Source organism: Parabacteroides sp. APC149_11_2_Y6 (genome assembly GCF_054506995.1).
In genome coordinates, this window is record NZ_CP173709.1 from 461,371 (window position 1) to 692,056 (window position 230,686).

Annotated in this window: 176 protein-coding genes, 9 tRNA genes, 3 rRNA genes, 1 pseudogene and 1 riboswitch (1 of these 190 cut by a window edge); of the genes and pseudogenes, 117 read left to right on the top strand and 72 right to left on the bottom strand. The window is 42.0% G+C overall.

The annotated features are described in order from the left end of the window. Positions 1-172: 172 nt before the first annotated feature. From ACGE0T_RS01940 to ACGE0T_RS01955, 4 genes are all read left to right on the top strand, one after another. Complete coding sequence (locus ACGE0T_RS01940; RefSeq protein ID WP_459190397.1) at positions 173-1,630, top strand: glycosyltransferase family 2 protein; 1,458 nt, start codon at positions 173-175, stop codon at positions 1,628-1,630. A gap of 5 nt (positions 1,631-1,635) precedes the next feature. After that, positions 1,636-2,568, top strand: coding sequence for a DUF4922 domain-containing protein (locus tag ACGE0T_RS01945; protein ID WP_459188876.1), 933 nt, complete (start codon positions 1,636-1,638; stop codon positions 2,566-2,568). Further along, positions 2,565-3,869, top strand: a complete 1,305-nt coding sequence (locus ACGE0T_RS01950) for an MFS transporter (protein WP_459188877.1) — start codon at positions 2,565-2,567, stop codon at positions 3,867-3,869. Before ACGE0T_RS01945 ends, ACGE0T_RS01950 begins: the two co-directional genes overlap by 4 nt. A 19-nt stretch (positions 3,870-3,888) precedes the next feature. Further along, positions 3,889-4,157: riboswitch (cobalamin riboswitch) on the top strand. Between the two features lie 268 nt (positions 4,158-4,425). Further along, positions 4,426-5,019, top strand: coding sequence for a porin family protein (locus ACGE0T_RS01955; RefSeq protein ID WP_459188878.1), 594 nt, complete (start codon positions 4,426-4,428; stop codon positions 5,017-5,019). A gap of 50 nt (positions 5,020-5,069) precedes the next feature. On the opposite strand, the gene ACGE0T_RS01960 is transcribed toward ACGE0T_RS01955, so the two are convergent. Next, positions 5,070-6,002 carry an AraC family transcriptional regulator gene (locus tag ACGE0T_RS01960; RefSeq protein ID WP_459188879.1) on the bottom strand — a complete coding sequence of 311 codons (933 nt, stop codon included), beginning with the start codon at positions 6,000-6,002 and terminating at the stop codon, positions 5,070-5,072. A 172-nt stretch (positions 6,003-6,174) separates the two neighbouring features. On the opposite strand from ACGE0T_RS01960, the gene ACGE0T_RS01965 reads away from it, so the two are divergent. Further along, positions 6,175-9,030, top strand: coding sequence for a glycosyl hydrolase (locus tag ACGE0T_RS01965; RefSeq protein WP_459188880.1), 2,856 nt, complete (start codon positions 6,175-6,177; stop codon positions 9,028-9,030). Between the two features lie 85 nt (positions 9,031-9,115). On the opposite strand, the gene ACGE0T_RS01970 is transcribed toward ACGE0T_RS01965, so the two are convergent. The 6 genes from ACGE0T_RS01970 to ACGE0T_RS01995 form a co-directional block, all read right to left on the bottom strand. Next, a complete protein-coding gene (locus ACGE0T_RS01970) occupies positions 9,116-9,640 on the bottom strand; it encodes an NUDIX domain-containing protein (RefSeq protein WP_459188881.1) in 525 nt (174 codons plus the stop codon). Between the two features lie 83 nt (positions 9,641-9,723). Beyond that, the gene (locus ACGE0T_RS01975; protein ID WP_459188882.1) at positions 9,724-10,686 is read right to left on the bottom strand and encodes an ROK family protein; all 963 of its coding nucleotides are present in this window, start codon (positions 10,684-10,686) and stop codon (positions 9,724-9,726) included. A gap of 123 nt (positions 10,687-10,809) precedes the next feature. Further along, complete coding sequence (locus tag ACGE0T_RS01980; protein ID WP_459188883.1) at positions 10,810-11,187, bottom strand: VOC family protein; 378 nt, start codon at positions 11,185-11,187, stop codon at positions 10,810-10,812. A 26-nt stretch (positions 11,188-11,213) separates the two neighbouring features. Continuing rightward, positions 11,214-11,936, bottom strand: coding sequence for an MBL fold metallo-hydrolase (locus ACGE0T_RS01985; protein ID WP_459188884.1), 723 nt, complete (start codon positions 11,934-11,936; stop codon positions 11,214-11,216). A gap of 102 nt (positions 11,937-12,038) precedes the next feature. Next, on the bottom strand, positions 12,039-12,797 hold the full coding sequence (locus tag ACGE0T_RS01990; RefSeq protein WP_459188885.1) for a LytR/AlgR family response regulator transcription factor: 759 nt from the start codon (positions 12,795-12,797) through the stop codon (positions 12,039-12,041). Beyond that, on the bottom strand, positions 12,794-13,978 hold the full coding sequence (locus ACGE0T_RS01995) for a sensor histidine kinase (protein WP_459188886.1): 1,185 nt from the start codon (positions 13,976-13,978) through the stop codon (positions 12,794-12,796). The genes ACGE0T_RS01990 and ACGE0T_RS01995 overlap by 4 nt, the downstream gene beginning before the upstream one ends. Before the next feature lie 187 nt (positions 13,979-14,165). Between ACGE0T_RS01995 and ACGE0T_RS02000 the strand changes: the two genes are divergently transcribed. Next, positions 14,166-16,313: a GH92 family glycosyl hydrolase gene (locus ACGE0T_RS02000; RefSeq protein ID WP_459188887.1), complete on the top strand. Its 2,148-nt coding sequence runs from the start codon at positions 14,166-14,168 to the stop codon at positions 16,311-16,313. A gap of 280 nt (positions 16,314-16,593) precedes the next feature. On the opposite strand, the gene rplS is transcribed toward ACGE0T_RS02000, so the two are convergent. Continuing rightward, positions 16,594-16,941, bottom strand: coding sequence for a 50S ribosomal protein L19 (rplS, locus tag ACGE0T_RS02005; RefSeq protein ID WP_459188888.1), 348 nt, complete (start codon positions 16,939-16,941; stop codon positions 16,594-16,596). Between the two features lie 172 nt (positions 16,942-17,113). Here rplS and ACGE0T_RS02010 point away from each other — a divergent pair, with 172 nt between their 5' ends. From ACGE0T_RS02010 to fumC, 4 genes are all read left to right on the top strand, one after another. Then, positions 17,114-20,092, top strand: a complete 2,979-nt coding sequence (locus tag ACGE0T_RS02010; RefSeq protein ID WP_459188889.1) for a glycoside hydrolase family 3 N-terminal domain-containing protein — start codon at positions 17,114-17,116, stop codon at positions 20,090-20,092. A 76-nt stretch (positions 20,093-20,168) separates the two neighbouring features. After that, entirely contained in the window at positions 20,169-21,197 is a 1,029-nt protein-coding gene (locus ACGE0T_RS02015; protein WP_459188890.1) for an aminotransferase class I/II-fold pyridoxal phosphate-dependent enzyme, read from the top strand. A 215-nt stretch (positions 21,198-21,412) separates the two neighbouring features. Next, positions 21,413-22,270, top strand: a complete 858-nt coding sequence (locus tag ACGE0T_RS02020) for an AraC family transcriptional regulator (protein WP_459188891.1) — start codon at positions 21,413-21,415, stop codon at positions 22,268-22,270. An 82-nt stretch (positions 22,271-22,352) separates the two neighbouring features. Then, complete coding sequence (gene fumC / locus ACGE0T_RS02025) at positions 22,353-23,753, top strand: class II fumarate hydratase (RefSeq protein WP_459188892.1); 1,401 nt, start codon at positions 22,353-22,355, stop codon at positions 23,751-23,753. A gap of 31 nt (positions 23,754-23,784) precedes the next feature. Here the strand turns inward: fumC and ACGE0T_RS02030 are convergent, their stop codons facing one another. Beyond that, positions 23,785-24,768 carry an Acg family FMN-binding oxidoreductase gene (locus tag ACGE0T_RS02030; RefSeq protein ID WP_459188893.1) on the bottom strand — a complete coding sequence of 328 codons (984 nt, stop codon included), beginning with the start codon at positions 24,766-24,768 and terminating at the stop codon, positions 23,785-23,787. A 444-nt stretch (positions 24,769-25,212) separates the two neighbouring features. Here ACGE0T_RS02030 and ACGE0T_RS02035 point away from each other — a divergent pair, with 444 nt between their 5' ends. Genes ACGE0T_RS02035 through ACGE0T_RS02045 form a run of 3 tightly spaced genes read left to right on the top strand, consistent with a single transcriptional unit; the run spans position 25,213 to position 29,345 of the window. Beyond that, positions 25,213-26,226 (top strand): SPFH domain-containing protein, encoded by a 1,014-nt coding sequence (locus ACGE0T_RS02035; protein WP_459188894.1) that lies wholly within the window; start codon positions 25,213-25,215, stop codon positions 26,224-26,226. Further along, the gene (locus ACGE0T_RS02040; RefSeq protein ID WP_459188895.1) at positions 26,219-27,157 is read left to right on the top strand and encodes a diacylglycerol kinase catalytic domain-containing protein; all 939 of its coding nucleotides are present in this window, start codon (positions 26,219-26,221) and stop codon (positions 27,155-27,157) included. Before ACGE0T_RS02035 ends, ACGE0T_RS02040 begins: the two co-directional genes overlap by 8 nt. 34 nt (positions 27,158-27,191) lie before the next feature. Next, positions 27,192-29,345 (top strand): methyltransferase domain-containing protein, encoded by a 2,154-nt coding sequence (locus ACGE0T_RS02045; RefSeq protein ID WP_459188896.1) that lies wholly within the window; start codon positions 27,192-27,194, stop codon positions 29,343-29,345. On the opposite strand, the gene ACGE0T_RS02050 is transcribed toward ACGE0T_RS02045, so the two are convergent. After that, the gene (locus ACGE0T_RS02050; RefSeq protein ID WP_459188897.1) at positions 29,330-30,031 is read right to left on the bottom strand and encodes an NUDIX hydrolase; all 702 of its coding nucleotides are present in this window, start codon (positions 30,029-30,031) and stop codon (positions 29,330-29,332) included. The genes ACGE0T_RS02045 and ACGE0T_RS02050 overlap by 16 nt on opposite strands. A 126-nt stretch (positions 30,032-30,157) precedes the next feature. On the opposite strand from ACGE0T_RS02050, the gene ACGE0T_RS02055 reads away from it, so the two are divergent. After that, positions 30,158-31,363: a multidrug effflux MFS transporter gene (locus ACGE0T_RS02055; RefSeq protein ID WP_459188898.1), complete on the top strand. Its 1,206-nt coding sequence runs from the start codon at positions 30,158-30,160 to the stop codon at positions 31,361-31,363. Here ACGE0T_RS02055 and ACGE0T_RS02060 read toward each other — a convergent pair. Continuing rightward, positions 31,347-32,165, bottom strand: coding sequence for an AraC family transcriptional regulator (locus ACGE0T_RS02060; protein ID WP_459188899.1), 819 nt, complete (start codon positions 32,163-32,165; stop codon positions 31,347-31,349). The genes ACGE0T_RS02055 and ACGE0T_RS02060 overlap by 17 nt on opposite strands. A gap of 30 nt (positions 32,166-32,195) precedes the next feature. After that, on the bottom strand, positions 32,196-32,942 hold the full coding sequence (locus ACGE0T_RS02065; protein WP_459188900.1) for an acyltransferase: 747 nt from the start codon (positions 32,940-32,942) through the stop codon (positions 32,196-32,198). A 151-nt stretch (positions 32,943-33,093) separates the two neighbouring features. On the opposite strand from ACGE0T_RS02065, the gene araJ reads away from it, so the two are divergent. The 12 genes from araJ (at position 33,094) to ACGE0T_RS02125 (ending at position 50,538) form a co-directional block, all read left to right on the top strand. Then, a complete protein-coding gene (gene araJ / locus ACGE0T_RS02070; protein ID WP_459190398.1) occupies positions 33,094-34,275 on the top strand; it encodes an MFS transporter AraJ in 1,182 nt (393 codons plus the stop codon). Between the two features lie 46 nt (positions 34,276-34,321). Next, on the top strand, positions 34,322-35,584 hold the full coding sequence (locus tag ACGE0T_RS02075) for a putative DNA modification/repair radical SAM protein (protein WP_459188901.1): 1,263 nt from the start codon (positions 34,322-34,324) through the stop codon (positions 35,582-35,584). Positions 35,585-35,587: 3 nt separating this feature from the next. Further along, complete coding sequence (locus tag ACGE0T_RS02080) at positions 35,588-36,355, top strand: TIGR03915 family putative DNA repair protein (protein WP_459188902.1); 768 nt, start codon at positions 35,588-35,590, stop codon at positions 36,353-36,355. A gap of 358 nt (positions 36,356-36,713) precedes the next feature. Then, positions 36,714-37,952, top strand: coding sequence for a 3-keto-disaccharide hydrolase (locus ACGE0T_RS02085; protein WP_459190399.1), 1,239 nt, complete (start codon positions 36,714-36,716; stop codon positions 37,950-37,952). 26 nt (positions 37,953-37,978) lie between these two features. Continuing rightward, positions 37,979-39,493, top strand: coding sequence for a Gfo/Idh/MocA family oxidoreductase (locus ACGE0T_RS02090; RefSeq protein WP_459188903.1), 1,515 nt, complete (start codon positions 37,979-37,981; stop codon positions 39,491-39,493). A gap of 25 nt (positions 39,494-39,518) precedes the next feature. After that, positions 39,519-40,370 carry a sugar phosphate isomerase/epimerase family protein gene (locus ACGE0T_RS02095; RefSeq protein WP_459188904.1) on the top strand — a complete coding sequence of 284 codons (852 nt, stop codon included), beginning with the start codon at positions 39,519-39,521 and terminating at the stop codon, positions 40,368-40,370. A gap of 88 nt (positions 40,371-40,458) precedes the next feature. Then, positions 40,459-41,022: an RNA polymerase sigma-70 factor gene (locus ACGE0T_RS02100; RefSeq protein WP_459188905.1), complete on the top strand. Its 564-nt coding sequence runs from the start codon at positions 40,459-40,461 to the stop codon at positions 41,020-41,022. A gap of 97 nt (positions 41,023-41,119) precedes the next feature. Next, positions 41,120-41,338, top strand: a complete 219-nt coding sequence (locus tag ACGE0T_RS02105; protein WP_459188906.1) for a hypothetical protein — start codon at positions 41,120-41,122, stop codon at positions 41,336-41,338. 63 nt (positions 41,339-41,401) lie between these two features. Then, positions 41,402-44,644, top strand: coding sequence for a SusC/RagA family TonB-linked outer membrane protein (locus ACGE0T_RS02110; RefSeq protein WP_459188907.1), 3,243 nt, complete (start codon positions 41,402-41,404; stop codon positions 44,642-44,644). Between the two features lie 29 nt (positions 44,645-44,673). Next, positions 44,674-46,314 (top strand): RagB/SusD family nutrient uptake outer membrane protein, encoded by a 1,641-nt coding sequence (locus ACGE0T_RS02115; protein ID WP_459188908.1) that lies wholly within the window; start codon positions 44,674-44,676, stop codon positions 46,312-46,314. 385 nt (positions 46,315-46,699) lie between these two features. Then, complete coding sequence (locus ACGE0T_RS02120; RefSeq protein ID WP_459188909.1) at positions 46,700-50,263, top strand: hypothetical protein; 3,564 nt, start codon at positions 46,700-46,702, stop codon at positions 50,261-50,263. Between the two features lie 8 nt (positions 50,264-50,271). Continuing rightward, positions 50,272-50,538: a GNAT family N-acetyltransferase gene (locus ACGE0T_RS02125; RefSeq protein ID WP_459188910.1), complete on the top strand. Its 267-nt coding sequence runs from the start codon at positions 50,272-50,274 to the stop codon at positions 50,536-50,538. Between the two features lie 24 nt (positions 50,539-50,562). Here ACGE0T_RS02125 and ACGE0T_RS02130 read toward each other — a convergent pair whose 3' ends face one another. From ACGE0T_RS02130 to ACGE0T_RS02140, 3 genes are all read right to left on the bottom strand, one after another. Continuing rightward, entirely contained in the window at positions 50,563-51,210 is a 648-nt protein-coding gene (locus tag ACGE0T_RS02130; RefSeq protein ID WP_459188911.1) for a pentapeptide repeat-containing protein, read from the bottom strand. Further along, on the bottom strand, positions 51,207-51,788 hold the full coding sequence (locus ACGE0T_RS02135) for a hypothetical protein (protein ID WP_459188912.1): 582 nt from the start codon (positions 51,786-51,788) through the stop codon (positions 51,207-51,209). The genes ACGE0T_RS02130 and ACGE0T_RS02135 overlap by 4 nt, the downstream gene beginning before the upstream one ends. 86 nt (positions 51,789-51,874) lie before the next feature. Beyond that, positions 51,875-51,948: transfer RNA gene (locus ACGE0T_RS02140), tRNA-Pro, on the bottom strand. A 237-nt stretch (positions 51,949-52,185) separates the two neighbouring features. Between ACGE0T_RS02140 and ACGE0T_RS02145 the strand changes: the two genes are divergently transcribed. From ACGE0T_RS02145 to ACGE0T_RS02165, 5 genes are all read left to right on the top strand, one after another. Further along, positions 52,186-52,258, top strand: a tRNA-Phe gene (locus tag ACGE0T_RS02145). A gap of 424 nt (positions 52,259-52,682) precedes the next feature. Continuing rightward, positions 52,683-53,480, top strand: a complete 798-nt coding sequence (locus ACGE0T_RS02150) for an alpha/beta hydrolase (RefSeq protein ID WP_459188913.1) — start codon at positions 52,683-52,685, stop codon at positions 53,478-53,480. A gap of 70 nt (positions 53,481-53,550) precedes the next feature. Next, positions 53,551-53,727, top strand: coding sequence for a hypothetical protein (locus ACGE0T_RS02155; RefSeq protein ID WP_459188914.1), 177 nt, complete (start codon positions 53,551-53,553; stop codon positions 53,725-53,727). Between the two features lie 10 nt (positions 53,728-53,737). Further along, entirely contained in the window at positions 53,738-54,454 is a 717-nt protein-coding gene (locus ACGE0T_RS02160) for a DNA alkylation repair protein (protein WP_459188915.1), read from the top strand. Positions 54,455-54,467: 13 nt separating this feature from the next. After that, positions 54,468-54,830 carry an MmcQ/YjbR family DNA-binding protein gene (locus tag ACGE0T_RS02165; protein ID WP_459188916.1) on the top strand — a complete coding sequence of 121 codons (363 nt, stop codon included), beginning with the start codon at positions 54,468-54,470 and terminating at the stop codon, positions 54,828-54,830. A 162-nt stretch (positions 54,831-54,992) separates the two neighbouring features. Here ACGE0T_RS02165 and ACGE0T_RS02170 read toward each other — a convergent pair. The 5 genes and pseudogenes from ACGE0T_RS02170 to ACGE0T_RS02190 form a co-directional block, all read right to left on the bottom strand. After that, positions 54,993-55,499 (bottom strand): annotated as a pseudogene (locus ACGE0T_RS02170) (YoaP domain-containing protein); the annotation flags it as partial. 9 nt (positions 55,500-55,508) lie between these two features. Beyond that, a complete protein-coding gene (locus tag ACGE0T_RS02175; protein ID WP_459188917.1) occupies positions 55,509-56,138 on the bottom strand; it encodes a CatB-related O-acetyltransferase in 630 nt (209 codons plus the stop codon). Between the two features lie 14 nt (positions 56,139-56,152). Further along, positions 56,153-57,442 (bottom strand): MATE family efflux transporter, encoded by a 1,290-nt coding sequence (locus ACGE0T_RS02180; protein ID WP_459188918.1) that lies wholly within the window; start codon positions 57,440-57,442, stop codon positions 56,153-56,155. Positions 57,443-57,706: 264 nt separating this feature from the next. Next, the gene (locus ACGE0T_RS02185) at positions 57,707-58,531 is read right to left on the bottom strand and encodes a MerR family transcriptional regulator (RefSeq protein WP_459188919.1); all 825 of its coding nucleotides are present in this window, start codon (positions 58,529-58,531) and stop codon (positions 57,707-57,709) included. A gap of 99 nt (positions 58,532-58,630) precedes the next feature. Then, complete coding sequence (locus ACGE0T_RS02190; protein ID WP_459188920.1) at positions 58,631-62,671, bottom strand: hybrid sensor histidine kinase/response regulator transcription factor; 4,041 nt, start codon at positions 62,669-62,671, stop codon at positions 58,631-58,633. 168 nt (positions 62,672-62,839) lie between these two features. On the opposite strand from ACGE0T_RS02190, the gene ACGE0T_RS02195 reads away from it, so the two are divergent. After that, positions 62,840-65,254, top strand: a complete 2,415-nt coding sequence (locus ACGE0T_RS02195; RefSeq protein WP_459188921.1) for a TonB-dependent receptor — start codon at positions 62,840-62,842, stop codon at positions 65,252-65,254. Positions 65,255-65,314: 60 nt separating this feature from the next. Then, complete coding sequence (locus ACGE0T_RS02200) at positions 65,315-66,085, top strand: LuxR C-terminal-related transcriptional regulator (RefSeq protein ID WP_459188922.1); 771 nt, start codon at positions 65,315-65,317, stop codon at positions 66,083-66,085. A gap of 47 nt (positions 66,086-66,132) precedes the next feature. Here the strand turns inward: ACGE0T_RS02200 and ACGE0T_RS02205 are convergent, their stop codons facing one another. From ACGE0T_RS02205 to ACGE0T_RS02235, 7 genes are all read right to left on the bottom strand, one after another. Continuing rightward, positions 66,133-66,720, bottom strand: coding sequence for a phosphoglycerate mutase family protein (locus tag ACGE0T_RS02205; protein WP_459188923.1), 588 nt, complete (start codon positions 66,718-66,720; stop codon positions 66,133-66,135). A gap of 197 nt (positions 66,721-66,917) precedes the next feature. Beyond that, positions 66,918-67,724 carry a DUF6261 family protein gene (locus ACGE0T_RS02210; protein WP_459188924.1) on the bottom strand — a complete coding sequence of 269 codons (807 nt, stop codon included), beginning with the start codon at positions 67,722-67,724 and terminating at the stop codon, positions 66,918-66,920. 400 nt (positions 67,725-68,124) lie between these two features. Further along, entirely contained in the window at positions 68,125-69,792 is a 1,668-nt protein-coding gene (locus tag ACGE0T_RS02215) for an InlB B-repeat-containing protein (protein ID WP_459188925.1), read from the bottom strand. A 419-nt stretch (positions 69,793-70,211) separates the two neighbouring features. Beyond that, positions 70,212-71,264, bottom strand: a complete 1,053-nt coding sequence (locus ACGE0T_RS02220) for a tyrosine-type recombinase/integrase (protein ID WP_459188926.1) — start codon at positions 71,262-71,264, stop codon at positions 70,212-70,214. A 189-nt stretch (positions 71,265-71,453) separates the two neighbouring features. Continuing rightward, a complete protein-coding gene (locus ACGE0T_RS02225) occupies positions 71,454-72,827 on the bottom strand; it encodes a TolC family protein (protein WP_459188927.1) in 1,374 nt (457 codons plus the stop codon). 2 nt (positions 72,828-72,829) lie between these two features. Further along, the gene (locus tag ACGE0T_RS02230; RefSeq protein WP_459188928.1) at positions 72,830-76,042 is read right to left on the bottom strand and encodes an efflux RND transporter permease subunit; all 3,213 of its coding nucleotides are present in this window, start codon (positions 76,040-76,042) and stop codon (positions 72,830-72,832) included. 21 nt (positions 76,043-76,063) lie between these two features. Further along, a complete protein-coding gene (locus tag ACGE0T_RS02235) occupies positions 76,064-77,197 on the bottom strand; it encodes an efflux RND transporter periplasmic adaptor subunit (protein WP_459188929.1) in 1,134 nt (377 codons plus the stop codon). Between the two features lie 250 nt (positions 77,198-77,447). On the opposite strand from ACGE0T_RS02235, the gene ACGE0T_RS02240 reads away from it, so the two are divergent. Then, positions 77,448-78,362 carry a helix-turn-helix domain-containing protein gene (locus ACGE0T_RS02240; protein ID WP_459190400.1) on the top strand — a complete coding sequence of 305 codons (915 nt, stop codon included), beginning with the start codon at positions 77,448-77,450 and terminating at the stop codon, positions 78,360-78,362. Between the two features lie 89 nt (positions 78,363-78,451). Here ACGE0T_RS02240 and meaB read toward each other — a convergent pair whose 3' ends face one another. From meaB to ACGE0T_RS02270, 6 genes are all read right to left on the bottom strand, one after another. Next, positions 78,452-79,546: a methylmalonyl Co-A mutase-associated GTPase MeaB gene (meaB, locus tag ACGE0T_RS02245; RefSeq protein ID WP_459188930.1), complete on the bottom strand. Its 1,095-nt coding sequence runs from the start codon at positions 79,544-79,546 to the stop codon at positions 78,452-78,454. Between the two features lie 12 nt (positions 79,547-79,558). Beyond that, positions 79,559-80,674 carry a DUF1573 domain-containing protein gene (locus tag ACGE0T_RS02250; protein WP_459190401.1) on the bottom strand — a complete coding sequence of 372 codons (1,116 nt, stop codon included), beginning with the start codon at positions 80,672-80,674 and terminating at the stop codon, positions 79,559-79,561. Between the two features lie 25 nt (positions 80,675-80,699). After that, positions 80,700-81,077 carry a DUF1573 domain-containing protein gene (locus ACGE0T_RS02255; protein ID WP_459188931.1) on the bottom strand — a complete coding sequence of 126 codons (378 nt, stop codon included), beginning with the start codon at positions 81,075-81,077 and terminating at the stop codon, positions 80,700-80,702. A gap of 143 nt (positions 81,078-81,220) precedes the next feature. Then, positions 81,221-86,872: an alpha-2-macroglobulin family protein gene (locus tag ACGE0T_RS02260; protein ID WP_459188932.1), complete on the bottom strand. Its 5,652-nt coding sequence runs from the start codon at positions 86,870-86,872 to the stop codon at positions 81,221-81,223. A gap of 142 nt (positions 86,873-87,014) precedes the next feature. Further along, complete coding sequence (locus tag ACGE0T_RS02265; protein WP_459188933.1) at positions 87,015-87,512, bottom strand: dihydrofolate reductase; 498 nt, start codon at positions 87,510-87,512, stop codon at positions 87,015-87,017. A 48-nt stretch (positions 87,513-87,560) separates the two neighbouring features. Continuing rightward, positions 87,561-88,355 carry a thymidylate synthase gene (locus ACGE0T_RS02270; RefSeq protein ID WP_459188934.1) on the bottom strand — a complete coding sequence of 265 codons (795 nt, stop codon included), beginning with the start codon at positions 88,353-88,355 and terminating at the stop codon, positions 87,561-87,563. Between the two features lie 178 nt (positions 88,356-88,533). Between ACGE0T_RS02270 and ACGE0T_RS02275 the strand changes: the two genes are divergently transcribed. Beyond that, the gene (locus ACGE0T_RS02275) at positions 88,534-89,664 is read left to right on the top strand and encodes an aldose epimerase family protein (protein WP_459188935.1); all 1,131 of its coding nucleotides are present in this window, start codon (positions 88,534-88,536) and stop codon (positions 89,662-89,664) included. 721 nt (positions 89,665-90,385) lie between these two features. Continuing rightward, on the top strand, positions 90,386-90,745 hold the full coding sequence (locus ACGE0T_RS02280; RefSeq protein ID WP_459188936.1) for a hypothetical protein: 360 nt from the start codon (positions 90,386-90,388) through the stop codon (positions 90,743-90,745). Position 90,746: 1 nt separating this feature from the next. Here ACGE0T_RS02280 and ACGE0T_RS02285 read toward each other — a convergent pair whose 3' ends face one another. The 3 genes from ACGE0T_RS02285 to ACGE0T_RS02295 all read right to left on the bottom strand — a co-directional run bounded on the left by ACGE0T_RS02285 (position 90,747) and on the right by ACGE0T_RS02295 (position 93,475). Beyond that, positions 90,747-92,270 carry an OmpA family protein gene (locus tag ACGE0T_RS02285; protein WP_459188937.1) on the bottom strand — a complete coding sequence of 508 codons (1,524 nt, stop codon included), beginning with the start codon at positions 92,268-92,270 and terminating at the stop codon, positions 90,747-90,749. Between the two features lie 215 nt (positions 92,271-92,485). Then, positions 92,486-92,935, bottom strand: coding sequence for a hypothetical protein (locus ACGE0T_RS02290; protein WP_459188938.1), 450 nt, complete (start codon positions 92,933-92,935; stop codon positions 92,486-92,488). Between the two features lie 183 nt (positions 92,936-93,118). After that, complete coding sequence (locus ACGE0T_RS02295) at positions 93,119-93,475, bottom strand: hypothetical protein (protein ID WP_459188939.1); 357 nt, start codon at positions 93,473-93,475, stop codon at positions 93,119-93,121. 15 nt (positions 93,476-93,490) lie between these two features. Between ACGE0T_RS02295 and ACGE0T_RS02300 the strand changes: the two genes are divergently transcribed. Then, entirely contained in the window at positions 93,491-93,550 is a 60-nt protein-coding gene (locus ACGE0T_RS02300) for a hypothetical protein (protein ID WP_459190402.1), read from the top strand. Positions 93,551-93,566: 16 nt separating this feature from the next. On the opposite strand, the gene ACGE0T_RS02305 is transcribed toward ACGE0T_RS02300, so the two are convergent. Beyond that, entirely contained in the window at positions 93,567-94,787 is a 1,221-nt protein-coding gene (locus ACGE0T_RS02305; protein ID WP_459188940.1) for an S-adenosylmethionine:tRNA ribosyltransferase-isomerase, read from the bottom strand. 178 nt (positions 94,788-94,965) lie between these two features. On the opposite strand from ACGE0T_RS02305, the gene ACGE0T_RS02310 reads away from it, so the two are divergent. Genes ACGE0T_RS02310 through ACGE0T_RS02320 form a run of 3 tightly spaced genes read left to right on the top strand, consistent with a single transcriptional unit; the run spans position 94,966 to position 98,694 of the window. Then, a complete protein-coding gene (locus tag ACGE0T_RS02310) occupies positions 94,966-96,030 on the top strand; it encodes a DUF2027 domain-containing protein (protein WP_459188941.1) in 1,065 nt (354 codons plus the stop codon). A gap of 3 nt (positions 96,031-96,033) precedes the next feature. Beyond that, entirely contained in the window at positions 96,034-96,504 is a 471-nt protein-coding gene (locus tag ACGE0T_RS02315) for a CYTH domain-containing protein (RefSeq protein WP_459188942.1), read from the top strand. Positions 96,505-96,531: 27 nt separating this feature from the next. After that, complete coding sequence (locus tag ACGE0T_RS02320; protein WP_459188943.1) at positions 96,532-98,694, top strand: S46 family peptidase; 2,163 nt, start codon at positions 96,532-96,534, stop codon at positions 98,692-98,694. A 437-nt stretch (positions 98,695-99,131) separates the two neighbouring features. On the opposite strand, the gene ACGE0T_RS02325 is transcribed toward ACGE0T_RS02320, so the two are convergent. From ACGE0T_RS02325 to ACGE0T_RS02345, 5 genes are all read right to left on the bottom strand, one after another. Continuing rightward, positions 99,132-101,813: a calcium-translocating P-type ATPase, PMCA-type gene (locus ACGE0T_RS02325; RefSeq protein ID WP_459188944.1), complete on the bottom strand. Its 2,682-nt coding sequence runs from the start codon at positions 101,811-101,813 to the stop codon at positions 99,132-99,134. A gap of 122 nt (positions 101,814-101,935) precedes the next feature. After that, the gene (locus ACGE0T_RS02330) at positions 101,936-103,045 is read right to left on the bottom strand and encodes a carbohydrate-binding family 9-like protein (RefSeq protein WP_459188945.1); all 1,110 of its coding nucleotides are present in this window, start codon (positions 103,043-103,045) and stop codon (positions 101,936-101,938) included. Positions 103,046-103,059: 14 nt separating this feature from the next. Further along, on the bottom strand, positions 103,060-104,226 hold the full coding sequence (locus ACGE0T_RS02335; RefSeq protein ID WP_459188946.1) for a serine hydrolase domain-containing protein: 1,167 nt from the start codon (positions 104,224-104,226) through the stop codon (positions 103,060-103,062). Then, positions 104,227-104,760 carry a gamma carbonic anhydrase family protein gene (locus tag ACGE0T_RS02340; RefSeq protein ID WP_459188947.1) on the bottom strand — a complete coding sequence of 178 codons (534 nt, stop codon included), beginning with the start codon at positions 104,758-104,760 and terminating at the stop codon, positions 104,227-104,229. 88 nt (positions 104,761-104,848) lie between these two features. Continuing rightward, positions 104,849-106,633, bottom strand: coding sequence for an aminopeptidase P family protein (locus ACGE0T_RS02345; RefSeq protein ID WP_459188948.1), 1,785 nt, complete (start codon positions 106,631-106,633; stop codon positions 104,849-104,851). 367 nt (positions 106,634-107,000) lie between these two features. Between ACGE0T_RS02345 and mtnA the strand changes: the two genes are divergently transcribed. The 21 genes from mtnA to ACGE0T_RS02450 all read left to right on the top strand — a co-directional run bounded on the left by mtnA (position 107,001) and on the right by ACGE0T_RS02450 (position 125,320). Next, positions 107,001-108,056, top strand: a complete 1,056-nt coding sequence (gene mtnA, locus ACGE0T_RS02350) for an S-methyl-5-thioribose-1-phosphate isomerase (protein WP_459188949.1) — start codon at positions 107,001-107,003, stop codon at positions 108,054-108,056. A 108-nt stretch (positions 108,057-108,164) separates the two neighbouring features. Then, on the top strand, positions 108,165-108,356 hold the full coding sequence (gene rpsU, locus ACGE0T_RS02355) for a 30S ribosomal protein S21 (RefSeq protein WP_459188950.1): 192 nt from the start codon (positions 108,165-108,167) through the stop codon (positions 108,354-108,356). Positions 108,357-108,438: 82 nt separating this feature from the next. Continuing rightward, the gene (locus ACGE0T_RS02360) at positions 108,439-109,335 is read left to right on the top strand and encodes a tyrosine recombinase XerC (RefSeq protein ID WP_459190403.1); all 897 of its coding nucleotides are present in this window, start codon (positions 108,439-108,441) and stop codon (positions 109,333-109,335) included. Between the two features lie 2 nt (positions 109,336-109,337). Beyond that, a complete protein-coding gene (gene hpf / locus ACGE0T_RS02365; protein ID WP_459188951.1) occupies positions 109,338-109,637 on the top strand; it encodes a ribosome hibernation-promoting factor, HPF/YfiA family in 300 nt (99 codons plus the stop codon). A 96-nt stretch (positions 109,638-109,733) separates the two neighbouring features. Further along, a tRNA-Thr gene (locus tag ACGE0T_RS02370) sits at positions 109,734-109,807 on the top strand. 96 nt (positions 109,808-109,903) lie between these two features. Then, a tRNA-Tyr gene (locus tag ACGE0T_RS02375) sits at positions 109,904-109,986 on the top strand. Between the two features lie 44 nt (positions 109,987-110,030). Continuing rightward, a tRNA-Gly gene (locus ACGE0T_RS02380) sits at positions 110,031-110,103 on the top strand. 9 nt (positions 110,104-110,112) lie between these two features. Beyond that, a tRNA-Thr gene (locus ACGE0T_RS02385) sits at positions 110,113-110,184 on the top strand. Positions 110,185-110,235: 51 nt separating this feature from the next. Next, complete coding sequence (tuf, locus tag ACGE0T_RS02390) at positions 110,236-111,423, top strand: elongation factor Tu (RefSeq protein ID WP_459188952.1); 1,188 nt, start codon at positions 110,236-110,238, stop codon at positions 111,421-111,423. Between the two features lie 46 nt (positions 111,424-111,469). Beyond that, positions 111,470-111,542, top strand: a tRNA-Trp gene (locus tag ACGE0T_RS02395). 19 nt (positions 111,543-111,561) lie between these two features. Continuing rightward, entirely contained in the window at positions 111,562-111,756 is a 195-nt protein-coding gene (gene secE, locus ACGE0T_RS02400) for a preprotein translocase subunit SecE (RefSeq protein ID WP_459188953.1), read from the top strand. A gap of 12 nt (positions 111,757-111,768) precedes the next feature. Then, a complete protein-coding gene (nusG, locus tag ACGE0T_RS02405) occupies positions 111,769-112,311 on the top strand; it encodes a transcription termination/antitermination protein NusG (RefSeq protein ID WP_459188954.1) in 543 nt (180 codons plus the stop codon). Between the two features lie 72 nt (positions 112,312-112,383). Then, positions 112,384-112,827, top strand: a complete 444-nt coding sequence (rplK, locus tag ACGE0T_RS02410; protein WP_459188955.1) for a 50S ribosomal protein L11 — start codon at positions 112,384-112,386, stop codon at positions 112,825-112,827. Between the two features lie 15 nt (positions 112,828-112,842). After that, positions 112,843-113,541, top strand: a complete 699-nt coding sequence (rplA, locus tag ACGE0T_RS02415) for a 50S ribosomal protein L1 (protein WP_459188956.1) — start codon at positions 112,843-112,845, stop codon at positions 113,539-113,541. Positions 113,542-113,557: 16 nt separating this feature from the next. Then, entirely contained in the window at positions 113,558-114,088 is a 531-nt protein-coding gene (gene rplJ, locus ACGE0T_RS02420) for a 50S ribosomal protein L10 (RefSeq protein WP_459188957.1), read from the top strand. A gap of 45 nt (positions 114,089-114,133) precedes the next feature. Then, entirely contained in the window at positions 114,134-114,511 is a 378-nt protein-coding gene (gene rplL / locus ACGE0T_RS02425) for a 50S ribosomal protein L7/L12 (protein ID WP_005637133.1), read from the top strand. A 106-nt stretch (positions 114,512-114,617) separates the two neighbouring features. Beyond that, positions 114,618-118,430, top strand: a complete 3,813-nt coding sequence (rpoB, locus tag ACGE0T_RS02430) for a DNA-directed RNA polymerase subunit beta (RefSeq protein ID WP_459188958.1) — start codon at positions 114,618-114,620, stop codon at positions 118,428-118,430. A gap of 73 nt (positions 118,431-118,503) precedes the next feature. Continuing rightward, entirely contained in the window at positions 118,504-122,790 is a 4,287-nt protein-coding gene (rpoC, locus tag ACGE0T_RS02435; RefSeq protein ID WP_459188959.1) for a DNA-directed RNA polymerase subunit beta', read from the top strand. A 151-nt stretch (positions 122,791-122,941) separates the two neighbouring features. Then, entirely contained in the window at positions 122,942-123,805 is an 864-nt protein-coding gene (locus ACGE0T_RS02440; protein WP_459188960.1) for an endonuclease/exonuclease/phosphatase family protein, read from the top strand. Positions 123,806-123,817: 12 nt separating this feature from the next. Continuing rightward, entirely contained in the window at positions 123,818-124,699 is an 882-nt protein-coding gene (locus tag ACGE0T_RS02445) for an AraC family transcriptional regulator (protein ID WP_459188961.1), read from the top strand. 327 nt (positions 124,700-125,026) lie between these two features. Continuing rightward, the gene (locus ACGE0T_RS02450) at positions 125,027-125,320 is read left to right on the top strand and encodes a DUF3467 domain-containing protein (protein ID WP_459188962.1); all 294 of its coding nucleotides are present in this window, start codon (positions 125,027-125,029) and stop codon (positions 125,318-125,320) included. A gap of 81 nt (positions 125,321-125,401) precedes the next feature. Here ACGE0T_RS02450 and ACGE0T_RS02455 read toward each other — a convergent pair whose 3' ends face one another. Then, positions 125,402-125,572 (bottom strand): hypothetical protein, encoded by a 171-nt coding sequence (locus ACGE0T_RS02455; protein WP_459188963.1) that lies wholly within the window; start codon positions 125,570-125,572, stop codon positions 125,402-125,404. Between the two features lie 139 nt (positions 125,573-125,711). Here ACGE0T_RS02455 and ACGE0T_RS02460 point away from each other — a divergent pair, with 139 nt between their 5' ends. Continuing rightward, positions 125,712-126,449: a lysophospholipid acyltransferase family protein gene (locus ACGE0T_RS02460; RefSeq protein WP_459190404.1), complete on the top strand. Its 738-nt coding sequence runs from the start codon at positions 125,712-125,714 to the stop codon at positions 126,447-126,449. 92 nt (positions 126,450-126,541) lie between these two features. On the opposite strand, the gene ACGE0T_RS02465 is transcribed toward ACGE0T_RS02460, so the two are convergent. After that, the gene (locus tag ACGE0T_RS02465) at positions 126,542-128,032 is read right to left on the bottom strand and encodes a capsule assembly Wzi family protein (RefSeq protein WP_459188964.1); all 1,491 of its coding nucleotides are present in this window, start codon (positions 128,030-128,032) and stop codon (positions 126,542-126,544) included. Positions 128,033-128,071: 39 nt separating this feature from the next. Further along, positions 128,072-129,100, bottom strand: a complete 1,029-nt coding sequence (locus tag ACGE0T_RS02470) for an alpha/beta hydrolase (protein WP_459188965.1) — start codon at positions 129,098-129,100, stop codon at positions 128,072-128,074. A 224-nt stretch (positions 129,101-129,324) separates the two neighbouring features. On the opposite strand from ACGE0T_RS02470, the gene fucO reads away from it, so the two are divergent. The 15 genes from fucO to ACGE0T_RS02545 all read left to right on the top strand — a co-directional run bounded on the left by fucO (position 129,325) and on the right by ACGE0T_RS02545 (position 151,178). Next, positions 129,325-130,479, top strand: coding sequence for a lactaldehyde reductase (gene fucO, locus ACGE0T_RS02475; protein ID WP_459188966.1), 1,155 nt, complete (start codon positions 129,325-129,327; stop codon positions 130,477-130,479). A gap of 239 nt (positions 130,480-130,718) precedes the next feature. Further along, positions 130,719-132,086 carry an alkaline phosphatase family protein gene (locus ACGE0T_RS02480; protein WP_459188967.1) on the top strand — a complete coding sequence of 456 codons (1,368 nt, stop codon included), beginning with the start codon at positions 130,719-130,721 and terminating at the stop codon, positions 132,084-132,086. Positions 132,087-132,112: 26 nt separating this feature from the next. Beyond that, the gene (locus tag ACGE0T_RS02485; RefSeq protein WP_459188968.1) at positions 132,113-132,676 is read left to right on the top strand and encodes an RNA polymerase sigma-70 factor; all 564 of its coding nucleotides are present in this window, start codon (positions 132,113-132,115) and stop codon (positions 132,674-132,676) included. A gap of 56 nt (positions 132,677-132,732) precedes the next feature. Beyond that, positions 132,733-133,755 carry a FecR family protein gene (locus tag ACGE0T_RS02490; RefSeq protein WP_459188969.1) on the top strand — a complete coding sequence of 341 codons (1,023 nt, stop codon included), beginning with the start codon at positions 132,733-132,735 and terminating at the stop codon, positions 133,753-133,755. A gap of 354 nt (positions 133,756-134,109) precedes the next feature. Next, positions 134,110-137,292, top strand: a complete 3,183-nt coding sequence (locus ACGE0T_RS02495) for a SusC/RagA family TonB-linked outer membrane protein (RefSeq protein ID WP_459188970.1) — start codon at positions 134,110-134,112, stop codon at positions 137,290-137,292. A 105-nt stretch (positions 137,293-137,397) separates the two neighbouring features. Next, positions 137,398-138,825 (top strand): RagB/SusD family nutrient uptake outer membrane protein, encoded by a 1,428-nt coding sequence (locus ACGE0T_RS02500; RefSeq protein WP_459188971.1) that lies wholly within the window; start codon positions 137,398-137,400, stop codon positions 138,823-138,825. Positions 138,826-138,904: 79 nt separating this feature from the next. Further along, positions 138,905-140,308 carry a sulfatase family protein gene (locus ACGE0T_RS02505; protein WP_459188972.1) on the top strand — a complete coding sequence of 468 codons (1,404 nt, stop codon included), beginning with the start codon at positions 138,905-138,907 and terminating at the stop codon, positions 140,306-140,308. An 89-nt stretch (positions 140,309-140,397) separates the two neighbouring features. Continuing rightward, a complete protein-coding gene (rpsF, locus tag ACGE0T_RS02510) occupies positions 140,398-140,751 on the top strand; it encodes a 30S ribosomal protein S6 (protein WP_459188973.1) in 354 nt (117 codons plus the stop codon). A 2-nt stretch (positions 140,752-140,753) separates the two neighbouring features. Further along, a complete protein-coding gene (rpsR, locus tag ACGE0T_RS02515; RefSeq protein ID WP_005637107.1) occupies positions 140,754-141,023 on the top strand; it encodes a 30S ribosomal protein S18 in 270 nt (89 codons plus the stop codon). A 21-nt stretch (positions 141,024-141,044) separates the two neighbouring features. Beyond that, entirely contained in the window at positions 141,045-141,488 is a 444-nt protein-coding gene (rplI, locus tag ACGE0T_RS02520; protein WP_459188974.1) for a 50S ribosomal protein L9, read from the top strand. Positions 141,489-141,616: 128 nt separating this feature from the next. Then, positions 141,617-142,861, top strand: a complete 1,245-nt coding sequence (locus ACGE0T_RS02525; RefSeq protein ID WP_459190405.1) for an N-acetylmuramoyl-L-alanine amidase family protein — start codon at positions 141,617-141,619, stop codon at positions 142,859-142,861. 32 nt (positions 142,862-142,893) lie between these two features. Beyond that, positions 142,894-143,778 carry an MlaD family protein gene (locus ACGE0T_RS02530; protein WP_459188975.1) on the top strand — a complete coding sequence of 295 codons (885 nt, stop codon included), beginning with the start codon at positions 142,894-142,896 and terminating at the stop codon, positions 143,776-143,778. A gap of 379 nt (positions 143,779-144,157) precedes the next feature. After that, on the top strand, positions 144,158-145,555 hold the full coding sequence (gene dnaA / locus ACGE0T_RS02535; protein WP_459188976.1) for a chromosomal replication initiator protein DnaA: 1,398 nt from the start codon (positions 144,158-144,160) through the stop codon (positions 145,553-145,555). A 268-nt stretch (positions 145,556-145,823) separates the two neighbouring features. After that, positions 145,824-148,364, top strand: a complete 2,541-nt coding sequence (locus ACGE0T_RS02540; protein WP_459188977.1) for an adenosylcobalamin-dependent ribonucleoside-diphosphate reductase — start codon at positions 145,824-145,826, stop codon at positions 148,362-148,364. Between the two features lie 129 nt (positions 148,365-148,493). After that, positions 148,494-151,178: a 4-alpha-glucanotransferase gene (locus ACGE0T_RS02545; RefSeq protein ID WP_459188978.1), complete on the top strand. Its 2,685-nt coding sequence runs from the start codon at positions 148,494-148,496 to the stop codon at positions 151,176-151,178. Between the two features lie 68 nt (positions 151,179-151,246). On the opposite strand, the gene ACGE0T_RS02550 is transcribed toward ACGE0T_RS02545, so the two are convergent. After that, positions 151,247-151,609, bottom strand: coding sequence for a bactofilin family protein (locus ACGE0T_RS02550; protein ID WP_459190406.1), 363 nt, complete (start codon positions 151,607-151,609; stop codon positions 151,247-151,249). A gap of 89 nt (positions 151,610-151,698) precedes the next feature. Here ACGE0T_RS02550 and folB point away from each other — a divergent pair, with 89 nt between their 5' ends. The 8 genes from folB (at position 151,699) to ACGE0T_RS02590 (ending at position 162,938) form a co-directional block, all read left to right on the top strand. After that, entirely contained in the window at positions 151,699-152,058 is a 360-nt protein-coding gene (folB, locus tag ACGE0T_RS02555) for a dihydroneopterin aldolase (protein ID WP_459188979.1), read from the top strand. A gap of 720 nt (positions 152,059-152,778) precedes the next feature. After that, entirely contained in the window at positions 152,779-155,862 is a 3,084-nt protein-coding gene (locus ACGE0T_RS02560) for an FISUMP domain-containing protein (RefSeq protein ID WP_459188980.1), read from the top strand. A 787-nt stretch (positions 155,863-156,649) separates the two neighbouring features. Continuing rightward, a 16S ribosomal RNA gene (locus ACGE0T_RS02565) occupies positions 156,650-158,174 on the top strand. A gap of 151 nt (positions 158,175-158,325) precedes the next feature. Then, positions 158,326-158,399, top strand: a tRNA-Ile gene (locus ACGE0T_RS02570). 131 nt (positions 158,400-158,530) lie between these two features. Next, positions 158,531-158,604, top strand: a tRNA-Ala gene (locus tag ACGE0T_RS02575). A gap of 163 nt (positions 158,605-158,767) precedes the next feature. Further along, a 23S ribosomal RNA gene (locus ACGE0T_RS02580) occupies positions 158,768-161,645 on the top strand. 100 nt (positions 161,646-161,745) lie between these two features. Next, a 5S ribosomal RNA gene (gene rrf, locus ACGE0T_RS02585) occupies positions 161,746-161,856 on the top strand. The 16S, 23S and 5S rRNA genes sit together here with 2 tRNA genes alongside, the layout of an rRNA operon. Positions 161,857-162,125: 269 nt before the next feature. Next, positions 162,126-162,938, top strand: coding sequence for an alpha/beta hydrolase (locus ACGE0T_RS02590; RefSeq protein WP_459188981.1), 813 nt, complete (start codon positions 162,126-162,128; stop codon positions 162,936-162,938). Between the two features lie 7 nt (positions 162,939-162,945). Here the strand turns inward: ACGE0T_RS02590 and ACGE0T_RS02595 are convergent, their stop codons facing one another. Further along, on the bottom strand, positions 162,946-165,126 hold the full coding sequence (locus ACGE0T_RS02595; protein WP_459188982.1) for a tetratricopeptide repeat protein: 2,181 nt from the start codon (positions 165,124-165,126) through the stop codon (positions 162,946-162,948). 83 nt (positions 165,127-165,209) lie between these two features. On the opposite strand from ACGE0T_RS02595, the gene lepA reads away from it, so the two are divergent. Further along, a complete protein-coding gene (lepA, locus tag ACGE0T_RS02600) occupies positions 165,210-166,997 on the top strand; it encodes a translation elongation factor 4 (protein WP_459188983.1) in 1,788 nt (595 codons plus the stop codon). A 327-nt stretch (positions 166,998-167,324) separates the two neighbouring features. Here lepA and ACGE0T_RS02605 read toward each other — a convergent pair whose 3' ends face one another. Further along, the gene (locus ACGE0T_RS02605; protein WP_459188984.1) at positions 167,325-168,179 is read right to left on the bottom strand and encodes a CvfB family protein; all 855 of its coding nucleotides are present in this window, start codon (positions 168,177-168,179) and stop codon (positions 167,325-167,327) included. Positions 168,180-168,323: 144 nt separating this feature from the next. Here ACGE0T_RS02605 and ACGE0T_RS02610 point away from each other — a divergent pair, with 144 nt between their 5' ends. Together ACGE0T_RS02610 and ACGE0T_RS02615 are read left to right on the top strand one after the other, a co-directional pair. Then, positions 168,324-169,718 carry a putative oxidoreductase C-terminal domain-containing protein gene (locus tag ACGE0T_RS02610; protein WP_459188985.1) on the top strand — a complete coding sequence of 465 codons (1,395 nt, stop codon included), beginning with the start codon at positions 168,324-168,326 and terminating at the stop codon, positions 169,716-169,718. A 26-nt stretch (positions 169,719-169,744) separates the two neighbouring features. After that, positions 169,745-170,671, top strand: a complete 927-nt coding sequence (locus ACGE0T_RS02615; protein WP_459188986.1) for an endonuclease/exonuclease/phosphatase family protein — start codon at positions 169,745-169,747, stop codon at positions 170,669-170,671. Between the two features lie 63 nt (positions 170,672-170,734). Here ACGE0T_RS02615 and ACGE0T_RS02620 read toward each other — a convergent pair whose 3' ends face one another. Then, on the bottom strand, positions 170,735-172,306 hold the full coding sequence (locus ACGE0T_RS02620; protein WP_459188987.1) for an Rne/Rng family ribonuclease: 1,572 nt from the start codon (positions 172,304-172,306) through the stop codon (positions 170,735-170,737). Between the two features lie 234 nt (positions 172,307-172,540). Beyond that, positions 172,541-172,813: an HU family DNA-binding protein gene (locus ACGE0T_RS02625; RefSeq protein WP_459188988.1), complete on the bottom strand. Its 273-nt coding sequence runs from the start codon at positions 172,811-172,813 to the stop codon at positions 172,541-172,543. Positions 172,814-172,998: 185 nt separating this feature from the next. Here ACGE0T_RS02625 and mutY point away from each other — a divergent pair, with 185 nt between their 5' ends. The 4 genes from mutY to ACGE0T_RS02645 are packed head-to-tail and all read left to right on the top strand — an operon-like array spanning position 172,999 to position 176,625. Beyond that, positions 172,999-174,084: an A/G-specific adenine glycosylase gene (gene mutY / locus ACGE0T_RS02630; RefSeq protein WP_459188989.1), complete on the top strand. Its 1,086-nt coding sequence runs from the start codon at positions 172,999-173,001 to the stop codon at positions 174,082-174,084. 45 nt (positions 174,085-174,129) lie between these two features. Further along, positions 174,130-174,627, top strand: a complete 498-nt coding sequence (locus tag ACGE0T_RS02635; RefSeq protein ID WP_459188990.1) for a single-stranded DNA-binding protein — start codon at positions 174,130-174,132, stop codon at positions 174,625-174,627. A 25-nt stretch (positions 174,628-174,652) separates the two neighbouring features. Beyond that, entirely contained in the window at positions 174,653-175,999 is a 1,347-nt protein-coding gene (gldE, locus tag ACGE0T_RS02640) for a gliding motility-associated protein GldE (protein ID WP_459188991.1), read from the top strand. Then, entirely contained in the window at positions 175,999-176,625 is a 627-nt protein-coding gene (locus tag ACGE0T_RS02645) for a 4'-phosphopantetheinyl transferase family protein (RefSeq protein ID WP_459188992.1), read from the top strand. Before gldE ends, ACGE0T_RS02645 begins: the two co-directional genes overlap by 1 nt. 171 nt (positions 176,626-176,796) lie before the next feature. On the opposite strand, the gene ACGE0T_RS02650 is transcribed toward ACGE0T_RS02645, so the two are convergent. The 4 genes from ACGE0T_RS02650 to ACGE0T_RS02665 form a co-directional block, all read right to left on the bottom strand. Continuing rightward, positions 176,797-177,540 carry a shikimate dehydrogenase family protein gene (locus ACGE0T_RS02650; protein WP_459188993.1) on the bottom strand — a complete coding sequence of 248 codons (744 nt, stop codon included), beginning with the start codon at positions 177,538-177,540 and terminating at the stop codon, positions 176,797-176,799. A 119-nt stretch (positions 177,541-177,659) separates the two neighbouring features. Then, positions 177,660-178,400 (bottom strand): bifunctional demethylmenaquinone methyltransferase/2-methoxy-6-polyprenyl-1,4-benzoquinol methylase UbiE, encoded by a 741-nt coding sequence (gene ubiE / locus ACGE0T_RS02655; protein ID WP_459188994.1) that lies wholly within the window; start codon positions 178,398-178,400, stop codon positions 177,660-177,662. 6 nt (positions 178,401-178,406) lie between these two features. Continuing rightward, a complete protein-coding gene (locus ACGE0T_RS02660; protein ID WP_459188995.1) occupies positions 178,407-179,357 on the bottom strand; it encodes a phosphoribosylaminoimidazolesuccinocarboxamide synthase in 951 nt (316 codons plus the stop codon). Between the two features lie 89 nt (positions 179,358-179,446). Further along, the gene (locus tag ACGE0T_RS02665; protein ID WP_459188996.1) at positions 179,447-180,439 is read right to left on the bottom strand and encodes a PhoH family protein; all 993 of its coding nucleotides are present in this window, start codon (positions 180,437-180,439) and stop codon (positions 179,447-179,449) included. 177 nt (positions 180,440-180,616) lie between these two features. Between ACGE0T_RS02665 and ACGE0T_RS02670 the strand changes: the two genes are divergently transcribed. After that, on the top strand, positions 180,617-181,279 hold the full coding sequence (locus tag ACGE0T_RS02670) for a DUF5715 family protein (protein ID WP_459188997.1): 663 nt from the start codon (positions 180,617-180,619) through the stop codon (positions 181,277-181,279). Between the two features lie 100 nt (positions 181,280-181,379). On the opposite strand, the gene ACGE0T_RS02675 is transcribed toward ACGE0T_RS02670, so the two are convergent. The 9 genes from ACGE0T_RS02675 to ACGE0T_RS02715 form a co-directional block, all read right to left on the bottom strand. Next, on the bottom strand, positions 181,380-181,745 hold the full coding sequence (locus ACGE0T_RS02675) for a thioredoxin family protein (protein WP_459188998.1): 366 nt from the start codon (positions 181,743-181,745) through the stop codon (positions 181,380-181,382). 94 nt (positions 181,746-181,839) lie between these two features. Then, entirely contained in the window at positions 181,840-183,246 is a 1,407-nt protein-coding gene (locus ACGE0T_RS02680; RefSeq protein ID WP_459188999.1) for a DUF3863 domain-containing protein, read from the bottom strand. Between the two features lie 18 nt (positions 183,247-183,264). Further along, complete coding sequence (locus ACGE0T_RS02685; protein ID WP_459189000.1) at positions 183,265-184,950, bottom strand: hypothetical protein; 1,686 nt, start codon at positions 184,948-184,950, stop codon at positions 183,265-183,267. A gap of 117 nt (positions 184,951-185,067) precedes the next feature. Further along, the gene (locus tag ACGE0T_RS02690) at positions 185,068-186,735 is read right to left on the bottom strand and encodes a RagB/SusD family nutrient uptake outer membrane protein (RefSeq protein WP_459189001.1); all 1,668 of its coding nucleotides are present in this window, start codon (positions 186,733-186,735) and stop codon (positions 185,068-185,070) included. 20 nt (positions 186,736-186,755) lie between these two features. Next, positions 186,756-190,133, bottom strand: coding sequence for a TonB-dependent receptor (locus tag ACGE0T_RS02695; RefSeq protein ID WP_459189002.1), 3,378 nt, complete (start codon positions 190,131-190,133; stop codon positions 186,756-186,758). 193 nt (positions 190,134-190,326) lie between these two features. After that, positions 190,327-191,310 (bottom strand): FecR family protein, encoded by a 984-nt coding sequence (locus ACGE0T_RS02700; protein WP_459189003.1) that lies wholly within the window; start codon positions 191,308-191,310, stop codon positions 190,327-190,329. A gap of 55 nt (positions 191,311-191,365) precedes the next feature. Beyond that, entirely contained in the window at positions 191,366-191,770 is a 405-nt protein-coding gene (locus ACGE0T_RS02705) for an RNA polymerase sigma factor (RefSeq protein ID WP_459189004.1), read from the bottom strand. Continuing rightward, positions 191,740-191,946, bottom strand: a complete 207-nt coding sequence (locus ACGE0T_RS02710) for an RNA polymerase sigma factor (RefSeq protein WP_459189005.1) — start codon at positions 191,944-191,946, stop codon at positions 191,740-191,742. Before ACGE0T_RS02710 ends, ACGE0T_RS02705 begins: the two co-directional genes overlap by 31 nt. Positions 191,947-192,095: 149 nt before the next feature. Next, the gene (locus ACGE0T_RS02715; protein ID WP_459189006.1) at positions 192,096-193,589 is read right to left on the bottom strand and encodes an IMP dehydrogenase; all 1,494 of its coding nucleotides are present in this window, start codon (positions 193,587-193,589) and stop codon (positions 192,096-192,098) included. 152 nt (positions 193,590-193,741) lie between these two features. Between ACGE0T_RS02715 and ACGE0T_RS02720 the strand changes: the two genes are divergently transcribed. Beyond that, positions 193,742-194,449, top strand: a complete 708-nt coding sequence (locus ACGE0T_RS02720) for a pirin family protein (RefSeq protein WP_459189007.1) — start codon at positions 193,742-193,744, stop codon at positions 194,447-194,449. A gap of 63 nt (positions 194,450-194,512) precedes the next feature. Here ACGE0T_RS02720 and ACGE0T_RS02725 read toward each other — a convergent pair whose 3' ends face one another. Together ACGE0T_RS02725 and ACGE0T_RS02730 are read right to left on the bottom strand one after the other, a co-directional pair. Then, positions 194,513-195,799, bottom strand: a complete 1,287-nt coding sequence (locus ACGE0T_RS02725) for a M64 family metallopeptidase (protein ID WP_459189008.1) — start codon at positions 195,797-195,799, stop codon at positions 194,513-194,515. 13 nt (positions 195,800-195,812) lie between these two features. After that, positions 195,813-196,277 (bottom strand): BF3164 family lipoprotein, encoded by a 465-nt coding sequence (locus ACGE0T_RS02730; protein WP_459189009.1) that lies wholly within the window; start codon positions 196,275-196,277, stop codon positions 195,813-195,815. 932 nt (positions 196,278-197,209) lie between these two features. On the opposite strand from ACGE0T_RS02730, the gene ACGE0T_RS02735 reads away from it, so the two are divergent. Continuing rightward, the gene (locus ACGE0T_RS02735) at positions 197,210-197,920 is read left to right on the top strand and encodes an SGNH/GDSL hydrolase family protein (protein ID WP_459190407.1); all 711 of its coding nucleotides are present in this window, start codon (positions 197,210-197,212) and stop codon (positions 197,918-197,920) included. A 12-nt stretch (positions 197,921-197,932) separates the two neighbouring features. Next, positions 197,933-198,508, top strand: a complete 576-nt coding sequence (locus ACGE0T_RS02740) for a DNA-3-methyladenine glycosylase I (protein ID WP_459189010.1) — start codon at positions 197,933-197,935, stop codon at positions 198,506-198,508. 91 nt (positions 198,509-198,599) lie between these two features. Here the strand turns inward: ACGE0T_RS02740 and ACGE0T_RS02745 are convergent, their stop codons facing one another. Both ACGE0T_RS02745 and ACGE0T_RS02750 read right to left on the bottom strand, forming a co-directional pair. Beyond that, positions 198,600-199,079 carry a ferritin gene (locus ACGE0T_RS02745; RefSeq protein WP_459190408.1) on the bottom strand — a complete coding sequence of 160 codons (480 nt, stop codon included), beginning with the start codon at positions 199,077-199,079 and terminating at the stop codon, positions 198,600-198,602. 76 nt (positions 199,080-199,155) lie between these two features. Next, entirely contained in the window at positions 199,156-199,584 is a 429-nt protein-coding gene (locus ACGE0T_RS02750; protein ID WP_459189011.1) for an Hsp20/alpha crystallin family protein, read from the bottom strand. A gap of 341 nt (positions 199,585-199,925) precedes the next feature. On the opposite strand from ACGE0T_RS02750, the gene ACGE0T_RS02755 reads away from it, so the two are divergent. Then, entirely contained in the window at positions 199,926-201,377 is a 1,452-nt protein-coding gene (locus ACGE0T_RS02755) for a DUF4153 domain-containing protein (RefSeq protein ID WP_459189012.1), read from the top strand. A gap of 88 nt (positions 201,378-201,465) precedes the next feature. Here the strand turns inward: ACGE0T_RS02755 and ACGE0T_RS02760 are convergent, their stop codons facing one another. Continuing rightward, positions 201,466-202,299, bottom strand: a complete 834-nt coding sequence (locus ACGE0T_RS02760) for an OmpA/MotB family protein (RefSeq protein ID WP_459189013.1) — start codon at positions 202,297-202,299, stop codon at positions 201,466-201,468. A gap of 95 nt (positions 202,300-202,394) precedes the next feature. On the opposite strand from ACGE0T_RS02760, the gene nrfH reads away from it, so the two are divergent. The 13 genes from nrfH to rseP all read left to right on the top strand — a co-directional run bounded on the left by nrfH (position 202,395) and on the right by rseP (position 216,565). Next, the gene (gene nrfH / locus ACGE0T_RS02765; RefSeq protein ID WP_459189014.1) at positions 202,395-202,985 is read left to right on the top strand and encodes a cytochrome c nitrite reductase small subunit; all 591 of its coding nucleotides are present in this window, start codon (positions 202,395-202,397) and stop codon (positions 202,983-202,985) included. Between the two features lie 25 nt (positions 202,986-203,010). Beyond that, positions 203,011-204,495, top strand: a complete 1,485-nt coding sequence (gene nrfA, locus ACGE0T_RS02770; protein WP_459189015.1) for an ammonia-forming cytochrome c nitrite reductase — start codon at positions 203,011-203,013, stop codon at positions 204,493-204,495. An 11-nt stretch (positions 204,496-204,506) separates the two neighbouring features. Next, complete coding sequence (locus ACGE0T_RS02775; RefSeq protein WP_459189016.1) at positions 204,507-205,751, top strand: cytochrome c biogenesis protein ResB; 1,245 nt, start codon at positions 204,507-204,509, stop codon at positions 205,749-205,751. Further along, a complete protein-coding gene (locus tag ACGE0T_RS02780; protein WP_459190409.1) occupies positions 205,751-206,545 on the top strand; it encodes a cytochrome c biogenesis protein in 795 nt (264 codons plus the stop codon). The genes ACGE0T_RS02775 and ACGE0T_RS02780 overlap by 1 nt, the downstream gene beginning before the upstream one ends. A 39-nt stretch (positions 206,546-206,584) precedes the next feature. After that, a complete protein-coding gene (locus ACGE0T_RS02785) occupies positions 206,585-207,892 on the top strand; it encodes an alginate export family protein (protein ID WP_459189017.1) in 1,308 nt (435 codons plus the stop codon). A 66-nt stretch (positions 207,893-207,958) separates the two neighbouring features. Further along, positions 207,959-208,627 (top strand): Crp/Fnr family transcriptional regulator, encoded by a 669-nt coding sequence (locus ACGE0T_RS02790; RefSeq protein ID WP_459189018.1) that lies wholly within the window; start codon positions 207,959-207,961, stop codon positions 208,625-208,627. Positions 208,628-208,967: 340 nt separating this feature from the next. Further along, the gene (locus ACGE0T_RS02795; RefSeq protein WP_459189019.1) at positions 208,968-210,620 is read left to right on the top strand and encodes a PAS domain-containing sensor histidine kinase; all 1,653 of its coding nucleotides are present in this window, start codon (positions 208,968-208,970) and stop codon (positions 210,618-210,620) included. 81 nt (positions 210,621-210,701) lie between these two features. Continuing rightward, complete coding sequence (locus tag ACGE0T_RS02800; protein WP_459189020.1) at positions 210,702-211,310, top strand: DUF4290 domain-containing protein; 609 nt, start codon at positions 210,702-210,704, stop codon at positions 211,308-211,310. Then, on the top strand, positions 211,307-212,611 hold the full coding sequence (murA, locus tag ACGE0T_RS02805) for a UDP-N-acetylglucosamine 1-carboxyvinyltransferase (RefSeq protein WP_459189021.1): 1,305 nt from the start codon (positions 211,307-211,309) through the stop codon (positions 212,609-212,611). The genes ACGE0T_RS02800 and murA overlap by 4 nt, the downstream gene beginning before the upstream one ends. A 12-nt stretch (positions 212,612-212,623) precedes the next feature. Beyond that, a complete protein-coding gene (gene rimM / locus ACGE0T_RS02810) occupies positions 212,624-213,142 on the top strand; it encodes a ribosome maturation factor RimM (protein WP_459189022.1) in 519 nt (172 codons plus the stop codon). Between the two features lie 18 nt (positions 213,143-213,160). Next, a complete protein-coding gene (locus ACGE0T_RS02815) occupies positions 213,161-214,033 on the top strand; it encodes a M23 family metallopeptidase (protein WP_459189023.1) in 873 nt (290 codons plus the stop codon). Positions 214,034-214,039: 6 nt separating this feature from the next. Further along, positions 214,040-215,191, top strand: coding sequence for a 1-deoxy-D-xylulose-5-phosphate reductoisomerase (locus ACGE0T_RS02820; protein ID WP_459189024.1), 1,152 nt, complete (start codon positions 214,040-214,042; stop codon positions 215,189-215,191). Positions 215,192-215,236: 45 nt separating this feature from the next. Next, positions 215,237-216,565 carry an RIP metalloprotease RseP gene (gene rseP, locus ACGE0T_RS02825; RefSeq protein ID WP_459189025.1) on the top strand — a complete coding sequence of 443 codons (1,329 nt, stop codon included), beginning with the start codon at positions 215,237-215,239 and terminating at the stop codon, positions 216,563-216,565. 324 nt (positions 216,566-216,889) lie between these two features. Here the strand turns inward: rseP and ACGE0T_RS02830 are convergent, their stop codons facing one another. The 4 genes from ACGE0T_RS02830 to ACGE0T_RS02845 form a co-directional block, all read right to left on the bottom strand. Continuing rightward, on the bottom strand, positions 216,890-217,540 hold the full coding sequence (locus ACGE0T_RS02830) for a PP2C family protein-serine/threonine phosphatase (RefSeq protein WP_459189026.1): 651 nt from the start codon (positions 217,538-217,540) through the stop codon (positions 216,890-216,892). After that, positions 217,533-218,378 carry a nucleotidyl transferase AbiEii/AbiGii toxin family protein gene (locus ACGE0T_RS02835; RefSeq protein ID WP_459189027.1) on the bottom strand — a complete coding sequence of 282 codons (846 nt, stop codon included), beginning with the start codon at positions 218,376-218,378 and terminating at the stop codon, positions 217,533-217,535. Before ACGE0T_RS02835 ends, ACGE0T_RS02830 begins: the two co-directional genes overlap by 8 nt. Further along, positions 218,356-219,378 carry a type IV toxin-antitoxin system AbiEi family antitoxin gene (locus tag ACGE0T_RS02840; RefSeq protein WP_459189028.1) on the bottom strand — a complete coding sequence of 341 codons (1,023 nt, stop codon included), beginning with the start codon at positions 219,376-219,378 and terminating at the stop codon, positions 218,356-218,358. The genes ACGE0T_RS02835 and ACGE0T_RS02840 overlap by 23 nt, the downstream gene beginning before the upstream one ends. 235 nt (positions 219,379-219,613) lie before the next feature. After that, positions 219,614-220,588, bottom strand: a complete 975-nt coding sequence (locus ACGE0T_RS02845) for an alpha/beta hydrolase family protein (protein ID WP_459189029.1) — start codon at positions 220,586-220,588, stop codon at positions 219,614-219,616. A 113-nt stretch (positions 220,589-220,701) separates the two neighbouring features. Between ACGE0T_RS02845 and ACGE0T_RS02850 the strand changes: the two genes are divergently transcribed. The 7 genes from ACGE0T_RS02850 to ACGE0T_RS02880 all read left to right on the top strand — a co-directional run. After that, a complete protein-coding gene (locus tag ACGE0T_RS02850) occupies positions 220,702-221,439 on the top strand; it encodes a BFO_2992 family lipoprotein (protein WP_459189030.1) in 738 nt (245 codons plus the stop codon). Between the two features lie 30 nt (positions 221,440-221,469). After that, complete coding sequence (locus ACGE0T_RS02855; protein WP_459189031.1) at positions 221,470-222,036, top strand: YIP1 family protein; 567 nt, start codon at positions 221,470-221,472, stop codon at positions 222,034-222,036. Positions 222,037-222,055: 19 nt separating this feature from the next. Then, the gene (gene smpB / locus ACGE0T_RS02860; protein WP_459189032.1) at positions 222,056-222,517 is read left to right on the top strand and encodes an SsrA-binding protein; all 462 of its coding nucleotides are present in this window, start codon (positions 222,056-222,058) and stop codon (positions 222,515-222,517) included. 86 nt (positions 222,518-222,603) lie between these two features. After that, on the top strand, positions 222,604-223,515 hold the full coding sequence (locus ACGE0T_RS02865; RefSeq protein ID WP_459189033.1) for a nucleoside recognition domain-containing protein: 912 nt from the start codon (positions 222,604-222,606) through the stop codon (positions 223,513-223,515). Further along, entirely contained in the window at positions 223,508-227,200 is a 3,693-nt protein-coding gene (gene metH, locus ACGE0T_RS02870) for a methionine synthase (protein ID WP_459189034.1), read from the top strand. Before ACGE0T_RS02865 ends, metH begins: the two co-directional genes overlap by 8 nt. Positions 227,201-227,981: 781 nt before the next feature. Beyond that, positions 227,982-229,835, top strand: a complete 1,854-nt coding sequence (locus ACGE0T_RS02875; protein ID WP_459189035.1) for an Mfa1 family fimbria major subunit — start codon at positions 227,982-227,984, stop codon at positions 229,833-229,835. Next, positions 229,802-230,686 carry the 5' portion of a FimB/Mfa2 family fimbrial subunit gene (locus ACGE0T_RS02880; protein WP_459189036.1) on the top strand. It continues 156 nt past the right edge of the window, so 885 of the gene's 1,041 nt are visible here — the first part of the coding sequence; it begins with the start codon at positions 229,802-229,804; the stop codon falls past the right edge of the window. The genes ACGE0T_RS02875 and ACGE0T_RS02880 overlap by 34 nt, the downstream gene beginning before the upstream one ends.

The following is a 230,686-nucleotide window of genomic DNA, read 5'->3' on the forward strand; positions in this document are numbered from 1 at the left end:
TTATGTATTTTCCTGATATTTAGTAATTTATATCTTTCCTTGTCTGGCGGACCGATATATCTACTCCCAGAAGGACTTTTTGTACGCATACCTCAAATAGCTGCTCACAAATAGTGAAATAAATTTATCTCTTATCTTCTTTGTCGTTACCTTTGTAACATTACAGTAATGCATTATGAAGAAGATAAATTGTTTTATTCCTTATATCTCCCAGGCACAGGCGGATGCCACTATCAAGCTGTTGAAAAGCGAGCCTTGTATAAACAAGATCTATTTGTTATCCCGGATTCCCGGTTCGGAAGTGCCGGATGAATGTGAGCTGCTGAACATTGAAAATATAAATGCCTCTACTTCTTTCAGGACGATTGCTGCCCATGCGGATACAGCCTATACATTATTATATACAAAGTATACAACACTGGAACCCGGACAATTTGCTTTGGAGCGGATGATTGCCATAGCTGGCGATACAAAAGCCGGAATGCTGTATGCCGACCATTATCAGGTAAACGAAGGTCAATATAAACCATCTCCGGTGATTGATTATCAAAAAGGTAGCCTGCGTGACGACTTTAATTTCGGTTCCATACTATTATTCAATTCTGCCGTTTTGAAACAAGCGGTAGCTGCAATGGATACGGATTATCATTTTGCCGGGTTGTATGACCTGCGTTTACGTGTCTCCGAACTGTCTGAACTGGTACACATAAATGAGTACCTTTATTCGGAAGTGGCGGATGATACGCGTAAGAGCGGAGAGAAGCTGTTCGATTACGTTGACCCGAAAAACCGGGCGGTACAGATAGAAATGGAAACGGTATGTACCGCATACCTCAAACGTGTAGGAGGCTATCTGCCTCCGGTCTTCGAGCCCATCACTTTCGATGCCGGCAAATTTGAATACGAGGCATCCGTTATTATCCCGGTACGCAACCGTATACGAACCATAGAAGATGCAATCCGTTCGGTGCTTACCCAACAGGCAGATTTTAAATTTAATCTGATCATCATAGATAATCATTCAACGGACGGGACATCCGAAGCCATAGAGAAATATACTTCGGATGAACGGGTGATTCATATCATACCGGACCGGGAAGATTTGGGGATAGGCGGTTGCTGGAATACCGGCGTGCATCATCCGGCTTGTGGAAAATTTGCCGTGCAGTTGGACAGCGACGATGTATACAGCGGTCCCGATACTTTGCAAAAGATTGTGGATGCCTTTTATGAACAGAATTGTGCAATGGTGGTAGGTACTTACCGGATGACGGATTTCCGGATGAATGAAATTCCACCGGGTATTATCGACCATAAAGAATGGACACCGGATAACGGGCGTAATAATGCATTGCGTATCAACGGGCTGGGGGCACCGCGAGCTTTTTATACTCCGGTATTGCGTCGTATCAACCTGCCGAATACCAGTTATGGTGAGGATTATGCGTTAGGTCTGCGTATTTCCCGGAACTGGCAGATTGGACGTGTGTATGATGTGCTTTATCTCTGTCGTCGCTGGGAAGATAATTCCGATGCCGCACTCGATATTGTGAAAATGAATAACTATAATACTTATAAGGATCGTATTCGTACCTGGGAACTTCAGGCACGGATGCTCTTAAATCAATAAAACGTATGAATGAATTACAACAGCAGGTTGAAGACTTACGCCGGTACCAGTTATCCGACTGGAAATTAGCCAGTGATAATTATGTCGCATTGGGACAGACGCAAACCCGCATGTTTGAAGTGAATGATTTCCACATTATCTTACAATTTAATCCGGAACGAATACGTTCTTCTGCTGCTAAAATAGATGCGGCTTCTTTACAAAAGCGTCCTTGTTTCTTTTGTAACCGCCCGGAAGAGCAGCAGAGTATCCCTTACCGTGATTCTTTCAGAATACTGGTCAATCCGTATCCTATATTTGAGAAACATCTCACAGTGCCGGCTCTTTGGCACGACAAACAGCAGATTTTGCCTTATTATGAAGAGATGCTTTCTTTGGCAGCCGATTTCCCTGATTATGTGATTTTTTATAATGGTCCTAAATGTGGGGCTTCTGCTCCGGACCATATGCATTTTCAGGCAGTGGGAGCAGGTTCTTTGCCGATTGAATGGAATTGGACGAAAGCTCTCAAGGAAATTGTTTGGAGAGGGGAGGCAACCATGCTTTATGCATTGGATAATTATCTGTGTCCTGTGTTTATGCTGGCTTCCAGCCGTTGGGATGAGGCGGTTAAAGCATTTGAAATGTTGTATGCCCAACTGGAAATAAAAGAAGGGGATTATGAACCGATGATGAATGTCGTAACCTGGATGGAAGAAGATGTATGGTATTCGTTTATTTTCCCTCGTAAGGAGTTGCGTCCGTCTTGCTTCTATGCCGCAGAACCGGATAATATCCTGATTAGCCCGGCAACCGTAGAGATGGCCGGTTTTTTTGTTGCCCCATTGGAAAAGGATTTTCAGAAGATAACCGCTAAAGACCTTGAATGTATATTGAAAGAAGTTGCGATTACAAAAGAACAAAAAGATGAAATAGTCCGTAAAATAAAAGCGTTATGAAATATAAACCCACATTGAATAAAACCATTTCCCCTTGGTACTGGGTGCCATCCTTGTATTTTGCCCAAGGAATACCTTATGTGGCAGTAATGATAATAGCCGTGCTGATGTATAAACAGATGGGATTGTCTAATACCGATATCGCCCTGTATACCAGTTGGCTTAATCTGCCCTGGGTGATTAAACCTTTGTGGAGCCCGTTTATCGATTTGCTGAAAACGAAGCGTTGGTGGATTGTTACCATGCAGTTAGTGATAGGTGCAGGTTTGGCGGCAGTGGCATTTTCCATCCCTACTCCGTTTTTCTTTCAGGCTACCTTGGCGGCATTCTGGTTGCTGGCATTCAGTTCGGCAACGCATGATATAGCGGCGGATGGTTTTTATATGCTGGCGTTGGATTCGCACGAACAGGCATTCTTTGTAGGGATACGCAGCACCTTCTACCGCATAGCAACTATCGCAGGGCAGGGGTTGCTTGTTATTTTTGTCGGTTTCTTACTGAACAGGACAAATGATTTATCATTCACCTGGTCTGTTGCCTTTTTTATACTGACTGCTATCTTTCTGGCTTTATTTGTATATCATTTTTTTATTTTACCTGTGCCGGATACAGACAAGCCGAACCGCTCGGTAAAAGCCTCTTCTATTTTCAACGATTTTATTGGAACATTTATCTCTTTTTTTAAAAAGAAACAAGCATTGGCTGGTATTCTGTTTATGTTGTTGTACCGTTTTCCGGAAGCTCAGTTGGCTAAATTAGTCATTCCTTTTCTGGTAGACCCACGTGAATCCGGTGGTCTGGGATTGACAACTGTAGAGATTGGATTTGCTTATGGCACCGTGGGAACTATCGGTCTGGTGCTGGGGGGGATTTTAGGAGGTATTGCAGCAGCTACAGGAGGATTGAAAAAATGGCTCTGGCCGATGGCTTTGGCAATTACGTTGCCGGACGCCGTATTTATTTATTTGAGTATGGCTTTGCCGGAAAACCTGCTGATAGTCAACGTTTGTGTGTTTATCGAACAGTTTGGATATGGCTTTGGCTTTGCCGCTTATATGCTTTTCCTGATTTATTACTCTGATGGGGAATATAAAACGGCACATTATGCCATTTGTACGGCTTTCATGGCTATGGGATTGATGCTTCCCGGCATGATTTCCGGTTGGTTGCAGGAACACTTGGGCTATGTAAATTTTTTCTGGTGGGTAATGGCTTGCTGTATTGTCACTCTGTTGGTTACCTCTTTTCTGAAAATTGACCCTGAATTTGGAAAAAAGAGTAAAAAAGAACAGGCAGATTAAATATACCGGAAATAAATTTCTATATTTGTGCATGCATTGTTCCTGATTCGCTTTCTGCGGAAAAGGATTAAAAGGGAATCGGGTGGAAATCCCGGACAGTCCCGCTGCTGTGAACTTCATTAACGGATTGGGCAACACTTAAAGCCACTGACGTAGGAGTTGACAATGGACAAATGAGAAAAGACAGATATGACTGTCAATTATCAACTGTCAACTGTCAACTGAAAAGTTGGGAAGGCGTCCATTCCGGAAGTAAGTCAGAAGACCTGCAAGGCATATTTTTCGACGGCTTCGAGGAAAGGCCGGAAGAGAACAAATGATGTCTTCACAACAGCTTCAGTTATTCTTTTTATTCCAGTTTTCCCATAAGCCAAATGATTCGTTTTTAATTATTTTGCCATAATAATTAGGAAAAGAAGCATGAATCGACTTACGGGATGAGCTCCGTAAAGAGGTTCATGCTTTCCTTTTGTATCGATTGAACACTTGTATACCAATATTTGTTTTTTATCTGAAAAGTGCGTTTATTTGTATCACATTAATTAAGAAAATGAAAATGAAGAAAATTTATTGTCTTATACTACTTGCCGCAATGGCATTAGTAGCCATACCGGCAAAATCCCAGATAAGATTTGGTATCAAGGGTGGCGTGAATATTTCATCGGTTCACTTTAATGCAAGTGTTGTAGACCGTGGAAATGTAACAGGTTTCAATATCGGTCCGATGGCTGAAATCATGGTTCCGATAGCCGGACTGGGTTTCGATGGTGCTATCCTGTATTCCCAGAAAGGTGTCGGATTGAAGAATTCAAATAATGAAAATGTAAAGAATGATTATATTGATGTGCCTGTAAACGTGAAATGGAAATTCGGTTTGCCTATCATCAAAGGATATTTTTCTGCCGGTCCGTATGTAAGTTTCCGTGTCGGCGGCGAGAAGTTCTGGGATTTGGGCTCTGCTGTTGGCGACCAGTTGAAAGCGCATACTTTTGGTGCAGGTTTGAACTTTGGCGCCGGTGTGGAAGTTGTTAAACATGTACAGGTCGGATTTAACTATGCTTTAGGCTTGACCGACGATTATAGTGCTTCCAAGCTAAACCTGAATGGAAAGAACCGTGGTTGGTCAATCACAGCGGCTATCCTGTTTTGAAACGAGGAATTTATTTAAAATCTATATGCGAAGGGGCCGGGAGCATTTTCTCAGCCCCTTTCTTTTTTATCTTCTTTTCTTCCCTGTATTTCTGCGGAAGAGAATCGTTCCCTGTATCCTAAAGGAGTAAAACCTGTATGCTTCTTGAAGAGAGCCGTAAAATAAGTCGCATCTTCATATCCTATTTTGTAAGAAATCTCCTTGACGCTGAGAGAGGAATTTAACAGTAGGTTTTTAGCTTTCTGTAGTCGTAGTTCCAAGATAAAGTGGGTAGGGGAGACATTCGTGTATTCTTTAAAAAGTTTCCTGAACCAGGAATATCCCATATTCACTTGCTGTGCCACTTCTTTCGGTGATATTCCGGTCAGATAGTTTTCCCTCATAATAATACGTGCCTGGCCGATTCGTTTCAGGATAATATCATTAGTGAAAAATTGGTTGGAATTATAATAGAGAGTCATCCCCAAAATAAGGTTTCCGATTCCGGCTACTGCTTGCTGGGAGGTGGTATGTTCGGAAATCGCCAATTCCATTGCCTGGTTGTATAACTGGATAATGTCTTCCCGTAGTCCGATATTATAGATAAACTGCTTTGTGCTAAAAAATCCGTTATTAAATCTTGCATCTATATTCGGTCCGTGCATGCCGATCCAATACTCCTGCCATCCGGTTTGTTTATCCGGAAAGTAACTATGCCAGGTGTAAGGCGGTATTATCAGCATATCGCCGGCTGCGATTGGAATGTTTTCATTTTGGGAGATAAAGCAAGTACCTTTTCCCCGTGATATGTAAATGAGCTGGTAATTGTCAAGTATCCGCCCGTTTTGAGGGGTGAAATAATAGTCTTCGGGATGTCCTACCTTGGGAGGGTAAGTTGTGTAATCTTTAGGAATTTCAGCTTGTCCTACATTATCGACAATCAATCCCCAAAGTAAATCTCTTTCACTGCTGACAAGATATTTGAATAGGTTCTTATTTTTCATATGATGGTACCAGACATTTGTAGAGACATCTGCAAATATAGGCAAATCAACGGATAAAATGATACTGTCAGAAAATCATGTATAAAAAACAAACTTTTATGCTTTATTGAAAAGTAAAATGTGGAATTTTGCTATTTGGATTGTAAAACTACTTATATAATATTGTTTTGTTATGGGTTTATTAAAGAAGATGGCGGTTTCTGTTCTTTTCACAGCATTGTTTGCACCTGTGTATTCCCAGAAACTTCCGGCAAAGTCAGATTTTAAACACACCAGGGGGGATCTCTATAAAATTTTTGCTGAACCTGAAAGTAAGTACCGTCCCTATGTCAGATGGTGGTGGAATGGCACGCGGGTAGATGAGAAAGAAATACTGCGTGAACTGGATTTGATGAAGCAAATAGGCATAGGCGGTGTCGAGATAAATTCGATCCGTTACCCGGGAGATGTGGATACTTTGGGATATGCCGAACGCCCTTATCTGAGTGATGAGTGGGCGAACAGCATTCGCTTTGCAGCAGAAGCCTGTAAGGAACGGGGACTGGTCTGCGATATGATTGGCGGTTCCGGCTGGCCCTTTGGCGGCGAATTTCTTCCACCGGATAAACAGTTGCAGATGCTGACTGTTGAAACTATCGATATCGACGGTGGAAGCAACGGGAAAGTATTCTCCATTGCCCGCGATGAAATTCTGAAGCGGTCGAATCCACCGATTATGTCGTCAAATCCACATCCACGGAAAGAACTGGTGTATCTCAGGTTACTGCCTAAACATGTGGAACAGTTTACCGAGGGTGTCTATTTTGATAAACTGGTTTCAAACGAACAGATATCATTGAATGTCCCTGCCGGTGAATATGTGTTGTATTGCTTCATTAAGTTTGCAGGTTACATGGACGTTATCGAAGGGGCTCCAGGGGCAAGAGGACCGGTTCTTAACCATTTCGATAAAGAGGCGGTGAAGTTCTACCTGAACAGGCTCTCGGAAAAGATACATTTTAATTCGCCCGGGATGAAAGGCAAAATCCGGGCTGCATTTGTAGATAGTTTTGAACTTGAAGGCGCAAACTGGAGTGATGCCTTGTTGGATGAGTTCGAACGCCGGTACGGTTATTCGTTAATACCCTATTTGCCTTATGTAATACGTAAAATCGGTCACATGGGCGATCCGCTTCCTGAAAAATACGGGAGCAAGTTTTCTGCGCAGGTGACGGAAAATGTGGTTAACCGGGTTCGGAATGATTTCGAACGGTTCCAGATTGAGCTTTTTAAAAAGAATTTTATAGATACCTTGAATGAATGGTGCCATTCCAATGGCCTGCAATCCAGAGTACAAGCCTACGGCAGGGCATTGCATCCATTGGAATCGGCTATGTTTATCGACATCCCGGAATGTGAAACATGGATGCGCGATAATATGGGAAAAGAATTGGATGACCGGAATTCCTATTCCGGACGTGCGCACAGTATGGTCAACAAATTTGTTGCGTCCGGTTCTTTATTGGCCGGCAACGGGGTGGTAAGCTGTGAAGAAATGACAAACGTCGTATATATTTTCCAAACAACCCTGGAAGAAATAAAGGTTGCCGGGGATATGAGCAATATATCAGGTGTGAACCAGTCCATATTGCATGGTTTCAACTACAGTCCCAAAGAGGCGCCGTTCCCCGGATGGATTAAATATGGAACTTATTTCAGTGAAAATAATACTTGGTGGCCTTATTTGCGTAACTGGCTCGACTATAAAGCCCGTCTTTCCGCTCTTATGCAGAATAGCGTACAGCAGGCGGATATAGCCATCTTGCCTCCATTGGAAGATATGTGGTCGACGCTTGGACAGCAGCGTGACCCGTTCCCTCAAAAATGGCATCCTGCATATGCACATGATTTATGGGAGAACTTGCATGAGAATGGCAATGGTTGCGATTATGTAAGTGAACATGTCATCCAGCAAAGCACTGTAAAGAACGGACAACTGGCTTTTGGTCCGAGAGCTTATAAAACATTGTTGCTCATGGAAGTGGAAAGTCTCGACCCTCAAACAGCCGGGAAGTTGGAGGACTTTGTAAAGAAAGGGGGTAAGATTGTTTGTATAGGAACACGTCCTTATAAAAGTGTAGGATTCAGCAATGCCGCTCGGAAAGATGCTGAGGTACAGACGGTAATAAACCGGATTACTCAAAAATATCCGGACCGTTTTGTTTTAGTCGATGCTCCTTCCGATACGGAACCTCTTACCCAATGGTATCAAAAGGTACAAAAGAAATTGGAACTGACACCTTATGTACAGATAGATAAACCGGATAAGTTCCTGACGCAGAATTATTATAAATCAGGAAACCGGGATATATTCTTCTTTACCAACCTGCATATAGAGAAAGGGCATGATGTTCATGTTGTTTTTCCGGATGCCGTTAAAGGCAAAAAGGCGTGGCTATGGGATGCTGAAACCGGAAAAAGATATATCTTACCGCAACAGGGGCAGGAACAAGATTTGCATTTCGGACCTGCCGAGTCCAAATTGATAGTGTTTGATAAAGAACATGATGGAGAGGTTTATAGGCCATTGGCTGAGGAAAGCGAAAACCCGATAGTTGTTTCAGGTTTATGGGATGTGAAAGCTGTCCATGTAGACAAAAGCATAAAAGAGTTTCAGGTAGATAGCCTGACAGACTTTAATACACTTCCTTTTCCGTGGTTCCGTCATTTTGCAGGAGAAATTTATTATTCCATAGATGTAGATGTGGAGAATCCGGGGGATATACATGTGTTGGATGCAGGACTCACGCATTTGGGTGTAACGGAACTTATTCTCAATGGAGAAAAAATAGGTGTAAAATGGTATGGTAACCGTAAATTTGATGTATCCGGTAAATTAGTATCCGGTAAGAACCGGATAACGATAAAGGTAACCACCTTATTAGGTAATTATACAAAATCGCTTACGGATAACGCGCCGGCCCAGCGTTTTGCTTCGGTAAGAGGGTATCGTTCTCTCGGTTTGGAAGGACCGGTAAAACTATATTAAGCATAAAAAAGACCAGTCTTCCATCCGTATTAAACAATGCAGATAATACGAACGGAAGGCTGGCCTTTTGTCTAATGCTGTATTTTTAAATACCATGAATTTTATAGAGTGAAATAGCTCTCTTGATGGATTGCAGGCCAAAATCGGCTGGCTCCAATTGCTCGGAAGGAAGAATGATGATTTCTGCCGCATCATCTTCGGCCTGGGCTTTATCAAAGGTTTCAGCCAGGCACTCGAAGAACATATCAACAGTATGTACTTCGAATCCACAGTAAGGGTAAATGTTAGGAAGTGAAAAAAGATACCGGCAATTCGTGATATCGAGCCCGGTTTCTTCTTTTACTTCACGGGCTACTGCATCTTCAGCCGATTCGTGCATATCGATAAAACCTCCGGGCAAATCGAGTGTCCCTTTTGCCGGTTCTTTGGCACGGCGTACCAGAAGCAGTTCGCCTTTGGGATTTCTGATGAAACAGGCTACGGAAGAAGACGGATTGAAATAATATACAAATCCGCAAGTGGTACATTGTTTGGCTTTTTCGTTGCGTTCCACAAATGTTTTTGCACCACATTTCGGACAATAGATAAACTGATATAAAGGATGAAGCATAAAGTTGAAAATAAAACAGACACGAATTATAGGATATGAATCCTGCATAATCCGTGCCTGAAATGAAATTTAAATGTAATCTTTTATTTTACTTCCCAACCCAGTGCGCTTGCTCCTAATACGGCAGCATCGCTTTCTTTTAATTGAGAGAAAAGTAATTTTGTTTTGCCTTCGAATACTTTCAGCATATTCTTATCCATTGCCTCTTTGATTGGTTTCATAATCAAATCGCCGGCTTTGGTAAGACCGCCGAATAAGATGATTGCTTCAGGACTTGAGAATGCAACGAAATCAGCGAATGCTTCACCCAGCATAGTACCGGTTGCTTCAAAGATTTCAAGAGCGATTTTATCGTTCTTCATTGCTGCATCATATACGTCTTTGGAAGTGATTTCATCCGGATCCAGTTCACGAAGGATACTGTCTTCCTTACGGATTTCCAGATATTCGCGTGCTGTACGTGCTACACCTGTTGCCGAAGTGTATGCTTCCAAACAACCGTGACGGCCGCAACCGCACAAACGTCCGTTGTTACGACGAACAATAACGTGGCCTAATTCGCCGGCAAATCCGTCGTGACCGTATACCAGGTTACCGCCGATTACGATACCGCTACCCACACCTGTACCCAGGGTAATAACGATAAAGTCTTTCATACCACGTGCAGCACCATAAGTCATTTCACCGATAGCAGCAGCATTCGCATCATTTGTCAAAGCAACGGGTATTCCGTCTAATGCTTCGCTAATCATTTGGGCCAAAGGAATTTTACCTTCCCAAGGAAGATTCGGAGCGAACTCGATACATCCGTTAAAGAAATTACCGTTAGGAGCTCCTACACCAATACCTTTTATCTTATCAGGACCACCTGCCTGTTCGATAACCTGCTTCAGCCCTTTAGATAATTCTGCTACATACTCGTTTATATCAGTATATTTACCGGTTTTGATAGAACCGCTATACAAAATTGAACCTCTTGCGTCTACTACGCCGAAAACCGAATTGGTACCACCTATATCGATACCTACTACATAAGGCTTCTCCATGATTTTATCTTTAGATTAATAATGATTCTCTTTTCTGGAAAGCAAATATAAGAGGAATATGGTTAGTTGCAATGATTTTCATCAAAAAAAACGAAAATAAAAGACATCTGTTACCTGTTCCCGTCATTTGACTGGCAATATCTCAATCCAGTAATCATCTGGGTCATTAATGAAATATAAGCCCATTTCATTATTTTCAAAACAGATAAAACCCTGTTCACGGTGATACTCTCGGACCTCATCATAATTCCCGTCTACCCGGAAGCATAAATGGCTTTCGTTGTCTCCCAGTTCATACGCGTCGGTCCGGTCCCTGAGCCAGGTCAGTTCCAGTAAAAAACCGGTTGTATTGTCGGTCAGGTACACCAGGATAAATGAGCCGTCGGCGGCTTCTTTCCGGTGATGTTCTTTCAGCCCCAGTGCTTTATCATAGAAAGCAATACTTCTGTCAAGGTCGAGTACGTTGATATTGAAATGATCAAATCTGCTTTTTATTTCCATAAGTCTTGTGTTTAATTATGATTGGTTTAAAAATCAGTTCCTTCTCCCGGTATGGATAGTAAAACATAACGGCATCCTTTTGACTCGGCATAAGGTCCGAACACCACTACATCGCTCGGGCGTTCCCAGAAATGCATAGGGACAAAGATACCGGTTTTTATCCGGTCTATAAATTGTTGGGCGCCTCGCATAAAGTCTGTGCCGATACGCGGGTCGACCGGAAACATTGCCAAGTCCAGCTCGGTAGTCCGTTTTGTCAGGTCGTCCAATTCTTTCAGATAAGCTTTTTCTGCATCCGCCGCTTCCTTTTGGGTCGATTCGTCTTTCCAGTGCCAGTTGTTCAAGTCGCCGGCATGGAAGATCTGTTTACCATCGGCTTTAATCAGGAAAGAGATTCCGACATCCGTGGAGCCGAAAGCCTCGATATGCAGGTTATGGTCTTCGTAAACATCCCCTTTTTTCAGGTAAATGGCATCCTCTTTAGTTGCCCTGTGGCGTTTCAGGATATCTTTGGAGAAAAGATAGACAATATCTTTCTTATATTTTTTCCATTGGAGGACTTCTGCGTTGAAATGGTCCGGATGAAAATGGGAGGATAGTACATATAAAGTACCGGCCCGGTTTAAAAGTTCTTCGTGTACGAACCCTTTATCCGGGGATTTGCCTGTATCCTTGAAGTAATCGATAAGAAGGGTATAACCGTCTGCTTCGATTGCAAAGCCACTGTGATAAATATATGTAAGTCTCATATCTGTCTCTTTTTTATGAACAAAACACCGGTAAGGCCTTTCTTGTTGTGCAAAGATATGATTCTTTGGCTGTGCGGTTGTATTAACAAATACTATAAAAGTCTATTCTTCTGCTAAAATCCATTTTTTGAAAATAGGCGTTTTTGTTTTGCTGATGATAATCCGCTCCGGTACGGGGAGGGTGAGATTGACAGACAGGCGGTTGCCGAACCACAGGTCGATATCGCGGATTGCTTTCCGGGAAATGATAAACTGCCGGTTGGCACGGAAAAAGCAATCCGTATCCAGTTGTTCGCTGAGCGTATCCAGTGTGCGGTCTACCGGATGCCGTTTCCCATCGGACGTATAGGCGGTAATCTTTTCATTTGCCGTATAAAAGAACAGGATATCTTCAACCGGAAGCGGATAAAATTTGTCGGCAAGCATTACCAGCAGGCTTTTTATCGGATGCCGGCGCTGGATGGTGTCGTTTGTCTGGCGGATATGTTCCAGCCGTTCTTCCGGCCCGAATCTGCGGAGTTTGCCCAATGCCCGTTCGAGAGATGCAAGCGTCACCGGCTTGAGCAGATAGTCGATACTGCTTACCTGAAAAGCCTGGAGCGCATATTCGTCATAAGCCGTAGTGAAAATAACAGGTGCTTTTATATCCACCTGTTCAAAGATTTTGAAGGCGGAACCATCTGCCAGGTGGATGTCCATGAAGATAATATCCGGATGAGGATTGGAACTGAAATAGCGGATACTTTCTTCGATACTTTCCAGTTCGGCAATGACATCGACAGGCATTACGCTGTTCTGTGCCAAAATAGCTTTCAGACTGCCTACAGCAGCCGTTTCATCTTCTATAATGATTGCGTTCATAAGTGTGCAGGGGTATTAAGAAGTGGAAGCGATACTTTGAAATATTCTTTACGGTTTGAAATCTGAATGTCTTTTCCGGTCAGCATCCGGTAACGGCCCCATAAGTTTTTGAGTCCGATACCGCTGCTGTGGCTGTCTTCTATTTTGGGTTGTATATGATTGGATACAACCAATTGCTTTTCTGCTGTTGTGTAAATGTCTATTTGCAGCGGGTACTGTTTGCTTATCACATTATGTTTTACTGCATTTTCAATCAGCGGTAAAATACTTAAAATAGGAAGATACCAAAGAAGTAAAGGAGGATCAGCCTGTATGGAGAAGAAAAGTTTTCCTTCATACCGTACGCCCAGCAAATAGGTATACGCTTTTACGAATTGCAGTTCTTCTGCCAGCGTAACCAATTCTTTCTTATTACTTTGCAGGATATAGCGGAATACATTGGATAGCTCATCCAGATAGGTCAGCGTCTGTTCTTTTTCCCCGCTGCGGATTAAAGAATTAAGCCCGTTCAGCGAATTAAAGAAAAAGTGAGGGTTGATTTGCCCCATCAAGGCATTATAAGAGGCTTGCAATTGTTCCGTTTTAAGTTTTTCATAATCGAGCATCATCTGCTGTTTGCCATGCAAAAGCCGGATAAGCGGGACGATTAGCATAATAGTCAGCAGTACGATTAAATGTTCCATAAGCATCGGATAGGGAAACGGCGGGACTGGCATGATTTTAAAATGTTTTTCATCGTTTCTGTCCCGTTCCCATCTGTGCATTCCGGGTACCGGCCTTTGTTGCCGTGAAAGTTCAATTTTTTCCGTTACCAGATAAGATTCAAACCTGTCTTTTACTAATAGGTTGTATACGGATGGAAATTTCATAAATACGGCAAATGCAACCAGAATGCTGACTACCATAGAAAAGAGAATACTTTTATATTCTTTTTTCCCGAACCACCGGTCTCCCCACTTATACGTTTGATTGTTGATTAGATAAAGCAGGAATGCAAAAAGGAAAAACCATACAAAGGAAAAAATAATCAGTTGGCTTTCAAAGGGATGTTGAGGCCTGTCCGTTATATGCTGTGTACTATCCTTATAACTTGCGATAAGTAATGAAGAGTTAACAAAAAGACTCAATAACACAGATATTGTGAAACCTATTAACAGTTCATTTTTCTTTGTATACGGCATTTCGAATCTGATTCTTTTATGTACAAAGGTAATAAACAGGGGATTGTATTTGAAAAATCTGTCGACGAAAAGGTAAAAAATGTCGCCGAAAAGACTTTATATGACGGTGGATGCTTATTTTTGTATACTGATTAAGACTTTCTTGGTGGAAAGGTAAAAAGCTATTATGATTAAATAAGTGATGAGTATGAAAAAACAATTATGGACTATTTTAGTGTTGGCAATTTTCATGACCGGTTGTAAATCCGACAAACGATTGGTTGATTATGTAAATCCTTTATTAGGAACGGCAACTCTTTGGGAACCGGAAGATTTGGGATATGTGCGTAAAATGAAAGCGCGTACCTGGGGCGCCGAGGTTTTTCCCGGAGCTTCTCTGCCGAATGCGATGGTACAACTCAGTCCGGTAACACGGTTCCGGAGTGGTGCAGGGTATCAGTATGAGGATACCGTTATTTATGGTTTTTCCCATACGAATAAAGGACATTGGAACCTGCTCCATATACCATTGTTACCTGTTACCGGAAAGATTTCTCCCAGTGATTATTGTTCCGGATACAGCCATGCGAATGAATCGGCACATCCCGGATATTACCAGGTGTTTCTCGAAAGATATGGAATTAACGCAGAACTGACATCCACATTGCGTTGTGCTTACCATAAATATACATTCAGGGAAGGGGACGATAAAAGGCTGTTGGCCGATATGACCCGCTCCAACAACCGGGTGACGGAATGGGATATAAAGAAAATGGATGAGCATGTATTTTCCGGTTTCCAGCATGGGGATGGTAAAATGTATTTCTATGCAGTTTCCAATTATGGCATAAAAGATATAGAACAGGCAAAAGATGAGGCGCATGAAGTGTCTTTGGTTAATTTCCTGGATAGTAAAGGAAAAGAACCGTTGGAACTTAAAATAGGATTCTCATTTGTCAGTGTGGAAAACGCTAAAATGAACCTGGAACAGGAAATGCTGAATAAAAATTTTGCGGAAGTTCGTAGCGAAGCAGCTGAAACGTGGGAAAACCTGTTGGCAAAAATAAATGTAACGGGTGGAACGGAACGTGAAAAAGGTATATTCTACTCTTGCCTGTACCGTTCGTTCCTTTGGCCGGCTTTGCGTAGTGATGTAAACGGGGAATATACGGATGCAAAAGGTGAGGTTGCCAACGGAGGGTTCCGTTATTATACAGACCCTTCATTCTGGGATGATTACCGCAATAAACTAATACTGTTAGGTATGTTATCTCCGGATGTTACAGTCGATGTAATTAAGTCTATCACGGATAAGGGGGAGAAGAGAAACGGATATATGCCGACTTTCTTTCATGGCGACCATGCCTCTGTTTTCGTTGCCGGGACTTATCTACGCGGTCTGAAAGATTTTGATTTGAAGCGTGCTTATCAGTTGTTACTGAATAATGCTACGGTTCCCGGACGTGGAGGCAGGCCTTATCTGGACGAATATATGGAAAGAGGCTGGATTGCGGAAAAAGATACGACAAACGTACCGACCCAGGATGAGTATAAAGCCGCTGTTACAAAAACGGTGGAATATGCTTACGACGACTATGCTACTGCTTTGTTGGCTAAAGAGTTGGGCGACGAGGATAACTATAATTTACTGATGAAACGTACCTCCAACTATAAGAACCTGTTCGATCCGGGTACCGGTTTTTGGAGAGGACGTATCGATAACGGCAATTGGATTGAAGATTTTGATCCGTATTATCCTTATTATGCTTATATGTACCGGGAAGCAAATGCCTGGCAATCCCTGTTTTTTGCCCCTCATGACCCGGAAGGAATGATCGCCCTTTATCCAAGTAAAGAAGCGGTTGAGCAAAAGCTCGATTCTTTGTTTACAGAACCGTGGAGAGGCTATGAAGCACATAATATGACTGGATTTATCGGAAATTACTGTCATGGAAATCAGCCGGACCACAGTGTCCCTTATACTTATTATTTTATCGGCAAGCAGGAAAAGGCGCAATGTATGTTGGACAGTATTATGGGGCATTATTATGATATGGGCGCGGATAAACTTGCTTATGCGGGTATGGATGATGCCGGCGAAATGTCAGCCTGGTATGTTTTTAATGCAATCGGTTTATATACATATTCCCCGGCGGATCCGGAATATATAATATCTGTACCTCTATTCGACCAGGTTCGGTTTACTTTAGATGATAAGACCAGATTTACAATCAAAAAGAACGGCAACGGAAAAAAGATAACGAAGATAACTTACGGAGGCAAGGAACTTGACGGATGGTTCATTTCTCATGACCAGTTGAAGGAAGGCAAAGAACTTGTGATTAATGCCTTATAAATCAGAAAAGTATTGGCTTGTAGTCCATTTTTGAACCTGTAGTATTTTGTTTTCGAGGTGGTCGAAAATATTCACGAGGCGGTCATTCATATTTTCGAGGGCGCCAAAAATATGAATGACCGCCTCGTGAACAGATTTAGATAGGAGAAAAATAAAAATAGCCCGTGTCCTTTTAGCGGTATGTTCCGGTAGAAAAATTAATAATCAGGAGGGCTTTGTAGAAACAAAAAAGAGGGAACGAAAAGCTCCCTCTTTTTTATGGCAATAGAACCGAAGAATATTAGTTTCTTCTTTCTTTGATTCTTGCTTTCTTACCGGTAAGTGCACGCAGGTAATACAATTTAGCACGACGTACTTTACCCAGTTTGTTAACAGTGATGCTTTCGATGAACGGTGATTCGATCGGGAAAATTCTTTCCACACCAACGTTTTCAGACATTTTGCGAACAGTGAAACGTTTTTTGTCACCGTGTCCTGAAATACGGATAACAACGCCTCTGTACTGCTGAACACGTTCTTTGTTACCTTCTTTGATACGGTAAGCTACTGTAATCGTGTCACCACTCTTGAAAGAAGGATGTTCCTTCTTTGTAGCAAACGCTTCTTCTACAACTTTAATTAAATCCATTGTTTATAGCTTTTTAATTGTAATGTTTAACGAAACGCAATATAACGGGCTACTTTGTCCCGACAGAGATTACGTAAAGCGGCTGCAAAGTAACGAAATAAATATTTGATACGCAAGTAGGAAGGATTTGTTTTTTCGTTATATTTGGACTGTTTTTATACTCGAAAGTAAAATGAAAAAGATATATATACTGTTTTTATGCTGCATTTGTTCACTTTACGGGAAAAGTGAAATCATTCCAAATATGTATCGTTCAGTAGATAAAGAAAAGATGAATCATTGGGTGGATTCCGTATTCGACTCGATGAGCAGTGACGAGCGTATCGGGCAGTTGTTTATGGTGATTCTTAATCCAAAGGATGATACCCGGAACCTGCAGCGGTTGAAACGGTATATTGATGAAATTAAAATAGGCGGTATCCTTTTCCATAAAGGAGATCCCAAGACACAGGCGCTTGTAACGAACAGGGCGCAAAAATCTTCTAAAGTTCCTTTGTTGATTTCATTGGATGGAGAATGGGGGTTGTCCATGCGCCTGAGCGGGACAACACGGTTTCCGAAAAATATGATGTTGGGAGCTATCGAAGATAATAACCTGATTACCGAATATGGGCGCGAAGTGGCACGCCAGTGTAAAGAGATGGGTATCCATATCAATTTTGCACCGGATATGGATGTGAATAGCAATACGGATAATCCGGTAATCGGCATCCGCTCGTTTGGGGAAAGCCCGGCGGCTGTTGCAGATAAGGGAATCGCGTATGCAAAAGGACTGGAAGAGAATGGCATCCTATCTGTAGCCAAGCATTTTCCGGGACATGGCGATACTTCGGAAGACTCACACAATACGCTTCCTGCAGTTTACCATGACAGAGCCCGTCTGGACAGTGTGGAGATCTATCCTTTTAAACGTTATATTCAAGAAGGCTTTGCCGGAGTGATGACCGGGCATCTTTATGTGCCGGCTCTGGATAAAACAAACCGTCCTTCTTCTTTGTCCGAACCGATTGTAACGGGCTTGTTAAAGAAAGAACTTCAATTTTCAGGTCTTTGTTTTACTGATGCTTTGGCGATGAAGGGGGCGACTTCCAATAAATCGGATAACCCGTCAGTCAAAGCCTTATTGGCAGGGAATGATATCCTGCTCGCACCGGCAGCTCCGCTTTCTGATTTTGCAGCGATAAAAGAAGCCATAGAAGATGGTACGTTGGATCTGGAAGAGATTGAAGCGAAATGCCTGAAAATATTACAGTATAAATATATTGCCGGATTGAATAATTATCAGCCGGTTGAACTCAAAGGGCTTTCCGGGCGTTTGAATTCTCCCCATGCCGCCTGGCTTGCTGCCAAATTAAATTCGGAAGCAATCACTCTGTTGAAAAATGAAAACGACCTGCTGCCGTTAAAGCAGTTGGGCAAAAAGAATACGGCTGTCCTTTCGATTGGCGATGCGGTAGGAAATAGCTTCCAAACGATGGTGAACCGCTATGATACGGTTGCCTGTTTCAGTATTTCCCGTACGGCAACGGCTGCACAGGTTCAGCAGGTTTATAAGAAACTGGAGGGATATGACCGGATTATCTGTAGTGTGCATACCGTCCGTATTCCGGAAAATCCGGCTTTGCGTAAACTGGCGGAAAAGAAAGAGCTGATTCTTGCTTTTTTCACGTTGCCTTATTTTGCCAAGGAATATAAGCAAACGGTAGAAAAAGCAAAAGCAGTTATAATGGGCTATGAGATGACCCCTTTGGCACAGGAATATGCTGCACAGATGGTCTTTGGCGGAGTTGCGGCAAAAGGTAAACTTCCGGTATCTATCCCCGGTCTGTATTTTGCCGGGAGCGGAATTTTTACGGAAAAGACGCGTTTGGGATACCATGAACCGGAGGAGGTCGGCCTGAATGCCGTTCGCTTGAATGAAATCGATTCGATTGTGCAGGAAGGCTTGGATAAGCAGGCTTATCCCGGTTGTCAGGTGTTGGTCGCTAAAAACGGAATGGTTATTTATGATAAATCTTTCGGTTACTTTGATTATACCGGTTCGCAACCGGTAGATAATGATGCCGTGTATGATTTGGCCTCTTCTTCAAAGGCTACCGGAACGTTGCTTGCGGTGATGAAAGCTTACGACCGGAAAAAATTCTCGTTAAACAATAAAATTTCTGAATTTGTACCGGAACTGAAATCTTCGGATAAAAAAGATTTGAATATAAAGGAATTGTTATATCACCAGTCCGGATTGACCCCTTCAATTAATTTCTATCTGGATGCGATGGATAAGGATAGCTATACAGGCAGTTTATACAGCCGTGTAAAAGATGCGGCCCATCCGGTTAATTTTGACGGGAAGACTTATGTAAGGGAAGATGTTGCCTATCTTCCCGGTTTGGTTTCCAATAAGAAAAAGCCGGGGTTTACCACCGAGGTGGCGCGCGATTTTTATTTGAACACTTCTTTTAAAGATTCGATTATCAAAGAAATAAAAGACTCTAAATTAAGAAACCGGGGAAAGTTCAAATATAGCTGTATCAATTTTATCCTTTTGAAGATGATGGTGGAGAAACAGATGAACCAGCCGATGGACAGTCTGCTGGACACGGATTTCTTCCGTCCGCTGGGTGCCTGGCATACCGCTTACAATCCGTTGCACAGGATGGATACTTCGCGGATTGTACCGACAGAAAACGATCGTTTTGTCCGTCATCAGCAACTCCGGGGGTATGTGCACGATGAAGCGGCCGCTTTCCAGGGAGGGGTTTCGGGGAATGCCGGATTGTTCTCGAACGCAAACGACCTGGCTAAAATACTTCAGTTGTACCTGAATTTAGGAGCTTATGGGGACGAACGCTATCTGTCGGCTGAAACAAGCCGGTTGTTTACACAGAGCAAAAGCCCTACGTCGCACAGGGGATTGGGGTTCGACAAGCCTTTGGTCGGTAATCCGCGCGCCTCTACTTGCGGCACACTGGCGCCTCCGTCGGTTTATGGGCATACAGGGTATACCGGGACTTGTTTTTGGGTAGACCCGGATAATCAAATGATTTATATTTTTCTGTCTAACCGGGTAAATCCTACGCGTGCCAATAACAAATTGAGTTCGCTGGACATCCGGACCCGTATACAGGATACGATTTACAAAGCGTTGATGTAGGCTTTTCTTATCGGAAAAGATATGTATCTTTGTCCATCTATTAATAAAATATTATTTACTAAAATACATTATTCATATGTTATTCGGACACGGCGATGATTTTTACAATTCGCAGAATGAGGTGAAAATAAACTTCAGTTCTAATGTTTGGCATGGTGCCAATCTGGAAAAACTTCAGGAACATCTGAACAGTCAGTTTGACAAGCTAACCCGTTATCCGGAACCGGATGCAGCTTCGGTGAAACGATTGTTGGCGCGCCGTTATGAAATAAAAGAAGAGAATATTGTTGTGACCAACGGTTCTATCACCGCTTTTTATCTGTTGGCTCAGGCGTGGAAAAAGGCCAAATCTTTTATTGCTGTTCCTTCTTTTTCGGAGTATGAAGATGCCTGCCGTTTACATGAGCATGAAATCTCTTTCTTCTCGACGGGAGAAGACCTTTCGGAAGTTTCTTTTGAAGGACAGGATTTCTGCTGGCTCTGCAATCCGAATAATCCGGATGGAAAACTGATACATCGTATCGAGTTGTTGAGAATGATAGCGGCCAACCGTCAGACGACTTTTATTATAGACCAGGCATACGTCTCTTTTACAACGGAAGAAATGCTTAAGCCCTCCGATATAAAGAATAATCCGAATCTGATATTGGTACAGTCCATATCGAAGGCTTATAATATTCCGGGGTTGCGTGTGGGGTATATTGTTGCCAGTCCTGAAAAGATAGAGGAAATCAGTAAATATATTATTCCCTGGTCTATCAATGCAATCGCAATAGAAGCGAGCAAATATATCCTGATACATCCGGCCCAGTTTACCCTGCCTATCCGTAAATGGCAACGCGAAACGGCAGATTTTATTTATCAGCTTACCAAATTGGATGGTTTGGAAGTTTTGCCTACTGCTACCACTTTCTTCCTGGTTCGTTTGAGAAAAGGAACGGCTGCTGATTTGAAGCAGTATTTATGGGATAATTATAACATACTGATTCGCGATGCCTCCAACTTCCGTGGATTGGATGAAACCTATATTCGCCTCTCTACTCAAACGAAGAATGAAAATGAACAGTTGATAGAAGCGATACGCGAATGGCTTGCTAAGCAGTAAAAGCGTTTGAAAGTATAAACCGCTGTAAGAGAAAGTTGTCAGAACTCTCTACAGGAAAATAAACGGGCACAGAGATTGGCAGATGTGAAATAAGTCTGCAAAATTCTGTGCCCGTTTTTGTTATCTGTCATAGTACCTTTTTATAAGTTAGCAAGATTGGAAAAGTGACCGGTGGAATGTCCTGTTATCTTTGTCCGGTGAAACAGTATAAGAATATGCAACAAAGAACATCTACAAGAGAAGAATACCTGAAGCGGGTAAACCTGGTGATTGAATATGTGAATAATCATTTGGGAGAGAATATCGATTTGAACCGGCTTGCCGAGATTTCCAATTTCTCACCCTATCATTTTCACCGGGTCATGAGCGCATTTCTGGGGGAACCTCTCGGGACATTTATCGTGCGGACAAGGATCGAGACTGCAGCCCGGTTGCTTCGTTACACGGATTTGTCTATCAGTGAGATTGCTTACAGGGTAGGGTATGGTGCACCTTCTTCTTTGTCGAAAACCTTCCGGCAGTTCTATTCTATTTCACCGAATGAATATAGAAACAATAAAGCGTACACAATTATGAGACCAGAAAAAATAGGACCGGATTTGCAGTTGCAAACCGAAGTAAAAGAGATTCCGGCAAGGGACGTGATTTATATCCGCCTGACAGGTGATTACCGTTTGAATGATTATGGCGGGACATGGAAACGGCTGATAGGTTACGTTATCGAAAATAAATTGCCGATGGGTGACCCCAGCCCGCTTTGTATTTATTATGACGATCCGAAAGTAACCGCTCCGGAAAAGTTACGTACGGACGTTTGCATGGTATTGCCGCAGTCGGCGGAACCAAAAGGGGAAGTAGGAGCACGGCAGATTCCGGCAGGACGTTATGCCACGTTCCTATATAAGGGAGCCTATGAACACTTAGGTATGGTTTATGATACGATTTATGCACAGAAAATACCGCAGTCAGGCTATACCTTCCGGGATGAACCCAGCTACGAACGTTATCTGAATGACCCCTGTAATACCCTTCCGGAGGATTTGCTGACGGAAATTTGTATTCCTATAGAATAGCATGTTGGGATAAGTAAGTTTTCATAAACAATTCTTTCTCTATCCGGTTTTATTATTGAGTAGACATTAAAATACAAGTGCTATGGAATACCGGATAGAGAAAGATACGATGGGAGAGGTGCAAGTCCCGGCAGGGGCTTATTATGGTGCTCAAACTCAGCGTAGTGTAAATAATTTTAAGATAGCCAGAGATACGAACCGGATGCCAAAGGAAGTCATTTATGCTTTTGCATATTTGAAAAAGGCAGCAGCGATGGCAAATAAGGAAGCAGGCGTTTTGTCTGCCGATAAATGTGAGTTGATAGGCAGGGTTTGTGATGAAATACTGGAAGGAAAATTGGATAAAGAGTTTCCTTTGGTTGTTTGGCAAACCGGTAGCGGTACCCAAACCAACATGAATGTAAACGAAGTGATAGCCAACCGTGCCCACGTATTATCCGGGGGTAAGTTGACCGACAAGGAAAAAGTTTTGCTCCCGAACGACGATGTCAATAAATCCCAATCATCCAATGATACTTTCCCGACCGCGATGCACGTTGCAGCTTATAAGCTGTTGAAAGAAGTTACTCTGCCCGGTCTGGAAAAATTACATTGCACTTTATTGAAGAAGAGCCGCGATTTTATGCCGATAGTTAAAATAGGGCGTACCCATTTTATGGATGCCACCCCGCTTACTCTCGGGCAGGAATTTAGCGGGTATGCTTCCCAATTGGAGCATGGGATACGGGCGATTAAAAACTCGATGTCCCATTTAGCGGAACTTGCCATTGGCGGAACTGCTGTAGGTACGGGAATCAATACCCCTCCTGATTTTGATGAATGTGTGTCGAAGCGTTTGTCGGAACTAACCGGGCAACCTTTTGTCAAAGCATCCAATAAATTTGAGGCGCTTGCCACCCATGATGCGTTGGTGGAAGTACATGGAGCATTGAAAACAGTGGCTGTAAGCCTGATGAAGATAGCGAATGATATCCGGATGTTGGGGTCCGGGCCGCGTGCCGGCATCGGTGAACTTCGGTTACCGGAAAATGAACCGGGTTCTTCCATCATGCCGGGAAAAGTGAATCCGACCCAATGTGAAGCACTTACCATGATTGCAGCCCAGGTGATGGGGAATGATGTGGCAATTTCAGTGGGAGGTGCCAGCGGACAGTTTGAATTGAATGTATTCAAACCGATGATTATCTATAATTTCCTGCATAGTGCCCGTCTGATTGGCGAAGGTTGCTTTAGCTTCAACGAACACTGTATAGCTGGTATCGAGCCAAGAAAAGAGAATATTAAAAAGCATCTGGACGATTCATTGATGCTTGTCACCGCCCTGAATCCTAAAATCGGTTATTATAAAGCTGCCTCCATTGCACAAAAAGCCTATCAGGAAAATAAAACCCTGAAACAGGCGGCAATTGAATTAGGGTTGCTTACTGCCGCAGAGTTCGACGAATGGGTGGACCCGTCCAAGATGGTTGGAAAGATAGAATAATACCCTGACTATAAAAACTTGCGTTAACTGGTCAGCCGTTCCTTATCACATCTGTAACATTTCTTCTGGATGAATAGGGGGCGGCTTTTGCATATCCGAGGCGCAACAATAGTACGGGGTATTCTTTGTTGATTGGAAATGTCTCCTGTATTTTATCCGCTAATTCTTTTACTTCACAAGGTTGGTTGAAAAAAGCACAAGCTATTCCTTCTTTACTGGCTGTCAACAGGAAACGTTGCAATGTCCTTCCTGATGCAATCCAGTTTTCGATGGAATTATTTCGTGTCGTGAAAAGAACGAAATAGGAGGAAGTGCTTATTTTCTTGTTATCTCCTTTGTTTTGAATACGACTGTTTAATACGGATCTCATAATTGTTTTGGAAATAAATGCCGGTAGGTCGGGGGCACCGAATACGGCATAACTTAATCCGTCGTGAGTCGCTTCCGAATGCTTTTTATTGAAACGCATCCATGATTTCAGTTCTTCCTTGAATGCCTGGTCGTTCATTTGCCTCTTGTTTCCCTTCAATATATACGGTCTTAATGCTTCAAATTGCGGACTGTTGTTCTCAAAGAAGTAAAGTTGCGTATCCGCTTCTGTTTGGACTGCTTCCAATTTATCGAGGAAAAGGTCCAGGATTTTGTTTCCGTTGTATGTCTGGCGGTTCATTTGCCGTTTTCCTATAAAAGGAAACAAAGGAGAGGGTTGCACATCGGTTGCTTTATGCAAAGTAATTTGAATCACCCGTTCCGTATCGTTTCGTGTTGCAATCCCGACTTTCGTTTGGTAGCCGGCGGCGGATGCTGCGATGCATAAATTTTCAGCAGCGCATCCAAGGCTGATATATAATTCCCTGTGATTCCCGTCAACCACCGGCAATGCTCTGGAAAAGTCCGGTTCTATTGTGATTTGATTCTCTTGAATAGTAAAAATCCAAGGCTGTGTGTTATGTCCGGATGGCGCTTGGGTCGCCAGTTCTATAAGCCGGATATATTTCGTTGCTTCTTCTTCCATTTGTTATTGCCAATCTAAATCTGATTTTCGCAAATGTACAAATATTGTTTCTCTAAATAACGTAGGTCTATGCTCAAAATGATTTCCCTTATATTTTAATGGGGATGTGTAAAAAAGCTATTACTGAACGCCGATTACGCAGAACACGCAGATTATTTATTGAAAAAATATGGTCTGCGTAAATCTGCGCTCTGTCTGCGTAGTCTGCGTTCCCTAATAGATGCTTTTGACACATCCCTATTGGAAAAACCATAGTTATGATTTTATTCGGACGCTTTTTGCAGTTTCTCTGTTTGACCAGTCGGTTTATAAAGGGATATTTGATTGTATGCGTAAAAAGTACGCAAGATATTTGGAGAGGTAAAATAAGTTTCATTTCTTTGTAGTGTGTAAATATTACGCAATAGGTAAGGTTTAGTATTAACCATTTAAATTTTAAGAGGTATGTTAGGTATTAAGCACATTAAATTTGATTCGATGACTTATGTTTTCCATTTCAAGAATGGAAGAGTCAACAGAGAGGGACGTGGTTTGTCATTCTATTATTTTGTACCGAACAGTTCTATTGTTGCCATTCCGATGGGTAGTAATGATTTGCCTTTTATTTTCAGGGAATCGACAAACGATTACCAGTCGGTATCTATCCAGGGACAAATAAGCTACAAAATCAGTAATCCGCAAATGCTGTCGGATGTGTTGGATTTTACTGTTACGGATTCCGGTGCATATAAAAAGAACGATATTGAAAAGCTGAACCAGCGGATAATAAATGAAGCGCAGACGTCTACTTCTTCTTATATTCACGATACCGGTTTGAAAGAGGCGATCCGTTCTGCTAAAGAAATTGAAAATCGTATTTTAGAGGGATTGAAATCATCACCTGCCATTAGCATGCTGGGAATAGAGATACTCGGGGCCAATGTGTTGGCGGTGCAGGCTACTCCGGAAATGGCTAAAGCGCTTGAAACGGAAACGCGTGAACTGCTTCAGCAGGATGCAGACCGTGCTATCTATGAACGCCGTAATTTTGCAGTGGAGCAAGAACGGAAAATCAGGGAATCGGAACTGAATACCGAAATAGCAGTAGAGGAAAAGCAGAAACAAATAGATGAAAAACGAATGGAATCGGAGGTGCAGCGGGTGGAAAATAATCGTAAGCTGCGTGAAATGAACCTGGAAGCGGATATTGCGATAGAAGACCAGCGTAAAACATGGATAACCCGTAAAACGGAAAATGATAAGAAAGAGGCGGAGGCCCAAGGATACCAGTTGGAGGTACGTTTGAAACCGTATAAAGAAATGGATTGGCGTTTATTGACCGCTTTGACCGGTAGTCTCGACCCGCGAAACAATATCGCTCTTGCTTTCCGTGAACTTGCTGAAAATGCCGGGAAGATAGGTAATCTGAATATCACGCCGGATTTGCTGGAAAATTTGTTGAAACCTAAAAATGAATAAAGGTATGCATGTGGAATATGCAATTCTGATAAAGAATAAAACCAGGCTTGAGGCTTTGATTGAACGCTTCAATACAAAGTCTCAGGCACGGTTTTATATCGAAAGGCAAGGAGGTGATTTTAATGATTACGAGAAGGAAGATGCTATCTTTTATGATTCGTTGCATAAATTACAGGCCGGCCTTTCGAAAGTTATCAAATACAAGATTGTGGAACGTTCTTTTCTTTCTTCTTATATATTTTCGGAAAAGAATGTAATCGTAACCATAGGACAGGATGGGTTGGTTGCCAATACGGCAAAATATTCGAGGGGAGTTCCTATCGTAGCCGTCAATCCGGACCCGGAACGTTACGATGGGGTACTGCTGCCGTTTGATGTAACGAATTTCCAGCGGGGAGTGGAGGAGGTAATGGCCGGAACCTGTCAGCTACGGAAAGTAAATTTTGCGGAAGCCCGTTTGAATGACGGACAACGGTTATTGGCATTCAATGATTTGTTTATCGGAGCCGCTTCACATATATCCGCCCGTTACCGGATTTCTTATGGGAATGAAACGGAAGAACATTCATCAAGCGGAATCATTATATCGACCCGGGCCGGTTCGACCGGTTGGCTGAGTTCTGTTTTTAATATGGCATACGGGGTGGCAGGGCTGTTCGAGAAGAATCTGACGCTTAAACATCCGAAGTTAAAAGAGGAACAGTTGTTATTTGTTGTGCGCGAACCTTTTCGGAGCTTGCGGACGCAGACCGGGCTATCGGTAGGACTAATAGACCGGAGGCATCCGTTGCGGATTGAATCATTCATGCCGGCCGGCGGTGTCATATTCAGTGACGGCATTGAATCTGATTATTTGAATTTTAATAGCGGTTCGGTTGTTTCTGTCGGAATTGCAGAAGAAGTAGCCAACCTGGTGGAAATGAAAAAATAATCTGTACATTTGTTTTACTCTAAAGTAAAAACGGATGAACTCTAATTATGCCTCTCAGGATCGTGGCGGTAAACAGGACTATAGGCAGTATCTGGAAGCAATGGATGCCATATCCATCGAAAAGGTGGCTTCGGCCAGTGTCTTTTTTGCACCGGAAAAAGGAAATATCCTTGTGGATGTCGGCATGGCATCAGGAACAAGTACTGCTATTCTTGCCGGGTTATTTCCTGATTTGCAGGTTATCGGGGTCGATATCAATCCCAAAATGGTGGAGATTGCCCGTAAACAATACCAATTGCCTAATCTTTCGTTTCGCATGGATGATGGTGAGGCACTGGATAGTTTTGAGAAAGATTCGGTAGACGGCTTTTTTAATTGTTCTGCAATCCATCATATAACGTCTTATAACGGGTATGATACGAATCGTGCATTGAATACGTTACGGCGCCAATCGGAATTGCTGAAAGAAAGAGGCATTTTAGTTGTCCGTGATTTTGTGAAGCCGGAAGAAAAAGAGGTTATCCTGGAACTTTCCGCTACCGGAGGTGGAAATGTACCATCCGACAGCGATTTGCTTTTGCTTTTTGCAAAGACAGCCCGTAGCCTTGCTCCGGCAACAGAACAAGGTTTCCCGGTAGAAGAATTGGAACCACAGGAAGAAGGAAAGCGGAGGTTCCGGTTATTTTATACGGATGCTGTGGAATTTATTCGGCGGAAAGATTATTATGGAAATTGGGATATAGAGCTACAGGAAGAGTATGGTTATCTGACTCAACGGGAGTTTGAAGACCTTTTTCGGAGTCTGGGTCTACGTATTATCCTGTCTGCTCCTATTTATAACCCCTGGATTATAGAAAATCGGTATAAAGGACGTTTTGCTTTATATGATTTATCCGGAAAGGAAATGGGGTTTCCTCCTACAAATTATTTGATAGCCGGAGAAAAAGTGAGTACTGGGAAAGATATCCGTTTAGTCCGGCATTTGCCTTTACTGGAAACTCCTTATTTAAACTTTGTATCTTTCCGGCATAAAGAGACAGGACAGGTTTATGATATTGTAAAGCGTCCCGAACAGGTTACTGATTTTTTATTGTATTCCCGGGAGGGAAATCGGTTGACGGTGTTGGCCCGTCATGGTTATCCCCGTCCGTTGGCAAATCTCCATACCGGACTTACTGTGATTGATGGGAAATATTTTGGAGGATACATACCGGAAGGACTTGCGATTGGAACCACAGATAATATAGAGCAACAGTTGAAGGAACGTTTCGGGATTGGCGAAGAACAGTATGCGGGTATTGAGCAATCATTAAGTTATTATACATCTCCGGCAGGTATTTGTGAGAAGGTCAATGCTTTTTTGGTTGCGTTAACGGAAAAACCGGATTGTGTTTTTCCGTTGAGGAACGGTATTCCCGGTTTTCAGGATTTCGGTTCTTTACAGCCTTATGATGCTGCGCAGTTATTGAATACGGCACAAACAGGCGCTTTGGCAGAGGCCCGTTTGGAGTTGAATATTTACCGTTTATTTCAACTTTACCTTATATCTTTACCTAAATGGCTGGGAGAAAAGATAACGGTAAAAGAGGAGACATCTCTTTCTTCTGTAACTTTGCCGGATTTGTTGAAACGGCATACTGAATTATTTATTCACAGTGAAAATCCGGCAGGCTTTTTATCGGTCGGTCGTGCCCATTTTGTGGAAACAGGAGCTTGGAACAGTAAAGTTGCTTTGGAATATGTATATCCGGCATCTTTCAGTGCCAATACCTTGATTACATTTCCTGTTTGCCGGGTGAGCGGGCATATTTTTGTCGGTCTGGAAGTGCGCGACCTGCCTGTTCCGCAGTTGTTTGGTGGCAACAGTTCTTTGATCACTGTTCCGGCATGGCGGTTGCCTAAAGAAATAGGCGATTTTAGTGCGTTGTACCGGTATATGGAAGAATTGAAAATCGGAAGATCGTCTGTTATCCGTTACTTCAGGCTGGGTGAAAAATATTTTCCGTCGGTAGGCATAACCCCGGAACAGGTTTATCCATATGTAGTCTGGTTGAATGAACCGGATGATTCACTGGCATGGGTAGACTTGGATGAGCTGTATGCGCATGCCGGACAACTGGAGGATGCCCACCTGCTTATTTGCCTGTATCGGTTAAAACATGCACTGGCGGATTATAATTCAAAATAAAATCCTTTTTGGCTTAGCTCCTCATATTTTTGTTTGTCGAAGCGGTATATTTTAGGTGCCCTGTTCGGGACATCCGGCTTAACCTCGTTCAAGTCGACAAGCAATCCGAAACTCAGCATTTTTTTTCGGAAGTTTCTCCTGTCCAGTTGTGTTTGCAAGACAATTTCGTAGAGACGGTGCAGGTCTGGAAGGGTGAAACGTTCCGGTAATAATTCAAAGCCAATCGGTTGGTATTTGATTTTACCTTTCAGGCGTTCCTGGGCAGTTGCCAGAATACGGTTGTGGTCGAAAGCCAGTTCCGGGACTTCCGAAAGATTAAACCATTTGATATTGCTGGTATCCATTCCGCCCTTCGTTTGGAAATCGGACATTTTTACCAGGGCATAATAGGCGATGCTGACCACCCGGAAACGAGGGTCGCGTTTAATATCGGAAAAAGTATAGAGCTGTTCCAGATAAATATTGGTTAAGTCTGTTTCCTTTTGAAGGATACGGCGCGCGCAATCGTCCGCACTTTCTTCCATTTCGAGGAAACCGCCCGGCAAAGCCCAGCATCCCTTATAAGGCTCGATCGCACGTTCTATCAAAAGCACTTTCAGCTCTCCGCCATCAAAACCAAAGATTACGCAATCTGTCGTGACTGCCGGTCTCGGATATTCATAACTGTATTTTTCCTGTTGCTCCATTTTCTATTTGTCTGTATTACGCAAAGATAGGCAAATGTTCCGGATTGTACCAGTCAATGTGCGGATTAGATAAACGGCATTTGGAAGGAAGCCCGTACTTTTGCGGCGTTTAATAAAGAAAATGATATGGATAAGAAAATGAAAATAATAGTGCTGGTACTTTCATTGCTGGCAGCACTCGAGCCGCTTAGTATAGACCTTTATCTCCCGGCATTTAAGGATATAGCGGATAATTTGCAGGTGGAATTAAGTGAAGTGCAACTCTCTCTTTCTGTTTTTCTTGCAGGTTTTGCTTTGGGACAATTGTTTTGGGGGCCTCTTTCCGACCAGTACGGGCGAAAGAAACCGATATTGATAGCTATGATTCTTTTTACCCTTAGTTCCCTTGCCTCTATTTATGCGAACCAGATCCATCAGCTTTGGGTAATACGCTTTCTTCAGGCGTTCGGCGGTTGTGCCGGAGTGGTTATCGGACGTGCCATAGTGAATGATTTGTTTGATGACAGGTACCGGACAAAAGTGTTTTCCCTATTAACTATTATATCGGGAGTCGCTCCGATTGTCGCTCCTACATTGGGAAACCTTTTGTTGAAATATTGGCATTGGCATGGCATTTTCAATACGACGAGCCTGTTGGGCGTTTTAAGTATTTTATTGGTGGCCTTGTTTCTGCCGGGAAAGAAGCAGGCGGTTGTTTCCCCTGTAGCCCCTAAACCGTCTTTTTCCGTAGGCAGCCTGCTGAAAAGTTATGTACGGGTTACGGCCAATATGCCTTTTATGATATATACCATTATCGGTTGTATGGCTTACGGCAGTTTGATGGTATATGTATCCAATGCTCCCTATCTTATAATGGAAAAAGGGGGCTTCTCCGGCGATACATTCAGTTTCATTTTTGCAGTCAATGCCATCGGCTTGTTATTTGGAACCTATATCATCGATTTCCTGTTGAAGTTCACTTCTTTAAAACGGTTGGTGCGTTATACGATTGGAGTCCAGCTTCTCCTGAATCTGTTGTTATTGGGTTGTGCGGTAGCCGGTAGCCCGGTTATTCCCATGCTGGTATTGATTTTCCTTAATTTGATTCCGGTAGGTTTGTTGCTTCCGGCTACGACCTCTTTGGGACTGTCTTATTTTACGGACGATAGCGGTACGGCTTCTGCTTTTATGGGGTTTTTGCAATTGTTTTTCACAGGATTGTTGTCGGCAGCGGTCAGCTATATGCAGAATGATTCGGTAATACCGATGATGGGCGGTATATTTTTCTGTTCTTTTGCCTCTTTTTTGCTGCTTTCTACCGGAAAAGGACGCCGGGTTATAGCGACTGCCTGAATTGTTCGGGAGTCATTCCGCTCTGTCCGCGGAAGAAGCGGGTAAAATAAGAAGCGTCTTTGAAGCCGAGTTTGAATGCTATTTCCTTAAAGGACAATTCTTCATAGCAGATGAGCCTTTTAGCTTCTAACAGCAGGCGCTCGTGTATCACCTCGATAACGGTTTTACCGAGTGCCTGTTTGATAAGTTCATTCAATCTTTTACAGCTTAAGGATGCTTGGCGGGCATAAAATCCGGAAGAACGTTCTGTTGTAAAATACTTTTCGACTGAGGCAAGAAAACGTTTGACCCGTATATCCATTTCTTCAGCCTGTCCTCTCCCTGCATATGAAGACATTAGTAAAGTGAAGAATGCATGCATATAAGCATCCAGGATTTCTTTTCTTCTTTTTTCGTAAAACTCATCGAAAATGAGTGCAGCCAGCTGCCGTACCGGCTGAATATCTTCTTTGTTGAGGGATATCACAGAAGGAAAATCGTAACCGATGCTGCCTTCCATCCGTAAATCCATCCGGTCGAAATATTTCGGACTGATAGCAAAAAGGTATCCCTGTTGGCGGTGAAGCTGCATTTTGTGTACCTGTCCCTGTCTTAACAAGTAAAGTTGGTTGGGCTGCAAATGATGTTCGATAAAATCGATACTCTGTACGTCATCCTCCTCTGTATCTGTAAAAAACAGGATTTCGTGGAAGTTATGGCGGTGTACGCCATTAAAATTCTGTGTTTCACAGTTTTCTATGGCTTCAATAACGAAAAAGTCGCTTTCGTCCAGGTTATGTACGGGTATATTCTCAGGTAACATCTTTTGAAATTTTCTTTTCCGATAGAATCCTTATTCTTTACTATATTTATTGATGCATTTGCGGTCCCAGTTTATTCCCCGTTTTACGACTTTGGCTGGAATTCCCGCTATGATGACATTCGGTTCGTCGAATTTTCGGGTGACGATGCTTCCCCAACCTACAATGCTATTGTCCGCTATTTTTACATTTTTGCCGATTTTAGCATCCTTCCCTATCCATACATGTTTACCTATCTCTATCCCTTGTGCAAAGTTCAGCGGGTTCCCCTCTAAATCAGTTATCGTATGTGCATCCGTACACCATATGTCGATGCCCCAACTTAGTTGGCTGTCGTCGCCTATGCTGACGGATGAATTGTCTTCCTGCAAATAGATTGTTGCTCCATTGATTACGACCCTTTTTCCGATATTCACCTGGCAATTGTCCGCTTTTCGTGAAACTCCGGCTCCCAATCCCGGTAATTGTCCTATGATAAGTTTAAGTCCGGTCATGCCTAAAATAGCAGAGTACCTTAGAATGAGATTTCCAATAGTTACTGTATTGTTGTCACCTTTCACGATAAGGAGGAATCCTCCGCCGAGCAGTATATCTTCTGCACTTTCTTCTGAGTCGAAATGCAAGGTCACATGGTTGTTATTTCCGATAATGGAAATATTTGCCGAGTTGATTATCTTGCTTATTTTTTCGTTTTCTGAAGCAAAGTAATTTATTTTTTCCTGTGGAAGAACAATGGTGAGTTCATTGTTGTACCCCTTGATAGATAGTGCCTGTTTCATTTTTAATAATTGTATGCAGTCAATTATATGAGTTGCAAAGATAGTAAATCGGATAAAGCAGTGGGCTATTTCTTTGATTCCGAAAGTTTATAATCTAAAAGATGGAGTTTGGATGAATTAAAAGTGTATATCAATACACTTTATTGTGAAACTGATTAAATTTGCAGCCCGTAAACAGTTGGACAAAATGAAAAAGAGTCTTATAGCCTTAGCTTTCGGAACCTTAGGTTTGGGTATTGCCGAGTTTGTCATGATGGGTATATTGCCCGATATAGCTAAAGATTTGGGAGTAAGTATTCCTATGGCGGGTCATTTGATTTCAGCTTATGCTTTGGGGGTATGTGTTGGTGCGCCTGCACTTATTCTTGCCCGTAAGCATCCGTTGAAACATATTCTGTTAGTGTTGGTCGCTATTATTATGGTGGGAAATATTTGTGCGGCGGCAGCTCCTAATTATTGGGTATTGCTGATTGCCCGTTTTGTTTCCGGATTACCTCATGGTGCCTATTTCGGAGTTGGTTCTATTGTAGCGGAAAGACTGGCGGATAAAGGAAAAGGTTCCGAGGCGGTATCGATAATGATTGCCGGAATGACAATCGCAAATTTATTCGGTGTACCTTTAGGTACGTCTTTGAGCAGTGCGCTTTCATGGCGTGTTACGTTTTTGCTTGTCGGATGCTGGGGTATTCTTATTCTTTATTATATATGGCGATGGGTCCCTCATGTGAAAGGATTGGAAGATACCGGATTTAAAGGGCAATTCCGTTTTCTGAAAACACCGGCTCCGTGGCTTATTTTAGGAGCTACGGCATTGGGCAACGGAGGTGTTTTTTGTTGGTATAGTTATGTAACTCCGTTGTTAACAGACGTGTCCGGTTTCCGACCGGAAAGTATCACGGCGTTGATGGTGTTGTCCGGTTTCGGTATGGTTGCCGGAAATCTGGTAAGCGGGCGTCTTTCCGACCGTTATACACCCGGAAAGGTAGGCGCTACGGTTCAAGGGCTTATCTGTCTTGTTTTATTGGCAATCTTTTTCTTTTCCCCGAACCCCTGGGCTTCGGCAATCCTGATGGCGCTTTGTACAGCAGGGTTGTTTGCCGTATCCAGTCCGGAACAAATATCGATTATCCGTGTGGCGAAAGGGGGAGAATTGTTGGGTGCCGCAAGTGTGCAGGTCGCTTTTAATTTTGGAAATGCAATTGGGGCTTATACCGGCGGGTTGGTATTGCAGGCCGGTTACCGGTATCCGGCGCTGACCGGTGTTCCGTTTGCCCTTTTGGGTTTTATTCTGCTAACAATTTTCTATAGAAAATACGAGAGCCTTTATAGGTGAATCCGGTGTATAATCCGTATTTTTGTCTGGAAATCCTGATAAAATTATGGACGATAGCGTACTCGAAAAACTGAAAATACTGGCGGAATCAGCTAAGTATGATGTTTCCTGTGCTTCCAGCGGAACCTCTCGCCAGCATAAAAGCGGCAGTATCGGAAGTGCAGCCGGGTGGGGTATTTGCCATAGTTTTGCTGAAGACGGACGGTGTATCTCTCTACTTAAAATCATGCTCACGAATTATTGTATGTTCGATTGTGCTTATTGCATCAACAGAAGGAGCAATGATATTCGCCGTGCTACTCTTTCCGTAACAGAGTTGGTCAATCTGACCATTGAATTTTATCGCCGTAATTATATAGAAGGGCTGTTCCTTAGTTCGGGGGTGGTACGAAATGCCGATTATACTATGGAGCGGCTGGTTCGTGTAGTGAAGGATTTACGGCTTGTTTATCGCTTCAACGGATATATTCACTTAAAGAGTATTCCCGGTGCCAGTCAGGAATTAGTAAATGAAGCGGGGCTTTATGCCGACCGTATGAGCGTGAATATAGAGATTCCGAACGAAAAAAGCCTGCAATTGCTTGCTCCGGAAAAAGATTTTAAAAGTGTTTTTCAGCCGATGCGTTATATCCAACAGGGGGTTCTGCAAAGTGCCGAGGAGCGGAAGCGCTTTCGTCATGCCCCGCGTTTCGTCCCTGCCGGGCAGAGTACCCAGATGATTATCGGAGCAACACCGGATACGGACAAGGATATTCTTCATCTCTCGTCTGCTCTCTACCAACGTCCTACGATGAAGCGTGTCTATTATTCCGGTTTTATTCCCGTAAATGAGTATGATAATCGTCTACCTGCATTGAAACAACCTCCTTTGGTGCGTGAAAACCGTTTGTATCAGGCAGACTGGTTATTGCGTTTCTACCAATTTAGGGTGGACGAGATTGTAAATGATGCGTATCCTGACCTCGATTTGGAAATCGACCCTAAGCTCTCATGGGCATTGCGGCATCCAGAAGTATTTCCACTGGATATAAATAAGGCGGATTATGAAATGCTATTGCGTGTTCCGGGAATCGGTGTCAAATCGGCTAAGTTGATTGTCGTTTCCCGCCGTTATTCGCGTTTAGGAATGGAGCAGTTGAAAAAAATAGGGGTAGTTATGAAGAAAGCCCAATATTTTATTACCTGCCATGAGCTGCCGATGCAGACGATACATGAGGTCAGTCCTGAAAATGTACGGCGCCTGCTTATCCGGAAAACGGGTAAAAAACAAACGGATGAACGCCAGTTAACCATTCAATTCGGGGAATAAGAAATGACAATTTTTGTTTACGATAAAACATTTGAAGGATTGTTGACTGTAGTCTTCGATGCCTATTCCCGCCGTAGTTTTCCCGACCTTTTACTGGGGGAAGGAGAGCCGTTGCCTCTGTTTTATGATGAAGTGGTTACTGTTTATACGGATGACCAAAAGGCAGACCGTGTCTGGAAAGGGCTACAGAAGAAGATATCTGTGGCTGCTCTTTCTCTCATCACAGTCACCTGGTTATCCGAATTGCCGGGAATCGATAAACTTCTTTTTCGTTATATCCGTAAAGCCTTGGATGCCCCGGCTTCTATCGAGTTGAATTTTGGGGATTCCGATGTGCTGGAAGTTTCTAAAATCAGTAAAAAGGTCGTGAATGAACGTCTTCGTGTCATGCAGTTCCTGCGTTTCCAGAAAGCTGCGGATGGTACTTATTTTGCAGCCGTTGAACCGATATATAACGTAATTTCTCTGGTCGTCCCTTATCTGAAAGACCGTTTTGCCGATCAGAAATGGTTACTTTATGACCTGAAACGCGAATATGGCTACTATCATGATTTGCAGGAAGTGACTGAAGTCCGTTTCGAGGATAAGCAGGCACATCTTCTTTCCGGTCTGCTGAATGAGGAGCTGATGGATGAAAATGAAAAGTTGTTCCAGCAGTTATGGAAAGAATATTTCAACACAATTGCCATAAAAGAACGCCTCAATCCTAAATTGCATCGCCAGCATATGCCCGCCCGTTTTTGGAAATATATGCCCGAGAAACAACCATAAATCTATACATGTAGATTGCTTTCTATATAATTCATAATGTGATGGCCTTTCTACTATTAAAATAATTTATATCTTTGCGGATATGAATATTTTTAAATTTATAGGTGATATATAATGAATAAAATATAAATATACAGGCTTGTATTTAGTGGTTTTTTATTTATTATGAGATCAAATGGAGAATTGCTGGTTAAAATAATAAAAAAATAGATAGAATCGTAAGTACTGTTTTTTATGTGCGTGTCTATCTTTTGTAAACAGGGAGAGAAATATTTCTAATATCGTGAACTATTTATTAAAACAAAAAATTATGAGAATTACAGGAACACCGAAAAAAGGATTACTCCTTACATGTTCGATGGCATTGGCTTTCTTGATGTCCTCTTGTGCGGAGAAACCTCAAAATGTATTGACAGATGCAGAAAAGGCAGAAGGATGGGAACTTCTGTTTGATGGAAAAACGCTGAATGGTTGGAGAGATTACAATGGAACGTCACTGACCGGTCCCTGGGAAGTGGTAGACGGAACTATACAGGCTGATGGTAAAGGTGATGATGCCAACGGTTATATCGTAACAGACAAACAGTATGAAAACTTCGAACTTTCCTGGGATTGGAAAATTTCCCAGGGTGGCAATAGCGGCATGTTGTATCATGTGGTAGAACGTCCACAATTTGCAGTGCCCTATGTGACGGGTCCGGAATACCAGCTGATTGATGATGTGAATTTTGCAGAACCACTGGAAGACTGGCAACGTTGTGGCGTGGATTATGCTATGTATCTGCCTGATTTCTCAACAATAAAAGTAAAACCAGCCGGAGAATGGAATAACTCTAAAATCATCTTCGATAACGGACATGTTACTTATTTCATGAACGGTGAAAAGACTGTGGAATTTGATGCCTGGTCAGACGACTGGCACAAACGTAAAAACAGTGGAAAATGGGCGAATGCTCCTGAATACGGTTTGGCACATAAAGGCGTGCTTTGTTTACAGGACCACGGTTATCCTGCATGGTTCCGTAATATCAAAATTAAAGAGCTTCCACGTAAAACAAAAGAGGTGAATTTGTTTAACGGCGTGGATTTGGCTGGTTGGGAAAAATATGGCACAGAATTGTGGTATGTGAAGGATGGTTTACTGGTATGTGAAAGTGGTCCGGATAAACAATATGGCTATCTGGCAACTCGCGATTACTATGATGATTTTGACTTGACTGTTGAATTTAAACAAGTGGCAGACGGTAATTCCGGCGTGTTCTTCCGTTCATTTATCGAAGAAGGGGTAAAGGTTAACGGCTGGCAGGTAGAAGTTGCTCCTAAAGGCAATGATACCGGTGGTATTTACGAATCATATGGTCGTGGTTGGTTAGTACAGATTCCGGATGAAAAAGAAAATATCCTGAAACCGGGTGACTGGAATACAATGCGTATCCGTGTACAGGGAGATAACGTACAGACTTGGCTGAATGGTCAGGAAATGGTAAATATCAGCGATGAGAAGATAGGTGCCGGACAAGGACGTATCGCTTTACAAATACACGATGGTGGCGGCATTAAAGTTCTCTGGCGTAATCTGAATTTGAAGACATTATAAGAAAAAACTTTAATCTTTTGTTAACCATGAAAAATATATCCAGAAGAACATTTTTAAAGACCGGCGCTGTTGCAGCTGCCGGTCTGACTATTGTGCCGGGTTCGATACTCGGTAAGTCGCACGGGTATACCGCCCCCAGTGATAAATTGAATATTGCCGGTATCGGTGTAGGAGGTATGGGACGCCGTAACCTGGCAAATATGAATACGGAAAACATTGTTGCCCTCTGTGATGTGGACTGGGGATACGCTGATAAAACATTTAAGGATTATCCTCAGGCAAAACGTTTTAAAGATTGGCGTGTGATGTTTGACGAGATGGGTAAATCTATCGATGCTATTATGGTGGCGACTCCCGACCATACGCATGCCGGTGTTACGGCACATGCTATCACATTGGGTAAACACTGTTATACACAAAAACCACTTACCCATTCTGTTTACGAATCCCGTTTATTGACAAAGCTGGCTAAAAAATATAAGGTAGCGACCCAGATGGGGAACCAGGGAAACTCTTTTGACTGGTGCCGCCAGATAGCCGAATGGATACAGGCCGGTATTATAGGAGATGTATATGAAGTACATTGCTGGACAGACCGCCCTATCTGGCCTCAAGGCTTGATGCAACCTAAAGATGGTATGAAGTGCCCGAAAACATTGGACTGGGATTTGTTTATCGGCCCAGCCCAGAAACGTCCGTATAACTCGGTTTATACGCCTTGGAACTGGCGGGGCTGGTGGGATTTCGGAACAGGAGCTTTAGGGGATATGGCTTGCCATATCATGGACCCTCTTTACTGGGCATTGGATTTAAAATATCCGACCAGCGTGATAGGCAGTTCTACACTCAGTAACCTCTATTCTCCTCCCCATGCACAGGTTGTGACTTATACGTTCCCGGCACGTCCTTCGAAAGGTAATGTAAAGATGCCGGAAGTGAAGGTATATTGGTATGATGGAGGTTTGATGCCTCCCCGTCCGGAGGAATTGAAAGACGGGCAGATGATGGGAGATGAAAATGGCGGTATCATTTTTATCGGAACGAAAGGCAAGATTATGACCGGCTGCTATGGCATGAATCCTACATTACTGCCTTTGTCGGATATGGAACATTTTAACCAGCCGAAACCGACAATTCCGAGAGTGAAAGGTGGAAACGGTGATATCTGGTCTACCAATGCGCATGAACAGGATTGGATACGCGCCTGTAAAGAATCTCCTGAAAATAGAACAGAGGCATCTTCAAACTTCCAGTTCTCCGGCCCGTTTAATGAAATGGTGGTAATGGGTGTACTGGCTGTTCGATTGTCCGGTTTACAGGGATTGCACCGCGAACTGAAATGGGATGGTGAAAATATGCGGTTTACCAATATCTCGCCGAATGATAAAATAAAGATTGTGACGGTAGACGATTTCAAAGTAATAGATGGCGACCCGCGTTTCGACCGCCGTTTTGCTGAATTTAATGCTGCTGATATGGCAAATGAATGGATTAAGCATACCTATAACAATGGTTTCTCATTGCCGGAAATGCCTAAGTAAGAACCTCTAAAAGAGAAAAAACTACATGAAACAGATTTCAAAAATAATCATTGCTCTGGTTTGCTGTTTGTTGGCATTGCCGTCACAAGCACAAACGAAAGCTGAGAAGAATGGTTGGCGTTTAGGTATTCAGTCTTATACATTCCATCTTTTCTCGTTGGCGGAAGCCCTTGATAAGACTGAAGAGTTAGGAGTGAAGTACATCGAAGTTTATCCGGGCCATAAATTAGGAGGTAAATGGGGAGATAAGGTATTCGACTTCAATCTGGATGTGCAGACTCAAAAAGAACTGAGAGAATTTGCCGCCTCCAAAGGAATAAAGATTGTCGGAACCGGAGTTTTTGTAACCGATAACTCTGCCGATTGGGAAAAGATGTTCAAGTTTGCCGATGAAATGGGGCTGGAGTTTATTACTTGCGAACCTACATTGAAAGACTGGGATTTGGTGGAGAAACTTGCTAATCAGTATAAAATAAAAGTATCTGTCCATAATCATCCGAAACCGTCAGATTACTGGAATCCGGATAATCTGCTGAGTGTGATTTCTAATCGCAGCAAATTATTGGGCTCTTGTTCAGATGTCGGGCATTGGCGCAGGGAAGGTTTGGACCAGATCGATTGCCTGAAAAAATTACAGAAGCGCATTGTCTCTTTACATTTCAAGGATATTGCTCCTAAAGTGGAAGGAGAGAAAGAACAGCATGATGTTATCTGGGGAACAGGAATCCTGGATGTGAAAGGGATGTTGAAAGAACTGAAACGGCAGAAATTCAAAGGTGTATTCTCTATCGAATATGAATCTAACTGGAATAATTCGGTGCCGGATATCAAAGAATGTATCAAATATTTCAATAAGACAGCAGATGAAATATTATAGTTAGATTAGCTGATTTGCTAATAATGATGCGTACAGACAAGCTTCGTCATGTAGCCCGGTCTGTACGCTTTTCCCGTAATTATAACCGATGAAAAGACAATCCGACGAGGCTATCCTCGTAAGTATCAAAACAGGCGATATGGCTGCTTTCAATGCCCTGTTCAAAGCAGTCTATGTACCTTTATATGTTCATTGCAGGAAGTTTATAGCAGAACCGGAAGAAGCTAAAGATTTGTTGCAGAATGTATTTCTTCGCTTTTGGGAGAAAAGGGAAGAGATAGATATTCATACTTCACTGAATGCCTACCTGTACCGCTCCGTACAAAATGAATGCTTGAATTATATTCGTTCCGTTAAATCGCAGGAGGAACTCGACGAATATTCTCAGGAAGAATTATCTTCCGGGATGAACGGATACGGAATAACGCCCTTTTCCAATCTTGCCATGCTTGAAATAGAACAAATAGTGAATAACACCATCGAACGCTTACCGAAACAATGTAAATCAGTTTTTAAACTGAGCCGGATAGAAGGGTTGAAAAATCAGGAAATAGCCGACCGGCTGTGTATGTCGGTACGTACTGTAGATACTCAGATTTACAGAGCGCTTAAAATATTGAAAAGGGAGTTGAAAGATTATCTGGCAACATAAGTGAGGGAGGTTTTTCAGCAAAAAGAAGAATACCCTTGTAAGTAATAGTCTTTCCTGATGTGTCCTATATAAAAGCAGAGAGGAATATCCGGTTGAAATGAAAGAGTATCTGAGAAATATTGTGGAGGAAAGTTTAAAGGATGAGGTTCATGTGGATGGGGAGTGGAATCGTCTGATGGCTGCAATTGTAAAGCAGCCGGGGGATATTGTTTCGGAATCACCAGAGGATTTTATTTTTTCAGATGATAAAATATGCTGTTGTCGTTTTTGCCGGAGCTTGCCTTTCTTTTTCTATGTTTTGTTTGACAAAAAATAATAGAAATATCCTGCCGGGCAATCCAATTTAAAACATAGATGTTTAACCTTATATTTTTTACTTATGGCAAATCACACAAGAGCATCCGGCTACTGTTACCGGCAAGCTCTGAAAAAACTAACCCTTTTTAGTTTATATGCAGTTGCATTTCAACCGCAGGAAATTGTAGCAGTATCTTCTCTTTCGGTAGCCCCGGGAATTATGACGGTTACCCAAACCGGCAGAAAAATAACCGGCAAAGTTGTAGACCAGAGCGGGGAACCTCTGATTGGCGTGAATGTGGTGATACGTGGAACAACCGACGGGGCGATTACAGACATTGATGGCAATTATGTTTTGGATAATGTACCGGAACAGGCTGTTCTCGAATTTTCCTATATCGGCTATACTTCGCAAAACGTACCTGTAGGAAATAAAAAGCAAGTGAATATCACTTTATCGGAAGACACCCAAAAACTGGAAGAAGTCGTGGTGGTCGGTTACGGCTCGTTTAAGAAGAGTGATTTGACAGGTGCCATCACCCAGGTAAAGGGAGAGGAGATAGCCAACCTGCCTTTACGGAGTGCCGCGGATGCTTTGCAGGGAAAAGCTGCCGGTGTGGTTGTTACATCCAATTCCGGAAGCCCCGGAGCTTTGGGCGATGTCCGTATACGTGGTGTCGGGACGTTAAATGGCAACAATCCGCTGTATGTGGTGGATGGCATGCCGCAGGATAATATCGGTTGGTTGAATGCACGTGATATTGAGAATATAGAAGTCTTGAAAGATGCTTCGGCACAAGCTATTTACGGAGCACGTGCGGCGAACGGGGTTATTTTGGTCTCGACCAAGCGGGGAGCTTCCGGCGATATCTATAAAAGCCATATCGAATTTGATATGAATATCGGTTTCCAGGGCGTGGCAAAACGTTATGAGATGCTGGATGCCGCCGGTTTTATGGACTATAAGAACCGTGCATATGCCGCTGCGGGAAAAGAACTGACCGAAGACTTCGCCACACCGGAAAAGCGGGAAGCCATTCTTTCCTTTCTGGAAAAAAACGGCGGACGGCAAGGTACGGATTGGTGGGCGGAAGTTACCCGTAAGCCCCGGGAAGCTGTGAATCAGAACTACAACTTGGCTCTTTCGGGCGGGATGAATAAGTTAAGATACCGTGCCAGCTTCGGATATATGGACCAGAAAGGTATACTGAAAGGTTCTAATTACCAACGCCTAAACGGCCGGTTGAACCTGGATTCGGAGGTGGCGAAATGGCTGACTTTGTCCGCCAACGTCAATGTAATTTATGAGGTAAGGCGGAATATCCAGGAAAATGATGCTTATAATGCTACCGTCATGGCATCGGCGGCTGCCGACCCGATTACGCCGGTATACCGTGATAATCTGGTGGAGGTTCCGGATTTCTTATATAGCCGTATCTATAACGGATATGAACCGACCAATCCCTGGTCGCGTTACACCGGTGTTATCTATTCGAATAAAGTGAATACCGTAGCCCAGGTGGATCGTTCCGCTTTGAATAGATGGCATGGCATAGCTACCAAAAGCAATATCTCCGGCGATTTCAAACTGTTTCCGTTCCTGACGTTTAAATCCAGTCTCTCGCTCGATTTGCTCCGTAACCAGAGTGATGGATTCACTCCGAAATATTATCTGGATGGCGACGAATACAGCACCTATGCTACGGTCAGCCGCCAAGTCGATAATACGGACTACTGGGTGTTTGATAATTACCTGACCTATAACCAACGTTTCGGTAAACATGCGGTGAATGCGATGGCGGGTACTTCGGCAGAAATGAAAAGCTATGAAGCCATCGGCGCTTCAAAACAAGGGATGGTGAATAATGACCCGAACCAGCAGGTTATCAATGCGGGGACCGTGAATCCGGGAGCTTCCGGTTATACTTCTTGCAATACGCTAAATTCTTATTTCGGTCGTGTTTTCTACTCCTACGACAATCGTTATATGGTTACGGTAAATGCACGTTGGGACGGTTCTTCCCAGTTTGCCGCCGGCAATCGTTGGGGCTTTTTCCCGTCTGTTTCCGGTGGGTGGAACTTTTCGGAAGAAACCTTTATGAAAGGGCTGAGCTGGTTGTCGCAGGGGAAACTGAGAGCCGGTTGGGGAGAGATCGGCAATCAGACGATACCCGGCGGGGCTTATCTGAACACGTTTGTGAACGGTGGTTATTTCCTGTTCGGTGATAAAAACACGGTCCTTTCGGGTGGGCGCGGACAGGTAGGCAATCCGAACCTGAAATGGGAAACAACCCGCCAACTCGATTTAGGATTGGATTTGGCTTTTCTGCAAGGAGCTTTACGGCTGACAATGGATTATTTCGACAGACGTACAAAAGATATGCTGGTACAGGTTCCTACTCCGTCGGCTTTGGGCTTCCCGAATCATCCGTGGGTCAATGCGGGAAGCATCAGCAACCGGGGATTTGAGTTTGCTGTTAATTATGACGGAAAAGCAGGCAAAGAATTTGCTTACCATATCAACGCCAATGTCTCTACCTACAAAAATAAGGTGGTCGATTTGGGTGGCTGCGCGAATATTCCCGGGAAAGGTGTCCATCTCGGCTACTACAGCTATACAATGACCGAGGTCGGTATGCCCATCGGTTATTTTTACGGATATAAAATGGATGGCGTGTTTCAGACACAGGCAGAAATAGATAATTACAAAAACAACGGACAGGTAGTGATGCCGAATGCCAAGCCCGGCGATTTGAAATTCATGGACCTGAACGGGGATGGGAAACTGGATGACAAGGACCGTACTATGATAGGAAATCCGCATCCGGATTTTACCTTCGGGTTGACGTTGGGTGCCGAATGCAGGAACTTCGACTTTTCCGCCTTTTTCCAAGGCTCTGTCGGGAATGATATTTTGAACATCCTGAAATATGATATTTACGGAGGGGTAGGCTGGTATAACGCCCCGAAAGATATCCTGACCACATTCTGGAACGGACCGGGAAGCACCAATAAAAACTTCGCAATCGATGCCGATAGCCGCCTGAACCGCGAAATGTCTTCCTGGTATGTGGAAGACGGTTCATATGTCCGTCTGAAAAATATCCAGTTGGGATATACGCTTCCTTCCGAATGGACAAAGAAAATCACTATCAATAATGTGCGTGTATTCGTCGCCGCCCAGAATTTGTTTACGGTAACCGGATATTCCGGTCTGGACCCGGAAATCGGCGAGTTTAATAATAACCCGATGTATAAAGGGATAGATATGGGTTTTTATCCCCAGGCAAGGACTTTTATGTTCGGGTTAAGCATGAAATTATAAATCAAGAAACAGACTGAATGATGAAACCGATGAAGAATAAAAATAGGATATGGATGGCAACCCTGTTTGCCATGGTTTTGCTGACCGGTTGCAGTGCGGATTTCCTGAACCGCCAGCCGGTGGCTATTTTGGATGAGGAATCTTATCTGAGAACCGAAGATGGTGGCTATAAACTGCTGGTAAATTGTTATCAGCCGATACTCGACCACTGGAACTACCAACAGATGCGGTTCGATTTGGGCGACCAGTTGACGGACGATTGTTCGAAAGGCGGTTCGGATGCCAGCGACCGGGTTATAATAACGGAGGTGGCGCGCGGCAACCCCACTACCACCAGCGAAATGATGTATAACCTTTGGAACCACCGGTATCGTACGGCTATATCCGCCTGCAATGTTTTCCTGGCTTTGGTGACCCCCGAAACTCCCCTTATCCAGGCTGGCGGAGCATTGGTCCCGCTCGGTACCAAACAGCGTTGGATTGCCGAAGCGCATTTTATGCGTGCTTTTTATTATTTTGATTTGGCAATGGCTTTCGCCAATGTCCCGCTGATAGATAAACCCTTGCAATCGGTAGACAGGACGACCATCCGCAAAGCGGACAAAGGGGATGTCTGCAATTTTATTCTGGCAGACCTGAATACGGCGATTGCCGAAACGAATCTGCCGGGAGCATCCGCTCTTCCTGCAAATGAGCTGGGACGTATCACCAAAGAAGCCGGCATGGCTTTCCGGGCGCGGGTAAAAATGTTTTTCGGGGATTATGAAGGTGCAAAAGCCGATTTGAAAGCGGTGGTGGAAAGTGGCTGTTATGATTTGATTGACGATTACCAGACCTTGTTCAACAGTGCTGCCGAAGGGTATCGTTCAAAAGAGGCGGTGTTTGTTACTTCTCGTGCTTATATCTCCAACTATACGAGCGGTAGCGTTTGCCCGCAAATGAATATCGGGCGCAATACTACCGGCGGATGGGGAGGAGAATGCCCTACAAATGATTTGGTAAGTGCCTATGAAGTAGGCGACCCTCGCCTGGTGCATACGGTTATTTCTTCCGGGGATATTTTTTATAAGGCGGATAAGGAAACTACGGAAATTCACGATTATTCGGGATATGATAATTTCCCCCGGCAACATAGCCGCAAGCAATGGATTGATTATTCCAGAAGGCCGACGGGTAACCTGTCGGAAACAGACTGGACGTTTTTCCATATCCGTTATGCGGATGTCTTGTTGATGTATGCCGAATGCCTGATAGAGACGGGAGGTGACAAGCAACTGGCTGCGGATTTGATTAACAAAGTGCGGTATCGTGCTTTCGTAACGACTTCGCCGGCGGATTCCTTTGCAAAATACCGGAAGTTCAACGTAAAAGAGAACGAGCGGGTGACGGAAGAAATATTCAATGCCCGGTATAAGATAAAAGCTACCGATGATTTGCGTTCGGCCCTGCGTCGTGAACGCCGTGTCGAATTGGCAGGGGAAGGACTTCGCCTATATGATTTACTTCGTTGGAAAACATATGTAGCGACCATGCAGGCCTTCAGCAAAACACCGGAAGGGCAATATTCCGGTGCGGGAAGCCGGGTTACGGATAAAACATGGCCTTATCCTATTCCACAGACGGAGATAGATTATGTGGGAGGCTCTTTGACGCAGAATGATAACTATTGAATATCTGTTTCTGAGGGCTAATTTATAGAAAAACTGACGTTAAGGGGAGGTTACAGCACTGCGTAGTACTTCCAATCGCGTTTGATGGTGGTTCGCAGCACTGTTTTATAGCTCCAATCGCGTTTGATGGTAGGTTGCAGTGCTGTTTTATGCCTCTAATCGTGTTTAATGGAAGTTCACGGCATGTTTTGTGCCTCCAATCGCCTTCGATTGTGGTTTGCAGTGCTGTATCTTGTCATCAATCGTCGTTGGAGGTTGTTTGCAGCATTGTTTTATGGCTCCAATCGTCTCCGGATCTATTTCCTCAGGCATTTACCGCAACTTAAATAATATTATTTTGTTGAATTATATATAGATATATTTAACTTGCGACAGCAAAGAGCGTATGGGGCGTAAAAAGAAATTCAAATATTACATCCTGCCGGCCATTCTATTATTGGTTGGCGGTTTATTCCTGCTTAACCTTTATCTTACAAAGCATCTGGAACAGTTCTTGAAAAAAGAACTGATACAACGGACAGCCGATGCCACGGACGGTTTCTATACACTTTCTTTTGATAAGCTGGCAATTAATTTTTTCAATGGAGAATTGAAGATAGAAGGGATTGTCCTGGAGCCGGATTCGGAGGTTTTCCGGGACTGGCAGCAGAAAGATAGTTTGCCGGCAATGTATTTGTCGGCACGTGTCGGGGTTATCGACTTTAAAGGCTTGAACCTGACTTGGAGATGGAGTTATAAACAACTGCATTTCCATTCTTTTGAGGTGAAGCAGCCGGAGGTGAAAGTATTCCAGTCCAATAACTCGTCCTGCACGGAAAAAAAAGAAGATACCCAGGCGCAAACCAAAACTTTGTATGAAGTCATCTCTCCATATATCAATGTGTTGAGCGTACAAACGCTGAACCTGGATAATGCAAGCGTTTCCTATACGGTGGAAAATCCGCTGTCACCGATTGTATATGCACTGACAAATGTAAGTTTCCATGCCTATGGTTTCAGGCTGGATGAAAATTCGTCCGATAGCGGAAAGCTGCTGTATTGCGATAATTTTGATTTTGAAACGAACCAGCCCCAACTTTTGTTGGCGAATAACGATTTTACCCTGAATACCGATAGTATCATGCTAAGTACCGAAGATTCGGTGATTTATATTTCCGATATCAATCTCCAGCCTCAGGATACCTTATGGAAAGCCAGAAAGCAGAAACCGGACCGTTTCTTGGATGCTTTCGTGAAAACCGTGGAAGTGCAGGGCGTTGCATTCCGCCGCGAGAAAGCGTTGAACTACCTGGCTGCCGATGCCTTTACCATCTCATCTCCGGATATAAATGTATATAGTTTTGTAAATGAGAACCATCGTAGAAAAGAAAAAACTAAAGCAACTCCGGTAACGAAAATAGATGCGGATTCGCTGGTGAGGGCATTGTCTCTTTATGAAATCATCTCACCTATTTTGCATAGCGTGGCAGTTCAAACAATAGGTATCCGGCAGGCTAAAATGCAATATTCCTATGCTTTGAAAGATTCCGTTGAGGTTTATAAACTGGCGAATCTGGATTTTAAGGCAAACGGCTTTCGGGTGGATTCCCTTTCCGAAGTGGAACACGGGTTCTGGTATTCCCGTAGTTTTGCCTTTGAAGCAAGCGGGATAGAAGGGAGGATGAGCGCACGGAATCATCGCCTGAATATAAAACGTATGGCACTGGATACGGAAAAAGGCGATTTCAGGATTGAAGGAATCGCCTTGCATCCGCTCTCGACCAAAAGCCGCAACGACTATATGTCCGGAACAATCGATACCGTTAGTTTCACCGGTCTGGTGTACGATAACGGGATTAGTGCGGAACAGTTTAAAATAGACCGCCCGAACCTGCATTATGTGGTAGCGGCTGCCTACTGGAAGGCGGACAAAGAAAATAAGCCGGCGAAACCGGCTGGCAACAGCCATATCGATGTGGAGAGCATTTTAAATCCGTTTTTCCGCTATCTGTCGGTAAAGAAAGTGTCTCTGAATAGTGCCGATTTTGAATGGGACGACCGGAAAGCGGCAGACCCGGTTAGTTATACACTGAAGAATTTCAATTTCTTTGCAACGGATATTTTGGTGGACGAACGGACGGGGAAAAAGCGGGGATGGCTTTTTGATTATGGGAATATGGGCTTTAACTTCAGCCATTTTGATAATTATTTGCCGGGGAAAACGTACAGGCTTTCCATTGGAAAAGGAAATTTCTCTACGGTAAAAGGAATCCTGTCTCTGCATGATATAAAACTTATGCCCCAGGATAGCTTGTGGGAAAAGGCACCGGATACTTATTTCAGTGCATCGGTTCCGGCGTTGTATGTAACGGGGCTGAAGCGTTTGCCTGAGAATCCGCTGCATCATTTGTCTTTAGGCACGTTACAGGTAGACTCTCCCGATATACAAATGTTTAAGGACGAACAGTTAAATCTGTCTGTTTTACTGGATAAGTTTGAAGTGGATAAAATAGCCTGGAAAGATTCATCCCTTCATTTGGGTGCGATAAGCCTGTTGAACCCTTCTGTTTCCTATCAGCCGGTACAACCTAAGAGAAAAGAAAAAGAAACGGTTTCAAAACCTGCATCTTTGGATATTTATCATCTCCTGTCGCCAGTGGCAGGACGTATTTCTTTAGAGAAGTTCGATTTGTCGAATGCGAAAGTTGATTATGCTTTTTGGGGAAAGGGACATACCTTGGAGTATCAGAGGTTGGATACCGTGAACCTTGTGTTGAAGGGACTGATGGTTGATAACAGGGAGCGTCTGTTTAAACTGGATGATATTCGTTTCTCCACCCGTAATTTGGTATTCCCTTTGGATAATGGCTTCTACACTCTTAAGGTCGGGCATGTGGCAATCGATAATACGGATTTGAAGGTGGAGAACCTCCGCTTCTTTTCTCCTTACCCTAAAATGGAATTTGCTTATCTCCAGCCTCAGCATAAGGATTGGTTTGATGTGAGTGTGGGAAATTTATCCCTTTCGAATATCGATATACCCGCTTTGGTTTCCGATAAGGCATTGCGGATAGAGGAAGTACAGGTGAAAGATGCCGTATTGGGTAATTTTAAAAACCAGAAGATTGCAGTTCCCCGTCGTATTGTCCCGATGGTTTATGAAGCGCTACAGAAAGCACCGTTGCAGATCGACATACGGAAATTAGGGGTAAATAATTTTTCCGTCGTTTATGAAGAGCTGTCCAAAAAAGGAACGGTTCCTGGCAAACTGTTTTTTACGGATATGAACGGTACATTTACCGGATTGACCAATATCGTTTCCTTTCCGGAGCAATATATCCGTTTGGAGGCTGACGGCAAATTTATGGGAAAAGGAGGCTTTACCGCTACCTGGATGCTACCGGTCGATTCGTTGAATGACCGTTTCCTTTTGACCGCCCGCATGAGTGATTTTGATTTGACGGCATTGAATGAACTGATAACCCCTTTGGCTCTGGCGCAGGTAGAAAGCGGGCATTTGAAAGATTTTACTTTTAGCACGGAGGCAACCAGCAAAGATGCGACAGTCGATATGCTATTCCTATATTCCGATTTGCGGGCAGTGCTTCTCAAAGAAAAAGACGGCGAGGTGACAGACAAGAAATTCCTGACGGGGCTTGTGAACCGCATATTAAAACACAATAACCCCGATAAAACAAAGCGTGGCTTTAACAAACCGAGACATTCGAATGTTACAATAATAAGAGATCCTTATCATTCTACTTTCAATTATTTGTGGCAAATCCTCCGCCCGGCATTGGTTGAGTCGGTTGGCGTATCCAAGAAAAAGCAGGATATGGCGCAAAATGTGATGACTTTTTTCAAAAAGGTAAAAAACTTCTTCCATAAAAAGAAGAAAGAACCAAAAGAGGCATTGCCGGAAGCGAATGATCAGAATCAACTATTTCTTGAGTTTGAACCGATAAAGTAAAAAAGATTATGGATTGCATTATTACTCATCATCCGGAGAAAAAACGTTTCGAAACGACATTGGAAGGGGTTACGGCATTTGTACAATATCGTTTGTCCGGAGATAAACTGGATATTATTCATACAATAGTCCCTCCTGCAATAGAGGGACGTGGTGTGGCTGCGGCTTTGGTTAAATATGCGTATGATTATGCTTTGGAGAATGGCATGAAGCCGTTGGCAACTTGTCCTTATGCAGTCGTTTGGTTGCATCGCCATCCGGATTATACGAAATAGGGTTGTTTTGCCCTAATAGACTGTTTAATCTTTGATATCTATCCCCAACATCCGTGCTAATTCCAAAGCTTGTAAGGAGGTAACGGTGGCGCCTTTTAATTCGCTGCTGTTCATCAGGCTTACGCGGATGCCGGATATGTCGGAGCCGGTAAAATCGATTCCTTTTAGCGGGGTATGATAAAATTCTGCTTCTTTCAGGTTGCAGTTTTCAAAGTTTATATGGGCGATTTTACAATTTTCCATTGCCATACCAGTCAAAGTACTGTGGTCAAAATTGACATAATTTAGCTTGCTCGTGGAGAGGTTCAGGTAATCTCCTTTACATTCCTGAAAAAGAATGTGGTTAAATATCCCGTCCTGGAGATTTGTCCCCATAAGTTTGCATTCGATAAACTCCACCCGATGGAAGCCGCATCCAATCAGATTCATATTGGATAAATCGCAATTCCTGAATATCACATCACTGAACTGTGATTTCTTTATGCTGCACCCAGTAAACATACAACCGGAAAATGTACAGGATTGTATGGACATATTATTCCTTTTCCATCCGTCTATTCGCTGGCTCTTGAAAGCATGTTCTGTCAAATCTTCTTCATTGTTTCTTACGATATCCTGAAAAGGAATGTCTTCATGAAGGTGTTTTGCCAATCGTGGAGGTGTAATTTTCATGAGGCGGAATTTTTAGATGGGATTGAACTCGAACTTTCGAAAATACCATCTAAGTAGTTTTCGATAATAAACCGGTTGTCCTCGTAATAGACTTTAAAAGAGATTGTTTTTGGACCGTGCTCTTCAACATCATCTGGCTGATTAATATCTATTTGTCCGATTCGTACTAAGGAGTTTGCTTTGAAAAGATAAACGAAGTAGGTAGAACCATAGAAATCGTCTAAGCCAATTAAAAATAGGGTAGAGCTACCTCTTTTATATGCTTTTAAATTTATCTGTCCATAATCCAGAATATCAGCGATTTTATACTCTTTGTTGAATATTGATATGCAAAAGTATGCACCGGCATCTTTACTAAGAACTTTGTAAGAAGAATAACAAGCTGTGTTATCTTCGGTCGTCATATCCGGGTTGACATAGCTGTATTCTATGCGTTCGATTTGTCTATCGGATTTATTGTACTCTTTCTTTATTTCTATTATTAAATCTTCAGGGAGTTGACGCTTATTATTCTTGTGTTCTGCAAATACAGATGAAGTATAAATAAGAAGGAGAAGAATTAAAAGTCCTTTTTCCATAAATTAGTTTCTTTTTTAGTTGCTCTGGTCGCTAAAAACGACTAAAGGGCAAGAACTTACTTCTAAGTTACTTACCCTTTTTGTAGTCGGGATGAGAAGACTCGAACTTCCGACCTCCACGTCCCGAACGTGGCGCGCTAGCCAACTGTGCTACATCCCGTTTTTGATTACGGCTGCAAAGGTACAAATAAATTTGAACTCGCAAATAATTTGCTCATTTTTTTTCTATGAAACTGCATTTTTCTGGTGACGTCTTAGCAAAATCTTATTCTTTCTAAGTCTTGAATATCGATTTGTTGAATAAATGTTAAAGATGAGCATGGTTTTTCGTATCCTCTTGCAGGATTAAAAAATATATCTACCTTTGCAGCGTCTTTAAAAGAAAGACATACATGATGGTGCCATAGCTCAGTTGGTAGAGCAAAGGACTGAAAATCCTTGTGTCCCCGGTTCGATTCCTGGTGGCACCACTGAATATAAAGCAGTTACAATTAAAAGTGGCTGCTTTTTTTGTGTCTTTTCGGTGGTTTTTCCGGATCATGGCTCATACCGAAATCGGCTCATACCGAAATCCTGAGGGAATTTAATTTTATGTATAAATATTCGCGAGTCTCAATATACCTCACCCCTCTTAGTTGTATCTTAAAAGCTTTAATTTTAGCATTAAAGGATTCACTTGCATCATTGTCAGAACGTCTTTTAAAAAAGAAAGGTCTGACGGATGTTTTCGCATATGTGATCTCGACCATTTCTTTATCCAATGCTTCCATTTTTTACTCCCCAAAAATATAATAACCATCTTTATGGATATTTTGATATATCTTTGTATGGGTGAATGTCATAAAAGTATTCAGGAGCTTTGGCATACATCCTAAAAACTAAATTGTAGATTGTATGGCAAATAATTCAAGAATTGAGCGATTAAATTTATATAGCGATTTTCTTAAAAAAAGAATGGGATTAAATATTTATATGCCAAATAGTTATGGTAATCATGATTGTTTTCCGGTGTTATACTTTCTACATGGAAGAAGTGGAAGTGAGGATATAATATTTGATCTTGATATTCTCAGAAGCGTAGATGCTCTGATATGCGAAAAAGTAATAAAACCTCTAATAATAGTTTGTCCTAGACTTGAAAACAGTCGTGGAATTAATTCAGCCCTTACTACAAAAGTTGTGAAATCTTTACATTCAAATGGACTAACAATAAACTTAGGACGATATGAAGACTACTTTATAAAAGAAGTCATCCCTTTTATAGATAGGAGTTATAAAACTATAAATAGTAAAAAAGGACGTTTTATTGGCGGAGTATCTGCAGGAGGATATGCAGCGCTAAATTATGGATTACGATATTCTAATTTATTTTCTAAAATTGGTGGGCATATGCCTGTATTAGAATTAGAATTAGACCAAGAGGACACTCCATACTTTAATACTATTGATATATGGAAAAAGAATAATCCATTATATATTGCAAAAGAATGTGTCATTTCTCCTGATTGTCAAATATATCTTGATGCAGGTAATAAAGATGAAGGTGAATTTTACAATGGTTGTCTTGAACTTCATAATATATTAATCGATCGAAATATTACTGTACAAAATCACATTTTTGAAGGACACCATAATATCGAATACATAAAGTCAAACTTAGAAAAATATCTCACTTTTTATGCAGCTTCATAAACTATAAATATACCAAAAGTGATATTTTGTTAACAAAATTATTGCCTTATGTTTTGATAAACAGAAACTTATGATGTATATAGAAAACATACAATCACTCCTAGGTAGTAGAGATGGCTATAATGTGGAATCAACAAATGGTGTGGTAGCAGAGATTAAGAAAGATGGAGTTGTGGATATGATTCAAAAGAATGTAAATCTGATTGCCTTGCTGTTTCCACTATTACAGGAACAAGTGAATTCTTAAAAGTAATAACATGAAAAATCAAATTGTATCCGATATTCGTCAGGTGCTTACTAATAGCATAGATTCTAAAGTACTTACCGGTTCCGATCGCTATTTTAAGCCGGGTGAGGCTGCCAAAGTCTATGGTGTCAGGATGGGGGAAGTGAGCAGGATAGGTAAGCAGGGTTTAAAGCAAATCAATGAGTTGCCTAAACAGGAAATATTCACTTTGTGTGAGGAGTTTTGGAAGTCAGGTTATCTGGAAGAAGCTGCTGTGGCCTGTATTTGGGCGGAGTCTTTACATGAGCAATACGAGCCTGCCGATTTTAAAGTATTTGAACATTGGGTACATGATTACCTGACCAATTGGGCGGATTGTGATACCTTGTGCAACCATACTATCGGGACTTTTGTTATGATGTATCCTGAATATATTGAAGAATTGAAACTGTGGACTACATCTTCCAGCCGTTGGGTAAAACGTGCTTCTGCCGTTACGTTGATTATTCCGGCGCGGAAAGGTTTATTCCTGGATGACATTTTTGAGATAGCCGATGCCTTGTTGGTTGATAAGGACGATTTAGTACAGAAAGGTTACGGCTGGATGCTCAAAGCTGCCAGTGAGGCATATAGGAAAGAGGTGTTTGATTATGTAATGTCAAAGAAGGCTGTTATGCCCCGTACCGCTTTTCGTTATGCTATTGAAAAAATGCCTGCTGACTTACGAGCTGAGGCAATGAAAAAGTAATATCCCATGAACTATGAATATTGAAGAATTCCGTGTATACTGTTTATCCATAAAAGGCAGTAGTGAATCACTGCCCTTTCTTGGCCATAATGTTTTAGTTTTCAAAGTGATGGATAAGATGTTTGCTTATATACCATTGGATCCAAAAGACGGTATATTCAAGGCAGACCTCAAATGCAATCCCGAAAAGTCGGTCGAACTGCGAGAAAAGTATGACGGGATAACTGAAACGGACTTCAAGACTCCCTTGTGGAACTTAGTCACGTTAGAAAGTGATGTGCCTGATAATCTGATTAAGGAATTAATCCAGCATTCGGTAGACGAAGTGATTAAGAAACTGCCTAAACGGAAGCGGGAAGAATATTTGAATCAGTAATCCGATAGTCTTCTTATTTACAACTTACTCTTTGCTGCAGACCAAATACTAATGAGGGTATCGTTATCATAAAACCAACCTTGCAAGTAGCAGGTGTCGAATCCAGAATTTGTCTCCCTGATTGCAGATTCGGAGAAAAGATGTCTCACGTTTATTGATTGTTTAAATAGTTACTACTTTATCAAATCGGCTATCCATACAAACACTAAGATCGGTGGTGACAAACTTTCCCTTGTGATACAAGCTGAATATGGTTGCCGGAGTTGGGGCTGCTTTTGCTTCTTCCATTGTTGTAAGTTTGATTATCTTTAACGAAAGCTTCCTTTTTCGAACTGTTTCTTGCAATGAATTTTGAATATGATACTCGGTAAACGGGCACCGATTGGAATAATAGACAACGATATCTTCCTTCTTGGGACATTCTCCACTTAAAGTTGCTTCATTGAATGACGGGTTTTCTGCATCCGGATTTAATTTCAGTGCAAGCAGGTTGAATCCATAAGGGAGTGTTTGAACTGTTTTGAAGCCTTGCCCGATAAGCCATTTCCCATCACTCATGAAATGAAATTTCTTTGTCCCCACTACAGTTACCAAACCGTCTTTTCTCTGCTGCTTTGCATCGTCAATAGCTGTTTGAAGCAATGCTTTTGCATAACCTTTTCCTTTGAATACCGGTCTTTAAATCCTCCGGTCTATCTCAGCCAACTTCCCCTTTGTCAGAAAAGGCAAATGCTTCCGTATTTTTTCAATCGGCCAATCCCACCATTTCAATTTCAACAATTGTTCTATTATATCCCTGTCAAACCGTTTTCGTATTTCTTTGGCAGGCGTACCACCTACAATCGTATAAGGGGGAACATCTTTTGTGACAACGGCACGGGCGGCTATGATTGCCCCGTCCCCTATATGGACTCCTGCCATAATTACAGCTTCATAACCGATCCAGACATCGTTGCCTATAATGATGTCCCCTTTGTTATCCCAGGCTGAAGTAATATCCGCTTTGTCCAGTTCCCATTCCTCATAAAATAAGGGAAATGTATAAGTAGATAAAGACTCTAATGAGTGATTGGCACAATTGAATAAAAACTTAGTACCGCAAGCAATGGAGCAAAACTTTCCGATTATTAATCGTTCCTTATGGATAGGATAGTGATAGAGCACATTATTCTTTTCAAAGAGCAACGGATTCGAGACGAAATCATTATAAATCGTATAATCTCCAATTTCAATTTGAGGGTCTTTTACTACTGCATTCAGGTAAACCGTCTGTTTATCACCTGTACGTGGATATATTTTTGTCATCATAACTTTTGCATTTACTATTGTTTTCTTTTTAGATAAATAAGAGACTGCGCCGCCAGTAGAATTACAAAAAGATATTCGGCAGTCATATAGACCGCTAAAGGTACTTTTGTATAGCAACTTAGCCAATAAAGATAAATCAAGTAGGCAACTGTCGTTGTAACCTGAAAGATAAATGTTGTTCTCGTTTTGCCTGTACCGCCAACTGCATTCAGATATACATAACCGGGGAGTGCAAAGGTGTAATTCAACAACATGACGACAAAAGGAATAAAAGCCTGCCGTATCAACAGTTCATTATTCGTATAAAATCCGATAATCCATTGATTACCCAGTAAAGCGATACCTACTAATGGAAATCCGATGAGATAACCCAATTTCAGAATCTTCCGGCAGATAGGGAAAACCGCCTCTTTTTCTCCGGCTCCAATCGTGTTACTAACCAGCGAACCGGTTGTGACCGCAAAAGAATTAGCTATAACAAAGAACATGGCAGATACACTTCTGGTAATATTGGATATAGCCAATTCTGTTTTTCCCAAATGTTCAATTGCAACAAAAAACAGGAACCAGGGAGCAACACTGATAAAAGCGTGAAGCATACTCCATACCGATAAACGAAACACCTTTCCCAGTAAGTTGCCATCATATACCCATTTCAAACCGTATGTATCCTTATCTATTTTCGTCCATAAATAGAAACAGAGTATACCGAAAGAACCCATTTCCGACAGTGAGGAAGCTATTGCAGAACCGGAAATCCCTAGATTAAGGGTAAATATTAAAAAGTAGTTGAGGGGTATGTTTATCAGTACGGCGGTAACCGCAGCCCACGATAACGCCTTAGTTTGTGTAATCCCAACCAAAAAGGAACGGATTGCCAGAAAAGGAAATGAAAACAATAGTCCGAAACTACGCCAGTCCAGATATCGGATTACCGCTTGATAAATCTCAGAAGAAGCTATTAGCCGCTTCAAAATAAGCGGAGAAACTGAAAGGATGAATAGACAGAGAAAGATAGCAAGCCCGCTTAAAAAGGATACCCCTTGGAAAAAGGTCTTGCCTGTTTCTTTATATTTCTGTTCCCCGTTCCTGCGGGCTATCATCACCTGCAATCCGATACAAAACCCGAAACCAAGCATGTAGATAGCCAAATAATAAATTCCGGCAATAGCGGACGCTCCTAATTCAACTTCTCCGACATGACCTAAAAAGAGGGCGTCGGTAATATTGATAAGTTGTTCCATTAAGATGCTCATCATGACCGGAAAGTTGATGAGCCATATTTGTTTGTATGTATAATTCATTGTTCAACTGTATAATAGAATGCTACAGCACACTGTCGGGAAACAGTGTGCTATCTCATAAATCCATAAATAAAAGGATATAAAATCTCTGTGGCAAATAATCGTTATTTGTCAAATAGTTGAATAACTCTATCGGGAAAGGTTATTCATTGAGCGTAGCTATATACAGAGTTGACATTTCATTTGTTGAACAATACAGGTTTACTCATGTTTTACCGTGCAAATGTAGGAAAATAAGCATTGAAGATACTATCCTACGTTTTTTTATTTTACCGGTAATTGAATTTCTGTCAGCCATTCATCTACCGATTCTTTGTTCCAGATGCCATCGATGTAGCAGAAACGGGGTCGCTCGCTTACTTCATAACCGTTTGCTTCCACATAGGCATATAGTTCGGCAAAAGTTTCCGGCATTTTATCGTAGGCCCCGTAATGATTGATACAAAGAGCTACGGGAACTTCCGGCAGTTCTTTGAATTTTATCAGTTCAGAGTCTTCCTTGCGTTCTGCTACCGCTTCAAAATATTCGATGTCGATATCGACACCATACTCATCATTATATTCTACCGTGAAGCAATATTCAGGAGCAGGGCATTCGCAACCTAAACGGTGCATTTCCGGACCGATGATATTGGGACAGAGGTGGAATAATTCCTGATATGATTCTATCTTACGACGGTGCGTAGCAAAAATTCTTGACGGAAGCGATTTTTCAAATACTTTTTCCATAATGTTTTCTTGTTTTTGGAGCAGGGTTTCCAACTTTGCCAGTTCGGTTTGTCGCCACATCAAATGTGCCATATCATTCTTGCAACGTTCGACTTTTTCCTTTATTTGTTCGGTGTCGGGACATTCTTTGCCTTCTTCGAACAATTCGGTAATTTCCTCAAGGCTAAATCCTAACTGTTTCAGATAGACAATCCGGTTCATCCGCCGAAGCTGGCTGATATCGTAATACCGATAGCCGGTCCACTCATCCACTTCAATAGGGATCAGTAACCCTATCTCCTCATAATGACGGAGTGTTTTGACTGTCACCTGACAAAGTTTGGAAAATTCTCCGATTTTAAATTTCATTTTACTTTTCATAAACTCCTGCGCAGTTGGTTTATGATGCAAAGATAAATCCTGCCCTAAGGTACGAGTCAAGAGATTTCATAAAAAAAATAGAATTTGGGCGCCTTATCATTAATCCGCTGATTCGTAATGATTGATGTTATGCTGCTTCCTGTATTCTGTAGGTGTACAGTTATATTTCTTTGAAAATATCCGGTAAAAGGAGGAACGGTTTGTAAAACCCGATTGGAAAACGATTTCATCGATTGTTAGTTTCGTTTTTATAAGCAAGTCCGTAGCTTTTATTAACCGGCTGTTATTAATTAGCTCGGAGAGTGATATGTTTTCCACATCTTCCAGTTTGCGGTAAAAAGTGCGAAGTCCCATATTCATCTTTTCAGCTATCAGCTGGGCAGACAAGTCTTTGTTCCTGATATTCTTATTTATAATCTTTAGAATATCATTGATGAACTTCCTGTGCTCTTTATGGGAGAGTTTACCGTTTTCTAAGGTATACGAACTCAGTGGTGAAGAGAAATATTCCCTTAGGTGTTCCTTTCTTTCCAGCAAGCGGCGTACGGATGATTTTAAGTATTCTACATTAAAAGGCTTGGTTATATAAAGTTCCGCTCCTGCATCCAATCCTTCGGTTTGCCCTTCAATCTCCCGTTTGGCAGACAGCAAAATGAAAGGGATATGGGCTGTTGTTTCATCCGATTTTACCAGCCGTGAGAAAGTCAGGCCATCCATACCAGGCATAATAACATCACTAATGATAAGGTCGGGGTGAACCTCTTTTAATAGTTCCAGGGCTTCAGCCGGGCTGGGACTGGTCAATACATTATAATCCTCTCTGAATATATCAAAGATAAGCCACCGTATTTCCGCTTCATCATCCACAATCAGAAGCGTTGGTTTTAGTTCATCCATCGTACATTCCGGGATTTGCAATGTGGCATTTTGTTCCGGTTTGTAATCAGGCAATAAAACAGCCTCTTCTCTTTCTGTTTCTACAGAAGATGGTTCGAGATAAGGTAATTTCACTCTGAAATGCGTCCATTCATCCGGAATACTTTCCACTTCGATGGTCCCCTTTAATAAATGAACCATATTGTAGGAGATGGCAAGTCCCAATCCGTTTCGTGACCAGAAAGAGGTATCATGTTGTTCGAAACTTTGTAAAATGTGAAACCTGTCGAACAGGGTAGGGATATCTTTTCCGGCTATGCCTTTGCCCGTGTTGGAAACGGTAATGTAGAGGTGGTCTTGTGCAATATGAATTGCTAATCTTACTCTTTTTTCGTTGTCCGTGTATTTAAACGCATTCGACAAGAGGTTTAGGAGAATGGTTACGATAAAATCTTTGTCCGAGTTCCATTTCAGGAAAGGCGCTATTTCTTTTTCAAATCCGATTTTACGGGATTCTGCAACTTCTGTGAATGACTCAGCCAGCTTACCGGCAACCGTTGTCATATCAATAGGCAGGATTACCGGTTGTTTATATCCGGATTCAATCTTATTGAACTCAATCAGGTCTTGAATCAATGAGTTGAGCCTTTCCGCATTTTGCTTGATTATGGATGTGTACTTTTTGACGGAGCCGGTCAGGTTTTTCTGTTCCATCAGGCGGTTGCAGGGACCGTAAATAAGCGTCAGGGGCGTACAAAATTCATGGGATATGTTTGTGAAAAACCGGAGTTTGGATTCGTAGATTTCTTCTTTATGCTTTTGTTCTATCTTTTGCAACTGCTCGGCCTTTTTCTTTTTGTTGCGGGCAATCAGTATTTGAGCAATTAACAGTATGCCAGCCAGCGCCAAAGCTATGTAGATGCAGTAAGCCCATAGAGAGGCATACCAGGGAGGGAATATCCGAATATTGATTTTATAGATATAACTTTCCTTTCCCAATACATGATTGTAATACTTCACATATAATTTATAATTGCCCGGATGGAAATCCGCAAACGAGATGGCATTGGAGTTTCCGTTGTCCGTCCATTTATTTTTATCCCCGTTTAATTTGTAATAATAGGTATATCCGTTTCCGTTCAAGTGGTCTGTCGCAGCAAAGGAAAGGGTGAAAGAGTTTTGGTCGTGAGCTAATTTTAGAAACGTATCGTCTCCTTTCCGGGAAAGGATTTTTTCGATTGGGAACTGTTTGTCCTGTATGGTTATTGTCGTAAAGTAAACAGGGGGCATATAATGTTGCCCTTCGTCAAAATAGTTTTTCCGTATGGCGACAAATCCATTACTGCCTCCAAAGAGGATTGTATGGCTCTTTTCGTCTGTAAATGATGCACCTTCGCTAAATTCCAGAACGGATAGGCCATTGTGCTGGTCGTAAGTCCGGAACGATTCGTTTTCGGCATGATATAAAAGAAGTCCCCGGTTGGTGCTTAACCAGTAACTGAAATGAGAATTAGGCTGAATGCCGTAGATACTATTGTTCGGGAATCCATTGGCATCATTCAGAACTTTATAATCTCCGGCATGATACTTTACCAGTCCGTAATTAGTCCCGATCAGATAATTTCCAAAAGCATCTTTTTGGATAACGTTGGTTTCATTGATTGTATTTCCTCCGAAACGTATATTTTCAAATTCAGACGTAACGCTGTTCAATCTGAAAATGCCTTCCCCTTTATTCATACACCACAGGATGGAATCATTTTCCGGATATATATGATAGAAAAGGTTTGTAAGTTCATCCTCTTTTTTTACGGTGAATTGTTTTATGGCGGTTACTGTGGGGGTGTCTTTCTGCCATTCGAGTTTCGCTTTTATAATACCCATCCCGATTGTGGAAATCCATAACAGGGAGTCCTGTTCGTATATATCCGATACAGATTCAATCGTGTTCTTTTCAAACGATAAAGGCACAGGAATCACTTTGTTGTCTTTGAGCTTGAAATAACTAAGTCCCTGTTCGCTGCCAATCCAGACATTGCCTTGCCTGCTTTCTGCAAAAGAGAGGATTGTATTATCCGGTAACAGGCTATTGGAAGCCGTAACCAATTCCATTTGGTGGTCTTTGATACTTTTATCCGGCTGGAAATCGAAAATCCGCAGGATGCCATCTCCCTTGCTACCCAGCCATAATGTATTTTTCCTGTCTACAAATAACGCATTTATAGGCTGATGCATATTCAGTGTGAAATCATTCAGGCAAGCGGAAGTAATGGAGTATAAATCGATGGAGTAAGTATAGGCCCCATGCCCGGAAGTTCCAATCCATACGATATCCTGAAACCGGTCTCGATATAAACAATTGACTTCTCCCGGTATATCTACCTTCTCAAGGGCATATCCCTTGTTGTTCTTTCTAAGCAGAAATAAACCATCCGTTTTAGAACCAATGAAGTAGTCATCATGAAATTTTAGTAGTGACGATATATTATCTTTTCCGGGCAGGGATGTTTTCAGGTCGCAAATGAAAAGAATGCTTTGAGCCGTGGTATTATATTCATAAAGCGTATAAGTTTCGTCTACAAAATACAAGGTATGATTGTTGTCATTTGTACAATAGAGGATACCTGTCGGATGCTTGTAGTCGGGCATGGGAATAAAGTCAATATCGCCTTGTCCGTTTGTGTGTAAGGAAAAAGAAGAACAATTGCCGTTCTTCCGGACGATCCACAATCTGTTGGAATTGTCAATGAAAAAGTCCGCAACATCATTCGCCCTCAATGCAGGAATGAATTTCTGCTCGAACTGTGTTTGTTTTTTTGATTTGTAATAAATGCTGTTATTGCCTTGTATAAGAAAAATATTATCCTGTTTGTCTTTCTCCAGAAAAGCAATCCTGTTGAACATATCGAACGATTCGATAGCGGAAGTTCTGAGGTCAATCTTATGCAATCCGTGGTAGGTCTGAATCCATACCTGTTTGTCCCCTGTTTGTTCTATCCGGTTGATTCGGCTACCGGTGAAAAAGTTCTCAGTATGTTCCGGGCTATATTTTACGACTTGCTTGCCGTCATACATATCTATGCCCCGGCCTGTCCCAATCCATACGAATCCTTTTTCATCCTGATGGAATGAAAGAATATTGCTGCTGGCAAGATTCTCGGCATTGTTTATTTTCCGCAAGTTGAAGCCTTTGGCAGGAACGGCAATTTGCAAAAGAAGGAAGGATATCAGAAAACAGATACATGTTTTCTTCCCTTTTTTCATATTCAAAAATGAAATCATGGACAAATATAGCTTTATTCCTTCTCTTTACTGTGTCAGATTACGACAAATCCATCTCTTTCCATGACACGCCTGTTAGATATAAAATCACCTTTACTCCAGATAGATACTCCTTGGTTAGCTTTGCAGGACAATTATAAATCAGTAGTTATGAAAAGTACTTTAATTCTAATTCTTTTTGTTTGTAGTTTCAATACTCTCCTTGCCGTTTCTCCGCGGCTAAAAGGAATAATCCGGGAAAAAGGAACAGGCAATCCGATAGAGTTGGCAGATGTTATCTTATTAAAAAAGGGGGGGACGATAGCTGTTTCCTCTGTCTTGTCGGAAGCTAATGGCAGTTTCTTGTTGTCGGATATTGGAGATGGGGAATATTCATTGGTGGTACGGCTAATCGGGTATGATGTATATACACAAGATATGATTCGTCTCCGTTCTTCCGAACCTCTGTTGGATATAGGAATTATCGAGCTGCAACCGCTGGAAGTCGGTCTTTCGGAAGTTGTGGTGGAAGGAACCAAACGACAAATCGTTTATAAATTGGATAAGAAGATTATCGATTCGTCCAATAACCTGATGGGAAGCGGGGGAACGGCGGTCGATATTCTGGAGAACACGCCTTCCATCCGGGTAGGAGTGGATGGCGAAGTGACATTCAGGGGAAGTAGCGGCTTTAAAGTATATATCGATGGAAAGCCCAGTTTTTATTCAGGTACCCAGGCCTTGCAACAGATACCTGCCGGACAGATAGAGAATGTAGAGATTATCACTACACCTTCGGCCCGTTATGATACGGATGGTGAAGTCGGGATGATTAATATTATTACGAAGAAGAATAAACGCGAGGGCATCAATGGCATGGCTAATCTCTATGGCAGTACGGCGCTGTCCAACGGCGTAGACTTTCTTATCTCCCAGCAATTAAATAAACTGCAGTGGCATTTCGCCGGGCATTGGAACCAGCCGATCCGAAAGAGTGATTTTGAACAGGAAAAGACTACGATTGTCGATCATATAACCACCACTTCCATTTCCAATGGTCCGAGAAAAGGTAAAAATTACCATTATGGCTTACGAGGAGGAATCGACTATGCTTTTTCTCCTAAAACGTCGATAAATGCAGAATTGCAAATCGTATATGATAAGTTTACCCGGGATGGAAACCTGGATTATACGGAGGTTCGTACGGATGCAGACGGCAAATCCGTAAAATCGGAGCACAACAGTCTGGATGACTTCGACCTGCATTCGACCGTCAATATCGGAAAAGCGAGCTTTACGCATAAATTTAATGAGGTAGGGCATCAGCTTACCGGTAGCTTTATGCTGGGATACGAGGGAAATCCCCTTGAATATTTCCAAAGCGACCTTTTCGACAAAGAGAACCAACGGCAGCAGGGACATCGTGCCTGGGAGGACGAAATCCGTTGGACGGTGAGGGGGAATATCGGTTACAATTATCCGTATAGCAAGACGGGACATTTGGAAAGCGGTTACCAGTATCATTCTTATCTGGAAGACGGCGATTACAGCATGCAATTCTGGGACCCTGCAAAAAAAGAGTTTTACTGGCGTGATGATATTTATAATACGTTCTATTTCCAACGGGGCATTCATTCCGTTTACCTGTTGGGGAGCGACAGCTATAAAGCCTTCGATGCACAGGTCGGTGTCAGAGGCGAACATACGCATCAGGTATTGCGCAGTTCCATTAAAGGGGCAGACCGCACGGTAAACCGTTTTGAAGTATTCCCCTCTGTACATATCGGCTATACACTGCCCCATGAACAGAAATTGACTTTTGCCTATTCGTACCGTACAAACCGTCCGGAACTTTTCTATATGGAACCTTATATTACTTACCGTGACTACTATACAGCGGAAATCGGCAATCCGGATATACGCCCGGAATATATACATTCCTATGAATTGAATTATAAGAAGACTTTCGGGGAACAAGTTTTTCAATCCAGCCTGTTTTACAGGGCGCGTAAAGATAAAATCGAACGCTTGCGTGTCCCGTATCAGGCAGGCGTGACTCTGGATTCGATGGCAAATGTCGGCAACGACCATGCGTTGGGTATAGAACTAAGCGGGCAGTTTACCGTAAATAAATGGTGGAACCTGAATGTAAACGGAAGCGTTTACTATTACAAGGTGGTAAACCATCTGAATTCTGGAGGAAAGAAGGAAACCAGTACCAATTATGATATTACCGTCAATAACCTGTTTCGTATTCATAAAAATACCCGTATCCAGTTGGATGGAAACTTTGTAGGTCCGTCTGTTACCACTCAGGGACGTTCGGACTCCTTCTGGTTTGTCAATCTGGCTATCCGCCAGCAATTGTTTAGTCCGAACCTGCAAGGTACTTTATCCTTCCGGGATATATTCAACTCCGCCCGTTACCGGAGTGATATTACAACGGCAAATCTGGAATCCATTACCCATATCCGGCCGAAAGATCCGGTTGTCACATTAACCATAAGCTATACCTTCAATAACTTCAAGCGGAGTTCGCAAAGCTCGCGGGATAACCGGGACTTGTTCGAAGGAGTAAACCATTAAAAAAAGTGACTACTTTTGTGCAGTACTAATTAACGGAATAGGGATGTTTATTTATACTGCATGAAAACAATTGATATAACCAGGGAAGAGTTGTGGGCGAAGCAACATTTGTCGGCTTCGGATGTGGATTACGGTGTTTGGGAGCGTGATAAAACCATGCTCCGGCAAATGTCGGAATTAACCCGGAGCTGCACCTTTGTTGTCGATGTCTGTAAATGCAACTATGCTTTTGCCTCTGCAAACTTTGTGGACTTATTGGGGTATGACAGCCATAAGATAGCTACGTTGGAGAAGCAAGGGGATTATCTGGAGTCGCGAATCCATCCGGACGACAGGCAACAATTGGAGATGCTGCAAGTCAATCTGGGCAAGTTTATTTATAGCCTGCCTGCCGGGCAAAGAAATGACTATTGTAATATGTATACTTTCCGTGTACGTAATGCCAAGCAACAGTATGTGCGGGTAGTCAGTAAACATCAGGTATTGGAGCAAGACCGTAATGGGAAAGCCTGGCTCATTATAGGTAATATGGATATCGCCCCCAGCCAGAAAGAGTCCGCATCCGTTGATTGTACCGTACTGAACCTACGGAATGGAGAAACGTTCTCTCCTGTCTTATCATCCGTCCCGGAAATCCTGTTAACACAGCGGGAATTAGCGGTCTTGCAACTTATCCGGCAAGGATTCCTAAGCAAGGAAATCGCCGGAAAACTTGGCATCAGTATCCATACGGTACATATCCACCGTCAGAACCTACTGCATAAATTAGGCGTTCAAAATGCAATAGAAGCCATCAACCAAGCACAGCAATTAGGCTTATTGCCCCATTAACTGTCACCTGTCACTTGTCAACTGTCACCTGTCATCTGTCACCTGAATCACGGTATCCACTCCAAAACCCCCATCACCGGATGTGCTTCCCTCCATGCCTTAAATTCCGCATAGTCGCGTACACCATCCTGAAGAACTGCCTGATAATATTCAACTCCCATAATCTTTTCCGTTTCAGGCGTTTCATATTTAAGTTGGAGGATTGTATTTCTTGTCTCTTCGGTTAGCACTGCGGAAATACGTTCCGCCACATGTTCAAAATATCCGTCATACCGGGAGCCTTTCCGGATATGTATCATATCCATTTGCCAGAGTTCGCCTTCTGCATCCTGATACCAGGCATGCCATTCCACGCAAGCCTCGATGGTGTGGAGCAGATTGGTACATTCTATCTTCTTGATGGATGTGTTTTCCGCCAGCTTGGCCATCGCCTGAAAGCTATCCGCCAGCGTAAGGGGAGAGGAATAAATATGAAAATCGATGTCCCGGTGTTTCATCAACAGTCCGGTCTTTAACGAACCCACCAGATTGATTTCAGCCCCGACGGATTGCCAGATATTTATTATATCTGTCCGGCGAATCACTTCCCATGCTTTTTCCCGGTTCCTTTTTGCTAATTCAATTATTTGCTGCATACATTTTGTTTTAGGCTGCAAAAATAGGCAGAAAGAAATTGATGGGAAATAGCTAATTATAACTACTCAGGTGACAGGTGACAGTTGACAAGTGACAGTTGACAAGTGACAGTTGACAGTTATTTCGGCTTTCAGCCGATTTGTATACCGGGTGCGAAGCCCAACTGTCAACTGTCACCTGTCAATTGTCAACTGATTCACAGTTCCTCCGGTTTATCCCCGTCACTTCCTCCGTTGCCGTCACCAGCATCAGGGTTGGGGCGGTTGCTGTTGCCACTATCGGTTTTGCCGCCTTTGCCTTTTCCATGACGGAGGGAGACGGAAACGCGGAATTCGTCTATCATGGCGTTCCACCAGGTGAAAAGTTCCAGATATTTGCTGTCGCCGTTCACCAGTGCAAGTGCATTCAATGCTTCAACTAACGTTTCGTAGGCGACATCGAATGCCGGGCGAGTATCTACGGATTTCTGCGGAGTGTTGCGTTGTCCGGATTCGGTACGGCGTGCATCGGAGAGGGCGGCGCATTCGGCATTTGCTTTTTTGAGTTCACTTACCCATGCGGTCAGACCGAGGGCGGCGAAATCCGCTTTCATCGTATCGGATTCGGTAGCCTGAATGAAGTTTTCCGTCATACCAGTCTGGTCGTTGAAGCTGAGTTGGGTTGTATTTTTGTATTTGTCGGCAAAGGGAATCAGCCGTTTGGCTGCTGCTTGCTTGTCGGCCTCGAAATGGTTGGCAAACGTTCGTATTTGGCTGAGGATAGCGGATTGCATGGAATCGCGCTTTTTGTCGGCGGCGCGCATTTCTGTGGTCATTACGCTTTTGGTGAGTTTAACCAGGCTGTCGTCGTAAGCCTGTAATGCTTTTCGGAAGTTCTCGAAAGGGCCGGTTACGCCCAATGCGGAGGCTCCTGCTGTTTGGATTTGCTGTTCGATGGCGCGTCCTGCTGCGAGCAGTTCGTTGCTCCGTAATCTTGATTTGGGGAAATTTTGAATTTTAGCCATTGTTATTCTGTTTTTAAGTGGATAATTTATGGATGAAAACGTTCCGTACCAATACGAAAGGGGTACATAGTGCTATTTTATACCTCCGTATCGGTACGGAACGACTTTTTAGTACTATTTTGTGCTTCCGCATCAGTACGGAGTGGCTTTTTAGTGCTATTTGATGCTTTCGTAGTAGTACGAAAGGGCTTTTTAGTACTATTTTGTGTATCTGTACGGGCACGGAGGTGTAAAATAGTACTATGTACCTTTTTCGTACCGGTACGGAGAGGAAATACAGTGCTGTATTCTGTCTCCGTATCAGTACGAAGCTGTTTTTCAACACTGTATTCTGCCTTTGAACGTCTTCGGGGAGATCAATCAAATCAATCGAATACGGTCGGCAATTCGCCGACTTTTCTTATTCTTGGACGCAACGCACTGAGTACCCGCTGGCACGGGTGCCCGTGCCCGTACCCAGCGTGGCACTACTGAAGTACGCGTGGCGCGCACTGTTTGACAGAACCGACGATGACCAGTAGTAGCCGCCGCTACCCTGATAGTAGGAAGCGCCGGAACTGACGTCACGGTAGCCCGCAGCAGGCAAAATGAGCTTCTGGCCACTTTCGGCACCGGCGATGGATAGTAATTTATTAGCAGAATCCCATTCTTTAGTTACAGCAGTATTTCCGGCACCAATTGCCTCCCATTCAGACTGCGTAGGAACACGCCAACCTTCTGGGCAAGGGTCGTACTCGGTTTTAACAGGAGCATCCTCACTACCTTTATTCCACAACTTCTGATACCATTCGCCATCAATCATATCAGCATCGGCAGGATTGTCACTACCATCTTCATTAAAAAGTAACCAGTTATACCAGGTATTAGGGGAAGAAGCACTCTTTACAATAAACTTGTTATCCCATTTGCTCATTTCAGCAAGAGCACCCTGACCTTTTGGAAAACCTAACGGATCGGTTGTACCATCAAATTTATCAGCATCAGTCGTTGTTGCATCATTCGTTGCAGCAAAACCAAACTTACGACCCCACTGGAACAACTGACCGCAAGACTCGGTAATATCGGTATTGGGATCCGATGAAGCCTTTTCAGGCATTACTGTTGCACCGACATTTATCGGAGCCCAGAAGACTAATTTATCATCTGTTGTCTTCATCATGACAGGTTGGAAATCTGTATTTGCGTAATTCGGGCGGCTCGTGATGGTGATGATTTCTGATTTACCCGCATTACCGGCGTCGCTGATCGTTACATACACATCCAAAGGTACTCTCAAATTTTCATCCTGAACGGGGACTTTGACTTCCATACCAATCTTGCCATTTACAGTTGCTCCTGTTATTACCATATCGTTCAACACGCTGACACCGCCGATAGATTTAGCATGTGTGTCATATGCGTGGATTGGTTTAACATCTACAGAAGAAACTCCTGACACATTAAAATAAAGGGTAGCACTGCCGGTCGCATTTGTTATATCAAGCGTCTTGGTTACAACATCCCACTCTATACCGTTCGCAGCCAATTCTGATACATTAAAATCGACAAGGGCTACTTCGGATTTCAACCATTTTGCATACAAAGTAATATCGGCTGTAACAAGAGACTCAAAGTCATACACCGTTACTTTCTCAGGATCGGAATACCAGCCTTTAAACTCGAAACCTGTTTTTTCAGGATTGGCAGGTTTTAGCACTGTCTCTTTATCTAAAACGGATACAGCTTCTATCTCACTACCTCCATCCGTGTCAAAAGATACCGTATAAACCACTTCACCCGGATTAGACCAGCGGGCATACAGGGAAAGGTTTTGAGTAACCACATCCTTCTCAAAATCCCAAACAGTGGTAAAAGCAGTCTCCTTATACCAGCCGAGGAAAGTTTCCCCCTCTTTGATCGGGTCGCCCGGTTTGGTCACTTTGCCCCCTTCGGGTACTTTAACGGGAGACAGGCCGCTGCCCCCGTTGGATTCAAAAGACACCGTGTATTCTACAATTACAGGGTCATCCTTTTTACAGCTTGAAAACGCTACTGTTAATAACAGTAATAGTAATAATGTTCTTTTCATTTTAACTGATTGTTTAGTTGTTAATACATAATACAAAAATTGGTAATTACATCTTTTTTACAAAAAGGCCCTTTACGGACGCAGCCGGCCGGGCCACAACACGCAACCATATGTGAATACGGGCTGTCGCAGCAGCAAAATTTTCAGCAAGACCTTTTCCGGAACTTGAGTTTTTGTCTTTATCATTGTTTTATCCGTTACCCTTTAGTTTTGTCCCATTCTTTGTAAGAAAGAGACAAAGGATAATAACAACAAAATACTCACTGAAATTCAGGATGTTAAGAATCTAATTCTAAATAAAATCAGTTTTGTCGAAAGTTATTTATTAAAGAATATGCGTTAGAGTTTGTTTACGTTTTATCCAAATTACTTGTTTATGTTAGAATAACTTGTACATTTGCAGCCATATAAGCCTTGATTTACAATAAAAAGGCAGACTTGAAAATATGGAATGTCTCTTTCTTACAAAGAAGGAGACAATTATTGTTTACATTCCTCTCTATTTCTTTACTTCCTCGTATAAAACGGTCTAACATGTGTTCGTTTGCTTCGTCAAGCACATGTGAAGGCATGCCTTTCATATAGATACGTGTTACACGTTCCGAACTATGTCCCAATCCTTGGCTGATGACTGACGTATTTACCCCGCACGACTCTAAAAGCGAAGCCCAGGTATGCCGAGCCGAATAGGTGGTAACCAGATTACTGATGCCAAGCATACCGCCCAGCTTTTCAAGATGTCGATTGATACGCCGCAGGGCGGATTTGCAACAGACATTGCCTCCATTGCCCCGGAGTTTTTCGCGGAGGAAGGGAAACAGGTAGGGGCTGTCGGTATCTTTATAACGCTCCATCAACTGTTTCATCTCAGGGGTAATTTTGATTTGCAATGCCACTCCTGTTTTACTGCGGCTGTAACCGATATAGTTGCCATGCACATTCTCTTTCCTGAGGTTGAACACGTCTACAAAGCACATGCCACGCGCATAAAAAAGAAACAAAAAGATATCACGTGCATGGGTCAGATTGTTTTTAGTGCAGAGCGACAGCCTGGCAGGTAGTATGGCTCCCATTATTATCCGCATATCCTCCACCGAAAGCGTACGTTTGGCGGTAGGGGGTACCGGGATGGATACTCCACGAAAAGGGGAAATACCGGGAGAAGACATTATCCCTTCCTTTACCGCCTTGTTATACACTGCACGCAGATTGCGGAAATAGCAGTTTGCACTACCCGCTTTCAGGCCGCATTGTGTTTTGAGGTAGGCGGCATACCTTTCCACCCAGTTTGGTACCATCTCCGAAAGGAGAAAGCCTTCGGCATCCGTGCCTAAATATTTCTGCACAGAGCGTAAAGCACTTTCATAATTGGATGCTGTATGTACATGACCTGCGGCACGCACCCTTGCCACCAACAGACCAAGCCATTCTTCCAATAATACCGGCTGTCCTTCCTTTTTCTTTCTTCTCATTTGTATTCCATCTATTAAATTTACATTGAAAAGTATAAAGATAGACCCTTTTCATCACCTGAAAAAGAAGGCAGGTTTAGCTGGAAATATCTGAATGTGTATGTGTAAAATGAAAAATAAGGGCTGTCTGGAAAAACGTATCTCGTTTAGTCAAACAACCCTTTTCTAAATAATCGGAAAGAAAGTTTTTTATTCTTCGGTAGCGCCACCCCCTACGGCATGGTATAAACTGATAACACCTTGTATTTCATCAAACCGGTCAGCTTCCAGACTTAACCGGGCTTGTAGCAAAGATTGTTGGGCAGTCAATACTTCCAGATAGGTAGTAGTGCCATGATCCATTAATAATTGCGTACTTTTTACTGCGGTTTGCAGGGATGTGACCTGTTTCTCGCCCAGCGTGATGCGTGCACGTGCCGTTTGCCATTGTTTCAGTGCATTGTTTACTTCGCTTCCTGCATTCAGCAAACTTTGATGGAAAGCAAGAGTCGCTTCTTCCTGCTGTGCCTTGGCTATTTTCAGGTTGGCGATATTCGCACCTTTATTGAATAACGGTTGTGTCAATGAGCCGATAGCCTGTAGCAATAAGGCCCCCGGGTTCGAAATGATGCCGCCACCGCTATTCGTCCATCCTACAGAACCGCTCAGGGTGATGTTGGGATAGAAAGAACTGCGTGCCTTGTTTACCCCGTAAAAGGCTTGCGCAAGCGCGTATTCCGCCTGTTGTACATCCGGACGGTTCTTCAATAAATCCAAAGGTATTCCTGTTGTCAATGTCTGAGGAAAAGCCTGATTATCGAGCGTACCCCGTTCGATAGCCTGAGGTGTTTTGCCGAGTACCGTGGAAAGGCTGTTCTCCGCTTCGTTGATTTGTTGGCGAAGCGTCAGGAGGGAGGCTTCTACGGAAAGGCAATTGGCCTCAGCCTGAGATACGGCAGCTTCATTGCTTAAGCCTGCTTTTTTCATTGCATACATGGCTCGTACGTTTTCTTTCCAAAGAGCAGCCGTCCGTTCACTGATGGCAAGTTGTTTATCGAGTAATAAAAGTGTATAGTAGGTATTGGCTATTGTGGAAATTAGTTGTGTCCGGACGGCCTGCCTATAGGATTTTGTTTCTTCGAGAGCGGCTTTCGCACTGCGTTTCGCATTGGTCAGTTTGCCGAATATATCGATTTCCCAACTGGCGGAAACCGGTAACTGGTAACTTTTGGATGCTTTGCTTCCATCAAAACTTCTGATTGTCCCCTGCGGAGTGAGGGATAATGCCGGGAGATAAGCCAAGCGAGAGGTCATTAAAGCCGCCTCGGCTTCCTGTACCCGTAGATGGGCGGTGCGTAAGTCTGTGTTATTTTCCAATCCTTCCTCTATCAGCGCTTGCAATTGCGGGTCGGTAAAGAGTTCCTGCCAGGCAAGTGCTCCGATGCCGGAAGTATCGGTTTCCGCTACTTCCTCCCTGTATAAGTTTTCCGGGACATCCGTTGCCGGCTTATAGGAGGTGTAGATGCCGCAGCCACTCAGTGAGAGGGCTGCGACGGTCAGTAAAAATGTATTTTTATAGTTCATGTTTATTCCTCTTTCTTTTTGCTGTCGAGATATTGTTGTCTCTCGACGGTTTCAGTTACTACTTCCTCTTGTATCTGCCAGTCGTGTGTAGGTTCGAATTGTATCGGACGAACTTTTTCCTGTAAATATTGGAATACGATGAATAAAGTCGGTACGATAAATAATAAGGCAAGCGTACCGATTAACATACCGCCTACGGCTCCGGTTCCTAATGAACTGTTACCGTTGGCACCTACACCGGTTGCCACCATCAATGGAAGCAAGCCGAATACCATGGTCAGCGCCGTCATCAGGATAGGACGCAGACGGGCTTTGGCTGCGGATAAGGCTGCGGAGGTCAGGCTCATTCCTGCGGCACGGCGTTCGGAGGCATATTCAGTCAGCAGGATAGCAGTCTTTGCCAGCAACCCGATAAGCATAATCAACCCGGTTTGCAGATAGATATTGTTTTCCAGCCCCATTAACTTGGCGAACACGAAACTACCCATCAATCCGAACGGAACAGAAAGGATTACGGCAAACGGGATTAAGAAACTTTCGTAAAGCGCACTCAGGATTAAGTAAATCATCAGGATACAGATGGCAAAGATGATCAGTGTTGTATTGCTTTGTTGGTTTTCTTCGCGGGTGATACCGCCGAAGTCGTAACCATATCCTTTGGGAAGTGCCTGCTCGGCTGTTTCCTTAACGGCTTTGATTGCATCACCTGTACTGTATCCGGGAGCCGGCATGGCATTTACGGCAATGGAGTTGTACATATTGAAACGGCTCAGGCTTTCTGCACCATAGCTGCGTGTAAGAGAAACAAACTGGCTGAGAGGCGCCATTTCGCCATTCGCCATCCGTACAAACGTATTGTTCAGTGAGGTTTCGTCCAAACGGTATTGAGGGTCTGCCTGTATCATTACTTTATACACTTTGGAAAAGCGGTTGAAGTCGGAAACATATTGTCCTCCGTAATATCCGGACAGTGTGCTAAGCACTGCATTCGGAGTGATTCCGGCACGTTTGCATTGGGCGGCATCCACTTTGACAGTCCATTGCGGATAACGGATATCGAAGGTTGAATAAGCCATCGAGATTTCAGGACGCTGGTTCAATGCACCCAGGTATTGTTGGGTGGTGTTGAAGAATGTGCCTATATCGCTATCCGATTTGTCCTGCATATGCAGTTCCAAAGCATTACCCATACCGTATCCCGGAATCATACCCGGAGAGATAGCGAAGATGCTTGCATCTTTGATGTCGGCCGTCCTGCCGTATACTTGTCCGATGACAGCTTGTACATGGTCTTCCTCGTTGGTACGTTCGTCCCACGGTTTCAATTTGATAATCAGCATGCCGAAAGAGTTACCCTGTCCTGCCAACAAGCCGTAACCGCTGACTTTCTGGATGTGTTTCACCTGTGGGATACCTTCCAGGCGTTGTTCTATCTGTACCATAATATCATCGGTTGTCTTTAAGGAACTTCCGGCTGCGGTACTGACATTTACGAATAATACGCCCTGGTCTTCATCCGGAACCAAACCAGTCTTGGTGGTATTCATCAATACGGCAAGAGCGGCGATGGAACATGCCAGAAGCGACCAAACCAGCCATTTGCGTTTGATGAAGAAAAGAACGCCTGTTTTGTATTTTTCAATCATAGAGTTGAAAGCCGCATTGAAAGCCTTACGGAAACGGGCGGCAAAATTATTCTTTTGTGTACCGTCTTCGTTAATATAAGGTTTTAATATCAGTGCACATAATGCCGGACTCAGTGTTAATGCGTTGATGGTGGAAATACCTACGGCAACCGCCATCGTCAGACCAAACTGGGTATAGAAAGTACCGGATGTCCCACTCATGAAAGAGACAGGGATAAACACCGCCATAAATACCAAAGAGGTAGAGATAATTGCAGAGGAGAGCCCTTTCATCGCATCGATACTTGCCATATAAGACGACCTGTACCCGACGTCGAATCGGGCCTGCACCGCCTCGACCACGACAATCGCATCGTCCACCACCGTACCGATTACAAGGACTAAGGCAAATAAGGTAATCAGGTTGATACTGAATCCGGCGATAGTCATGAATGCGAATGTACCGATTAGCGAAACAACAATACTTACCGAAGGGATAATCGTAGAGCGGAAGTCCTGCAAGAAGAAATAAACCACCAGGATTACCAGCAGGATGGCTTCAAGCAGTGTTTTAACAACCTCGTGGATGGAAGCAAACAGGAAGTCGTTGGAACTCATCATCTGGTCGATTTCCACGTCTTTGGGTAACTCTTTTTTCGCTTCTTCCAGCAGTTTGTCGATGTTTTGGTTTACCTCTGTTGCGTTGGAACCTGCTGTCTGGAATATCATACAGGAGATGGAGTTATGGCCGTCCATACCGCCTTTGTAGGCGTAGCTGTCTTTTCCCAATTCTACATCTGCAATTTCTTTCAGTTTCAGTACTTCTCCGTCTTCGGTGGAGCGGATAACGATTTCCCCGAACTCTTCGGGTGTCATCAAACGCCCGGTATATTTCATTGTATACTGGTAGGTTTCATCCGAGTTTTCGCCGAAAGAGCCGGTTGCCGCTTCGATGTTTTGTTCGGCAAGGGCTGATGTCACATCCGACGGTATCAGTTTATACTGTGCCATAATATCCGGCTTCATCCAGATACGCATACTGTAGCTGCCTCCCATAACCATCATGTCGCCTACGCCGGAGATACGGAGAATCGCAGGTTTCAGGTTGATGTTGATATAGTTGGCAAGGAAATTGTCGTCGTACGTATTGTTCGGACTGTGGAGGGAGAACATTTGCAGGATACTGGTTTGCCGTTTGGAGGTAGTCACACCCACCTGCGTTACTTCTGCCGGTAACTGTCCGGTTGCTTTGGATACACGGTTCTGTACGTTTACGGCAGCCATATCCGGGTCGGTTCCCTGTTTGAAGTAAACCGTGATATCGACTGTTCCGGCATTGGTTGCCGTAGAGGTCATATAGGTCATGTTTTCCACACCGTTGATTGCTTCTTCCAACGGGGCGATAACACTTTTCTGCAAGGTCTCCGCACTGGCTCCGAAGTAAGTCGTACTTACCTGGATAGTAGGAGGGGCGATGTCCGGATATTGTTCGACCGGCAGGGTGAACAACCCTATAAGTCCTGCCACAACTATCGTGATGGAGATAACTGCGGAAAGGATGGGACGCTCTATAAAAGTTCTTAGTTTCATGATTTCTTTTCCTTTTGTCTGTTAGTTGTTGGATGCGGTTGTCTGTTTAGCCTGTATAGGGGTGCCTTCACGCAACAAGCCTACTCCTTCTGCTACAATGACATCTCCCGGAGCCAGTCCTTCTTCCACAATAAACTCTTTGCCGCCGTTTACACGGGTGACTTTAATTTGTGTGGAAGTTGCTTTTCCGTCTACGACTTTAAAAGCATATACTTTGTCCTGGATTTCGTAGGTGGCGGCTTGCGGGATGACGATACTGTTCTCGCGCTCTGTCGGGATAATTACATTTCCGGAACTTCCGCTATACAATAAACCCTCTTTATTCGGGAAAACGGCACGCAGGCTTACGGTTCCGGTATTCCGGTCGATAACTCCGCTGATGGTTTCTATTTTTCCTTTTTCCGGATAACTGGATTTGTCGTTTAACTGTAGTTCGATTGCAGGCATTTCGGCGAGCGCTTTCGCTTTTGAACCGTACCGGCGGGTAAGTGCCAATAGTTGGTTTTCCGTCATAGAGAAATAAACGTACATATCCGAATTGTCGGAAACGGTTGTAAGCGGTTGGGGCAAATTGGCACTGACTAATGCACCTACACGATAAGGAAGGGTCCCGACTACTCCGTTGGATGGGCTTTTGACTTCCGTGTAAGAGAGGTTGTTGCGGGCATTCAGTTCCTGTGCTTTCATTTGTGCCAGTTGGGCTTTGGCACTCAACCAGGAGTTTTCGGCTGTCTGTAAGTCGAAAGCGGAAACAACATTCTGGGCATGCAGTTCTTTTTTGCTGTCGAATGTAAGTTTTGCCGTATTCAAGGCAGCCTGGGCTGCTTCAACATTGGCGGTAGCCGTTTGTAAAGCGGCCTGATAAGGAACCTGGTCGATAATGAACAGCAGTTGTCCTTTTTTTACTTCCTGTCCTTCTTCTACGCACAACCGGGTGATAAAGCCGGATACCTGCGGGTAAATGTCGATATCCTGCCGTCCGCGTATGGTTGCGGAATAGGCGCTGCTCAATGACTTGTTAGCGGTTGATACTTGTAGTACTTTGTACTCATTGTTTGCCGTCATGGCAGGTTGTTCTTTACAGGAACTGGCGATAATGCATAAAATCCCTACCCCGATGCTGCCTAAGCATCTGGCAATTAAATCTTTCTTCATCTTTTTGCTGTTTTATTCAATAAATCCGGCAGTTGGACTGTTCCAAAACCTAAACCTCAATTAGTGGGTGTTAGAATGAGAATCGTTTGTTACTTTTACTCTTTGCTGCCTTAACTAATAACCGCTGCAAATGTCAGTGTTTATTCCTGTTCGGAAGTGGTTCTTAATCGGATATAATTGTTCCAAATTTGAACTCTTGTTTTAAGTATGGTAAAAAGGTTTATCTTTGGTTCAAATTTGAAAAAGATTGATGGAAGAGCAGGTGTTGCATGTGAGTATAGAAGATTTCCTTCGTCTTAATCTGGATGGAAAATCTTATCAGGACAAATTATTTCTGTTGGAGCTTAAGGGAAATGGGCCTAAGAAGCCTAAAATAAGCGAAGATACGGCTATTCGCCTGGATGCATTTTCTATATTCCTGGTCCGCAAAGGGGAAGTGGACGTCACGATAGATAATACGACCTATCATTTATCGGATAACTTTTTACTCGATATTATGGATTTGCATGTAATCAGAGGCATGCATTTCTCATCGGATTTTCTGGGTTACCATCTGATTATCGAACGGAATTTATTTGGAGAAATAATGTTGAACAGCCGCCGTATGCCGGCTGCCTATATTGCGTCCCGGCTTAGCCGTCCGGTATTGAAATTGAGCGAGGAGGATGGGGAATTACTGGAGAATTGCTTTCACCGTATCGAACAGAATATAGACCGTACGAAACATGCCTGGCAACGGGACCTTGTTTTAAATGAATTGCGGGGCTTCTGTCTGGAAATGAATAATATTATTTATCAGGCGAACCGGGAGCAGGTGAATCTGAACCCGTCGAACAAGGATTTATTATTGTTTTTGTTTATCCAATTGTTGAATAATCATTGTAAGGAAGAGCATTCCGTTACTTTCTATGCCCGTGAGCTATGTATTACTCCTGAATACTTATCCCGCATCTTGAAGAGCTTTAGCGGAAAAACAGTTAATAAATGGATTGCCGAAGCCTTAATGCGTGAAGCTGAAATCTATTTGAGAAATCCGGATTTTACTATCCAGCAAATATCCGATATGCTGAATTTTTCAGACCAGTCCGCCTTTGGAAAGTTTTTCAAGAAGCATAAAGGCGTTTCGCCTTTGCAATATAGAACGAATGTTATAGTTGACAATTGACAATTGACAGTTGACAATTAGCTTCGCGCCCGATATATAATCGGCTGAAAGCCGAAAAAAACTGTCAACTGTCACTTGTCAACTGTCAATTATTTCGCGAGGTTGTTGAGGAACAAGTCCATCATCCGCTTGGCGGCAACGAAGGAGCTTATTTCATTATTAAGCACTTGCTTTTCGGTTGTGCCTAACATGCTTTCAACAGCCGGATTATGGTAGAATGTCTCACGTAATGTATCGTTGATGCTTTCGTACATCCAGTATTTCGCTTGTTCGTTACGTTTATGATTGAAGTAACCGTTCTTTTTGGTGAACTCCATATATTCGCCTACCATATCCCAGATTTCCTTAATACCCAGATTATAATATCCGGAATACGTTAATACTTTGGGGAACCAGCCGGAGTCTGCGGGTGGGAAAAGGTGAAGGGCATTTCTAAACTGGGCGGCAGCCAGATTTGCCTTGTCGATATTGTCTCCATCCGCTTTATTGATGATAATGCCGTCTGCCATTTCCATAATACCGCGTTTGATACCTTGCAATTCGTCCCCTGTTCCGGCAAGTTGGATGAGCAGGAAGAAATCGACCATCGAATGAACGGCTGTTTCACTTTGACCGACCCCTACAGTCTCAACGAATACTGTATCGAATCCGGCAGCTTCACAAAGCACGATGGTTTCACGGGTTTTACGTGCTACCCCTCCCAGGGAACCTGCTGATGGCGAAGGACGGATAAATGCATTTTTCTCGCGTGAAAGGGCTTCCATACGGGTTTTATCTCCTAATATACTCCCTTTGGAGCGTTCGCTACTTGGGTCGATAGCCAAGACAGCTAACTTGCGTCCTTCATTGATAAGGTGCATACCGAAAGCATCGATAGAGGTACTTTTCCCTGCTCCCGGTACGCCGGTAATACCGATACGTACGGATTTTCCGGCATGAGGCAGGCATTTTTCAATGATTTCCTGCGCTACCTGCTGGTGTTCGTATTTGGAACTTTCCACCAAGGTTACAGCCTGGCTGAGGATGGTAATGTTCCCTTTCAATATCCCTTCTACAAATTCGGAAGGGGTGTATTCTTTACGTTGAAGACGTTTCTTCAGGTACGGGTTTACGGTTGGCATGTCCGTCACACCCTTGTTGACCTTTAAACCTTTGTATAGATCGTCGTTTTCCGGATGTTCCATATGGATGTGTATTTATTTTTCAGCGGTTACCTTAACCATACGTACCGGACCGTTCGGATCGTTGCTTACGAAATGGACAAGGGTTTCCAGATTTGTTTTTATTTCTTTCGGGCGCAGGCTCACTTTAAAGGTGGCTGTGGCACCGGGTTTTATTTCTTTTTTTCCTCCAGAGATGTCCAACCGTTCGTCATCACAGGTAGCACTGTAGATAATAAGTGGAGACTTTCCGGTATTTGTAATATCGATTGTTCCGGTAACTTTTCCACCTATCAGAGGAAGACCGCCTCCTTTGGATGGTAATTTCCCGAAATCGAGCAATGTCCCCGATAACTGTGCAACGGGAGCTCCTGCTTTGTCTGCTGCGGATAATTTACTGAAGTTATCGATGATGTTAGCTGCAACAAACAGATGGTCTGTTTTATGTTTTTTTTCTCCGATACTTTCTATCGTTACTGGAATCTCTGAAATGATGCGTCCTTTTTTCTTTACCTCTTTGGCATTGAAAAGGAGCGTAATTTCACCTTTTTCTCCCGGAGCAAGTGTCGACGGTTGCGTTTGTACGGTGAGATAGTGAGGTGCTTTACCTATATGGATGGCAAAAGAGGTTTTACCATCGTTCGTGATATTAATTTTTTCACCCAGCACTTCATCCGAACGGATACTATTGTATACGATTCTCTTTTTCTCCAGTTTTAAATCTCCTATACTGTACGGATAAACGAATACGGGTTGGGTAGGTTTCGGTGTCACATTTCCTTTTATGGCAAGCGTATAGCTGCCTCTTTTGCCGTTACTGTAAATAGAGATTGTTTTGTAGAACGGTCCCGGGCGGCCTTTGGGGTTATAAGTAACCTTTACATCCCCTGTTTTCCCCGGGGCTATCGGTTCTTTTGTCCATTCCGGCTGGGTACAGCCACAGGATGCGGTAATCCGGGTAAGGACCAAAGGACTGTTACCTGTATTTTTAATTATAAATGTATGGCTGGCAGGTCCGTCAGCCTCGGCGATTGTACCAAAGTTGTAGACTAATTCGTCAGCACTTATTGTTGCATTATCCTGCGCCGGTATATTGCTTATAGAAAACAATATACCGGTCAGAATTATAAGTAGTTTCTTAAAATCAGGCATATACTGCTTATACTTTCCAAATAAGTTATTGAACATCTCCCCGGATAGTCAGAATGTAGCTGCCGGTTTTTCCGTTGCTGTAGACAGATATGGATTTGGTAAACGGACCCGGCCTGTCTTTGGGGTCATAAGTGATTTTCACTTCACCGGTCTTTCCCGGAGCAATCGGTTCTTTGGTCCATTCCGGAGTTGTACATCCACAAGAGGCAATAACACGTGTAAGAACCAATGGCGCATCGCCTGTATTGGTTATTTTAAATGTATGTGATACTTTCCCGTCCGCTTCTTTGATAACTCCGAAATCGTGGGAAGTGTTATCTACCGAAATGATTGCCTTCTGTTGTGCCGTAGCCATTCCTGTTGCTAATAAGATAGCCATAAAAATAAAAATAATCTGTTTCATCTTTTTCTATTTATGTTAGCTGTTTACTTGATGGGTATTATAAAAAGCCCATTCTTTATATAGAACAGGCTTTGTTAGTTTTCAGTTCATCACTTGCAAAGATAGCTATTAATACTGAAAAAAGAGTTTATGTTTTGTTATTTTCAGTTTACCGTAATTTCGCCTCCCTCCGTATGTGAAACAAACTCAGGGGCATAAAGGCACTGGATTGTACTGATACCGCCGGAGTACCGTCCTTCACGCGATACGTATACGGAATATTCCAGTACATAAGTACCTTCCGGCAGACTGTTGAAGAAGAAGTTTTCCGAAACATCTGTCGGCGACTGGTAATACCAGGCACCATCCCGCCAGGTGGAACCGGAAATTTGTGTAGCCGGTTCGAAACATCCTGCACGTAAATCTTTCAGGAATACATAATCCATTTCCCTGTCTGTACGGATTGTCAGGCGTACCACCACTTTGTCGCCAATGCGAAGCGGTTGTTCCGGGGAAACCGGACGCAACTGGCGCTCGGAACCGTTGTTTGTTTCAACGAACAATTTCTTTTCCACATTCAGTACGCCTTTCTGTTTTTGTACCTGGTTGATTTTTTCGAAATACTGGTCGTAGACAGCTCCCCATGCAGGTGCACTGCCTTCTTTATGAACGGAGATGGTGTTCCCTGCGGTGTTTTTATTCTTTTCAGGCAATACAACCTTTAAATATCCGGTGGCAGCTTCTCCTTCATTTGTACTATACGTATTATTCCCCCATTTTACCGTGCAGGCATTGTTGGTATTCAACCAATCGCTTCCGGTCAGGAGCAGGGCGTAGATGGCATTGACTGTTGCCGGAACGGATTCCCAGTTCTGGGTACGTTTCTGGTTGAGCAGCCATTGTTTCATCCGGTCTGTTTCCTGAGTGTTCGGTGAAAGCTCGTTGAATACGGACATCAGCAGGCAATGCGTATCGAGTGGGGAAATAAAGAAATTATTATCTCTCCGGTTGTTTGCCCAATACATGCCTTTTTCAGTAGAAGTGGTCGCTGTTTTACGCAACCAGGCGAGAATGGAATTTGCCACATCCTTCTTGCCGTTACGAAGCATCAATAGAGCCGTTTCACCTTTACCGTATAAGGATTGCTTATTCCATTCTTTTTCCGCTCTTGCTGTGTAGAAGCGGATTGCTTCGCGAGCCTCTCCCAATTCTGGAATGTCACGGTAAGAGCTGCGGACAAACAGATAGTTCAGTTGTAAGGGAGATATGAGAGTCTTCTGCCAGTCTTTCGTGTTTGTAGTCAACTGTTCATAATCCTGTTGGATTTGCTTGTCCAGGAAGTTCAGAGCCTTTATCTGCATTTCTTTTTCCTGTTGGTTGTATTCAATGGCATTCAACCGGGTAAGTTGAGCCATGCCGTTCAGAATATACAAGGTAATTTCGCGGCTTGGATACATGCCTTTAAACCAACTCCAGCCTCCGTCCGGAGTTTGTTGTTTGAGCAGTTGTTCCAAAGCGGCAGCTCTTTGTTGGGATGCACGGTTCAGGTCGAACAAAAGAGACAAGCGTTGTTTCTGTTCTGTTTCATTATCAGCTTCCAGTACCCAGGGCGTTTCCTGCAACAGGATATTCTTCAATTCTTCGTTCTTTTCAAGGTTGGATAGCAGGGTAGAGGCTGTACCTCCCTGCGCTTTCCATTGATTGATGACTTTTTGTATCCGTGGATGGCTGTTTGCTATATAGCTGGCCAATGTATTACTGTAATAAGCAGCAAACCAGGAGATAATATTTTCATTATCCGGTTGGGTAATAGTCGGTAATGCCTGTACGGCATACCAAACCGGATTGGCTGTCAGTTCCAGTGTCATGCGGAACGGGGTTCTGCCGGATTGGGATTTGGCGGATGGCAACTGTATGGCCTGCTCGCCTTGTCCCATCAGGAAGAACGGAGTGCTTTCCGTAATTAAGATTTTATCGGAAAGGACAGGTATCAAATGTTGTTCCCCATCACTACCATTTTCAGAATCGGCAATAATGCGACAGATAACAAGGTCTGTTGTTGTCGGTACGGGAAGTGTCCATGATACGGTCGCTGTATTTCCGGCAGCTAAATCAAACGGTTTTTGAGATTTGCTTAGGCATACAACCGGTTGTTCCGTTGCGGGGTTGAGCAATTCCAAAGTGACTCTGCCTGTGATGGATTTGTCGGACTGGTTGATTACTTGTGTACTGATAGATACTTCATCTCCCTGGCGCATGAAACGTGGCAGGTTAGGCACTACCATCAGCGGTTTGCTGGTAATGACTTTTTCGGAGAGATATCCGTATTTCAGATCTTCCGTTTGTGCCAACAGTTGTAATTTCCATGTCGTATTACTTTCGGGCATGGTGAAATCGAAAGAAACATTTCCTTCCGCATCAGTCACTAATGCCGGATAGAAGAATGCTGTTTCTGCGAAGTTTTCGCGTAGTTGTGCCTGACGGTTAGCCGGAGCGATTTCTATTTCTTCTTCGGCAATAATATCGGCAACGGCATTTTCCTGGAGGACTGTACCCTCAACAGCAACGGCATTTTCTACCATAGGAGCAGCATCTGCATAAGCGGAAACTCCTCTGGCAGACTTCGTCATCATTCCATAAGGCCTATTTGAATAAAATCTGGAGGAATTGAGCACATCCAGCCAGTTCAATTGGTCATACTGGAATTGGATGACTTTTAAGTATTTTATATCAACATTGTCATAGTGGGTATACGTAGTGAACGCACTTCCCGGATTGAAGCCCGGCGCCCATATGTTGATATAACGTTGCGGCACGAATGACCAGCCGAATGGCATAATCTGGTCGAGGGATGCATCATACATACTTGCCAGGACTTGTGCCGAGACGGCCATAGAATCCGCATTGGTGATACGGAACTTCCAGTTTTCCTTGCTACCCGGCAGTAAATGGTCGCGGAAAGTTTCCGGACGGATCGTCAGTTTCCGGTCGGGAAGCTGGCGGGTAACCGGTATCTGTTCCATATACGTTTCACCTGCTTTGACAAAAGTGAGTAATACCGTGAATCCATTGCCATCGCTTTCTTTGAACGGAATACGGAATGTCCGGTTTTCATCGCTCATTTCAAATCGTTTCCGCTCGATACATTTCCTGTTGGCATCATATATTTCGTATAAAATATAGGCTTGTTTATCGGATGTACCGAATATAAATTCTGCATCTTCACCCGGCAGGCAAGTTGTCTTTTCTTTGATTAGCCAGGTATGCATGAATACAGGAGGACGTTTGTCTTTTTTGTCATACAGGATGAAATCGGTATCGGTTGTTATTTCTTTTCCGTTCCGGTCTGCCGCTTTCACTTCCAAACGGTAGCGTCCGGATACCAGTGTGCGGAATACGGAATTAGGGATAGCCTGTCCGGTTGAGAAGTTGCCGGAAGCCACTTCCTTATTTATCTTGAACCGTTCAATGCCGTAGGCTGATTTTTCCTGTACTTTTTCATCTAATGCATATATTTTGTAGGTACCGTTAGCCGGTATTTCTTTTCCGTTTATGGTGAAAGCCGAAACATTGGCTGTTGCCGAATCGCGTTCCATTTGTTGTTCGGAGCGGATGGTCAATAAGATTCCGGAATCTCCAACGGAGAATGTGTATTGTGCTTCCTGGGTTTCCCCTTTACTGTCGGTTAATGTTGCCGTAACTTCATAGGTTTGGAATACAGGACGTCCGAAATCATTTTTCATCCGTTCGGGAACAAAAGAGAAAGAGAAATTGCCTTTTTCATCAACTGTTGTTGTGCCGCTTGCCACTTGTCCGAAATCAGAAAAATAAGGCATGTACAAACGTAACCAGAACGGACGTTTGGATATTTGCCATTTGATTTCACCGGTTTGCAATGCCACTCCTGAGAATGTCTTGGCAGAACCTTCTATTTTTACCGGTTTTCCGAAGAATACCTCATCTTCTAATGGGCTGATAGCAACCTGGAAGGTCGGGCGTTTGTACTCTTCTACCCGTATATTGGTCTGTCCCCTGTCGGATGTGATAGAGAAAGAACCACTCAAAACAGATTGAGGAATTATAAATTCTCCGTTGAACGAACCGAACTGGTCGGTTGTGAGCTTCTTATTGGCCACTTCCTGATAATTTGCATCGCGCAGGCTTACAGAGAATGTCCGGTTAGCCACTACATGCGGATTGTCTGTATCTTTTACATAAGCGATGCCCTTGAAGAATACGGTTTGTCCGGGACGATATAATCCACGGTCGGTGAACAAGGATAATTCAATCTGTTCTTTTTCCTGAGGACGATAGGTCCCGGCAGGATAAACAGAGGTGAGAACCGCCATGGTATCTTCGCGTAAAGTTGGACGCACGGCTTCAAACCGTTGCTTTGCAGGAAGTATGGCAAGACCATACCGGTCGGTTTTAACATGTCCGATGGCTACCGGATTACCTTGGGTATTTGTCTTATAATAAGTAACATTTGCTCCTTCTATCGGTTTACCGCTTTCAACGTCTGTAACCAATACATCGGTTGTCCCATTGTTTTGTCCCCGTGTAAGGATACCCAGACGGCTGACGCTGAAACGTGCACTGGTTTCAAGGTTGTTATCAGGTGTCGATACCGTGTATTCATACAATCCTAATTGTTCCATCGGGATTGTCAATGTTGTATCATACTGTGTGTAACTGTTTTTTAAAGGCAGATCGTAGACTGTCTCTTTCAGTAGTTTACCCCGTTGTTTTTGGTTTTTAGGATAATTCTTCCATGCCAGTTCCGGCTGACGGAGGCTTTGATATATGCGTACAATCAGTTTAGGGGTATTTTGGTATTGTATCTGGATGGAGAGATTTTTGCCCGGATAAATATTGTGTCCGGCCTGTGTTCTCAGTTGGGTATTTTCTAATGAAGTCAACGTGTTCTTGACACTGCTTATCCGCTCGTATTTCGGATAGCGGGCAATACATTCTTTACAGGTCGAATAGATAAGCCCTTTGATGGAGTCGTTTTGTTCGGGAGTACCTCTATAAGACTGGCTTTGCAAAACTTGTAAACGTGCAATGCATATTTCAGCAGCAAACGGTTCTTTTTCGTATTGCTTAAATAAACTGTCTAATTTCGACAAATATTCGGAAGACTGGGCGGGCTTGTCCGAATAGTAAAAATTGAACCAATCCAATTCATCCATTACAAGCGCTTTTGTATTTGTCTGGGTACGGCGGAAAGCCAGAAGGGCGTTATACCATTCGGCTGACGGTTGTATGCTTATTGCACGGAAAGCCAGGAAATCATATAAGGTAGGGCGAAGTTCCGGAGAGTCTTTCCCTTTTGTCAAGATAGCATCAAACTGGCTCACCGGCGTTTCCTGCAATAGACCGGCAGGCTGTAAAGAGGCTGTTAATTCGCTTTTGATTTTATCCTGGAACAGATTGGTAGTCCATTCGCGTATATCTTCCGGAACATATCCTTCCAGGTTTGTTCGTTGGTTGATTTTCCAGCGATTGTTTGTATAGTAGGAATCATACATCTGGGCAATCATCGAGTGCAGGACTGCCACACCCGTAGAATCAGTACATGCTTGGGTGTACTTTTCAACTTCTTTTATCAATTCTGGGAGAGACTCGGTATCTTTCTCCATCTGCTCATTCATTTGTTTGATGAGCGACTGGATTAACAACGGTGTGTTTTTAGTCTGAATGGCTTCTATTATCGCTTTTTCTCCGGCGGATGTCCGGTTTGCGTTTACATAGAATGCGGTGACGAGTATCCCGCATACTACAAGTATTAAAACAACAAATGCTCTTATCTTCATATCTGTTTGGGTTTACTTGTAAAACAATCCTATTGAATGAAGGTTTTGCAAATCGGTAAATCAATTTTGTAAAACCTTCTTTACTGTTAGATACAAAGAAAGAGCAAAAAGTTGTAAATTTATTGTTAATTAGAGGTAAATCTTACTTTTTCCGTACATAAGTAAGGAATGTGTACGGGTACGGATTATCAGCGTCTGCCGGAAATTCCTGGCGTTCCACCTCTTTCCATAAATCCCAGTTTACTACCGGGAAGAAAGAATCCGCATCTTTAAATTCATGATGTACGCGAGTAAGATACATCGTATCGGCAAGACTTAATCCCTGTCTGTAAACGAGGGCACCGCCGATGATAAATATTTTTTCTTCTTTTTCGCAGATATCTAATGCATCGTGCATGGATTCGCATGCAAAGCAATTAACGAAACCTGCTTCCGGTAAGGTTGTCAGCACAATATTCTTCCGGTTGGGTAAAGCACCCTTAGGCAATGATTCGAAAGTTTTACGACCCATGATAACGGCATGACCTGTTGTCAGTTCCTTAAAACGTTTCATATCTGCCGGCATACGCCACAACAACTGCACGTTTTTACCGATTGCATTGTTGTCAGAAATAGCTGCTACAATTGAAATATTATTCATAACTTATCGATTTAATAGAACTTTATAAGTTCGATTGTTATTGTTTGTTTATACGGCAACTTCTCCTTTGATGTGAGGATGCGGGTCATAACCCGTCAGGTTGAAATCCTCATATTTAAAATCGAAGATGCTTTTTACATCCGGATTGATTTCCATTACCGGAAGAGAACGCGGTTCACGGGAAAGTTGCAATTTAACTTGTTCCAAATGGTTCGTGTAAATATGGGCGTCTCCCAGCGTATGGACAAAATCCCCGGCTTTGAGACCTGTTACCTGTGCCATCATTTGTAATAACAAAGCATAGGAAGCAATGTTGAAAGGCACTCCAAGAAATATATCGGCGCTACGTTGGTACATTTGCAGGCTCAACCGGCCGTTGGCTACATAAAATTGGAAGAAAGCGTGACATGGAGGCAGATTCATATTATCCAAATCGCCCACATTCCAGGCACTGACAATGATACGGCGCGAATCCGGATTATGTTTGATTGTATCTACCGCTTCACTGATCTGGTCGATTGAGCCACCTTTGTAGTCAGGCCATGAACGCCATTGATAGCCGTAGATATGTCCTAAATTACCATCAGCATCCGCCCACTCATTCCAGATACGGACTCCGTGTTCCTGTAGGTATTTGGCATTAGTATTCCCCTGTAAAAACCACAATAATTCGTATATAATGGATTTTAAATGTAACTTTTTAGTGGTAAGCAACGGAAAACCGTCTTCCATATTGAAACGCATCTGATGCCCGAATACACTCAATGTGCCGGTTCCTGTACGGTCTTCTTTTTTCACTCCTTCATGGAGCACACGCTCAAGCAGTTCTAAGTATTGTTTCATTTTTGAACTTTGATAGTAACATGCAAAAGTACGAAAGTGATTTGTATAAAGCAATAGCCGTAAACTTTGCAGCTACCTTTTATCTGACATTTTTAAACATTATCAAAAGATTGTTATTATATTTTGCAGGTAAAAATGTATATTTGCCTGCAAAATAATATTTAATTTTAATATCGAAATGAAGAGACTATGTATGGCTGTCATGGCAATGTGTTTATTGTTGTCATGCAGTGAAAAAAAAGAGACAACTACACTTTCCGGTCTGACTTCGGCGAACTTTGTATCGGAAGTGGAAGGTAAACCTACCGCCTTGTATGTGTTGAAGAACCAGAAAGGTGCAGAAGCCTGCATTACAAACTGGGGTGGACGTCTGGTATCTGTGATGGTACCCGATAAGAATGGAAAAATGACCGATGTGGTGTTAGGGTATGATAACATTAAACAATATGTGGATTTTCCCGATAATAATTACGGCGGTTTAATCGGACGTTATGGCAACCGTATCGCAAACGGCCGTTTTACTTTGGATGGAACCGAATACCAGCTTCCTCAGAATAATAACGGACATTGCCTGCATGGAGGCCCGTTGGGCTATCATACTCGCGTATGGGATGCTAAACAATTGAACGACCAGACTTTGGAACTGACCTATCTATCCAAAGACGGTGAAGCCGGTTTTCCAGGAAATTTGAATATGAAGGTTACTTATACATTGACGAACGATAATGCTGTAGATATTAAATATGAGGCTACAACAGACAAACCGACAATTGTAAACCTGACAAACCATAGCTATTTTAATCTATCCGGCGTACCGGGTTCCCAGATTTTGGATCATCAGATTATGATTAATGCAGATCGTTATACTCCGGTAGACAGCACATTAATTCCGACTTCTGAACTTGCTTCCGTAGATGGCACTCCGATGGACTTGCGCCAACCGGTACTTGTAGGAGCTCATATTAATGATGATTTCGATCAGTTGGTTAAGGGACGCGGTTACGACCATAATTGGGTATTGAATACAAACAACGATATTAAAACGCTGGCTGCAAAAGCTTATTCGCCGGTAAGTGGTATTGCGTTGGAAGTATATACCAACGAACCGGGTGTACAGTTCTATGCAGGAAACTTTATGGATGGCAATGATGTGGGTAAACATGGTGTGAAGTATCCGCATCGTGGTGCTCTCTGTCTGGAAACACAACATTATCCGGATTCTCCTAACCAGCCTACATTCCCAAGCGTAGTTCTCCGTCCGGGTGAGAAGTATTTCAGTGAATGTATGTATAAATTTACTGTTGAATAATACACCCTTTATAGAGGAATTTTAAAAGCTTATTTTTTATATAGACGACGCAGGATATGCAACATTTGCAATGTTCTGCGTCGTTTGTATTTATATTAAGTAAAGATAATCCTGCTCTTTTTCGGAGCTGTACCGGGTGTATTTACAAGTTCCAGCCGGCAAAAGAACAGTTTCGTCAGCATGAAATAAAAAGTTTCAGCCGTTGAAACAAAAAGTTTCAGCTGTTGAAACAAAAAGTTTCAGCTGTTGAAACAAAAAGTTCCACTCGATGAAACTTTTAGTTTCAAACGTGATTTTTTTTTTGAAACTAAATGAAAGTTCCCGATCCGACCGATAAATTTATGAATTCGGATTTGTTAATGTTTCTTTGCAAACAATATGTTTCATTGATTTTCCATATATTTGCATCATACATATTTACAGCCGGGATTTGAAGTTCAGGCTGTGTGTTATATTGATAACGTTAAGCGTTTAAGATATTATCTTTGGAACTGAAAATCGCCAAGTTTCATGTCGAACAGAGATAATAGACAACTAAACGCTCACGCTTGTTATATATACCAGGTATATATACAGGTATATAATAGAGCGTGGGCTGTTGTTTGTTATTTGTTCGATGGGTGTTTGGCGATACCTCAGTTCCTAATAATAGATTACAGTTCCCACGCTTTCTAATAAATAAGCACCGATCTAAGGGGAATAGAGAGGTAAGGGTTTGATTATGAATTTGGTAAAAAACGAACGTATCGCCATTTGCTGTATATTGCTGGATGTTATGCGCGATGTAAAAGAGGTTATTTCTTTAACCGACAGTCGGCACTATCCCGCTTTACAGGATAAAACAGGTTTAACAGATGAAGATTTTAAGGAAGCATGTTCCTGTTCCGTGTTATCCGCATTAGTTGTTTTAAAAAGTATGCATTACAATAAGAAAATGCTACTGGCACTTACCGTTTGTGATATCTATTCAGAGTGCGAAGCCGTAACATTGAATCACCGGGTAGCTTTTGAAGTATTGATGAATGCAATAGAATGGCCCATTTCATTCTCTGAAATATTAACGATAAGCCGTTCGGAATAGCTTATAAAGGACCGCTACCATTTTTGATTACTGTAATTTCCGTACGGCGGTTTATTTGATTCACTAATTCTTGTTCTTTGTATGTTAATTGTTTTACAAACGTATTAGTCAACGTATCGCCCTCTTTTAAAAAATTAAACTTATTGGCCGTTTTACTATTGATAATTACCGGTTTATTTTTTCCATATCCTTTTGTTTTAAGCCGTTTGGGGCTGATTCCTGCTTTAGCCAGGTAATTTGCAACCGATAGTGCGCGATGTTGTGATAATTGTTCGTTGTATTGTTTTGTTCCTTTTCCATCCGTATGTGCCCCGATTTCAATCTTTATATCAGGATTGTCATTTAATAATCTGAGTATTTCATCCAGGGCTTTCTTTGAATCCGGACGGAAGACAGTCTGGTTAAAATCATAAAAGATATTTTCTATCACAATGGGAGCATCGACCGGCGACAGATAAAAATCGACCATATAGGTTTCGCTTTGTTCTTCCGGTTCTGTTTTTAAAGCGAAACTCTGGTTCAGGAAACCTGAGGCACTTGCCATCATCACATATTTCGTGTTATGTACTAACCGGGTTCGGAAATAACCTGCTTTTTCTGTTTTTATTTTCTTATTCGACCCATCTTCCCCTACGATACGGATTGTTGCACTGTCTATCGGGATTTCATTGATATCCTTAACGATGCCTTCTATATATATGTTGATTGGGGATAATTTAAAAGAGTACGTATCTGTTTGTCCCCGTTTATTGTTTCGGTTGGAGTTGAAAAAGCCTGCTTCTTCATCTTTTTCGATAAACAGTAGATTGAAATCGTCCCCGGAAGAGTTCATGGGAAACTTTAAGTTTTCGATTAGCCATTCTCCGGATGGAGTAGGAGTTGCTTTGAAAATATCCAGTCCACCCAATCCCGGATGGCCGCTGGATGAAAAGTAAAGAGTTCCGTCTCTGCATATATATGGCTCTGTTTCATCACCTTCCGTATTGATAGTGGGGCCGAGATTTTCGATTGTTCCAATATGATTTCCTGTGATATGTACCCGGAATAAATCTTTTCCTCCATATCCTTTCAGTGTATCGGTAGAAAAGTACATGTATTTTTCATCAGAGAGGGATGTGGCATATCCCGTTTGGGGAATAGAATCGGTTTTACTAATCTTATTGACAATATGGCGGGTTGGATGTTGTAACCAGTCCGGGGCCTTTTTGCTGCCGGTGATACCGTTTTTTGCCGGTTGGCTACAGGTATCGGATAGGAGATAACGGTCGTAATAGTTAATGGCATCTTTATATTGGCCATTCTTCTGGTACATTTGTGCCAGATATAAAAGGAGGCAACTATCGGATGTATTATATCTGAGCGCTTGTCGGTAAGCATGAATGGCTTGTTGTGTTCTGTTTGCCAGCCGGTAGCAATCACCCAATTTATAGGCAATAGAACTTCGGAAAGTTCGTTTATGGGGAGAGGCTTTGGCATATATCTTTTTGAAAAGGAGGGAGGCTTCATAATATTCACCTGATTTCATTTTCCTTTCGGCCTTATTCAACCGGTAGGATTGGCATGCCGAAAGGGAAAAAAGTATACATCCGATAAAAATAGAAAATCGTTTCATGGAGAATTTCGTTGCTGTTTTCTATTAAGAACGGATTGTTGCCTCTTTTATTATGAAAGAGTAAAAAATAAATACGAATAAGTGATGTATAGAAATGAAAATATCCGAGAGTCTTGAGGGGCGACGTATTAATTTTCTATCATTTTCAATAGATAGTTATCACTGCCTCGCCTTTCTTTTTGGGCTGAATAAAAATCTATTTTTTGAGGAGTCTGCGGTGTGATAATATTGGAAATGAAAATTGTAAAAGAACCGGCAATCTCTTTGGCACGTGTCTCTTCCTGCTGAGGACAAATTATGATTGTATTATTTTTATTATAGATAGATCCATTTTCCAATACTTTCATGACTTCAGCATAGCTTTTAATGGAGGCTTCCTTTGGTATGATAATCGCATATTTAAAAGATGATTTCCAGATTTCATCCAAATTGGGGTCTGAAATTAGCATTTCTCCATTGTCGCATTTACTTACTTGACTGATGACAGTCTTGTTCTGTGCTATAATATTAACAGTTAACAAACATGATATTACAATGAGCATTAATACCATAATAGATAATAGATTCTTCTTTTTCATAATTGTGATAATTAAAAAATGATGTAATTTATAATTTTCAATCAGATAAACATGGTATGTATAAATAACAGGGAATAGTTTATAATGTCCTTGATTTATTGTTAATATTCTTTTAAAGGGTTCTATTTTGTGGTTTATTATCTTAAATTAATGAATTATTCCAGTGAAGGATTTCCTGGTTTATTACCCTATATTCCCATTCATCATATCATTCCAGTCCTGTGCGGCTTTGATAATGTATTGATAGTTGCAGAACATCCATATAATAATCCAATAGATTACCATTATGGCTATGGAGAGCAGTTGCCTGCTTTTTTTATTATCGATGTGTTTTTTTACTATATAAAGTAGTATGGTCTCAATACCCCATAATATAAGAATCAATATCCAACATCTAAAAGAAGCAAAAGCTTCATAAAAACCAATGTCGAAATCCGGCATGAAAGAAGAATAATAAGCATCTATGTAAAATCCTCCTATAATAGAAATTACAGCCAATAGAACTGTCTCATATTTTTTATAGAGTGTTGTTTTAACCATTTTGAATTTAAAGGTATTCATCCATGGATAAATGGAAATGATAGAACGGCACAGTTATTAATGGATCATCTGTAGTTCTTTATTATCTCTTTTATAAAAGTAGCGAACTATCCCCATAGCTAAGGAAACGGAAATCATGCGATAAGGCATAGTCGTAAATACGTTTCCAGTTACCGTCTACAAAGGCGGAAATCAGAAGCAGTAAAGTGCTTTTGGGCTGGTGGAAGTTGGTTACGATACCCCGTACAATCTTGAACGTATAGCCCGGAGCTATAATTATCTGGGTGGCTGTTATTAATGTCTCTGTGTGGTGGCGGTCCAGATAGTCCAGAATGTTCTGTAATGCCTCTTCCGGAGTCAGCCGGTTATTCTTTTCTTCATATGGCATCCATTGTTTGACAACCAGATCATCGGCTGTCGCATCCGGATTATCAGCTAATGTGACACCCATATAATAAAGGCTTTCCAGTGTGCGGACCGAGGTGGTGCCTACGGCAATGATTTTTCCGATATTCTCTTTTACCCGTTGGATGGAACTGCGGCGTACGGAAATAAATTCCGTGTGCATCTCGTGCCCCTCTATCGTATCGCTTTTAACAGGCTTGAAAGTCCCGGCACCAACATGCAAGGTTACTTCTTCCCGGCCGAAACCTTTTGCATCGAGGTCTGCCAGTACTTCCGGGGTAAAGTGAAGTCCTGCTGTCGGTGCGGCAACAGACCCTTTTATCTTGGAATAAACCGTTTGATAGGTTTGCAGGTCGCTTTTTTCAGTCTCCCGGTGAAGATAAGGAGGAATGGGTAAAATACCTGCCGCATCCAGAATATCGGCAAAAGTATAAGTCGGATGGTTCCAACTAAATTCAATCAGATGGCTGTCTCCACAGGTTTTCTTTTTCTCGGCAGTCAGAACAACCGTTTCCCCATTGATGGCAATCTCCCTGCTCAGTACACCCTCTTTCCATTTCTTCAGGTTTCCGACCAGGCAAGTCCAGCTACAACGTTCCGTCTGTTGGAAGACAAGTGCATAGTCGTGAGGTTCTACCGGTTCGAGGCAGAATACCTCTATCTGTGCGCCGGTCTGCTTTTTAAAGAGCAAGCGAGCCTGAATTACCCGTGTGTTGTTGAACACCATCAGGGAGCCTTCCGGCAGGTAATCGGTTATATTCTTGAAAATGCTTTCACTGACCGTTCCGTTGCGGTAAAGAAGCAGTTTGGATTCATCCCGTTTGGGCAGAGGAAATTTGGCGATCCGTTCGTCGGGCAACGGATAATCAAACTCTTCGATGCGTATTTGTTGAGTAGCTGTAACCATGATCATTCGATAATATATATAGGGCAGTTTTGCCAGTCCGGCTGCAAAAGTACGAATTTATTCCTGTCGGTCGCCGTAAGGGTTGGGCGAATCTGTAAACTTTTCATAAAGACGGACCTCTTTTGGACAGGAATTTCTTTTTCTCTATTTTTGTACGTTAATTAAAAGCCAAAGAATTATGAGTAATATCAAAATAGGAGATAAGATACGTTTCCTCAATACTACCGGCGGCGGCATTGTTCGCAGTTTTAAGGGAAAAGACCAGGTGCTGGTTGAAGATGAAGACGGTTTTGAAGTACCGGCATTGCTTCGCGAATGTGTGGTTGTGGAAGAAGGCGGCATGCAGGTACGTAGTTCGAACAAACCGAAACCGGAGGTCGTTACGCAGTCTGTAGCGCAACCGAAGAAACCGGAACCGGTAGAGGAAAAAGTAGAAGAGACTGTTGAAGGCGAGCGCCTGAACGTCTATCTGGCTTATCTCCCCCTCGACCTGTCGAAAGTCGTACAGGATAGTGGTTATGAGGCTTATTTCGTAAACGACAGCAATTATTACCTGATGTTCAATTATATGAGCCGGCAGAATAATAGTTGGATAATCCGTTATAGCGGTGTCATAGAGCCGAATACCAAAATATTCATGGAAGAATTTGAAAAGGAAACCCTGAATGAACTGGAACGGATATGTATCCAGCTTATTGCCTATAAGAAAGATAAACCGTTCATGTTGAAGAATGCCGTTTCCGTAGAATTGCGTATCGATACGGTCAAATTCTATAAGCAGCATTGTTTTATGGAGAACGATTACTTTGAAGAAGACGCCTTACTGTATCCTATCGTCCGTCAGGATGTCCCGGAAAAAGAACTGTTGGTCTCCGCTACCGAATTACAGGAAGCCATGTATCAGAAAGCCCGGGAAGAACGTCGTGCCCCGCAAAGTATTGTAAAGAAAAAAGCGGATAGCCCGATTCTGGAAGTAGACCTCCATATCAATCAGCTACTGGATAATACAAACGGATTGAGCAATGCCGATATGCTGACCTACCAGTTGGATAAGTTCCATGAAATACTCGCTAAATATGCCGGAAACAAAGGGCAGAAAATTGTTTTTATCCACGGTAAAGGAGATGGCGTGCTCCGGAAAACGATAGAAAAGGAATTGAAAACCCGCTATAAGCAGCATTACTATCAGGATGCTTCTTTCAGGGAATATGGCTTTGGTGCAACCATGGTTACTATAAAGTAGAAGATGGCAACGGAAATAGAACGGAAATTTCTGGTCCGTGGCGATTTCAGCCGGGAAGTATCCAGTGCACAGCGTATTGTGCAGGGATACATCTGTTCCCAACCGGGACGGACTGTCCGTATCCGTATCCGCGGAGAGGAAGGTTTCCTGACGATTAAAGGTCCCTCCGACGATAAAGGCTTGAGTCGTTATGAGTTCGAACAGGAAATACCACTTGCCGATGCAGAAAAGTTATTGGCGCTTTGCGAACCCGGAGCCATCGATAAAGTCCGTCATTTAGTCCCCCACAAGGGACACCTGTGGGAAGTGGATGTATTTCACGGGGCAAACGAAGGGCTGGTTCTGGCAGAAATCGAATTGACCTCGGAAGATGAGGCATTCGACAAGCCGGAATGGTTGGGCGAAGAAGTGAGTGGCGACCGCCGGTATTACAACTCGATGCTAACCAAGCATCCGTACAGTGAATGGAAATGATTTGAAAACAAAATAATGATAAACACCATGAAGAAAAAACTTATGATAACCCTCGCTGCAGCTATTCTCGGATTACCGGCTGTAGCAGATGAGGGAATGTGGCTGTTGCCCTTGTTAAAGCAGCAGAAACTGCCTGAGATGCAGGCTTTAGGATTGAAATTGCAGGATTATGATATTTATAGTCCCGATTCGGCGTCCCTGAAAGATGCTGTAGTTATATTCGGCGGCGGCTGTACGGGCGAAATCGTTTCTCCGGACGGGCTGCTCCTAACCAACCACCATTGCGGCTACAGCCAGATACAACAGCATAGCTCGTTGGAACACGACTACCTGACAGATGGCTTCTGGGCGAAATCCCGTGCTGAGGAACTGCCTAATCCGGGGCTTACCGTTACATTTATCGACAAGATAGAAGACGTGACGGATTATGTAAAGAAAGAACTGGAAAAGGATACTGACCCGAACAGCATGAAGTTCCTTTCCCCTAAATACCTGAACGGTCTTGCCAAAGAGAAAGTCGGCGAGAAATTCCTGCAGGATAATCCCGGAACGGAAGTGGAAATCAAAGCCTTCTACGGCGGTAATGTGTACTACATGTTTACAAAGAAAATCTATTCGGATATCCGTTTGGTAGGTGCTCCTCCTTCATCTATCGGTAAATTTGGTGCCGATACGGACAACTGGATGTGGCCGCGCCATACGGGTGACTTCTCCGTTTTCCGTGTATATGCCGATGTCAATGGCAACCCGGCTGAATATTCAGACAAGAATGTACCGTTGCGTCCGAAACGCTGGTTCAAAATCTCTATCAATGGCGTTCAGGAAGACGATTATGCCATGATGATGGGGTTTCCCGGACGGACAAACAAATATTATACTTCCTGGGAAGTAGCCGAACGCCGCGATATAGACAATGCCGTGCGCATCAATATCCGCGATTTGCGTCAGAAGGTGATGCTGGAAGAAATGCTGAAAGACCCGTCGGTACGTATCCAATATTCAAGTAAGTATGCCGGTTCGACCAACGCATATAAAAATGCAATCGGTAGCAACTGGGCCATCAACAAGCGTAATTTCGAACAAGTAAAGAAAGAGGAACAGGACAGATTGATTGCTTGGTCTAAAAAAGTTTGCGAGCCGAATTATCAGGAAGCTTTGCTGACATTGGAGCAAATTGTTTCAGACCGCAAAGACCTCCGTTTCCGCAGCTGGATGCTGGATGAAGCGATTCTGCGAGGAATCGAATTTAGCAGAGTACCGATTGATGTACAGTCTGTTCTCGATGCTTTGAAAGGTAAAGACAAAAGTGAGAAAGAGAAACAGGTTCGCCTGTTGGATATGGCATATCACCGTTTTGCCAATAAGGATTATTCTCCGGAGGTAGACAAGAAGATTGCCAAAGTAATGCTGAAAGAGTACCGCCGTTTGATTACGCCTAAAAAGCAACCTGCTTATTTTGCCCTGATAGATAAGAAGTTCAAAGGGGATGTAGACCGCTTTGTGGATTACCTGTTCGACAAATCTATCTATGGCAGCGAAGATAACTTCAATAAGTTTAAAGCGCATCCTTCTGTTAAGGCATTGGAAAACGACCCGATGATACAGTTTGCGAAATCTGTGCAGGATGAAAAGAATGCTTTGGATGCTTCGCTGAAAGGTTTTGATGCCGGATATGCCATTGCACACCGTACTTATGTAAAGGGATTGCTTGCCATGTATGGTGATAAGGCTAATTTCCCGGATGCGAACTTCTCTTTGCGTCTGACTTATGGACAGGTAAAAGGCTATAGTCCGCGCGATTGCGATTACTACGGTTGCCAGACTACTTTGGATGGTGTCATGGAAAAAGAGGATTCCACCAACTGGGAATTTGTGGTTCCTGCACGTTTGAAAGAGCTTTATACCGCGAAAGATTTTGGCCGTTATAGCACGCCTAATGGCAAGATGCCGGTAGCTTTCTGTGCAACGACCCATTCTACGGGCGGAAACTCCGGTAGCCCGGTAATGAACGGCAATGGAGAACTGATAGGTATCAACTTCGACCGTAACTGGGAAGGAGTAGGTGGCGATATTCAATACCTGCCGGATTACCAGCGTAGTATCATTGTAGATATTCGTTACGTTCTCTTCTTAATAGATAAGTATGCCGGAGCAGGCTATTTATTGGAGGAAATGGATTTGGTGAAATAAACAAACGGCTGATAAATATGAAGAACGGGAGCATGGACTAAAAAGACACATGCTCCCGTTTTGTTTATAGAAAAATGTAAGATGGAATTTCTTATTCTTGGAGACACCTAACCGAGAACCCAAACCCCCTGCGGTCCGAATACATGTAATCCGTTTTTATGCTGTCGGATAAGTTTATTGTTCTCTTCATACCCCAAGATAGTTTCAATTATTAGGGAATTCCATATCTTTTAATGATAATAAGTTACCGCCATTCTCAATTAAAGTCTTTAAGTTTTTGTGGAATTCATTCTTTGTTAAGATTTTGGTTTTAAACTCAAAGACCTCCCCGGGTGCGCTGTTCTAACGGGAAGCGTGGGAGGTCATATTCAAACGTAAATGTACATCTTTTTTCTTGGCAGGCAAATCCTACAATAGAAAATATCAGTTTGCGTTGTTTATTTCTTCATTCTGCTGATTAACCGTCCTAATTCGCCAATCCACAAAACCAGCGATGTGGAACCGATTATGATGCCCCAATCTTTTAAGGAAAGAGGAATTACGCTGAACATCGGACCACCGAATGTAACAATCAGGTATTGTCCGATTACGATAATCAGTGCCACGAACAGGAAGCTCTTGCTTTCTTTCAGGTTGGCAAAGGCTGAACGTCCTTCCATAAATGCTTTTGCGTTGAACATATTCCAGAACTGCAACATGACAAAGAAACTGAAGAACCAGGATAAATCATGCGGAGTCAAACCGCTTTGTGCATGGAAATAGAACAGTAGTCCCATTAAGACTGCTACAAAAGCAAATCCTACTCCGAATATATTGTATGCCATCGGACGTGTGATGATAAAGTCTCCGTCCTTACCGCTCCGGCGGGGTCTGTCTTTCATAACCCGTTCGTTTGGAGGAAGCGAGGCAAGTGCCCCGGCGGCAAACGTATCCATAATCAGGTTCACCCAAAGCATTTGCGTGATGGTAAGCGGCGACTCGGTACCCAACAATGAACCCATCAATACAATCAGACATGCCGCCACATTGATGGTAAGCTGGAAGAGCAGGAACTTCTGGATATTACGATACAAGGAACGTCCCCACATAACCGCACGGGTAATGCTGCTGAATGAGTTATCGATAATCGTAATGTCACTTGCTTCTTTTGCAACAGAGGTACCGTCGCCCATAGAAAGACCTACCTGGGCCGCTTTTAATGCCGGAGCGTCGTTTGTTCCGTCGCCGGTAACAGCCACAACCGCTTCTTTCTGTTGAAGAAGCTGAACAAGGCGTTGCTTATCTGTAGGACGTGCGCGGCACATGATTTTCAAATCCAGGACACGGTCCAACGCCTCTTCGTCTGTCAAGGCTTCAAAACCGGGACCTGTGATGATATTACGGTCTGTATCTTCTGCTTTCCAGATACCGATTTGGCGTCCGATTTCCTTGGCAGTACCCGGTGTATCGCCGGTAACGATTTTTACGTCTATGCCTGCATTCAGACAGCTTTGTACGGCTGCCGGTACATCTGCACGGACCGGGTCTGAGATAGCAACAACACCCAGATAAGTCAGGTCGGTATTGTGCAGGCGCCCATTTATAAAGAATGCCGTGTCTTCTCCTTCTTCTACAATCTGGTAGGCAAAGCCCAGTGTACGCATCGCCTGGTTCTGATAGTTCAGCAGTTGCTGTTCTATGGTGGCTTTGCAAGCATCTACCGGTTTGTATGTATTGTCTGTGGCAACACGCTGGCTGTTGGCAAGTACGATTTCCGGCGCGCCTTTCACATACAGCACTTTTTTACCCAGCAGAGGAGATTGTACGAGTGTCGCCATATATTTGCGTTCTGTCGAGAAGGTCAACTGGTCCAGAACCGGAGCGTTTTCCCTTAAATCCAGATAGTTCTGGTGTTGGCTGTTTAGCCAGAGAAGCAGGGCGGCTTCGGTCGGGTTGCCTAAGGTCTTGACCTTCTCTTCCGAGAAGTCGAGATATGCTGTGGAGTTGACGGAGATACCTTCTTTTATCAGATTACTTAATTCGTCGTCGCCCAACTGCTGGTCTTTCAGGTTATAGAAGTTTGTTTCGTGTACCTGCATCTGGTTTTGTGTCAGAGTTCCGGTTTTATCCGTACAGATAACCGTTGTAGCCCCCATAGTTTCGCAGGCGTGCATTTTGCGCACCAGATTGTTGGTTTTCAGCATACGGTTCATGCTTAGGGCAAGACTCAGCGTCACACTCATAGGCAAGCCTTCCGGCACGGAAACCACAATCAGGGTAACGGCAACCATAAAGATATTCAGGATATGGGAAATCAAATCCATAACCGGCATGCCGGATGAAGTGAGCAGGAGTTTTGCCAACAGGGCGATGAATGTTACTGCTGCGATGGTATATCCGGCTCTGCTGATTATTTTTGCCAGTCCTGCCAACTGGATTTGCAGCGGGGTATCGATATTGTTATCAATTTGGGAGCCTTCATACACTTTACCGTATCCGGTGGCGTCGCCCACTTTTTCCACTTCCATGATACCGTGTCCGTCTACAACGGTTGTACCGCGCATTACGACGTTTGACGGGTAGGTTGCTTCGTTATCAAAATCAGCCTCATTTGTCGTTTTGCTGATGATGGGTTCGCCTGTCAGCGTGGATTCGTTGATTTGCAGGGAAATGGCTTCGAGTAAATGTCCGTCGGCGGGAACTTCTTCGCCGGTTTCCAGCACCACGATGTCGCCAACGACCACCTCTTTTTTGGGAACCTGGCAAATGTTGCCTTCCCGTATCACTTTGACCATTACGTCGTCGTTGACCGTGTTCAATACATCGAAGGCTTTGTTGGCTTTCATTTCAAAGAAGAAGCCCACACAGGAAGCCAGCATGATGGCAAAGAAGATACCGATAGGTTCGAGGAATGCGGTAAAGCCTTTAGCTTCCGGTCCCCAGCAATGCACGCCGGCAATTATCATGGACAGTAACCATGCAACTAATAAGATGCGAATGATAGGGTCGTCGAATTTTTCGAGGAACTGGCTCCATAAAGAGGCCTTCTTGGGAGGGGTGAGTACGTTTTCACCATACAAACGCCTGTTTTCATCCACTTGTTGTTTGGTTAGTCCCTGATACTGATGTTTTTTATCCATAAATTTATTAATCTGTTACTAAAGAATTACGGGCACAAATTACGTAAAGTCGCCCGACATATACAAATGCCGGGCGTGAATTTCTAAGGATTGGCTGCGAATGACCGGTTCTTACGGGCGAATTACTTCCATACCCATCCGTCTTGCCGGATGTGCCAGAGTGTTCCGTCGGGTGCAGGCATACTGATTTCGTACATGGACGGAGTTGTGTGCAAGCGGATTTGTTTAGCCTGTTCGGGCGTACAAATTTCCTCCGGCTTTAATTCGTTTACCGTAGTGGCATACTGTCCGAATGTTGCAGCATACAGATTCTGGCGGTAATACAGGTTGCGCAGCAGCCATTTCACTTCTTCGGCTGGGTTTGTAACGAAAGGTGTTTCGCCGGTTCCTGCCACTTTATCGGAGAATTGTACGTATCCCCAATATTCCGGCATATGGATGTTGATAACTCCGGTAGGCGCCCATACCCAGTTGTATTCGCGTATTTTATCCTCTCCCTTGATGGGAACTTTAACGTATTGCCCATTCTGTATTTCGGTAGTCCATTGTACACGGGAGAAGTTGACGCGCATCTGTTCTCCGGCTTCCGGTTTCCCTTTCCCGCGCATTACTTCGTAGATGGCAGTCCACGGCATGAACACTTCCACACTCCATGATTGGTCGATGTCGTTCGGATTGTTGAGCGTTCCGTTTATATGGACAGCCGATTGCATTCCGGCAAGTTCCAGATTGTTCAGTACTTGCGGATTATCCCGGTACGGTCTGCTCAGGAAAAGGTCCCAATCCGTACCTTTCGCATTGATTTCGTATTCCAGATAGTTGTGCGTGTCGTTGGTCGGATTCAGGAAGATTTCAAAGTCATTATCATAATAGATAACGGTATCGTGCTGCATCAGGGTAGCCCATACATGCGGCTCTTCCAGAAGGGCGGCAAAGTACATTCCTTTTTCATCGTATGCCATTTTAGCCCTTGTGTTCAGGTAGGGCTTCGGACGCTTGTCGCCTTCAATGTCCACGAAGTCGGAAGTCCAGGGGATAGCGTCCCATTCTCCGGGCGACAGTATGCCGTCCACTTTAATCTGTCCCGGTGCTTTGTAGCAGACATACGTCGGAGGATTAAAGGGGAACTGTTCCGGATAACTGATTGCCTGCTCTTTCGATGCCTGCTTGTTTCCACATGAAAGCAACGTAAGTGTTGCCAGCGATAAAGATAGTAAGATACTTTTGCTCATTTGTATTGCTCGATTTAGTTTGTATTCGATTCTGCGTTGTTTATGATATCCATTGCCGCATCCAACCATAACAGCATATCTTCGGTCATGTTCTGGCTGCCGACAAGTTCTTTACTTTGTTTGTTGCCTAAGCGGACAACAACCGCGTTTTTATCGGGGATGGCAAATATATATTGCCCGTAAAGCCCCCGCATATAGGGAATATCCTGTCCTTTGTAGGTCAGTACCCAGTATTGGAAGCCGTATTGACGGTTCGGTTCGTCCGTTTTAGGATCATGCAAGCTGCTGTCCGGAGTGGTAGCCTCTTTCAGGTAGTTTTCGGAAACCAGTTGTTTGCCGTTCCAGCTTCCTTTATTTAATATCAACTGTCCGAAACGGGCAAAGTCGCGGGCATTACTGTTGAAGCAGCAATAGGCTTTTTCCATTCCGTCTTTTTTATCGAGGCTCCACAGGGCGTCTTCCTCTGCCTGCATGGGAGTCCATAGTTTCCGGGAAACGTAGGAGCAGATGTCTTCCCCGATCGCTTTCTCTACCAGAAAAGCCAGTAGTTGGGTTACACCGCTCTGGTAAATGAATTCTACCCCCGGCTCTTTGATTTCTTTCATGCCGAAAGCGATTTCAGCCAGGTCGTTTCCGTAATAAAGTTTGGTAGTGGGGGAGAAGGGCGAAGCATAAGCCTCCTGAAAGTCGAATCCGGCACTCATCGTCAGCAGATGGCGGATGGTGAGCGGTTTTCCGTTGTATCCGGCAAATTCGGGGAAGAAGTCGCTGACCGGCTGGTCTACGCTCTTAATAAAACCATCGTCGATGGCACATCCGGTGGCAAGCGAAATAATGCTTTTAGCCATCGAAAACGAATTACTGTGGGAAGAGGGCGAGTAGCCGTCCCAGTATTGTTCGAAAAGAAGGGCACTGTCTTTTATGATGACATAAGCAACCGTGCTGTAGTCCTCAAATTCGGGAACATACTTTTCCGGCAGGGATAATGTGTTAAAAACAGCTGCCTCTTTCCAGGGGGCAGGGTCGCCTGCTTTTACGATCCGGTTTTCAAATATCGGATATTGGTCAATCTTCGGGAATAAGTGGATTAGTGTCTGGCGAAGGTAGTAATTGGAGGGTAATGCCAGATACCCTCCAATGCAGCAAACTACCAACAGTATTGCCCATCCTGTTTTTTTCATTTATTGTTCTCCTTTTTCTTCTTCTTTGTACCAGGAAGCGTACATGTGGTAATTCTTAGCAATCTTCTGGTTGATTTCCTTCGCTTGTTCCGGGTCTACCTTCTTTACGAATTTAGCAGGAACGCCGGCATAGATACTGCCCGGTTCCACAATTGTTTTGCTAAGTACCACAGAACCGGCTGCTATGATGGCACCTTCTCCGATGACTGCATGGTCCAATACGACCGAGCCCATGCCGATTAAAGCGCCGTTGCATATTTTAGCGCCGTGAATCGTTACGTTATGGCCTACGGAAACGTCATCGCCAATCTCGATGGTCGACTTTTCGTATAGGGTATGTAATACGGAACCGTCTTGTATGTTTACTCCGTTGCCGATACGGATGGAGTTTACATCACCGCGCAGCACGGTTCCGAACCAAATACTGCAACCCTCTCCAATTTCAACATCTCCAATGATGCAGGCATTGTCTGCCAAGAATGTGTCTTTACCGATTTTCGGGGTAAAGCCTCTTACTGATTTTATTATTGCCATAGTTTTATAGTTGACAAGTGACAGTTGGCAGTTGACAGTTAAAAACAGCTTTGAAACTGTCAACTGTCACTTGTCAACTGTCAACTGTTTAGATTTCTGCTGTTTTATGTTTTAACCACGCTTTCTCCTCTTCGTCAAGGTATGGACTTAGTTTCTCATAGACCATCTGATGATATTTGTTCAGCCAGGCAAGTTCGCGTACCGAAAGCATGGAGGCGATAACCAGGCTGGTATCTATATAACAAAGCGTGATTGTCTCGAAGCTGAGGAATTTACCGAATTCTGTTTCGCTGTCTTCACGGACAACAATCATATTTTCCGTACGGATGCCGTATTCTCCGGCACGGTACATGGCTGGTTCGTCACTCATCACCATTCCGGGTTTCAGTACAACCGGGTTTTCTTCCATTCGGATACTTTGTGGGCCTTCATGTACATTCAGGCAATGCCCGATACCGTGGCAGGTTCCGTGCAAATAGTTGATTCCGGCATCCCATAAGGCTTTTCGTGCAAAAGCATCAATCAGGCAACCGCGTATTCCGGCAGGGAATTTGCATTTGGCAATGCTGATCGTTCCTTTCAGTGCACGGGTGAAATCCTTTTTCATCTGTTCGGTTGGTTCGCCGAGGGCAATTGTACGAGTCACGTCGGTGGTTCCGTCCATGTATTGGGCGCCGGAGTCTAACAGGTAAAGGCTTTCGCGTTTCAGTTCGGTGTCGGTTTCCGGTGTCGGGCTGTAGTGAACCACAGCGGCATTCGGTCCGTAGCTGGATATACTGCCGAAACTGTTCATGATATATAAAGGCTGTTCGGCACGCAGTTCCGTTAGTTTGAAGGCTGCGCTGAGCTCTGTGACTTTTTCGCCGGCTGCCAGTTCCTTTTCCAGCCAGTAGAAGAACTTGGTCAGGGCTACTCCGTCTTTCTCCACAGCATTCCGGAAACCTTTGATTTCAGTTTCGTTTTTGATACTCTTTAGGTGGTTTGCCGGAGATATATCTTCAATCACCGTACAACTTGCCGGGAGGGCATTGTAGATAGCCACATTCGTTTTGTTTCCATCGAGAAATACGACAGTCTCTTCCGGTAGGCGGGAGAGGTAAGTATATAACATGGAATAATCTGCCAGTTTCACACCTTCGTGTTTCAGGCGTTTGATAACTTCTGTCGTCAACTTTTTGGGATTGATAAAGAGCACGCTTTCTTTTTCGGAAATGAAGGCATAGCTGATAACAACCGGATTGTAGGTTACATCCGTGCCACGGATATTGAATGTCCATGCAACTTCATCCAATGCGGAGAGGACAGTGCAATCGGCTCCGGCTTCGTGTACTTTGTCGTTGATGGCAATCAGTTTGTCTTCTGTGGATTGCCCGCTCAATTCGACCGGCATTTCAAACAACGGAGCATCGGGGATTGCCGGACGGTCTTTCCAAATCGGGTCAATCAGGCTGAGGTCTGTTTTCAGCAGGATGCCTTTTTTCTTCAATTTGAGTTTAAGCACGCGTGCGTCGGCTGCGCTGTAAGTTTCACCGTTTAATCCTACGGTCTGTCCTTCGCTCAGTTCATGGAGCAAAAAATCCGGAATGGTCGGTGTTTCCGGCAATATCTTATATAATTCGATACCGCTTCCTTCCAACTGGCTTGCCGCTTGCAGGAAGTAGCGGGAGTCTGTCCATAAGCCAGCTTTGCTGGCTGTGATAACAACCGTTCCTGCCGAACCGTTGAAACCGGAAATCCATTCGCGGTATTTCCAGCAATCGGCGGGATACTCACTCATATGCGGATCGGAAGTCGGGATGATATAGGCATCGATGTTCTGTTTTGCCATTTCTTCCCGTAGCGCTATAATTCTTTCAGAAATGTTCGTTTTCATTGTATTCTGTTTTTTTAGTCAACGTTACTTTGCAAAAATAGTAAATATCGATTAGGAATAATGCTTGTTTAAATATTATTTGCCATCCGTATCCAGTACAAAAACAACGAAAGTACAACTTGGAAATGCTTTGCTAAGTATTCTCTTGTATAAGTATGATTTTTCCGGTTCATAGTTATGAATTAGAAAAACCATAGTTATGAATCGGGAAAATCATACTTATGAGGGGGTAAAGGCATTAGGAACTTAATTTGTTTTTGAGTCCCTGGATTTTTGCGATGTATAATATATTAACGTACTTGTACTGACAACCGGGGAATGTTATTATTTTTGCAATCGCTTATTATAGTTGAAACATACATAACAAATGAATCATATAACCTCTTTGAAAACAGTCCGTCTGAGTGACGAAGCCGATGCCGTAATTATTCTGGACCAGACTCAGTTACCGGGTAAGGAAGAGTATGTAAAACTTTTTACACCAGAAGATGTGTGGGATGCCATCTATAAATTAAAGGTACGTGGAGCACCAGCTATCGGGATTGCTGCGGCTTATGGCATTTATATAGGTTGCCGAGGGATAGAAACAGATTCGGTTATTGATTTTCAGAAAGAATTTGGTCGGATAAAAGCATATCTTGCAGGTGCACGTCCGACTGCGGTAAATCTTGTTGCTGCTTTAAACCGGATGGAACGTGTGCTGATAACTCATCAGCAGGAAAACGTTGCACAGATAAAAGAACTGCTGCGAAAGGAATCGGAAGCTATCCGCGAGGAAGATGCCGTAGCATGTCGCCGGATAGGGGAGAATTGTCTTTCATTGCTGAAACCGGGTATTGGAATTTTGACCCATTGCAATGCCGGTCACCTTGCCGTATCGGAATATGGTACAGCATTGGCTCCGGTTTATTTGGGAGAAGAGAGAGGGTATCATTTTAAAGTGTTTGCAGATGAAACCCGCCCGTTGTTACAAGGAGCCCGCCTGACGGCTTATGAATTAAATAAAGCCGGAGTGGATGTGACTTTGATTTGTGATAATATGGCCTCGTCCGTTATGCAGCAAGGTTGGATACAGGCTGTTGTGGTAGGTTGTGACCGGATTGCAGCAAATGGGGATGTTGCGAATAAGATAGGAACCTCAGGTGTCGCTATTCTGGCTCGTCATTACGGAATCCCATTTTACGTATTAGGACCTACATCGACTATCGACATGAAATGTCCTGACGGAAATTCTATTGTAATAGAAGAGCGTAATCCGGATGAGGTTACAAAGCAGTGGTATACCCAAAGAATGGCTCCGGAAGGGATAAATGTATATAATCCAGCATTTGATGTTACTTCCCATGAGCTAATAACGGCAATTATCACAGAAAAAGGCATTCATTATCCTCCTTATGAAGAGAGTTTGCCAGGAAGAGTTTGAACCACAATCTAAAAAAAAGCCGGAAAGTTTTGCTAATAACGAAACAATCAGTAATTTTGCTGCCCAATTTGTGGATATAGTAATTAAACAATAATAATAAATTAAATTATGATCGTAGTTCCATTAAAAGAAGGCGAAAACATTGAAAAAGCGCTGAAGAAATTCAAAAGAAAGTTTGAGAAGACAGGTGTTGTAAAAGAACTGAGAAGCCGTCAGGCATTCGAAAAACCATCTGTTTCAAAAAGAAAGCAAACTATGCGCGCTGTCTATGTTCAGCATTTGCAACAGGTAGAAGAATAAAAAAACAAAATCTGTCTACCTGACTTGTTTTATTGAATTCTTATTCCTATTTTCGTTGCATAAAAGTTGATGCAACGTGAATATGTTGATTGATTCGTTTTTAGATTATCTTCGGTATGAAAGGAATTATTCCGATTATACAGTGCAGGCCTATTCGAAAGATCTGCAGCAGTTCGAAGATTTTGTAAAAGAGAAAAAAGAAGGCATATTTGTGCCGGAAGAGATTGATACGGATATTGTAAGAAATTGGATTATTTTTTTATTGGATGAGAAGATTTCTCCTGTATCGGTTAACCGGAAATTAAGTTCTTTGAAATCTTTTTTTAAATTCCTTATGAAGCAGGGACTCGTTTCTGTGAATCCATTGAGGTTTGTAGCCGGTCCTAAAACAAAAAAGCCGTTACCTGCTTTTGTAAAAGAGAAGGATATGGAGGTTTTGTTGGATGGGGATGGATTTGATGAGGATTTTGAGGGTGTGAGAGATCGGTTGATGCTGGAAATGTTATATGATACCGGTATACGGCGTTCTGAACTTGTCGGTTTGAAAAAAACGGACGTAGATTATGATGCTTTGCAAATAAAGGTGACAGGTAAACGAAATAAACAGCGATTGATCCCTTTTGCAGAAAGATTAAAAAACTTGATGCTTGCATACACTGAAGTCCGGAATCGTGAAGTTGGAGCAGGGAGCGAATGGTTCTTTGTAAAGAAGAACGGGGAACAAATTTCGGTGGGTATTCTTTATACGGTAGTAAAAAAGAAACTTTCGGAAATTCCTACATTAGCAAAATGCAGTCCTCACGTTTTACGACATTCATTTGCAACAAGTATGTTGAATAATGGAGCGGAGTTGAATGCTGTGAAAGAGTTATTGGGACACAGCAGTCTGGCTTCCACCAGTATTTATACACATACAACCTTTGAGGAATTAAAAAAAGTGTATCATGCTCATCCAAGAGCACAAAAAGAAGGAGGTTAATTATGGACGTTAGAATTCAAGCAATCCATTTTGACGCAACAGATCAATTAGAAGCGTTTATTCAGAAGAAAGTAGCTAAGTTAGAACAATATTTTGACGGTATTCTATCGGCAGAGGTTAGTTTAAAGGTTGTTAAGCCTGAATCTGCAAAGAATAAAGAAGCTGCAATCCGGTTGATTATTAAAAATGGAGATTGTTTTGCTGAAAAGGTAAATGATACTTTTGAAGAATCTGTGGACGAATGCGTAGAAGCATTGCAGAAACAGTTGGTTAAATTCAAGGAAAAAATCAGAGCCAAATAAAAAAAACGGTAGATAAATTTGGTATGTAAGAAATAATGCCTAAATTTGCAGCCGTTTCGCCTTGGTGACGAAACGGCTGTTTTTTGAAGCAGGCTTGCCTCTTTAGCTCAGTTGGCCAGAGCACGTGATTTGTAATCTCGGGGTCGTTGGTTCGAATCCGACAAGAGGCTCAAAAATAGTTGACAGTGGAAAGTTGACAGTTGACAGTTTATGTCGCTTTCCTGTTTTTTATCTGTCAGCTGTCAATTTTCAACTGTCAACTGTTTGGGCAGTTACCAGAGTGGCCAAATGGGGCTGACTGTAACTCAGCTGGCTTTCGCCTTCGGTGGTTCGAATCCATCACTGCCCACACAAGTGAAACAATTCATGAGCTGGATTGGTTCGTTTGAAATTGCGGAAGTAGCTCAGTTGATAGAGCATTAGCCTTCCAAGCTGAGGGTCGCGGGTTTGAGCCCCGTCTTCCGCTCTTTTTATTGCCTGTGTAGCTCAGCGGTAGAGCACTTCCTTGGTAAGGAAGAGGTCCCGAGTTCAAGTCTCGGCACCGGCTCAATGATATTTTTAGAACATGATCATTAATCAAATAAAGAACAATTAAGTTATGGCAAAAGAGAAATTTGACAGATCGAAACCACATGTTAACATTGGTACGATTGGTCACGTAGACCACGGTAAAACTACTTTGACAGCTGCTATTACAACAGTATTGGCAAAGAAAGGTCTTTCAGAACTGCGTTCATTCGACTCTATCGATAACGCTCCTGAAGAAAAAGAAAGAGGTATTACTATTAACACTTCTCACGTTGAGTATTCGACTGCAAATCGTCACTACGCTCACGTAGACTGTCCGGGTCACGCCGACTATGTTAAGAACATGGTTACTGGTGCTGCTCAGATGGACGGTGCTATCATCGTAGTTGCTGCAACTGATGGTCCTATGCCTCAGACTCGTGAACACATCCTTTTGGCTCGTCAGGTAAACGTACCGAGACTGGTTGTATTCATGAACAAATGTGATATGGTAGACGACGAAGAAATGTTGGAATTGGTTGAAATGGAAATGAGAGAACTTCTTTCATTCTATGATTTCGACGGTGACAATACTCCTATTATTCGTGGTTCTGCTCTGGGTGCATTGAATGGTGATGCAAAATGGGAAGATAAAGTAATGGAGTTGATGGATGCTGTTGATACATGGATTCCTCTGCCTCCGCGTGAAGTTGACAAACCTTTCTTGATGCCGGTTGAAGACGTGTTCTCTATCACAGGTCGTGGTACTGTAGCTACAGGTCGTATCGAAACAGGTATCGTAAAAGTTGGTGAAGAAGTTCAGATCATCGGTTTAGGTGCTGATGGAAAGAAATCTGTTGTAACTGGCGTTGAAATGTTCCGCAAACTGTTGGATCAGGGTGAAGCTGGTGATAACGTAGGTCTGTTGCTTCGTGGTATCGACAAAAACGAAATCAAACGTGGTATGGTAATTTGCCACCCGGGTAAAGTGAAAGAACACTCTAAATTCAAAGCTGAGGTTTATATCCTGAAGAAAGAAGAAGGTGGTCGTCACACTCCGTTCCACAACAAATATCGTCCTCAGTTCTATATCCGTACATTGGACGTGACAGGTGAAATCACTCTTCCGGAAGGAACTGAAATGGTAATGCCTGGTGATAACGTAACAATCGAAGTAGAATTGATCTATCCGGTTGCTTGTAACGTAGGTCTTCGTTTCGCTATCCGCGAAGGTGGTCGTACAGTAGGTGCTGGTCAGATTACAGAATTAGAAAACTAATTCAAAATAATAATATAGCCAGTCTTGTTAAGGGACTGGCTATTTTACGGAAGTAGCTCAGTCGGTAGAGCACTGGTCTCCAAAACCAGGTGTCGGGAGTTCGAGCCTCTCCTTCCGTGCTAAAAATCTATAGATTCGATGAAAAAGATAATTAATTATATTAAGGAATCTTATAACGAACTTGTTTATAAAGTTTCTTGGCCAACTAGAAAAGAACTTTCCAATAGTGCAGTGGTTGTTATGTTTGCTTCCCTGATAATCGCTGTCGTAATTTTTCTTGTTGACTTAGGCTTTGAAGGTGTGATGCGTTTCTTCTATGAGAAAATCTTTTAATCAGTGGTAGGTATGTCTGATGTCCAAAAGAAATTTTATGTTCTGCGCGCTATTAGCGGTAAGGAAAATAAAGTCAGAGAGTATCTCGAAGCTGAATTGAAGAATACAGACTTGGGAGAATATGTGTCACAAGTTCTTATTCCTACAGAGAAGACTTTCACGGTACGTAATGGTAAGAAAGTAATGAAAGAAAGAGCTTACTTGCCGGGGTATGTATTAGTTGAAGCTGCTTTAGTAGGAGAAGTCGCCCATCGATTAAGAAACATTCCTAACGTAATTGGATTTTTAGGTGGATCGGATAATCCCGTACCTTTACGTCCCGCTGAAGTAAACCGTATTTTAGGTACGGTGGATGAATTGCAGGAACAACAGGATGACCTGGATATTCAATTTTATGTTGGTGAAAACGTTAAAATCACTTTTGGACCGTTTAGCGGTTTCACGGGTGTAATCGAAGAGGTCAACGCCGAGAAAAAGAAACTCAAGGTTATGGTGAAAGTCTTCGGACGTAAAACACCGCTTGAGTTGGGTTATATGCAAGTTGAGAAAGAATAATACTTTTTTTGTTACGAATTGTATTACTGCTTTCTGTTATCGATGTTATATATCTAAAAAAATTTAGAAACAATGGCTAAAGAAGTTGCTGGACAAATCAAATTGCAGATTAAAGGAGGAGCAGCAAACCCTTCTCCCCCAGTAGGACCTGCTTTAGGTTCTAAGGGTATTAATATTATGGAGTTTTGCAAGCAATTTAATGCCAGAACCCAAGACAAGGCTGGTAAGATTTTACCTGTGGTAATTACTTACTATGCTGATAAGTCTTTCGACTTTGTTGTTAAAACCCCTCCTGTTGCTATCCAATTGTTGGAAGCTGCAAAACAGAAGAGTGGTTCTGCTGAGCCGAATCGTAAGAAGATTGCTGAAATCTCTTGGGATCAGGTAAGAACTATTGCAGAGGACAAATTAGTCGACTTGAACTGCTTTACTGTAGAGTCTGCCATGAGAATGGTTGCTGGTACAGCTAGAAGTATGGGTATCGCTGTTAAAGGGACATTCCCGGTTAATAACTAATAAACTTCAATTGAGATGAGTAAACTTACAAAAAATCAAAAGTTGGCTTTGGGTAAAATTGAAGCTGGGAAAGCATATACATTAAAAGAAGCTTCAGCTTTGGTAAAAGAAATTACCACAACTAAGTTTGACGCTTCTGTAGATGTTGATGTCCGTTTAGGTGTTGACCCTCGTAAAGCCAATCAAATGGTAAGAGGCGTGGTTTCATTGCCTCATGGGACTGGTAAGCAAGTTCGTGTTCTCGCATTATGTACGCCCGACAAGGAAGCTGAAGCAACAGCTGCTGGTGCTGATTTTGTCGGATTAGATGAGTATATTGAAAAGATTAAAGGCGGTTGGACCGATATTGACGTGATTATCACTATGCCTTCAATCATGGGTAAAATCGGTGCTCTGGGTAGAGTATTAGGACCTCGCGGTTTGATGCCTAACCCTAAGAGTGGTACGGTTACCAATGAAATTGGAAACGCGGTGAAGGAAGTTAAACAAGGTAAGATCGACTTTAAGGTAGACAAATCAGGTATTGTCCATACTTCAATCGGTAAGGTATCTTTCAATGCCGATCAGATTCGTGACAATGCAAAAGAATTCATTTCAACTCTTTTGAAATTGAAACCGTCTGCTGCTAAAGGTACATATATAAAGAGCATTTATCTTTCAAGTACAATGAGTGCGGGTATTAAAATTGACCCCAAATCAGTTGAAGAAAACTAATTAAAATTATTGGACAATGAAAAAGGAAGATAAAGGCGTAATTATAAGTCAACTGGCAGAAACTGTAAAATCATATCCTAATTTTTATTTGACTGATATCGAAGCATTGAATGCTGAGAAAACCAGCAAATTGAGACGGGAATGTTTCAAACAGGAAATTAAGTTGGTTGTTGTTAAGAATAACTTGCTTAAGAAAGCATTGGAAAATGTAGAAGGCGATTTTTCTCCTCTATTTGATTCAATGAAAGGCAATACAGCTGTGATGTTCTCACAGGTTGCTAATGCTCCTGCACGTCTGATTAAAGATTTTACTAAAGATGCGAAGAAAGGTCAAATTGCAAAACCTGAATTGAAGGCTGCCTATGTACAGGAAAGTTTCTATGTGGGTGCAGAAAACCTCGACGCTTTAGTAAGCATCAAGAGCAAAAACGAACTTATCGGAGATGTTATCATGTTGTTGCAATCTCCGGCGAAGAACGTTATTTCTGCTCTTCAGTCATCAGGACAAACTATCCATGGTCTGTTGAAGACTTTGGAAGAAAGATAATTTTTTAATTTTTATTTGATAAACAAACATTTAAATCATACAAAAATGGCAGATTTGAAAGCTTTTGCAGAACAATTAGTAAACCTGACCGTAAAAGAAGTTAGCGAACTGGCTACAATCCTGAAAGAAGAATATGGTATCGAACCTGCAGCTGCAGCTGTTGCTGTTGCTGGTCCTGCTGCTGGTGGCGCTGCTGCCGCTGCTGAAGAAAAAACATCTTTCGATGTTGTATTGAAAGCAGCTGGTGCAAATAAATTAGCTATCGTTAAGTTAGTTAAGGAATTAACTGGACTTGGTCTGAAAGAAGCTAAAGATATGGTAGATGGTGCTCCTAGCGCTATCAAAGAAGGAATCGCTAAAGCAGACGCTGAAGCATTGAAGAAACAGTTGGAAGAAGCTGGAGCTGAAGTTGAGCTTAAATAGTATTTATAACCTGGTAATCAGGTGATTTGGTTAAGAGTCTCCCAAAAGGAGATTCTTAACCTTTTTGTGTCTATAATTTCAATAAGTTCAATAAATTCCTTACTAGATGTCTTCAACAGCTGAAAACCAAAGAGTTAATTTTGCTTCGATCAAAAATCAGTTTCCATATCCGGACTTTCTCGAAGTACAATTGAAGTCTTTCCAAGACTTTCTTCAACTTGACACACCTCCAGAGAAAAGAAAGAAGGAGGGTTTGTATAAGGTATTTGCTGAGAATTTCCCTATAGCAGATACTCGTAACAATTTTGTGTTGGAGTTCTTAGATTACTATATAGATCCGCCCCGTTATACAATTGATGAGTGTATTGCTCGTGGATTAACTTATAGTGTACCTTTAAAAGCGAAGTTAAAACTGTATTGTACAGACCCTGATCACGAAGACTTTGATACAGTGATCCAGGATGTATATCTGGGCCCGATCCCGTATATGACGGATAGGGGAACTTTCGTTATAAACGGTGCAGAGCGTGTTGTTGTTTCGCAGTTACACCGTTCTCCTGGCGTATTCTTCGGACAAAGTATTCACGCAAACGGTACGAAGTTGTATTCTGCGCGTATCATACCTTTTAAAGGTTCATGGATCGAGTTTGCAACTGACATCAATAATGTGATGTATGCTTACATCGACCGTAAAAAGAAATTACCTGTAACAACTCTATTAAGAGCCATTGGTTTTGAAAGCGATAAGGACATTCTTGAAATCTTCAATCTTGCCGAAGAAGTAAAAGTTACAAAGACTAATCTGAAAAAAATGATTGGTCGTAAATTGGCTGCTCGTGTTTTGAAGACTTGGGTGGAAGATTTCGTGGATGAAGATACCGGTGAAGTTGTTTCTATTGAACGTAATGACGTTATTATTGACCGTGAATCGGTTCTTGATGCCGATAATATTGAGGCTATTCTGGAATCAGGTACACAAAATATTTTGTTGCACCGCGAAGATCAGAATTTGTCCGATTATGCCATCATCTATAATACGCTTCAGAAAGATCCAAGTAACTCTGAAAAAGAAGCTGTATTGTATATTTACCGTCAGTTGCGTAATGCAGAGCCTGCAGATGAAGCAAGTGCCCGTGAAGTAATACAGAATCTGTTCTTCTCTGAAAAACGTTATGATTTAGGTGAAGTAGGGCGTTACAGAATTAATAAAAAGTTGAACCTTTCTACTAATGATGATATAAAGGTTTTAACTAAAGAAGATATAATCGAAATCATCAAATACCTGATTGAATTGATTAATTCGAAAGCTGTAGTTGATGATATCGACCACTTAAGTAACCGTCGTGTACGTACTGTGGGTGAACAGCTGTATAACCAGTTTGGTATTGGTTTGGCTCGTATGTCCCGTACTGTTCGTGAACGTATGAATGTGCGTGATAACGAAGTGTTTACTCCGATAGATTTGATTAATGCGAAGACAATTTCTTCTGTTGTAAATTCTTTCTTCGGAACAAATGCTTTGTCTCAGTTTATGGACCAGACAAACCCGTTGGCTGAGATTACTCATAAACGTCGTCTTTCTGCCCTTGGACCGGGTGGTTTGTCCAGAGAACGTGCTGGCTTCGAGGTTCGTGACGTTCACTATACGCATTATGGTCGTCTTTGTCCTATTGAAACACCGGAAGGTCCGAATATCGGTTTGATTTCCTCTTTGTGCGTATATGCAAAGATTAATGAATTAGGTTTCATATCAACGCCGTATCGTAAGGTCGTAGAAGGAAAAGTTGATTTCTCAGAAGAAGGTCTGGAGTATTATACTGCAGAAGAGGAAGAAGAAATGACGATTGCACAGGGTAATGCTCCATTGGACGATGAAGGTAAATTTGTCCGTGATAGGGTAAAAGCTCGTTTTGAGGCTGATTTCCCTGTTGTTCCGCCTTCTGAAATCGACTTGATGGACGTGGCTCCTCAACAGATTGCTTCCATCGCAGCTTCTTTGATTCCGTTCCTGGAACATGATGATGCGAACCGTGCATTGATGGGATCTAACATGATGCGCCAGGCAGTTCCTTTGTTGCGTACGGATGCTCCTATCGTAGGTACGGGTATTGAAGCTCAGGTAGCTCGTGACTCCCGTACTCAGATTATGGCAGAACGTGCAGGTGAGGTTGTTTACGTAGATGCTACTTGTATCAAGATAAAATATGACCGTACGGAAGATGAAGAGTTTGTTAGCTTCGAAGACGCGGTTGTTTCTTATAATATTCCTAAATGGCGTAAGACGAACCAAAGTACGACTGTAGACTTGCGACCGATTTGCCATCGCGGACAGCGTGTTGCTGCCGGTGATATTTTGACTGAAGGTTATTCTACTCAAAATGGAGAGTTGGCATTAGGACGTAATGTGAAGGTTGCTTATATGCCTTGGAAGGGATATAACTATGAGGATGCTATCGTTCTGAACGAACGTATGGTTCGTGAGGACTTCTTTACTTCTGTTCATGTGGATGAATATATTCTTGAAGTGCGTGAAACAAAACGTGGTATGGAAGAGTTGACTTCTGATATACCTAACGTGAGCGAAGAAGCTACGAAAGATTTGGATGAAAGAGGTATTGTTCGTGTAGGTGCTCGCATCGAACCGGGTGATATATTGATCGGTAAGATTACTCCGAAGGGTGAATCAGATCCTTCTCCGGAAGAAAAATTACTTCGTGCAATCTTTGGTGACAAGGCTGGTGATGTAAAAGATGCTTCTTTAAAAGCAACTCCGTCACTTCGTGGTGTTGTTATCGAAACCGCTCTGTTCTCTAAAGCTGTCAAAAAGCGTAAGTCAAGACTGACAGACAAGGCGATTCTGCCGAAGCTGGATGAAGAATACGAAATGAAGATGGCTGACCTGAAGAATCTGCTGGTAGAAAAAATATTGACTCTTACTAACGGAAAAGTTTCTCAGGGTGTAAAGGATTATATGAATACGGAAGTGATTGCGAAGGGTGCTAAATTCACACGCAAGGCTTTGGAAGAGTTGGATTATAATGCTGTTCAGGTTAGTAAATGGACTGCTGATGCTGATAAAAATGAGCTTATCAAGCAGGTCATATTGAATTACCTGAAGAAATATAAAGAACTGGATGCTGAACTGAGACGTAAGAAATTTGACCTTACGATTGGTGATGAACTGCCCACAGGTATTGTTCAGATGGCTAAAGTTTATATTGCGAAGAAACGTAAGATTCAGGTCGGTGATAAGATGGCAGGTCGTCATGGAAATAAAGGTATTGTTTCCAAGATTGTGCGTCAGGAAGATATGCCGTTCCTTGAAGACGGAACTCCGGTTGATATTTGCTTGAATCCGCTGGGTGTGCCTTCCCGTATGAACCTGGGACAGATATTTGAAGCTGTATTAGGTTGGGCCGGCCGTTCTATGGGCGTTAAGTTTGCGACTCCTATTTTCGACGGTGCTTCATTGGATGATTTGAATGCAATGACAGATAAAGCTGGTGTTCCCCGCTATGGTAAATCTTATCTTTACGATGGTGGAACCGGCGAACGTTTTGACCAGCCGGCTACAGTAGGTGTTACTTACTTCCTGAAACTGGGTCACATGGTTGATGATAAGATGCATGCCCGTTCAATCGGTCCGTACTCTCTTATTACACAGCAGCCTCTGGGTGGTAAGGCACAGTTTGGTGGTCAGCGTTTCGGAGAAATGGAAGTTTGGGCACTGGAAGCATTCGGTGCAGCTCATGTTCTACAAGAAATTCTTACAATTAAGTCTGACGACGTCGTAGGACGTTCTAAAGCATATGAAGCAATAGTGAAAGGTGATCAGATGCCACAACCTGGTATTCCTGAATCTTTGAACGTGTTGCTGCACGAGCTGAGAGGTCTTGGTTTAAGCTTTACTCTTGATTAATTCAACAACAATATAAGTAGATGAGTTTAGGCTCATCTACTTAACCATCGATAACTCTTTATAAATAAACAATATGGCTTTTAGAAAAGAAAACAAGATAAAGAGTAACTTTTCAAAAATAACCATCGGTTTGGCTTCTCCTGAAGAAATTCTTGAGAACTCCAGTGGCGAAGTTTTAAAACCGGAAACGATTAACTATCGTACGTATAAACCTGAACGTGACGGTCTTTTCTGCGAACGTATTTTTGGTCCGATTAAGGATTACGAATGCCATTGCGGTAAATACAAACGTATTCGTTATAAAGGTATTGTCTGCGATCGTTGCGGGGTAGAAGTTACAGAAAAGAAGGTGCGTCGTGAACGTATGGGACATATTCATTTGGTTGTTCCTGTTGCTCACATTTGGTATTTCCGTTCTCTGCCCAACAAAATCGGTTACTTGTTAGGCTTACCAACCAAGAAACTTGATTCAATTATTTACTATGAACGTTATGTTGTTATTCAGCCGGGTTGTGTAGACACTGTTGCTGAATTAGACTTGCTTTCAGAAGAAGAATATCTGCAGATTCTGGATAACCTGCCTAAGGAAAACCAGATGTTGGAAGATACAGACCCGAATAAGTTTATTGCAAAGATAGGTGCAGAAGCTATCTATGATTTGCTGGCTCGTTTGGATTTGGATACATTGTCTTATGAGTTGCGCCACCGTGCTAGTACGGATAGTTCGCAGCAACGTAAGAATGAGGCTTTGAAACGTCTGCAGGTAGTAGAATCTTTCCGTGCGTCTAAAGGACGTAACAAACCGGAATGGATGATCGTGAAAGTAGTACCTGTTATTCCGCCGGAATTGCGTCCGTTGGTTCCGCTGGATGGTGGTCGTTTTGCAACTTCAGATTTGAATGATTTGTATCGTCGTGTTATTATCCGTAATAACCGTCTGAAACGATTAATTGATATTAAGGCTCCGGAAGTAATCTTACGTAATGAAAAACGTATGCTTCAGGAAGCTGTGGACTCTTTGTTTGATAACTCTCGTAAATCGAGTGCTGTTAAAACAGATGCTAACCGTCCGTTGAAATCTCTTTCTGACAGTTTGAAAGGTAAACAAGGTCGTTTCCGTCAGAACTTGTTAGGTAAACGTGTTGACTATTCAGCTCGTTCGGTTATCGTTGTAGGTCCGGAATTGAAAATGCACGAATGTGGTCTGCCTAAAGGTATGGCTGCAGAACTTTATAAACCTTTCGTTATTCGTAAATTGATAGAACGCGGTATTGTAAAGACGGTTAAATCTGCAAAGAAGATTGTAGACCGTAAAGAACCCGTTGTTTGGGATATTTTGGAATATGTGATGAAAGGTCATCCTGTATTATTGAACCGTGCTCCGACACTGCACCGTCTGGGTATCCAAGCATTCCAGCCTAAGCTGATTGAAGGTAAGGCTATCCAGTTGCATCCGTTAGCTTGTACGGCGTTTAATGCCGACTTTGACGGTGACCAGATGGCTGTTCACTTGCCTTTAGGTAATGAGGCTATTTTGGAAGCGCAGATGTTGATGCTTGCTTCTCATAACATTTTGAACCCGGCCAATGGTGCTCCTATTACTGTGCCTTCTCAGGATATGGTGTTAGGTTTGTACTATATTACGAAGATTCGTAAGAATACGTTAGGTGAAGGTCTGGTGTTCTATGGCCAGGAAGAAGCAACAATTGCATATAATGAAAAGAAGGTGGATATCCACGCTCCGATTAAAGTATATGTAGATGACATCGACGGAGAAGGTAACCCGGTTAGGAAGCAGGTTGAAACTTCAGTCGGACGTTTAATGGTAAATGAATTTGTTCCGGCAGAAGTAGGTTATATTAACGAAGTATTAGGAAAGAAGTCTCTTCGTGATATTATCGGTAAGGTAATCAAAACTTGTGGAGTTGCCCGTACGGCCCAGTTCCTTGATGATATTAAGAACTTGGGTTACTATATGGCATTTAAGGGAGGTCTGTCCTTTAACTTGGCGGACGTACTTATTCCACCTGAAAAAGATACATTGGTTAATGAAGGTTATGAAGAAGTTGAGCAGATTCTTGCTAACTATAACATGGGTTTCATTACCTACAACGAACGTTACAACCAGATTATCGATACTTGGACACACGTCAACAGTAAACTGTCTAACATTTTGATTAAACAGTTGACTGAAGATAACGATGGTTTCAACTCTGTCTTTATGATGATGGACTCCGGAGCCCGTGGTTCTAAAGAACAGATTCGCCAGTTGTCTGGTATGCGTGGTTTGATGGCAAAACCGCAGAAGAGCGGTGCTGAAGGTGGTCAGATTATTGAAAACCCGATTCTTTCTAACTTTAAGGAAGGTCTGTCGGTGCTTGAGTACTTTATCTCTACTCACGGTGCCCGTAAAGGTTTGGCGGATACAGCTTTGAAGACTGCCGATGCCGGATATCTGACTCGTCGTCTTGTTGACGTATCGCATGATGTGATTATTAACGAAGAAGACTGTGGTACACTCCGTGGTTTGATTTGTACCGAGTTGAAGAATAATGAAGAAGTTATTGCTTCTTTGTACGAACGTATTCTGGGACGTGTTTCTGTGCATGATATAGTTCATCCTATTACAGGTGAAATTATTGTAAAAGCAGGTGAAGAAATTCGTGAAGATGCAGCTAAGAAGATTCAGGAATCTCCGATTGAAAGTGTTGAAATCCGTTCAGTATTGACTTGTGAATCCAAGAAGGGTGTTTGTGCTAAGTGTTACGGACGTAACCTTGCAACTAACCGGATGGTTCAGAAAGGTGAAGTTGTAGGGGTTATCGCTGCACAGTCTATCGGTGAGCCGGGTACACAGTTAACATTGCGTACATTCCACGTCGGTGGTATCGCGTCTAACATTGCAACAGAAAATAGTATTACATCTAAATACGACGGTATTCTGGAAATAGACGAACTTCGTGCTGTAGAAGCTACAGAAGGAGGAAAGAACTTCCAGGTTGTAGTGAGCCGTTTGGCCGAAATGCGTATTGTGGATCCGAATACTAAAATTGTATTGCTGACTCATAATATACCTTACGGTTCTAAATTATTTTTCAATAACGGAGATAAGATTTCAAAGGGTGATGTAATTATTGAATGGGACCCGTTCAATGCTGTTATCGTATCTGAAGTTTCCGGTAAAATCGAATTTGAAAGTTTGGTAGAAAACCTTACTTACAAAGTAGAAAGTGACGAAACTACAGGTTTGAAAGAAAAGATCATCATCGAATCTAAGGATAAGACTAAGGCTCCGGCTGCTCATATCGTTGATGAAAACGGTAATTATCTGAAGAACTATTCTCTGCCTTTGGGTGCTCACGTTGTGAAAGACAATGGTGATGCGGTTAAAGCAGGTGAGGTTTTGGTTAAGATACCGCGTGCAGTAGGTAAGGCTGGTGATATCACTGGTGGTCTTCCTCGTGTTACCGAGTTGTTCGAGGCGCGTAACCCGTCTAATCCGGCTGTCGTTTCTGAAATTGATGGTGAAATAGGCTTCGGTAAAATTAAGCGTGGTAATCGTGAAATCACAGTTACATCCAAACTGGGTGAAGTGAAGAAATATATGGTGCCTTTGTCCAAGCAGTTGCTTGTACAGGAGAACGACTATATCCGTGCAGGCATGCCGTTGTCTGATGGTGCTATTACTCCTTCTGATATCTTGGCAATTAAAGGTCCGACAGCTGTTCAGGAATATATCGTGAATGAGGTTCAGGACGTTTATCGTCTACAGGGTGTGAAGATTAACGACAAGCACTTTGAGGTTATCGTTCGTCAGATGATGCGTAAAGTAGAAGTGGTTGATCCGGGAGATACTCGCTTCCTTGAACAGCAGGTTGTTGATAAGCTGGAAGTAATGGATGAAAATGACCGTATCTGGGGCAAGAAAGTTGTTATGGATGCCGGTGATTCTCAGACAATGCAGGCTGGTCAGATTGTAACTGCCCGCAAGTTGAGAGATGAAAACAGTATGTTGAAACGCCGCGACTTGAAATTGGTTCAGGTTCGTGATGCTGTTCCTGCTACTGCAAACCAGATTCTTCAGGGTATTACCCGTGCTGCTTTGCAGACAAACAGTTTTATGTCTGCTGCATCTTTCCAGGAAACTACCAAAGTGTTGAACGAAGCTGCTATCAACGGAAAGGTAGACCGTTTGGAAGGTTTGAAAGAAAATGTAATTTGTGGTCACTTAATTCCTGCAGGTACTGGGCAGCGTGATTTTGATAAATTAGTTGTTGGTGCTAAGGATGAATTTGAACGTATATTTGCCAATCGTAAAAATGTCGTAGACTTTAATACGATGGACAGAGACGATGAATAAAAAGTGATGTCTATATAATAAAAAGCTGTCTGGTAATTCCAGGCAGCTTTTTTTGTGGAAAAAACAAAGAAGTATCTTGTTTTTTTAGTTTGGATAATACCGGAGAGTCTCTATCTTTGTGTATTACCATGAAATTTAAATATTTTGAAATATGAAAAGAATCTTACTTTTATTTGTTGCGGTTTTGTTATCTGCCAATGTCTTATTTGCTCAACGTGCAAAGAATGAGATGAATGTGATGTCTTTTAATATCCGGATGGATACGCCTAACGACAAGGAGAACCAGTGGACATACCGGAAAGATTTGGCCGCCAACGTAATAAAATTCTATGATGTAGATATATTTGGTGCTCAAGAAGTACTGCATCATCAGTTGACAGATTTGCTGGAGCGTTTGCCCGGTTATACTTATGTTGGTGTAGGACGGGAAGATGGTAAAACAAAAGGTGAATATTCTCCGATTTTCTTCAAGAAAGATCGTTTTACAGTAGAAGATAGCGGTAACTTCTGGTTGGCTGAAGATATGAATGCAATAGGGAAAAAAGGTTGGGATGCTGCCTGCGAACGCGTGGCGACCTGGGCTATCCTTAAAGATAAAGTTTCAGGTAAGAAATTTTTCTTCTTGAACACTCATTTAGACCATGTAGGAAAAGTTGCTCGTCATGAAGGTGCTTCTCTGGTTTTAGAGCAGGTGAAAGTGAAAGGAAAGAATTTACCTTCTATTGTAACAGGAGACTTTAATGCTGCTCCTGAGGATGAACCTATACAGGTTTTAACAAATGCCAGTGATTCTCGCCATCTGACACATACACGTACTATTGCTCCATTGCGATATGGACCGGAATGGACATTCCACGATTACGGACGTATTCCTTTCGATAAACGTGAATGGATTGATTATATTTTTGTAAAAGGGAATATTAAAGTGCTGAGTCACGGTGTACTGACCGAGACTTTGAATCATTTGTATCCTTCTGATCATTGTCCGGTAATTTCAACTTTGCTTATTCAGTAAAATATCAGGCCTATGGATGATGCTAATATTTTAGAAGAGCGCATTTCTCTTTCGGCCGAAGATTGTTTTTTGGTCATGCAACGGTCTAATCGCAGTTTTGTATATCCGTTGCATGTCCATTCTGTATTTGAATTGAACTATATAGAGAATGCGTGTGGGGCTATCCGTGCAGTGGGAGACTCGGTAGATGTGATGTCCGATTTAGAATTGGTATTGGTTGCAGGAGGTGTTAAACATGCTTATTCGAATCATACTTGTACCTCTACAGAGATAAGAGAAATAACGATACAGTTCCATGAATCCTTATTTGATAGCCTAATTAATAAACGCCATTTTAAGACGATTAAAGAGATGTTTGAAAAGGCATCTTGCGGTTTGCTGTTTAGTCGGGATGTCATTGCTAAGATCCAACCTGAGTTGCAAAAACTGACCAGTGAGGGGTCCGAATCCTTTCATAACTTATTGCGTTTGATTAATATTCTGAAGGATTTATCTTTGGATACTGATGTGCGTAAGTTAAACGCTTCGAATACGGTTAAAAATTTTAGTGAGGATGATAACGATAGATTGAAAAGGATCATGTTCTTTTTGCATGAAAACTACCACAATACGATATCTTTTACAGAAATAGCCTCTTTGGTGAGTATGAGTGAATCTTCACTTACCCGCTTTTTGAAAAAATGGACGGGAAAGACTTTTATCGATATATTAAATGATATTCGTATTTCAGAGGCGATAAGAAAATTAATGGATACAAGTGATACGATTTCCGAGATATGTTATAAATGTGGATTTAATAATTTGTCAAATTTTAACAGAACCTTTAAAAAGCGGAAGGGTATGACTCCTACGGAATATCGTGAGAAATATTTGAATTCACGCTTTAAAATTTAAGGGATGTAGTGAATTTGTTCAAAGATAAAGTATATAATGACGGAAAAGTATCATATAATGCTAAAAAAGTATTTGGGGGGAGTCTGTTAAACCCTTACCTTTGTATTGTTAATATTAGATAAGAAATCTAACTAAGGTATTACCTTAGTGTAAGCGTCAAGATTATAACGATAAAACACAATAAGGTATTTTTTTACATTGGTCTAAAGAATTGAGAATTAAAAACACAACTGAAAAAAGGCTGCCTGTGAAGGTGGCCTTTTTTATTGGGGTATATCTGATTAATATATTATATTTGTCTCTAAATAATAATCAACAGATAAAATCATGGAAAATAACAATCCGACCAACGAGATTCAAATAGAGCTTTCCGAGGAAATGGCTCAGGGCACTTATGCCAATCTTGCTATCATATCTCATTCTTCATCTGAATTTATATTGGATTTTATCCGGGTAGTTCCAGGAGTGGCAAAAGCTCAGGTGAAGAGTCGTTTGATACTTACTCCGGATAATGCAAAACGTTTGTTGTTTGCTTTACAAGATAATCTGTCTAAATTTGAGGAGCAGACTGGGAATAAGACTGCAAACTTTGGAGATTTCATACCAAAGGGCGAAGCTTGACTTATAAAAGTAAGTGACAAAATAAAAGGAGGCTTCTTGGATAAGAAGCCTCCTTTTATTTTAACTGTGTGTGCAATTTACTTAATCAAGTCTTTTGTTAATTACAATATGACTGATATAACCCAGAATAATTACTCCTAAACCAGCTAAAAGGATGCTGTTTGATATCCCTCCATTCAAAGCTGGTACAGCTAAGATAATAACACCGATAAGGAGTATGATTACCCCCAGATTTTTTAACAATTCATTCATGGTGATAGATATTTTTATGTATTTTTATTTTCTACCGCAAATAAAGTAATAATAACCCGATTGCAAAAATATTTTGGAATAAAAATGATGAAACCCTCGAATTTACCTTTTATATTTGTGTTATAAATAGGATTACATGATGGTACGGATATTCTACATACTCTATATATGGCTGTTTATGGTGCCGGTTTTCATTGTACTTACCATACTTACAGCCGTTACAGTTATTATTGGCTGCTTGCTGGGAGGTGAGCGTATATTCGCCTATTATCCCGGAAAAATTTGGTCATGGCTAACTTGCCGTTTGGCATTGTGCCCTATAACGGTAAGGGGAAGAGAGAATATAGATCCTAAAAAGTCGTATGTATTTGTATCTAATCACCAGGGAGCTTTTGATATATTTTTAATATACGGATTCCTTGGAGTTCCAATCAAGTGGGTGATGAAAGCCGGTATCGCAAAAATACCTTTTGTCGGTGCGGCTTGCCGTGCTGCTGGTTTTATTTTTGTTGATAATTCTACGGTGAAAGCCGCGGCAAAAAGTGTATTGGAGGCTGAACGTTGTTTGAAGAATGGCGCTTCTGTTGTAGTCTTTCCTGAAGGGTCACGTACTTATGACGGGAAAATGATTCGCTTTAAAAAAGGGGCTTACCAGATGGCTGTAGATCAGCATCTTCCGATTGTTCCGATTACATTAAACGGTCCTTTTGATGTATTGCCTATAGGTTCGTTGAATATTCATCGTCACCGGATGGAAATGGTTATACATCCTCCGATTGAAACGGAAGGAATCGATACTTCCCATAAAGGTTTACAGGCAATGGCAGATCATACACGCGATATTATAGCTTCTGCTTTATGGAATAAATATAAATAGGATATATATTCATAAAAAAGGGAAGGTTGCAAAAAACAACCTTCCCTTTTTTATGAATATATTATTTGTTTCAGTTTAATTGTCTGTATAGATTACTGAGTTATTCCCCAATTCTTCAAAATACCTCGTTTACAAACGCTCAGGCTAAATCCAAGATTCTTGCCATATAAACTTCCGGTATCTCCGGCTACAGAGCCTGTAAACTCCCATCCCGTTAATTTCGGATGTCTGTATTTAATGTCAATCATTCCGGAAGCTCCCCGCTTGTTATTCAAGAATGGTGCCGAATGTGTACCCCAAGAGTTCGAAATAGACATCATGAAACGATATGAAACCTGTGGTGACAAATCTCCTTCAGCCCCTAAATACCAAGCGCGTACACGATTGTTTTTAAAACCGAGTGTTCCATCTTTATTATATTCCGGGGAAGTCAGTAAAGGAGAGCCGATTCCACGGTTAAAATAGGAGACACCTGTTACATATTCTCCGTTATTATAGTAATTATCATTGCCACCACCTGGACCTTTATGGACACTGTGGTCAAAATCAATGAAGTGGAAAGGTCCGCTTTGGTCACGGGTTATAAGATATTCCGTTACAACTTTACGTAACCAGGGAAATTGAGGCAAATCTAATTGTATGCCCCATAAACCATCCGTACCATTGCCGAATGTCATGCCTGATTTATCTTCAAAGTAATGCTGGTAGTACGCTGATAACGTCCAGTTTGGTTGTGTATATTGTAGTTTGAAATCATAGGAGCCATAATGGTTTCCCAATACATTCAACTGATCCATTTCTGATGAATCATCTCCGCCCTCTCTTGCAAGAACCGTACGGATAAAATCTTTGAAAGATTGTGGTTGCTTACCGAAATATGGATTAGTGGAAGTTCCTCCCCATTGTGCCCAATGCTGTACACCTATAATTCCGGAGAAAGGAGAACCGTTTTTAGTATCTTTAATCTGTATATAAAGAGATTTATGATGCCAAAGTACATTTTTAATATATGTCTGGCGTTCATTTGCAAAATGCTCCAGGTATTTAGTGTCAAATGAGCGACCTACAGCGAAGTCCCATTTTACTTGCATCCATCCTTTAGTTTTGGGGATAACAGTAAATTCCGGCATGCTCAGGTTTATTTCCGGAATAGGACGTGCATTATGGGAGATAACTATATCACCTGAGCTAAGCGTATTATCCCATAGTGATTTATGACTTTCTTTGCTACCAACCGAAAGTAAAAGGCTTTTGTATCCTAGCTCGGCATAAACCTGCTGGATATAGACATTCTTATACCGGGGAGCTGCTGCAACCAAATCCAATCCGGCACTCCACCGGAAACCTTTGCCGAAATATTGCTGGTGAAATATACCTGCATTCAGATAACCGTTATTGGCTTCCAAGGGGACTATTCCATAACGATTACTAACCATCCAAAAAGGTGTATTTGAACCAGTGGCAACAGAGCCGAATAAATCAGCTCTATAGCTTGTAGAATTTTCTACCTCCTCTGTCTGTGCAAATGTATTTGCGGTATATAAAAGGGCTGTTGCTGCAATAATTGTCCTGAAGACTTTCATTTTATTTAATTTTTTACCCGGCAAAGGTAAATATTAAAATCATCTGTCCAATAGCTCTTTGGAAAAAGATGTCTTTTTTAACCAGTCGAATATGGTTTGATATGTATGGTTTCGATAGGGTTCTTCTGAAAGAATAAGATCATGGATTCCGTTTTGGATAGTGTCACGTGTTACGTATTTTCCTAATTTTTCTCCATAGGTTTGTATATCGTGTACATTCAATACAATATCGGAAACCATGTACTCTTCATGCCATTCTTTTGTTTCCGGGAAAGACTGGCTGGACGACATAACAAGTACCGGGCACTTTAGGCCGATACCTTTTTGTACTGTTTGTTGAGCCTCTTGAATGGCGCGTATCCATCCCGCTTTTTTAGGATGTCCGTTTATCATTTTCCAATCGGTATTATATTCCCATTCCCCTTTGAATTGTTTTAAAAGGCTATGGGCATACGAAGCATCACCATAGCCTTGCACAGTCAGGTTTGGAAATAGCTTTCCTATAAAAGAAACGACAGGAATAACAATATTTTCCATAGTCCATCCGAAATTCCAGTCAAGGAAAGGACTATTTAGTATTAATCCGTCGACGGGCAGTTTTCCCTGTTTACTGTTCAAGTAATAAGGCGTAATAAGTCCCCCGGTGGAATGTGCCATCAACAGTATTTTATCATTGCCTTCTTCACGAATGATAGCCAGAGCCGTATCTATATCGGCAAAATATTCTTTCAGGCTTTTGCAAAAGAAAGGATTTTGATTCGGCAGGATAGAACGGCCATATTTCCTTAAATCCATTGCGTAGAAATTATATCCATGTACTATTACACTATCTCCTAATTGTTTTTGAAAAAAGTAATCATTGTATCCGTGGATATAGAGTATCGCTTGCTTTGTCTCGGGCAATTGTGGTTTTTTGACAAGTGTACAGATTACTTCTCCTTCATAATCATCCGGCATTTGAATCGTTCGTCGTAAATAATCACCTCCCAATACATCCGGGACATATTGGGCATAGATGGCAGAGACAAAAAGAAGCAACAGACTTGTAAAGTATAATTTTCGTATCATTTTCTTTCGATTAGTTTTTAGTATAACGATTTTTAGTAGCTTATTGTTGGGCATAACCAATGCAAAAGTAATATCTTCTTTATATTTCCCTTTCATATTCAGGTTGTAAATTAATCCACAGCGGGTTTGTGTCAGGAATGAAAGGTTATAAATCAGAAATGAAATCTGGCAGTCTCTTATTTTTGATATGTTTGTGCTCAAAAAAGAACTTAAATATCATTATTATGAACCGAATCATTTTAAACGAAACATCTTATTTTGGAGCAGGATGTAGAAGTGTGATAGCTGACGAAGTTTCCCGCCGCGGATTTAAAAAAGCATTTTTTGTAACAGACAAAGATCTGATTAAATTTGGAGTGGCCGCTCTTGTTACGGATGTATTCGAAAAGAATAAGATCCCTTATGAAACATATAGCGATGTGAAGGCAAACCCGACAATAGCGAATGTGCAAAACGGAGTGAAAGCCTATCAGGCATCCGGCGCCGATTTTATTGTCGCTTTAGGGGGAGGTTCCTCTATAGATACTGCAAAAGGGATAGGTATTGTTGCCAATAATCCGGAATTTGCAGATGTGAAGTCTCTTGAAGGAGTTGCCGATACCAAACATAAGGCTGTCCCTACTTTTGCTTTGCCGACAACTGCCGGTACAGCAGCCGAGGTAACTATCAATTATGTTATCATAGACGAAGAAGCTCGTAAAAAGATGGTTTGTGTAGACCCTAACGATATTCCTGCCGTAGCTATTGTAGATCCGGAATTGATGTATTCCATGCCAAAAGGATTGACTGCTGCAACTGGAATGGATGCTCTGACGCATGCTATCGAAAGTTATATAACTCCGGGAGCTTGGACAATGAGTGATATGTTTGAAATAAAAGCAATCGAGTTAATAAAAAAACATCTGAAAAATGCTGTAGATAACGGGAAAGATACAGAAGCCCGTGAAGGTATGGCTGTAGCACAATACATCGCAGGTATGGGCTTTTCAAATGTAGGATTGGGCATTGTCCATTCAATGGCACATCCTCTTGGAGCCTTTTATGATACTCCTCATGGGGTGGCAAATGCTCTGTTGCTACCTTATGTAATGGCTTATAACAGCCAGTCTCCTGCTGCGCCTAAATACCTGGATATAGCTCGTGCCTTGGGGGTTGATACTGTAGGTATGAGTGTGGAGCAAGGTGTAGAGGCTGCAGTTAATGCCGTGAAAGAACTTTCATTAAGTATTGGTATTCCTCAGAAATTGCATGAAATCGGAGTAAAGGAGGGTGATATCAAAGCATTATCCCTCGCGGCTTTCAATGATGTTTGTACAGGTGGAAATCCTCGTCCGACTTCTCCGGAAGAAATAGAAGCGATTTACCTCGAAGCATATTAGTAGCAAGAAATATCGAAGGGTTAAAATAGAAGATAAATAAGAACCGGTACTACGGGTGTCGGTAACATGGAGCACACAGGCTAATGTATATTTACTCCAAGAATGGGGAGTGTTATTTGCATAGGTCTGTGTGTTTTCGTTTTCTCAGGTAGGAAAATAGTCAACTCCTATTTCAGTATAAATCAGTTTCCGGTTAGAAATAAAGAGTTTCATGCTGATGAAACTAAAAGTTCTACACGATGAAACTAAAAGTTTCAGCCTTTGAAACAAAAAGTTTCAAGCGATGGACTTTTTTTGAAACTCAATTATTATATCCGAATAATAGTAAGAGTTTTTTCTTCGTCCTTATTATCTTTGTCCTGTTGTATAATCTTAATGAAAATCAGATGAAACCAATTTGTTATTTTTTTCTTTGTTTCTTATTCTGCATAAGTGCCGGGGCTAAAAACCGAAAAGCTGTATACATTATTATAGATGGTGTTCCTGCCGACCAGATAGAACGGCTTCATACCCCTGCTGTATTCGATATTGCATCCAAAGGTGCTTATGCCCGTGCATATACCGGAGGTGAAATAGGGTCTTACTCCCAAACCCCGACAATTTCGGCAGTAGGCTATACCAACCTGCTGACATCTACTTGGGTAAACAAACATAATGTTCCTGGAAACTCCGATTTAAAACCGAATTATAATTATTGGACTTTGTTCCGTATAGCCAAAGAGCAACCGAAAGATTATAAAACAGCGATTTATTCGAGCTGGACAGATAACCGCACTGTTTTGTTGGGAGAAGGTAAGCCGGAAACAAATTATCTGAAAATAGATTATGTAAGGGATGGGTATGAACTGGATACTGTTAATTTCCCCAATAAGGAAAAAGACTTACGTATTTTCGACATAGATGAAGTTGTTTCTAAAGAAGCAGCAAAAGGTATCCGTATAGATGCTCCGGATTTGAGTTGGGTTTATTTATGGTATACGGATGATGCCGGGCATATAGAGGGAAACGGAGCTTTCTTTGATGACTATGTTCAGAAGGCAGACGCTCAGGTACAACGTATTTGGGATGCTGTAAAGTATCGGGAAGCTAATTTTGATGAAGAGTGGATGATTGTGGTAACCACCGATCATGGTCGTGAAGAAAGCGGGCATGGACACGGAGGGCAATCTTGTCGTGAGCGAACAACTTGGATTTCAACGAATGTACCAGTTAATACTCATTTCAAAAGCAATTTGTTGTCTATAACAGATATAGCCCCTTCTATTTCCCGATTTCTGGGTTTTGAAATTCCACAGCCGGTATTGTGGGAACAGGATGGAATACCGTTTGTGGGGCAATGCGATATTTGCAATTTGAAAACATTGCCTTATGATAACGAGGTATGGCTTACTTGGGACAGCTATTCAAAAGATGTTCCGGTTACTATCTATGTCACTTGTTCCAATAATTATAAAGAAGGGAAAAAAGATGCATGGATAAAGCTTGCTACTGTATCTTCCGGCGAAGGAAAATATCAGGTGGATTTAAGCTCTTTGCCTGTTTCTAAGTTTTATAAGTTTGTGGTAGCGGCTCCCGGCAATCATTTAAACAGATGGTTGGTTAAGTAGTCGTTAAAAATACTATATTTGCCGATATGGAGATCGGGGAAACAGATGAAAAAGCACTTGTAGATGCATTTGCTGGAGGAAGTCATGAGGCTTTTCGTCAGCTATTTGTACGTTATTATCCAAAGGTCCGCTATTTTATTTTTGGATTATTAAAATCAGAAGTGGAGTCGGAAGACCTTGCACAAGATGTGTTTGTCAAACTTTGGGCAAACCGGGAACATTTCTCGGAGGTAAGAAATTTTGGAGCCTATTTATATGTATTGGCGCGAAATACAACTTTTAATTATATAGAATCCAAACAAATTCGTCAGGATAATCTGGATGATAGACTGGCAGATGAAGAAGCCCGTGCTACACCTTATGAAGATTTAGTGGCTAAAGATATGCAATTGTTAATTGATTTGGTTGTGGAAGCTATGCCTCCGCAACGTAAAATAGTTTATAAACTGAGTCGGGAAGTCGGTTTATCAAATGCTGAAATTGCGGAAAAATTACAATTGACAAAGAAAACTGTTGAAAACCATTTGAATTTAGCATTGAAAGAGTTAAGGAATATGATATTAGCGTCTTTTCTTCTTTATTTATGTTAACAATTTGGGTGTAACGTATTGAAAAACGGTCATTATATGATAAACATAACGAAGGAATGAGTAATTTGATAAAAATAATACGCTATTTCTTTTATCACGACATATCTAGTGAAATGGTGGAACGTGTACATAAACGTCTTTCTGTTTCTGGTGATGAGAAAGAAAAAGAACAGATTTTTCAAGCGCTATGGGATGAAACTGGGTTTCCGGAAATCTCATCAGAGCAAACTCGGCAGGCATTCTCCCGTGTAGAGCAACGTATTGGAGTTGTTCATTCTTTGGATAAGAAAAAACGTTTGTCTATTCCGCGTATTTCTTTGTGGTTGCGAATTACAGCTATATGGCTGATTCCATTATTATCGTTGAGTGCAGCATTCCACTTTTATAGAGAAACAAAACTTGTGAAAGATTCTGTAGCAAAGGTCTCTTTTGTAGAACATTATGTGCCGAGTGGAAAACGGGAACAAGTAATATTGCCGGATAGCTCTAAGGTTTGGTTAAATTCCGGAACGTTATTGATTTATCCTTCAGTTTTTGTTGGGGATGCTCGGGAAGTATATTTGTCGGGTGAAGGTTATTTTGATGTACGCAAATCAGAAACAAATCACTTTATTGTAAAAACAAATACATTGAGTGTGGAAGTATTGGGTACGAAATTTAATTTGTCGGCTTATCCGGAAGCAGAAAAGATCTCAGCAACATTGGAACAGGGAGCAGTGAAAGTTCTATTGAATGATTCTGGACGAGCAGGCGGTTCATTCTTTTTGAAACCAAATGAGCAATTAGTGTTAATACAGGCTACAGGGAAGATTGAACAGTTGAATGTCAAGGCTAAAAATTACTCGGATTGGAAAGAGGGAGGACTGTTATTTAGAAATAGTTCGTTTAAAGATATATTGAAAACATTGGAGCGGGTATATAGTATAAATGTACAGACTGAATCATCTGCATATAATGAAAATCATTTGACGATTCATTTTAATAAAGATGAATCCCTTGAAAATGTAATGATGCTTATGAAAGAAATGATACCAGGATTGGAATATAAAATAGAGGGGAATAGGTTATATGTAAAATAATTCTATAGTAGGAAAAGGAAGAAAGTCCCGGACAGGCAGAGAAAATGCCTTATTCGGGACTTTTTTTAATATCTTAACAAATAGGGATTGGGTGTGTTTCTCTTTCAACCTGTCCATATAACAGTACGTACTAATTAGGGTTTATTGTTTAATTTAGTTTGAATTTATGCGATGAAAAAACACCGGATGAGACATGTAGGCTTTTATAGCCTCAGTCTCTTATTAGCTGCTTGTTTGCAAGCGAATGCTCAAAAAATATCCTTTAAAGAAGGAAATATATCATTAAAACAAGCGTTTCAAAAAATTGAAGATGTTTCGAAGTATAAGATTGCTTATAATGAAACTCAGCTTGATATGAATAAAACAGTGAGATTGGACCAGACGAATAAAGATGTATTGGATATTTTATCAGAGATACTATCTGAAACAGGATATATTTATTCTGTGAAAGATAACTACATCATTATAACTTCTGAACAACAGCAGAAAAAACAAAAGACAAAGAAAATAACAGGATTGGTAGTTGATGAAAATGGAGAACCTGTTATTGGTGCAAACGTTATAGAAAAAGGTACGACTAACGGTACCGTGACTGACATTGATGGAAGATATTCTTTATCTGTTCCGGAAAGTTCTGTATTGACAGTTTCTTATATAGGCTATGCCGATAAAGAAGTTAGGGTTGGGACTGGTACAATAATTGATGTTTCATTGTTAGAAGATACACAGGCTCTGGATGAAGTTGTAGTGGTGGGATATGGTACAATGAAAAAAAGTGACTTGACAGGTTCCGTTGTAAATGTTAATCAGGAGCAACTTCGAAATTTACCGGCTACAAGTATAGACCAGAAGTTGGTAGGGCAAGTTGCTGGTGTTCAGATACAGCAGGTCTCTGGAGCTCCAGGTGCGGGAACAGCTATAAAGATTCGTGGAAATGGCTCTATTAGCGCCGGAAACGATCCTCTGTATGTGGTAGACGGCATGCCTTATTCTTCCGGATTTAATCAAAATTTGAATCCGATGTCTTTCATCAATCCTAATGATATAGAATCAATAACCGTATTAAAGGATGCTTCTTCTACTGCAATCTATGGTTCGAGAGGTGCTAATGGAGTTATTATGATTACTACTAAAAGAGGAAATTATGACCAGACTGATGTCTCGGTTTCTTCAATGGTGGGAGTTCAGCAGGTTCCCCAAAAAGGAAGACCTAAAATGATGAATCAGTATCAATTTGCAGAATTGCAACGTGAAAAAATAGGTATGAAAGTGAGACAAATGGAAAAAAGGGAACCGACTAATGCCGATTATCCTGCTGAATATTTACCGGAAAACCTAAAAGGGGAAGGAACTGATTGGTATGATTTAATTTTGCAAAATGCGCTGATACAAGAACATACGATAAGTGTTAATAAAGGTGGCAAAGAATCCAGGTTGAATTTCAGTATGGGATATTATAATCAGGAAGGTGTATTGAAATATACAGGGCTTGAAAGGTATAGTGGAAAGTTGACAATGGAGTCTAATTTAGGAAAACATGTAAAGGTAGGTGCTTCATTACAGCCAACATTTATCCAACAAAAAAGGACTAATACGAATGCGAACAGAGATGATGTGGTTGGTGTTGCTACATGGGGAAATCCGGTTATGTCTCCTTATGATGAAGATGGCAATTTAATACCTTATATCCAGTCTCCGACTTCTAAATATCATTCGGCCTGGAGCTTTATGAATCCTTTGTACGTATTGCGTGAAACCGTTCAAAAACAGGATGATTTTCAGAATTTAGGTATTGCTTTTATCGAGTGGGAAATTATTCAAGGTTTAAAAGCTAAATCTTCTTTGAATACCAATTTTGCCTCAACGAAATATAACCAGTATATCCCAAGTACGGTTGGGGGGGCGAATAAGCCACCTACGGCAGGAACCGGCAAATCGACCAATAATAGAGGAACGAGTTTTAATTGGTTAATTGAAAATACATTGACATATGAAAAAACGTTTGCGAAGAAACATCGGATAAATGCCATGTTGGGCTATACGGCACAAAGAAGCAAAACGGATAATATCAGCTTGAATGCAGATCCTTATGCGAATGATTTGATACAAACAATAAATGCAGCTCAAGCTATTAAATCTTGGGGACAAACTATTGATGAATGGAGTATGGTGTCTTATCTGGGAAGAATTAATTATTCTTATGAAGATAAATACTTGTTGACTGCAACATTCCGTTCGGATGGTTCTTCCCGGTTTGGAGATAAAAACAGATTTGCCTCTTTTCCCTCAGTGGCTGCAGCCTGGCGGGTATCGGAAGAAAAGTTTTTAAAGAATAATCCGGTTATTGATAATTTGAAATTACGCCTTTCTTATGGAAAAAGCGGTAATAACAATATTGGAAATTATGCGCATCTTGCGTCTGTCAGTGCTGATTCTTATATATTCAGCGATACACAGGTTACAGGATCTAATGTTGGAATTAGTAATCCTTATCTAACATGGGAAGAATCAGATCAGATAGATGCGGGTGTTGATGTAAGCTTGTTTAAGAATCGTCTTTCATTTGTGCTTGACTATTATTATAGAAGAAGTAAGAATATGTTACTTAAAGATGTAATACCGGCTATTACAGGATTTACATCTCAAATGGTAAATAAAGGAAACATTCGTAATACTGGTTTTGAAATGTCGATTAATGCAACTCCTGTAGCTTCCGCTTTCACATGGAATGTTAATTTTAATTTGTCATTAAACAGGAATAAAGTAATTTCATTGAATGATAACGGCGATCGCATATTAGCTGGTAGCAACGATGGCAATTCAACTCACGTGACAGTGGTAGGTAAGCCTATCGGACAATTTTTCGGTTTTGTTTTTGACGGGCTTTATACAATCGAGGATTTACAAAATCCGGATGTGGCTAAAAATGCACAAGCATACGAAGGGGGAGTGCGATATAAAGATTTGGATAATGATGGTGTCATTAGTGACATGTTGGATTATACGATTATAGGGAATCCTCATCCTGATTTTATTTATGGTTTAACGAATACATTTACCTATAAAGATTTTGATTTATCGATAATAATGAATGGGCAATGTGGAGGAAAGGTTGTTAATGGTTTGCGGCAAAGTATTGATAATTTGCAAGGTTTTTTCAATGTGGGTGAAGAATGGGTGAACCGTTGGCGTAGTGTGGATAATCCTGGGGATGGCAGACATTATGGAGTTCCGCCTTTGACCCCAAGTTTAGGACACCGTATGTCAGATCTCTGGATAGAGGATGCGACTTATCTCCGGATTTCGAATATTACATTTGGCTATTCCCTCCCTCAACAATTAATGAGGAAAACTGGATTTATAAAAGTATGTCGTTTTTATTTGACAGCTCAGAATCTTGCCACATTTACTAAATATAGCGGTGCTAATCCGGAAGGACAATCTGTGAATCAAAGCAGTGTGCTGGCTCCGGGATTCGATATGTCATCTTATCCGTTATCAAGGACGACTTCTATTGGTATAAATCTTACATTTTAAGTTTAGATGACGTATTTAGTGTTGTTTATCTTTAATAAATTAGACATGAAAAATATAATATACATAGTATTGCTGTTAATGGTTACGGCATGTTCCGGAAGTTTTTTGGAAATCTATCCGGAAACGACATTAAATGAGAAGAATTTCCTCAATTCTGAAAATGAATTTATTCTCTTGGCGAATGGGTGTTACATACCTATGAGAAATTATGAGAAACAAACACATTGGGTAATTGCTGAACTTTCATCAGACAATACAAGTTTCCAGCATAATCCGAATGATGGGGGAGCTTGGCCTCGGGAAGTTATCGATCAATTTCAGGTGGAATCAAGCAATACTATTTATGGGGATTTTTGGAATGCTTCGTACAATGGGATAACTCGTTGCAATAAATTGATTTACGAATTGGGAAGGACTTCAATTTTTTGGGATAACGAACTTTATAAAGACCGTTGTGCTGGTGAGGCATTTTTTTTGAGAGCTTTGTATTATTTTAATTTAGTCCGCCAGTTCGGAGGGGTCCCATTAGTATTGGAACCTATAGATTCAAAAGAAGCTGTAAATATAAAACGGTCTTCAGAACAGGAAGCCTATGATCGGATTGTTGCAGATTTGTTATTGGCAGGTAGTCATTTTCAGAAAGCAGTTAATGTGGAAGAAAATGGACGGGCGAGTTATGCTTCGGCTATGGCGTTACTCGGTAAAGTGTATTTGACTTTACATAAATATAAGGAAGCAGAGTCTTCTCTTAAATCTGTTATTGATTTGAAAAAATATATTCTGTTACCTGATTATGCTAATCTGTTTAATCCGTCGAACAAAGATTTTAAAGAAACGATTTTTTCAGTTCAATATTCGGAAAACAGTGCAGATCTTGCGAATCGATTTATCTTTGTTTTTGCTCCATGGACTTCGGGGGGAGAAGTGACACAACGTCCCAATATTAAAATAAATCAAGGATGGCATGGATGCAATTTACCGACAGAAGATTTAATTAAGGCATTTGAGCCAGGAGATAAGAGGAAAGATGTATCGATAGGTGTTTGGATTGGAAAAGATTGGGATGGCGTTGTTCGTCCGATATCTTATTGTGCTAAATATAAACCACCGGTATCTGCACCAGATGATCGTTGTAGTGATAATTTTCCGGTTCTGAGATATTCGGATGTATTACTCATGTATGCAGAAGCCCTGAATGAGCAGGGACGTACGGTGGAAGCTATCCCTTATGTGGAGCAAGTCCGTAATAGGGCAGGTTTAATGAATTCATTAGCCGGATATGATAAAGTGTCATTGGAGAATTTGATAGCAAAAGAACGTCAGGTAGAGTTTTGTTTTGAAAATCAGCGTTGGTATGATTTGAAAAGGACAGGTAAGGCTTTACAAGTTTTGAAAGAACATGGTATTCGGGAGAAAGCGATGAAATCGTTTTTGTCTCCAAATTCGTTCAATATGTCGGAATATAAGCTTTTAGCACCTATACCTGCAGAACAGATATTAATTAATAAGATTGAACAAAATCCCGGTTATTAACACTTGATTATGAATCCGGAGAAAGAAAAGGTTTTCTTTTTTCGGATTCATAGCTGGATTTGATTAAAAAAATATGATTATGAATAGGTTTAAATTATCAGGATTTGTTTCGCTGATACCACTTTTGTCAGTTTGTAACATAGCAGAAGGCTATTGTCATAATAATGGAGAGGAAAAGCGACCTAATATTATCTTTATTTTGACGGATGACCAACGGTGGGATGCGTTAGGCTATTCAGGGAATACAATTATAGAGACTCCACAATTAGATAGATTAGCAAGAGAAGGGACTTATTTTAGGAATGCTTTTTCTACGACTCCTATTAGTGCAGCGAGCAGGGCGTCGATATTAACAGGTTTGTATGAACGGACCCATGGTTATACGTTTCAAAAGGGTGCATTGAAGGATTGTTATGGACAGTTATGTTATCCAGCTTTATTGAAAGAAAACGGGTATTATACCGGCTTCTTTGGAAAGTTTGGGGTTGATTATAAAAAGGTCCGTGAATATTTTGATGTAGTTGATATGTATGACCGGAATGATAATAACCCAAACAGACAGGGATATTATTATAAAACAATAGATGGAGATACTGTTCATCTTACCCGTTATACAGGCTATCAAGCATTACAGTTTATCAAAAATGCTCCGGCAGATAAACCATTTTGTCTATCGATGAATTTTAGCGCACCTCATGCGCATGATAATGCTCCAGAGCAATATATCTGGCAGGAAAAATCGGATTCCCGATATACGGGGATAACAATACCTCCCCCTCCGCTGGCAGAAGATAAATATTTTGAGATTTTGCCTGTAGAAGTAAAAGATGGGTTTAATCGTTTACGATGGACTTGGCGTTTTGATACTCCTGAGAAATATCAGCATAGTGTAAAAGGTTATTATAGAATGATTAGTGAAATCGACGATGAGATAAAACTGGTTAGAGAGTTGTTGGAGGAACAAGGAATAGCAGATAATACTATTATTATTTTTATGGGAGATAATGGGTATTATCTAGGTGAAAGACAACTTGCAGGAAAGTGGTTGATGCATGAAAACTCAATTAAGGTGCCTTTGATAATTTATGATCCGCGAGTGAAAAAACATTATGACATTAATGATATGGTTTTGAATATTGATGTTCCTAAAACAATTTTGGAATATGCATATGTCCATGTGCCAATTGAATATCAAGGTATAGGATTGAAAAGCTATGTTCGGCAGGGGAAAAATAAAGAAAAGCATGAGGATATATTAATTGAACATCTTTGGGAACTACCACAAATTCCTTCCAGTGAAGGCATTCGGACAGAAAGGTGGAAATATTTCAGGTATCGGTTTATCGATGCACCTGAAGAATTATATGATTTGAAGAACGATCCGCAGGAAATAAATAATCTGGTAGGGAAAAAAGAATATGAAAGCGTACTTAATGGATTAAGGGAAAGATGTAATCGGCTTATTGAAAAATATGAGGATTGAAAATTGTAAACATTCTTTGTTTGTTAACAAAAAGTTTCTACCTTTGCACCGCAAAATTTTTAGTAATAACAAATATAAAACAGCGTTTTATGAACAATTATGAAACCGTTTTCATTTTAACTCCCGTTTTATCTGATGCTCAGATGAAGGAAGCGGTAGAAAAATTCGCGAACCTCCTGAAAGAGCAGGGTGCTGAAATCGTGAACGAAGAAAATTGGGGATTGCGTAAATTAGCTTACCCTATCGACAAGAAAACAACTGGCTTCTATCAGCTGATTGAATTCAAGGCAAATCCGGAAACAATCGCTACTCTGGAAATAAACTTCCGTCGTGACGAACGTGTTATCCGCTTCCTGACTTTCCGCCAGGATAAGTATGCAGCAGAATATGCCGCTAAGAGAAGAAGTTTGAAATCATCTAAAGAAACAGTAAAGGAGAATTAATCATGGCAGCAACTCAATCAGAAATCAGATATTTGACTCCGCCTTCAGTAGACGTAAAAAAGAAAAAATATTGCCGTTTCAAAAAGAACGGTATTAAATATATCGATTATAAGGATCCTGAATTCTTGAAGAAATTCCTGAACGAACAGGGTAAAATTCTTCCGCGTCGTATTACTGGTACATCTTTGAAGTTCCAGCGTCGTGTAGCTCAGGCTGTTAAAAGAGCTCGTCACTTGGCGTTGCTTCCTTACGTAACCGATTTAATGAAATAATATAAAGAGAGGAGACAGAATATGCAAGTTATTTTGAAAGAAGACGTAATCAATTTAGGTTACAAGGACGATATCGTAACAGTAAAAGACGGTTACGGACGTAACTTTCTAATCCCCCAGGGTAAAGCGGTTATAGCATCTGAATCTGCAAAGAAAGTTCTGGCTGAAAATTTGAGACAGCGTGCTCACAAATTGGCTAAGATCAAAGAAGATGCTCAGGCTTTGGCTGCAAAGTTGGAAGGTGTTTCATTAACAATCGGAGCAAAAACAAGTTCAACAGGTACTATCTTCGGTTCTGTAACTAATATCCAGGTAGCTGATGCTTTGGCTAAGGCTGGTTATGAAATAGATCGTAAGATTATCATTATCAAAGAATCTGTTAAGGAAGTAGGTAGCTACAAAGCTCTTCTGAAACTTCATAAAGAAGTTTCTGTAGAAATTCCTTTTGAGGTTGTTTCTGAGTAATTAGAACTACAGATATAGTTAAAAGGGTGATTCCTATTGGAATTGCCCTTTTTTAATTAAAAAAAGACGCTTTTTAGTCCGTAAAAAATATTACATTTGTCCCTGAATTTGCAGTTGAAATTGAAGTGATAAAGAGTACATATCTATCTATATATATAATAATAGCTTTTTTATTTTCTTTTTCTCCTGTATTACAGGCGAAAGAGAAAAGTTTTACTGTTGTTATTGATGCTGGTCACGGAGGAAAGGATCCGGGTGCTCGAGGGACTATAATCAATGAAAAAGCGATTAATCTGGCTGTAGCGTTAGAACTGGGCAGGCTAATTTCTGAAAATCATAAAGATGTGAAAGTTGTCTATACTCGTAAAACGGATGTTTTTATAGAGTTAGACGAACGGGCCAATATAGCAAACAGGAATAAGGCTGATTTATTTATATCTATCCATACAAATGCCGTAAAACGTGGAAGTACGGTCCAAGGTACTGAAACGTATACACTTGGACTTGCCCGCACGGATGAGAACCTGGAGGTTGCAATGCGTGAGAACTCGGCAATCCTTCTGGAAGATAATTACTTGCAGAAATATGAAGGGTTTGATCCGACGTCGTCCGAATCCTATATTATTTTTGAATTTATGCAGAATAAGCATATGGAGCAAAGTATTGGTTTGGCTTCGGAAGTTCAAAAATCATTTACTTCTGCAAAACGTGTGGACAGAGGGGTGCGTCAGGCTGGTTTCCTTGTGCTTCGTAAAACAAGTATGCCCAGTGTGCTTGTTGAACTTGGATATATTTCAACGAAGAGTGAAGAGCGTTTTTTAGCATCTTCCGCAGGACAAAAAAAATTGGCTTCAGCTATCTATAATGCATTTACCAAGTATAAATGGGAGTATGACCGCAAACGTGGTGCTTTAGGACAAATGTATTCTAAACCTGCATTTGTGACTGTTGATAATGAGCCGGATACATCAGGGAAAAGTGAGATAAAGGTAATAGATACGGATTCGCCAGCTCCCGGTAGTGAAGAAGATATTCGCAGGCGTCATTTGGCTGCATCGCAATCTAAGAGAGCAGCAACGGCTTCTAATTCGTCTAAAACAACATCTACATCAGTCGTTCGCCAAGTACCGTCGAAAGGGCAACGGGTTTTTAAGGTACAGATATTGTCTTCCGGAAAAAAGCTTTCGACTAATTCAAAATTGTTGAAAGGTTATAAAGATATAGACTTTTTTGTGGAGAAAGGTGTTTATAAATATACATACGGCGAAACGACAAGTTTTGATGAAGCAAAGAAAATCCGCCGTCGGTTGTTGAAAGATTTTAAAGACGCATTTATTGTTGCTTTTAAAGACGGGAAAAGAGTAACATATTAATTGGATAATAAGATTTTATATTAATAGAAAAGATGAAAAGTTTATTTACCAAAGAGGCAAAGATTGGACTGGTGTCTGTTATAAGCCTGGTATTGCTCTATTTGGGTATTAATTATCTGAAAGGGATTGATTTATTTAAACCGGTGAACCATTATTTTGTGGCTTGTGGCAACGTGAAAGGGGTTACTGTTTCCAGTCCGGTGTTTGTGGACGGTTTTAAAGTGGGACTGGTCCGGAATATTGCTTATGATTATGATACTGTTGATAAGATAACAATAGAAATCAGTCTTGAGGATCATATGAAAATTAATAAAGGTAGCTATATCACTATTGTAAATAGCTTCCTGGGGGGCGGCGAACTGCATATCAAGCTGAATAAATATGTAGATGATTATTTGAAACCGGGCTCAATATTGGAAGGGCGTATGGAGGCTGATATGATGCAGTCCGTACAAAATAATATTTTGCCGCAGGTGGAATTGTTGTTGCCTAAGATTGATTCTATTTTGGGGGGGATCCAAACTTTGGTAAATCATCCGGCGTTGGCCCAGTCCCTGAATAATATAGAACAGACAACGAATAGTCTTGCAGCTTCGTCCCGTCAACTTAATCAGATGCTAAGTAAAGATGTACCGGGTATTATGGGCGATTTAAAGGTGATTACCGGTAATTTTTCTACAGTAAGTACCAATCTCTCCAATTTGGATCTCGCGTCGACTGTGTCTGCTATAAATGCTACATTGGATAATCTGGAAAAGACAACCCGGCAGTTAAATTCAACAGACAATAGTATCGGCCTTTTGCTTAACGATCGTGCGCTGTATGATAATCTGAATGGTACGATGATAAATGCATCCAACCTACTATTGGATTTTAAACAAAATCCAAAAAGATACGTGCATTTTTCTGTGTTCTAAAACATTGCATTTTTTTATCATAGAATGGCTTATTTAGAATAATTCCAATTAAAAGGTGGAAAATAAAAAAGAATCTAAAGGCTTGTATAAAGCCTTTAGATAGAGTGTTATAGCTGTATTGGAAGGTTTTGTTTTTCTGTAGTTCTCCTTAATGAAAAGAACGGGGAAGTGCCCGAAAATAGGGGCTTTCGAGAATTCCTGTTTTCTTAATGCTCTTATTATTAAGTTTTTGCGTTTAACTACCTGAGTGTAAATGGTATATTGAAGATTTAAAACATCCAAGAAAAATCAGACTTTTTTTTTCGGAATTAATTTCTAAACTTTGTAGTCGAAAAGTAAAAATGAAAGTTATAAAGTATAGTTGAGAGAGTAAAAAATCATGCAGACTGAATGTAAGACTTTGTGGAATAAATGCCTCGCTGTCATTAAGGATATTGTCCCTGAGGCCGCTTTTAACACATGGTTCATGCCTATTATACCGCTATCATACGAGGATAAGAAATTCACTATCCAAGTTCCCAGCCAGTTCTTTTATGAGTATCTGGAAGAGAAATATGTGAATGTCTTAAAAGTGACTTTATATCGTGTGATAGGGCAGGGTACAATACTGAACTATCGTGTGATGGTAGATAAAACTACCGGCGGTACGGTTGACTATCCGGCAGAGAATGCTTCGGCTGCAGTAAAGAAAATTACTCCTAAAGATGCCAATAAAGCTCCTAATCCATTTGTGCAGGTAAGTCCTCAGGATTTGGATCCTCAGTTGAATCCTAAATATAACTTTGATAATTACTTTGAGGGGACAAGTAATAAGTTAGTTCGTACAGCTGGTGAAGCGGTAGCGCAGAATCCGGGAAAGACAACTTTTAATCCATTATTTATATTTGGCCCTTCTGGCGTTGGTAAAACACATTTATGCCATGCGATAGGTACACGTATCCGCGAACTTCATCCGGAGAAAAAAGTATTGTATGTCTCGTCTCATTTATTCCGTGTTCAGTTTACGGATGCTACACGCAAAAATACAACGAATGATTTTCTGAACTTCTATCAGAATATAGATGTGTTGTTGCTGGATGATATACAGGAATTGATTGGTATGGATAAGACGCAGAATACCTTTTTCCATATATTTAATCATCTTCACCAGTTAGGTAAACAGTTGATTTTGACTTCAGATAAAGCTCCTGTCGATTTGCAGGGGATGGAAGAACGATTGATTACTCGTTTAAAATGGGGGTTGACAGCTGAGTTGAGTCGTCCGGACTTGGATTTGCGTAAGAAAATACTTAAAAATAAGATAAATCACGACGGCATTGTTATTCCGGATGAAGTATTCAATTTCATTGCAAATAATGTAACGGAAAATGTTCGCGACTTGGAAGGTATCCTTGTGTCATTAATGGCAAATGCCGTTATCAATAACCGGGAGATCGATTTACCTTTAACCAAGCGTGTGGTTAGTCAGGCTGTCCGTCTTGAAAAGAAACAGATATCTGTACAGATGATACAGGAGGTCGTATGTAATTATTATAATCTTGAGCAATCGGTTATACAAAGTCGTTCCCGTAAGCAGGAGATAGTACAAGCCCGTCAGATTACAATGTATTTGGCAAAGAAATATACGGATTGTTCATTTTCACATATAGGGAAAATTGTTGGTAAGAAAGATCATGCTACTGTATTGTATGCTTGTAAAACAATAAAAGACCAGATAGAGACCAGTAAGGCTTTTCGTTCTACGGTAGAAGAGATAGAAGTAAAGCTTAAAAACTGATTTTTTAGTGATATAATGGAGAAAAGGATGCACCGGTTTCGGTTGCATCCTTTTCTGTTTTGGGAAACTTGGGTTTATGTATGGTTTTGACTTTTGGAAAACATTTTGAATTTGTGTAAAATGTAATAGATTGGTAATTAGTGTAGTATTGGTTGAAAGTGGAAAACTATTTAATAATATGATTTTTATTTGTTGAATAATTTGGCTAATACGTAAACAATGTGTAAACTTGTACCGTTATATCTTTATTAAAAACAATAAAACAATCGTGGACCGTAAAACTTACACCTTCGATGAGGCTTTTAAAGCTTCTCTTAACTATTTTACCGGCGATGAACTGGCGGCAAAAGTATGGGTTAATAAGTATGCCCTGAAAGATGCTTTTGGTAATATCTATGAAGAATCACCTATAGATATGCATCATCGTCTGGCAAGTGAAATTGCTCGCATTGAAAAGAAGTATCCTAATCCATTGTCTGAAGAGGAACTTTTTAATTTGTTTGATCATTTCCGTTATATCGTTCCCCAGGGAAGCCCGATGACGGGGATAGGCAATGATTTTCAGATTGCCTCACTCTCTAATTGCTTTGTTATAGGAATGGAAGGCTGTGCCGATTCTTATGGTGCAATTATTAGAATTGATGAAGAACAAGTACAGTTGATGAAACGTCGTGGCGGGGTTGGACATGATTTGTCGCATATTCGTCCGAAAGGATCACCTGTAAAGAACTCGGCTCTTACTTCAACAGGGCTGGTTCCTTTTATGGAACGTTATTCTAATTCGACACGCGAAGTTGCCCAAGACGGACGCCGCGGTGCTTTAATGCTTAGTGTTTCTATCAAACATCCGGATTCGGAATCGTTTATTGATGCTAAGATGGTTGAAGGAAAGGTTACAGGAGCAAATGTTTCCGTAAAAATTGATGATGATTTTATGAGTGCTGTTGTAAATGGAACTTCTTATACACAGCAATATCCGATAGATTCTTCCAATCCAACTACTGTTAAGGAAATCGATGCACAGTCTCTTTGGAAAAAAATTATTCACAATGCCTGGAAGTCGGCAGAACCGGGTGTCCTTTTCTGGGATACGATATTGAAAGAATCTGTGCCGGATTCTTATGCTGATTTAGGTTTCCGTACAGTTTCTACCAATCCTTGCGGTGAAATACCTTTATGTCCTTACGATAGTTGCCGTTTGCTGGCTATCAATCTGTATTCATATGTTGTGAATCCATTTACAGAAAATGCTTATTTCGATTATGATTTGTTTAAAAAGCATGTCGGATTAGCACAACGTATCATGGATGATATTATTGATCTGGAAGCTGAGAAGATTGAAAAAATTCTGGAAAAAATAGCATCGGATCCCGAATCAATGGAAGTAAAACAGAGTGAACTTCATTTGTGGGAAAAGATACGCACGAAAACATTGCAGGGACGTCGTACCGGTGTCGGTATTACGGCAGAAGGTGATATGATTGCAGCATTAGGCTTGCGTTATGGGACAGAAGAAGCAACCGAGTGTGCGGAAAGTGTTCAGAAAACATTGGCTCTGGAAGCATACCGTTCTTCCGTAGAGATGGCAAAAGAACGTGGAGCATTTGAAATTTATGATGCAAAACGCGAAGAAAAGAATCCGTTTATCAATCGTTTGCGTGAGGCCGATCCCAAGTTATATGAAGACATGGTAAAACATGGCCGCCGTAATATTGCTTGTTTGACAATTGCCCCAACTGGGACAACCAGTTTGATGACGCAGACAACTTCCGGTATAGAACCGGTCTTTTTGCCTGTTTACCGTCGCCGTCGTAAAGTGAATCCGAATGATGCGGAAGCTCGTGTTGATTTCGTGGATGAAACTGGCGATGCTTTTGAAGAATATATTGTATTCCATCATAAGTTTGTTACCTGGATGCAGGCTAATGGCTATTCTGTGACTAAAAAGTATACACAGGAAGAAATAGACGATCTGGTTGCGAAATCTCCTTATTTTAAGGCAACATCAAATGATGTGGACTGGTTGCAGAAAGTACGTATGCAGGGACGCATCCAGAAATGGGTTGACCATTCTATCAGTGTGACAATCAATTTGCCGGCAGATGTTACGGAGGATTTGGTGGATTCTCTTTATGTGGAAGCATGGAAATGTGGTTGTAAAGGTTGTACGGTATATCGTGACGGCTCCCGTTCCGGTGTATTGTTGGCAACAGAAAAGAAGAAGAAAAAGGATGACTGCAATTGCATGGAGCCGCCTGTGATTGTGGCAACACGTCCTCGCGAATTGGAGGCTGATGTAGTTAAATTCCAAAATAATCGTGAGAAATGGATTGCATTCGTCGGTCTGTTGAACGGACGCCCTTATGAAATCTTTACCGGTCTTGCTGATGATGATGAAGGAATTATGCTTCCGAAGAACGTGTCTAAAGGAACTATTATCAAAAGTTATGATGACGACGGTAATAAACATTATGACTTCCAGTTCAAGAATAAGCGTGGATATAAAATGACTATCGAAGGCTTGGATGGTAAATTTGACCCGGAATTCTGGAACTATGCCAAGCTTATATCTGGTGTGCTGCGTTATGGTATGCCAATCGACCAGGTTATCAAACTGGTTCAGGGAATGGAGTTGAATAATGAATCTATTAACACCTGGAAAAATGGTGTGGAACGTGCATTAAAGAAATATCTGCCAAACGGAATGGAGGCAAAAGGACAGAAATGCCCGAACTGCGGACATGAAACTCTGGTTTATCAGGAAGGTTGTCTGATTTGTACAAACTGCGGAGCTTCCCGTTGCGGTTAAGCGAGCCTGTAACATAGCTTTTTAGTAATGGAGAATCGAGCATAAAGGGGCTACCTTTATTTTCGGTTCTCCATTCTCTTTATAAGAGAAATTTTGTACCTTCGTAACCAATACAAAAATTTAATACGCATGAAAGTTACCTTTAATATAAATTTTCATACTATCTGGGGACAAAGATTGTGTGTGGTTGGTTCGGTCCCGGAGCTGGGGGCTTGGAATTCGGCTTTGGCAAGGGAAATGATTTATCTGGAGGATGGTAACTGGCAGTTAACTATTGATATTGCTGTTCCCGTCCAGAAAATAGAATACAGATATTTTCTCCGTATAGATGATAAGCAAGTTTTTGAGGAATGGGAAAAAAACCATCAGGTTTTCTTTATCGGTTCAGCACAGCAGTATACTTTGTATGATTACTGGCAAGTGCGTCCGGCAAACCTTGCCTTTTATTCTTCTGCTTTTACAAAAAGTTTGTTTGCCCATCCTTGTAATAAAAATGAACGGGTTATAAAAAGCGGTAAACGTCTGACTATAAAAATATCGGCGCCCCGTGTGGAAAAAAATCAGAGTATTGCGGTTACCGGTAATCAGGACTGCTTGGGAAACTGGCATCCTGAAAAAGCGCTGATTCTTAGTTGTGATACATTTCCTGTATGGCATATAGACCTGGATGCAAATGAGATTACTTATCCTTTGGAATATAAGTTTCTTATTTTTGATGAAAATAACCAACCGCTTTATTGGGAAGACGATGAGAACCGGGTATTAAACCTACCCTCTCAGGAGGTGGGAGAAACCGTAATAGTGTCTGGCCTTTATTTCCGTGATAATCTTCCTTTATGGAGATGTGCAGGAACTGTTATTCCTGTTTTTTCCTTGCGCTCCCAGGAAAGTTTTGGTATTGGCGATTTAGGTGACCTGAGATTATTGGTCGATTGGGCGAAGAAAACTCACCAGCGTATTATACAGGTACTTCCAATGAACGATACGATAACAACCCATACCTGGAGAGATTCATATCCGTACAGCGCAATTTCAATCTATGCTTTGCATCCGATGTACATAAACTTGCCTTTACTTGGTAAATTAAAAGATAAGGGTAAAAATGCATTTTTTGCAGCAAAACAGATGGAATTGAACAGTAAGGAGGATGTAGATTACGAATCTGTTATCAAATATAAGCTGGAATATTGCCGTGAACTGTTTAATCAAGAGGGTCCGTCTGTATTGGCCAGTCAGGATTTTAAGGATTTCTTCTCCAAGAATGAGGCTTGGTTACTTCCATATGCCGCGTATTGTTACTTACGTGATAATTATGGTACTCCCGATTTTACACAATGGACAGATTATTCTGTATTTGACCGGGCTCGCATACAAAATCTTTGTGCAAAAACGAGTAAAGCCTATCCGGAAATCTCATTCTTCTATTTCTTGCAATTTGTTTTGTATACCCAATTTAAATCTGCATCCGATTATGCCCGTAAGAATGGTGTTGTGCTGAAAGGCGATTTGCCTATCGGAGTGAGCCGTACCAGCGTGGAAGCATGGATGGAGCCGCAATATTTTAATATGAACGGGCAAGCAGGGGCGCCACCGGATGATTTTTCTGTGGATGGACAGAACTGGTCTTTCCCTACCTATAATTGGGAGGTTATGGAGAGTGATAATTTTTCCTGGTGGAAAAAACGTTTTGGTAAGCTTAGCGATTATTTTGATTGTTTTCGTATAGACCATATCCTTGGTTTTTTCCGTATATGGGAAATACCTATGGAATATATACAGGGGCTTTGTGGACATTTCAATCCGGCTCTTCCTTTTACAAAAGATGAAATAGAACAATACGGATTGAGTTTTAACGAGGCTAGACTTACAACTCCGCATATCAATCGCGAATTTTTACCGGAATTGTTTGGAGAGCAGACTGAAGAAGTTATTGATACTTATTTGGCACAGTCTTCTTCACGCCATTTTGTTTTAAAGCCATTTTGTGATACTCAGCGGAAAATAGAGAAACTGTTTGAAGGAATGAATGATGAAGTTTCTCTCCGGGTAAAAAAAGGACTGTTTGCCATTGCTAATGAAGTGCTGTTTTTGCGTGATCCGCATGAAGCCGATAAATATCATCCCAGAATATCCGCGAGCCGGTCTTTTATTTACCGTGAATTAAGTGCACCGGATAAATATGCTTTCGATCAATTGTATTGGCATTTCTTTTATCATCGTCATAACGATTTCTGGAAGGCACAGGCATTAAATCGTCTTACTCCATTGGTCTCAAGTACGGAGATGCTGGTTTGTGGAGAGGATTTGGGGATGATTCCGGAGTCTGTTCCGGATGTAATGCATAAATTGCAGATATTAAGCCTGGAAATAGAACGTATGCCCAAAACGGCCCAAAGGGAATTTTCTGATTTGTCAGACTTGCCTTATCATTCGGTATGTACAACCTCTACGCATGATATGACTCCTCTGCGTAGTTGGTGGAAAGAAGACCGGGCAAAAATACAGCGTTATTATAATAATGTATTAAGAAGAGAAGGTGCCGCTCCCGAAGACTGTCCGGCAGATATCATAACTCAAATCATATTTAATCATTTAGGGACCCGGTCGATGTTGGCTATTCTCCCTTTGCAGGACTGGTTGGGCATGGATGATACAATAAAGAGAAAAGATGCAGAAGCAGAGCGTATTAATGTGCCGGCAAATCCAGCTCATTATTGGAGATACCGGATGCATATTCCATTGGAAGAATTGCTCCAAGCCGAAAGTTTAAATAGTAAAATTATCAGTTTGATAGAAAAGTCAGGAAGAAAATAAACTATCATTACCGAAAACAGCACACGCTATTTTATAATAATGTGTGCTGTTTTCGATAATAAATCGTTTTATGATTTATCCGTACTGGACATTTTGCAAACACCATTAAAACGGGCGTTAGGTTCAATTTCAATTGTTTGGGCAAAAATATCGCCATTAATTGCTGCTGTAGACTTCAGTGTTAGTTTTTCTTTTATACAGACTGAACCATCAACTTCTCCAAGAATTTCTGCGTTCTGGGCTGATATGTTGCCAGTAACGCATCCTTTAGGACCTATAACTATTTTACCGTTGCAGCTGATATCTCCCTCTACTTTTCCATCTAAACGAAAGTCTGTATCTGTTACGATATTTCCTGTTACGGTAGTACCGGCTGCCAGTGTGTTATGAAGCCCGCCTGTAGTGTTTTCTTCTTTTTGTTTTATTCCCATCATATATGTCGTAGTTGCTTAATACAAATATAAGACTAAATTTTTGTAGTAAGGTTTACTTTATTTACATTTACAGAAAATAACGGATTATGACAACTAAAATTGAATTGAAAGAAATGAAATTTTATGCCTATCATGGAGTAGCTCTTCAGGAAAAGGTGGTAGGAAATACATTCATTATCTCTTTAATATTAACGGCCCCTCTCCAAAAAGCCACATTAAGTGATGAACTGGAAGATACCATAAATTATGCATCTGTTTATGAGGTCGTAAAACGTGAAATGGATATTCCGTCAAAATTAATAGAGCATGCTGCCGGGCGTATATTAAACGCTTTGAAAAATACTTTCCCGCAATTAGAAGCCATAGAATTGAAATTATCAAAATTGAACCCTCCTTTTGGTGGTGATGTTTACAGTGCATCCGTTATTTTGCAAGAAACCTATTAGTTTGTCTTTGACACCGGTCATAGACTCGTATTTTTTTTGTGGGAGATAGATCCCCTTATCTGTACTTGCTGTGGTAGGCATTGACATATTTCTTTCATAGTTATGATTTCCCAATTCATAACTATGATTTTGAAAAACCTAACGATGAATCCTTAAAACGGTCTGTATTCCATAAATGTGATTATTGGGGAGGGAAAAGTCTATTTTGTTTGTTAATTACACTTATTACAGTACAAATTTATGCTTTGTAGTTAAAGTTATTTTATATGCTATTAAGCTCTTATTTTTCTTGATAGAAAATAAAAACTGTAGTTCTCATAAGACTTGACTAAAACTCAACAAATGTATAAATATTTTCTTATATATTAATGCTATAATTCTTTGATTTTAAAAGTGTAATGCTTAAAAGTCAATGGTTAATGTCGTGAAAATATATGATTCGCAACAACTTTCAAGGATTTTAATTTTCCAAATTTATTTTGATTTTTAACGTAGTCTTATGAGAACTAAAGCCATCCCTTTCTGTAAAGAAAAATTATGGTTGGAATTAGTTGTCTGCATCTTGGTTGTAGTAAAAAAAGTTTGTTATTGGTGAAAATTATAAATCTGGTAAAAGTGAACCAGGGTAGAAAAAAACTGCCTCCGGTAGAAACGGAAGAGCTATGGTAAAAACCAAACAGACGAGGTAATAACAAACATAAATAATAAATATATATGAAAATGAACACAAAACTACAAGGTCTATGTCCCTCATGTAGACCTCTACAGGCACTTGCGGCAAGTGCATATCTGCTTGCCGCCGTGCTGCTTGCTTCTTCCTGTACGGCTGAGTCAGACAAGACAGACCGTACCCCGGTAGACGGAACCGGCAGTGCCAACAAACGCGAAGTGCTTCTTTCCTTTAAGAACAAACTTACCGTAGCCACAACCAAATCGGAAACAAAAGCCGATGCCCCCATTGCTACCAAAGAAGAGAACGCAATCTCCACACTGGATATTTATGTGTTCGCTTCTACGGACGAGGCAGGCACTTACACCTACCGCGAACGCTTCGCTTACCGCCCGGAAGGAGTAGCTCTGCCGGCAGGAGCCAATAAACTGAACCTCGCTGTCGGTACGGACGACGCTACCACCACCGCCCTGCTTGAACTCCAAAAAGGCATGTTCGTACGTCTTTACTGCCTTGCCAACCAGACCGAACTGGTGAATACGGCAGGCGATAAAGTAGAAGACACCTACTTCCAGCCACTCGAATACACGATGGAAACCGGGAACCTTGTCGAAGGGACACCTTCTGAAACAGACTTTCAAAAGCTCCATTCCCCGTTGCTTTCAGCGACAGGCACGGCATTGAACCTCCCCCTTCCGATGGTCGGTTCGCAAACCGTACCCATCGACCTGACCGACTTCGGTTCTTCCGCACGCGTACAAACCGGATTTAAACTGACACGCACGATGGCCCGCTTTGATGTGAGTAATATGGAGACCGATTCCAAATTCCATCTGGAATCCATCTCGATGGGTAACGGACGAAAGGGAGTTTCTTTCTTCCCTGTCAAAGTGTATGGCACGTCTCCTGCGGCGGGTGATGATTTGATAACTTATCCTGAACGTGCTTTTGAAGGCGACAAAGCCAATGAAGGCCTGCAAGTATCTGCTTTCTACAGCTATCCAAGCCCTTCGGCAGATAAAGGTTACCTGATACTGAAAGGAACCTATCAGGTAAACCTGACAGAGACGAAAGACGTAACCTACCGGATACCTTTTGAACAGCCGACAGCCGATGGTGGCTCGGTTGCACTTGAAATAAACAACAACCATAGATATACTATTGGCATTACCAAAGCCGATGAATACCACTTGGACTTCACACTGGATGTTGCCGAATGGGATGAAGGCGGCGAAATAGACGGCCTCGACCCGACTGCCGGTTCAGGTGACTTTGCTTTCGACCCGGACGGGATAGCAAACGCCGCAACGACTTTTGATGAAACAAATAAAACGGTAACGATGCTTCTTGCCGATGACAGCAAGTTTTCCCTTTCCACAACCGCCAACTCTACCATGTCTTGCGCCATCCGTTATGCCGGAAGCAATAAGAACTGCGACTGGCTGGAAGTAAAAGAAGACCCGGCAACAAAGGCTGTAACCGCTTCGACCATCTCCGGCACGGAACATAAGTATATTATCTCCATGAAGGCGGATTATACCGGAGGCATTTATCCACGGGGAATCATCCGTTTTATCGATGACGCTACCGGAAAGAGCAATACGCTGCTTGTCGAAGCATTGTCTTTTGTTCCCGAGCTTACTCAATCCGCATCTGATGGTACAAGCAGCTTTGCAGACAACAAGCTAACTTTGAAAGCAACATCATCTGTTGCAACACCTTCTGTAACGCTTACCGTCAATTGTCAGGGTGGCAGCAAACTGGCTGATTTCCCCGAATGGATGACCGTGGATAAAACGGAAAGCAGTAATGATGAAGATACGTATAAGTTTGAAGTGAAAGTGGATAAGGACGGCTTCCCGACTGCCAATCCGGGCGAGGTTACCTTTAAGTTCCGCCATAAAATAGATAATTTGAAAGAATTGCCCGTAACGCTGGCAATAGAGGATGAACCCTCGCTGGCTATAACCGGCGGTGTCACCAAAGATGATGACGCTAAAACATTGCGGATAAACCCGACAGGCGGAACCCGAACTTTCAGTATTGTTATCAAATCGTTGTTTGAATCCACTCCTGTAAGTAGCGAGTATGATGTTGCCTATGGAACCAGCCAAAATTGGTTGACTGGAACTGATGCCACCAGCATAATCAATAACCGCCGCCAGTATACTTATAGCGGAACAGTAGCCTCCGCTTCCGGTAGCGATGCTGCCTATCAGGCCCATAAAGCCAACCTAAAAATCTCCGTTCCCGGTCAGGAAGTAAAGGAATATGGTTTTTACCGTAGCGCAAATACCGTCACGTATCCTGTCAGTGCCGATAAACAATATACTGCTATCCAAATGGCGGGAAAAGACGGGAAAACCTATTATTGGTCTCCTGTAAATTTGGGTGCTACCGAAATACCTACTACTGTTCCGTCTGCTTCTTCAACAGCCGGTGGAACAAATGACATTACATCCACTTGCGGTCTGTTGTACCAGTGGGGCCGTCAATACGGATTCACAAATACCAACAATAGCGATATCACCAATGCTGAAAAGTTTGATGGTAAAACCGACCCGTTGGGTTTCCCTACAGGTGAGGGCGCCCTTGCCGACATGAGTCCGTGGGATAAGAAGTTTATCGTGTATAGTTCTTCTAATCCAAATACCCAGTATAATTGGTTGCTTTTCACCGAGGGTGCAGATAATCCGTCAGGTAGTGCTATGCCGGACAACGCTTGGTATCAGAAATTATGGAATCTGGATGAGGTTGCTAACAGTTCAATAGTAGCTACTACGGTTCGTAAGACTTCTTCCGACCCTTGCCCTGCCGGTTGGCGTGTTCCTACTGCTGCCGAATGGCAGACTATAGGTGCTGATGATTCAAGCACCGGTAAAACGTGGAACAGTTCTACGCACCTTTTGACAATAAGTGCAGCGAACAGCCTTCAGTTGATTTTGCCTGCTGCGGGCTATCGGGACGGCAGTAATGGTTCGTCCAACGGTCAGGGTTCCGGCGGCTACTACTGGTCGTCCTCGGTGCCGTCCAGTAGTACGGGCGCCCGTAACGTGGGCTTCCTCAGTGCTACGTTCTACCAGGGCACAAACGACAGGGCGAGCGGGTTCTCGGTTAGGTGTCTCCAAGAATAAAAAAAGGTCGGCGAATTGCCGACCGCATTCGATTCATTTAATTTATTTGATTCTTTGAAAAAACTAAAAACCCGCCTTCGGGCGGGTTCATTTTTATATTGTTACAATTGGTAACATGCTGATGTGACCGGCATTTCCTTTGCCGGTTCGCCTGTTGATGGATTTGAAACGAATAAGTATGAAACAATATGTTGTGGCTGCCGGGCAGATGGAATCCATATCGAAACAGATTACAGCATAGCATAAATCGAGTGAGAAAAAATAAATAAAAAAGGCGATTATGTCGAGAGTGCCGATTGCCAAGGTTTCCTGTAGAGGAAAAAGGGAAGAGATAGAAAAAATCCATCGCGTGTACGTGTACCATTAATAACCGTTCGTTATGTTAAAAAAAAGATGAAAAAAAGTAGTAGAAATATTTGGAAGATATGTTCCACAACACTACTTTTGCACCCGCATTCGAGAGAGAACGGCGTAATAGGACATGATGGAGGAGAGGTAAGATAAATCAAGAGCAGGGGATGAGGTTAGCCAGTCTAAGCAATATGTCCAACCACTTCTGAGAGTCGGAGAAAAAACTTCAAATATTTTTGCCGAAAAATTTGGCAGATAAAAAAAACTCCTTACCTTTGCAGCCGCAATCGCAAAACAAACGAAAGCAAAAGTTCTTTGAAAGATTTACATATCAACTAAAGTAGTACAAGAAAACGTAGAAATACGAACATACCGTCAAGGAAAAGAGACTACGATAAAAAGGATAGTTATATTCTGGGCAAGACAAACAAAATTAACAACGAAGAGTTTGATCCTGGCTCAGGATGAACGCTAGCGACAGGCTTAACACATGCAAGTCGAGGGGCAGCACAGGTAGCAATACCGGGTGGCGACCGGCGCACGGGTGAGTAACGCGTATGCAACTTACCTATCAGAGGGGGATAGCCCGGCGAAAGTCGGATTAATACCCCATAAAACAGGGGTCCCGCATGGGAATATTTGTTAAAGATTCATCGCTGATAGATAGGCATGCGTTCCATTAGGCAGTTGGCGGGGTAACGGCCCACCAAACCGACGATGGATAGGGGTTCTGAGAGGAAGGTCCCCCACATTGGTACTGAGACACGGACCAAACTCCTACGGGAGGCAGCAGTGAGGAATATTGGTCAATGGGCGCGAGCCTGAACCAGCCAAGTCGCGTGAAGGATGAAGGTTCTATGGATTGTAAACTTCTTTTATATGGGAATAAAATGCGGGACGTGTCCCGTTTTGTATGTACCGTATGAATAAGCATCGGCTAACTCCGTGCCAGCAGCCGCGGTAATACGGAGGATGCGAGCGTTATCCGGATTTATTGGGTTTAAAGGGTGCGTAGGTCGTAATTTAAGTCAGCGGTGAAAGTTTGTGGCTCAACCATAAAATTGCCGTTGAAACTGGATTACTTGAGTGTGTTTGAGGTAGGCGGAATGCGTGGTGTAGCGGTGAAATGCATAGATATCACGCAGAACTCCGATTGCGAAGGCAGCTTACTAAACCATAACTGACACTGAAGCACGAAAGCGTGGGGATCAAACAGGATTAGATACCCTGGTAGTCCACGCAGTAAACGATGATTACTAGGAGTTTGCGATACAATGTAAGCTCTACAGCGAAAGCGTTAAGTAATCCACCTGGGGAGTACGCCGGCAACGGTGAAACTCAAAGGAATTGACGGGGGCCCGCACAAGCGGAGGAACATGTGGTTTAATTCGATGATACGCGAGGAACCTTACCCGGGTTTGAACGCATTTGGACCGGGGTGGAAACACCCTTTCTAGCAATAGCCATTTGCGAGGTGCTGCATGGTTGTCGTCAGCTCGTGCCGTGAGGTGTCGGCTTAAGTGCCATAACGAGCGCAACCCTTATCACTAGTTACTAACAGGTCAAGCTGAGGACTCTGGTGAGACTGCCAGCGTAAGCTGTGAGGAAGGTGGGGATGACGTCAAATCAGCACGGCCCTTACATCCGGGGCGACACACGTGTTACAATGGTGGGGACAAAGGGCAGCTACCTGGCGACAGGATGCCAATCTCCAAACCCCATCTCAGTTCGGATCGAAGTCTGCAACCCGACTTCGTGAAGCTGGATTCGCTAGTAATCGCGCATCAGCCATGGCGCGGTGAATACGTTCCCGGGCCTTGTACACACCGCCCGTCAAGCCATGGGAGCCGGGGGTACCTGAAGTCCGTAACCGCAAGGATCGGCCTAGGGTAAAACTGGTGACTGGGGCTAAGTCGTAACAAGGTAGCCGTACCGGAAGGTGCGGCTGGAACACCTCCTTTCTGGAGCACAGAGATATGACTATGGTGGTCTCATAAACAAGACAGTATGTTCTTGTACTACGGTTGAATATGTATTCATATATAGATCTCGACAAAAGAAGAGAGAGAAAACAAGAAGCTGGGATGACAATCCCGGGCTAGAAAAGTTGACAGTCCTATAGCTCAGTTGGTTAGAGCGCTACACTGATAATGTAGAGGTCGGCAGTTCAACTCTGCCTGGGACTACTTCTTAAAAGTTGACAGTTGACAATTGAAAGTTGACAGTTAACGATAAAGAAAAACTCAAATCCGGTTTACAGTCAGGGTGTGGGACAAAAAACAGTCCATTGTCACATTTCAACTGTCACCTGAACCTTGGGGGATTAGCTCAGCTGGCTAGAGCATCTGCCTTGCACGCAGAGGGTCAACGGTTCGAATCCGTTATTCTCCACAAAAAAAGGGATATTGGACAACATAGTTGCTTAATTGTCAACTGTCACTTGTCAACTGTCACCTGAAAAAGATCTTTGACGTATTGGACAACTTCAAAAAAAAGTAACAAAACAGAGCAAGCTGAAGATATATCAATCCGGCACTAAGTGGTGCCGTGTATAAAGAAAGTAAGCAAGGGCAGACGGTGGATGCCTTGGCTCTCGGAGGCGAAGAAGGACGTGATAAGCTGCGATAAGCTTCGGGTAGGTGCAAATAACCATTGATCCGAGGATTTCCGAATGGGGCAACCCGGTTGGTAGAAGGCCAATCATTCCGTAAGGAAGGCAAACGTGGGGAACTGAAACATCTAAGTACCCATAGGAGAAGAAAACAACAGTGATTCCGCAAGTAGTGGCGAGCGAACGCGGAACAGCCCAAACCGTTGTTGTTTAGGCAACAACGGGGTAGTAGGACCACGACGTGGCAAAAACTCAGGGAAGTGGAACGTTCTGGAAAGGACGGCAACAAACGGTGACAGCCCGGTACACGACTCCCTGACGCAGCCTAGTGGTATCCTGAGTAGCGCGGGACACGAGAAATCCTGTGTGAATCAGCGGGGCCCATCCCGTAAGGCTAAATACTCCCGAGAGACCGATAGCGAACCAGTACCGTGAGGGAAAGGTGAAAAGAACCTCGAACAGAGGAGTGAAATAGACCCTGAACCCGTCTGCCTACAAGCGGTCGGAGCCACATTAAGTGGTGACGGCGTGCCTTTTGCATAATGAACCTACGAGTTACTTTCTCCGGCAAGGTTAAGTATTTCAGGTACGGAGCCGAAGCGAAAGCGAGTCTTAACAGGGCGACATAGTCGGAGGGAGTAGACGCGAAACCAAGTGATCTACCCTTGGTCAGGTTGAAGGTTGGGTAACACCAACTGGAGGACCGAACCGGTAAGCGTTGAAAAGCTTTCGGATGAACTGAGGGTAGGGGTGAAAGGCTAATCAAACTTGGAGATAGCTCGTACTCCCCGAAATGCATTTAGGTGCAGCCTTTATTTAGTATAGCATGAGGTAGAGCGACTGATTGGATGCGAGGGCTTCACCGCCTATCAAGTCCAGATAAACTCCGAATGCGTGCTATATATTGATAAGGAGTGAGGGCGCGGGTGCTAAGGTCCGCGTCCGAGAGGAGAAGAATCCAGACCATCAGCTAAGGTCCCCAAATAACGGTTAAGTTGAACTAACGAAGTCAGACTGCAGAGACAGCTAGGATGTTGGCTTGGAAGCAGCCATTCATTTAAAGAGTGCGTAACAGCTCACTAGTCGAGGAGTCCGGCGTGGATAATACTCGGGCATAAACCGTTTACCGAAGCTATGGATGTGGTAACACATGGTAGGGGAGCATTCCAGTGGCGTCGAAGGTGAGGGATAACCCTTGCTGGAGTAACTGGAAAAGCAAATGTAGGTATAAGTAACGATAAAGGGGGTGAGAAACCCCCTCGCCGAAAGACTAAGGTTTCCTGATCAACGTTAATCGGATCAGGGTAAGTCGGGGCCTAAGGATAAGCCGAACGGCGATTCCGATGGAAGAAAGGGTTAATATTCCCTTACTAGTACAGTGAGCGATGTGGAGACGGAGAAGTGACAATCCTGCCATCTGACGGAATAGGTGGTTAAAGGGTGTAGACGTCGACGGGTGTAGGCAAATCCGCACCCAGAGTCGAACCTGACAGTATGCCGAGTGCTTGCACAAGGCAATATGGATGTAAACAGGCTCCCTAGAAAATCCGCTAAGCATATCATTGTAGTACCCGTACCACAAACGGACACACGTAGTTGGGTTGAAAATACTGAGGCGCTCGAGTGATTCACGGTTAAGGAACTAGGCAAATTGACCCTGTAACTTCGGGATAAAGGGTCCCACTGTAACAGGTGGGCGCAGAGAATAGGTCCAGGCAACTGTTTAACAAAAACACATGGCTGTGCGAAATAGAAATATGAAGTATACAGCCTGACACCTGCCCGGTGCTGGAAGGTTAAGAGGAGATGTCATCGCAAGAGAAGCATTGAATTGAAGCCCCAGTAAACGGCGGCCGTAACTATAACGGTCCTAAGGTAGCGAAATTCCTTGTCGGGTAAGTTCCGACCTGCACGAATGGTGTAATGATCTGGACACTGTCTCAACCGTGAGCTCGGTGAAATTGTAGTATCGGTGAAGATGCCGATTACCCGCGATGGGACGAAAAGACCCCGTGAACCTTTACTATAGCTTTACATTGAATTTGGGCACTTGATGTGTAGGATAGGCCGGAGGCAACGAAGCAGGTACGCCAGTATTTGTGGAGCCGTCGTTGAAATACGGCCCTTTGATTGTTTGAGTTCTAACCCGCGGCATGCGGGGACACTGTATGGTGGGTAGTTTGACTGGGGTGGTCGCCTCCAAAAGAGTAACGGAGGCTTCTAAAGGTACCCTCAGACCGATTGGTAACCGGTCGCAGAGTGTAATGGCATAAGGGTGCTTGACTGGGAGACAAACAAGTCGATCAGGTAGGAAACTAGAGCATAGTGATCCGGTGGTTCCGCATGGAAGGGCCATCGCTCAAAGGATAAAAGGTACTCCGGGGATAACAGGCTGATCATTCCCAAGAGCTCATATCGACGGAATGGTTTGGCACCTCGATGTCGGCTCGTCACATCCTGGGGCTGGAGAAGGTCCCAAGGGTTGGGCTGTTCGCCCATTAAAGTGGCACGCGAGCTGGGTTCAGAACGTCGTGAGACAGTTCGGTCTCTATCTATCGTGGGCGTAGGAGATTTGAGGGGTTCTGACACTAGTACGAGAGGACCGTGTTGGACAGACCACTGGTTTACCGGTTGTACCGCCAGGTGCACCGCCGGGTATCTAAGTCTGGATTGGATAAGTGCTGAAAGCATCTAAGTACGAAGCCAGCCTCAAGATAAGATCTCCCTAAAGGGTCGTTGTAGACTACAACGTTGATAGGCTACAGGTGTAAGGGCAGTAATGTCGAAGCCGAGTAGTACTAATAGCCCGAGACTTTCTTATACAAGAAGGATTGATATATCAGCAGATGGTGAAAGCCATATGGCTCGAAGAGTTACTCCAAAATATGGAGTTGTCCAGTCAAAATCTTAATAAACGATATTAAGGTGGTTATAGCGTTGGGGATCCACCTCTTCCCATTCCGAACAGAGAAGTTAAGCCCAACCACGCCGATGGTACTGCGTAAAAGTGGGAGAGTAGGTAGCCGCCGTCTTAAACAAGCGAAAGCTGAGAGAGGAAAAGGAGTTAGTCGAAAGGCTGACTCCTTTTTTCGTATATAGTGAAATGGATAAGCACAGAACGAAGAACGAGGTACGCTGATGACGCGGATAGGGCGGATGAAGACGGATAAGAATTAATTTTTTAATTTAAAAATCCGTTCCTATCCGCGTTATCCGTAAACCTCGTTCTTCGAATAGTCAGAGTATACCCTATTTCTGATTTATTTTTTATATTATCTTTGTTGGAAAAGAATATTATACCATGAAGAAATTACATTTATCCTTATTGTTTCTTATTGTTTTTGTAACAGCTCTTGCTCAAGGGAATACGATTTACCGTACTATTAAAGATGTCCCTTATCGTACAACGGGGGATACGTATAGCCTGGAACGTTGTAAACTGGATATTTATTATCCGGAAAATATGAAAGACTTTCCGACAGTAGTTTGGTTTCATGGGGGCGGATTATCAGGTGGTAGTAAATTTATACCTACTGAACTATTAAATTCCGGGCTTGCTGTAATAGCAGTGAATTATCGTTTGCTTCCTAAATGTTCGTTAACCGATTGTATAGAAGATGCGGCTGCAGCGGTAGCATGGGCTTTTCAAGAGATTGAGAAGTATGGGGGTGATAAACAGAAAATATTTGTTTCCGGTCATTCGGCAGGAGGTTATTTGACAAATATGGTGGGTATGGATAAAAAGTGGTTGCAGACTTATGCTATCGATGCTGATTCGATTGCCGGACTGATTCCTTTTAGTGGACATGCAATCAGCCATTTTGCCTATAGGCAACAAAAGGGGATGAAAGATACTCAGCCCAGTATAGATGAATTTGCTCCTCTTTATTATGTTCGTCCGGATGCTCCACCTTTGGTAATTGTTTCAGGTGACCGTGAAATGGAAATGTTGGGCCGTTATGAAGAAAATGCTTATTTCTGGCGTATGATGAAAGTGGTAGGCCATAAGTATACCTATCTATATGAACTGGGAGGATATGACCATGGTGCGATGGCTGGCCCTGCTTTCCATATATTGAAGAATCATATAAAAGATATATTGAAGAAACATTGAGACGGGGTTATAATTCCCCGTCCAGTGTATATCTTAATTCATCCAGCATAAGTGCCACGTCTTTTTCTTCAATACCAGCAATTAACAGGTCCTGGATATCCTGGTTGAATAGTTCCTTGAATTTGAAGAAGTCACCATCTTCTAATTCTACTGCTTTTTTATAAAAAGCAAGTGCTTCTTTTATATTTTGTAAAGCCCATTCCGTATGCCCGGCATTCAGCAGGTCTTGGGCATTCGGTTGGTTTTCGAAGATTTTCTTATAGTAATTGCGTGCTTGGTCATATTTGCCGGTAAGGAACGAACACCATGCAATCGGGCGCCATGCTTTGTGGCTCTTGTTGTCCAGATAATCGACTTTGAAGAAACACTTCAACGCCTCATTATAATTTTTCAATTCCAGATGGCAATGTCCGATGCTGATTTGTACGGTCAGATTGTTCGGATTCAATGTTTCATAACGATGATAATATTTAAGGGCTTCTTCGGGCTGTTTTAAAGAACGGTAGCAGCCTGCAATTCTCCGTATGACCCATTTGCTTTCCGAGTTGATAAGGTCGGCACGCAAATAGGCATTCAAGGCTCCTTTTAAGTCTCCTTCCATTTGCATGCAATATCCTATTTTCTGGAAAAGAATGTCGCTATTTATTTCCGTTTCCGCCAGTTTATTGAATATAACCAGTGCATCATTGAAATAATTTTTGCGCAGGTAATATTCTGCAATCGTAGTCAGGGTTTCCGTATCTGATATATAAGGTTTTAATATGGTCAGATTATGGAAGTCCAGCGGCATGGAAAATATATCATTGAAGTCCAAATGTCCAGGATATAATTTGAAGAAACGGTATAAATCCTGGATATATTGTCCGGAGACGATTTCCAGTTTTCCCCGTTTACTGATAAGTTCTTCCTGGGTTTGTTGTATCATTTCCGTAGCTTGGCTACTGAATTGTCCCATCATCATTTTACGTGCTTCAACAGGCATTTGCATCATGCTGAAGTAGAGCGAGTATTTATCTGAATTACACATAAAAGGAGCTATAGACATGGAGTCGAGCAACTGTCTTTCTCCTTCGCTCTGGTCGGAAAAGTTGCTGAATGAAGAATGTTCAGGAGCAAAAGGCAGTAACCAGTTGCTTAAATCGCGGAAGAACGGGAAGTTTTTGAGATGGACAAAAGTAGAGTGCATCACGTCTGCACCTTCTTGCTGGAGTTCACTGAATTCTTCCATCTTCTTACCCAAAGTACTGTCGGAAAAGAGATTTTCCCATTCCGGATTCATTTCATCTCCCAATTGTTCCGGGCTGAAATCTTTGAGATTTATCTTATTGCTGATTTTGGGGCTCAGTTTCATCATTTCGGGAATGATTTCATCCTGCAGCTTTTTGGTTATTTTCTCGGTTTCGCGTGCCAGGATGAAACGGAGTGTGATGGTCCGGATTGCTTTTGTAAAATCAGGAGCTTCAGCTAAAGTGCCCAACCGGTCTTCTATCCGGGGATATAAAGCCGTACGTTTCCGGTAAGTGTATAATGTTATTAAAATACTGATTAGAGCGCGTATTTTTATTTCTTCATTCGGATGGGCGGCAGCATCAAACAACAGCAATAATTTTTCTCTGTCAAAAGCTGCCTGCAATCCTAACATTAATGCAGAGACGACCTGACATCCTGTCGCATAAGGAAGTTCTGAATCTTGTATGATTTCTTTTATATGGCTGCTTTCTTCCTGGCTAAGCAGGTTTGAAACCCATATTTTATTGAAAAGGGCAATATTAAGTTCGTTGTATTCGGTCAGGTTGTTCACTTCATGGCTGTCTCTTAATTGGCGGAATAAATCCGGATACGATATGGCGGAACGGTTTCCTTGTATCTGTATGTTTCTGCGTTGATTATAAAAAGCAAGCGGGGATTCAATGGCAAGAGCCTTGTGTTTTATAGCGTCAGCCAGCTCATATGTAGAGGCTTGCAGGTTATTATAGATTTGTTCCTGCATTGGGTCTTTTATCCCTTCTACACGGTAACGTAACATATATTTGTAGGTATCTTGCAGTTCGTTCAGTTTATCCTGAAATGTGTATTCCCTGCTTCCGGAAATAAGACTTTGGATAAAATCAAATGCGTTCTTCAACTCCTTGCTATCCAAGGAGCCAATGATGCGATTATACGCTTTATTTATTTCTTGTGGTGTCATATATTATTAACAACAAATGGAATGCCAAATGTATAACAATTGACCTAAATTTTTTATCTTTGCACACCTAAATAATTTAGTAGATGAAGAATATCCGCAATTTTTGTATTATTGCTCATATTGATCATGGTAAAAGTACTTTGGCTGACCGTTTGCTGGAGTATACCAAAACTGTAGAAGGCAAAGATTTGCAGGCTCAGGTTCTGGATGACATGGATCTGGAGCGTGAACGTGGTATTACGATAAAAAGTCATGCTATCCAGATGAAATATAATTATAAAGGAGAAGATTATATTTTAAATCTGATAGATACTCCGGGACACGTCGATTTCTCATATGAGGTATCCCGTTCTATAGCTGCTTGTGAAGGTGCATTGCTTATTGTAGATGCAGCACAGGGTATCCAGGCGCAGACTATTTCCAATTTGTACATGGCTATAGAAAATGACTTGGAGATTATTCCTGTTCTGAATAAAATAGATTTACCTAGCGCTATGCCGGACGAGGTGGAAGACCAGATTGTGGAATTACTGGGATGTCCTCGTGAAGATATTTTACGTGCAAGTGGTAAAACCGGAGAAGGTGTTTTTGAAATACTGGATAGTATCGTAGAAAAAGTTCCGGCTCCGAAAGGTGACCCCGAAGCTCCTCTGCAATGTTTGATTTTTGACTCCGTTTTTAATTCTTTTCGTGGTATTATCGCATATTTTAAGGTGGTAAACGGAGTAATCCGTAAAGGCGACCATGTAAAGTTTATTGCTACGGGAAAAGAATATGACGCCGATGAAGTTGGTGTATTGAAATTGACGATGTCTCCCCGTACTGAGATTCGTACAGGAGATGTGGGCTATATTATCTCCGGTATCAAAACTTCCCGTGAAGTGAGGGTGGGAGATACCATTACGCATGTTGCCTGTCCTGCAAAAGAGGCTATTGCCGGTTTTGAAGAAGTGAAACCGATGGTCTTTGCCGGGGTGTATCCGATAGATAGTGAGGATTTTGAAAACTTGCGTGCTTCGCTTGAGAAGTTGCAGTTGAATGATGCCTCCCTGACATTCCAGCCGGAAAGTTCCGCCGCTTTGGGATTCGGATTCCGTTGCGGTTTTTTGGGATTGCTTCATATGGAGATTGTTCAGGAACGTCTGGACCGTGAGTTTAATATGGATGTGATTACAACTGTGCCTAACGTTTCTTACAAGGTATATGATAAGAAGGGTAATTGTACGGAAGTGCATAATCCGAGCGGTTTGCCGGACCCTACTTTGATAGAGCATATAGACGAACCTTATATCCGTGCATCGGTTATTACCAATACTACTTTTATTGGTCCTATCATGACGCTTTGTCTGGGTAAACGGGGAATTCTGATTAAGCAGGAGTATATATCCGGTGACCGGGTGGAAATCCATTATGATATGCCTTTAGGTGAGATTGTAATTGATTTCTACGATAAGCTGAAAAGTATTTCAAAAGGGTATGCATCGTTTGATTATCATATTCATGATTTCCGACCCAGCAAATTGGTTAAACTTGATATTTTATTGAATGGTGAACCGGTGGATGCACTTTCAACATTGACTCATGTGGATAATAGTGTTACTTTCGGTCGTCGTATGTGCGAGAAACTGAAAGAGCTGATCCCACGCCAACAGTTTGATATTGCAATCCAGGCTGCTATCGGTGCAAAGATTATTGCACGTGAAACGATTAAAGCGGTTCGTAAGGATGTGACGGCAAAATGTTATGGTGGTGATATTTCCCGTAAACGTAAGTTGCTGGAAAAGCAGAAAGAGGGAAAGAAGCGTATGAAACAGATAGGTACGGTGGAGGTTCCGCAGAAGGCGTTCCTGGCTGTGCTGAAATTAGATTAGTATTTTACTTTTGGCTTGACCCAAAAGTAAACAAAAGGTCAAGGCTGCATCATTCAGGCTACTCCGGCGAAAGACTACGCTGTCGTAGCGGAACTCGCTTCGCTCAAACAGCCGCTACTCCGGGCGCTTCGTCTTTCACCTGCGCTTGACGCCTGACTGCTGAGGCCTTTTAGAGGAAGCGTTGCTTCCTCTTGGGATTGCCGATACCGCTTGTTTTGATATAGAAGTAAGGTGTTTCATACTGTGAAACTGTTATTCTATATGAGGACGGGCGGTATCGGCTGTTTTATTTATAAGGCTTCTATTTTATAAAACCTTATATGGTGTTTATTCTTCTATATTGTTATTTTCAGGGATTAATCGGATGCCTTCTTTTTCCAGGGAGATGAGATGTTGTTTGTAGAGGGCTCCGATGGCTTGTTTGAAGGCTTTTTTACTGCAACGGAATAAGGAATAGATGACGTCGGGCTCGCTTTTATCGTGGACGGCAATGTATCCTCCCTGCATTTTTAAGGCTTCCAAGATGGTGCTTGCAATACCTTCTACTTTTTGGTATCCCAGTGGGGTTAGACTGATGTCTATTTTTTCGTCTTCCCTGATTTCTTTTATATAACCTTTCAAACGGTCTCCTTTTTCCAGGCGGCGGAATACTTCGTTATGGTATACTAAGCCCCAATGTGCGTTGTTGATGATGACTTTATATCCTATTTCTGTTTCATCGGCAACTAATAAGTCTACTTCCTGGTTGAATGTGTACTCGGGAACGGTGTTGTCCAGGTATTTATCTATGCGGGCAGAAGCGACGATACGTCCGGTGATATGGTCTATGTGTACATATACCAGGTACCATCTGCCTTCGCGCATAGGCATTTTTTGTTCTTTGAAAGGGACTAACAGGTCTTTCATCAGTCCCCAGTCAAGAAAAGCTCCGGTTTCATTTACGGACTTTACTTCCATAAACTGGAATTCGTCGGCAAGCGCCAATGGTTTGGCTGTTGTTGCTATAATTCTGCCTTCGTTGTCATGATAGATGAATACTTCAATTTCATCCCCAGGCTTAGTGTTTTTCGGAACATAGCGTGCAGGGAGAAGTATCTCCAATCCGTCACCACCATCCAGATAAACACCGAAGTCGAGGTCTTTTACAACTTTCAGCGTATTGTATTTTCCTATTTTTACCATCTTGTTTTCGATTTGTGGCAAACTTACATAAAAAACATGAATCTGAACCAATCGGGCTTCTTATAATACAGGGAGAAGTTTTATCTTTGTATTTCCTTATTGTGTAAAGTAACGACGTCCGTCAATCTTTTTAATAGTAATAGTATGAAAAACTATCTTGTATTTTCTATAGCAGCCTTATTGGTGGGGACTGCTTGTTCCTCTGATAAAAAAACTGAAGGGTTTACCGGTGCTCCTGGGGAAGTGAAGTTGATAACTCTCGATCCTGGACATTTTCATGCTGCATTGGTTCAAAAAGTTTCTTATCCGCAAGTATCCAAAGATGTTTATGTATATGCTCCGGCTGGTTTCGATGTGCAGGAACATTTGAAAAGAATAGAAGGTTTTAATACACGTACGGAGAATCCTACTGATTGGAATGAGGTGGTTTATACAGGTCCGGATTTTCTGGAAAAAATGATTTCTGAGAAGAAAGGGAATGTGATGGTTATGGCCGGTAATAATGAGAAGAAAACCGAATATATAAAGAAAACTCTTGAAGCCGGAATCAATGTATTGTCTGATAAACCGATGGCAATCAATAGCGAGAACTTTAAATTGCTGAAAGAATGTTTTGACATAGCCAAGCAGAAAAATATTTTTCTATACGATATTATGACAGAGCGTAATGAGATAACAACAATCTTGCAACGAGAGTTATCCATGCTGCCGGCAGTGTATGGTGAGCAACTTCCGGGAACTCCGGAAGAGCCTGCTATCGTAAAGGAAAGTGTTCATCATTTCTTTAAGGTTGTGGATGGCAAACCTTTGACACGTCCGGTTTGGTATTTTGATGTGAACCAGCAGGGAGAAGGAATTGTAGATGTAACAACCCATTTGGTAGACCTTGTGCAATGGGAGGCTTTTCCTGAGCAGATTATTGATTATAAAGAAGATATAGTGCTAATTGATGCAAATCGTTGGACTACATCTATTGGGCCGGAAGAATTTACTCAGGTGACGGGTGTGGAAACTTATCCTGATTTTCTGCGCAAAGATGTGGAAAATGATACCTTGAAAGTCTATTGTAATGGCGATATCGTATACAAGCTTAAAGATGTTTTTGCCAAAGTATCTGTTATATGGAATTATACTTTTCCGGAAGGTGGTGGAGATACCCATTATTCTGTAATGAAAGGGAGTAAAGCAGATCTTGTCATCCGTCAGGGAAAAGAACAGGATTATCAGCCGGAATTATTTGTAGAAGCGGTGAAAGGTAGTGATGCTTCGTATGAGAAAGATTTGGAGGCATCCATGGAGAAAATATCTTCCCAATATCCGGGCGTTGCTTTAAATAAAGTCAGGGATGGAGTTTGGCAGGTGGTAATCCCTTCTAAATACAGGGTAGGACATGAGGCCCATTTCGGACAGGTGACAGAACATTTCCTTGATTACCTGAAGGAAGGTGCACTTCCTGCATGGGAGGTACCGAATATGCTTGCTAAATATTATGTTACAACGTCCGCACTCGATATGGCAAAAGCCAAAGGGAAGGAATAATGTTATGATTCAATTAAACTGTTTATATGAAAATGATGAAAAAAATTGTATGTGCCGGTTGTTTGTTTCTGCTTATAAGTTTTTGTTTGCAGGCAGAAACTTTTGTTGTTGCGTCGTATAATATCCGCAATGCTAATCAGGGAGATTCGACTAATGGAAATGGTTGGGGACAGCGTTATCCTTACATTGCCAAGTTAGTCCAGTTTCATGGTTTTGATATTTTTGGGACGCAGGAGGGAAAATATCCTCAATTGCAGGATTTGAAAGCTGCTATGCCTGGATATGATTATATAGGTGTAGGCCGGGATGACGGAAAGCAGGAAGGTGAACATTCTGCTATTTTCTATCGTACAGACCGTTTTGAGGTGTTGGAACATGGTGATTTCTGGTTATCAACGGAAACAGACCATCCGAATAAAGGTTGGGATGCCGTTCTGCCTCGTATCTGTACTTGGGGGAAATTTAAAGATAAGAAGTCTGGTTTTGAGTTTATTTATTTCAACCTGCATATGGACCATGTTGGGGTTCAGGCACGTGCCGAGAGTGCTAAGTTGATTTTGAAGAAAATCAAGGAACAGCCGTCTCATATTCCGGTTATGCTGTCCGGTGACTTCAATGTAGACCAAAACAGTGAGTCTTATAAATTACTGGATTCTTCCGGTGTGATGCGCGATTCTTATGAAATAGCAGAATTACGTTATGCTCCAAACGGGACGTTCAATGGTTTTTATCCGGATCGTAAAACAGATCAGCGGATAGACCATATCTTCCTGACTGACGATTTCAAAGTGCTTAAATATGGTATATTGACAGATAGCTACCGTACCCCAAAGGATGGAGCAGTAGCCGAGAACAACGGGAATTTCCCAAAAGAAGCAAAAATGATGAAGTATGTGGCACGTGTGCCGTCAGACCATTTTCCTGTTATGATTGTAGTAGAAACAGGGAAGTAAATATTATTTCATGGAGATATAAAAAAATCAGGGTGTTTCTCTTTAAAGGAACACCCTGATTTTTTATTTGATTTCTTTTTCCTCCATCATGTCCAGTTCGTTCTTTTCCGAATCTATAAATTTATATTCCAGAAAAGCCAGACTTTGATCAGGAATAACCTGCATACCCATAGAGTATTTCAGTTTCCATTTCCAGCAAAGAGGTAATATACCTCTCTTAATAAATGCTGCTACATAAGGATGTACGTGCAGGGCGAATTTCTTCACATTATGTTTATTAACTAAACAATCAATTTTACCTTCCAAGCTATCGGTAAACAGAATAGAGGGTTTGATAGTCCCGGTTCCAAAACAGGTTGGACAAGCCTCTGAAGTGTCCACATCCATCGCCGGACGGACACGCTGGCGTGTAATTTGCATCAGGCCGAATTTGCTCAAGGGCAAAATGTTATGTTTTGCCCGGTCGCTGGCCATTGCTTTAGACATGTGTTCAAACAGCTTCTGTCGATTAGGGGCTTCCGCCATGTCGATAAAGTCTACAACAATAATACCACCCATATCACGAAGACGTAATTGACGGGCAATTTCGTCGGCGGCGGCGGTATTAACATCTATAGCCGTTTTTTCCTGAGCATCACTGCCCTTTGAACGGTTTCCGCTGTTGACATCGATAACATGCATCGCTTCCGTATGTTCGATAATCAGGTAGGCTCCACTCTTGTATGTAACTGTACGACCGAATAATGATTTAATCTGTTTGGTAATGCCGAAATTGTCAAAGATAGGGAGTTCACTGGTATATTGGTGTACAATATCTTCCCTTCCTGGGGCAATCAGGCTTACATAATCGCGGATATTGTGATAAACATCCGGGTCGTTTACATAAATGTTTTGAAAAGACGGATTGAAAATATCGCGGAGTAAAGCAACGGTACGGGCTGTCTCTTCATAGACAATAGCCGGAGCTTTGACCTTGGTTATTTTAACGATATTATCTTCCCATCTTTTTACTAATGTCTTTAATTCGTGGTCAAGCTCAGCAACGCGTTTTCCTTCGGATGATGTTCGTACGATTACGCTGAAATTCTTCGGTTTGATACTTTGAATAAGCTGGCGTAAACGGGCACGTTCTTCGCTTGATTTGATTTTAGTGGAGACCGAAACCTTGTCGGCAAACGGAATCAGGACAATATATCTTCCGGCAAATGAAAGCTCGGAAGTCAACCTGGGACCTTTTGTTGAGATTGGTTCTTTGGCAATTTGCACCAGTACTTCCTGACCTACTTTGAGCACATTGCTTATACTGCCGTCTTTTTCAATTTCCGGGAGTAATTGTAATTTGGAAATAACAGGGATTTTTTTCTGTTCTCCCAATGCTTGTTTCAGGAATTTCTGTTGCGTGTTAAAATTAGGACCTAAGTCCAGATAGTGAAGAAACGCATCCTTTTTATAACCTACATCAATGAATGCAGCATTCAACCCCGGCATCAGTTTTTTTACTTTGCCCAAGTATATATCACCAACGGCGAAAGAAACATTGTGGGCTTCTTTTTGAAGCTCGACAAGGTTCTTGTCTTCCAATACGGCAATAGATACCTCTTTGGGTTGTACATCAACTACAAGTTCACTAATCACTATAATAAAAGATGGTGTTTTAGATATCAGACCTTCTTAAATACGCAAAGAACAAACTTAAAAGGTCTCTTATTAAGTTTGTTCTTTAGAGTTTCATCGGAAATAGACTTATTTCTTTTTATGTCTATTCTTTTTCAGTCTCTTTTTGCGCTTGTGCGTAGACATTTTATGTCTTTTTCTTTTCTTTCCGCTAGGCATCGTTTTTAAATTTTAAATTAAACTATAATTACTGATTTACTTAACTTCATTCAGGAAAGTTTTTGCTGGCTTGAATGACGGGATGTTGTGTTCCGGAATAATGATCGTAGTATTTTTAGAAATATTACGAGCTGTTTTCTGGGCTCTCTTCTTAATAACGAAACTTCCGAATCCTCTCAAGTACACATTTTCACCCTGAGATAATGAACCTTTTACAATATCCATAAAAGATTCTACGCTATTCAATACCGTCTGTTTGTCGATACCGGTATTTTTTGAAATTTCGCTAACAATATCTGCTTTAGTCATGTCGATAAATTAATTAATTGATTTGGACCTATTAATTTTTTGGAATGCAAATATATAGCTTTTTATTTAAGTGGGAAAAGATTGCTGCTCATTTTTTTCTAAAAGTTTTCTTTCAATTCCTTGGAACTGTGTATGTTTGCACCGGACTATCCGCTGATAGTCTGTTTACAGACCGCTTCTATATTATGTTACAGACAGAAAAAGACTTAGAAACCAGCCGCTTGCTTTTGGGTTGGTACAGCAAAAATAAACGTGAGTTACCCTGGAGGGATTCTTCCGATCCGTATATAATCTGGATTTCCGAGATTATTCTTCAACAGACCCGCGTAGTGCAGGGGATGGATTATTTTCTCCGTTTTACCAAACGTTTTCCGGATGTGGCTTCCCTGGCCGAGGCCGAGGAAGATGAAGTTTTAAAATATTGGCAAGGGTTGGGATATTATAGCCGTGCACGTAATCTGCATGCTGCGGCAAAGGATATAATGGAACGTTTTGGCGGTATATTTCCTTCTTCTTATAAAGATGTATTATCCTTGAAAGGGATAGGTGAGTATACGGCTGCAGCTATCGTTTCTTTTGTCTGGAACCAGCCTTATCCGGTAGTAGACGGAAATGTGTTCCGTGTGCTGTCTCGTTTGTTTGCCATAGACACCCCGATCGATTCGTCGAAAGGGAAAAAGCTGTTCACCGAATTGGCAGCCGCTGTTATGAACCCGGAATATGCTGGATTGCACAACCAGGCAATTATGGAATTGGGCGCATTGCAATGTGTCCCTCAAAATCCGGACTGCGAATGTTGTCCTTTGGCGGAGCGTTGCATGGCATATGGAGCAGGTACAGTCTGCAGGTATCCGGTAAAGCAAAATAAGACGAAAACGCGTAATCGTTATTTTCATTATTTTCATATTATATATAAAGATACGACTTGGCTGAGCCGTAGGGGTAAAGGGGATATTTGGGAAGGCCTTTACGAGTTTCCGCTTATTGAAACGGATGCCCCGGCTGATTTTTGCGTATTGCAGGATACGGACGTATTCCAACGGATCTTCAAGGAGGTAGGAAAAATGAACATCACTGTCGGTTTGCCGAATGTTAAACATGTTTTGTCCCATCAAGTTCTTTACGCTACTTTCTATAAGGTGGAAATAGAACAGGTTGCCAGCGGATTGGATTCTTACTTGCCTGTGCCTGTGGAAGAGATAGAAAAATATGCAGTATCCCGCCTGACACACATTTATCTGGAGAAATTATCCGGAAACTTGTCTGAATGACTGAATTTATGTTTCTTTGCATAGAAAGAATAAAAGATTAATAACATGTCACTGAATAAAGTAATATTGATTGGTAATGTCGGGAAAGATCCGGACGTTCGTTATTTTGACAGCGGAGCTGCTGTAGCTAATTTTCCTCTTGCTACTTCGGAAAGAGGATATACCCTGGCAAACGGTACAGTTGTTCCGGAACGCACGGAATGGCACAACGTTGTTGTGCGCCGCGACCTTGTCCCTTTTGTAGAAAAGTGGGTGAAAAAAGGTTCCGGCCTTTATGTGGAAGGTAAAATCCGTACTCGTAGCTATGACGACCAGACAGGTGTTAAACGCTATGTTACCGAAATCCATGCTGACCGTGTGGAATTTTATAGTACAGGAACCAATACTGGTGGCAACCGCGATGGAGCGAATGCTACAGGTATGGCATCCCAAACAGGCGGACAACCTGCAACAGGGCAGCCCTCTTCATTCCAGCAGCCGGCTGCTAATCCGCAATCGGATACTTTCTCAGAAACCAACAGTGCGGATGATCTTCCGTTCTGATATTGTTTAACTAATACGGTTCCCCTTGGACTCAGACTATTATTTATCGGGCTTATTTGATCAAGTCTCTATACAGGATCTGACTGCAGGTCCTGTTATTGCATTATGTATTGCTATTCTTTTGTTGTTTGTCTCCGGTTTTGTCTCGGCATCCGAAGTCGCATTCTTTTCGCTGACTCCTGCAGATATTAATGATATAAAGGAAGAGAATACTCCTTCTGATCCCTTAATTCAGAAGCTATTGGATCGTTCCGAATATTTGTTGGCATCTATTCTTATCGCCAATAATTTTGTGAATGTGGCAGTGGTAATGTTGTGCACCTACAGTATTAATTCCATTGTTAATTTCTCCGCCGCACCTATGTTAGGGTTTATCCTCGAAACGATTATCCTTACTTTTTTGCTTTTGTTGTTTGGCGAGATTATGCCTAAGATTTACGCACAGAAAAATTCCTTGCGTTTCGTCCGGAAATCCGCTTCAGTACTGAATGTGGTGGAACATATCTGCCGTCCGCTTTCCAAAGTGTTGGTTACATCGACTAAAGTAATAAATAAAGCACTTGTTAAGAAGAAATATGACCTTTCTGTAGATGAATTGTCGAAAGCACTCGAACTGACCTCTACCGAGATACCGGAAGAAAAAGAGATGTTGGCGGAAATCATTAAATTCTACAATAAGACAGCCGATGAAATCATGACTCCGCGTCTTGATATGGAAGACATCGAAATCAAAACAAATTTCCGCGATGTTATAGACTTTATCATTAATTCCGGTTATTCCCGTATTCCTGTGTATGCAGATTCGGAGGATAATATAAAAGGTATCCTGTATATTAAAGACCTTTTGCCGTATATCGAGAAGCCGGATACTTTTCGTTGGCAGAGCCTTATCCGTCCTGCTTATTTTGTTCCCGAAACCAAAAAGATTGATGACTTGCTGGAAGATTTCCGTACCAATAAAATCCATATGGCAATTGTGGTAGATGAATTTGGCGGTACTTCCGGTATTGTAACGATGGAAGATATCCTGGAAGAAATCGTAGGTGAAATATCTGATGAATACGATGAGGACGAGAAACAATTTATCCGTCTTGCCGATGGTAGCCTGATTTTCGAAGCAAAAATACTGCTGACTGACTTCTTTCGTGTAATCGGTGCAGACCCTTCCGAGTTCGGGAAACTGACGGAAGAAGTGGAGACGCTTGCCGGTCTTTTGTTGGAGATAAAAGAAGACTTTCCACGCCGTCGCGAAATCATCGAATATAATGATTATCGTTTCCAGATATTGGAGATAGACAATCGCCGTATCCTGAAAGTCAAATTTAACCGCATTTCCGAAATGGAAAAGGAGGGAGATAAAGATAAAGAGTAATGCCCCTTCTTCTCCAACATACTGCTCCGTTATGGGGCGTCTGGAAGATTGAAGAATCTTCGGACACCCTCTTCTCCCTCTTAAAAAATGGGGAGGAATACCTTCCGGAACTTGAAAATATCCGCATGGAGCATCGCCGGCAGGAATGGATTGCCAGTCGAGTTCTTTTGCAGAAACTTTCAGGTAGCCCCACTCGTATAGCCTATCATGCGAACGGTTCACCTTATCTGCCGGATTCCCCGTTCTATATCAGTATTTCGCATACAAAAGGATATGCAGCAGTCCTGGTGCAAGAGCATCCGGCGGCCGGTATCGATATTGAGTACCGTTCTGACCGTGTAAAGAAGATACGCAGCCGTTTTATGACTCAGGAGGAAGAGGAAGGACTCGATAAAGAGCACGAAACAGAGCATCTGCTAATCCATTGGTGTGCAAAAGAAACTTTGTTTAAGATGATAGGCCGGGAAGAGGTCGATTTTCGTAGCCATCTACATGTCTGTCCGTTTCCATATGCCGAAGAAGGCTGTTTTACAGTAAAGGAAACCCGTTCTGGTTCACCCCGGCAATATCTTCTTGGTTTCCGTGTTTTTCAAGAATTTGTATTGACTTGGAGCCTGGGTAAATAGGGAAACCCCGCTTCCAGTACTGGAGCCAGTATGGCTTCACCGTTGGAGTTATATCATCTCCACTAGTGGAGCCACCTCGATACCAATAAAAAGGAACTGCCTTGCAAGTTGAAGACAGTTCCCTTCCCATGTTTATTATCTGTATCCTTTCGGACGTATTCTCTAATATCTTTATTTCTGCCAGATTTCCCAAGCGGCAAATGCTTGCAAAAGCAGCATTTCCAATCCGTTTTTCACAACAGCTCCTTTTTCTTTGCCTTTTTTCATGAAGAGCGTTTCATCCGGATTGTACAACAAGTCGTACAGGATATGGTTGGGTGTCAGCAGATCATAAGGTATATTTGGGCACGCATCGATATGGGGATACATGCCTAAAGGAGTTGTATTGACGATAACGGTGTATTGCTCCATAATTTTAGGAGTAATTTCTTCGTACGTGATACAAAATTCTTTCGGAGCCCTGGAAACCAGTGTAGCACCGACTCCCAATTGCTTTAGCCCGTGGAATACAGCTTTGGATGCACCACCTGTCCCTAATATCAAGGCTTTGCGGTGGGATTCGTTCATCAACGGCTCTATTGACTGTTTAAAGCCGATAATATCGGAGTTGTATCCAACCAGTTTTAATGTTCCGAACAATCCCTTTGTAAATTTGATGACATTGACAGCACCGATTTGGCGAGCGTCATCGTTGAGGTCATCCAGATAAGGGATGACTTGTTCTTTGTAGGGAATCGTAACATTCAGGCCTTTAAGTTCTGGGTTGCTTTTCAATACATCTTTAAATTCCTTGATGGAAGGAATTTCAAAATTCAGATATTCTGCATCTATTTTCTCTGCTTCAAATTTCTGATTGAAATAAGTCTTAGAAAAAGAATGCCCCAATGGGTACCCGATTAATCCATATTTTTGCATGACCTGTTGTTTTAAAAAAGTAATTGAATTATTGATATTGCCTATCCCTTGCAGGAGCTGCTTTTTAACAGCCCTGTTTGCTGTTTATCGTTTATCCGTACCTGTACTGTAGCCGTGCTTTACCGTTTGCAAGCCGTGTACATCGAGCATATTCCAAATGTAAAAGTCCGTGCCTTTGCCTCTGCAAATCCTTGTTTGGCAAGCAAACCGACCATCACATCTCCTTGTGGCACGACTTTAATAGATGCTGGTAAATAATTGTAAGCTGTCTTTTCCTTAGAGAATAGTTTGCCGATATTTGGAATAACCACCTTCGAATAAATACGGTAAAGTTGTTTCATCGGAAAATGTTCTGGAGTAGAGAGTTCCAGAATCATCAGATGGCCGCCCGGTTTCAGCACACGGTACATTTCGGCAAGCCCCCGTTCTATATTTTCAAAATTACGGACCCCGAATGCCGCTGTTACTGCATCGAATGTATTATCCTCATAGGTTAATGCCGTGCAATCCTGCTGTTCGAATGTGATATGATCCGAGAACCCGGCTTCCGCTACTTTCTTACGTCCAACCTCCATCATCCCTTCAGAAATGTCCGCCCCGATGATACGTTCCGATTTCAACTTCCGGTACATGGAAATGGCAAGATCGCCCGTTCCGGTTGCAATATCAAGTATGGAGGCAGGAGAGAAAGGCTGCAGGAAAGCAATGCCTTTCCTGCGCCATCCTTTATCAAATCCGAGTGACAGGGTATGGTTCAGCAAATCGTACACGCCGGCTATGGAGTCGAACATACGTCTGACCTGTGCGCCTTTGTGCTCCTCGTTATTATAAGGAAGAATTTGTTCCGGACCGTACTTCATCCCCGATTATTTATTAGCAAGGTACTCTGAAACATTTTTCTCGATGCGAGCCAACAAATTGTCGGTATCGCCTTTAACGAATGTTTCGCCGGTGATATGTTCGAATAATTCGATATAACGGTCGCTGATACCTTCTACTATAGCCGGAGTCATTTCAGGCACTTTCTGACCTGCTTTGCCCTGGAATCCGTTTTCCATTAACCATTCGCGAACGAATTCTTTGGAAAGTTGTTTCTGTGGTTCGCCTTTTTCGAAACGTTCGTCATAACCTTCTTTGTAGAAGTAACGGGAAGAGTCCGGTGTATGGATTTCGTCCATCAGATAGATTTTTCCGTTATGTTTACCGAATTCATATTTAGTATCAACCAGGATTAAGCCGCGTTTTTCTGCAATTTCAGTACCACGCAGGAACAATTCCATCGTGTATTTTTCCAGTACGGCATATTCTTCCGGTGTGGCAAGACCCTGAGCAAGGATTTCTTCTTTGGAAATATCCTGGTCGTGTTCGCCGATTTCAGCTTTTGTTGTAGGAGTGATAATAGGTTTTGGAAAACGCTGGTTTTCACGCATTCCTTCCGGAAGTTGGATGCCGCAGATTTCGCGAACACCACTTTTGTATGCACGCCATGCGCTACCGCATAAGTAACCACGTACAATCATTTCCACCGGGAAACCTTCGCAACGTACGCCGACTGTAACCATAGGGTCTGGTGAAGCCAGTTTCCAGTTCGGGCAAATGTCTGTTGTTGCATCCAGAAACTTAGCTGCAATCTGGTTCAACATCTGTCCTTTGTAAGGGATACCTTCCGGCAGAACAACGTCGAATGCAGAGATACGGTCGGTTGCAACCATAACCAAAAGGTCATCGTTGATGTTGTACACGTCACGTACTTTACCGTGATAGACACTTTTTTGTCCTTTGAAGTTGAAGTCTGTTTTAACTAATGCCTTCTTCATAACCTTGTTTTTTGTTGGGCGCTTCGCGAAACGTCCTTGCTTATATGTTCGTTATATGGCGCTTCGCGAAGCGCCGTGTTTTATTTGCTTTATGCTGTTGCGGGCGGGATATTTGCCGGGGTATCCTTGCCTGCTTCTTTTCTTTTTTTACTGTCGAATTTGTCGTACGCCTCGACAATGCGCTGCACCAGTTTATGGCGGACAATGTCTTTTTTATCGAATTCGATTTTACCGATGCCTTTTACTCCCTTTAGGATGTGTAAGGCTTGCACCAGACCGGATGTGGCAGAAGCCGGGAGGTCTATCTGGGTGACGTCACCGGTAATGATCATCTTTGCGTTCATGCCTAAACGGGTCAGGAACATTTTAATCTGGTGGGTCGTGGTATTCTGTGCTTCATCCAGAATAATCACGGCATCGTTTAATGTCCGTCCGCGCATAAATGCAAGGGGAGCGATTTGTATGACATTATTCTCCATATATTCTTTCAACTTGGCTCCGGGTATCATGTCTTGCAATGCATCATATAAAGGTTGCAGATACGGGTCAAGTTTATCTTTCATCTCTCCAGGAAGAAAACCTAATTTTTCTCCGGCTTCGACAGCCGGACGGCTTAATATGATTTTCCTTATTTCTTTGTTCTTTAATGCTTTTACGGCAAGAGCAATGGCAACAAAGGTTTTTCCTGTTCCTGCTGGTCCCGTAGCAAATACAAGGTCATTTTCCTCGAAAGCCTTTACCAGACGTTGTTGGTTTTCCGTACGTGCTACAATCGCTTTTCCGTTCATGCCGTGGATAATCAGATTTTCCTGTTTTACCACAGTAGGGGCTTTGCCTTTTACAATGTCGAGGATGACTTCTTCACTGAGTGAGTTAAATTCTTCGCAGTATTTCTCTATTTCGCGGATTTTCCTGAGAAAAAGTTCGGATTCATCTTCATCTCCGATTACTTTCATCACATTACCACGTGCAACGATACGCAACTTGGGAAACAATGTCTTGATTAATTGCATATTAACATTGTTTACACCGTAGAAAATAACCGGGTCTACGCTCTCAAGAATATAAATTCGTTCAATCATTCAAATTATTTTAATTTGTCTTTTGCAGAGATTTTTTCCACTCGTATTTAAGCTTACAAAATTAGTAATATTCTTTGTCTTCAATATGAATTGTATTATTTTTATTCTGCCTTTTTGTAACCTCCTATCTTTGTGAATGAGAAAATTCCTTACTTTTGTTTGCAAAATGAGAAAATAATGAAGAAAACAGCACTTAGTATATTGCTATTGCTTATCACCTTTTCAGTAGCAGTTCCATTTTCTTCTTGCGGTAAAAAGGAAAAGCGGGGAGAATTGAAACGTATCTGGTACAATGGAAGTTATAATCGTGATTTCAAGGATTTGAATGATCTTCATCTGGCAGAAGCCCAACGTATCGGCATCAAGCCTGCATCAAACAGGGATGAGGCCGAGAAGGTAAAAAAGAAGATGGAAAAAATAGAAACGAATAAGTATTATGAGGTAGAAGAACTTCGTCATTCAATACCTTATCTTATTCCTTCGGCAGCTGATTTATTGGAAGATATAGGACGTAATTTCCAGGATTCCCTTCGAAATCTGAATGCTTCTATTTACAAAGTGAAAGTAACCAGTGTAACCCGTACGATTGATGATATTAAAAATTTAAAGAAGCGGAATACAAACTCTTCTCAAAATTCGGCTCACCGCTATGGTACAACCTTTGATGTTTCATGGGTTCGTTATACAAAGGTAGATGAAAGCGATACGTTGAATATCGACAAAGACCACCTTAAAATGGTTTTAGCTTCAGTACTTAGGGACCTTCACCGGGAGAAACGTTGTTATATAAAGCATGAACGTAAACAAGGGTGCTTTCATATTACCGTACGGAATAGTTGACAAGTGACAGTTGAGATGTGACAGTTGACAGTTATCTCGGCTTCCAGCCGATTTGTATACCGGGCGCGAAGCTTAACTGTCAACTGTCACTTGTCAACTGTCAACTGAAAAAGATAATTGAATTTTCAATTATCTTTTTCAACTCTTGTTTGCCTAACGTACCCAACATCATTTCTTTTGTTCCGTCCATACGGCAAATGAGCAGGGTTGGGATGGTTCGTATTTTAAATGCATTTTCCAATTCTTCCTCATTGTCCACATTGACTTTGTATATATCCAGTTTACCATCATATTCGTTTGCCAGTTCTTCAAGAATTGGTTCCAAACGTTTGCAGTAACCACACCATGGTGCATGAAAGTCGACTATGCAAGGTTTATTCCCTGTAAATTTCCAGTTCTTCGGATCTTCTTCAAAGTTTCCAACTTTTTGTATGAAATCGGCTTTTGTTAATTCAATAGGTTTCATAATTTTCTGTTTTTAATTGACATTGCAAAGATACCGATATTCGTCGTATTGGATAAATAGCAATATAACCTGTTTGGTTGGCAATATTTCCTTTTTAGAATAATTCCGGATAATATTTGCGGATTAAATCCTGATCCCCCTTTTCCAGTTCAGTAATAAGTACCGGTTTGTCCTGAGCTCTTAATCCTTTCTGGTTGATTACATTTATCAGGCTCCAGTCTTTACCCGGTTTATCAGGTGTAGGGTCTGAGGGTTCTACAGCCTTTAAGTCATAACGGGTAAAATCGATAACATAGGCAGGTGAATTTCTTTTGTGCCAGTCCCTCAACAATGCTAACCGAAATTCTTTATTCATAAACCATTTAATCTCCAGGTTATTATAAGAATCTCCTAATCCGGAACCCCGTTCTACGAATTGATAGTTCCAGTCGTCATTCGATTTGTATTGCTCTCTCCAAAGTGTACCGAACTCTCCGAAGGTTACGAAATGGGTATCAGGCCATCTTTTTTTTGTGTCGGTTACCCACATTTTCATGGCATCACAAATAAATTCTTTTCCGAACTCGTGAACCATCTGGGCTTCCCATATATTGGTTACCCATCCGAAGCCGTTCAGTTCCATCCCTTTGTCGAAATGGATAGATTGCGTGTGCATTACTTCCCGGTGTCCCAAGTCGAGTCCCCATCCTTTATACGTTTCAATCGGACCAACACCTCTGCGGCTGTTATATCCGTCGATACCATGTCCGATAGCTCCACTGCGGCGGGCACAGATAAAGTCCATAGTCCAACCGTCCAGGTTTACACAATCGATAAAGTCACTTTTTCCCTGTGCCGGTTTACAGAAATGTTCTGTAGACGGATAGAAAGGATAGGAAGGAGAACCGTCTGCGCCACCGCCATCGATATTATGCTGACTCCAGATAACGGCATGTGCGGTATGAATGTCTTCTTTTTCTGCCAGATATTTCAGGTTGTCGGCAGATAAGAATCCACCCATGATTGATTGGGGACGGTAGCCGTTGCCTACCCATTTTGAAATAATTTGTATTGCTTCTGACATTTCGCGGTTTACCCGTTCGCGTGGCAGGTACATTGCCGGGAAGTATCCTGGGAAATAAGTGATCTCGTCTCCATATTTTTTATGGCATTCTACTACATAATCACGGATTTCCTTATAGTTTTTACGCTGGTCTTCCAAAGCATTCATTGTAAATCCCCAAGTCAGACGTCCATCCGGATTGTTTGTGGCAAAAGCTTCTCTTAAAGCACGAACTCCGTCAAGTGTATGCCAGTCTGCCTCGTCTCTGGGGTGAAGTTTTACATCTCTTGATACTTCCCAGGGTGTGGTACGTATCATGATACACAGAGTAACAAAACGGTTCCCTTTTATTGTTAGCGGTTTGGAACCGGGTTCAGGATTCGCAGCCCGGACATCGGAGGGAAAACCCGTTATTAATGCCAGTAGCAGTACGATTAATGGTCTAAATAAATTTTTCATATATTCGTTTTTTTATAATTAATGGTTACTTTGAGCTTTGTTTGTACAATCGATAACAACTTTGTTATTTTCAGGAAGTATCCTAAAAATGTAGTCAGAATCGGCTTCCGGCTTTTTAAAGGAACCTTCTTTACAATTAATTATATAACTGAAACCGTCAAATTCGGCATTGATGGTTTTTTCCTCAATAGAGGTGAAAGGCAATTTTTTTCCAACGGCCGTTCTCAGTTCCAATGCCCACGAGAAATTAGTGTTATTATCCGGAGCTGTAACTTCGAAACGATCTTCATAGAATACAATATGGAACAGGTGCCCTTCTTTATCTTTACAGGAAACCATCAGTATATCCTTGCCTGTTTCTGTGACAACAGGGTCTGTCAGGATAAGCTCTTCCTTGTTTCCATTGTCCAACTGCACGATACGGAGTCCGGCACGGTCCGTTCCTTCACTCCACATAAAGCCATCGACAACAGGCAAAGTAAAGAATAAAAATTGATTGCCGGTACCTGGTTTGTCCAGATAAGCAGATTTATAATTTTCATCGAATAGATGAATGTCCCTGAAACGGAAGAAATCTTTTCCCCATAACAGGTTTGCACGGTAGTAACGACTATTGAACCAAACCGTTTTATTCCCTTCGCCACGTATATCCGATAATGTGGTAACAGCCGTTGCAGGAGAAACAGCAAATTGTTCTTTAAACCATTTACCTGATTGTTCCAATGTTTCAATTTGTATTTTATTCTCTTTTCTCAGTGAGTCCAGGATAGGTATCTGCATTTCCAGACCTTTGCGCATGTTACTCCATGTAAATGAATTTTCTTGTCCGGCTTGTGCATAGTTGAATGCCAGGCAAGGCTGATTTACTATCGATTCCAGAAAATAATCGACCCATTGCCTGTCCATTCCCGCTTTTTTATAAACTGGTTCAAGTGATATTACCCCTTGTCTTTCATTTCCAAGCCCGTCGTCATATTGATAAATCGGATCGCTTCCCAGCATACGAAAAATAGGTACAGGTATTTGTCCTTCGGTTGTCTGTGCAGGCATGTAGGCATTTTGTTTGCTTGGATAATATGCCTGGTTCCAGTATCCTCCCCACAAGGTATATCCGTCCGTTCCTATTTGGTCTTTGCAGTTACATGAGGCTACGATATGATATTTATCATACATATAAGCTAATGTATGTGCATCGATAAACCAGGAACCCACGGATTTGGGATAACTGCCGAATATTTCTTTGAATTTTGCCATATAGACATCTACTAAGCGTTCCCGCTCTTCTTTGCTGTATCCTGTGCTGAATGCAATATTAGCATGGGATACCCAACTGTGTTCTCCCCGCCATTGGATTCCTGCAGCTTCGATCTGGGGTTGTGTTAATTCCCACCAGGCCCCGATTTCAGACTGGGTATTCAGTTTGTTTTTTAATAAATCCTGATATAACGGATTTATTAGGGCGTCATATTGTAGTAGGAATGTAGCAGGCAAATCATATTTATTTACCAGCTTGACCTGTTCGCATACCGTTTCATACAACAAGCTGTCTGCGTTTGCTACGCGATAGTCGGTTTGACGGATAAAATTGATAATATTAATGATACGGGGTGAAACGTTACTTTGCGCTTCTTTTGTATTTGTTGTACAGCTTATACATAATATACATAGTAGCCATACAGTCCAAATCTGTTTTTTATAAATCATATAGGTATAAATAAAATGCTAAAATTAGAAATAAGATAATGTAAAAAGGGTGCCAAAAGAAGTCAACAGTTTGTTGAACCTCATTTTGGCACCGCACTGCCTATTTAACCTGATTCGTTAGTCCCAACCTGGGTTGTTAGGCTGTAAACTCGGGTTAAGATATAATTCGTCTAAAGGAAGAGAATAATAATAGTTCTTAGGAGCGACAAATTTACGGTTTGCAGCAGGCTCTACGATCAGGAAGCCATCTTCATCTGTCAATCCGGGGTTTCCATCGTTCAACACATTCAAATGTTCATATTCCGAACCTTTCAACTTGATGCCTTTGATTGCTTTCGGAAGTTCTTCTTCAGCCGTTTTCCAACGTCTCAGGTCATCACGGCGGAAACCTTCAAAAGCTAATTCGATAGTTCGCTCACGACGGATTTCGGTTTGCATGTCCAAGCCGTTTGCTGTTACAAAAGCATTCGTCAGATGAGGCATCTCGACACCTTTGCGGGAACGAATTACATTGATTGTTTTATTCAGGATATCATCGCTGATTGCTCCGTCCTTTTCAAAGGTCGCTTCTGCCAAAATCAACAAAACTTCCGGATAACGGATAATATGGTAGTCATACGCATCTTTATCAGAAGGTATCATTGTCTCTGCCATGAATTTATAGATCTTATATCCGGTACGGGTTTCAGGGCGTATCGTAAATTTAGGAGAACATTCTTCTTCTCCCATCTGAGGACTCCAATAAACAGTTCCCGGCATCAGGAATGTTTGTTTCATACGTGGGTCACGGTTTTCATATTCGCTTGCAATTGTGGCATAACCTTTGAACTCGGCATTCGGGTTATCGATTGGCAGACCGGTACTTTTACATAAATACATATCGGCTAATTTTTTTGTCGGTGTACCTCTCCAACCCCAATAAACCGGATGTGCAGTAGAGTGCATGCGAACATCTGTATAATAACGACTGCCGAAAATCTCTTCAGCCGTATCATCTCCGGCATCAATAAACAAATAGCGATAACTTTCATCTCCGGAACCTTCATACAAAGAGTATTGCTTACTACTGATAACTTTATTTGAAGCATCAATAGCTTGTTGGAGCAAGTCCTGATAATCTGCACGGTTCTGATGATATTTTGCCCAAGTTCCAGCAAATAAGGCGACTCTGGCTTTCAGTGCTAATACGGCTCCTTGTGTGATACGTCCTTTTTCATCAGCTGTCAATTCCTTTTGTAATGGCAAGGATGTGGCAATATTTTCCAGTTCAGATAAGATAAAATCCTCTACCTTTTCCCGTTTTTCTCTGCTTCCGTATAATTCGGGGGATTCGACGTCCAGTACTTTAGTCAGAAGAGGCACATCGTTAAACTTTTTTATTAACCGCCAATATGTATAAGCTCTGAAGAATCTTGCTTCCGCAACATAGCGTTGAATTTCAGATTGGTCGCCTTCGTAAGTCTGCGCTTTTTCAATAATAATATTACATTGGCGGACATCTTTAAAGCGATCATTCCACTCATCATCTTTGTTCGGGGCAATTAGTGTTCCGTTGCTGGTGGTATTTTCGTTTAGTTCATAACCTATATCGCTATCTGTATCTTTTGTCCCGAATGATTCCGTACGGGAATAAAGCCAGTTCGCCTCTTTCATAAAATCTTCCGGAGTTTTCCAGTAAAGCTCATCAGGCAGGTTGTCTTTCGGCAATAAATCAATATCCTGACAAGCTGAAAATAACAAAGCGGTAGTGGCAAGACACCCCAATAATATTCTATATCTTTTCATGATTTTTTAATTTTAATTTTTTAGAATACAACATTTATTCCAAAAGAATAATTACGAGCAAACGGATAAGAAACATAACCACCTTCTTCTTCCGGATCCCATCCGCCCGGAGTATTATGCACTTCGAATAAATCTTCACCGGAGAAGTATATGCGAAGCTTTTGCAGACCAATCCTGGTCGTAAATGCAGACGGTATTGTGTATCCCAGTTGTAAATTTTTCAAACGGGCGTAAGCTACATTATGCTTGGTGTTTGTTGATACATAATAATTATAGTTTCTCTTGCTTTTCAAAGTGATTGCCGGATATTGAGCATCAGTTCTTTCTGCTGTCCAGGTTTTTCCGTACCAATATTCGGCTGATTGGTACCATGCTTCAGGCATTGGTTTGCTTGCTTCACCTTCCAGGAACATAGTCCTGCGTCCGACACCCTGAATGAATGCTCCAAAATCGAAGTTCTTGTAAGCAGCGCTCAAATTCAGACCGAAATTATAGCGTGGATTCAAATCGCCTAAATACACAACGTCACCATCACCTTCTTCACCATTACCCAATACTGAGAGTTTGCCATCGTTATCCAAATCTTTGTATTTGGCATCGCCAACACTTAAATCACCGGGAATACCACCGTTCGGGAAACGGGCTTTGTATTCTTCCAGTTCTTGTTCGTTTTGGATAATACCGTCAAATTCATAACCGAAATAAGATTTCAGGGGATAACCTGTCGGAGTATCATTCTTTCCTAATGTAATCAGATTATTTCCAACTCGTTCAACAACCTTATTCCGTGCGTCGCTGATATTGAAACGAACAGAATAACTGAAGTCTTTAATTTGGTCTCTCCATCCTAATGAAATTTCCCAACCTCTGATACTCAAGTGACCGCTATTAGTACTTGGTGCATCAGCTCCTAATATGGAAGGATATGTTTTTGCAATCAACATATTCTTGTTTTCTTTCCAGAAATAATCAAATGATCCGTATAAACGGTTTGACAAGGTCGAAAAATCAAGACCGACGTTGGTTGTACGAATTGTTTCCCATGTACGTGCAATGGATACGATATTTCCGTTGGTTGCCATCTGTCCCTTGTTTCCTGCTCCGAACGGATAGTAGTCTTTGCTTAATGAAATCAATTGGATATAATCGTATAGACCGATACCCGATTGATTACCCATTTCACCGTAAGACGCTCTTACTTTCAAATCATCAAATACGTTGAGTTTTTTCATAAAACCTTCTTCTCCGATACGCCAGGCAGCATTCACTCCTGGGAAATATCCCCAACGGTGGTCCGGGTGGAAACGGGAACTTCCATCTGCACGTATGGTTCCTTCAATGGTATATTTGTTGGCAAATGTATAATTAACCCTTGAGAAGAATGAATTGATTGTCCAGGCTTCTCCTTCACTGTAAGCTGTTTGGTCTTCGGAACTACCTAATTGTAAAGACATGTTTTCCTGTTGGTCGAAATTGATTCGCTTTGCAGAGAACATATCATAATTCTCAGACTCGTTGGATGTACCGACCATAATGTTCAAATCATGCAGCTTATTGAAATTCTTTTTATACTCAGCGTATAAAGTGAAGTTCTTGGAAAGCCTTTTACTATATTTACGTTCAGCGCTGTTCGGAGTACGTTTTTCCCGGACATAGTTATTATCCCAATCGTAGTTGACGATGCTCTTATTGGTAATGTTCTCATCCGAATCATATTTACGGATTACAGCCTGTCCGATTAAATTCAAACCGTCAATAATATTCCATTTCAACTGGTTGTTTATTGTGAAGTTTGTGGTAGTCTTATTCGCTATGCCACCATCTTCCAAAACCTGTGCAGGGTTATCAAATCCTTCGAAGGTATAGAATCCTCCTTCCGGATTTCGTAGCGGAGCCCAGGAACGTGTTTTATAAATAAGTTCCCAGATATTTTGTCCTTCCGTTATACCGGAAGAATAATTTCTGCTACCGGATTCATAGGACATATTAAGATCATAAGTCAGGTTCTTGAAAATTTCGATGCTGGATTTTGCACGGGCGAAATAACGTTTGTTGAGGTCTTCGCCGAATTTCGGTAAACCTTCTTCACGCTGATGTCCTAAAGATATCATGTAAGAATATTTTTCACCGCCTCCGGAGATATTCACATTGTAATTCTGCATATTGCTGTTACCGATAAGCATATCGTTCCAATCCTGGTTTTTATAAAATTTAGGGTAACCGGTCCAGCGTCCCCACTGTGGAGAATCAGTCAATACCAAATCGCTGTTCTGACGGATTAAATCCAATTCATCTGCTGTATATTCTACCGGAAAAGAACCGTCTGTAATTTCTAATGCCATTTCCGCATGTTGCAATAAGTTTGCAGTCTTTTTCAGTAAAGCTGGAGTTTTTATTGAATAATAAGCATCAAAACCAACAGTCAGTTTTTGATTGCGTTTACCGCTTTTTGTTGTAATCAATACAACACCATCGGATGCACGTGCACCGTAGATAGCTGCTGTTCCGTCTTTCAAAACAGAAATGTTTTCTATATCGGCAGGATTTATTGAATTGATATTTCCTTCTGCTCCGTCAATTAAGACAAGTGGAGTACCACCGTTGATGGAAGATACATCACGGATTTTCATTGTCATGTCTGAACCGGGAGCTCCTCCTGAACGGGTGATTGTCAACCCCGGAACTTCTCCTTGCAAAGCAGCGGCCGCATTTTGGACCGGGCGAGCTTCGAATGCCTTGGAATCAGCTGTGGAAACAGCACCACCCAGGTTCGCTCTTTTTACCGTACCGTAACCAACTACAACCACTTCGTCCATTAGCTGTGTGTTTTCTTTTAATTTTATAGATAAGGATGCTTCACGGCCAGGACGTAGTTCCATCATGCTATACCCGATGTAAGATATTTGTAATAGGCTATTGTCGGAAATGTTTATGATGAAGTTACCGTCGACATCTGTAACTGTTCCGTTAGAAGTACCCTTTTCTACAATATTGGCACCGATAATGGGATCTCCATTTTCATCCGTTACTTTACCTTTTACTACTTTTTTGTTTTGTGTAACAGACTGGGCTACAGGGCTTGTTTTTGTCGTTTTTTCAATCGGATTAATCAGGATAAAATTATTTTCTGTAATTTCATATTTGATTCCTTCTTTTTCAAAGATGTGTTTCAGAATCGCTTCTACAGTCTGGTCTTTTACGTTGACAGATACTTTTTTATCTAAATTGATTTTTTCACTTTCATAGATAAAACGATAGCCTGACTGATTTTCTATCAGGAAAAGGACTTCCTTTATCGTTTGATTTTTTACTTCCAGCGATAGCCTGGTTTCCTGTGAATGGACGGCTGCTGAGATTTGAAGTGAAAATATGATCGAAAGCAATGTTGCTAATCTCATAATAGACAGAATCTTTTTAAGGGCCGGATACTGTTCCGACTTTGATATAGTTGAAAAATTCATATATTTGTAATTCGATTGTTAGTTAACACTAGTGTTGCAAGCACTAATTTTAATGATCTGGAATACGGCGGGGAATGTTGCACCATTTCCCGTCTTTTTGTGTTTATGATATTCTTACTTCATAGGCATTCTATTTAGAGGTTATACTTATATTTTTTCCTTTCACGGTATAATCGATATTGCTTAGGCGGGATAAAACCCCCAATATGTCTGTTATGGTTTGTTCCTGTAAAACTCCGTCGTAGTGGATTTTTTTACCTAAATCCTTTTGGAGGGTAATGATAACATCATATCTTCTTTCCAGATATTTGCATACGGTTGCCAGCGACATATGGTCCATATATAATTTATCATTCAACCAACTGTAAGAATGTGAGAGTATGCCTGATACCGGTTTTATTTCATTTGTATGTTTATCGAAGGTGGCCATATCTCCGGCATTCATTATTAATTTATTTTTTCCATGATTCAATTCAATACACCCCTCCACCAAGGAAGCTGATACTGCTTGATCATCTTCGTATGCCTGTAGATTAAAAGAGGTTCCCCATACTTTTAACTGGAGTTCGTTTGCCATTTTTATTACGAAGGGTGTTTTACTTTTTGATACGTCAAAAAATCCTTCTCCCTGAAAATGAACTTCTCTGACCTTTTTTTTCGGATTATATGAATAGGTAATATTGGAACCTGAATTTAATTGGACTTTGGTCCCGTCCGGTAATGTTACTTCCGAGCGGTTACCGTAATCGGCAGTCATGCTAACGGATATTTCCTGTTGTTTGTCGAACATTCCGGTAGTGGAAAGAATAAACAGACAGAGTATTGATGCTGCAACTCCGGAAGTTATATAACCTATTTGGATTAAACGTTTCCGGATATTATTTTTCTTTGTATTTGTATGATTTACTTTTTCCCAGGCACGCTGTGTATCGAATGCTTCCTGTTCTATATAGGAACCGGTTTCTATCCAGATATTTTTGTATTGTTCAAAGTCTTTTTTGTTGGACTCATTTTGATCCAACCATTCCTTCAGGGAAGGAGCCATGTTTGCATCATTTGCTCCATCAGATAAATGGTCTACTATCTGTTCACCTATTTGTTTTTTCAAATCCATGAGTCTTGTTTTTATATATAAGACACAGCAAATAAAAAAAGGTCCTATCCGGATTTTACATTTCTTTAAGTTCCAGGCATTTTTTTAGTTTTTGTAGTGACGTCCAAATTTGGTTTTTAATAGTCTTTACCGAGATGTCCAGCTTTTCTGATATTTCTTTTTGTTTTAAGCCTTTTATCCGGTGAAGAAGCAATACTTCCCTGCTACGACTTGGAAGACGGTTGATGCAGTCATAGAGGGCAATCCGGAACTCTTGAGTTTCGAGCGGGGTTTCTTCATAAGATAAAGTCAGTTGCTCCTCGTTGTTTGTCAGGATATTTAGATGAGATTTGGAACGAATATGGTTTAGAGCCAGGTTTTTAGCCATTTGATATAGATAGCCGGAGACGTTCTCCTTGATGGCGATTTTTTGCCTGTGGTACCACAGGTTCAGGAAAACTTCCTGAACCTGTGGTACCACAGGTTCAGGAAAACTTCCTGAACCATGTCCTCCGTATCGTTCTTATCTTGTAATATAGCGTATACGTATTGGCAGAGACGGGCATAATAACGATCAAACAGTTTGTTGTAACTTACATAATCATTATTTCCGATTGCTGTCATTAGCATTTCGTCAGTGATCTTTGTTTCAGGCATCTATCAGTACATTTATCTCCTTGGCGTTCAAATATACGATATTTTTAATTAAAACAGTAAATATTAAGTATTATGAGAAGTAAAAAGTATTAATAAAAAAGGCTAGACCCGATTTCGGGTCTAGCCTTTTTTATATGAGGTATGTAAAATTAGCTCTGTTCTTTCAGAATTACGTCATGTGCTCCTCCCTCTACAATACTGGTAGAAGAAACTAATGTTATTTTTGCATTTTTCTGCAAATCAGGAATTGTAATAGCACCACAACTACACATAGTTGCAATAATCTTACCCAGTGTAACATTCAGGTTGTCCTTCATCTTACCTGCATAAGGTACATAACTGTCTACGCCTTCTTCAAACTTCAGTGATTCATTTCCACCCATGTCATAACGTTGCCAGTTCTTTGCACGGTTGGAACCTTCACCCCAATATTCTTTTACGAAGTTATTTCCGATTTTTAGTTTTTTCGTAGGAGATTCGTCAAAACGGGCAAAATAACGTCCCATCATCAAAAAGTCAGCTCCCATAGCCAAAGCCAGTACCATGTGGTAGTCATGTACAAGACCGCCATCACTGCAGATTGGTACATATACACCATGTTTTTGATAATATTCGTCACGTGCACGTGCAACATCAATCAAAGCTGTAGCTTGTCCGCGTCCGATACCTTTCTGTTCGCGAGTGATACAGATCGAACCGCCGCCAATACCTACTTTAATGAAATCGGCACCGGCTTCCACCAGATAGTTGAAACCGTCCTGGTCTACTACGTTGCCTGCACCAACCAACACTTTGTTGCCGTATTCTTTCTTAATCCAAAGCAACGTTTCCTGCTGCCATTCAGAATAACCATCGGAAGAGTCAATACACAAAACATCAACGCCTGCTTCAACTAAAGCCGGAACGCGTTCTTTGTAATCGCGGGTATTAATCCCTGCACCAACCAGTAATTTCTTGTCTGCTCCGGATAATTCTTTCGGATTATCGCGGTGGCTGTCATAGTCCTTGCGGAATACGAAATATTGTAATTTCTGATTTTTATCGATAATAGGCAATGTGTTCAGTTTGTGGTCCCAGATAATCTGGTTTGCTTCACTTAAGCCCAAGCCGACTTCTCCGACAATCAGTTTGGAGAACGGAGTCATAAAGTCTTTCACCTTTTTATCTGCCGGATCCTTTTCTGCACGATAATCACGGCTGGTTACCATACCCAGTAATTTACCATTAGGTGTACCGTTGTCGGTTATTCCGATTGTAGAATGCCCTGTTTTCTGGACCAATGCAATTACATCAGCCAATGTGTTTTCAGGAGTCAGGTTTGAATCACTGATAACAAAACCGGCTTTAAATTTTTTTACCTTGCGTACCATATCAGCTTGCGAGTCGATAGGCTGTGAACCGAAGATGAAAGATAATCCACCATTTCGGGCAAGTTCCATCGCTAACTCCGGTCCGGATACAGATTGCATGATAGCCGAAACGAATGGTATATTTAATTCGATTGCCGACTTTTCACCTGCTTTATGCTTTACAAGAGGGGTTTTTAGCGAAACGTTGTTGGGTACACATTCTTTGGTGGTTAAACCGGGAATAAGCAAGTATTCTCCAAATGTCCTTGATACATCGTTTAAGTAAACTGCCATAATTGAATTATATTTACTGGATGATTTTTATTAGGGTACAAAAGTACTCAATTCTACCGTATAATAGAGCCTTTTTGCTGATAATTTTTTCCGTAGAACTTTTAGCCCTTGAATAATGTTCTATTGACAGATTAAGTAAGGAGGATTTATTAATGAAAAAAGTAGTAGATAAAGCGAATACTCGCGGTTATGCAAATCACGGTTGGCTTAAAACTTACCATACATTCAGTTTTGCCAATTATTATAATCCTAATAGAATGCATTTCGGCATGCTCCGTGTTTTGAATGACGACACAGTAGCACCGAGTGAAGGTTTTGATACACACCCTCATAAAAATATGGAAGTGGTATCTATTCCGTTGAAAGGATTTTTGCGCCATGGCGACAGCATACAAAACAGTGAGGTAATTACCCCTGGTTTTATCCAGGTGATGAGTGCCGGAACAGGTATATTCCATAGTGAATTTAACGACAGTCCGGAAGATAAACTGGAGTTTCTTCAGATATGGGTATTTCCGCGTGAAGAAAATACATCGCCTAAGTATAATAACTATGATATTCGTGGTACCCAGAAACCGAATGAGTTGGGAGTGTTATTATCTCCGAATGGAGAATCAGAAGCATCCCTCAATCAGGATGCCTGGTTTTTGATGGGGACATTGGATGCCGGGGTTGTTAAACAATATCAGTTGCATAGTAAAGAAAACGGCGTTTATCTGTTTGTTATAGAAGGCGAAGTTGAAGTAGATAATACCGTACTTTCCAAACGGGATGGTGCCGGATTCTGGGAAACGGATGGTATTACTATCGAAGTGTTGAAAAAAGCGACAGTACTGTTAATAGAAGTACCTATGCATTGATTTATTTCAATGTAAAAGAAGAAAGCAGGCTGGACGGTAATGTACCGTGCCAGCCTTTATATTTTAATAGGCTTTGTCTGTGAGGAAATGAACCATCTGTGAAATAGCCCGGCTACATGCAGGGCAGAACGGGGCATAATCACGCATCATGCAATGGTCTTTCGGACGGTAAATGCCTTTGGATATATAACCACCTCCTTCAAACACTCCGGTCTTATCTTTATGCGTAGCATCCAGAGGTGTGGGGATTGGCGTTCCGGCAGGCAATAAATCTTTCCACTTGCTTTCAAAATCAACTAAAGTGGTGATGTTGGGCTCCCAAGGCTCATATTTCAGGTTATAGAAATCCTGGTAAGCCACTTCCGAAGAAAAATATTCGTCGGCGAGTCCGGCAAAACTGTGTCCGAACTCGTGTGTAAATACAACTGGTGTTTTGGGGTGGTCTGCAGTTCCGCATGCATAGAAGTTATACATTCCGCCCCCTCCGTAAGTATCCGTATTAACCAGAATGAAAATGGCATCGCAGGGAACATTCCAAACGGCATCACGAACGGGTTTCATGTCTTGTGTTGTCAGATAACGGTCTACTCCGAAGGTATAATACCCCGTGTTGAGGGCGGTATTTTTAAATATACCTTTTCCGGATACATCCGTACCGGACTCTTCTGAAATTACTTCTACAGCCCAAACATTAAAATCATTTTTATAATCAGTGAAGGGAGGCGTAGCGAATAATGCATCGGTAAAACGTTTGGCATCTGATACGAATTTTTCCTGTTCATTGGCTGTATAGCCTTCCCCGATAAAAACCAGGTCGACTTTTTCTGATGAATTGCCATTGTTTAAAACCGGATAGACTTTATTATCTTTCAGTTTTCCCCGGTCTATAAAAATGCTGGTTGGATCAATATCCATTTTCAGCAGGGGGTGAAACTTCATATCGGCTTTGTCGCGTGCCGTTATTTCGATAGAAACAATTGATTTCGGGAAAGGAACAGAGATGCTGTTATTCCATGACTGGCTTTCTGTTTTAGCTTGTTCTGTAGTACGCCATTCTTCAAAAAGCGTATTGAATCCTCTCGAATAAATCAGCTTATTACTGGCTTTATCATATACATTAATATAATAGCCTCCATAGTTGAATTTGTCAATCAGATTTTTAATAGGACCTCCCCATACCGGTTCTTCGCGAAGAAGTTGGATCGCTGCAGATTGTGTTTGGGCATTACCACTTAGGGCAAAATCGACCCGGAGACTTTTTTTCTGAAAATACTTGTCGAACTCACTTTGTGCAAAAACGGATAGATTACAAAGGATGGCGGCAAAAAGAAGTAGATACTTTGTTCTCATGTTTTTAAGTGTTTTAATATTGATATGAAATAATTTTATCTTCATGTGTTTCCGGATTTATTCCGTAGATTATTTGATGTTCTTCATCAACAATAAAAGCTGATAAAGAATGCTCTAAGTTTAATTTCTTTATAGGTTTTCCATTCCAATTGTAGATTTCTATAATCGATGAATGATTTTTATCTATATCCCCCCAGGGAATACCGGCATATAATGCGTAAATATATTTATCTGTACATGAAAGGGATTCATAATGTACAATATTATTTTCTACGTTGTATTTGTAATTACCCTTTCCTTCTTTAAAGGTATGAAAATTAGGCGTGTCTTTTGTTCCGATAGATGCAAGTATTTCCAGTTTTTGACCGTTGATTGAGCCAATCTCTATTCGGTCAATGAAAAAATAGGCAAAAGCTACCTTGCTATTAGATGAAGATATCCACGTATCATCAAATTCTGTATAATAGTTACTTCCCATACTTTTCTTTAAGTCGAACGTGTTTGGTAAGGTATCTAATAATTGTTGAGATGAAAAATCCCATAATTCTCTGGAACTGATTTTGCTATTGCTCCTTTTTAATAAGTATAAGTTCTCTTTGATATAATTGATTTCCCAGAAGTAGCGATTATCACTCGGCTTAAGAACGGATTCATTAATGAAAGTTGCAGTAGAGTCAGTCAGTGAATAGCTAACAAATTTATCTGTAGCATGGTCTCGAAATGAAAAAATATTTTCTGGTGTATTTTTATGACTGTGGGCATAATGTATTCCTTAGGTCCATTCCCTATGGGACAGAAAGCATATAAAAATTTGAAGTCAGGAAATGAATAAGTATAAAAGGATTCTTTAGCATTGCTACTAACGTTTTGTAATACAATGTAATTTTTATACTTATAGATATTGCCTATTTTTATAATTTCATTAATAGGAATGCATGTTGGGGATAAATATTCTGTGGTTGGAAAATTTTTGAGTTGTTTTTCACCATTTTTACAAGACAGAGAAAATGCTATGGTTATAATAAAAATACATTTTATAATTGTTCTGGTGATTTTCATTTTATGTAGATTTAAAATAGTAGTACGAAAGTTTCTGTCGTAACTTCCACTCTCGCCTTTAGTCCACGTTTCTTCTAAACTGTTATTTTTATTGTAAAGATAGGTGAAAAAACATATGAAATCAGTTTGTCTACAGAAAAGTTTATCTTCTTTTTCCTGTTATCTAAATAGATGCTGTGTTTTAATGTTGATTAACAGTGTGTTATTCCTTATCTTGTTAAAAACACAGGTAATTCTGAGCTTCTTTTTATAAACTTTGTTTTACTTTGTGTTTTTGAAAAATCAATGTATATGAAACACTACAGGACGTTTATCAGTTTATTTATATGTTTAGTGGTCTGCAATTGGATAATGGGACAGGAAAAGAAAAATCTGAATATTGTATTTATTGGTAACAGCATTACTCAGGGAGTGATACTGGAAAATCCGGCTCACGATGCCCCTCCGGCAAAAGCGGCTCTTTATTTGAGCAAACAACCTTCTGTCGGCTCTGTGAAGTATGCCAACCGGGGAGTAAGCGGTTGTACTACGGTTGATTATTTGCCGCAGACAGAAAAACTGTTTCCGAAAGCTATTGTTGCAGCCGACCAGTTTAAAGATGAAACCTGGGCTACTTTGCTTTTCTCTATTATGTTGGGAACAAACGACAGTGCAATCACGGGACCGAACGGTGCGCCTACTTCTCCGGCTAAATACTATGAGAACATGAAAACGATCATCGATAAGTTATTAGCATTGTATCCCGATTGTAAAATCGTAGTACATCGTCCGGTTTGGTATAGTCCGAATACGTATAACGGGGCGAAGTATTTAGAGGAAGGCTTGAATCGTTTGCAAAGTTATTATCCGGAACTCCAGTCGTTGGTATTGGATTATTCCAAACGTTTTCCCGGGCAAGTCTTTATGGGGGATACGGAGGGGTTCGATTACTTTAAAACTCATTATAAAACAGACCTTTTCCCAGAAGAAGGAAATGCCGGAACATTTTATTTGCATCCGAATGTGAAGGGAGCTGCCGTCTTAGGTACGTTATGGGGAAAAGCTATTATGAATGTACTATAAACACCTCGAAATATGGAAGATCTAATCAATACACGTTGCGGTTGGGCCGGAACGGACGAACTATACATAAAATATCACGACGAAGAATGGGGAAAACTCGTTACTGATGACCGAACCCTCTTTGAGTTTTTGGTACTCGAAAGTGCTCAGGCCGGATTAGCCTGGATTACTATCCTCCGGAAACGGGAAGGATACCGGGAAGCTTTTCTTCATTTTGATGTGGAGAAAGTTGCGCAAATGACATCAGAAGACGTCGAACGATTGATGCAATTTGATGGAATCGTTAAAAACCGGTTGAAAATCAATAGTACAATCAATAATGCGAAACTATATATGGTTATTCAGAAAGAGTTCGGTAGTTTTTACAAGTATATCTTATCATTCTTCCCCAACCAGCAACCTATCGTTAATAATTTCAAGAGTTTGGGGCAGATACCCGGCACATCTTCCGAGTCGGATGCGATAAGCAAAGATATGAAAAAGCGAGGTTTCAAGTTCTTCGGCTCAACAATCTGTTATGCTTTTTTGCAGGCGGCCGGCTTTGTGAACGACCATTTGGAAGGTTGTTTATGCAAAGTGACTCAATAAGAAATGTAAGGCTATAGTCGTTAATGATAAAGGGCTGTTTGACTTTCAATTGTCAGACCGCCCTTTCCAGTTTCTCCGTATTGTATATGGATTATCTTTTACCCAGTTGATGGTCTAGAATGGCAATATGGCAATCGCCAAACAGTTTCAGTTTTTCAACAAGGTTTTTAGCTGTCGCTTCTTCTTCCACCTGTTCGCGGACAAATCCCCACAAGAAATCCTGGGTTGCTTTATCTTTTTCAGCTGCAGCAACATCAACCAGGCGGTCAATCAATTCGGATACATGTACTTCATGTTCGTATACATGTTCAAATACTTCCAGCGGAGAACCGAAAGCCGTAGGTACTACATTTATTTGTTCCAGTTTAACCTGGCCGCCGCGTTTTACAGAGTAGTCGATCATTTTGTAGGCATGCTCCATTTCTTCTTCGGATTGTTTTTTCATCCAGTGTGCACATCCGTCAAGACCGATTTGGGAAAAATGGATATACATAGAGAGATACAGGTTGGATGACCACATCTCAGCCAATATTTGCTCATTCAGAGCGTCTGAAAGTTTTCTACTTAAAATCATAATGGTTCGTTTTAATAAAATTGCTTTTCATTAAAACAAACCATTATAACGTAAGGTTTACCGTAGAACCGGATTATTTGATTTCAATAATTTTTTCTGCTTTTTTAGCTTCTTCTTCAGTCCGTTTGGGAATAGAGATATTCAATACCCCATTTTCGACTTTGGCTTCGATTTTGTCTTTTTCGACATTGTCGGGAAGCACCATTGTCTGCTGGAATTTACTGTAAGAAAATTCACGGCGCAGATAGCGTCCGTCTTTTTTGTCTTCTTTCTTTTCTTCCTTTTTCTCCATCGATACAACCAAATTGTTGTTTTCGTCGATGCGGATACTGAAATCGTCTTTTGTCATACCCGGAGCAGCAACTTCAACCCGGTAATCTTTGTCAGATTCAATGACATTAATTGCTGGAGCTGTAGAGTTTGCTTTAATCATCCAGTCGTTGTCGAATAAATCATTGAATACATACGGTAACCAATTTTGACTTCTTCTCATCGGTGTCATAATACAGTCCTCCAATTATAAGTTAAACATTTATGAATAAATCTCTTGTTGATTTCGTCTTTAATCCGAACTCGTCAGATATATTTCAAAAGATGTGCCATGATGCAGATTGGCACGTTAATAGAAATAAAGCTTGATAAATGAGTTTGAAAATGTAATTCCCAGACTTTGATTTTTATTCTTTCCCTGAATTTGATACATGTTATGTGATTGAAAAAATGACAGTTATCGTTTTAACGAATACTGAAAATCTGGCATAAGACGAACCGTTTTGACATTTATATAGCCTTTGAATATCAAATATGTCTTATATTTGGAGTCTTGTTAATAACTGGTTGAATATGAAGAATAAAATAAAGGCTATAGCCGAACATTTGAAAATTGCCATACATCATAATCCGGTAGAAGTGATATTGACTGTATTATTTTGTATAATAGGTTGTGCATCCTATGATTTAGCTGATAAGGACTGGATTATATTATTGAGTTATTTTCCTGCCTTGTTTCTGGTTACCTATACATTAAATATATTGACCAGGGAAAAACGGTGGCGTTTTGTATATTATGCCTCATTTTTCTTTTTCATCTTTTTTGGGTGGAAAACGAAAGAAGATCTGGTTACATGGGTGATAGCTGTTCTTTTCTTTCTGATTGGCGATTGGAAAACGGAGAATAAAGCTTTTGTCAAAAAAGGCCTTCACTTTCTCCGGGCCTTCTTTTCCGCCTTTCTTCTTGCTGGGGTGGCGTACTTGTTGTCTATTGCAATCTATTATTCCATACAATATATTTTTGAACTGGGATATGGAAGTGAGAGCCGTTTCATGACTTATGCGACAAGTATTGCTTTTGCCGGTGTTTTGCCTCTTTTGTTCCTTACTTTTCATCAAGAGAGGGAGGAGGAAGGATATAATAAACTATTTGATGTTTTGATGAATTATGTCCTCTCACCCGCATTGCTTATATATACGGCTATCCTTTACCTTTATTTTATTAAGATTGCCGTATTGTGGTCTTTGCCCAAAGGGGCAGTTGCTATAATGGTTATGGCTTTTGTTTCTGCAACTTTTGTTTTTAAAGCTTGTCAGCCATTTTTACTTAGAAGATATTATGATTGGTTCTATCGTTTTTCGAGCCTGGCAGTATTACCCGCTCTGATTATGTTTTGGGTTGGAACTTCCTATCGTATCAACCAGTATGGCTATACCGAAGACCGGGTTTATCTGGTGATAGTGGGTGTCGTTTTAACAGTAACAGCTTTGTTATTTATCTTCCGGCGTACGGGAAAATATCTTTATTCTGCATTATTGGCATTCGTATTACTCATTACGTTTACTTATATCCCCGGAATAACGGTAAAAGATATAGAACGGAGGTCGCAAGAGGGAAGAGAAAATACCGGAGGGGATACTTCCGGATATAACTATTCATCTGTTTTTATTGAAAATATGAATCCGGTGGATATTGCATCTTATAAGACTATGCAAAAGGTCTATTCTTATAAAAGGGATACAAGTATGATGTGGACTTTGGTTGAGAGGGATACGCTCTTTTTATATGATAAAAATGAACATTTGATTTTTCGGGAACATATACCGACTTTATTTAAAAGACAGATGGAGAAAGTCGGGCTTACTCCGTTCGATTCGATAAAGAAAGCCGATTATCCGGCATTGCTGCGGATAGAATTGGATTCGGCTTTACTCTTATTGGATGAGATATCTGTGGAACGTTTTTATCCGGATTCAGCCTATACCGTAAATGCTATTTATCCGGGATTTTATTTGCAGAAATAGATTCTACATGATAAGTATCATTTTCCTGTGTCATAGTTATGAATTTTGTAAATCATAGTTATGATTTGGAAAAATGATACTTATGATTTTATTGTAGCATTTGGAATAATTTGTCCAGCTTCGGTGCCATGATAATTTCCGTACGACGGTTTTTAGACCGTCCTTCGGGTGTTTCGTTATTGTCGACAGGCATAAACTCTCCACGTCCGGAAGGTTGGATTTGCAGTGGGTTCACACCGTAATCTTTTGTCAGGATACGAACGACAGAGGTTGCGCGGATTACACTTAAGTCCCAGTTGTCTTTGAAGCGTGCAGTGCTGATTGGTTTACTGTCGGTGTGTCCTTCGATGTAAACGTCGATGTCTGTTTGTTTGTTCAAAACTTCCGCCAGTTTGGCAAGCGCTTCTTTTCCCCGTTTGTCTACATTGGCACTTCCCGATTCAAACAAGAGTTTATCGGACATGGCAACATATACTTTACCGTCTTTTTCCCTTACGGTCAGTTCATCACTGCTGAATCCCAACAAAGCCTCTTTTACACTACTGAGCAATTTCTGAACTTTTGCATTTTGAGCATTAATCATATCCTGCAGTTCATTGATAGTGCGTTCCCTGTTATCCAGTTCCGTCATTTTCTGGCTGAGAAGCGCATTCAATTTTTCCTGTTCGGACATGTTTGCATTTAGCATGTTTTCATAATTACGAATGTTCTGCCCTAAACGCACAGTATCCCGTTCGAGACCGGCAAGGCGTGCATTGAGCTTGTCATTGTCATCCCGGCTGTTGGCAAGTTTGTCTTGCAAATCGTCTCCACGGGCGATGGCTTCCAATCTGCCGTTTTCCGCCAATAAATACTTTTTCTTGGTTACGCAAGAAGAGCATACAAGCAGTGCTGACACTGCAATCAATAAATACTTTTTCATATAAATCACAAATTTGGCGCAATGTAATATTTATTACATTTTACTTATATCTTATTTAAGATATTTGTGCGAAAATAAACCATAATTAAGGCTGTATGAAAATTAGGGAAATAATAAATGCAATATTGCCTTCGACGCGATGGAAACTGTTTGCTATTGTTGTGGGAGGTGTTGTTTGCGGGCTTGGTGCTTATACTGCATTTGCATCCAGGGCTTGGAGCTATTTGTCTGATGACCCGTCCGGTTGTGTAAATTGCCATATAATGGCACCTTATTACGCCACCTGGAACCACAGTTCACATAGCAGGAATGCAACTTGTAATGACTGCCACGTCCCACATCAGAATTTTGCCCGTAAATGGATGTTCAAGGGAATGGACGGGTTGAGGCATGCTGCGGTTTTCACGATGCGGGGTGAACCCCAGGTTATTCAGGCTATCGAGGGTAGTGCCGGAGTAATCATGGACAACTGTATTCGTTGTCATACCCAATTAAATACCGAATTTGTCAGTACGGGGAAAATCAATCATAAGGAAGTTCTTGCCGGTGAAGGAAAAGCCTGTTGGGATTGCCACCGGGATGTTCCTCATGGAGGCACAAATAGTTTGTCGTCTACTCCAAATGCATTGGTGCCTTATCCTAAGACGAATACGCCGAAATGGCTGGAAGAAATGCTTACCGAATAACCGATAATTTTAAAATACGATTCATATGGAAAAGAAGCTGAAATCATGGCAAGGTTGGCTGTTGTTCTTTGTAACGATGGCAGTTGTTTTTGTATTGGGCATGTTTGCCTCGTCTGTTACCGAAAGAAGGGCGGAAATAGCGAGTGTCTTCAACAATAAAAAAGTAGAGATAAAAGGTATAGAAGCGAAAAATGAAGTGTTCGAACCGAATTATCCCCGCGAATATCAAACCTGGACACAGACTGCGGATACCAGTTTTACAAGTCTTTATAATGGTAGCCAGGCGGTGGATGTATTGGCACAGCGCCCGGATATGGTGATTCTTTGGGCAGGATATGCTTTTTCTAAAGATTATTCAACCCCACGCGGACACATGCATGCTATTGAAGACATGCGTCATACGCTGCGTGTCGGTTCTCCGATGACTGAAACTGAAGGTCCCCAACCAGCAACTTGCTGGACTTGTAAAAGCCCGGATGTGCCCCGTATGATGGAAAGTATAGGGGCCGAAAATTTCTATAAGGCAAAATGGGCTGCAATGGGAAAAGAAATTGTGAATCCGATTGGTTGTGCCGATTGCCATGAACCTGAGAATATGAACCTGCATATCAGCCGCCCGGCTTTGATAGAAGCGTTCCAACGTCAGGGAAAAGATATAAATAAGGCGACCCCGCAGGAAATGCGTTCACTGGTGTGTGCACAATGCCATGTGGAATATTACTTCAAAGGAGACGGTAAATATCTGACATTCCCCTGGGATAAGGGGTTTACTGTAGAAGACATGGAAGCTTATTATGATGAAACGGGCTTTTCCGACTTTACTCATAAATTGAGCCGTACACCGATATTGAAAGCACAGCATCCCGATTATGAGATTTCACAGATGGGCATTCATGCACAACGCGGAGTATCGTGTGCTGATTGCCATATGCCTTATAAGAGTGAGGGTGGTGTAAAATATAGTGACCATCATATTATGAGCCCGTTGGCTATGATTGACCGTACTTGCCAGGTATGCCATCGTGAGAGTGAAGAAACCTTACGTAATAATGTATACGAACGCCAGAACAAAGCACGTGAAATGCGTGATCGCCTGGAAACAGAATTGGCAAAAGCACATATCGAAGCTGCTTTTGCATGGGATAAAGGAGCAACAGAAGCGCAAATGGCTCCTGTCCTGAAATTAATCCGCCAGGCACAATGGCGTTGGGATTTCGGCGTGGCTTCACACGGAGGTGCTTTCCATGCTCCGCAGGAAATTCAGCGGATTTTAGGAAACGGACTGGATAAGGCTTTACAGGCACAGTTGGCTGTAAATAAGGTGTTGGCTAAGTTGGGCTATACAGATGAGGTTCCTATGCCGGATATTTCAACAAAAGAAAAAGCGCAGAAATATATCGGTTTGGATATTCCTGCCGAACGTGCACAGAAAGAAGAATTTCTGAAAACAATCGTTCCGAAGTGGTTGGAAGAAGCAAAAGCAAATAATCGGTTGGCAAAGAATAGCTGATATAAGATAGTATGTGGAATAATACGTGGAGATATGCAGAAGGATGGACTATTGGAATAGGCTTGTTTATGACAGGCATAATCCTCCAGTTGACAGTGGGAAAAGTGGATACAGCTTTTGTTCAGTATCCGGTTAACCTGATTTTTGGAGGAGGATACCTGATTATTCTTATTCTTTTACATTTTTTGGGCCGGATAAAAACACCGCTTCGTTGGTTCTCCGGCTTGGAGGCAAGCATAACTTCATTGTTGTCGTTGTTAGTGATGGTTATCTTGATGGGGTTGACCAGACAGGTCGCCCCATCTGAAAATCTTTCAGCAGGCGGATTGGCACGGTTAGGATTTATGCAGATGACTTCTTCGTGGCCTTTCATTCTGTTATTTCTTTATTTTCTATCTGTATTGGGATTGGTTACGCTTCGGAAAATAAGCCGTTTCCGGTGGAAAGATATTCCTTTCTTTTTGAATCATGCCGGGCTTTTTATTACACTTTGGGCAGCAATATTGGGTAGTGGGGATTTACACCGGTTGCGCATGACTGTTTCGAAAGATGCTGTTGAATGGAGAGCTATCGATGAAAATAACAAACTGACGGAACTTCCGCTTGCTATCGAGCTGAAATCATTTGTAATAGAAGAATATCCACCGAAGTTAATGTTGATAGATAATATAACAGGGAAAGCCCTGCCGGAAAAGCAACCGGTTAATTTCCTTGTGGAGGAAGCGCCGTGTTCGGGCAGCTTGTTGGATTGGGAGGTAGAAGTGAGCAATTATTTGCCGATGGCTGCTTGTGTGGCAAATGCAGATACGGTAAATTTCGTAGGCTTCAATTCGGAAGGTGCGACATCCGCATTATATGTTAAAGCCCGGAATAAGCATAGCGGTACTATGCATGAAGGGTGGGTAAGTTCGGGCAATTATATGTTTCCTTATGTAACATTGCCTTTAGATGAGAACATGGTAATGGTTATGCCGGAACGTGAACCGAAACGTTTTGTTTCCGATGTGATTGTATATAAAGAAAAAGATAAACAAAAGGTTGAGGCACAGGTTGAAGTGAATAAACCGTTGAATGTATCCGGCTGGAATATCTATCAGCTGAGCTATGATGAAACAATGGGGAAATGGAGTAATTCAAGTGTTTTTGAATTGGTGCGCGACCCTTGGTTGCCAATTGTATATACCGGTATTTTTCTAATGCTTGCCGGCGCCGTCTGCCTTTTTGTGCAAGCGCCGAAGAAAGGGAGGACTGAATGATGGATTGGGGAAGTTTTATCTATATGGCTATGCCCGCGTTGCTTTGCTGGATAATGGCGGCATGGTGTGCTTATAAACCGAAAGGATTTACTTGGGCTGTAGCATTGAATGGGGTGGGATTGACTATCTTTCTTGCTTTTATCATTGGATTGTGGTTCTCTCTCGAGCGTCCTCCTTTGCGGACTATGGGGGAAACCCGTTTGTGGTATTCTTTTTTTCTGCCGGTAGCAGGAGGTATTACGTATATCCGTTGGCGGTATAAATGGATACTGTCGTTCAGTACATTGTTGGCAGGTGTTTTTATTTTCATAAACCTGCTTAAGCCGGAGATACATAACAAGACCTTGATGCCGGCTTTACAAAGTCCTTGGTTTGCTCCGCATGTGATTGTTTATATGTTTGCCTATGCCATGTTGGGAGCTGCCGCTATTGTTGCGGTATACCTGTTATATCGCTCCCGGAAACAGGCAGTGAGTAGCGATATGATGGCGCTATGTGATAATCTGGTTTATGTGGGGACTTCTTTCCTGACAATCGGAATGTTGTTTGGCGCTATCTGGGCGAAAGAGGCCTGGGGACATTATTGGAACTGGGACCCGAAAGAGACTTGGGCGGCTGCAACTTGGATGGGAAATTTATTATACATTCATTTCAGGCTTCACCAACGTTTGCGGACTTCGGTGGCATTAGGGATATTGATAGGTTCGTTTATTCTTTTACAGGTTTGTTGGTTCGGGGTGAATTATTTGCCCTCTGCGCAAGGTAACAGTGTGCATACTTATAATATGGGTTGATTTATGGTAATTGAAAATTAGAAAATAACATCAAGACTTATGAAAACACTATCAGTTATTATTTCCGGTTTACTTTTATTGAGTTCCGGAATCGTCCGTGCGGAAGAAAACGGGCACAAAGACAAAAAAGAGAATACATTCTTTATGAATGTACAAATACGTCCTCGTGCAGAGTATCGGAATGGCGTTCTTTTTCCTCGTGATAAAGGGGAAGATGCCGCAGGATTTATCAATAATCGTGCCCGTTTGTCGTTGGGATATGAGCGGGAGAATCTTTCAATCGGTCTTTCTGCCCAACATGTGGGGGTGTGGGGACAAGACCCGCAGATTGATAAGAACGGGCGTTTTATACTGAATGAAGCCTGGGCGCAGTTGAATTTCGGCACGGGATTTTTTGCCAAATTAGGACGTCAGTCTCTTGTGTATGATGATGAACGCCTTTTGGGGGGACTGGACTGGAGTGTTGCCGGACGTTACCATGATGCATTGAAATTAGGCTATCAAAATTCAAATAATAAACTGCATTTGATAGTGGCATTCAACCAGAATGATGAAACCCTTATCGGAGGAACCTATTATGCTCCGGGTGCACAACCTTATAAAACGATGCAAACACTTTGGTATGAACATACTTGCAGTAAAGTATTCCGTGCTTCTTTCCTTTTCATGAATCTGGGAATAGAAGGTGGAGACAGCGAGAAAAAAGAGTCTGATACAAAGTTCATGCAGACTTTAGGAACCAATTTATATTATACACCCGGTAATTGGTCATTCGGCGGAACATTCTATTACCAGTTCGGAAAAAGTAAAGCCGGAAAAGATATATCAGCTTTTATGTGGGCTGTTAATGCCGGTTATCAGATTGATCCGCGTTGGAAAGTGGCTATCGGTAGTGATTATTTAAGTGGAGCAGGCAATGACCCGGCCGGAAAATATAAGGCATTCGACCCTTTGTATGGAACACATCATAAATTTTACGGGGCTATGGATTATTTTTATGCCTCTTCTTTTAAAAACGGGTTAAACCCGGGGCTTTGGGATAATCAGCTTTCCGTGGCTTTCAAACCGGTAAAGAAAGTAAACCTTTCTCTTGCTTATCATTATTTTTCAGTAACGGGAGATGTTTATGAAAAAAGTGGAGAGAAAGCAAACCGTGGATTGGGGTCTGAATTGGATTTTCAAGTGGACTGGCAGATAATGAAAGATGTCAAATTGTCGGCAGGATATTCTACAATGTTAGCTGGCAAAACAATGGAATTGGTGAAAGGTGGAGATTCATCCAGTTGGCAGGATTGGGGATGGTTGTCTGTTAATATTAACCCCCGCATTTTTACTGCTAAGTGGTAAGAGTTGTTAGTATTGGAAATTCCTCTATATTTGTAGGAGGATACGTCTAATACTAAAAATAAAACGATGGACATTACAGAAATATTTAAAATACCGCTTTTCAAAGACTTAACTTTGAAAATGCAGGAAGAACTGCTCGATAATTTGGAATATACGATTGATCATTATTCCAAAGGAGAGACAATCATCCGTCAGGGGTCACCCTGTAATGCCCTACATGTTTTAATAGAAGGGAAATTAAATGTGGATGTACTGGATGTTTCCGGCGTAGAAGTACGTGTGGAAACTATCCAGGCGCCGCGTACTTTTGCAACCCCTCATTTGTTTACCAAACAATGTGTTTTCCCTGCAACTTTTACGGTTGAAGAGGATGCAACATTGATAAGAATACCCAAAGACCATTTTTTTAAAGTGATGAGTAGCATGCCTCAGTTACTCCGTAGTTTCCTTTGTGTCAGCACAAGTTGTAATAAATGTATAATGACGAGATTGAGAGTCTTGTCTTTCAGAGGTATCCGCAGCCGGTATATTTATTATGTATTAGATCATTTGGAAAAAGGGGCGGATGTCGCTGTAATAGAGCATAATCAGGTGCAACTTGCAGAATATTTTGGAGTGACACGCCCTGCCTTGTCCAAAGAAATCCGGAAATTAGTAGATGGCGGTTTTATCTTGCTCCTTCCTAAAAATAAAGTGCGAATACTGAATCGGCAAGGGCTGGCAAGTCTGTTATGATTAATTGTTAAAATAGAATGGTCTTTGATTGGTAATATCCAGAAAATCAAGGAGTATATGTGTTAATATGATAATGGCGAAAAAAATGAACGTTTTTTCTTGTCATTGCAAATGTATGGTAAAATTATTAAAAATCAAACTGTTTTTTTTCTAACTGTCAGCATGTGGCTTGTTATAGCTTGTGTGTGAGATTCTTTGATTTTTATACGTATTCGATGAAAAATGACGAAAAAAAACGTTCGTTTTTTTAGTCATTACAGGGTTAACAAATGCAAATAATGAAAAATAACATTCAGTATCCTGTATAGAATTACGAATAACGTGTTAAAACCATTACAACATGCTGAATGATTATATTTGTTATATCTGTATGTCAGGATTTATGAGAGAATCCTGGTTTTGGCTACTTTTATGCGGAGCATTACTCCTGACTATATTTGTTCTGCTTACCGTTTTGTATATAAGGCAGTTGAAAGCAAAAATGAAAGCCCGTGCGTTTAAATTACTGTTGAAATATCGTGATTTATTTAATAATATGCCCCTCCCTTACATGCGCCATGAATTATTGAGGGATGCAGCCGTAAAGGATATCCTTGTGCAGGATGTGAATAAAGCCTTTGAAGAACAAATCCTCTCGAAGGAAAATATCTTATATAAAAAAGGAATGGAAATAAATGGAGTACCCACAGATCTGCTTCAAAAATATATTTCGATGGTGGAAAACGTTCTTGGTACGAAAAAATCATTTATGCTGGAATATGTGTTGAGAGGGCATTTCTATAATTTATTGATTATGCCTGCCGAAGAAACGAATGTTATTGACCTGTTTTTCATTGATATTACAGTGTCGAAGAATTTTCAAAAGCATTTGGAACAGTTGAATAAAAAATTATCGATGGCAATGGAGGCCGCGAATATGATACCCTGGCATTATGACATAAAGAAGAATGTATTCAGTGTGGAGAAGATGAAAACAGAGCAGGATATGGAAAGCGGGGGAACAAAGCATACGCTGATTATGTCCAAACAACTTGCTCTTGAAGAGGGTTTGAATGCTGTGCACGACGATTACAGGGAACAAGTGAAAGAACTGTTTGACAAGTTGATAGGCGGAACCTTGCAAAAAGGACATATCGAATATCAGTTGGGGGACAGGAATATTTACAATACGGATTCGGAGGCTTGGGAGGAGTTGTTAGCCGAGGCGGAATATGATGGCAAGGGAGAACTTTGCGCTTTAGCCGGAGCGTTTTTACCAATCACGGAAAGAAAGTTAATGGAACAGGAACTTCGCAAAGCCAAAGAGGAAGCTGAGAACCTTAGCCGTGTAAAGTCCGCATTTCTTGCTAATATGAGCCATGAAATACGAACTCCGCTGAATGCCATAATCGGTTTTTCAAATTTATTGCCGGAGGCGGAATCTGAGGAAGAAACGAGGGCTTATGTAGAAATTATCGAAAGGAACAGTACGCTTTTGTTACAATTGATAAATGATATCCTCGACTTGTCTAAAATAGAAGCCGGAACTTTGGATTTTTGTTATTTCAATGAGGATGTCAATGAAATGCTGGATGATATTATTTATACGGCAAAAATTCGGAATCAGAATGAAAATGTACAGTTGTTATGTGAGAAAGGACTTCCCAAGTGCATACTTTATACCGACAAAAATCGTTTGATGCAGGTAATTACGAATTTCTTGAACAATGCAATGAAATTTACGGAAAAAGGTTCTATAACCATTGGTTATGATTATATCGCTGGAACTTCTTTGTTGAAATTTTATGTAAAGGATACCGGGATTGGCATACCGGAGGATAAGCTAAAGGAAATATTCAACCGTTTTGTGAAATTGAACACCTTTATCCAGGGTACCGGACTGGGATTGAGTATTTGTGAGACGATCATCCGGCAAATGGGGGGAGAGGTCGGTGTTGAATCGGTTGTGGGCGAAGGGTCTTGTTTTTGGTTTACATTAACTCTCGATAAGTAAGTTTAGTGCAAGCACCCCCCGCTCTGTTTATTGTTTAAATCAATTATAATCTGTACCTTTGCCCGGTAAACAGAAATAGTAATGAAATACAATACAGAAGAAAAAAAAATGGCTATGCCCGAATATGGACGCAATATTCAGAACATGGTGGATTATTGTGTGACCATAGAAGACCGGGAAGAACGCAAACGTTGTGCCAATACAATTATAAATATAATGGGGAATATGTTTCCTCATTTGCGTGATGTGAATGATTTCAAACATATCCTTTGGGATCATTTGGCAATCATGGCGGATTTTAAATTGGATATCGATTATCCGTATGAGATTATAAAGAAAGAAGACTTATATACACGCCCTCCGCGTTTACCGTATAACAATTCCCGTATCCGTTACCGTCATTATGGGAAGACGCTCGAATTAATGATACATAAAGCTACGGAATTTGAAGCAGGGGTAGAAAAAGACCAGCTTATCAAACTATTGGCTACCCAGATGAAGAAATCTTTTCTTACCTGGAATAAAGAGTCGGTGGATGACCGTAAGATATTTAAGGATCTGGACGAGTTGTCGGAGGGTAAAATCGTATTGGACGAAGAAGTCCATAAACTACTGGAAAGCCGGGATATCCTTGCCCGCAATAATACCAACAACAGTAAAAAAAACAACTATACGCGTAAAGGCAGATGAGTTCGTTTGTCATAGAGGGAGGCTATAAATTATCCGGGGAAATCATTCCGCAGGGCGCCAAGAATGAAGCTCTACAGGTGATTTGTGCAACCTTGCTTACCGCCGAAAAGGTAACGATACACAATATACCGGATATCCTGGATGTAAACAACCTGATACAGCTTTTGCGCGATATGCAGGTGAAAGTAGACCATCCGGCTACCGGTACCTACACGTTTCAGGCGGATTCCATAGATTTGAATTACTTGCAGACGGATGAGTTTTTGCGTAAAAGTGCCAGTCTCCGTGGTTCCGTGATGATTGTAGGACCGCTTGTGGCACGCTTTGGCAAGGCTCTGATTCCTAAACCGGGTGGCGATAAGATCGGTCGACGCCGTTTGGATACTCATTTTGTAGGTATACAGAAGTTAGGTGCATGTTTCGGTTATAACCCGGAACGCCAGGTCTATGAAGTGGAAGCCAAGAAACTGAAAGGCACTTATATGTTGCTGGACGAAGCTTCGGTAACCGGTACAGCCAATATCCTGATGGCTGCCGTTTTAGCAGAAGGCAAAACAACGATTTACAATGCCGCATGCGAACCTTACCTGCAGCAATTATCATCTATGCTGAACCGGATGGGTGCCCGTATTTCCGGGGTAGGTTCCAATTTATTGACAATAGAAGGTGTTGAGGCACTCGGAGGGACAACACATACGATTCTGCCGGATATGATTGAAGTCGGCAGTTTTATCGGTATGGCAGCCATGACCGGGTCCGACATCCTGATAAAGAATACAGGTTATGAAAAGTTGGGGATTATACCGGAATCGTTCCGTCGCCTCGGTATAACCGTTGAACAACAAGGGGACGATATTTATGTGCCTTCCCATGATTCTTACCAGATAGATACGTTTATCGATGGTTCTATCATGACTATAGCAGATGCCCCTTGGCCGGGATTGACTCCGGACTTGCTGAGTGTCTTTTTGGTTGTGGCGACCCAGGCTGTCGGAAGCGTACTGATTCACCAGAAAATGTTCGAAAGCCGCTTGTTCTTTGTGGACAAGCTGATAGATATGGGAGCCCAGATTATCCTGTGTGACCCGCACCGCGCTACGGTAATAGGATTGGGAAACCGGTTCAAGTTGCGTGGTTCCAATATGGTATCGCCGGATATCCGTGCGGGAATCGCCCTGCTGATTGCAGCAATGAGTGCCGAAGGAACCAGCCGTATTCATAATATCGACCAGATAGACCGTGGATATCAGGATATAGACAGGCGCTTGAATGCTATCGGGGCACGCATTACCCGTTTATAAAAATCTTTTGCGATGATAAAGAAGGAGGATGTTTTTAAGATAGGGCTGTTTACCAAGCCTCACGGCATAAAGGGGGAAATCGGATTAATGACAAGCAGTGATGTGTTTGATGATTCGGAGGACCTCTATATTGTTTGCGATATGGATGGTATTCTGGTCCCTTTTTTTGTGGAAGATTACCGGTATAAGACAGATAATGTGATTCTTCTGAAATTGAAAAATGTGGATGACGAGCAGGCTGCGAGGGAGTTTTCCAATCGCGAGGTTTTTTATCCGCTGGATAAGATGGAGGATGACTTGATTGGCGATATTACCTGGGATTCATTTATCGGATATCAGGTAATCGATGAGGCTCTTGGCGAATTAGGAGCGATTACGGATGTCGACGAATCGACAATAAACGTTCTTCTTCAGATAGATCATAAAGGAAAAGAAATATTGTTGCCGGCGGCTGAGGAATTGATTCTATCTGCGGATCATGAAAACAAAACGCTGACTGTTTCCGTTCCGGAAGGTTTGCTTGATTTATGAAACTGACTACTAATATACATGGCACGGAAGCAACGAAAATTAAATAAGAAATCATTCTGGCACCGGATACGGTTCAAATATAAACTCTCTTTTTTCAACGAAGGGACCTTGGAGGAAGTTTGGTCGTTCCGCTTGTCACAACTTTCCGCATTTGCAACATTGGCTTTATTCGCTTTTCTGCTGATTGCTTTTACTGCTTTTATCATCATAAAGACTCCGATACGAAATTATTTGCCGGGTTATCTGGATGTGGAAATCCGTAAGGAAATCGTGCAGAATGCGTTGAGAGCGGACTCACTGGAAAGGATGTTGCAGATTCACTCTCTCTATTTGAATAATGTTTCCGGTATTTTATCCGGAACCATGCCGATAGATTCAATCCGTGAGATTGACTCGTTGGCCCGTACGAAACCGGATTATAATATTCCCCGTTCGAAGGAGGAAGAACAGTTTGTAAAAGACTATGCAGAGGCAGAAAAATATAACCTGACGGTCTTGGACCCCCACCAGGTACCTACCGAAGGCGTGTTCTTCTATAAACCGGTAAATGGGGTTGTATCTTCCCATTACGAACCGGAATTGCGCCACTACGGTGTGGATGTGGCTGCAGCTCCGAAAGAAAGTGTGTTGGCAACATTGGATGGGACAGTAACCTTTGCCGGGTTCGATCCGAATTTCGGGAATGTGATACAGATACAGCATAAAAACGGATTCCTGTCTATCTATAAACATAACGAATTATTGCTGAAAGAAATCGGGGATCGTGTTGTGGCAGGTGAAGCGGTTGCTCTGATAGGCAATACAGGGAAATTATCGACCGGTCCGCATTTGCATTTTGAATTGTGGTATAAAGGTAATCCGGTTAATCCCGAAGACTATATAGCTTTTTAATCATCCATGAAAAGAAATTTAGCCATATTAGGCTCTACAGGCTCTATTGGTACACAGGCTCTGGAAGTTGTCAGCGAACATCCGGACCTTTTTGATGTGTATGCCCTGACTGCAAACAATCAGGTGGATTTGCTGATTAACCAGGCACGTAAATACATGCCTGAAGTGGTTGTGATAGCGAATGAACAGAAATATCCGGAGTTGAAAGAAGCGCTGGAAGACCTTCCTATAAAAGTCTGGGCGGGTTCGGAGGCTATTGCCCAGGTGGTCCAGTCGGAGCCGATTGATATGGTACTGACGGCTATGGTGGGCTATGCCGGTCTGAAGCCGACCATCAGTGCGATTAAAGCCGGCAAAGCTATCGCTTTGGCAAATAAAGAAACTTTGGTTGTTGCCGGTGAGTTGATAACCGCTTTGTCTGCCGAACACAAAGTACCCATCCTGCCGGTCGATTCTGAACATTCTGCCATTTTCCAGTGTTTAGCCGGAGAATGGGAGAACGAAGTGGAGAAGATCTTGCTGACGGCCTCCGGCGGTCCTTTCCGGACAAAGTCGCTGGAAGAGCTTGCTACGGTAACAAAGGCACAGGCATTGAAACACCCGAACTGGCAAATGGGAGCCAAAATAACGATCGATTCCGCTTCGATGATGAACAAAGGTTTTGAAATGATTGAAGCGAAATGGTTGTTCGGTGTAACTCCCGAACAAATACAGGTGGTTGTGCACCCCCAGTCGGTAATCCACTCGATGGTACAGTTCGAGGATGGCGCCGTGATTGCGCAACTGGGCATACCGGACATGAAATTGCCTATCAGTTATGCGTTCTCTTATCCGAAACGGTTGAAGAGCAAAGCGCCCCGTTTGGATTTCAATCAATATGCCACCTTTACGTTCGAAGAACCGGATATGAAGCGTTTCCGTAACCTGGCATTTGCTTTTGATGCCATTCGCAAAGGAGGAAACATGCCTTGTATCCTGAATGCAGCCAACGAAGTAGTGGTGGCAGCCTTCCTGCAAGACCGGGTGGGTTTTCTGCAAATGAGTGAAATTATAGAGAAAACAATGGAAAAAGCGTCCTTTATAACGGTTCCGTCTTATGAAGATTATGTGGCTACAGATGCGGAAGCACGGAGGATTGCGGAAAGTTTGTTGAGTTAAGAGTAGTTGAGTTTTAAATAGAAATAAATAGACAGTAGATACTAAATGGAAACATTTTTGATTAAAGCGCTACAGCTCATTCTGAGCTTGTCGATACTGGTGCTTGTCCATGAGTTCGGGCACTTTCTCTTTGCTCGTATATTTAAGGTACGGGTGGAGAAGTTTTACCTTTTCTTTGACCCGTGGTTCTCATTATTTAAGTTCAAGCCTAAAAACAGTGATACGGAATATGGTATAGGCTGGTTGCCTTTAGGCGGATATTGCAAGATATCCGGTATGATTGACGAAAGCATGGATAAGGAGCAGTTGGCACAGCCGCCCAAACCTTACGAGTTTCGTTCCAAGCCTGCCGGGCAGCGTTTGATGATTATGATTGGCGGGGTCTTGTTCAACTTCCTGCTGGCTCTGTTCATCTATTCCATGATATTGTTTACCTGGGGAGATACCTATCTGCCTTTGAAGAATATGAAGGCGGGTATGAATTACAGCGAAACATTCCAGAATGTAGGTTTCCGGGATGGCGATATATTGCTGAAAGCGGATGGTGTGGAGTTGGAACGCTTCGGTGAAGCAAGCTTCCGCCAGGTGGTAAATGCAAAAACGGTAACCGTACTACGCGATGGGGTAGAAGCTGAAATTGCTATACCGGAAGATATGATGCAACGTGTGATGCGCGACAAGAAAGGGTTTGCCGACCCCTTCCGTTTCCCGATGGTTATACGCGAACTGGAAAGCAACAGCCGTCCTGCGGCAGTAGCCGGGTTATTGCCTAAAGACAGTATCGTTTCTATAAACGGTATTTCCACCCCTTTGTTTGAAGATGTATCCAAACAGCTTGAGCAGAACAAGGATGCGGATATAACAGTAGGCTTTTACCGTGACGGTTTGTTGAAATCGTTGACCTTGCATACGGATACAGCCGGAAAGATGGGAGTAATGGTGATGTTGCCGACGGATTTGTATCCGACCGTAACTCGGAATTATGGTTTCTTCGAATCATTCCCTGCCGGTGTAACCTTAGGGGTGAACACCTTGAAAGGCTATGTAAGCGATATGAAATATGTCTTTACCAAGGAAGGGGCTTCCAGCCTGGGCGGTTTCGGTACAATCGGCAATCTGTTCCCTTCGGAATGGGATTGGCGGACTTTCTGGAAACAGACGGCATTCCTTTCCATTATCCTTGCCTTTATGAATATTCTGCCTATACCGGCATTGGACGGCGGGCATGTGATGTTCCTGATTTATGAAGTGGTGGCGCGTCGCAAGCCGAGTGATAAATTCCTCGAATATGCTCAGATTGTGGGTATGCTCTTGCTGTTCTCCCTGCTGATTTATGCGAATGGAAATGACCTGTTCAGGTATTTCTTCAAGTAGAGAATAAGAGATAAACTATATAAGAAGTCGCCACTATCCGGGGTCGTTCCGGGCAGTGGCGATTTTTTGTGTTTATAGATTCCATCTACCTGCGCAGATTGTCGCCATTACCTGGCACATAGTTGCTGCTATGTTCCGGGTAGTAACAAAGAACTGCGCAGGTAATAAAGACGCTCCGTGCAGGTATTTATTACAATGTTTTTTATCTGTTATTCCGTATATAATCCTGTAAAGTGAAATCTTTGGGAGCGGACGGTTTGCCGGGAACCGTCTCCGCCGTATAGATAAATAACTTTTGATGAGATACGTATTTTCATTGCAATTTTACCCCGACTTTATCTCAATCAAAGAATAATCATCATTAATACCGGACAGCTTATGTATAACATCTAAATCGAATCCGTTTATCTCAGATTCTGCAACTGATTGATAAAACCCGTCCGTACATAAATAAAGCGTTACCTGTTTATTCAAGACTGCTGTTCCGATAGGTGGAAGCTCACGAAATCCTTTGCCGTTGACACAACGTGTTAGAAAAGTATTGTCGTATTTTCCGGAACCGAATACATGGTCTTTTGTAAGCAATTCAAATCGATCTTCTTCAGCGGCAAGATATAACCGGACATTACCTTGCCATATATAATAAACAGTATCGCCGACAATAATTACAGCCGTAACTGCTGCCCCCATTTTACATTTCAGTTCCTTGCACAAGGTTTCTATTTGTGTATCTGCTTCGATTAAAGCCCTACGGAGCAAGTCCTCTATATTGTATTGGTCAATTCCTTTCTCCAGGACATCGAAAACTGTCTGGACAACAGTGGTTGCTGATAGATCCCCATGTGACAGTCCGCCCATGCCGTCTGCAAGCACGACAATCGTTTTATCACTCGACAAAGTGGCGTACTTCATGAAATCTTCGTTGACCTTGTGTTGTCCGGGGCAACTGGCACTCTTGATTTTTATATCATTCATCTTCTATAGCCTTTTGAAAAACATCCGCAATAGCTTGCCATGTGTCCCTGACTTGTTCGTAGGTCAATCCGATACTGTGTTCCAATGTCTGATTGATCAAGAGTCCGGCTTCTTCCTGTGCCAGTTCTTCCATGATACAATCGTGGTAGTAAATGAGCTGCTCTTTGTTGAGCAGGAGGGTTAAATCATGAGCCAACCAATAGCCTCCAATAATGTATTCGTCGAAATGCTCCCAGTCATATACTTCCGTATGGAAATTACGGTCTACATTGGCTATGAAATAATTGGAAAGGATGAAAGACATATCCTCCGCATCCTTGTCTGTGCTAAAATGGCGGTCTTGCCAAGCATTGAATTTCAGCAGGAACAAACCGTGCAACGATGCAATTTTAAGCTCGAAATCATCATCTATATGAACGGTAATGGCATCGCTTAGCACTTCATCGAATCCTTTTACAGACATGGCGATGGCCTCTTCGGGCGGCCAGTATATGTAATCGTCTTCTTTAGCCACAACACCGTATGGAACAACATCCAGCTCGTAATCATCATAGTAAAAACGTTGGTGCTTGTGTGTATCTTTATTGAATCCTTCGGCTACCAATATTTTGGTAATACGGTCGAAAGCCCGCCAATCGGGGATAGCTATTGCCACATCCAAGTCTCTGGTCTTGCGGCTTGATGACGTGCTTGCCAACTGTTGCAGAATGATATCTCGGGCGGTTGCGCCGATCACGAAAAAGGTTTGCCCTATGCTGCCGAAACAACCGGTCAGTTTTTTCAGCAATTCCACCAATAGTGGATTACCGATCTTTTCACTTGAAATGTTTAAGTCCATTGTCTAAAAGTCTTTGTGCTATTTCTAAACAACGGGCATTGCCACTTCCCATCAGATCAGCATATATGAGTACAAGCGAAACATGTTTGTTTTCCGTATCCCAATTCCAGAACTTACGGTATATACCTATTTCGCCGTTATCGTCTTGTCTGACAAAACCTGTCCTCATCAGATTGGCGGTAGGGATATCTGTGTAGATGTCGAAACTACCGGGTTCAAGATAGCTGTCTACCATTTGCGCACCGCTTTCTCCACCCCAATACATTCCTTCTGGCAATTTCATCGCCAACCATTTTATCCGATATTCATTATTACGGAAACTCATTCGTCCGAGCAATAGTTTCGGTTTCAACAACTGGTTATAACTTATCGTCCATTGTTCCAGCAGTTTCTTGTGGTTTTTCAAGAATCGGCCTTTTTCCGTCACAAGGACATAATGTAAGGAAATCAATTCATTAATGACATTCTTGATACTTCCCAAAGAAACGCCGGTCGCTTCTTGAATTTCCCGATAGGATTTGTTTACGTTCTCAAAATCATTCAATAGATAGAAAATAACCTTGATTCCCGTTTCCAAAAAGACCGGGTAACTTTTTTCTTTTATTGGTCTGTTTTTCTCTCCGGTATTGGAAAGTTGAAATATCATACGGTTTTTTCTCATATAACGGATATGGAAATTCCCTACACTGTCGAGAACGTTAATACCATGAGCGACAAATTTGTTCAATAAAGCCGGACTGATGTATTGTGCGACCAATAACACCGGTCTGGATTCCATTCCTGCTTTTGCCTGCATGGTTTTCAAAATAGTATTGAATGTAGAAGCTGTTATGCTGTCTTTGATTTCACATAAAAAATCGACATTCATAATGCGGACGACAGTATCAAAAGGGCCGCTATCGACACCTTTCGCCAATATTGCTATGCTGTCGCAAAAATCAAACTTGCCCTGTAAAGCGGTCAATGCCTGATTTAGTATTTCATGTTCAATGAGTCTCATTGTTGTTTTTGTTCAATTATAAGGTTTTGTTCAATTGTATTGAACACTGTAAAGATAATGAACGATTTTGATATGGTAAAATTATTTGTTCATTTTTACATCTTGTTCAATACAGTTGAACACCCTCGTTTATTGAACACCCAAACTCCATCGTAAACAAATCAAGCTTCTCCACGAAGGTGGCTTGGAAGTCGGAACCGTATCATGTTTAGGTCATCCGGTAAAGCCTGTCCTTTTACATATTATTCCGGATATAATCCTGTAAAGTGAAATCTTTGGGAGCGGACGGTTTGCCGGGAACCGTCTCTGTCGTATTGATAAATAACTTTTGATGGTTCGATACGAAACGGTTCAGGAAACCGAGGATGTCGTAGCGGTTGTTTTCCATAGGAATATTGGCCATTTCGTGTCCGGTATCTTCTGCAAGATAGAAATAGTAAGGGGATTGGTTCTCTTTCAGTTGTCCGGCAATAAAATTGGAACCCCAAAGTCCCATATCATTTAATACCGCTTTTTCGAACGGAACGGTCCGGTCTGCATTCCCGTGGAAAAGCATAATGGGGCAGGGGGCATTTTTCCATTGGGGAGCGCCCATGCTGCATACAGCTCCGGCAAATGAGATTACGCCTGCATAATTGAAACCTTCCGGTAGCAACTGTGTCAGTTCGCTTTGATTGCAGATTTCATATTCGGCTTGCAGGACGGTGATAGCTCCGGCACTTGAACCGCAGGCAACAATCTGTTCGGAGTCGATTTTCCAGTTGTCGCCATTTTCAACCACATAGCGGGTTGCGCCGTAGAAGTCCTCTACCGCAGCACCTATTGCCTGTTGCAATGTGGCGGCAAAGCCCATCGGGTCTGCCATTTTGGAAGGGTCTGCATGTTTCAGTTCGGTACGGTAGTCGGTGGAAACCACTACATAACCGTTTTCCGCGAGGAAATGGAAATAAGGAATATAATAAGCTTCATCCCGCTCCCCGCCTTTGAAGCCTCCACCGAAAGCAAAAAGAAGTACAGGCTTGGGCAATGTATCCTTTGTCGTATTTATTACTTCATATTTATCGAGTTTTAGCGTGTCGGTACCTTTGATGGCAAACGGATAGGTTTGCTTGTCGACAACCGGATTATTGCTTTGAGGGACCGGACACGAACATCCCGTAAAACTTAGGATGACGATTGCTAAAACGGTATAAAACAAATGCTTATTCATAGAATATATCTTTTAATAATGGAACCTTCGCAAAGGTATATCTTTTTTTTACTACCTTTGTGCGTTTTCCTGTTTTGTGGAAGGAAATCTATGGCTATCAAAATGCAATCGAGATGAAAAAGAAATCGTTATACGGAGTGCTTGCTGTTTGTTTATTTATGCTGTCGTCTTGCCTGGGAGACCCGGCAAGCAATCTGACGCTTGCAAACCAAGCCGGGGTGGTTACTTTGACCCCTTTAAAAGCTATCTATGTGAAAGGCGGGGATGTCCTTTCTTCGACGGAATTTCAGAGTGCGGCGGTGGATCAGGACGAATGTATCTTATTTGATTATTCATTCGACCCCAGCCTGCCATTGAATACGGAAGGTTCGCTGACCTATAAGACGGCAAATATCTATGCAAATACGCTTACCCGTGTAGGCAAGTGGAACTTATTCGATACCTTGCAGGATACGGTAAAACCGGTAAAAGACGAACTGACGCTTACACTGCTTCAAAACAGGTATGCCTATATCCGTGGAAAATTGTTTTTGTTCGCGGAAATGAACCACCGGACCGCCCAGAAAGATAGTTTTGCCTTGTCGTACAATCCGCAACAGCAATTAGACGGAGACAAGGTATATGACTTATATTTGCGTACAATTCGTCTGACAACGGACGAGACAACTCCCCGTTCGATGATTATACCTTGCGCTGTCGATATCCAGAATTTTATAAACGGAGCCAATACAGTGGAAGAGGACGAACAGAAGGTGGTAAATTTCAGAATCAGGTATGTATCCGGCTTTAATGCCGATACGACGAAATGCGTCTGGAAATCGACAGATGTATTGACCGTAACACAGAATTAATTGCTTAGTTGACAAAAACGGACTACAAAGATGTATAAAGAGATATTTAAGTGGGTAATCGCAATCATTTCCCAGCCGGGCAAGGCGTGGATGATGCTGACAAAGAAGGAGGAAAGCGACGATGAGTTTTTGTCCCGGTTTGTATATCCGCTGATTGGACTGGTTACTGTAGCTGCTTTTCTTGGCGTATTGTTCACAAGGAAAGAATTTGATGTGGAACTGGCGTTGAAATCGTCTATTAAAACATTGGTGTCTTCGTTCGGAGGTTTTTATTTGGGCGCCTATTTCCTGAATGAAGTCTGGCAGGGCTTTTTCAAGCGGGAAAAAGATATGAAATTAATGCAGCGTTTTGTGGGGTATTCCTCTTCCCTGATGTTTGCCCTGAGTGTCGTATTAATGTTGCTTCCCGAGTTCTTTTTTCTTCGCATATTTGTTCTATATACGTTCTATATTGTTTGGGAAGGTGCCGGGCCTTATATGCAGATAGAAGAAAATGCCCGTTTGAAGTTCACCGGTGTGGCAACAGTTATTATCCTGCTGACTCCTTCGGTGATAAGTATCCTGCTTGCATTATTGATGCCCGGACTAAATATCTGACAGATTGTCTTTAAATGAAATGAAAGAAAAGATTAGCAACAACATACAAATCAAGAATAAGCGGGCGACGTTCGACTACGAGTTGCTCGATACATTTACCGCGGGAATCGTACTGACCGGTACGGAAATCAAGTCCATCCGGTTGGGAAAAGCCAGCCTGGTAGATACATTCTGTATTGTGGAGAAAGGTGAGTTGTGGGTGAAGAATATGTATGTGGCTGAATACTTTTACGGAACATACAATAATCATGTGGCGCGAAGGGACCGTAAACTCCTGCTTACCAAAAAAGAATTAAAGAAGATTGAAAGTGCCGCCCGCAACAGCGGTTTTACGATTGTGCCGACCCGACTTTTTATCAACGACAAGGGATTGGCAAAGATTGTCGTAGCCATAGCCAAGGGTAAAAAGGAATATGATAAACGCGATTCCATCAAAGAGCGCGACGACCGCCGTGAGATGGACAGAGCTTTCAAGCGGTAATTACCAGAAATATCCATCTATTTTTACATAGTCTGCAAATGGGGACAGGTCAACACATAATTTCCCGGATATGGAAATGTATAAAAATGGCTTTACCCAAGGCCGGAAAAACTTGTGTCTGGCTTCTGAAGATTATCCTTCCGATATCTTTGTTGGTCCGGATTCTGCAATACTCCGGTCTGTTGGATATATTGTCCGGCTATCTTGAACCCGTATTCTCTTTACTGGGCTTGCCGGGCGAAACGTCCATTGTGTTCCTGACAAGTATTTTCAGCCCCCTTTATGCTCCGATAGCTCTGATAACTTCCATGTCGCTCGGCATTCGCGAGGTTACAATCCTTGCCCTAATGTGCCTTACTTCCCATAATCTGCCGGTAGAGTCGTCCGTACAGGCGAAAACCGGTTCGTCTTTCTGGGTAATGAGCCTGCTGCGGCTGACGATGAGCTTTGTAATTGCTTTTACCCTCAATAAAGTGATGCCTCATACCGGTTGGGGAACGATTGAAATTACCCAGAGTGCCGCCGTTTGCGAGAATCTGTTGGAAGTGTTTGTCCTATGGCTGACTACTTCGACAAAGGTCATTATTACTATTTTGGTGATTGTCACCTTTTTGATGGTGCTCCATTATATTCTGGATGAGTTTAAGTTGATGAAAGGTTTATCCTCTGTCTTTTCACCGTTGATGAAAGTATTTGGACTACCCCATGAAGCCGCATTCCTCTGGTTGGTCGGCAATGTAGTGGGGCTGGCATACGGAAGTGCTATTATGGTGGAGGAAATGAACCGGAAGAAACTCTCCCGGGATGGAGGCAATTTATTGAATTTTCACCTTGCCATGTGCCACTCGTTGCTGGAGGACTCGATTATTTTTGTGACAATCGGAGTCCCTCTGCTGTGGATTGTGGTTCCCCGGCTATTTTTTGCCATTTTAATTGTCTGGCTCAGGCGGGGATTTGGTTATATATATACACGAAAACTAAAACGTCTTTATGAATAAAGAAAAGTTTATCAGCCTCTTGAAAGAGAGAATATTAATACTGGATGGTGGTATGGGTACCATGGTCCAGGGATTTAAGTTGACGGAAAAAGACTACCGGGGCGAGCAGTTTGCCGATTTTCCCGGCGAGTTGAAAGGATGCAACGACTTACTTTGTATGACCCGCCCGGATGTAATCAAATCGATTCATCGCCAGTACCTGGATGCAGGGGCCGATATTTTTGCAACCAATACGTTTAATGCCAATGCCATTTCAATGGAAGATTACGGCATGCAGGAGTACGTACGGGATATGAATCTTGCAGCCGCCCGTCTGGGGCGTGAGGTGGCGGATACCTTTATGGCTGAACATCCCGACCGGATAGCGTTGGTTGCCGGTTCAATCGGCCCGACCAACAAAACCGCATCCATGAGCCCGGATGTAAGCGACCCGGCTTATCGTGCCGTTACCTATATGGACATTTACCGCTCCTATAAAGAACAGGTGGAAGCACTGGTGGACGGAGGTGTCGATATAATCCTTTTTGAAACGACTTTCGATACCCTGAATGTGAAAGCGGGGCTTGAAGCTGCCGATACCGTATTGAAGGAAAAGGGGAAAGACTTGCCTGTCATGTTGTCGCTGACCCTTTCCGCACAGGGTGGAAGGACATTGTCCGGACAGACATTGCTTGCTTTTCTGGCTTCGGTACAACATACTCCGATTGTCAGTATCGGATTGAACTGTTCGTTCGGTGCCGCCGACATGAAACCTTATCTGGCGGAACTGGCGAAACATGCACCTTATTTTATCAGTGCGTATCCGAATGCCGGATTACCTAATAGCTTGGGAGCTTACGATGAAACACCGGAAAAGATGGCGGGGCATGTTAAACCCTTTATAGAAGAAGGTTTGGTGAATATCTTGGGAGGATGTTGCGGTACGACCCCTGCCCATATCGCCAAATATCCTGAACTGGTAAAAGGGGCAAAGCCGCATGTTCCGGTAGCGAAGCCGGATTGTTTATGGCTGTCCGGGTTGGAATTGTTGGAGGTAAAACCCGAAAACAACTTTGTCAATATCGGGGAACGCTGTAATGTGGCAGGCTCGCGTAAATTCCTTCGTCTGATAAAGGAAGGCAATTATGAAGAAGCCCTGACAATCGCCCGCAAACAGGTGGAAGACGGAGCGCAGGTTATCGATATTAATATGGACGATGGTTTGCTGGATGCCGTAAAGGAAATGACCACCTTCCTGAACCTGGTTGCATCCGAGCCGGATATTTCCCGGGTGCCTGTTATGATTGACTCTTCCAAGTGGGAAGTGATAGAGCAGGGCTTGATGTGTGTACAGGGTAAAAGCATCGTAAACTCCATTTCCCTGAAAGAAGGGGAAGAGGCATTCCTGCAACATGCCGCCCGTGTTCGTCAGTTGGGTGCTGCCACGGTTGTGATGGCTTTCGACGAGAAGGGACAGGCGGATACGTTTGAACGGAAAAGAGAAGTTTGCGAACGGGCTTACCGCCTATTGACCGAAAAGATACATTTCAATCCGAACGATATAATTTTCGACCCGAATGTGCTTGCCATTGCTACAGGCATGGAAGAACACAACGGGTATGGGCTCGATTTTATCCGTGCCGTTGAATGGATTAAGAAAAATCTTCCGGGAGCCAAGGTGAGCGGGGGAATCAGTAACCTGTCTTTCTCTTTTCGTGGGAATAATTATGTGCGTGAAGCGATGCACTCGGTATTCCTGTACCATGCCATAGCAAAAGGGTTGGATATGGGAATTGTCAACCCGTCTTCCGCCGTATTGTATGAAGACATAGAACCCGGTTTCCGCACGTTGCTGGAAGATGTTATCCTGGCACGCCGTCCGGAAGCTGCCGAAGAGCTGATAACGTATGCCCAGAACCTGCATATTGATAAGCAGGATGGAGGAAATGCCAAACAGGAAGAATGGCGTAGCTATACTTTGAAAGACCGTCTGGAATATGCGCTGGTGAAAGGCATTGGCGACTATCTGGAAGAAGATTTGCAGGAGGCCCTGAAAGAATATCCCCGTGCCGTTCATATCATAGACGGTCCTTTGATGGGAGGAATGAACAAGGTAGGCGAATTGTTTGGCGCCGGTAAAATGTTCCTGCCCCAGGTTGTGAAGACGGCGCGTACAATGAAGAAAGCCGTAGCTATCCTTCAGCCAGCCATTGAAGCGGAGAAAACCGCCTCCGATTCGGTGAAGGCGGGAAAAGTGGTCTTTGCAACGGTAAAAGGGGATGTGCATGATATAGGTAAAAATATCGTATCCATCGTACTTGCCTGCAATAACTATGAGGTAATCGATTTAGGTGTGATGGTGCCGGCCGATGTGATTGTAAAGACGGCTATTGAAGAAAAGCCTGATTTGGTTTGTCTCTCCGGGTTGATAACGCCTTCCCTGGATGAAATGGTACATGTGACGGAAGAAATGCAGAAGGCAGGACTTTCTATTCCTATCATGGTGGGAGGGGCCACGACTTCCAAGCTGCATACTGCTTTGAAAATAGCACCTCATTATGATTATCCGGTTATTCATGTGTTGGATGCTTCGCAGAATCCGTTGATTGCTGCTAAATTATTGAATCCGGAAACTCACGATTCGTATGTGGAGGAGTTGAATAAGGAATATGAAGCCTTGCGTGCTTCCATGAATAAGAGAAAAGATGTACTGGTTCCTCTGGCTGAAGCCCGTTCCAAACATCAGGTGATTGATTGGGCGGCATATACTCCGGTAGTTCCGGCTCAGTCGGGAGTACAGGTTATACCATATATTCCTTTGGAAGAAATAATTCCTTATATACATTGGACTTTCTTTTTCAGTGCATGGAAACTGCCGGGGAAATTCTCGGAAATAACGAAAATACATGGCTGTGATGCCTGCCGTGCATCCTGGTTGGCTGATTTCCCGGAAGAAGACCGGGCCAAAGCTGCCGAAGCGATGCAGTTATATAAGGATGCCGTTAAACTGCTGGACCGTTTGGTTGAAATGAAAGCAGAATATTGTAAAGCGATCTATGGCATTTTTCCTGCAAATAGCGATGGGGATCATATTTATATGGGAGATGTCGTTATTCCGGTCTTACGTCAACAGGCTAAAAAAGACGAAGATATCTATAAATCGCTTGCCGATTACATCCTTCCGGTTTCGGAAGGACGTACCGATTATGTAGGGGCTTTTGTTGTAACAGCCGGTGCCGGAGCTGAATATCTGAAAGAAAAATTTGAGGCGGAAGGGGATACGTATAATTCGATGTTGCTTCAAACATTAACTGACCGTTTGGCTGAGGCCTTGGCTGAATATATGCATGAAAAAGTACGTAAGGAATATTGGGGATATGTACCTGATGAGTCTTTATCGATTTCAGACTTATATAAAGTGAAATACCAGGGGATTCGTCCGGCTGTCGGTTATCCTTCGTTACCGGACCAGAAGTTGAATTATATATTGGATAAACTGCTGGATATGTCGCAAATAGGAGTGAAGCTGACAGAAAACGGTGCCATGTATCCTACGGCAACGGTCAGTGGTATCTATATCGCTCATCCGGATTCGCACTATTTTATGATTGGTTCAATCGATGAGGAGCAAATGAAAGAATATGCAACCCGTAGAAACTTATCGGAAGCCGAAGCAAGGAAGTTATTAAATAAAAATATCTCCTGATAGAGAACATTTAGAACAGATATAAGATGACGTTGAATCCTCTGGTGCACTTTAAAAAGAAGGCATCAGGGGATTTTGTTTTTATACACCTGTTTATTATCGCTTCTTTTTACTAAATCAACGCCTTCTTTTTGGAAAATCCATGTGTTCTTTTGTTAAATTCAAACCGAAGAAATATTCTTTTGATGTTTGTTCTCTTTTATTTTGATGGATGTGATTTGTTCTTTTTACAGATGTGTATTTTTCTTTTGATAATTGTTGAAATAATACGTATGTGATATCTCGTGTGAATATCCAAGTGGTTTTTTCTTCGAAAGAGGTTGTAAATATAGAAAAGATATTCCGGAATTATGTTTATATTAATAAAAATTGTCAATTGTTATTGTCGATTATTGTTCGGAGTGATTTTTGTAATAGATTGTAAATTAACTGTTTTTGTGTTTATAAAAGGCTAATAAAACGGTCGTTTATTCTTGTCGTTACAAAACTATGAATTAAAATTCAGACAAACAAACGGAAAATTGTAAAATATTTATATGCTTATACTTGTGTGAAAATACAATGTTGTGAAAATACAACAGTCCGAATAGAAAATGACTAAAATAAACGACCGTTTTTTTAGTCATTTTTTGAGGAATACAAAATGTTTGGATAATACACATAAGCCATTCATAAATCTACTATAATGAGAGGTATGCATGAAAAATTGAGAAAATAGCAGGTTGGTGATGTCGTTGTGTCAGGCACAAGTAAGTGGATATTAACTTAACTGATATAGAATATGAAACTGAATTACTTTTATGGGGTTCTTCCTCTGGCTTTGATACTATCGGGGTGTACGAGCAATGATGAGGAGGAAATTAATGGGCAACAGCCTGTTTCTAAAAGAGATGCTTACACCTCTGTGACAATCAAACTTCCAGCTGTGAGTGGTACGAGGGCTGATACGGGGCCTGCACATGATGATGGAGACCCCAAAGAATATGCCGTAAAAGACTTAACCCTCCTTTTCTTCCGTGCACCTGGCGGGGTGGAAGAGAATGAAGGCGATTTTGTATTAAGCGAGTTTCTTACAACACTTCCCGCCCTGCAAGTTCTTCCGGGAGGGGGCGCATTAAATGTCAATTTGCCTTCCGGCACGGCTGATGTGACAGGTGAGATAACTCAGAGTTTTTCGACAGAAGCAGTACCTATCGATAAAACTTCTTCGCGTGTGCTTGCTTTATTGAATTTGAAGGGGGCTTCCGCTTCTCTTAGCAGCGAGTTGGGGAGTATACTGAGAGTCGGTAATACGTTTAAAAATATTAATAGCGCTATTAAATTAGTGTCTATTAGTGATTTGGCTGGGGATAACGGTTTTTTGATGCTTTCGGAACCGGTATGGGATAATACATCCGGTAAGGCGGTTACCCTGACTAAATTTACACCGGGAAGTAAAGAGAACGCGACTGCTAATAAAACTTATATAAATGTGGAAAGAGTAGTTGCTAAGGTCAGCCTTGCTGTAAATGACGTTAGTTACACACAACAAGATGGAGATATGTATTCTTCCTTCAAAATATCTGAAGGTTCGCATACAGGGGATAAAATAGAAATTCTGGGATGGCTTTTAGGCAATACAAATACATATGTATATCCTTTCCGTAAGATCGATAATGGCTGGTCAACAGGTTTTTCTTCTGTTTGGAATAACGGAATATATTTGGGAAAACATCTTTATTGGGCGGAAGATCCCAATTATAAGGAAGGTGAAGGCAATACGTCTCAGTTTAATAGCCCGGTTTTGGAGACTGCAACATGGAATAATTTCACGGTTGGTACGGCTATTCCTTCTTCCGGTGTATATAGTGAATATTGCCTTGAAAATACCTGTAATTATAATATAATGTATAAGGCAAATGTGACACGTATTATTATTAAGGCTAAATATTATCCGAATGCTACGAATCAGAGCGGTGGAAATAATACGTTTGATATGACGGATGGTACCTGGTGGTCTTTTACTTCGGTTGCCGCCCATTATTCTCAAAAGAACCTGTTTAAGCAGATTGCCCAATGGGTCACAGATCAGAAAATTGCTGATTTTCCACAAGACCTTGAAGGTGATAATAATATAGATGCGGCAGAAGATGGTAATGGAATTGTTATAAGTTCTCAATCAAATGGCATTAGCGCTACTTTGACTTCAACCAATGGCAGTTGGTCTATTACACTTGAAAAATCCAGAACGAACCATTATAATCTTTATGCTCTTTCGTATACTCCGAAAAATGGAGCTAAAGTAACGATGGGTGACGCTCTTAAAACGACCTTCCAAAACCAGAAAGGAGAGATCCAGAAATATGACCAGGGAATTTGCTATTACGAGGCTTTCATCCGTCATTTTACGAATGATGAGGGAGGTTATGATACAACCTGGTCGATAGGAAACGATGGTTATGGAGTACAGCAATTAGGCCGCTATGGCGTTGTGAGAAATAACTGGTATAAGCTGACTCTTAATTCGGTTAAGCAGCCGGGAGAACCTACTATCCCCGATGATAAGGAAGTGCCGGTAGATACGGAGACGGCTTATATCGATTGCGATGTCAGTATAGTGGCATGGGCCTTGAGAGAACATGGAATCGATTTATAATTTCATTTGATCCGATGCGTTTCCATTTCCATCAGTTACGGTTGTTGGCTGTCTGGTCCATCTTTCTACCGGTACTTACTTCCTGTATCAGGGAATATCTGGATGAGTGCCCGCAGGAATATGCCCTCCGCTTCTGTTATGATTATAACATGAAGTTCACGGACTTGTTCGCAGGCCAGGTGGGAGACCTTTCTGTCTATGTATTCGACAGGGATGGGGAATATGTCTGCACAGTAACTGATAGTGGAGAGCGTTTACGCGATTCGGGATATAAGTTGGTGCTGCCGCTTGCTCCCGGAGAGTATCGTTTCGTCGTGTGGGCAGGACTCGATGGAGGGTGCTTTGCTCCGGCATCCCTTCTGCCCGGTGTTTCGAAAGAAAGCGACTTGTCGCTTACGTTATATCGCAATGGCAATGGAGAAGTCCCTTGCGACCGGCCGCTTGCCGCTTTATGGCATAGCCGGTCGGAAATTGTAGAAGTTCCCGGACCGGGAACTGAACGTACGGATACACTCAACCTCATTAAAGATACGAACACAATCCGCGTAATTTTGCAACAACGCGACGCTTCGTTCCTCCGGGCTTCCGATTTCGATATACATATCGATTGCCCGGAGGGAAACGGGCTTCTGGCACACAATAACGACTTGCTTCGCGACCAACCGTTAGTTTATCGGCCGTATGCCCTTTCGGACGGAGTGCCCGGCGGTGACCCGGAGTTGTCACAGGTGGTAGCAGACCTTTCTGTCAGCCGCCTTACAGTCGGTGATGCGATGCGTCTTCGTATCGGAAAAACAACCGGAGGAGAAGTTCTGGTTGATATGCCTTTAGTTGAATATCTGTTGATGACG

Coding starts and splice junctions, on each gene's coding strand:
- ACGE0T_RS02690 (WP_459189001.1), bottom strand. CDS start 186,735: ATGAAAAGATATAGAATATTATTGGGGTGTCTTGCCACTACCGCTTTG.
- ACGE0T_RS02340 (WP_459188947.1), bottom strand. CDS start 104,760: ATGGCAATAATAAAATCAGTAAGAGGCTTTACCCCGAAAATCGGTAAA.
- ACGE0T_RS02155 (WP_459188914.1), top strand. CDS start 53,551: ATGATGTATATAGAAAACATACAATCACTCCTAGGTAGTAGAGATGGC.
- ACGE0T_RS01960 (WP_459188879.1), bottom strand. CDS start 6,002: ATGAAAAATAAGAACCTATTCAAATATCTTGTCAGCAGTGAAAGAGAT.
- ACGE0T_RS02230 (WP_459188928.1), bottom strand. CDS start 76,042: ATGAAACTAAGAACTTTTATAGAGCGTCCCATCCTTTCCGCAGTTATC.
- ACGE0T_RS02240 (WP_459190400.1), top strand. CDS start 77,448: ATGGAAGAGCAGGTGTTGCATGTGAGTATAGAAGATTTCCTTCGTCTT.
- mutY (WP_459188989.1), top strand. CDS start 172,999: ATGTTACAGACAGAAAAAGACTTAGAAACCAGCCGCTTGCTTTTGGGT.
- secE (WP_459188953.1), top strand. CDS start 111,562: ATGAAAAAGATAATTAATTATATTAAGGAATCTTATAACGAACTTGTT.
- ACGE0T_RS02080 (WP_459188902.1), top strand. CDS start 35,588: ATGACAATTTTTGTTTACGATAAAACATTTGAAGGATTGTTGACTGTA.
- ACGE0T_RS02165 (WP_459188916.1), top strand. CDS start 54,468: ATGAATATTGAAGAATTCCGTGTATACTGTTTATCCATAAAAGGCAGT.
- ACGE0T_RS02785 (WP_459189017.1), top strand. CDS start 206,585: ATGAAAACACTATCAGTTATTATTTCCGGTTTACTTTTATTGAGTTCC.
- rpsF (WP_459188973.1), top strand. CDS start 140,398: ATGAACAATTATGAAACCGTTTTCATTTTAACTCCCGTTTTATCTGAT.
- ACGE0T_RS02045 (WP_459188896.1), top strand. CDS start 27,192: ATGAACTCTAATTATGCCTCTCAGGATCGTGGCGGTAAACAGGACTAT.
- ACGE0T_RS02845 (WP_459189029.1), bottom strand. CDS start 220,588: ATGAATAAGCATTTGTTTTATACCGTTTTAGCAATCGTCATCCTAAGT.
- ACGE0T_RS02485 (WP_459188968.1), top strand. CDS start 132,113: ATGGAGATCGGGGAAACAGATGAAAAAGCACTTGTAGATGCATTTGCT.
- ACGE0T_RS02305 (WP_459188940.1), bottom strand. CDS start 94,787: ATGGTTACAGCTACTCAACAAATACGCATCGAAGAGTTTGATTATCCG.
- ACGE0T_RS02115 (WP_459188908.1), top strand. CDS start 44,674: ATGAAGAATAAAAATAGGATATGGATGGCAACCCTGTTTGCCATGGTT.
- ACGE0T_RS01985 (WP_459188884.1), bottom strand. CDS start 11,936: ATGAGACTTACATATATTTATCACAGTGGCTTTGCAATCGAAGCAGAC.
- ACGE0T_RS02320 (WP_459188943.1), top strand. CDS start 96,532: ATGAAGAAAAAACTTATGATAACCCTCGCTGCAGCTATTCTCGGATTA.
- ACGE0T_RS02000 (WP_459188887.1), top strand. CDS start 14,166: ATGAAAAAACAATTATGGACTATTTTAGTGTTGGCAATTTTCATGACC.
- ACGE0T_RS02755 (WP_459189012.1), top strand. CDS start 199,926: ATGAAGAATAAAATAAAGGCTATAGCCGAACATTTGAAAATTGCCATA.
- ACGE0T_RS02665 (WP_459188996.1), bottom strand. CDS start 180,439: ATGATTGAACGAATTTATATTCTTGAGAGCGTAGACCCGGTTATTTTC.
- ACGE0T_RS02775 (WP_459189016.1), top strand. CDS start 204,507: ATGTGGAATAATACGTGGAGATATGCAGAAGGATGGACTATTGGAATA.
- ACGE0T_RS02635 (WP_459188990.1), top strand. CDS start 174,130: ATGTCACTGAATAAAGTAATATTGATTGGTAATGTCGGGAAAGATCCG.
- rseP (WP_459189025.1), top strand. CDS start 215,237: ATGGAAACATTTTTGATTAAAGCGCTACAGCTCATTCTGAGCTTGTCG.
- ACGE0T_RS02335 (WP_459188946.1), bottom strand. CDS start 104,226: ATGAAAAAAACAGGATGGGCAATACTGTTGGTAGTTTGCTGCATTGGA.
- ACGE0T_RS02345 (WP_459188948.1), bottom strand. CDS start 106,633: ATGAAAACGAACATTTCTGAAAGAATTATAGCGCTACGGGAAGAAATG.
- ACGE0T_RS02715 (WP_459189006.1), bottom strand. CDS start 193,589: ATGGCAGTTTACTTAAACGATGTATCAAGGACATTTGGAGAATACTTG.
- ACGE0T_RS02780 (WP_459190409.1), top strand. CDS start 205,751: ATGGATTGGGGAAGTTTTATCTATATGGCTATGCCCGCGTTGCTTTGC.
- ACGE0T_RS02495 (WP_459188970.1), top strand. CDS start 134,110: ATGAATAAAACAGTGAGATTGGACCAGACGAATAAAGATGTATTGGAT.
- ACGE0T_RS02840 (WP_459189028.1), bottom strand. CDS start 219,378: ATGAGACTCATTGAACATGAAATACTAAATCAGGCATTGACCGCTTTA.
- ACGE0T_RS02545 (WP_459188978.1), top strand. CDS start 148,494: ATGAAAGTTACCTTTAATATAAATTTTCATACTATCTGGGGACAAAGA.
- ACGE0T_RS02065 (WP_459188900.1), bottom strand. CDS start 32,942: ATGAAACAGGCACTATCTATCAAGGGGTACAACAATGAACTCACCATT.
- ACGE0T_RS02295 (WP_459188939.1), bottom strand. CDS start 93,475: ATGGTTAAAACAACACTCTATAAAAAATATGAGACAGTTCTATTGGCT.
- ACGE0T_RS02610 (WP_459188985.1), top strand. CDS start 168,324: ATGAAAAACTATCTTGTATTTTCTATAGCAGCCTTATTGGTGGGGACT.
- hpf (WP_459188951.1), top strand. CDS start 109,338: ATGGACGTTAGAATTCAAGCAATCCATTTTGACGCAACAGATCAATTA.
- ACGE0T_RS02730 (WP_459189009.1), bottom strand. CDS start 196,277: ATGGGAAGTAACTATTATACAGAATTTGATGATACGTGGATATCTTCA.
- ACGE0T_RS02150 (WP_459188913.1), top strand. CDS start 52,683: ATGGCAAATAATTCAAGAATTGAGCGATTAAATTTATATAGCGATTTT.
- ACGE0T_RS02875 (WP_459189035.1), top strand. CDS start 227,982: ATGAAACTGAATTACTTTTATGGGGTTCTTCCTCTGGCTTTGATACTA.
- ACGE0T_RS02135 (WP_459188912.1), bottom strand. CDS start 51,788: ATGGAAAAAGGACTTTTAATTCTTCTCCTTCTTATTTATACTTCATCT.
- ACGE0T_RS02075 (WP_459188901.1), top strand. CDS start 34,322: ATGGACGATAGCGTACTCGAAAAACTGAAAATACTGGCGGAATCAGCT.
- ACGE0T_RS02835 (WP_459189027.1), bottom strand. CDS start 218,378: ATGGACTTAAACATTTCAAGTGAAAAGATCGGTAATCCACTATTGGTG.
- ACGE0T_RS02750 (WP_459189011.1), bottom strand. CDS start 199,584: ATGACACCGATGAGAAGAAGTCAAAATTGGTTACCGTATGTATTCAAT.
- ACGE0T_RS02670 (WP_459188997.1), top strand. CDS start 180,617: ATGAAGAAAACAGCACTTAGTATATTGCTATTGCTTATCACCTTTTCA.
- ACGE0T_RS02490 (WP_459188969.1), top strand. CDS start 132,733: ATGAGTAATTTGATAAAAATAATACGCTATTTCTTTTATCACGACATA.
- ACGE0T_RS02270 (WP_459188934.1), bottom strand. CDS start 88,355: ATGAAACAATACTTAGAACTGCTTGAGCGTGTGCTCCATGAAGGAGTG.
- nrfA (WP_459189015.1), top strand. CDS start 203,011: ATGGAAAAGAAGCTGAAATCATGGCAAGGTTGGCTGTTGTTCTTTGTA.
- folB (WP_459188979.1), top strand. CDS start 151,699: ATGACAACTAAAATTGAATTGAAAGAAATGAAATTTTATGCCTATCAT.
- ACGE0T_RS02725 (WP_459189008.1), bottom strand. CDS start 195,799: ATGAGAACAAAGTATCTACTTCTTTTTGCCGCCATCCTTTGTAATCTA.
- ACGE0T_RS02455 (WP_459188963.1), bottom strand. CDS start 125,572: ATGAATGAATTGTTAAAAAATCTGGGGGTAATCATACTCCTTATCGGT.
- ACGE0T_RS02830 (WP_459189026.1), bottom strand. CDS start 217,540: ATGAATGATATAAAAATCAAGAGTGCCAGTTGCCCCGGACAACACAAG.
- rpsU (WP_459188950.1), top strand. CDS start 108,165: ATGATCGTAGTTCCATTAAAAGAAGGCGAAAACATTGAAAAAGCGCTG.
- ACGE0T_RS02060 (WP_459188899.1), bottom strand. CDS start 32,165: ATGTTACCTGAGAATATACCCGTACATAACCTGGACGAAAGCGACTTT.
- ACGE0T_RS01975 (WP_459188882.1), bottom strand. CDS start 10,686: ATGGAGAAGCCTTATGTAGTAGGTATCGATATAGGTGGTACCAATTCG.
- tuf (WP_459188952.1), top strand. CDS start 110,236: ATGGCAAAAGAGAAATTTGACAGATCGAAACCACATGTTAACATTGGT.
- ACGE0T_RS02235 (WP_459188929.1), bottom strand. CDS start 77,197: ATGAAGAAAGATTTAATTGCCAGATGCTTAGGCAGCATCGGGGTAGGG.
- ACGE0T_RS02700 (WP_459189003.1), bottom strand. CDS start 191,310: ATGGATTTGAAAAAACAAATAGGTGAACAGATAGTAGACCATTTATCT.
- ACGE0T_RS02260 (WP_459188932.1), bottom strand. CDS start 86,872: ATGAAGATAAGAGCATTTGTTGTTTTAATACTTGTAGTATGCGGGATA.
- ACGE0T_RS02105 (WP_459188906.1), top strand. CDS start 41,120: ATGAAAGAGTATCTGAGAAATATTGTGGAGGAAAGTTTAAAGGATGAG.
- ACGE0T_RS02090 (WP_459188903.1), top strand. CDS start 37,979: ATGAAAAATATATCCAGAAGAACATTTTTAAAGACCGGCGCTGTTGCA.
- ACGE0T_RS02330 (WP_459188945.1), bottom strand. CDS start 103,045: ATGAGCAAAAGTATCTTACTATCTTTATCGCTGGCAACACTTACGTTG.
- ACGE0T_RS02215 (WP_459188925.1), bottom strand. CDS start 69,792: ATGAAAAGAACATTATTACTATTACTGTTATTAACAGTAGCGTTTTCA.
- ACGE0T_RS02190 (WP_459188920.1), bottom strand. CDS start 62,671: ATGAAAAAAGGGAAGAAAACATGTATCTGTTTTCTGATATCCTTCCTT.
- ACGE0T_RS01945 (WP_459188876.1), top strand. CDS start 1,636: ATGAATGAATTACAACAGCAGGTTGAAGACTTACGCCGGTACCAGTTA.
- ACGE0T_RS02735 (WP_459190407.1), top strand. CDS start 197,210: ATGGGACAGGAAAAGAAAAATCTGAATATTGTATTTATTGGTAACAGC.
- ACGE0T_RS02760 (WP_459189013.1), bottom strand. CDS start 202,299: ATGAAAAAGTATTTATTGATTGCAGTGTCAGCACTGCTTGTATGCTCT.
- ACGE0T_RS02120 (WP_459188909.1), top strand. CDS start 46,700: ATGGGGCGTAAAAAGAAATTCAAATATTACATCCTGCCGGCCATTCTA.
- ACGE0T_RS02195 (WP_459188921.1), top strand. CDS start 62,840: ATGAAAAGTACTTTAATTCTAATTCTTTTTGTTTGTAGTTTCAATACT.
- fumC (WP_459188892.1), top strand. CDS start 22,353: ATGGAATACCGGATAGAGAAAGATACGATGGGAGAGGTGCAAGTCCCG.
- ACGE0T_RS02480 (WP_459188967.1), top strand. CDS start 130,719: ATGAAACTAAAAGTTTCAGCCTTTGAAACAAAAAGTTTCAAGCGATGG.
- ACGE0T_RS02850 (WP_459189030.1), top strand. CDS start 220,702: ATGAAAAAGAAATCGTTATACGGAGTGCTTGCTGTTTGTTTATTTATG.
- ACGE0T_RS01955 (WP_459188878.1), top strand. CDS start 4,426: ATGAAGAAAATTTATTGTCTTATACTACTTGCCGCAATGGCATTAGTA.
- rplS (WP_459188888.1), bottom strand. CDS start 16,941: ATGGATTTAATTAAAGTTGTAGAAGAAGCGTTTGCTACAAAGAAGGAA.
- rplL (WP_005637133.1), top strand. CDS start 114,134: ATGGCAGATTTGAAAGCTTTTGCAGAACAATTAGTAAACCTGACCGTA.
- rplI (WP_459188974.1), top strand. CDS start 141,045: ATGCAAGTTATTTTGAAAGAAGACGTAATCAATTTAGGTTACAAGGAC.
- ACGE0T_RS02530 (WP_459188975.1), top strand. CDS start 142,894: ATGAAAAGTTTATTTACCAAAGAGGCAAAGATTGGACTGGTGTCTGTT.
- ACGE0T_RS02595 (WP_459188982.1), bottom strand. CDS start 165,126: ATGACACCACAAGAAATAAATAAAGCGTATAATCGCATCATTGGCTCC.
- ACGE0T_RS02550 (WP_459190406.1), bottom strand. CDS start 151,609: ATGGGAATAAAACAAAAAGAAGAAAACACTACAGGCGGGCTTCATAAC.
- ACGE0T_RS02680 (WP_459188999.1), bottom strand. CDS start 183,246: ATGAAAAATTTATTTAGACCATTAATCGTACTGCTACTGGCATTAATA.
- ACGE0T_RS02100 (WP_459188905.1), top strand. CDS start 40,459: ATGAAAAGACAATCCGACGAGGCTATCCTCGTAAGTATCAAAACAGGC.
- ACGE0T_RS02050 (WP_459188897.1), bottom strand. CDS start 30,031: ATGGAGCAACAGGAAAAATACAGTTATGAATATCCGAGACCGGCAGTC.
- ACGE0T_RS02185 (WP_459188919.1), bottom strand. CDS start 58,531: ATGAAAAGTAAAATGAAATTTAAAATCGGAGAATTTTCCAAACTTTGT.
- ACGE0T_RS02450 (WP_459188962.1), top strand. CDS start 125,027: ATGGAAAATAACAATCCGACCAACGAGATTCAAATAGAGCTTTCCGAG.
- ACGE0T_RS02360 (WP_459190403.1), top strand. CDS start 108,439: ATGTTGATTGATTCGTTTTTAGATTATCTTCGGTATGAAAGGAATTAT.
- ACGE0T_RS01995 (WP_459188886.1), bottom strand. CDS start 13,978: ATGCCGTATACAAAGAAAAATGAACTGTTAATAGGTTTCACAATATCT.
- rpsR (WP_005637107.1), top strand. CDS start 140,754: ATGGCAGCAACTCAATCAGAAATCAGATATTTGACTCCGCCTTCAGTA.
- ACGE0T_RS02040 (WP_459188895.1), top strand. CDS start 26,219: ATGAATAAAGGTATGCATGTGGAATATGCAATTCTGATAAAGAATAAA.
- ACGE0T_RS02720 (WP_459189007.1), top strand. CDS start 193,742: ATGAAAAAAGTAGTAGATAAAGCGAATACTCGCGGTTATGCAAATCAC.
- smpB (WP_459189032.1), top strand. CDS start 222,056: ATGAAAGAAAAGATTAGCAACAACATACAAATCAAGAATAAGCGGGCG.
- ACGE0T_RS02035 (WP_459188894.1), top strand. CDS start 25,213: ATGTTAGGTATTAAGCACATTAAATTTGATTCGATGACTTATGTTTTC.
- ACGE0T_RS02275 (WP_459188935.1), top strand. CDS start 88,534: ATGAAGAGACTATGTATGGCTGTCATGGCAATGTGTTTATTGTTGTCA.
- dnaA (WP_459188976.1), top strand. CDS start 144,158: ATGCAGACTGAATGTAAGACTTTGTGGAATAAATGCCTCGCTGTCATT.
- ACGE0T_RS02800 (WP_459189020.1), top strand. CDS start 210,702: ATGAAATACAATACAGAAGAAAAAAAAATGGCTATGCCCGAATATGGA.
- ACGE0T_RS02460 (WP_459190404.1), top strand. CDS start 125,712: ATGGTACGGATATTCTACATACTCTATATATGGCTGTTTATGGTGCCG.
- ACGE0T_RS02095 (WP_459188904.1), top strand. CDS start 39,519: ATGAAACAGATTTCAAAAATAATCATTGCTCTGGTTTGCTGTTTGTTG.
- ACGE0T_RS02110 (WP_459188907.1), top strand. CDS start 41,402: ATGGCAAATCACACAAGAGCATCCGGCTACTGTTACCGGCAAGCTCTG.
- murA (WP_459189021.1), top strand. CDS start 211,307: ATGAGTTCGTTTGTCATAGAGGGAGGCTATAAATTATCCGGGGAAATC.
- ACGE0T_RS02685 (WP_459189000.1), bottom strand. CDS start 184,950: ATGATTTATAAAAAACAGATTTGGACTGTATGGCTACTATGTATATTA.
- nrfH (WP_459189014.1), top strand. CDS start 202,395: ATGAAAATTAGGGAAATAATAAATGCAATATTGCCTTCGACGCGATGG.
- rplA (WP_459188956.1), top strand. CDS start 112,843: ATGAGTAAACTTACAAAAAATCAAAAGTTGGCTTTGGGTAAAATTGAA.
- ACGE0T_RS02695 (WP_459189002.1), bottom strand. CDS start 190,133: ATGAGATTAGCAACATTGCTTTCGATCATATTTTCACTTCAAATCTCA.
- ACGE0T_RS02290 (WP_459188938.1), bottom strand. CDS start 92,935: ATGAAAAAGAAGAATCTATTATCTATTATGGTATTAATGCTCATTGTA.
- ACGE0T_RS02175 (WP_459188917.1), bottom strand. CDS start 56,138: ATGATGACAAAAATATATCCACGTACAGGTGATAAACAGACGGTTTAC.
- ACGE0T_RS02615 (WP_459188986.1), top strand. CDS start 169,745: ATGAAAATGATGAAAAAAATTGTATGTGCCGGTTGTTTGTTTCTGCTT.
- rpoB (WP_459188958.1), top strand. CDS start 114,618: ATGTCTTCAACAGCTGAAAACCAAAGAGTTAATTTTGCTTCGATCAAA.
- ACGE0T_RS02795 (WP_459189019.1), top strand. CDS start 208,968: ATGCTGAATGATTATATTTGTTATATCTGTATGTCAGGATTTATGAGA.
- ACGE0T_RS02820 (WP_459189024.1), top strand. CDS start 214,040: ATGAAAAGAAATTTAGCCATATTAGGCTCTACAGGCTCTATTGGTACA.
- ACGE0T_RS02250 (WP_459190401.1), bottom strand. CDS start 80,674: ATGCCTGATTTTAAGAAACTACTTATAATTCTGACCGGTATATTGTTT.
- ACGE0T_RS02325 (WP_459188944.1), bottom strand. CDS start 101,813: ATGGATAAAAAACATCAGTATCAGGGACTAACCAAACAACAAGTGGAT.
- ACGE0T_RS02210 (WP_459188924.1), bottom strand. CDS start 67,724: ATGGCTAAAATTCAAAATTTCCCCAAATCAAGATTACGGAGCAACGAA.
- ACGE0T_RS02205 (WP_459188923.1), bottom strand. CDS start 66,720: ATGCAGCAAATAATTGAATTAGCAAAAAGGAACCGGGAAAAAGCATGG.
- mtnA (WP_459188949.1), top strand. CDS start 107,001: ATGAATCATATAACCTCTTTGAAAACAGTCCGTCTGAGTGACGAAGCC.
- ACGE0T_RS02470 (WP_459188965.1), bottom strand. CDS start 129,100: ATGATACGAAAATTATACTTTACAAGTCTGTTGCTTCTTTTTGTCTCT.
- ACGE0T_RS02180 (WP_459188918.1), bottom strand. CDS start 57,442: ATGAATTATACATACAAACAAATATGGCTCATCAACTTTCCGGTCATG.
- ACGE0T_RS02085 (WP_459190399.1), top strand. CDS start 36,714: ATGGCATTGGCTTTCTTGATGTCCTCTTGTGCGGAGAAACCTCAAAAT.
- ACGE0T_RS02125 (WP_459188910.1), top strand. CDS start 50,272: ATGGATTGCATTATTACTCATCATCCGGAGAAAAAACGTTTCGAAACG.
- ACGE0T_RS02160 (WP_459188915.1), top strand. CDS start 53,738: ATGAAAAATCAAATTGTATCCGATATTCGTCAGGTGCTTACTAATAGC.
- nusG (WP_459188954.1), top strand. CDS start 111,769: ATGTCTGATGTCCAAAAGAAATTTTATGTTCTGCGCGCTATTAGCGGT.
- ACGE0T_RS02675 (WP_459188998.1), bottom strand. CDS start 181,745: ATGAAACCTATTGAATTAACAAAAGCCGATTTCATACAAAAAGTTGGA.
- ACGE0T_RS02020 (WP_459188891.1), top strand. CDS start 21,413: ATGCAACAAAGAACATCTACAAGAGAAGAATACCTGAAGCGGGTAAAC.
- ACGE0T_RS02590 (WP_459188981.1), top strand. CDS start 162,126: ATGAAGAAATTACATTTATCCTTATTGTTTCTTATTGTTTTTGTAACA.
- ACGE0T_RS02855 (WP_459189031.1), top strand. CDS start 221,470: ATGTATAAAGAGATATTTAAGTGGGTAATCGCAATCATTTCCCAGCCG.
- ACGE0T_RS02605 (WP_459188984.1), bottom strand. CDS start 168,179: ATGGTAAAAATAGGAAAATACAATACGCTGAAAGTTGTAAAAGACCTC.
- ubiE (WP_459188994.1), bottom strand. CDS start 178,400: ATGAAGTACGGTCCGGAACAAATTCTTCCTTATAATAACGAGGAGCAC.
- ACGE0T_RS01970 (WP_459188881.1), bottom strand. CDS start 9,640: ATGCTTCATCCTTTATATCAGTTTATCTATTGTCCGAAATGTGGTGCA.
- ACGE0T_RS01990 (WP_459188885.1), bottom strand. CDS start 12,797: ATGAACGCAATCATTATAGAAGATGAAACGGCTGCTGTAGGCAGTCTG.
- ACGE0T_RS02505 (WP_459188972.1), top strand. CDS start 138,905: ATGAATAGGTTTAAATTATCAGGATTTGTTTCGCTGATACCACTTTTG.
- ACGE0T_RS02315 (WP_459188942.1), top strand. CDS start 96,034: ATGGCAACGGAAATAGAACGGAAATTTCTGGTCCGTGGCGATTTCAGC.
- ACGE0T_RS02280 (WP_459188936.1), top strand. CDS start 90,386: ATGAATTTGGTAAAAAACGAACGTATCGCCATTTGCTGTATATTGCTG.
- rplJ (WP_459188957.1), top strand. CDS start 113,558: ATGAAAAAGGAAGATAAAGGCGTAATTATAAGTCAACTGGCAGAAACT.
- ACGE0T_RS02815 (WP_459189023.1), top strand. CDS start 213,161: ATGGCACGGAAGCAACGAAAATTAAATAAGAAATCATTCTGGCACCGG.
- ACGE0T_RS02625 (WP_459188988.1), bottom strand. CDS start 172,813: ATGACTAAAGCAGATATTGTTAGCGAAATTTCAAAAAATACCGGTATC.
- ACGE0T_RS02740 (WP_459189010.1), top strand. CDS start 197,933: ATGGAAGATCTAATCAATACACGTTGCGGTTGGGCCGGAACGGACGAA.
- lepA (WP_459188983.1), top strand. CDS start 165,210: ATGAAGAATATCCGCAATTTTTGTATTATTGCTCATATTGATCATGGT.
- ACGE0T_RS01965 (WP_459188880.1), top strand. CDS start 6,175: ATGGGTTTATTAAAGAAGATGGCGGTTTCTGTTCTTTTCACAGCATTG.
- meaB (WP_459188930.1), bottom strand. CDS start 79,546: ATGGAACATCCGGAAAACGACGATCTATACAAAGGTTTAAAGGTCAAC.
- ACGE0T_RS02255 (WP_459188931.1), bottom strand. CDS start 81,077: ATGAAACAGATTATTTTTATTTTTATGGCTATCTTATTAGCAACAGGA.
- ACGE0T_RS02660 (WP_459188995.1), bottom strand. CDS start 179,357: ATGAAGAAGGCATTAGTTAAAACAGACTTCAACTTCAAAGGACAAAAA.
- ACGE0T_RS02225 (WP_459188927.1), bottom strand. CDS start 72,827: ATGAACTATAAAAATACATTTTTACTGACCGTCGCAGCCCTCTCACTG.
- ACGE0T_RS01950 (WP_459188877.1), top strand. CDS start 2,565: ATGAAATATAAACCCACATTGAATAAAACCATTTCCCCTTGGTACTGG.
- rimM (WP_459189022.1), top strand. CDS start 212,624: ATGATAAAGAAGGAGGATGTTTTTAAGATAGGGCTGTTTACCAAGCCT.
- ACGE0T_RS02865 (WP_459189033.1), top strand. CDS start 222,604: ATGGCTTTACCCAAGGCCGGAAAAACTTGTGTCTGGCTTCTGAAGATT.
- ACGE0T_RS02445 (WP_459188961.1), top strand. CDS start 123,818: ATGGATGATGCTAATATTTTAGAAGAGCGCATTTCTCTTTCGGCCGAA.
- ACGE0T_RS02055 (WP_459188898.1), top strand. CDS start 30,158: ATGGATAAGAAAATGAAAATAATAGTGCTGGTACTTTCATTGCTGGCA.
- ACGE0T_RS02310 (WP_459188941.1), top strand. CDS start 94,966: ATGAGTAATATCAAAATAGGAGATAAGATACGTTTCCTCAATACTACC.
- ACGE0T_RS02285 (WP_459188937.1), bottom strand. CDS start 92,270: ATGAAATCAGGTGAATATTATGAAGCCTCCCTCCTTTTCAAAAAGATA.
- ACGE0T_RS02465 (WP_459188964.1), bottom strand. CDS start 128,032: ATGAAAGTCTTCAGGACAATTATTGCAGCAACAGCCCTTTTATATACC.
- rplK (WP_459188955.1), top strand. CDS start 112,384: ATGGCTAAAGAAGTTGCTGGACAAATCAAATTGCAGATTAAAGGAGGA.
- ACGE0T_RS02200 (WP_459188922.1), top strand. CDS start 65,315: ATGAAAACAATTGATATAACCAGGGAAGAGTTGTGGGCGAAGCAACAT.
- ACGE0T_RS02645 (WP_459188992.1), top strand. CDS start 175,999: ATGCCCCTTCTTCTCCAACATACTGCTCCGTTATGGGGCGTCTGGAAG.
- ACGE0T_RS01980 (WP_459188883.1), bottom strand. CDS start 11,187: ATGGAAATAAAAAGCAGATTTGATCATTTCAATATCAACGTACTCGAC.
- ACGE0T_RS02220 (WP_459188926.1), bottom strand. CDS start 71,264: ATGAGAAGAAAGAAAAAGGAAGGACAGCCGGTATTATTGGAAGAATGG.
- ACGE0T_RS02650 (WP_459188993.1), bottom strand. CDS start 177,540: ATGCAAAAATATGGATTAATCGGGTACCCATTGGGGCATTCTTTTTCT.
- ACGE0T_RS02560 (WP_459188980.1), top strand. CDS start 152,779: ATGAACACAAAACTACAAGGTCTATGTCCCTCATGTAGACCTCTACAG.
- metH (WP_459189034.1), top strand. CDS start 223,508: ATGAATAAAGAAAAGTTTATCAGCCTCTTGAAAGAGAGAATATTAATA.
- fucO (WP_459188966.1), top strand. CDS start 129,325: ATGAACCGAATCATTTTAAACGAAACATCTTATTTTGGAGCAGGATGT.
- ACGE0T_RS02710 (WP_459189005.1), bottom strand. CDS start 191,946: ATGCCTGAAACAAAGATCACTGACGAAATGCTAATGACAGCAATCGGA.
- ACGE0T_RS02265 (WP_459188933.1), bottom strand. CDS start 87,512: ATGAATAATATTTCAATTGTAGCAGCTATTTCTGACAACAATGCAATC.
- rpoC (WP_459188959.1), top strand. CDS start 118,504: ATGGCTTTTAGAAAAGAAAACAAGATAAAGAGTAACTTTTCAAAAATA.
- ACGE0T_RS02015 (WP_459188890.1), top strand. CDS start 20,169: ATGTTATTCGGACACGGCGATGATTTTTACAATTCGCAGAATGAGGTG.
- ACGE0T_RS02790 (WP_459189018.1), top strand. CDS start 207,959: ATGGACATTACAGAAATATTTAAAATACCGCTTTTCAAAGACTTAACT.
- ACGE0T_RS02030 (WP_459188893.1), bottom strand. CDS start 24,768: ATGGAAGAAGAAGCAACGAAATATATCCGGCTTATAGAACTGGCGACC.
- ACGE0T_RS02440 (WP_459188960.1), top strand. CDS start 122,942: ATGAAAAGAATCTTACTTTTATTTGTTGCGGTTTTGTTATCTGCCAAT.
- ACGE0T_RS02130 (WP_459188911.1), bottom strand. CDS start 51,210: ATGAAAATTACACCTCCACGATTGGCAAAACACCTTCATGAAGACATT.
- ACGE0T_RS02010 (WP_459188889.1), top strand. CDS start 17,114: ATGAAAAAGATATATATACTGTTTTTATGCTGCATTTGTTCACTTTAC.